This window comes from Streptomyces sp. NPDC012835 (assembly GCF_042900885.1).
Taxonomy (GTDB): Bacteria; Actinomycetota; Actinomycetes; order Streptomycetales; family Streptomycetaceae; genus Streptomyces.
On the sequence record NZ_JBIBBW010000002.1, the window covers coordinates 414327 to 640507 of the forward strand.

The following is a 226181-nucleotide window of genomic DNA, read 5'->3' on the forward strand; positions in this document are numbered from 1 at the left end:
GGCCCGCTTCGCCGACGAGATCCCGGACACCTGTCTGCTGTTGGAACATCCCCCCGTCTACACGGCGGGACGGCGCACGGTGGACAGTGAGCGCCCGCTGGACGGCACCCCGGTCGTGGATGTGGACCGGGGCGGGAAGATCACCTGGCACGGCCCCGGTCAGCTGGTGGGTTACCCGATCCTCAAGCTGCCGCGCCCCGTCGATGTGGTCGCGCATGTCCGCCGCCTCGAAGAGGCCATGATCCGTACGGTCGCGGACTTCGGTCTGGAGACCACCCGGGTCGAGGGCCGCAGCGGGGTGTGGGTGCTCGGTGACCCGGTGGCGGAGCGGCCGGCGGTGGGCGGGCTGACGCTGGACTTCGATCCCCGGGCGGTGGACGAGGAGTTCGACCCGAGGCTGAACGGGCCGGAGTACGCCCCCTCCAACGCCGGGCAGCGCCGCGAGGACCGCAAGCTGGCCCAGATCGGCATCCGGGTGGCCAAGGGGGTGACGATGCACGGCTTCGCCATGAACGTGAACCCGGACAACACCTGGTTCGACCGGATCGTGCCGTGCGGCATCCGGGACGCGGGCGTGACCTCGCTCTCGTACGAGCTGGGCCGTGAGGTGACGGTCGGGGAGGTCGTTCCCGTCCTGGAGAAGCATCTGCGGGAGGTGCTGGAGCAGGCGGACCCGAAGCCGCGCGAGATCGTGCGGGAGCGCCCGGCCGCGGCCCCGCCGGGGACTCCGCCCGGCGCCTCGGACCCGGCCGGGGGCGCGCCCGCGCACGCTCCGGGTGGCGCTCCGGGGTCACGCCGGGAGTACGAGCCGGAGCGCGCGAGAGCGTAGCCGCCGGAGCCCCGCGTCCCTCGGCGCGAACGCCGGGGGAATGCGCCCCATCGGCCACGGGTTGGCCAGACGTAATGCCACGCAAATAACGGGCGTAACCTGGTGTTCGCCGAAGAATCGAATGCCGCGCCAGCAGAGAGAGGTGCCGGACGTGTCCGCTGTCGCACCCGACGGACGCAAGATGCTGCGCCTGGAGGTCCGGAACAGCCAGACCCCCATCGAGCGCAAGCCCGAGTGGATCAAGACCCGGGCGAAGATGGGGCCCGAGTACCAGCAGCTCCAGAAACTCGTGAAGAGCGAGGGACTGCACACGGTCTGCCAGGAGGCCGGCTGTCCCAACATCTTCGAGTGCTGGGAGGACCGCGAGGCGACCTTCCTCATCGGCGGTGAGCAGTGCACCCGGCGCTGTGACTTCTGTCTGATCGACACCGGGAAGCCGGAGGCGCTGGACCTCGACGAGCCGCGCCGGGTGGGTGAGTCCGTCGTCACGATGGACCTGAACTACGCCACGATCACCGGTGTCGCCCGGGACGACCTGGAGGACGGCGGTGCCTGGCTGTACGCGGAGACCGTGCGTCAGATCCACGCCCTGACGGCGGACCGCGAGAGCGGTCACACCAAGGTCGAGCTGCTCATCCCCGACTTCAACGCCGTGCCCGAGCAGCTGGCCGAGGTGTTCTCGTCCCGCCCGGAGGTGCTGGCGCACAACGTCGAGACGGTGCCGCGCATCTTCAAGCGCATCCGCCCCGGTTTCCGGTTCGAGCGCTCCCTCGAAGTGATCACCCGTGCCCGTGAGGCGGGGCTGATCACCAAGTCCAACCTGATCCTGGGCATGGGCGAGGAGCGCGCCGAGGTCAGCGACGCGCTGCGGCAGCTGCACGACGCCGGATGCGAGCTGATCACGATCACGCAGTATCTGCGGCCGTCGCCCCGGCACCACCCGGTCGAGCGCTGGGTGAAGCCGCAGGAGTTCGTGGAGCTGAAGGAGGAGGCCGACCAGATCGGCTACTCGGGCGTCATGTCGGGTCCCCTGGTGCGTTCCTCGTACCGCGCGGGCCGGCTCTACCAGCAGGCGAACGAGCGGCGGGGCGCGGCGGTGGCAGCCCAGGCCGTGTGAATCCGAACACAAGCCATTACCCGCCAGTAACTCATGGCATGACGCGGCCCGTACACTCCCCCGCAGGCAGGGGCGGTGGCACGGGCCGCGTCGGTGTTCGCGGGCCCGGATCCGCACCCGCGTCAGGGTTTCATTCGGGTTTGACCGGTCGGTCACGCCCTGGTAACACCAGTGAGTGACCCTGGATTCACGCACCGCGCACACGCGCTCACGTCTTCATCTCTGCGAGGGGACCGCCACCATGCAGGTCGCGCCGGTACGACCCGTTCACCACACCGCGGACTCCCCCGCGCACCACACCGCGGGCGTCCCGGCCGAGGGCTCCGTGGCCCGGGCCGTGGCAGCCGCCTCCCGCACCGCCACGGTCCTGCCCCCGCTCCCCTCCCTCGCCGGCGCGCTGCGCGCGGTGGAGACCCTGCTCCTCGGCGGCGGCCAGCGCACGGCGCGCCGCAACGCCTGGACGGCCGTCCTGGAGGACCGCAGCCGGGCCAGGGACCGGGTCGAGACGCAGCATCTACTGGAGGCGGTGTCGGACGCCACTTCCCACGCCACGTAAACTTCTGGGTATGGCGAGGAAGGAAAACGCAGACACTGCTGCGAACACGGGGCGACTGAAGCAGATCGCCCTCACCTACAAGATGACCCGGAAAGCCGACTCGAAAGTCGGACTTATCCTCGCGGGTGTGGGAATCGTCACCTTCGGTGTCTTCCTCGCGATCGGTTTCTTGATCAACCACCCCATCTATCTGGGCATCCTCGGGTTCATCCTGGCGTTCCTCGCGATGGCGATCGTCTTCGGCCGCCGGGCCGAGCGCGCGGCCTTCGGTCAGATGGAGGGCCAGCCGGGCGCTGCGGCGGCCGTTCTGGAGAACGTGGGCCGTGGCTGGACCACGACGCCGGCGGTCGCGATGAACCGCAGCCAGGACGTCGTCCACCGGGCGGTCGGCAAGGCGGGCATCGTGCTGGTCGGCGAGGGCAACCCGAACCGGGTGAAGGGCCTGCTCGCCGCCGAGAAGAAGCGGATGGCGCGCATCGTGATCGATGTGCCGGTGCACGACATCATCGTCGGTGACGGCGAGGGCCAGGTGCCGCTGAAGAAGGTCCGTACGACCATGCTGAAGCTGCCGCGCGTCCTGGCCGGACCGCAGGTGACGGCGGCCAACGACCGCCTGCGCGCGATGGGCGACCTGATGAGCAACATGCCGCTGCCGAAGGGCCCGATGCCGAAGGGCATGCGGATGCCGCGCGGCGGAAAGGCGCGCTGACCTTCACACGTACACGTATGTGACAAGAGGGTGGTCCGGAACGCGAGTTCCGGGCCACCCTCTCCTACGTCCACGTCCCGGGTTCCGTGTGCGGCGTCCCACGTCCCGCAACGGGTCGGCCCGGGTCGGATCAGATCCGCACCTGTACGGCGCGGGCGAGCCGGTCGTGCAGCCCGCGCCCGTCGCGGTCCCAGACCAGCGCCGGGATGGCCAGGCAGAGCAGTACGGTACGGACGAGGACGCGGCCGGGTCCGATCCGCCCCCCGTTCTCCGCGATGACCCGGAGGCCGAAGAGGCGCTTTCCGGGCGTGAAGCCGACCGTCCCGACGGTGAGCAGGCTGAGGACGAGCAGGACGCCGAGCGCCCAGTTCCCCGACGCCTGCCAGTCACCGCCGGAGAGCAGCCCGTATGCGATCAGCATGCAGAGCGCCCAGTCCACGAACAGGGCGCCGAAGCGCCGGCCGAGGGGGGCGACGGAGCCGGGCCCGTGCTCCGGCAGACCGAGCCGTTCACCCCGGTAGCCGAAGTCGACGCCCATCTGTTCGGCCGCCGCGCGCGGTCCGGAGAGCCACGATCCGATTGCTTGCCTGTTATCCACCCGACCACGGTACTGCGGGGGTGTCCGGGCACGGGGAACGGGGGCGGAACGGGCGGAACAGGCTCGGCGGCAGGCATGGCCACGGGGTACGGGGGTAGCGGTGCGGAGCCGTCGTACGCCCGGCGCACGCCCTGGCTGGTTAACTTCGGTGAAACAAATGGGTCATGCTGGAGAAATCCCGGAAACCTATGGTCGGGTCCAGCGTGTGCCACCGCACTGGCCGCACGACCGATAACCCCCGCCCCTCCCCGGGACGGGAGGAGGAGGAGCTGGATGTTCCAGAACGCCGACGAGGCCAAGAAGTTCATCGCGGACGAGGACGTGAAATTCGTCGACGTCCGGTTCTGCGACCTGCCTGGCGTGATGCAGCACTTCACGATCCCGGCGAAGGCGTTCGACCCGAGCGAGGAGCTGGCCTTCGACGGCTCGTCGATCCGTGGTTTCCAGGCGATCCACGAGTCGGACATGGCGCTGCGCGCGGACCTGTCGACGGCCCGGGTGGACCCCTTCCGCCGCGACAAGACCGTGAACATCAACTTCTTCATCCACGACCCGATCACGGGCGAGCAGTACAGCCGCGACCCGCGCAACATCGCCAAGAAGGCGGAGGCGTACCTCGCCTCCACCGGCATCGCGGACACCGCGTACTTCGGCCCGGAGGCCGAGTTCTACGTCTTCGACAGCGTGCGTTTCAACACCACCGCCAACGAGGGCTTTTACCACATCGACTCCGAGGCCGGCGCCTGGAACACCGGCGCGGTCGAGGACAACCGCGGCTACAAGGTCCGCTACAAGGGCGGCTACTTCCCCGCCCCGCCGGTCGACCACTTCGCCGACCTGCGCGCCGAGATCTCCCTGGAGCTGGAGGCGTCGGGCCTCCAGGTCGAGCGGCAGCACCACGAGGTGGGCACCGCCGGCCAGGCCGAGATCAACTACAAGTTCAACACGCTGCTCGCCGCGGCCGACGACCTGATGCTCTTCAAGTACATCGTGAAGAACGTCGCCTGGCGCAACGGCAAGACCGCGACCTTCATGCCCAAGCCGATCTTCGGTGACAACGGCTCCGGCATGCACGTCCACCAGTCCCTGTGGCAGGGCGGCACCCCCCTCTTCTACGACGAGCAGGGCTACGCGGGCCTCTCGGACACCGCCCGCTACTACATCGGCGGCATCCTCAAGCACGCCCCGTCGCTGCTGGCCTTCACCAACCCGACGGTCAACTCGTACCACCGCCTGGTCCCCGGCTTCGAGGCCCCGGTCAACATGGTCTACTCGCAGCGCAACCGCTCGGCCGCGATGCGCATCCCGATCACGGGCTCCAACCCGAAGGCCAAGCGCGTCGAGTTCCGCGCGCCGGACCCGTCCTCCAACCCGTACCTGGCCTTCTCCGCGCTCCTGCTCGCGGGCCTCGACGGCATCAAGAACAAGATCGAGCCGGCCGAGCCGATCGACAAGGACCTCTACGAGCTGGCCCCCGAGGAGCACGCGGGCGTCCCCCAGGTCCCGACCTCCCTCCCCGCCGTCCTGGACGCGCTGGAGGCGGACAACGAGTACCTCCAGGCGGGCGGCGTCTTCACGGCGGACCTGATCGAGACCTGGATCGACTACAAGCGCACCAAGGAAATCGCCCCCATCCAGCTGCGCCCGCACCCGCACGAGTTCGAGCTGTACTTCGACATCTAAGCCGGAGGGCCCGAGCCGGAGAGCCGCTGAATCGCTGGAGCGGCTCCCCGGCGCAGCGGGGCACTCTCCCGGTAGTGCGCGACGCAGGGCCGTCGGCCGCCGCCTTCGAGGCGTGGTCGGCGGCCCTGTCGGTCTTCGGGGGGCGGAAGCAGGGGAACGGACCGACGGCGCGCTCCGGTGGCTCCGCGCTCCGGTGGCTCCACGCTCCGGTGGCTCCACGCTCCGGGGCAGTGCCTCTCCGGAATCGCCGACGAGACGTCGCGGCTCTCCTCAAGGGGCCGGCCGGGCCGGACCGTATGCCCCGGGCGACGGGTTTGCGGGGCTCCGTGGTCATATGCCGAGACGGTGTTGCGGAGCGCGCTCGTGAGGCGTTGCATCGCGCCGTGGGATCTGACAACGAATGCGAACGCGAAGACGGACACGAGTCCCCCGCCGGACGTGATGCCGCCGATCGGGCGGCTCGGCTGGCTGTGACGGTGTTTCCCGTGCTGGTGCTGGTGGCAGGGGCGCTCGGGATGGTGATGCCGGGGGCGTTCGCGGAGTGGAAGACGTCCGTGCCGTACCTGCTGGGCGTCGTCATGTTCTGTATGGGGCTGACCATGACGCCGAAGGACTTCCAGGGGGTCGCCAGGCGCCCCTGGGCGGTGGGGCTCGGGCTGGTGGCGCACTATGTGATCATGCCCGGCCTGGGCTGGCTGATCGCCAACGCGCTCGGGCTGCCGCCGCAGTTGGCGGCGGGGGTGATTCTGGTCGGGTGTGCGCCGAGTGGCACCTCGTCCAATGTGGTGACCTATCTGGCGCGGGGCGATGTGGCGCTGTCCGTGTCGGTGGCCACGGTGTCGACGGTGCTCGCGCCCCTCGTCACACCGCCGCTGACACTGCTGCTGGCGGGTGAGTTCCTGCCGGTCGACGCGGGGGCCATGGTCTCCGACATCCTGAAGACGGTGCTGCTCCCGGTCCTGGCGGGGCTGGCGGTTCGGCTGCTGGCGGGGCGGTATGTGGACCGGGTGCTGGGGGCGCTGCCGTGGCTGTCGGCGGTGACGATCGCGGTGATCGTCGCGGTGGTGGTGGCGGGGAGCGCGGCGGCGATCAAGTCGGCGGCGCTGCTGGTGTTCGTCGCGGTGGTGCTGCACAACGGTCTCGGGCTGGCGCTCGGCTACGGCGCGGGGAAGCTGGCGCGGCTCGGGCCGCCCGCGAGCCGCGCCATGGCGTTCGAGGTCGGTATGCAGAACTCGGGGCTCGCCGCGTCGCTGGCCACCGCGCACTTCAGCCCGCTGGCCGCGCTGCCCGCCGCGGTGTTCTCGGTGTGGCACAACGTGTCGGGCGCGCTGGTCGCCGCGTGGATGGCGTACCGGGCCCGGAGGACCGACCCGGCCGGCCGGTCCTCCTCCTCCTCTTCCTCCTCCTTTTCCTCCTCCGACGCCGCCCCCGCTGGGAGTCGGCTGTCACCTCACGGTGCCGACGGTGTCCCGGGCGCCGCGGGTGCTGTCGGTGGGAACGGGACCTCCGCCAGTGCGGGAAGCAGCGACTCCTCCTCGTAGTCCAGGTGCGCCTCCAACTCCCTTGTGATCCGGCCCAGTTCCTCACGGAAACGATCAGGGGCAGCGGTGCCGACGTCGGCCAGCAGGGCGATCAGCTCGTCCTTCATCCGTCCGATCGTGCGGTGTTCCTCCCCGAGCCGGTCGAGTGTGTCGCGCAGCCGGGGGTGGTGGTGCGCGAGCGCCGGGAAGATGTACGCGTCCTCGCCGGTGTGGTGGAACGTCAGGGCGTCGCAGAAGGCCAGGCAGTGCTGCCGGATCCGCATTCCGATCCCCGGCGCGGGCGGTTCGCCGGGCCCCTGGTGGGCCGCCCGCACGGCGAGGTGGGCCTCGGCCTCGGAGCGTACGTACCGCAGCTGCGCGCGCAGCCAGGTGTGCGTCTCCAGCAGCTTGTCCGCGAGGGTGGTGATCTCGCGCGGGGCCGCCGTGCGGTCTCCGGGCTCCCCTGGTGTGCCGGATTCCTCGTGTCGCGGGCGCTCCAGCACCACGACCGGCAGCACCCTGGACGTCGCGGCCTGGTAGTCGCCGTATCCGGGCGCGACGCGGACGACCCGCCGCATCAGGCGGTCGCGCCGCGCGCCCTCGGCGGGGACGGCGACGGCCTCGTACCGTTCGGTGCCGATCTCCACCGTGACCACGGGGTGGGCCAGCAGGTTGTGGTACCAGGCGGGGTGGTGGTGCGCGCCTCCCGCCGACGCGACGAGCAGCAGCCGCTCGCCGTCGCGGACGTAGCCGAGCGGCACGGTGTGCCGGGCGCCCGACCGCGCTCCGGTGGTGGTCAGCAGGAGGAGGTCGCCGCCCTCGAAGGGGCCGCCCACCTTTCCGCCGTGGGCGCGGAACTCTTCGATGACGGCGTGGTTGAAGGACCTGGGCATGTGGTGTGGGCTCTCCGGAAGAAGTGGGTACGGCTGTCCTCGGTGACGGCGCCGGAACACTGCCCGGCGCGTCGTGGCACGACGAGGCGCGGCGCGGCGCGGCGCAGCACGGCACGGCACGGTGCGATGCGATGCGATGCGGTGCGTCGAGGACGGGGATGACCTGCGGGGACGGCGCTCGGGGCGCGGCGCTGGAGGCGCGTGGTGCGCCCGGTGGCGCGGATCAGTCGCGAGGCGCGGAGTGTGAACTCATGGCGTGGTCCCTCGGTGAAGGTGTTCGCCCGATCACCGGCCGGCCCACTGCTCTTTGGCCGGTGTCACGCGACACGCGCACCATTACAGCCGCCCCGCCGCTCGCGTGTCAACGCACGTCAACGCGCATCGTCCGGCGGCGGATACCCGGGCGCGGGCGCGAGGCTCGGGCGCTGGGCGCGGGACCCGGGCGCGGGACCCGGGCGCGGGCGCGGGGCTCGGGCGCGGGGCTCGGGCGCGGGGCTCGGGCGCCGGGCGCGGGCGCCGGGCGCGGGGGCGCGCGCCGGGCCGTGCCTGTGCGCCCGAATGCCCCGTGAGCTGCGGGCCGGCCCGATGCGTGGTCGGATTCCCGGTGGAGGCGATTGTCATGGCATCCGATCCGACCGCGTTCGACGTCACCGTGGAGATCCCGCAGGGGTCGCGCAACAAGTACGAGATGGACCACACCGCCGGGCGCATCCGGCTCGACCGGACACTGTTCACCGCCACCCGCTATCCCGCCGACTACGGCTACATCGAGGGCACCCTGGGTCGGGACGGTGAACCGCTGGACGCGCTGGTGCTGGTGGGCGACCGGACCTTTCCCGGTTGTGTGATCCGCTGCCGCGCCCTCGGCATGTTCATGATGCGTGACGAGCAGGGTCCGGACGAGAAGGTCCTGTGCGTACCCTCCGACGACCCCCGGCAGGCCGCGCTCCAGGAGATCACCGATGTCTCGGACTTCGATCTGCTGGAGATCACCCACTTCTTCCAGGTCTACAAGGAACTGGAGCCCGGCAAATCGGTCGAGGGGTCCCACTGGGAGGGGCGCGAACAGGCGTACGCGGAGATCGCGGCGTCCCGGACGCGCGCCGTGGCGCACCCCGGCGCCGTGCGCTCCGCCGGCGCCCCCGCTCCCGCTCACCCCGCCCCCGTCCGCCCCGGCACCGGCCTCGGTACCAGCCCCCACACCGGCACCGGCGGCTGACGCCCCGTGCTCCGTATCGCGCGCCTCCGCGCCGTCGAGATCCTCGACTCCCGCGCCAGGCCCACTCTCGTCGTCACCCTGGAGACCGACAGCGGGCTGCGGGTGCGGGCCGGGGTCCCCGCCGGGGCGTCCACCGGTTCCCGGGAGGCCGTCGAGCTGCGCGACGGGGACGAGGAACGGTACGGCGGACAGGGTGTGCGGCGGGCGGTCGCCCACGTCAACGGCGAGATCGCCCAGGCGCTCACCGGCCAGCGTTTCGCGTCGCTCGAAGAGGTGGACGCCACACTCATCGACCTCGACGGCACCCCGGACAAGTCCCGGCTGGGCGCCAACGCGATCATCGGCGTCTCGCTCGCCGCCGCCCGTACGGAGGCGGCGCAGTACGACCGCGAGTTGTGGCAGCACATCGCCGCCCTGGCGGGCGCGCCGGCGCTGCTGCCGGTGCCGCACTTCAACGTCGTCAGCGGCGGTGTGCACGCCGCCAACAACCTGGACTTCCAGGAGTTCATGATCGCCCCGCTCGGTGCCGCCGGACTGCCGGAGGCCGTACGCGCCGGGGCCGAGGTGTACGCCCGGCTGAAGGCCCGGCTCGCCGCCGGGGGGCACACCGTCGGGCTGGGCGACGAGGGCGGTTTCGCGCCCGCCCTCGACCGGCCGGAGGATGTACTGCGGGAGCTGGTCGCCGCCATCTCGGACGCCGGATACACCCCCGGCCGCGACGGCGTGGCCATCGCGCTGGACCCGGCGGCGAGCGAACTCCGTACGGAGGACGGCCGTTACCGGGTCGCGGGCGAGGAGCTGACCTCCGACCAGCTCATCGACCGGTACGAGGAGATCGTGGACCGTTTTCCCGTCTGGTCCATCGAGGACGGTCTCGGCGAGGACGACTGGGCCGGCTGGGAGCGGCTGACCGCGCGGCTGGGCGACCGGGTCCAGCTCATGGGCGACGACCTGTTCGTCACCCATCCGGCGGTCATCGCCGAGGCGATCGGCCGGAACGTCGGGAACTCCGCGCTGATCAAGGTGAACCAGATCGGCACCGTCACCGAGACGATGGCCGCCATCGGCGTCTGCCGGGGCGCCGGTTACACCCAGATGGTCTCCCACCGCTCCGGTGAGACCACGGACACCTTCATCGCCGACCTGGCCGTCGGCGCGGGCTGCGGGCAGCTCAAGTCGGGGGCCCCGGCGCGCGGGGAGCGGGTCGCCAAGTACAACCGGCTGCTGGAGATCGCCGACGCCCGGCCCGAGCTGCCCTTCGGCCTCACCGCCCCCGCCGGGGACGCCCCGGGCGCCTGACCGGGCCGGGCCCGGCCGGCCTGCCGGCCTGCCTGCCGGGGTACCGAGCGGGTACGGGGGGGGCGCTGCGAGCCCTACGGCCACACCGCCCCCGCCACCGCCACCCCCGCGTAGACCGCCCCGAGGCCGGCCACCACACTCGCCGCCACATTGGCCAGCGCGTAGAACCCGGCGCCGTCCTCCGCCAGCCGCAGCGTCTCGTAGCTGAACGTCGAGTACGTCGTCAGCGCCCCGCACAGCCCCGTACCGAGCAGCAGTTGCGCACCGGACGACGCGGCCCCCGCCGTGACCGCGCCCGTGACCAGGCCGAGGATCAGACAGCCCGCCACATTGACCACGAGCGTCCCCCACGGGAAGACCGAGTCGTGCCGGCGCTGCACGGACCGGTCGGTGAGGTAGCGCAGCGGGGCGCCGACGGTCGCGCCGAGGACCACCAGCAGCCAGTTCACCGCGCCTCCTGCCGGCCCGCGTAACGGTGTACCTCGCAGTCGTCCAGGATGACCAGCCCCTCGGTGACCAGCTCGTCCAGTTGTGGCAGGAACGCCCGCACCTTCTCCTCGGTGTCCACGATCACCACGGCCACCGGCAGGTCCTCGCTCAGCGACAGCAGCCGCTGGGTGTGGATCAGCGAGGACGCCCCGTACCCCTCGATCCCCCGGAACACACTGGCTCCCGCGAGGCCCGCCGCGTGCGCGCGGTGCACGATCTCGGTGTAGACGGGCCGGTGGTGCCACAGGTCGGCCTCCCCCACGAAGATCGTCGCGCGCAGCGCCCTGCCCGTCAGCCCGGTCATGTCCGCCTCCACGTCAGTACACGGCGTGTCAGCCACACCGCGGTCCACACCGCGCCGAACGCGGCGATCAGGGTCAGTCCCAGGTAGGCCGGCCCCGTGCGGGTCCGGCCGTCGGCCACCAGCCGCTGGATGTCCACGGCGTAGGTGGAGAAGGTGGTGAACCCGCCCAGGACGCCGGTGCCGAAGAACGGCCGTACCAGCGGGTGCGCCTGCCACAGGTCGGTGATCACCACCATGAACACACCGATCACCGCGCATCCGGCCGCGTTCACGATCAGCGTCGTCCAGGGAAAGGCGGCCGGCGCGGTGGGCCATATGAGGGACGATCCGTAACGCGCCGAGGCGCCGATCGCGCCGCCCAGCGCCACGACGGCGACCGGACGCCACTGGTCGCGCACCCGCTCGCGCAGCGGCCGGTGTCGGGGGTGTCGCGGTCGGTGGTGTCGCGGTTGGTGGTGTCGCGGTCGGTGGTGTCCCATGGGCATACGTCTCTCCTACTCGCAGGCGCGCCGGATTCCGGGCACGCTTCCTCGCAAGTAGGGACCGTTGGCGGCGGTGGCACCGCGGTTCGGGTACGGCGGGCCCCACCGCCGTACGGCCGCCCGAGCGGGCTGCCGTGGACACAGGTTAGCCCCGCGCGCCGGGCCGTCGCGAACCGTGGGGCGCCGGTTGTCGGTGGGCGCTGGCACCATGCCCCCATGAGGACCTACCAGGGGCTTCCGCCCCTTGAGCGGTGCAGCGCGGGCGGGACGGGCTCCCCCGCCGCGCGGGGGCGGGAGCACGCCGGCGTGCGGATCGCGGGGGCGCGGGGGCCGGGGAGCGAGCGGCGGGCGCGGGACGGCTCGTCGTGACGGCGATCCTGACGGCGGCCATCGGCACCGAGCGGCTGACGCTGCTGCCCCTGCGGGTCGAGCACGCGGAGGAGATGGCCGCCGTACTGGCGGATCCGGCGCTGCACCGCTACATCGGCGGGGCGCCTTCGACGGTGGAGGAGTTGCGCGGGCGGTACGCGCGGATGGTCGCCGGCTCGCCGCTTCCGGTCATCTCCTGGTGCAACTGGGTGATCGGCGTCGAGGACGGGGCGGGGCGGGGGCGCTCTCTGGTCGGTTACGTCCAGGCGACGGTGACCCCGAGCCGTGACGGCGCCGGTCTTGTCGCGGAGATCGCCTGGGTGGTGGGCACCGCGTGGCAGGGGCGCGGCATCGCGCAGGAGGCGGCGCGGGGGCTGGTGCGGTGGCTGGAGGAGCGGGGCGTGGGGACTCTGATCGCCCATGTCCATCCGGACCACGCGGCCTCGGCCGCCGTCGCCGCTTCGGTCGGTCTCGCGCCCACCGACGAGTGGCAGAACGGTGAAGTGCGCTGGCGGCGGCGTGTCGTGTCCTGAACCGTGCGCCGCGTCCTGGAAACCCGCGCGCCGGTCCGGCGCCGTACACGCGGCCGTCCGGTACGCGCGGCCGTCCGGTACGCGCGGCCGTCCGGTACGCGCGGCAGGGGGGTACGTGGAGGCGTCAACCGCCGTTGCCCCCGGCCCTGTTCGGGGCCGGGGGAACGGCGGTCGGCCGACGCCCCGGAGGGCCGGTCAGCCGATCAGGGTGCGCACCATGCGGCAGGTGGTGTTGGACGGCGGGTGGATTCCGATACGGGCGGCCGTGCTCCGTATCCTCCGATTGCTCGCCTTCTCCGGCGCGTACACGCCCGAATCCAGCAGGGCGATGGCGAGGCGCATCGCCTTCAGACGCCGGTTGTGCGTCTCGTACCACTCGCGGGGCCGGCCCGCGGGCAGCGGCTTGCGCCGGAGAGCCGGAGGTGTCCTGCGGGACGCCGCGGCCGACGTCCTCGGCGATGACTCGGACGCGGTCCTGGACGAGGTTCTGGCGGATTTCGTGGTGATGGTGGCAACAGCCATCGGCGACCTCCCGGCACGGTGGTTGGACCCTCACGAACTACCTCCATTTTACCGCCCCCCACTGACAATCGCCCCTGGCCAGAGGCCATTTGACGAACCGGTTCGGGCCCAGGGACAAGGAGGGGAGCCGCGCCCCGTCCAAGGGCGCGGCGTTCGAGCCGGTCCGCTATCCGGCCGCCCCTCCCGCCGTCGCCCCGGCAGCCGCCCCCGCCGTCAGCTGCGCCTCGGCCGCCGCCAGGATCTCCGTCAGCCGCAGCCCGAAGCGCACGTCGCAGGCGTGCGGCTGTCCCGTGCGCACCGCCTCCAGCAGCGCGTCCACGGCGGCGGCGAACGAGTCGACGTGGTCGCCCCAGTCCTGCGGCAACGCGGCCGTGCCGTGCTCACCGCGCACTTCGAGGCCGGTGCCCGCGCTCGCCTGCGGCGCGCTCAGGCTCAGCGCCACCGAGCTGGCCGCGCCCGACACATGCCGCAGCACGAGGTGGGTGAGGTCGGGTTCGCTGCGTACGGCCGTGACCTCGGCCACCTCGCCGAGCAGCGGGATCAGCGCCGAGAGCGCGTGCGGTCCGACGTCCCACAGGCCGCCTTTCTCCCGGCGCCACGGCGACGCGGCGAACGGGCTGTCGCTCCCCGGTGAGTAGAGGCCGCCGAGCCAGTACGCGTGGGCCGTGAACCAGCCGCCCTTCGCGGCCTGCTCCGCCACCCACCGCGCGGTGGGTGGCGCGAACCGCACGGTGCAGAACACCACGGACGCCACCCCGGCCCGCGCCGCCGCGTCCGCCACCGTCCGGGCGCCGGTCACGGTCGTCGCGACCGGCTTGTCCATGATCAGGTGACATCCGGCGGCGGCGGCGCGGGCGGCCAGCGGCGCCTGGACGTCGGGCGGCAGCGCGAACGCGATGGCGTCGCTCTCGGCGAACAGCACATCGAGCCCGGCCTCGCCCGAGTGGGCGGCGGCGTCGTGCGCGGCGGCGAGCGCGGCGGCGGCCTCGGGCCGCCGCCCCCACACACCGCTGAACTCGATGCCGGAATGGGCGGCGAGAGCGGGCGCGTGCACGCGCTCCGCCCAGGGGCCGGTGCCGAGAAGTCCGATACGGGGCTTGTTCATACGGGTCAGTGTGCCGGGTCCCCGCCCCCGCGTGGGAGAGGGCGTCGGCCCGCCGGCGGCCGTCCGGCTGTGACTGAGCGCTTCGGTCGGCCCCATCGGCCATGTAGAACGCTCAGCTCGCGAGGCTCTGCCCAGGGCAGCGTCCGGCGGCGCATCCGTACCCGAAAGGTGGATCTTCGCGCAGACTGCGGCCCGGGAGGGCGTACCCGGGCTGACCCGCGACGGGTCGGGGCCAGGTGGCCGGGCGTCCTGACGTTGACCGGCCGCTACGAGGTCGTGCTCCGCACCCCCCGGTCCGCCGGCCTGACGGGTGCGGAGCGGCGGACCGGGGCGACGTCACGCAGGGACGACGAGCGGCGGGTGTTCGAGCACGCGGGGCTTGTACTCGACCAGTTGGATGCGGCCGTCGAAGGTGCGGTGCTCGATCATGTCGAGGGCAACGTCCGGATAGCCGTCGTAGATGCGTTCTTCGCCCGTGGCCCCGGTGATCACCGGGAACATCACGACCCGGAAGCGGTCGACGAGTCCGGCTCGTAGCAGGGACCGGCACAGGCTGAGGCTGCCGATTGTGCTGAGGAGCCCCGAGCCACTCGACTTCATGGCGCGGACCGCCTCGGCGGCGTCGTCGCGGACGAGCGTGGAGTTGGCCCACGTCAGTGGCTCCTCGAGTGAGGAGGAGAACACCACCTTGGACGCCTGCGTGAGCTCGTCGACGGACTCCTCTTCCTCGGGCCTGAACTCGTCTTGGCCCTTCGGGACCTCGCCTGCGGCGAAACCCGACATAAGGCGGTAGGTGTTCGCTCCCATCAGATGGGTGGCCTCGGGCTGCTCGCCGAGCCATGCGAGGTACTCCGGGCCCTCCAGGCCCCAGAACCCGGGCCACCCCTCTCCCGACGCGTAGCCGTCGAGGGAGGTGATGAAGTCGACGAGAAGCTCCGACATGGCAGTGTCCTTTCCTGGGATGTCACGAGCTTGGACTGGCCGGGAGCCACAAACTCATCGGCCGCGCCGTGGAGTATCGAGAAACCCATGACGCTGCGGCCGATCAGACCGGCGGAGCGCCACCCGCGAACGGCCCGGGCCAACCGTCGCGCTCAGCCGGGCCGAGTACAACGCTCAGGGGCCAACCGAAACGCTCCGTCACACCGGCCCGGCGGGCTGGGTGGTGGTGCCGCGTACGCCCGTCCCGACCGGGGGTGACGGATCGGCCGCGTCGGGCCGGGTCCCGTATACGACGCGGGAGGGTTCCGATGCACACCGGGCGTGCCGAAGGCGGCCGGGGCGGCGGGGCGGCCCGGACCGCCGCCCGTGACGAGCCGCTGTACGACCCGATGTGCGCGGGCGGCGGTTTCGGGGCCGCCGCGCGTTCCCGGGCCCTTGCCGAACTCCCCCGCCGCGGCCGGGCTTTCCCAACAGGGGCAAAACACCATGAAGCGAAGTAAAACTGGGTAACACTCGGTTCACAGCGGGGCAATCACCGGGAAACGCCGTGTTGCGAGGCTGCCCGTAAGACCTGCTGGACCCGCAAAGGATGAGGCCCCGTGACGTTCAAGGCTGAGTACATCTGGATCGACGGCACCGAGCCGACCGCGAAGCTGCGCTCGAAGACGAAGATCCTGACCGACGGTGCGGAGCCGCCCGTCTGGGGCTTCGACGGGTCGAGCACCAACCAGGCCGAGGGCCACGCCTCCGACCGGGTGCTGAAGCCGGTCTTCTCCTGCCCCGACCCGATCCGCGGCGGTGCCGACGTCCTCGTCCTGTGCGAGGTCCTCAACATCGACATGACGCCGCACGAGTCCAACACCCGTGCCGCGCTGACCGAGGTCGCGGAGAGGTTCGCGGGCCAGGAGCCGATCTTCGGGATCGAGCAGGAGTACACGTTCTTCAAGGGCTCGCGCCCGCTGGGCTTCCCCGAGGGCGGCTTCCCCGCCGCGCAGGGCGGCTACTACTGCGGTGTCGGCGCGGACGAGATCTTCGGCCGTGACGTGGTCGAGGCGCATCTCGACAACTGTCTGAAGGCGGGGCTCGGCATCTCCGGCATCAACGCCGAGGTCATGCCGGGCCAGTGGGAGTTCCAGGTCGGCCCGCTGGCGCCGCTGGTGGTCGCGGACCAGCTGTGGATCGCCCGCTGGCTGCTCTACCGCACCGCCGAGGACTTCGGTGTCTCCGCGACGCTCGACCCGAAGCCGGTGAAGGGCGACTGGAACGGCGCGGGCGCGCACACCAACTTCTCCACGAAGGCGATGCGCGAGGGGTACGAGGCGATCATCACCGCCTGCGAGTCGCTGGGCGAGGGCTCGAAGCCGCTCGACCACGTCAAGCACTACGGCGCGGGCATCGACGACCGGCTGACCGGGCTGCACGAGACGGCCCCGTGGAACGAGTACAGCTACGGCGTCTCGAACCGGGGCGCTTCGGTGCGCATCCCGTGGCAGGTCGAGCAGGACGGCAAGGGGTACATCGAGGACCGCCGTCCGAACGCCAACGTGGACCCGTATCTGGTGACGCGGCTGATCGTGGACACCTGCTGCTCGGCGCTGGAGAAGGCCGGACAGGTCTGACCCGCAGCACCACCGCGCACGCACGACCACCGAGCACCGAGCACCGACCACCGACCACCGACCACCGAGCACACCACCACGCACCACCACCGCAGCACCACGCGCGACCGGTCACGGCAGCGGGGGCGACCGCCACGACGGCGGTCGCCCCCGCTGCCGTTGTGGCGCTCGTACGCGTACGAGCAGGTGGCGGGGCGTGCGTATCGACAGATGAATGGAGCGTGCCGCGTGACGGCGATGTCTGCTTCAATGGGGTCATGGCCAGCTTCCAGCACCCCGTGACAGGTCGCACCGACCTGGAGCCGTTCTGGCCGTCCCGGCAGCACCACGACTTCGACCGGGTGTGTTGCCGCGCGAGGAACGCGCCGGCCCTCTAAAGCCCCTCTTCCGGGCCTTCGGCCGCGCGCGCTGACGTACGTACCTCCCCTGTGCCGTCCGTCCTGTCGTTCCGACGACTCCTCCGCGCGAAAGAGCTGACCCCTCATGGCGAACTCCGTTCTGTCCTCGCTCCCCTCCGCCGCCACCTCCGCCCCGGCCGCCGGCTCCACGACCGCCCCGGGCCGTCACCGCCTCCGGGCCGTCGACCGTGACGAGACGGCCCCGGCCCCGCAGGCCGCTCCCGCCGGCTTCGCCCCGGGCCGGATCGTGGACTTCCTGCCGCCGGACGCGACCTGGCTGCCCGCACCCCAGCACACCCTCCCGTCGCTGCCGGGTCAGCCGCCGATGGTCGGCTATCTCGTGCTCGTACCGGCCGAACGGCACGCGGCGGCGCTGGCCGCGTCGGCCCCCCGGTCGCCGGCGGAGGGCGGCACCGGACCCGTACTGATCGACAGCGTCCAGCGGATCGCCGTGGTGGACGGGGAGCAGCTGGACCTCACGTATCTCGAATTCGAGCTGCTCGCCCATCTGGTGGCGCACCCGAACCGGGTGCACACCCGCGACCAGTTGGTGACCACGGTGTGGGGCTACGGACATGTGGGCGACGGCCGGACCGTCGATGTCCATGTGGCCCGGCTGCGCCGCAAGTTGGGCGCCGAGCACCGCCGCACGATCCAGACCGTACGGCGGGTCGGGTACAAGTACACGCCCTGACCCGGCCGGTGAGTCGCCGGTACGGGGAGCCCTGCCCGGTGACGGAACCGGGCAGGGCTCCCCGCCGCGTGCACAGGACTCGGCGGGGCTCCCCGCTCCGCGCGCCGGACTCGGCGGGGCTCCCCGCTCCGCGTGCCGGACTCGGCGGGGCTCCCCGCCGCGTGCGCGGGGGCCCCGCCGGGTCCGTCAGCGGGTCGCCGTCGCCGTGTGCCGCGTGCGGGCCCACAGGCCGAGGGCCGCGTCCAGGGCCAGGAACACCAGCAGGCTGATCCCGAGCATCGGCAGGAACCAGCCGACCACCGCCGTCACCGCAGCGAGCGGCAGCAGCCAGGTCAGCGGCACCTTGCGCCAGGTGCCGCGCGGAATCGGCCGGCCCACGCCGAACCGTCGTTCCCTGGTGGGACGGCGCAGCCACCACATCCGGTAGCCCCAGACGATGAGCACGATCAGCGCGAGGGCCAGCGCCGCGAGCGCGAGCTGATTGGCGACGCCGAGGAACAGGCCCATGTGGGCGTCGATGCCGATGCGGGTCAGCTTGGCCAGTACCGGGTAGTCGGCGAAGCGCAGTTCGTCGATGACCGCGCCGTTGGCCGGGTCGACGGCGACCGAGTCGAGGCGGACGGGGAACTGTTTGTCCGTCTGCGCGATGACATAGCCCTGCCCCTCGGTCGGCAGGGTCACCTGGACCGGCCCGTCGAGACCGGCCTGCCGGGCGGCGACGACGGCGAGGTCGACGCCGACGTCCATGCTCTCCATCCCCTCCATCCCCGGCATGTCTTCCATACCCTCCATGCCCTCGTGCCCCTCGTGCCCCTCGTGACCGCCGCCGCCCGCGCCGGCCGTGGCGCCGTCGAGGGTCGCCGACACGACGGGCGTCGAGCTGCCGAGCTGGTCCTTGATCTCGGTGATGTTCGCGCCCGCGTACTTCGACCAGGTCAGCCCGGTGGCGGAGAGCAGGACCAGCCCCGTCACGGCCCACAGCCCGAGCGAGCCGTGCAGGGAGAGCGTCCGGCGCCGGCCGGTGGTGCCCCGCTCGGGGACGAGCAGCGCCCGCTTCGAGGCGCGCTTGCGGCCGATCCAGAGCAGCAGCCCGCCGAGGGCCACCACCCAGAGCCAGCTGGCGGCGAGTTCGCTGTAGTAGAGGCCCGGGTCCCCCAGCTGGAGGTGGCGGTGGAACTCGGAGAGCCAGGCTCGCACCGGCAGGGCGCCCGAGCTGCCGTAGCTGTCCAGCGCGCCCCGCACCTCCGAGGTGTACGGGTCGACGAAGACGGCGAGCGAGTGGGACGGCTCGGCGTCGGGGGTGGCCATCAGGACCTGGGTCGTCGCGCCCTCCTCGGACGGGAGGCGTACGGAGGTGACGGTGCCTTCCGGGTGCGCGGCGCGGGCGGCGGCGATCTGGTCGGTGAGCGGCTGGGTGCGGTCGCCGACCGGGGCCCGCAGTTCGTGGCGGTAGAGGATCTTCTCCGCCTGGTAGGAGAGGGAGTAGAGGAATCCGCTGGTGGCGGCGACGAGCAGCAGCGGGGCGATCAGCAGGCCCGCGTAGAAGTGCAGCCGCAGGACGAGGGGGCGCAGGGCGTTCCAGCCGGAAGTCGCCGCCGGGACCGGGGCCGGGGAGGCGGGGGCACCGGCCGGTGCGTCCTTCGTGTCTGCGGGAGCGGTCTCGGGAACGGGCTCGCGAGCGGGGGCGGTCTCGCGAGCGGGGGCGGTCTCGCGAGCGGGCGGGGTCGCCGGTGGACTTCCGTCCGTACGGGGCCCCTGTACGGGGTCGTCAATGGCCATGACTGTCCTAGGTGTTGGCAAGCGGCATGGGGAAGGAGCCCCGGCCGCCCGCCGGTCCTCAGACAGTGACGGTCCTCGGACAGTGACGGTCCTCAGACGGTGACGGTCCTCAGACGGTGACGACGGCGGCGGCTCCCGGGGCTGTGGCGCGAGGGAAGAGCCGGCCGGGCGGGCCGCGCCGCGACAGGGTGTGCGCGAGGACGACTTCGCGGAAGCGGTGGGCCGCCGGGGCGCCGGGCGCGGGCCGTCCCGGCGCGGGCGGGGCAGGCGGGGCGCACGCGGCGAGCAGCAGGCGCAGGGGCGCGAAGGCCAGCGCTCCGACGGCGTGCGCGAGCCGGAAGAGTGCCGCCTCACCCTTCGCCAGCCAGAGGGCGCAGACGGCGGCGGCGAGCAGGTGCGCGAGGAGCATGGGGACGGAACCGCCGAGTACGGCGTCCAGGGCTGATCCGGTACCGGTCCTGGTTCCGGAGGTGGTCCTCGCACCGCCGTCCGGCATCGTCATGCCGCTGTGCGCGGCCGGTGTCCCGGTCAGCCCGTACGGCAGCGCCCCGGCGAGGATCAGGTGCGACAGCCCCTGGACGGTGAGCAGCCCGGCGCCGATCGAGGCGACGCCCCGGCGCCGTCCTCCCGCGAGCCACGCCACCGCGCCGGTCACCGCGAAGGCGGTCCACAGCGCTCCGGCCGGTATCCCGTGCGCGGGGGCGCCGTCCGCCTCCGAGGCGAGCACATGGCCGACCGCGGCGAGGGTCACGCAGACCGCGGCGAAGGCGGCGGCGCGCAGGGCGCGGGCGGGTGACCGGGGGTCTGTCATGGTCCGCACATGTTGCCATCCCGTCGCCGCGCGCGGCAGACCCACGACACACCGGGGTGCTGAGTGCACCGGTGCCGGGGGGAGAACCCGCTCCCGCGCGGGGGCCGTTGGCGTCAGACTGAACCGGTGCCCGGAGGTCGGGCTGTCGGAGTCCGAGGGGCCGTCCGGCCGGGCGGGAAAAGAAGAGAGCGGCATGAGTGGGAACGCCACGACCAGGAACACGACCGGGAACGGGACCGGAAAGGGCACCGGAAACGGCACCCGGAACGGGACCATCAGCCGGGAACGGGTGCGCGCGTCGCTGCTGGCGGGCGTACGGGGGCTGGCCCTGGCCGTCGTCGCTCCGGCGGGCGGGATCGCGTTCCTCGTGACCTCGGTGCTCTCGATCGCCTTCATCGTGCTCGGGGTCGGGCTGTTCACCACCCCGATGGTCCTGGCGGCGCTCAGGAGGTACGCGAATCAGCGCCGGCTGCTCGCCGCCGCCTGGTCCGGCGTACGCGTTCCCGTGCCGTACCGGCCGTTCCCCGAGGGCGCGGGCGGCGGCGCTCCCGGCCCGGTGCGGCGGTGCCTCCTGATGCTGCGGGACCCGGCGACCTGGCGTGATCTCCAGTGGCTGGTGGTGGACACGACAGCGGGGTTCTTTCTCGCGCTGCTGGCCGCCGCGCTGATCCTCTACCCGCTGGAGGGGTTCGCGCTGGCCGCCGGGGTCTGGCGGGCCTTCGCGGACGACACGTACTGGTACGCCTTCGTGCCGGTCACCGGTCCGGGCACCGGCCTCGCCGCCGGGGCTCTCGCGCTGGTGCTGCTCGCGGCCGGGCTGCGCTTCTCCGCCGACGTGCTGCGGCTGCACTTCCTGCTGACGAAGGCGATGCTGGCGCCCACGAGCGAACGGGAGATGGCGCTGCGGATCGAGCGGCTCACCGAGTCGCGGCACGACGCGGTGGACAGCTCGGCCGCCGAGCTGCGCCGTATCGAACGTGATCTGCACGACGGGGCGCAGGCCCGGATCGTGGCGATGGGGATGGACTTGGGGACCATCGAGTCGCTCATCGAGAAGAATCCGGCCAAGGCGAAGGAACTGATCGGCAAGGCCCGGCAGTCCTCCGCCGAGGCGCTGACGGAGCTGCGCGATTTGGTGCGGGGCATCCATCCGCCGGTACTCGCCGAACGGGGGCTCGCGGACGCGGTACGGGAGCTGGCGCTGCGGCTGCCGCTGCCGCTGGAGGCCGAGGTGAGCGCGGAACTGCCGGGGCGCGCCGAGCCCCCGGTGGAGTCCGCCGCGTATTTCGCGGTGAGCGAGACACTGACCAACGCGGTCAAGCACGCGGGCGCCGACCGGATCTGGGTCGACCTCTCGTACTCCGGCGGGATGCTGCGCGTCTCGGTGACCGACAACGGCGCGGGCGGCGCGGTGATCGGGGGTGGCTCGGGGCTGTCGGGGGTGGAGCGCCGACTCGGTACATTCGACGGTGTCCTGGCCGTCAGCAGCCCCGCCGGCGGCCCCACCATGGTCACCATGGAGATTCCTTGCGAGTTGTCCTAGCCGAAGATCTCTTCCTGCTGCGTGACGGTCTGGTCCGGATGCTGGAGGCCCATGACTTCGAGATCCTCGCCGCGGTGGAGAGCGGGCCCGAACTGGCCCGGGCACTGGCCGAGTTGAGACCGGACGTCGCTGTGGTCGACGTCCGGCTCCCGCCGTCGCACACCGACGAGGGGCTCCAGTGCGCGCTGGCGGCGCGCCGGGCCCGTCCGGGGCTGCCGGTCCTGGTCCTCTCGCAGCACGTGGAGCAGTTGTACGCGCGTGAGCTGCTGGCGGACGGCAACGGCGGCGTCGGCTATCTGCTGAAGGACCGGGTCTTCGACGCGGAGCAGTTCGTCGACGCGGTGCGCAGGGTCGCGGCGGGCGGCACGGCGATGGACCCGCAGGTGATCTCGCGGCTGCTCTCCCGGCGCGCCCAGGACAAGCCGCTCGGCGGTCTGACCCCGCGCGAGCGCGAGGTGATGGAGCTGGTGGCGCAGGGCCGTTCGAACGCGGCGATCGCGTCCCAACTCGTCGTCACCGAAAGGGCGGTGGCGAAACACACGTCGAACATCTTCGGGAAGCTCGGCCTTCCGGTGTCGGACGACGACAACCGGCGGGTGCTGGCGGTCCTCGCCTACCTGGAGCACGGCCGGTGACCGGTCCGATGACGGGGACGGCGACGGGCCTGGCGACGGGGGCAGCGCGGTCCCGGCGCGGTCCGGCGCGGTCCCGGCGCGATCCGGCGCGCGGACGCTTGAGGGGCATACGCCCCGTTTGGTGAGGCGCGTTTCTTCGAATTCCCGGGACCTCTGAACGCACCGGGAACGATGCCCGTATGGAACGGAGCGCTTCGCTTCTCCCCCTGCCGCGATTTTCCTGTAACCGGCAACGAAGCTTGAGGAGTTAGTTCCATGGCACGCACATCGAGAAAACGCTCCACAACGGCAAACCGGGCGATCGCCGCCGGGGCTGCCTTGCTCCTTGGCGGGGGCGGGCTGGTGGCGGTCAACGTCTACGCGTCTGCCGGGGAGGGCAAGTCCTCCCCGCGGAGCCACAACGCGGCGCAGTCGTGGTCGACCATCAAATGCCCGGACGTGGCCACCCAGAACCAGCTGGCGAACGTACCGGAATCCGCGCGCGCGGAGGTCGACCGTAATCTGGCGCTGCTGGACACGCAGATCACCGAGGCGTACAAGCGGTTCGCCGACTCGAAGGCGGCGATCGAGCGCGATCCCGGTTTCGCCGACAACGCCATCCTGGGTCCGCTGAAGGACAAGCGGGCCGCCACCCTGGACCGGATCGCCATCGCGATCGGCCGGAGCGCGGAGAAGCCGCAGGGGCTGAACGCGTTCGCGGGGTGCGCCCTCCAGGCCGACGACAGCCCGAAGGAGGGCAATGCCGGCAACGGTCACAACGGCGGCCAGGGCGACGGGCAGAACCAGGGCCAGGACGGCGGCCAGGACGGCGGCGGGCAGGACCAGAACGGCGGTCAGGGTGACGGTCAGGACCAAGGCCAGGGCGACGGTCAGGACCAGGGTCAGGATGGCGGCCAGGATGGTGGTCAGGGCGGCGGCCAGGGCGGTAACGGCCCCGAAGCCTCCGACTTCGTCGACATCACGACCGTCCAGCCCAACGTCAAGCGGGTCCGCAACAGCCGCGGCGCCTCGAAGGGCACGTTCAGCTCCTCCTGCGGTGTCAACGAGAACAAGCTGTACAACACCGACAACGTCATTGTCGCGCCGGGTGTGAGCAACGGCGCGCACCATCTGCACGACTACGTCGGCAACCAGTCCAACAACGCGTTCGCGACGGACGACGACCTCGCCGGATCCCGGACCACCTGCGAGAACCAGGGCGACAAGTCGTCCTACTTCTGGCCCGTGCTGCGTCTCCAGAACGGCGAGCAGGACTTCGACGCCGGCAACGACGGCGGCGGCATCGAGGGCAACGTCGGAAAGATCCTCACGGCGAGCGAGGTGACCAACACCTTCGTCGGCAACCCGAAGTCGAAGGTCACCGCCATGCCGCGGCTGCTGCGCATCATCACCGGTGACGCCAAGGCGTTCGTCAACGGCACCGCCAACGCCAACGCGTCGTGGAGCTGCACCGGGTTCGAGAACCGCCAGCTGAAGGACAAGTACCCGCTGTGCCCCGAGGGCAGCCAGGTCGTCCGTACGTTCAAGTTCCAGAGCTGCTGGGACGGTCAGAACATCGACAGCGCCAACCACCGCACACACGTCGCGTTCGCCGGCGCCAACGGCCGCTGCCAGAACGGCTTCAAGGCGATCCCGCAGCTCGTGCAGCGCCTCGTCTACGACGTACCGCAAGGCGGCGGCTTCGCGGTGGACTCCTTCCCGGAGCAGCTGCACAAGCCGGTCACGGACCACGGCGACTTCATCAACGTCTTCGACGAGGACCTGATGAACGAGCTGGTGGGCTGCGTGAACCAGGGCCGCAAGTGCTGACGGACCAACGGCCGCCCGGATAAGGCGCGTTCGGAGGAGCCGCCGGGTCCTGTCGGACGAAACCGACCGGACGGGACCCGGCTCTCCTCCCCGCTCCCCACCCCCCCGCTCCCCCACTCCCTCCCCGCTCCCCCCACAGCCGCGCTGCGCGGTCAGCTCATGTCGTGACCGGAATGCTCCTCGTCCCCCCCACTGTCACCACTGCCCCCGGAGTGGTGCGACGAGCCGCTCTCCACGGTCCCGCCGAGCCGGCCGCGCAGCGCCTCTATGACCTTCTCGTCGCCCACCGCGGTCCACTTCCTGCCGAGCAGATACGAACCGCCGTAGTCCTTGGCCTCGTTGATCCACTCGCGCTGTCCACGGTCGGTGGCGAAGGTCGCCAGCACCCACGCGCCGTCCTCCGTCGTGCAGTTGCCCACCCGCAGTTCGGCGGCGTCCGTGCTGATGTGCGGTTCGCACTTCGCCTTTCCGGCTATCTCCTCCAGGCTCCCGGTCGCCGTCTTCGGCGCCTCGGGAGCCTTCTCGTCGTCCGCGCCGCAGCCCGTCGCGAGGACCGCGGTCAGGGCTGCCATTACCACCAGGGATCGTTCCTTACGCATGGCGTCATCGTCCCCCGCGAGCACACCTCGGCGCCCGCGAACGGCCGTATCCGTGGGACGGGACGGGACGGCACGGCACGGCACGGCACGGCACGGCACGGCACGGCACGGGACACCGGGGCCCACCGCCGTCGTCGGCGCTGGCCGGAACCGTCCCCCTCCGCGGTGACCATCGGACGCGTGGCTCGTTCAGCTGAACGTGTCCCCCGACAGAGTCTCCCCCGACAGAAACGTCTCTGCACCGCCGCCGCCCCGCGCTCCGGTCGCCTTCCCCGCCGCCACCCTGGTCGAGCACTATCCACGTCTCGTGCGGATCGCCCATCTCGTCCTGCCGCCCTCCCCCGACGGCGACCGGCGGGTGCTGGCCGCGCACGGGCTCGTCCAGCGCGCGCTGCCGACCGGCCGTACGGACCCCGGCTACGCGTCGCTGCGCGAGCGCGTGCTGAGGCTCGCGCTGGACGCCGGACGCCCACGCCGCTGGCCGGGGCGGGCGCTGCGGGCCGCCCGGGCCGCCCTCCCCGTGTCGCGGCCGTACGTCAGGGGTCTGCGGCTGGTCCCGCGCTCCGGCGGCGCGGCCGAACTCGCCCTGGACCAGCGGCTTTCGGCCCTCTCCGGACCCGCCCGGGCCGCGCTGGTGCTGCGGGCGCTGGAAGGGCTGCCCGACGCGGAGGTACGGCGCACGCTCGCGGCGGCGGGAGCCGGGGACCCGGACGCCGCGCTCGCCGAGGCCGCCGGAATCGAGCCGTACACGCCGGGCCCCACCGGCCCGGACGCCCCCGGGAGCCCCGCGGGCGCGGACGCCTCCGGGGGACCCAGCGGCGCGGGCGGCGCCGCCGGGATCGCCGCGCTGCTGCTCTCCCCCGGCTTCGACGCCTGCTCGCTGCGCGCCAGACCCACCGATCTGCTGCGCAGGCGCCGCCGGGGCAGGGCCGCGCTCGCCGCCACCGTCGCCGCCGTCTTCTGCGGGGCACTGCTCGCCCTGCCCGGCGACGGCTGGGGCCCCGGCGGCGCGGGCGGGGCGGCCTACGCCCGGCACCCGGCCGGCGACGCCGCCCTCGACCCGGCGGCCGTGCTGCGGGCCGCGCCGGCCGGCTGGCTGACCTCCACCCGTACCGACTTCTCCGTCTGGCCCGCGCGCGGACCGCTGGCCGGGGACGACGCGCTGCTGGGCCGCGCCCTGACGGTCTGGGCCGCGCCCGGCGGCTCCGTACGGATCTCCACCACCCCCGCCACCCCGTCGGGGCCGCCGATGGGATCGCCCCAGCTGCTGTACGCGGGGGAGGTGGACGGGGCGCGGGTGGTGGTCTTCCACGACGGGCTGCGGATCGTGCGGTACGCCGAGTCCGCCGGGGCGCCCGCGACCACCTCGCCCGCCGGCGCCGCGCCTGTCCCGGTCTCGCTCGACTTCGCGCGGACCGACGGCGCCGACGCCGCCGCCTCGGGCGCGCTGGCCGTCGGCCGCTCGGACGGCGACGTCCGCTATCTCACCGCGCCCTGGGTGAGCGGTACCGCCGTACGGGACCTGCGGGCCCCTGACGCGCCCGCGCGCCCGCTGCGCCGCGACGCGGACGGGGTGACCGATCCGGTGCCGAGTCCGGTGGCGGCCGACGACTGCGCGTCCTGGGAGACGCTGGAGGCGCACGGCGCCGACGACGGTCCCGGCCTGCTGCTCACCGACCTCGGTGAGCCGGTGCCGGCGCGGCTGACCTCCGGGCCGCCCGGCGCACCGCGCGACGTGCGCGAGCCGGCCGACCGCGCGGCCTGGGCGCGTACGGCCTGTCTGCTGTCCGGGATGCGCTCGCGCGGCGTACGGTCCGTGAACTCCTGGGAGTTCGCCCGTCAGCCGCTGCCCGATTCGGGCGGCACCGCCCGGTGGCTGTGCACCAGGGCCGAGACCTGGCGCGGTCCGGGGAGCACGGTGCTGGCGCAGTTCCAGGCGCCGTCCTCGGAGGCGGCGGAGCCGGGGACCGTCGCGGCCGGGGCGGAGGACTCACCCGCGTGCGGGGCGCGCGAGCCGAGAGCGCTGGCGGGTGTGGTGTGGCGGTCGGGCGGCGGGCGGTGGTACGTACTGGCGGCGGGCAGCGAACAGTTCAGGTCCCTGGCGACGACCGGCGACGCGCCGGGGGAGGCGCGGGGCAACCTGCTGGCCGTACCGGCGTCGCGGGGCGCCGGAGCGGAGCTGTCGGGGCGGCTGTCGGACGGTACGGAGGTCGGGGCGCTGCGGTAGACACAGGCGCCCGCGCGCCGGGCGGGCGGAGCCCTACGGCAGCAGCAGCCAGTCCGCGCCCAGCGCCGCCACCAGACAGGCTCCCAGCAGCCAGCTGCCGAGCCGGGTGCGGCCGTGCCGGCTCAGCTCGATCACCACACCGCACAGGATCATCGCGAACCCGTACACCCCGACGACCAGCACCGAGGTCCGTTCCGCGAGCCGGATCACCAGCAGCGTGGCCAGCCCCGCCAGCAGCGCGGACGCGATCGCGATCCGGATGAGCCGCGCCTGACGGGGCGTCAGCCCCACCTGGTCCGGATCCGGTGCGGGGGTGTCCACGGACTCGTGCTGGTCGGATGCGCTCATGGAGCGCGAGCGTATCGGAGTTCCCCGGCGGGCCGCCGGTTAGGCTGTTGGTATGACGACCGGGGTACGCCGCAGGATGGGCGTCGAGGAGCGCAAGCGGCAGCTGATCGGGGTGGCCCTCGAACTGTTCAGCCACCGCTCCCCCGACGAGGTCTCGATCGACGAGATCGCCGCCGCCGCCGGTATCTCCCGCCCGCTCGTCTACCACTACTTCCCCGGCAAGCAGAGCCTGTACGAGGCGGCCGTGCGCCGCGCCGCCGACGAGCTGGCCGCCAGCTTCGTAGAACCGCGCGAAGGGCCCCTGGGGGCGCGGCTGCTGCGGGTGATGGAACGCTTCTTCGACTTCGTGGACGATCACGGCCCGGGTTTCGCCGCGCTGATGCGCGGCGGCCCCGCCGTCGGCTCGTCGACCGCCAACGCGATGATCGACGAGGTGCGGCAGGCCGCGTACGAACAGCTCCTGGCCCATCTGGGCGTCGACCTGGACGCGCCGCCCGCCCGGCTGGAGCTGGTCGTACGGTCCTGGGTGTCGCTGGCCGAGTCGACCGCGCTGATCTGGCTCGACGGGCGCCGGATACCCCGGCGCGAGCTGGAGGCGCAGCTGGTGCGCGACTTCGCCGCGCTGGCCGCCGTGAGCGCCGCGTACGACCCGGAGATGGCCGGCATCCTGCTCCGTATCGTCGCGGACGAGCCGTCCGACGGCCCGTTCGCGGACCTGTTCGACCGGCTCGCCCTGCTGAGCGCGGGGGCAGCTCCGGAGGGTGCGGCCGGGGTGCCGGGTCAGCGGGTTCAGGCGTAGACGATCTTCACCTGGGTGAAGCCCAGGGAGTGCAGCAGTCCCCGGAGCATGCTGGTGGTGTTCTTCTCCGCGCGGCTGGTCAGTTCGCTGTCCTCGGCCGCCGCGCCGATGTGACGGGCGGCGAGCTGGTTCACGGCGCGCTCGTCGGCCGGGTTGTCGGAGAAGAGATCGCCGAGCCGGTCGAGCAGGCCGCGCTGCTTGGACACGGCGTACGAGCGGTCCGGGTCCATCGCGGGCTTGCCGAGCCGCGCGTGCGGCAGCCGGATCGTCGCGGCGGTCCGGTCGTCGTTGACCTGGACGCTCTTTTCCCCGATGCCGCCGAAGTCGACGTACGAGGAGACGGTGCCGGCGCCCACGAAGAGCGTGCGGGTGCCGCGGATCGCGTCGGGGAGGAACTTGGTGTCCTTCTCCAGGTCCACGACGACCTGGAAGTTGCCCGAAGCCGCCTCGTACCGGTCCAGATCCTGCATGGATTCGAGCAGGGTCGGTCCGGTGCGGTCATGCGTCTCCTCGCCGAACAGGTCGCCGAAGCCGGGCAGCAGGTCGAGCCGGCTGCCGAGGAACAGCAGCCCGGCCACGACGGCGAGGGCCAGGGGAACCTTGCCCCACCAGGGCAGCCCGCCGGGGCGCTGGGCGCTCCGGCTCTCTTCCGGTTTCGCGTCGGTGGACGTCATACCTATCGGATGTCCCGCACAGCACGGTTCACACGGTCACAAGGGCAAGCTTTGACCCAACTTCCTTGATCCATTGCGAAGTTGCGAACATTGCGGCGATACGGCGGAAGCCCGGCCCCGTCCCGCGTCCTCGCACCTCCTCACGCGCCGGGGAAATGCCCCCGCAGTGCCCGCTCCAGACCTCTCCGCCCGTCGTCCACCAGCCCCCGGTGAAAGGCGTCCTCGTAGGCGGGGTCCCCGGCCGCCGCGCGCGCCTGGCGTTCGCACGCGGCGCGGACCGGCGCCAGCTCGGGGGTGCCGCGCTGCGGATGGCCGACCGTGCGCCAGAACGCCTGGCCGGTGCCGTACGCGTACGCGGCGCGCTCGCCGTCGCCCTGAGCGGCGACGGCGGCGGCCAGCAGGTCGAGACCGAGCGCGATACCGAAGCTGTCCCCCAGCTCCTCCTTGCCGCTGACCATCGAGCGGGCGTGCGCCTCGGCCTCGTACGGCCGCTCCTGGAGCAGATGCACCAGGGCCAGCTGGTAGTCGGCGTAGGCGCGGGTCCAGCACTCGCCGCGCTCCAGACAGACGCGGCGCAGCTCCTCGGCCTGCTGCCGCGATTCGCCGAGCCGGCCGAGCGCGGTGAGCGCGAAGACCCGCGCCAGCCGGCAGCGCAGCTGCGACGGCGAGTCGAAGGGATCGGCGGGCCGTTCGCGCAGGGCGCGGTCCGAGACCGTGAAGGCGGCCTGGGCGCGGCCCGTCATCAGACAGGTGATGCTCAGCAGATACGCGGCGGAGAGCATCGACTCGGGGTCCCGGTCGCGCCAGGCGGCGGTGGTGCACCGCTCGCCGATCCGGTAGGCGCCCTCGTGGTCGCCCTGGAGCATCACGGTGACGCCGAGGGCCCACAGGGCGCGGGTGTGGTGCGGTCCTGTCTCCCCGGCGCCGTGGAGGGCGTGTTCCAGATAGATCCGGGCCTCGTGGAGGTGGCCGCAGCAGGTCCAGAAGAAGCCCACCCGGCCGGCCATCTCGACGGCCGTGTCGGGCTCGTGGTCGAGGAGGTGGTTGAGCGCGGCACACAGATCGGCGTGGGTGTCGGTGATCCGTCGGTACCAGCCGACCTGGCCGGGGCCGGTCCAGCCGTCGTGGGCCAGCCGGGCGAGATCGGCGAAGTGGGCGGCGTGCCGGTCGGCGAGCCGTCGGTCCTCGCGGAGTTCGGTCAGCCACATCGCGCCGTACTCCCGGATGGTGTCGAGCATCCGGTAGCGGGCGCCGTCGTACCGCAGGACGGACCGGCCGGCGAGCCCTTCCAGCGCCCGGACGACCCCCTCGGCGCTGAGGGGGCCACCCGCGCAGACCGCCACCGCGTCCCGCGGGTCGATGTCGCCGCTGAAGACGGAGAGCCTGGCCCACAGCAGACGTTCGAGGGGGGCGCACAGCTCGTGGCTCCAGCCGATGGCGGTCCGCAGGGCGCGGTGGCGCTGCGGCCAGGCGTTGTCGTCGGTGAGGGCGTCGAGCCGGGGGGTGTCGCGGGCGGTCAGCAGCTCGGCCATGTGCTCGACCGAGCGGCTGCCGAGCTGGGCGCAGGCGAGTTCCACGGCGAGCGGAACGCCTTCGAGTTCACGGCAGATCCGTACGGCCGCCGCCTCGGTCGCCGAGTCGTCGAGGCGCAGTCCGGGCGCGGCGGCGACGGCCCGGTCGCGGAACAGCCGGAGGATGTCGTCGGCGTCCTCCAGCGGCAGCGGCGCCACGTCGAGGACGTGCTCGCCCTCGGCGCCGAGGGGCTGGCGGCTGGTGGTGAGGACGGTGAGTCCCGGTGCGGCGGTGAGCAGTTCACCGACGAGGTCCCGGCAGGCGGCGACCACCCGGTCGCACGAGTCGAGGACGAGCAGCAGCCGCCGGTCGGCGAGCCACTCGCGGAGCGCCTCGACGGGCGTCCGCAGGGAGTGGTCGCAGAGCCCGACCCCGTCCGAGACGGTGCTCAGCAGCGTCCGTTCGTCGTAGAGCGGGGACAGGTCCGCCCACCAGACGCCGTCGGGGTACGGGTCGTCGGGGTACGGGTCGTCGGGATACGGCCTGTCGGGGTACGGGTCCTCGGGATACGGTCTGTCGGGGTACGGCCCGTCGCCGGGAGCACCCGCCGGAGTCCCTGCCGGGGGTCCCGCCGGGGGTCCCGCCGGGGCTCCCGTGGGGGCTCCCGTGGGGACACCCAGCCACTCGGAGGCGTGTCGCTCCACCCGCCCGCGGGCGCGTTCGGCGGCGCGCAGCGCGATCCTGGTCTTGCCCACACCTCCGCTGCCGGTCAGGGTGATCAACCGGTGTTCGGTGAGCGCGACTTCGAGGAGGCGCAGCTCGGTGCCGCGCCCCACGAAACTGGTCTTCTCCTCGGGAATGTTGCCCACCACGGGAACATTCTGGACCAATTTCGGCCCCGGACCGACATCAGTGGGAAAGATCGGTCAGGGCCTCGCGGCGTCGGCCGTCGAGATGGCGACCGAGGTCCCGAAGCGACCGGCCAGTGCCGCGACCGGCAGTGCCTGCCCCGAAAGGAGGGTCGTCCGGCGCGGGCGAGCGCAAGGCGGCTGGCAGTTCGGGGCTGAGATCTCCTCTGCTCGACCGGGGTTGAGAGTTTGGGGCCGGGGAGACCAAGACTGGTTGGGGGGTTCGGTCCGCACACCGCGAAATTGGCAGCGGCGCACGGAAGATGGGGCGGATGACTTCAGGCGGCTCGGACCATCAGCGCGACGGCCAGGGCAGCCACCGCCGCCGCGCACGCGATCAGCGTCAGCCCCATGCTGATCAGCGCCACCATCACGCGTTTCTGGCCATGCTCCTCGTCCGTCACGGTGTACGGACCGCCAGGACCAACCCGAGCGCGATCAGCGCACCACACGCCATCACCCGAGCCGCCAAGCGATCCGGGCGGCGGCGCGCCTTCATCTCGTACTCCCGGTGGGCAGATCCGCCGGCCGTTCAACGCGGATCGGCACGGCGGGCAATGTAGGGACGGACGGGGGTCTCGCCGGACTGGTCGTGCATAGCCGCCAGCCGCTCAGTGCAGACCCCGCACGCATACAGAGGGGTCTCGCCGCCGCGCGGGCCGACCAGTTCACCCACCCGGCCCACCTGAAGCCCGCCACGGTCACAACGGAAACAGTCGCCCATGACCACCCACCCACGCACCTCGGCATCCCACCGAGCAGGCGGAACACGTCTGTAAATGATCCAGCAGGGCGCGTTGGGCGCTCTCCAGGCGTTCCACCGTCTCCAGCCGCTCACGCCCGGCCCGAAGGCACACCGCCGGCCACCCCGGCGTGCACCAGATCGGCCGACGCCTTCACAGCATCGAACTCCCGGCCGACAGGAAGCAGAGCGGGAGCACCCCTGTCCCAGTCGGGTTGTGCCTGACCCGCGTCCCCAGCAACGCACAACAACCATCGGTCGACCGGTCCGGTGATGAAGGTTCTTACTGGATGAAGATCAGGCATGACACCGGCCTACTTCGCCCGCTACCAGTGGATGGTCGACCACGCGGATATGACGATCGGATTCCCCCGCGGGGGAGCACCGCCAACGGGGACCTGGCAGACGCTCAACTACACAGCGGGACAGGGTAAACCTCGGCTGATCGTGCCTGTGTAGCCGGAGGGGCAGAGCAACGGGGGCCACCGCGCTGAAGCGACTACGGCGACGGCGCGGGCTCTCTCTCGCGGACGTGGCACGGCGCTCATCCAGTACGCGGAACACCTGCATCTTCCGCGCCTGCCCGCGATGGCCAGCGTTCAACGGCCGTTTGCGCGCTGGGAGTCACCGACTCCCACGACGCCCGATGAGCGGTATCAGCTGGTCATGGCCCATCTGTACGCGCGCACTCCCTCCGGAGAATTGGCCGTCGGTACGGGAACCGACTTCGCGGAGTACCTTGCCGCGCTCGGGCAGCTCGGCGAGAGCCAGACCCGGATCGCAGAGCTGCGTACTGCCCTCATGCGAACAGCTACCCACACGGGCGGCGACTCGGCTTCCCAGGCCCTGTGCTTCGAGGCGGGGCGCGAGGCCGCGCTTCTGGGAAGGCCGTGGCGAGAGACCGGCGTACATGAGCCATGCGCTCGTCACCTTGTATTCCGCCGAGGAAATCGACGGCGCCCGCGTGCAGGTCGACCAGGCAGTACGGACCGCTCGAACCGGGGACAGCGCCCTCGTACGAGCCCGCGCTCACGGGGACCATTCCTGCTTCAGACCCAGGGAGTCGACACCGCACGGACCACCCCCGCACGCGCGGGGACCATCGGCGCCAGGCCGCGCAGACCGCCCTCGACCGCGGACCACCCCCGCACGCGCAGGGACCATACTTCCTGACCTGGGCATCTCGCGCCGGACAAGCGCCGCCGGCATCAGTCAGCTCAGCTCAGCTCGACCATACCGACAGCGCTCCGTCGCCGTACCGCCAACCGGACCACTCGTGCAGGTGGCCCAGGCCCAGGCCCGCCCCTCACCCCGCCCTGAACACCGCGACGGTCCTGGCCGGCACGGTGAAGGTGCCCGAACTCCGTTCGTACGACGACCGCTTGACCGTACGGTCGGAGCCCGCCGCCTGCGCCGGGTGCAGCGCGTACGTCCGGCCTGCGGCGCCCGGTACGCGCTGTCCCTGTTCGGCCGGTGTCGCGTTGAGGACGACGACCAGGTCGCCCAGGCGCATGGTGAGGACGCCGGGGGTCTCGTCGGGGCCGGAGAGGGGGAAGGACAGCGCCTTCTGCACCTCGCGGGCGGTGGCGAGTCCGAACGCCGGCTCCGTGGTGCGGATGCGCAGCAGGTCCCGGTAGGCAGCCGAGGCGCCCTCGGTGTCCCGGCAGCCCATGGTGAGCGAGGGGTTGGTCAGCAGTGGCCGCGCATAGGGCCACTTGTCCTCGTTGTCGGCGGCGGGCGGCAGTCCCCGGCCGAAGCCGTTGCCGTCCCGGCAGTCCCAGTGGATGGCGTTGAACCAGTCGCTGCTGTCGTAGGAGTTGCGGTCGAGCGACTTGGAGCGCAGCAGATCCGTCCCGGCCTGGGAGAGCGCTGGCCCCTGTGAGAGCGCGGCGGTGGCGAGCGCCAGCACCTGCATACGGGAGCGGTCGGCGGGGTCGGTCGTCGACGGCAGCTTGAAGGCGAGCGTGTCGAAGAGGGTCTCGTTGTCATGGGCGTCCGCGTAGGCCAGCGCGTCGCCGGGGCGGGCCGCGTAGCCGGCCGGGGCGCCGTTGTAGTCGACGTCCGAGCCCCGTACCTCCCGGCCGGAGGTGTCGGTGAAGGTGTATCCGGCGAGGCTGCCGCTCAGCCCCACCTTGATCAGGTCCTGGTAGTGCAGCAGTCGGGCCCGCTGCTCGGCCGGAGTGCCGTTCGCCGGTGAGGAGTTGGGGTCGGTGTAGAGGCCGGAGGCGAAGCCCTGGACGCCGGGGTCCGCGTCGAAGGGGCTGCCGCCGCGCACCGCGTCGCGGGCCCGGTCGTCGAAGGTGGCGATGCCGGTGCCCGCCATGTTGCGCTGGGTGGCCTGGACGAAGCGCGCGTCGTCGGCGATCTCGCCGAAGTTCCAGCCCTCCCCGTACAGGACGATCTTCTTCCCGTCGACGCCGTCCTGACGAAGTGTCAGCGTGTCGAGCGCCTTGCGGACGGCGAGGATGTTGGCCTTCGGGTGGTGTCCCATCAGGTCGAAGCGGAAGCCGTCGACCTTGTACTGGCGGGCCCAGGTGACCACCGAGTCCACCACGAGCTTGCCCATCATGGCGTTCTCGGGGGCGGTGTTGGCGCAGCAGGACGAGGTGGCGACGGAGCCGTCCTCCATCAGCCGCTGGTAGTAGCCGGGCACGATCCGGTCCAGGATCGAGGCGTCGTCCTGGCCCGAAGCGGCGGTGTGGTTGTAGACGACGTCCATGACCGTACGCAGTCCCGCCCCGTTCAGCGACTGCACCATCCGGCGGAACTCGACCGTGCGCCGGGTGCCTTCCGGGTCGGACGCGTACGAGCCCTCGGGGACCGTGTAGTGCAGCGGGTCGTAGCCCCAGTTGTAGGCGTCGCGCGCTGCGGTCCGCGCGACACACGCCTGCTGCTCCGCCGAGTCGGGCGCGAGGACCTTCAAGTCACAGGCCGGGGTGGCTTGTTCGGAACCACGCTCGGGGATGGTGGCGATGTCGAAGGCGGGCAGGAGATGGACGTACGACGTGCCGGCGGCGGCGAGGGCGCGCAGATGGCGCATGCCGTCGGAGCCGGAGTCGGTGAACGCCAGATAACGGCCGGGGTGGGCGGAGGTGCGGTCGGCGATCGAGAAGTCGCGGATGTGCAGTTCCTGGATCTGCGCGTTCCGCAGCGGGACGGCGGGGGGCTTGGTCAGCCCGGCCCATCCCTTGGGTGCCAGTGCCGGATCGGCGAGGTCCATGACGAGGCTGCGTGCGGAGTCGGTGGTCAGGGCGGTGGAGTACGGGTCGGTGACCTTGTTGGTGACGGTCTTCCCGACGCTGGGCGCCCAGACCCGCACGACGTACCGGTACGGCTTCCCCGCCCAGGACGCCGGGCCGCGCACCCGCCAGACTCCCGAGGCGTCGTCGCGCTCCATGGGGACGGTCCGGCCGTCGAGTTCGAGGGCGACGGTCCGGGCGGTGGGCGCCCAGACGGAGAGTGTGGGGCGGCCGTGGGTGAACACCGGGCCGAGCGATGCCTTGGCGGCCCGCGCGCTGTAGAGGTCGTCGAGGACGCCCTGGGTCTGGACGCCGGTGGCGGCGAGCAACGTGCCGTCTGCCGTGCGCTGGGTGGCGGTGAGCCGGCCGCGCAGGGCGGTGCGGGCGTGTGCCCGGTCCCGCGTGTCCACGGCGAACGCGGGAAGGTCCTTGAGGTGCGGGTACGCGGCGCGCTGCGCGGCGGTGAGCCGCGTGGGTGCGAGGCGCAGCCGCCCGTCGTCGTAGTCCAGTTCCTGACGGGCTCCGGGGGTGGCCGTCACCTTCCAGACGACGGTGCCGGCGTCGATCCACTGGGCTTCGGAGGCGGTCGGGACCGGTGGGGGCGGGGGCGCGGCAGTGGCGGGCACGGGCATGAGCACCGCGCACAGGACGGCGGCGATGACGGCGGTCACCGTTCCGCGCGGGGACGGGCGTTTCACGCGAGGTCTCCTCGGGTGCGGGAAAAAGCGGCAGAAGAAGGATGGGGAGAGCAGGCGGGAAGGGGCGCCGGACGGGCCGGGTGCGGCCCGTCCGGCGCGGGAGCGTGCGGGCGTGCGTTCATGCGTTCGTGCGTTCGCGCGGGAACGAGTCCGTACGGGGGTTAAGAAGTCCGTACGGGGGTTACGGGCGCCAGGTGTCGTTCAGCGTGACCTTGCCGGAGGCGGGCACGGTCGCGGTGCGGTTCGCGCCGCTCTCCCAGGTCACCACGCCGGCCGCGTCCTTGCGCAGGTACTTGTACGCGAAGGACGTGCCGGCCGGCAGAGTCACGTCGAGCTTCCACACCGGGTAGGACGCCGGGTCGAGCTTGAGCGCGCTGCCGGTGTTCCAGTTGCCCAGCGCGGACTGGTCACCGGTGACGTAGATGTTCTGGCCGAGGGCCGTGGTCGCGTTGACGCCGAAGCTCGCGCCCGACGACTCCGTACCGCCGCCGCCGTTGCTGCCGCCCGTGCAGGTGCGGGCGCCGGTGTGGAGCGCGAGCGCGGTGTTCGCGCCGAGGGTGGCGGTGAACTGTCCGGAGCCGTTCACCGTGACCGTACCGCCGCTCTGCACGTCGCAGTAGGCGCCGCTCGGCAGTGAGGTCTGGTAGGTGCGGGTGAGCGCGGAGCCCTCGTGGTTGATGGCCACGTATCCGGTCGAGCCGCGCCCGAAGGCGATCTGGTTGGCGCCGTTGTCCCACCAGTTGGTGACGGCCTGGCCGCGCGTGGTGTTGCGGAAGCCGACCATGGACGAGATCTCCCGCCACGCGTGCTGGCACTTCCAGCCGTCGCTGTAGCAGGCGTTGACCGTGCCGCCGTTGGGCGGGCCGGCGTCGTGGTCGGTGAACTCGTACCCGGAGTGCACGTCGGGCGAGCCGTAGGGCCAGGCCAGCATGAAGACGTTGGCGAGGGTGTAGTTGGCGCCGTCCTTGTAGCTGAGGGTGTCACCGCCGCGCTCGGTGTCGTGGTTGTCCACGAAGACGGCGGACTTGCCCGACTCCATGTATCCCCAGCTCTCGCCGTAGTTCTTGAGGTTGGCGAGCTTCTCGTTGTTGAAGGTCCGCTTGAGGTCGCGGGCGTAGCGGAACTCCTGCACGTCTCCGGTGCCGAGGTACTCGCTGGGCGAGACGGCCTCGCCCGCGCCGTAGATGGCCTCCTGCTTCCAGTAGGCGCCCGTGTTGCTGAGCCGGCTCTTGATGTTGGCGAGGTCGGCGGCGGCCATGTGCTTGGCGCCGTCGATCCGGAAGCCGTCGACGCCGAGGGAGAGGAGGTCGTTCAGGTACGTGGCGATCCGGCCGCGCACGTAGTCGGCGCCGGTGTCGAGGTCCGAGAGGCCGACCAGTTCGCAGTTCTGCACGTTGGAACGGTCGTTGTAGTTGCTGATGTTCGTCCGGCAGGTGTGGAAGTCGGCGTCCGAGTAGGTGCCCGGATAGGTGTACTTGGTGTACGAGGAGCCGCCGGTGCCGGTGCCGCTGCCGGCCGTCATGTGGTTGATGACCGTGTCGGCGACGACCTTGACGCCGGCGCCGTGGCAGGTGTTGACCATGTTCGAGAAGGCGGCGCGGTCCCCGAGCCGGCCGGCGATCCGGTAGCTGACGGGCTGGTACGAGGTCCACCACTGGCTGCCCTGGATGTGCTCCTGGGGCGGTGAGACCTGGACGTAGCCGTACCCGGCCGGGCCGAGGGTGTCCGTGCACGCCTTGGCTATGGAGTCGAACTTCCACTCGAAGAGGACGGCGGTGACGTCCTTGGTGCCGGGCGGGGCCGCCTGGGCGGTCCCGCCGGGGACGGCGAGGGCGGCTGCCGCGCCGGCCACGAGGGCGAGCGTGGCGGCCAGGGATCTGCGGGCCATGATTCCTCCAACAACACTGGTGGGGAAGTGCGGGTGCAGGTGCTGGTGGTGCCCGGCCGGTCGTGCTCAGCCGGTGGTGCCCGGCCGGTCGTACTCAGCCGGTCGTGCCCAGCCGGTCGTGCCCAGCCGGTCGTGCCCAGCCGGTCGTGCCCAGCCGGTCGTGCTCAGCCGGTGGTGCGGGTGGTTCTGGTGGTGCGGGTGGTGCGGGTGGTTCTGGTGGTGCGGGTGGTGCGGGTGGTGCGTCTATGGGTGGTGGTGGAGCCGCGGACCACCAGTTCGGGCTGGAAGACGTATTCGGTGCGCTGTACGGGGCTGCCGCCGATCTCCTCCAGCAGCGCGCCGACGGCCGCCGCCGCCATCGCCCGTACCGGCTGGCGCACCGTGGTGAGCGGCGGGTCGGTGAAGGCGATCAGCCGCGAGTCGTCGTATCCGACGACCGAGAGGTCGTACGGGACACGCAGCCCGCGCTCCCTGGCCGCGCGCACGGCGCCCAGGGCCATGAGATCGCTGCCGCAGACAATGGCGGTACAGCCGGAGGAGAGCAGGGCGTCCGCCGCGACCTGGCCGCCCTCCACCCCGTACAGCGTGGAGCGGACCAGCTCCTCGGCCTCTCCCCAGGCCAGCCCCAGCATGCCGACCGCCGCGTCGAGGAAGCCCTCCCGTTTGCGCCGGGACGGGACGTAGCGCTGCGGGCCGGTCGCGAGCCCTATCCGCCGGTGGCCCAGCTCGGCGAGGTGGGCCACCGCCATCCGGACCGCCGCGTGGTCGTCGGCGGAGACGAAGGGCGCGCTGATGCGCTCGTTGTAGCCGTTGATCAGGACGTAGGGCACCCCGCGCGCGGTGAGCGCCGCGTAGCGCGCCGGGTCGGCCGAGGTGTCGGCGTGCAGCCCGGAGAGGAAGACGATGCCGCTGACGTCCCGGTCGACGAGCTGCTCGACCAGCTCGTCCTCCGTCGCGCCGCCGGGCAGCTGGGTGCAGAGGACGGGGGTGTGGCCGTGTCCGGCCAGCTCCTGTTCCACGGCCTGGGCGAAGGCGGGAAAGACCGGGTTGGTGAGTTCGGGTGTCACCAGCCCGATCAGTCCGCCGCCGCTGTGCCGGGCCCCGGCGGGGCGTTCCCCGCCGAGGACGTCGAGCGCAGCGAGCACCCGCCTGCGGGTGGTGTCAGCGACACCGGGCCTGCCGTTCAGGACGCGGCTGACGGTCGCCTCGCTGACCGCCGCCCGGCCCGCGATGTCCACGAGCCGCGGGGCGCCGCCTCCTTGCGGCAGGGGGGCGTTCACACGGTCCACCACACCGTGGTGTCGGCGGGCAGCTCGGTGACGGTGCCCTCGGGCGCCGTCACCGGCCCGCTCGCCAGCAGCATCCGGCCCGGTGTGTCGATCCGGACGGCCGAGTCCGTGGTGTTGACGGTGCAGACGAAGCCGGGGCGGGCGAGGTGCAGCACGCCCTCGGGGGCGTCGCGCCACTCCACGGCGGTCCCGGCGCCCAGGCCCGGGTGCTCCCTGCGCGCGGCCAGCGCCGACCGGTACAGCTCCAGGGTGGAGCCGGGGTCGCCGGTCTGCGCCTCGACGGAGAGCGCGCCCCAGCCCTCCGGCTGCGGGAGCCAGCTGGAGCCCTCGCCGAAGCCGTACGAACTGCCCTCGCGGGTCCAGGGGATGGGCACCCGGCAGCCGTCGCGGAAGCCGTCCTGGCCGTCTGCGCGGAAGTACGACGGGTCCTGCCGGACCTCGTCGGGCAGATCGGTGACGTCGGGCAGGCCGAGTTCCTCGCCCTGGTAGACGTAGGCGGAGCCGGGCAGCGCCAGCATCAGCAGCGTCGCGGCGCGGGCCCTGCGCAGCCCGAGGGCGCGGTCGCCCGGGTCGCGGGTCTGGGTGCCGGCGCCGGGCGGACCGGCGAAGCGGGTGGCGTGGCGGGTGACGTCGTGGTTGGAGAGCACCCAGGTGGCGGGGGCGCCGACGGGACGCATCGCGGCGAGTGAGCTGTCGATGACCTCGCGCAGCGCGGCGGCGTCCCACGAGGTGGACAGGTACTGGAAGTTGAACGCCTGGTGGAGTTCGTCGGGGCGTACGTAGTTGGCGGTGCGCTCGACGGTCGGGGTCCATGCCTCGGCGACGGCGATCCGGTCACCGGGGTACTCGTCGAGGATGGTGCGCCACTGCCGGTAGATCTCGTGCACACCGTCCTGGTCGAAGAAGGGCGTGCCGCCGTCGTTGCTGCCGAGCAGCCGGAGCTGCTCCGTGTCGCCGATGTCGGGCAGTCCGGCCGCCTTGACCAGGCCGTGGGCGACATCGACGCGGAAGCCGTCGACGCCCATGTCCAGCCAGAAGCGCAGGATCGAGCGGAACTCGTCGGCGACGGCCGGGTGTTCCCAGTTCAAGTCGGGCTGCTCGGGGGCGAAGAGGTGCAGATACCAGTCGCCGGGGGTGCCGTCCGGGTCGGTGGTCCGGGTCCAGGCGGGTCCGCCGAAGATGGACTCCCAGTCGTTGGGCGGCAGTTCGCCGTCCGCGCCCTTGCCGGGCCGGAAGTGGTAGCGCTCGCGCAGCGCGGAGCCGGGGCCCTCGCGCAGGGCGCGCTTGAACCATTCGTGCTCCGCCGACGAGTGGTTGGGTACGAGGTCCACGATGATCCGGAGGCCCAGCTCGTGGGCGTCGCGGATGAGCGCGTCGGCGTCCAGCAGGGTGCCGAACATCGGGTCGATGGCGCGGTAGTCGGCCACGTCGTAGCCGGCGTCGGCCTGCGGGGAGGCGTAGAAGGGGCTGAGCCATACGGCGTCGACGCCCAGCCGCGCGAGGTGGGGAAGCCTGCGGCGCACCCCGTCGAGATCGCCCATCCCGTCGCCGTTGCCGTCGGCGAAACTGCGTGGATAGACCTGGTAGATCACCGCGTCCCGCCACCAGCCGCGGCCATGGCCCGGGGCGTCGTCGGACGTGCCGGTGAGAGGGGCAGTGAGGTGCTGGGTCATGTCGTCCCTGGAGTGTCTGGGGGGCGGGGGCGGCGCCGCGCCGGGTGGGCCGCGGCGCCGTCTTCGTCGTACGGAATCGGTGGTGCGGTGGTACGGGGCAGGGCGGGTGCCAGGGCGTCGGCCCTTGACGTCGGTCGGCCCTTGACGTCGGTCAGCCCTTGACGTGGTCGGCCCCTGGCGTCGGTCAGCCCTTGACGGCACCGGCGGACATACCGGTGACCAGGTGCCGCTGCGCGAAGAGGAAGACGAGCGCGGCGGGGATCGCGATCAGTACGGAAGCGGCGGTCATCGGGCCCCACTGGGCGCCGTACTGGTTGACGAACTTCTGGAGGCCGCCCGCCAGGGTGAGGTTCTCGTCGCCGACCATGAAGGCCGAGGCGTAGGCCACTTCGCCCCAGGCGGTGATGAAGGAGTAGAAGGCGGTCACCGCGAGCCCGGGCTTGGCCAGCGGCAGGATCAGCCGGAAGAAGGTCCCGAAGGGGGTCAGTCCGTCGACCATGCCGGACTCGTCGATCTCCCGGGGGATGGTGTCGAAGAAGCCCTTCATCATCCAGGCGCAGAACGGCACGGCGATGGTGAGGTACGTGATGACCAGGCCGGCCGACCGGTTGAGCAGCCCGAGTCCGGCCATGATGTTGTAGATCGGCACGATGAGCACGGCGACCGGGAACATCTGGGTGACCAGCAGCGTCCACATCAGTCCGCGCTTGCCGGGGAAGCGGAAGCGGCTGACCGCGTAGCCGGTGGTGGCGGCCACGAACACCCCGATGAGGGTGGTGAGGGCCGCGATGACCAGCGAGTTGCCGAACCAGGTGAGGAACGGGGTGTCCCGCAGCAGGTTGGTGTAGTTCTCGAACGTCGTCTCTTTGAAGAAGTCCGTGGTCGTGGCGTAGCTCGCGGGCTTGAGCGAGGTCAGCAGGACCCACAGCACCGGGAAGACCGCGATCACGGACGCCACCACGAGGGTGACGTGCAGGGCGACCGAGGCGAGCGGTGAACGCCGGCCGCGCAGGGGCGGGTTGAGGGCCTGGACGGCGGGTGCGGTGGGGGCGGGGGCGGGGGCTGTGGTGGTCACCAGGTATCTCCCTGCCTGCGGAGGACTCGCCGGTAGACCGCGGCGAAGAGCATCAGAAGGACGAGGATCAGCACGCCCCAGGTCGAGGACTGCGCGAAGTCGCGCGGGCTGATCTCGAAGGAGAACTTGTACGCCTGGGTGACCAGGATCTGGGTGGCCTCGCCCGGCCCTCCCCTGGTCAGCAGGAAGATCACCGGGAACATGTTGAACGTCCAGATGGTGGAGAGCAGGATCACGGTCGTGCTGACCGGGCGCAGTCCGGGCATGGTGATGTGCCAGAACCGCTGCCAGGGGCCCGCGCCGTCCATCTCGGCGGCCTCGTACATCTCCCCCGGGATGGACTGGAGCCCGCCGAGCAGCGCGACCATCATGAAGGGCACGCCGAGCCAGATGTTGACGGCGATGACCGAGAACTTGGCCCAGGTCGGGTCGTTGAGCCAGGGCACGGCGTCGAAGCCGCCGCCAGTGAGCAGCTTGTTGAGGAAGCCCCGGTCCTCGTTGTAGAGGAAGCGCCAGGCGAAGACGGAGACGAAGCCAGGGACGGCCCAGGGCAGGATCAGCAGCATCCGGTAGACGGAGCGCCCGGCGATCCGGCGGTTGAGGATATTGGCGAGGGCCAGCCCGAGTGCGAAGGTGACGCTGACGCAGGAGACCGTCCACACCAGTGTCCAGCCGAGGGTGGAGAGGAACTGATTGCCCGTCAGCGCGTCGGCGTAGTTGTCGAGTCCGACGAACTTGTAGGTGGCCGGGAGGTGGTTGACGCCGATGTTGCGTTCGACGTTGCGTTCGTTGGCGTCGGTGAGCGACAGGTAGACACCGCGCACCAGCGGGTATCCGATGATCACGCCGATCACGACGACCACCGGGGCGACCATGGTCCAGGCGTACCAGTGGGCGGAGAGGGCTCGCCGGAGCCCGCCGGGCGCCCGGCCGCCGCCGGTCGGTGTGCCAGCGCCGGAGCCCCGGCCCCGGGCGATTTCCTCGCCCGGGGCGGATGCCACCGACTGGCCGGTGTGGACAGCCATCAGCCGGTCCGCCTTCCTTCCTCTTCCACGTACACGTTCACGTTCTCGGTCCCGCTCCTCGTCCCGGCCCTTGTCCCGGTTCTCGTCCCGGTTCCGTTACTTCCAGCCCTTGAGGAGCTTGCGGTACGAGTCACCGGCGGCCCCGACGCCCTTCTGCGGTGTGGTCTGGCCGGTGAGGACCTTGGTGTACTCGGTGACGAGCGGGGCGAACAGGCTGCCGGTCTCGGGAATCCAGGGCCGCTCGACGGCCTTGTCGACCACGGGCTTGAAGAAGCCGACGATCTCGTTGTCGGCGACGCCCGGCATGTCGTAGACCGAGGTACGGGTGGGCAGCAGGCTGAGCTGCTCGGCGACCTTCGCCTGGCTCGCGGCGGACGTCATGTACTCGGTGAAGGCGTAGGAGGCGTCCAGGTTCTTGGAGCCCGCGTACACCGCGAGGTTGTGGCCGCCCTGCGGGGCGCCCTGCCCGGCGGAGCCGGCCGGTACGGGCGCGATGCCGAGGTTGGCCTTGTCCTTGAACTGCGCGCCGCCGTAGGTGTCGGCGACGGCCCACGGGCCGTTGATGATCATCGCGACCTCGCCGTCCTTGAACGACGCCTGCATGTTCTCCCAGCCGTCGGTGGCGTCGGTCTTGGCGGCGCCGGAGTCGACGAGGTCCTTGACGACGGTCATGGCCTTGACGCCGGCCTCGTCGTCCACGGTGACGGTCTTGGACTTGGCGTCGACCAGGTTGCCGCCCTCGCCGTACAGGAACGACAGGAACCAGTACGCGTCGTCGCCGCGCAGGTACATGCCGGTCTTCCCGGTCTTGTCCTTGATCTTCTTCGAGACGGACTTCAACTCGTCGATGGTCTTGGGCACTTCGACGCCCGCGTCCTTGAAGATCTTCTTGTTGTAGAAGATGCCCATGGAGTCGATGACCTGCGGCACCGCGTAGGTCTTGTCGTCGTACTCCGTGGAGGCGGCGGCCTGCGGAAGGAAGTCCTTCTCGTCCTTGAGGGCGGCCGTGCCGTCGAGCGGCGCGAGGTAGCCGAGGTCGGCGAACTCGGGGGTCCAGGCGACCTCGGAGCGGATCACGTCGGGGGCGCCGGAACCGGACTGGGCGGCGTTCTTGAACTTGTTCTGGGCGTCACCGAAGGGCACGTTGACGTAGTTGACCTTCACCTTCGGGTGCTGAGCGGTGAAGCCCTCGGCCAGCTTCTTGAAGACCTTGTCCTCACTGCCGACGGTGGAGGTGTCCCACCAGGTGACTGTCCCCGACAGCTCACCACCCTTGCCACCGGCGCTGTCCGACTCGCCATCACTGCCGCAGGCGGTCGCCGCGAGGGCCAGGATCGCGGCCAGGGCGGTGGCCGTTATGCCACGTCGCATCCGAACTCCTTCAACTGCCGTACCGCTCCGTCGCGGCGCCGGGTCGACGTGAAAGTAACAGCGATGCAAGAAGGCCGAAAGACCTTGCGGAATATTTCTGCAAGAACCAGCGATCGTTACCGGCGCGTGTCCTGGCGATTACCAGCCGGTGCCTTGACGGGAGCGGCAAAAGCCGTCAAGGGGCAGGGGCGCCGGAGAACCGCACCTCAGCGCCGGGCGCCCGCGCCTCGGCTTCACGGCAGGAAGGTTTCGCAAGTTCTTGCAAGAGCTTGCCGCTGTGACCGGAAACCGTGCGTGGTGGGCAATCCGACACCCGCCCGGTACAGTCCACTCACATGACCGCACGGCTTGCCGATATCGCAACTCAGGCGGGGGTCAGTGAAGCGACGGTCAGCCGCGTTCTGAACGGCAAGCCCGGGGTTGCCGCGACCACCCGCGAGTCCGTACTCGCCGCGCTCGATGTCCTCGGATACGAACGCCCGGTACGGCTGCGCCGCCGCAGCGCGGGGCTGGTCGGCCTGATCACCCCCGAGCTGGAGAACCCGATCTTCCCCGCCCTGGCCCAGGTCATCGGCCAGGCGCTGACGCGGCAGGGCTACACCCCGGTGCTGGCGACCCAGACGCCCGGCGGCTCGACCGAGGACGAGCTGACCGAGATGCTGGTCGAACGGGACGTCTCCGGCATCATCTTCGTCTCGGGGCTGCACGCCGACACCTCGGCCGACATGCGCCGTTACGAGAAGCTGCGCGCCCAGGGGGTGCCGTTCGTCCTCGTGGACGGTTTCTCGCCCAAGGTGCGGGCGCCCTTCATCTCCCCCGACGACCGGGCGGCCGTCCGGCTCGCGGTGACACATCTCGTCTCGCTCGGCCACCAGCGCATCGGCCTGGCGGTCGGCCCCAAGCGGTTCGTGCCGGTCCTGCGCAAGATCGAGGGTTTCCGCGCCACGGTGCAGGAGCTGCTGGACCTCTCCGCGCCGGAGACGGAGGAGCTGATCCAGCAGTCGCTGTTCACCCTGGAGGGCGGCCAGGCGGCCGCGTCGGCGCTGATCGAGCGCGGCTGCACGGCGGTGGTGTGCGCGAGCGACATGATGGCGCTCGGCGCGATCAGGGCCGCGCGCCGGCTCGGACTCGACGTACCGCGCGATCTGTCGGTCGTCGGTTTCGACGACTCGCCGCTCATAGCCTTCACGGACCCGCCGCTGACGACGATCCGCAAACCGGTTCCGTCCATGGGCCAGGCGGCGGTCCGTACGCTCCTGGAGGAGATCGGCGGAACGCCCGCGCCGCACAGCGAATTCGTCTTCATGCCCGAGCTGGTCGTACGCGGTTCAACCGCTTCGGGGCCGGTCCCCGGACCTCCGGGAACACCCGGGTCGCGGCATCGTCCTTGAGGCGTACCGGATGCGCCGGGAACCAGCCCGAGGGATGATCGACCGGTGGCACGAATCTGGCAGACTTTCCCAGCATGGGTGAATCCACCGTGAACACACAGGAAAGCCGAACGGCCACTCCGTCACCCACCCCTGACGAGACGGCCCGCCCGGCGACCGACGAGCGCACCGGGCTCCAGCGCCTGCGGTCGCCCCGGCGCCCGCGCATCTGGTTCGAAATCCTGCTGATCGCGGTGAGTTACTACACGTACTCGCTGATCCGCAACGCCGTGCCCGAGCAGAAGGCGAAGGCCCTCAGCAACGCGGACTGGATCTGGCGGACGGAACAGACCCTCGGCATCGCGGTGGAGCGTTCGGTCAATCACGCCGTGGATTCGGTGACCTGGCTGATCATCGGCATGAACTACTACTACGCGACACTGCACTTCATCGTCACGATCGGGGTGCTGGTCTGGCTGTTCCGCAGCCACCCCGGCCGTTACGCGGCGGCCCGCCTCGCGCTCTTCTCGACCACGCTGGTGGCCCTGCTCGGCTACTACCTGTATCCGCTGGCGCCGCCGAGACTCATGACGGGCCAGGACTTCATCGACACCGTCGTGCACCACGAGACCTGGGGTTCGATGGCCTCGGGCAATCTGAAGAACATGTCCAACCAGTACGCGGCCATGCCGTCGATGCACATCGGCTGGTCACTGTGGTGCGGGCTGATCATCTTCGCGCTCGCCAAGGCACCCTGGGCCCGTGTCCTCGGCCTGCTCTACCCGGTGGCCACCCTGGTGGTGATCGTCGCCACCGCGAACCACTTCTGGCTGGACGCGGTGGGCGGCATGATCTGCCTGGCGTTCGGCTTCACCGCCTCGTACCTCTGGTACGGCTCGCTCCCGCACCGACTGCCGCGCCGGGTCGACCCCCGCCGTGCGGGACGCCTCTCGGCGACGCGAAGGCCCGCGCGCTCCGGCTGACGGCCCTCCGCTCCCTCGTCGCGGAAAGCGTGGCGGGAGGACAGCTGCCGGGGCTGTGAACAGCTGTAGCCGCGGGGAGAGGTGGACGTTTCCGCCGCTCTCGGAGAACCGGCAGGCACAGGAGACGAGTCGGGTGGCGGCAGGCAGGCTCGCGCATCACGCCGTTGATGAGCCGAGCGTGAGTGCCGCATCACCGAAGGTAGAAAACGCGCTGATCTCAAGGCCGGCAAGGCCGACCACCTGCTGCAATCGCCCTCAGTTCGCCGTCCCGTAGAACAGCCTCTCCATCACCGCGCGCGCCCTGCGCGTCGTACGGCGGTAGTCGTCCAGCATGTCCCCGCTGTACGCGGTGTGCGCCGGGTGGGTGGGGTGCGTCCCGTTGACCGTGGCCGCCCCGCCCGGCTGGAGCGGGTGGTCGCGGCCGGCCGGGCCCAGCGGGTAGCCCAGGTAGCGGCCCATCGCGCCCAGTTCGCGGCCGTCCGAGGGGAAGGTGTCGCCCGGCCTGCCCCGTACCAGCATCGCGCCGTTGCGCACCCGCGTCGCGAGCACCCACGCGTCGTCCAGGACGCGGGCGTCCTCCGCCGAGATCAGCCCCGCCGCGAGAGCGGCGGCAAGCGCCTCGCGGGTACGGGTGGTACGGAGGGCGGGTTCGGCGGCGCCGTGGCGCATCTGGAGGAGCTGGACGGTCCACTCGACGTCGGAGAGACCGCCCCGGCCCAGCTTGGTGTGGAGCGTGGGGTCGGCGCCGCGCGGCAGCCGCTCCGTCTCCATCCGCGCCTTCAGCCTGCGGATCTCCCGTACCGCGTCCTCGCTGAGGCCCTCGGCCGGATAGCGCAGCGGATCGATCAGTTCGATGAAGCGGCGGCCCAGGTCCGCGTCGCCCGCCATCGGCTCGGCGCGCAGCAGCGCCTGGCTCTCCCACCCCAGCGACCAGCGGCGGTAGTACGCCGCGTAGGAGGCCAGCGTGCGCACCATCGGGCCGCTCTTGCCCTCCGGCCGCAGATCCGCGTCGATCATCAACGGCGGCTCGGAGGAGGGCACTTGGAGCAGCCGGCGCATCTCGGTGACGACGGCGTTCGCCGCGCGGGCCGCCTCCTGCTCGGACACGCCCTCGCGGGGTTCGTGGACGAAGAGGACATCGGCGTCGGAGCTGTAGCTCAGCTCGTGTCCGCCGAAGCGGCCCATGCCGATGACCGCGAACCGTGTCGGCAGGGTGTCGCCCCACTGGGTGCGTACGACCGCGCGCAGCGCGCCCGCGAGGGTCGCCGCGTTGAGATCGGTGAGCGCGTTGCCCACCCGGTCGACGAGCGCGCCGGGGTCCTTCTCGGCGGGGCTCTCCTCTGTACCGTACGAGCCGATGATGTCCGCCGCCGTCGTACGGAACAGCTCCCGCCTGCGCACCCCGCGCGCCGCCGCGACCGCGCCCTCGGCCGTGTCGGCGCGGCCGACCGCCGCGAGGACCTCCTGCTCCAGATGGTCACGGCCGCGCGGGGTCAGCCCGTTCGGATCGCCCAGCATGGCCACCGCTTCGGGGGCCCGCAGCAGCAGGTCGGGGGCGAACCGTCCGGCCGACAGCACTCGGGCGAGGTTCTCCGCCGCCGCTCCCTCGTCGCGCAGCAGCCGCAGGTACCAGGGCGTCTTGCCGAGCGCGTCCGAGACCTTGCGGAAGCCCAGCAGCCCGGCGTCCGGGTCGGCCGAGTCGGCGAACCAGCCCAGCAGCACCGGCAGCAGCGTGCGCTGGATCGCCGCCTTGCGGGTCACCCCGGAGGAGAGCGCCTCCAGATGGCGCAGCGCGGCCACCGGGTCCGCGTATCCGAGCGCTTCGAGGCGCTGGCCGGCGGCCTTCGTGGAGAGCCGGATCTCGCCGGGAGCGAGCTGCGCGACCGCGTCGAGGAGCGGCCGGTAGAAGATCTTCTCGTGCAGCCGTCGCACCACAGCGGCGTGCCGCTTCCATGCCTGGTTCAGCTCGGCGACGGGATCGCCGCGCAGCCCGAGCGAGCGCCCGAGCCTGCGCAGATCCGCCTCCTCCTCCGGCACCAGATGGGTGCGGCGCAGGCGGTAGAGCTGGATGCGGTGCTCCATGGCGCGCAGGAAGCGGTATGCCTCGTCCAGCTGCGCCGCGTCCGTACGGCCCACGTAGCCGCCCGCGGCGAGCGCGGCCAGCGCTTCGAGCGTGGAGCCGACGCGCAGCGAGGCGTCATTGCGGCCGTGCACCAACTGGAGCAGCTGTACGGCGAATTCGACGTCCCGCAGCCCGCCGGGGCCGAGTTTCAGCTCCCGTTCGACCTGTCCCGGCGGGATGTTGTCGATGACGCGGCGGCGCATCTTCTGCACGTCGGGGACGAAGTGGTCGCGCTCGGCGGCCTGCCACACCAGCGGTGACACCGCCTCGATGTACCGGGCACCCAGCTCCGGGTCCCCGGCCACGGCGCGGGCCTTGAGCAGCGCCTGGAACTCCCAGGTCTTGGCCCAGCGCTGGTAGTAGGCCAGATGGCTGCTCAGCGTCCTGACCAGTGGGCCGTTGCGGCCCTCGGGACGCAGATTGGCGTCCACCGGCCAGATGGTGCCCTCTATGTTCGACTCGGAGCAGATCCGCATCAGGTGCGACGCCAGCCGGGTCGCCGCCCGGATGGCCCCGGCCTCGTCGACGCCTTCGCGCGATGGTTCGGCCGGTTCCCCGACGAAGATGACGTCGACGTCGGATACGTAGTTCAGTTCGTGGCCGCCGCACTTGCCCATCGCGATGACCGCGAGCCGGCACGCGGCAGCGTCCTCCGGAGCGGCGGCCTTGGCGATGGCGAGGGCGGCGCGCAGCGTGGCGGTCGCCAGATCGGCCAGCTCGGCGGCGGTCTCGGCGACATCCGTCGTCCCGCAGACGTCCCTGGCCGCTATGGCCAGCAGGCTGCGGCGGTAGGCGACCCGCAGCGAGACGGGGTCCGTGGCCTCCGCGAGGCCGCGCTCGAAGTCCTCCACGCCGGGGTGCAGGTCCGACAGTTCGTAGGTGATCAGGACCCGCCAGTCCTCGGGGTGCGTGGCCAGATGGTCCCCGAGCGCCTCGGAGGCGCCCAGCACCCCGAGCAGCCGGTCCCGCAGCGGCTTCGCCGTCACCACGGCGTCCATCAGCACCCGCCGTTCCTCGGGCGGCTGCGCCTCGGCCAGCCGGGCGAGTCCGTGCAGCGCGAGATCGGGGTCGGCGGTCCCGCCCAGCGCGTCGAGCAGCATCAGATCGGCCCTCACGGGCGCCATCTGGGGCAGTTCGAGCAGCCGTTCGGCGGTGGACGGGTCGGTGAATCCGTGCCGCAGCAGGCGGGTGAACGTGCTGCTCCTGCGCCCCGGCAGTGCCATCTTCGCCGTCTCCTGTTCCACGCATCCATCCGGTGGAACCATCCGGTGGATCCGTCCGGTGAATCCGTCCGATCACGCTCTGGTATGGAGCCTAGTACGGGGTCAGGTACGGGGTGGTGACGCGGGGACCGATGAATCGCCGGGGCCCGCGCGGTCAATGGATGAACGGTCAGTGGACCGAGCAGGGCCCGGGACCCGTGAACGGGGCGCGGGGCCCGCCCGGCCCCCCGCGCAGATCCAGGAGAGAGGACGGCACACCATGTCCGCGTCCGCGAAGGACCCCGCCGCCACCCCCCATGTCCCCCATGCCGAACTGGACCCCCGCTACGGCGAGCCGGCGGCCGAGGCCCTGCCCTGGCGGGAGGCTCTCGGCCTGCTCGCCGGGGCGGAGGTGTTCTGGCTGACGACCGTGCGGCCGGAGGGGCGGCCCCATGTCACTCCGCTGCTGGCCCTGTGGTGGGACGGGGCACTGTACTTCTGCACCGGCTCCGCCGAGCGCAAGGCCGTGAACCTCGCCCACAACCCGGAGGTCGTCCTCACCACCGGCACGAACGCCCTGCGCTCGGGGTGCGACATCGTGATCGAGGGCACGGCGGTGCGGGTGACGGACGACGGCCGGCTGGCGGCCCTGGCGCGGGCGTGGGAGGCGAAGTACGGCCCGGACTGGCACTTCGACGTACGGGACGGTGCCTTCGCGGGCCGGGAGGGCAACGTCGCGCTGGTCTTCGCGGTCTATCCGCGCACGGTGTTCGGCTTCGGCCGAGCCCCGTACAGCCAGACCCGCTGGCGCTTCTGACCCGATCAGCACCGGAAACACACCGTTCAGGCCCGCGCAAATTGACTGGCGCGGGAAACGCCGATTGTTCAAGGATGAACACGACGGCCCACGACACCGGCGGCCACGGGGGTGCTGCCGGTACGCGGGCCGGTCACGGGTGGGGGTACGCGACGACGGACGCGCGGACCGCGCCACCCGTGGGCGGTCGTGGTCATGGCACGGCGAACGGTGGGCGTGCACCGTCCGCCGTTCGACCGGACGGCCACGATCGCCTCCCGCCGATCCCGCCGATCCCGCCGGCCTTCGCGGTCCCTCTGGTCCCTCCTGTCCCTCCGGTCCTTCCGAGAGGGCCGCGGGCCCGTCTCTCTCACTTCGGCCCGGGCCTGCCGGATCGCCGGTTTCCCTGCCTAGCCTGGGCGGACACGAGGGAATGTCCCTCGCTCAGGAACAGCGCGGACACGACGGACAAGGACGGCCCAGGCCCATGAACGAGATGCGCGCGGCGCTCTACGACCGGTTCGGCCCTCCGGAGGTGCTGTACGAGGGGAGCCTCCCGGCCCCCTCCCCCGCCCCCGGCGAGGTACTGGTCCGGGTCCACGCGGTCAGCGTCAACGGAGGCGAACTGCACGGCCGGGCCGGGCGGATGCGTCTGGTGACCGGCCGCCGCTTCCCCCTGCGAGTGGGCATCGACTTCGTCGGTGAGGTCGCCCGGGCCGCCGAGGCCGCTCCGCTTGCCGCACCGGGCGGCTCGGCACCCGGCCCGCGCGAGGGCGACCGGGTGTGGGGCCTCCTGGGGCGCCGGCTGGGGAGCGCCGCCGAGTACGTGACCGTACGGCCCCGGCAGATCTCGCCGGCCCCCGAGAACCTCACCGCCGCCGAAGCCGTATCCCTGCTGGCCGGCGGCACGACCTCGCTGACCGCCCTGCGCGACAAGGCGCGGCTCCGGCCGGGAGAGAGGCTGCTCGTGCGGGGCGGCAGCGGCGGGGTGGGCAGCCTCGCCGTGCAGATCGGCACATTGCTCGGCGCGCGGGTCACGGCGCTGGCGGGCCCGAGGAATCTCGACTTCGTGCGGGGCCTGGGGGCGGACGAGGTCATCGACTACACGACGACCCGCGCCTCGGACCTGGACTCCTACGATGTCGTCATGGACACCGTGGGCACCGAACTCGGCTCGTTCCGCAAGCTGTTGTCCCCGGGCGGACGCATGGTCGCCATCGCCCCCGACGCCGACCGCCTCGTCTCCAGCGTCGGCTACATCCTCGGGTCCACCGTGCACGGCACCGGCAGGGTGCGTTTCTTCAGCGGCAACCCCCGGCACGCGCTCCTGGCGGAACTGGCCGGATACGCCCGAAGCGGCGCCGTGCGCCCAGTGGTCGACTCGGTCCGCCCGCTGTCCGACATCGCCGGCGCGCACCGGGCCCTGGAGGCGGGCGGGGTACGGGGAAAGCACGTGGTCGAGATCGGCTGACGCGCGGGGACGGCGCCGGGCCCGCGCCGTCACGGCGCGGGCCCGGCGTCTCGCTCATGCGGGGAGACCCCGCCGACCCGCGGCTACAGCACCGGCAGGTTCTTCTTCAGCTCGAAGGCCGTGACCTCGGAGCGGTACTCCTCCCACTCCTGCTTCTTGTTGCGCAGAAAGAAGTCGAAGACGTGCTCGCCGAGCGTCTCCGCCACCAGCTCGCTGCGCTCCATCAGGGAGATCGCCTCGCCCAGGTTCTGCGGGAGGGGCTCGATGCCCATCGCGCGGCGCTCGGAGTCGGAGAGCGCCCAGACGTCGTCGTCGGCGCCCGCCGGGAGTTCGTACCCCTCCTCGATGCCCTTGAGGCCGGCGGCGAGCAGCACCGCGTACGTCAGGTACGGGTTGGCCCCCGAGTCGATGGAGCGGACCTCGACGCGGGCGGAGCCGGTCTTGCCGGGCTTGTACATCGGCACCCGGATCAGCGCGGAGCGGTTGTTGTGGCCCCAGCAGATGTAGGAGGGGGCCTCGCCGCCCGAGCCCGCCGTGCGGGTGGAGCCGCCCCAGATGCGCTTGTAGGAGTTGACCCACTGGTTGGTGACGGCCGAGATCTCCGCCGCGTGCCTGAGCAGTCCGGCGATGAAGGACCGGCCGACCTTGGAGAGCTGGTACTCGGCGCCCGACTCGTAGAACGCGTTGCGGTCGCCCTCGAAGAGGGAGAGGTGGGTGTGCATGCCCGAGCCCGGGTACTCCGAGAACGGCTTCGGCATGAAGGTGGCCTGCACGCCCTGTTCCAGCGCGACCTGCTTCATGATCAGCCGGAACGTCATGATGTTGTCGGCGGTGGACAGCGCGTCCGCGTACCGCAGGTCGATCTCCTGCTGGCCGGGGGCGCCCTCGTGGTGGCTGAACTCGACCGAGATGCCCATGGATTCGAGCATCGTGATCGCCTGGCGCCGGAAGTCCATACCCACGTTCTGCGGGGTGTGGTCGAAGTAGCCGGAGCTGTCGGCGGGGGTGGGACGGCTGCCGTCGACGGGCTTGTCCTTCAGCAGGAAGAACTCGATCTCGGGATGGGTGTAGAAGGTGAAACCCAGGTCCGAGGTCTTGGCGAGCATCCGCTTGAGGACATAGCGCGGGTCCGCGAAGGACGGCGAGCCGTCGGGCATCAGGATGTCGCAGAACATACGGGCGGTGCCGGGGGCCTCCGCGCGCCAGGGCAGGATCTGGAAGGTGCCCGGATCAGGCTTGGCGATCATGTCCGACTCGTACACGCGGGCGAAGCCCTCGATGGCCGAGCCGTCGAAGCCGATGCCCTCGTCGAATGCCTGCTCCAGCTCGGCGGGCGCGACGGCGACCGACTTCAGGAAGCCGAGAACATCGGTGAACCAGAGGCGCACGAAGCGGACGTCGCGCTCCTCCAGCGTGCGGAGCACAAATTCCTGCTGCTTATCCATATTAGCTGTCCTACCCATCCTTGCTGGTCAGGCCACCTGCTCCCATGCCGAAGGGCACGTTGGGGCACATGAGCATCCCACCACACGATTTCCGTCGCGTTGCGAACCCCCGTCCAACGCCCCGCGTCCTGGACGTGTCGGTCTCCCGCCCATAGTGCCTGTACGTGTGGTGCCCGTGAAACAACCGACCGCAATCCTGGCCGCTCAAGATCGATTCTGGCGGCCACCCGCCACCGCGACGGCGACCTCCGGTCAGGGAGCGGCTACTTTCCGTCCTCGCGCCGACGTGCGTGCGTGTCCGTCCAGCCCAGCGGATACGGCTCCGACTCGCCCCCGGGAACCGCCGGCTCGCCGCCCGCCTCGGTGAACGCGGTGAGGGCGTCGACGAGGGCGGCGCGCTGACCGGGGGCCAGCCGCTCGACGATCGCGGCGATCTCCCGGTGGCGGGCGGCGCCGACCCGGTCGACCAGCGCCCGGCCGGCCGGGGTGAGCCGCAGCATCGTCTCGCGGCGGTTGCCGGGCTTGCTCTGCCGGGAGGCGAGCCCGGCGGCGATCAGCCGGTCCAGGGTGCGCATGGCCGTCGAGGGGTTCACCCCGAGCCGCTCGGCGACCTCCACCAGCTTGGCGTCGCCGTGGGTCGCCAGGACCGTCAGCAGCCGCAGCTGGGGCAGGGTGACCGGATCGCCCGCTGCGGCCAGGGAACGTACGGACACGGCGACCAGCAGCCGTGACGCGGTCAGTACGGCGCGGGTCACGTCGTCGACGTCCGGTGGCTCTGCTTGCTCGGGCATGTCTCTTCCGTACCGCGTCGATGACCGTTTCATTCCGTATTGGGGGAGCTGGACAGACCGGATGTGGCCGTGTTGGCGCCTCCGCCCTGCTGCGACCGGTGGGCCACGCACTACCATCTGCGCCCATGGGGGGATCGCGGCGCGGCCACATACGCAACGCGCGTCCCACGGCACTCGTGAGCGCCGTGGCGACGCTGTTCGCCGCACTCTTCGTCTGTCTCTCGCCCGGCCCGGGAGCGTCCGGCCCGGGAGCGTCCGGCCCGGGAGCACACGCCCCGCACCACGCTGAGCGCACCGCGACCGCCGTGGGGCAGGCCCACCAGACCGCCGTGGGGCAGGCCCACTCCGAGTTCGTCTGTCCTTACGGCAAGGGTGACTGCGGGCTCACCCCGCACCTCAACCAGGCCGTCCTCACCGTACCGCCACCGGCCGCCGCCCTTCCCGGCGGCCCGCGCATCTCCTACCTCGAACCGGAGCGCCCCGGCGGCCAGGTGGCGCGCTCCGGCGCGCAGGCCCGCGCGCCGGATCTGCACGTCCTTCAAGTACTGCGGACGTAGCCGGGCCCGTACCCCCGCACCGGGGGCCCGAGCACTCCGACCGACGTTCCGTGATCACCGTGATCACCGCCATCACCGAAGGACGCACCATGGCTTCCAAGTCCCAGTCCGCCGAACGCAAGGCCCGAATAGAGGAGATGCGCCGAGCGGAGCGCATCCGTGAGCGGCGCAGCCGCATCATCACGATCAGCGCGAGCGCGGTGGTCGTCGCGGCGCTCGTCGCCGGCGGCGCCGTCCTCCTGAACAAGGAGTCGGAGAAGAAGGAGGAAGCGAAGGCGGCAGCGGCCTCCCCCGTCAAGGGCGAGAAGTCCTGGGACGCCGAGAAGCTCGGCCGCAACCACGTCACCGAGGCCGTCAAGTACCCGATGAACCCGCCGGTCGGCGGTGACCACAACCAGGTCTGGATGAACTGCGACGGCGACGTCTACAAGGACCCGATCCCGAACGTGAACGCGGTGCACTCGCTGGAGCACGGCGCGGTCTGGGTCACGTACAACGACAAGGCGTCGGACGACGACGTGAAGGCGCTCGGCGAGAAGGTCGGGAAGACCACGTACTCGCTGATGAGCCCGGTCAAGGACCAGGCCGGCGCGATCATGCTGAGCGCGTGGGGCAAGCAGGTCACGGTGGACAGCGCGACGGACTCGCGGGTGAACCAGTTCTTCACGAAGTACGTGCAGGGCGACCAGACCCCCGAGCCCGGCGCCGCCTGCACGGGCGGGATGGACGCGCCGTGACCGGCCGGGAGAACGCCGCCGGGAACGAGGACGCGGAACACACCTCGCGCCGCCGGGTCACCCGGACGCGGTGGGCGGCCGTCGGCGCCGTCGTCCTCGCGCTGGTCTTCGCCGGTACGGCCGCTGTCGCCTCCGCCGGACGCGACAGCGGCTCCGCCGCGTCCGCCGTCCCGTCGCCGGACTCGGCGGACGCGGGCTTCGCGCGGGACATGTCGGTCCACCACCAGCAGGCCGTGGAGATGTCCTTCCTCGTGCGCGACAGCACGGACGACGAGGAGGTGCGCCGGCTGGCGTACGACATCGCCAACACCCAGGCCAACCAGCGCGGGATGATGCTGGGCTGGCTGGACCTGTGGGGGCTGCCGAAGCAGGACGCGGGCCGGGAGCCGATGGCCTGGATGGCCGCGGCCGACGGTATGGACATGGGGTCGGACGACGGCATGTCCATGGACGACGGAAGCACCATGGACCACGGCGGCGGTACGGACCACGGAAGCGGTACGGACCACGGCAGCGGTACGGACCACGGCAGCGCGGACCACGGAAGCGCGGGGCACGGCGCGTACGAGCCCCATGACGGTTCCCTCATGGCCGGCATGGCCACGAAGACCGAGCTGGCCCGGCTGCGCGACGCGCGCGGCGAGCGGGCCGAGATCCTCTATCTCCAGCTGATGACCGACCACCACAAGGGCGGCGTCGAGATGGCCCAGGGCTGCGTCCGGCTCTGCGAGGTCGGTACGGAGAAGGCCCTCGCCCGGGGCATGGTCACGGCGCAGGAGTCGGAGCTGAAGCTCATGGCCGACCTGCTGGCGGCCAGGGGCGCGAAGCCGCGCGCCTGAAGCCGTGCGAAGCGCGCGCCTGAAGCCGCGTACCTGAGCCGCGCGCCCGAGCCACGCGGCGCGCGGCCGGGACCGGGCAGCCGGGACCGGGCAGCCGGGACCGGGCAGCCGGGACCGGGCGCGGGCACGCGGGCACGCGGGTGTGGGGCGCTCCGAGTGGGGCGCCCCACACCTCCGCACCCATACATCGCGTCAGACAGACGATTACACTGGGCGGCGTGCCTCAACTACGCCTCGCCCTGAATCAGATCGACTCGACCGTCGGTGACCTCGCCGCGAACGCCGAGGCGATCGTGCACTGGACCCGGCACGCCGCCGAGCAGGGAGCGCATCTCGTCGCGTTCCCCGAGATGGTGCTGACCGGCTACCCCGTCGAGGACCTCGCGCTGCGCTCGTCCTTCGTCGACGCGTCCCGGGCCGCCGTGCGCGCGCTCGCGGCGCGGCTCGCCGAGGAGGGGTTCGGGGAGCTGCCCGTCGTCGTCGGCTATCTCGACCGCTCCGACGCCGCGCGGCCCCGCTACGGCCAGCCCGCGGGCGCGCCGCGCAACGCCGCCGCCGTTCTGCACCGGGGCGAGGTGGCGCTCAACTTCGCCAAGCACCATCTGCCGAACTACGGCGTCTTCGACGAGTTCCGCTACTTCGTGCCGGGCGACACCATGCCGGTGATCCGGGTCCACGGCGTCGACGTGGCACTGGCCATCTGCGAGGACCTCTGGCAGGACGGCGGCCGGGTGCCCGCCGCCCGCTCGGCCGGGGCCGGGCTGCTGCTCTCCGTCAACGCCTCCCCGTACGAGCGCGAGAAGGACGACACCCGTCTCGACCTGGTGCGCAAGCGTGCCCAGGAGGCCGGGTGCACCACCGCGTATCTCGCGATGATCGGCGGCCAGGACGAGCTGGTCTTCGACGGCGACTCGATCGTCGTCGGCAAGGACGGCGAAGTCATCGCCCGCGCACCGCAGTTCGCGGAGGGCTCGGTCGTCCTGGACCTCGACCTGCCGGCCGCGGCGCCGCAGCCGCCGTCGGGTGTCGTGGACGACGGGCTCCGTATCGACCACGTCGTCCTCTCCGAGGACCCGCTCCCGGCGTACGAGCCGGAGCTGACCGGCGGCTACGCCGACCGTCTCGACGACGACGAGGAGACGTACTCCGCCCTGGTGGTGGGGCTGCGCGCGTACGCCGCGAAGAACGGCTTCCGGTCCGTGCTGATCGGGCTGTCCGGCGGCATCGACTCCGCGCTCGTCGCCGCGATCGCCTGTGACGCGCTCGGCGCGCAGCACGTGTACGGCGTCTCCATGCCGTCCAAGTACTCCTCGGACCATTCCAAGGACGACGCGGCGGAGCTGGCCCGCCGTACCGGGCTCAACTTCCGTACGCATCCGATCGAGCCGATGTTCGACGCGTACATGGAGTCGCTCGGGCTGACCGGGCTCGCGGAGGAGAACCTCCAGGCGCGGCTGCGCGGCACGATGCTGATGGCGCTCTCCAACCAGGAGGGCCACATCGTGCTGGCGCCGGGCAACAAGTCCGAGCTGGCGGTGGGCTATTCGACGCTGTACGGGGACTCCGTCGGGGCGTACGGCCCGATCAAGGACCTCTACAAGACGTATGTGTTCCGCCTGGCCAGGTGGCGCAACCGGGCCGCGCAGGAGCGTGGCCAGACACCGCCGATCCCGGAGAACACCCTCGTCAAGCCGCCGAGCGCCGAGCTGCGCCCCGGCCAGGTCGACGCGGACTCGCTGCCCGACTACGACGTACTGGACCGCATCCTGGAGCTGTACGTCGACCGCGACCAGGGCATGGACGCCATCGTCGCGGCCGGTTTCGACGCCGAGCTGGTCGCGAAGACACTGCGGATGGTGGACACGGCGGAGTACAAGCGGCGCCAGTACCCGCCGGGCACCAAGATCTCGGCGAAGGGCTTCGGCAAGGACCGGCGGCTGCCGATCACCAACCGCTGGCGCGAGCTGACGGGCTGATCCGGGCGGGGCGACGGAGCGGGGAGGGCCGGGCCGGGCCCTCCCCGCTCCGGGCTGTCACCCCGCTGCCCGCTCTCCCCGCTCCGGGCTGTCGCCCCGCTGCCCGCTCTCCCCGCTCCGGGCTGTCGCCCCGCTGCCGGCCCTCCCCGCTGCCGGCCGTCACCGGGCCCGCGAAGGGGTCGGCGCACTGCCCGACCGCGTGGGACTGCCGGGGTGGCGCGTCAGCGGGCCTGGGGGGCCGCCTCCGGGACCTCCGGCGCCTCGGCCGTGTCGCCGCGCGCCACCATCCGTGAGACGGCGCCGGTACCCCGGCCGCCCCGGTCCAGCACTCCGGCCGTGACCGCGATGGCCAGGCCGATGACCGCCAGCACGGCGCCGACCAGTGTCGGGGACATCCAGCCCCAGCCCGCCGCGATGGCCGCGCCGCCGGCCCAGGCGCCGCCCGCGTTGGCCAGGTTGAAGGCGGAGTGGTTGGAGGCGGAGGCGATGGTGGGGGCGTCCTTGGCCTTGCTCATGACGAGCATCTGGAGCGGCGTGGTGGTCATGAAGCCGACCGCGCCGAGGATCACCACGGTCACCAGCGCCGCCCACTGCACGTGCGCCGTGAAGCGGAACGCGACCAGCACCACGGCGAGGGTGGCGAGCGAACCGTAGAGCGTGGGCCGCAGCGCCCGGTCGGTGAGCGGACCCGCCGCCAGCGCGCCGAGCGTCATGCCGATGCCGAAGAGGGCGAGCACGAGGGTGACGGAGGACTCGCCGAAGCCCATGACCTCGGTCGTCATCGAGGCGAGGTACGAGTAGACGGCGAAGACCCCGCCGAAGCCGAAGACCGCCGTCGCGAGCCCGAGCAGCACCTGCCGGTCGCGCAGGGCGCGCAGCTCGCGCCGGACGCTCTGCTGAGCGTCCATGGGTACGTACGGAACGAGCCGGGCCAGTGCCGCGAGCGCGACCAGGCCGATCACCGTGACGACCAGGAAGGTGGCGCGCCAGCCGAGGTGCTGGCCGAGCAGGGTGGCCGCCGGGACGCCGATGATGTTGGCGACGGTCAGGCCGAGGAACATGGTCGCGACCGCCCGCGCCTGGCGGCCCTCGCGCACCAGCCGGGCGGCGACGACCGCTCCGACTCCGAAGAACGCCCCGTGCGGCAGTCCGGCCAGTACCCGGCCCGCCATCAGCCAGCCGAAGCCGGGGGCGAAGGCGGAGGCGAGGTTGCCGACGACGAAGAGGGACATCAGCAGCAGGAGCATCCGCTTGCGCGGTATGCGGGAGCCGAAGGCCGTGAGCAGCGGGGCGCCGATGACGACGCCGATCGCGTAGGCCGACACCAGATAGCCGGCGGTGGGTACGGAGGTTCCCAGATCGTCCGCGACGTTGGGCAGCAGACCCATCATGACGAACTCGGTCGTCCCGATGCCGAAGGCCGAGACGGCCAGGGCGAGCAGGGCGAAGGGCATGGAGGATGGCCTTTCGTGGAGAGCGTTCCCGGAAGGGGCGGTTCCGCTGTAAGTACCCCTACGGAACAAAGTCTCTCAGGCCGTTTGTTCCGGCAGATGAACACCGGATTGCGTGTGCCGCATCACTCCGGGGAGTTCGCCAAGTCCACCCTGGCGGCGATCGGCAGATGGTCGCTCCCGGTCCTGGGCAGGGTCCACGACGAGGTCGGTTCGACGCCCTTGACCATGATCTGGTCGATCCGGGCCAGCGGGAAGGACGCCGGCCAGCTGAAGCCGTAGCCGTCGCCCGCCGCGCCCTGGGTGGAGCGCATCGGGGCGGTGACGGCGTTCAGGGAGCGGTCGTTCATGGTGCCGTTGAGGTCGCCGAGCAGGATCACCCGGCTCAGCGCCTCGTGGGAGATGGCCTCGCCGAGCGCGTCCGCGCTCTTGTCGCGCTGGCTGGCGGTGAAGCCGGCGTGCAGCTTGACCCGTACGGAGGGCATGTGCGCCACGTAGACGGCGACCGGCCCCTCCGGGGTGGCGACCGTGGAGCGCATGGCGCGGACCCAGCCCAGCCGGATGTCGACGGGCTTGGTGGCGGACAGCGGGTACTTGCTCCACAGCCCGACGGTGCCCTGGACGGAGTGGTACTTGTACGTGCCGGCCAGCGCCGCCTCGTACACCGGTACGGCGCTGGCCTTCAGCTCCTCCAGCGCGAGGACGTCCGCCCCCGACTCCGCCAGATCGCTCGCGGTGCCCTTGGGGTCGGGGTTGTCGGCGTTGACGTTGTGGGTGGCGACCGTGAAGTCGCCGCCGGGGCCGGACTTGTCGGTCAGGAGACCGCCGAAGAGGTTGAGCCAGACGACCACGGGCAGCAGGAGGGCGATCAGCGCGGTGGCGGAGCGCCGCACGAGGGCCAGCACGAGGATCAACGGAATGAACAGACCGAGCCAGGGCAGGAAGGTCTCGGTGAGGCTGCCGAGGTTGCCGATCCTGTTCGGGATCTGGGCGTGCAGGATCATCAACAGCGCGCTGCCCACGGCGATCAGCGCCAGGATGATGCCGCGCCGCCAGATGCCGCGGTCCCGCCGCAGGCGGCCGAGCGCGGCTCTGACGCGTGATTCCGAAGGGGGCTCCTCCTCGTCCGTCGAGACCGGCCGCACCGTGTACTCCTGCGTCATGTCCGCTGCCCTCACTGCATTGCTGTGCACGCCCGCCCCTGACCCTAGGGGATACACGGCCGCTTTCTCCGCCGTCCGGGAACGGCCCTGACAGCGAGGAGACGAAAGGGACGTCACGGGGAGTTCCGATCGAGGACGGATGACCGGGAGTTGTGACAGAACGGTCACGGCCGGAGCGGGCGGAACGGCGGGATCGGCGCCGCGGACGGCGTGAGTGTGATCAGCCTCACCGGCCGGGCGATGCGGCGCGGCCCGTGCCGGGCGGGTCGGCCGCCTCGGGCGTGTCGCGCGTGTCGGACACGTCCTGTGTGTCGCGTGTGTCGCGTGCGCCGGAAGGGCCCCGTGTGGCGGACGGGCCGTCCGGGTCGCGTGTGGCGGACGAGCCGTCCGGGTCGCGTGTGGCGGACGAGCCGTCCGGGTCGCGTGTGCCGGACGGGCCGTCCGGGTCGCGTGTGCCGGACGGGCCGCGCGGGTCGCGTGTGGCGGCGGCGTGCGGGGAGAGCCCCTGGAGCGCCGTTCTGATGATCCGGTCGGGGAGATCCTCGTCGAGTGAGGCGCCGGGCCGGTGCAGGGTGCGCATCAGCATGGGGCCGATCATCATGTCGTTGATCATCTCCGCCCCCAGATCGCCCCGGAACTCGCCGTCGGCGATCCCCCGGCGGATCACGGCGAGGGTGGTCGCGCGCCGGGGGTCGATGACCGTCCTGCGGTACTCCCGCCAGAGCTTGGGCCGGCTTTTCATCTCCACGGTGACGTTGTGCAGCAGGGCGGAGTTGCGCTGGGCCAGCCCGCGCCTGCGCAGTGACTCCAGCATGATCCGGAGGTCCTCGACCGCCGAATCGCCCGGCAGTTCGGGGTCGGGCGGTTCGATCTCGCGCAGGACGTCGACGAAGAGTTCCTCCGCGCCCTGCCAGCGCCGGTAGATGGTCGCCTTGCCGACCCCCGCCGTGCGGGCGATGCGCTCGATGGACAGGGCGCTCAGCGGTACGCCGTCCTCCAGCAGGGCCACCACGGCTTCCAGGATCGCCCGCTCGACCGCCTCACTGCGTGGCCTGCCGCGCCGGTGCCCCTTCTCGTCCCCGTGGTCCCGCTCCCGCACGTGTCTCCGCCTCTCGCCGTCCCGGCGCGCTGCCGCTGCCCCGTGGCCGCTGTCACCGCTCGATGCCACGGCACCGATTCTCGTACACGGGGGACGCGCCGGGGCCGGTCCGGTCCCCCGGCCCCGGCGCCGGGGCCGGACGCCTGAGCCGAGGGCCGGGCGCACGCGCGGGGCGCGAGCGGGCGCGAGGGGCACGCCACGGCTCCGGCGCGCCCCCTCCCTCTCCCCTCCTCGCCGGTGGTGGTCAGCTCCGCGCGGCGCCCGCCGGCTCGGGCCGTTCACCGGACGCGTCCCCGGCGGGTGCCGGCACCGGGGGTCGCCCCGGCAGGAAGACCGCGACGACCACGGCGCCGAGCAGCGCGATCGCCGCCGAGCAGTAGGCCGTCAGGTGCATGGCGTCGAGGAACGCGTCGTACGCCGCCCCGGCCAGCGGGTCACCCGCCGGGCCGAGCTTCCGCGCGACCCCGAGGGTGGCCTCGATCGACTCCCCCGCCGCGTCCCTGGCCGCCGCGGGAACGGCGCCGAGGTGGCCGTCGATGCGGCCCCGGTACGTGGCGGACAGCACCGAGCCCAGTACGGCGACCCCCAGCGCACCGCCGACCTGGCGGAAGGTGTTGTTGATCGCCGAGCCGGAACCGGCCTTCTCGCGGGGCAGCGCCTGCATGACGGCGACGGTCACCGGCGGCATGATGTGGGCCATTCCGGTGCCCTGGGCGAAGAAGACCACGCACAGCACCCAGACCGGGGTGGTGGCGTCGAAGAATCCGAACGCCGCGAGTCCCGCCGCCACCAGCACCAGGCCGGCCGTGCAGACGGCGCGGGCGCCGAAGCGGTCCACCACCAGCCTGGCGCGCGGCGCGAAGATCAGCTGCGCGGCGGCGAGCGGCAGGATCAGCAGCCCGGACTGGAGCGCGCTGTAGCCGCGCACGCTCTGGAGGTAGAAGGCGGAGAAGAATGTCACGCCCATCAGCGCGAAGAAGACCAGCGCGATCGCGGCCACGGCCGCCGAGAAGGCCGGCTTCTTGAAATAGGACACGTCCAGGGCGGGGTGGCTGCTGCGCTTCTCGTGCCACACGAACACGACGAGCACCACGACGCCGCCCAGCAGCGGGGCCAGCACGGTGGCGTCCGTGAAGTCGGCCAGTTCGCCGCCGCGGATGATGCCGTACACCAGCAGGACGAGCCCGACGACGGAGAGCGCGACGCCCAGCGGGTCGAGCCGCCCCGGCCGGGGGTCCCGGGAGTCCGGCACCAGCAGCGCCATCGCGATCACCGCGACGACGGCGACCGGGACGTTGATGAGGAAGACGGAGCCCCACCAGAAGTGTTCGAGCAGGACACCGCCGGTGATCGGGCCGATCGCGATGCCGAGGCCCACACTGCCCGCCCATATGCCTATGGCCTTGGGCTGCTCGTCGCGCTCGAAGACGTTCATCAGCACGGCGAGGGTGGCGGGCATCACGAACGCGGCGCCGAAGCCCATCAGGGCGCGGTAGGCGATGAGTTCACCGGGTGACCCGGAGAGCGCGGCGAGACCGGAGCCGATTCCGAAGACGGCGATGCCGAAGAGCAGCACCTTCTTGCGGCCTATCCGGTCACCGAGCAGCCCGGAGGTGAACAGCAGTCCGGCGAAGACGAGCGTGTAGGAGTTGATCGCCCACTCCAGCTCGCTCTGGGTGGCGCCGATGCCGGTGGGCGCGGGGGCGGCGATCGTCTTGACCGCCACATTCAGGATCGAGTTGTCCAGCACGACGATCAGCAGGCTGAACATGAGCACACCGAGAATGGCCCACCGGCGGCGGTGGATCGCCTCGGGGACGCGGGACTCGGCGGGACGGGACGCGGGAACGCGGGGTGCGGCGGCTCGGCCGCCGGACGGGGTGGACATGGCTCACACCCTAGACGCTTTTCGATACGGGACCGTCTCGTATCGAAACAAGCAAGGGAAGCCTGGGGGAATCTTTACGTGCGGGGCGCGGGATGCCACCATGGAAGCGGTCCGGGGACGCCGTCAGGGTGCCTCGAGATGACGAAAGGGCCTTTGGCCATGACTGTTCAGGCCGCGGCTGTCCAACAGCCGCCCGCAGAACGCCTCGCGAGCGTCGGCACGCCCCCCTCCGCCGCCACGACGGCCGCCGCCACCACCGCGGCCACCGGCAACCCGAAGGCGCTGTACGGGGGTACGGGCACCCGCCGTATCACCGTCCACGACGTCTCGGCCGCCAAGGAGCGCGGCGAGAAGTGGCCCATGCTCACCGCCTACGACGCGATGACCGCCTCCGTCTTCGACGAGGCCGGTATCCCGGTGATGCTCGTGGGCGACTCCATGGGCAACTGCCATCTGGGGTACGAGACCACCGTGCCCGTCACGCTCGACGAGATGACCATGCTCGCCGCCGCCGTCGTCCGGGGCACCCGGCGCGCCCTGATCGTCGGCGACCTGCCCTTCGGCTCGTACCAGGAAGGGCCGACCCAGGCGCTGCGCAGCGCGACACGGCTGGTCAAGGACGCGGGCGTCGGCGCCGTGAAGCTGGAGGGCGGCGAGCGCTCGCACTCCCAGATCGAGCTGCTCGTGCGGGCCGGTATCCCGGTGATGGGGCACATCGGTCTCACCCCGCAGTCCGTCAACACCCTCGGCTACCGGGTGCAGGGCCGCGGCGAGGAGGCCGCGCAGCAGCTGCTCCGCGACGCCAAGGCGGTCCAGGACGCGGGCGCCTTCGCCGTCGTGCTGGAACTCGTACCGGCCGAGCTGGCCGCCGAGGTCACCCGCAGCCTGCACATTCCGACCGTCGGCATCGGCGCGGGCGCCGACACCGACGCGCAGGTGCTCGTCTGGACCGACCTGGCCGGTCTGACACAGGGCAGGGTGCCGCGCTTCAGCAAGCAGTACGTGAACCTGCGCCGGGCCCTCGGGGACGCGGTGCGGGAGTTCGCCGACGAGGTCGTGGGAGGAACGTTCCCGCAGGAGGAGCACACCTTCCACTAGGCCCGGGGCGCCGCCCAAGCGCCACCACCGAGAAGCCACTGCCCGCACGAGCGACAGCCCGCCGATCTTCCCCCGTCGGCGGGCTGTCGCACGCGGTGGCCCGGTCCGCCGATCCGGGCCGCCCGCCCGGCCGTTGCCGGGTCGCCCCCGGGTTGTCCACAGGCTGTCGGCGGCCTGTCGGTGGATTGTCGGTGGCGGGTGGTGCACTGAGGTCATGAAGCGAAACGACAAGAACCCCAGCGGCGGCCGGACCGGCAACGCCGTGGAGGTGCGGGGGCTGGTCAAGCACTACGGCGCCACCAAGGCCCTGGACGGCGTGGACCTCGACGTCCGCGAGGGCACCGTCCTCGGCGTGCTCGGGCCCAACGGCGCCGGAAAGACGACGCTGGTCCGCATCCTCTCCACGCTGGTGCGGCCGGACGCGGGAAGCGCGAAGGTCGCGGGGTACGACGTGCTGCGCCAGCCCCGCCAGCTGCGCCGCACCATCGGCCTCACCGGGCAGTACGCCTCGGTGGACGAGAAGCTCTCCGGCCGGGAGAACCTCTACATGATCGGCAGGCTTCTCGACCTGCCCCGCAAGGAGGCGCGGAGCCGCGCCGACGAGCTGCTGGAGCGTTTCTCGCTCACCGAGGCGGCGAAGCGGCCCGCTCTCCAGTACTCGGGCGGCATGCGGCGCCGGCTCGACCTGGCCGCTTCGATGATCGGCAGGCCGGCCGTCCTGTATCTGGACGAGCCGACCACCGGGCTCGACCCCCGTACCCGCAACGAGGTCTGGGACGAGGTGCAGCGGATGGTCGCCGAGGGGGCGACGGTGCTGCTCACCACGCAGTACATGGAGGAGGCCGAGCAGCTCGCGAGCGAGCTGACGGTCATCGACCGCGGCCGGGTCATCGCCAGCGGCGGGGTGAACGAGCTGAAGGCGAAGGTCGGCGGCCGTACGCTCCAGATCCGCCCGGCCGACCCGGCCCAGCTCCCCGCGATGGCGCGGGCGGTCACCGAGAGCGGTCTCGACGGCATCGGCGGCGCCCAGGCGGTCCCCGACGAGGGGACGCTGTACGTCCCGATCCTGAGCGACCTGCAACTGACCGCGGTCGTGGGCCTGCTGGGCGAGCGCGGCTTCGCCATCGCCCACATCGGCACCCATCTGCCCAGCCTGGACGAGGTGTTCCTGGCCATCACCGGCCAGAAGACCGCCTCCGAGCCCGACACCGCCCTTGAGGAAGCCTCGGTATGAACACGACTCCGACCACCACCACGACGGCGGCTGCGACGACACCGTCCGCCACCGCTCCCGGCCGGACGGCCACCCTGTCCCCGGCGGCCGTGCCCGACGAGGGCCGGATCGGCCTGCGCGCCAATCTGCGGCACATCGGCGCGCTGGCGCGTCGCAACGTCCTCCAGATCAAGGCGGATCCGGAGTCGATGTTCGACGTCCTGCTGATGCCGATCATCTTCACTCTGCTGTTCGTGTACGTCTTCGGCGGCTCGGTGGGCGCGAGCCTCGGCGGCTCGCGCGACGACTATGTGAACTATGTGGTGCCGGGGCTGATGGCGATGATGGGGATGAACATCGCCATGGCCGTCGGCAGCGGGGTGAACGACGACTTCCGCAAGGGCGTCATGGACCGGTTCCGTACGATGCCGATCGCCCGGTCGTCGGTCCTGATCGCCAAGATAGTCGTGGAGATCGGCCGGATGCTGGTCGCCATCGCGATCCTGCTCGGCATGGGCTTCCTGCTGGGCATGGAGATCAAGACCTCGGTGCTCCACCTGCTCGCGGCCGTCGGTCTCGCCGCCGTGTTCGGCGCCTCACTGATGTGGATCTTCATTCTGCTGGGCCTCACGATGAAGACGGCGCAGGCCGTGCAGGGGGTGGCCATGCTGGTCCTGATGCCGCTGCAATTCGGTTCTTCGATCTTCGCGCCCACGGCGACCATGCCGGGCTGGCTCCAGGCGTTCACCGACTACAACCCGCTGTCGAATCTGGCGGACGCGGCCCGTGGCCTGATCAACGGCGGTCCCGTGGCGCACTCGGTGTGGATCACGCTGGCGTGGGCGGCGGGGATCACGCTGGTGACGGCGCCGCTGGCGGTCGCCAAGTTCCGCAAGAAGTCCTGAGACCGGGAGCCGATCCGCGCGGCGCGGCGGCCGGGTTCAGACGAGGGCGACGGCCTCCGCGAGTGTGAGGCCGGCGCCCTCGGCCCGCGCCGCCTCGAAGGCGGCCTCACCGAGCACGGCCACCGCCGCCTCGCGGGCCCCCGCCATCATGTCCCGCTCCAGCGGGGTGCGGAAATGGCCTTCGGGCAGCTGCGCCTCGTACGCGCCGATCAGCCGGCCGGCGTCCCGTAGCCGCCCGGGGCCGGTGTCCGGCCCCGCCAGGCCCGCCAGGGCCCAGCCGGCCGTCATCAGATGGAGCGCGGTGATCTCGGGGGCCAAGATCCGCGCCATCGGTGAGTCCGAGATCTCCAGAGCCCTACGGGACTTCCGCAACCCTTGCCCGTACCGGCCGTCCAGACAGTCGAGCCAGGCGAGGAGGCCCACCATGAGACCTTGGTGGAAGAACTCCTGCGCGCCCGCGTCGTGCGCGTTCAGCGTCGCCTCCATCTGCTCACGCGCCTCGTCGAGACGGCCGCTGCGGCCCAGCAGCATGACCAGGAAGAGCCGGGCGGCGGTCAGCGCCTCGAACCCGGTGTCCCGCCCGTCGCGCAGCACCTCACGGAGGATGCGCTCCGCCTCCTCGCAGCGGTCCAGATCCATCAGCGTCGCCGCCAGCCGGGCGCGCAGCAGGATCACCTGACTCTGCACGCCGAGTCCCCGGGCGAGGTCGACGGCCACCCGGAAGTCCTCGCCCGCGCCGGTGAAGTCGCCGACCTTCTCCCGGGCCTCGCCCCGGGCGGAGAGCGCCTCCACCCGGCCCCAGGCGTCCCCGAGCCGTTCGAAGATCTCCAGGCTGCGGTCGGCGTCGCGGACCGCGGCGAGCGCCGAGATCCCGCGGTTGGCCAGGACGTTGGCGCGGGTGTGCAGCACCATGGCCAGCTCCCATTCGTAGCCGGACTCCTCGCAGACGCGCACGGTCTCGTCCAGGCCGAAGCGCAGCTGACGGCCGTCCCCGGTGAACACCGTCGCGAAGAACCAGAGGCTGCCCGGATACCAGCAGGTCTGCGGCAGGCCCGGCCGGTAGGCGGTGGCCACGGCGTCCAGCCAGGCGTTCCGGTCGGGATCGGCCCAGCTGCCCCGGCTCCGGTCGTCGTACAGCATCCCCAGCATCCGCACCTCGCGCCGGGCTTCCTGGAGGACTTCGGCGGACATCGGCGGCGGTGCGTCGGTGACGCGGCGCGCGATCGGCGGGGCCTGCTGGACGGGTCTGGCGAACGGATCAGGGCCGAGGGCGGCGACGCCGCCCGCCCACTGCCGGACGTCGCCGCGCAGGTCGCGCATCTGCCAGAACCAGGCCAGGGAGAGGCCGAGGCACAGCGCCTCGTGCTCCTCCTCGGCGGCGATGGCCCGGCGCAGCGCGGTGCGGAAATTCTCGTACTCGCGCTCGAACAGGGCGATCGCGGCGTTCTGCCCCGGCCCGCGCAGCTGGGGGTCGGTGGTGCGGGCCAGCTCGCGGAAGTACAGGAGGTGTCCGCGCTCGACGGCCGCGCGCTCACCGGCCTCGTCGAGCCGCTCCGCGCTGTACTCGGCGACCGTTTCGAGGAGGCGGTAGCGCATGTCGCCACCGTCCGGCGTCGGGGCGGCGACGACGAGGGACTTGTCGATGAGCGAGCCGAGCAGCGCGGCGACATCGCGCGGCCCGACGGTGGCGGGCCCGGCAGCGGCGCGGGGCACCTCGGCAGGGCCGCCGGGGTGGCCGGGAGCGTCGGCGCAGACCACCTCGGCGGCCGGCAGGTCGCAGCCGCCCGCGAAGACGGACAGCCGCCGCAGGACCGCGCGTTCGGGTCCGTCCAGCAGCTCCCAGGACCAGTCGACCACGGCGCGCAGCGTCTGCTGGCGCGGCAGTACGGTCCTGCTGCCGCCGGTCAGCAGGCGGAACCGGTCGTCGAGACGGTCGGCGATCAGTCGCGGGGTGAGCAACCGCAGCCGGGCGGCGGCCAGTTCGATGGCGAGCGGCAGCCCGTCCAGCCGCCGGCAGATCTCCGCGACGGCTTCGGTGTCCTCGGCCGGGTCGAAGTCGGGGCGTACGGCACGGGCCCGCTCCGCGAAGAGCCGGTGCGCCGGATCGGGCGCCAACGGCCCCACGGGGCGTACGACTTCACCGGGCACGCCGAGCGGTTCGCGGCTGGTCGCCAGGATGGTCAGCCCGGGGCAGTGCGCGAGCAGTTCGTGGGCGAGGGCTGCGGCGGCCTCGATCACATGCTCGCAGTTGTCGAGGAGAAGCAGCATCCGGCGCCGGGCGCAGTGCTCGGTCAGCCGGACGAGCGGCTCGCCCGCGTGCCGGTCGACGGCCCGCAGCTCCTCGGCCCCGGCACCGCGCAGCACGGTCTCGCGCGCCCCGAGCGCGCTCTGTACGGCCTCGACGACGTTGTCCGGGTCGTTGACCGGCGCCAGCTCGGCCAGCCACACCCCGTCCGGCCACGCGTCGGCCGCACGCTCGGCGGCCTCCTGCGAGAGCCGGGTCTTCCCGGCCCCGCCGGGCCCGAGCAGGGTGACGAGCCGGCCGACCCCGAGGTCGCCCCGGATCGCGTCGATGTCGTCCTCGCGGCCGACGAAACTGGTGAGACGGGCACGGAGGTTGCCCTGGCGGGGGGCGGGAGCGGGCGGCGCGGGCGGCTCGGACCGGCGCCGGTCGTCCGGCTCCCGGCGTGCACCGCTTCCACGGACGCGCCCATCACCGCCATCATCACCGCGCAGCAACTCCTTGTGCAGCGCGCGCAGTTCGGGGCCCGGGTCGGTGCCGAGCCGGTCAGCGAGGGCGCGGCGGACCTGTTCGTACGCGACGAGCGCCTCGGCGGGGCGGGAGGCGTCACGCAGGGCGCGCACCCGCAGCGCCTGGAGGCGCTCGTCCAGCGGGAACCGGCCGCACAGCTCGACCAGCTCGGGGAGTGCCCCCTCGGCCCGGCCGAGCGCGAGCGCGGCGGCCAGCCGGGTGCGCCGGGCGTCGAGCAGGCGGGTCTCCCAGCGGCCGGCTTCGGCCGTACGGTCGGGAAGGTCGTCCAGCGCGGGACCGCGCCAGAGCGCCAGCGCGTCGTCCAGCAGGCTCGCCGCCTTGACCGCGTCGCCCTGCGCCAGGGCCCCGGCGCCCTCGTCGGCGAGGACGCCGAAGCGGTGCAGGTCGATGTCCTGGGCCTCGACGCGGAGCCGGTATCCCCCGTCGTCCGAGGCCACGGCGGCCGGCCCGAGCGCCCGCCGCAGCCGTCCGACGAGCGCCTGGAGCGCCCCCACGGCGTCCGCGGGCGGGTCGGCGGCCCAGATCTCCTCGACCAGCACCCCGACCGGGACCGTACGGCCGGGCCGCAGCGCCAGCACCGTCAGCAGCGCGCGCAGCCGCGCACCGCCGAGGGCGACGGGCGTGCCGTCGGTGTGAAAGGCCCGGGTGGTCCCGAGGACGGAAATCCGCATCCGTCCATTGTCCGTGAAGGCCGTCAGCACGCTCGCCCCGCGTCCCCGCGCGGGTCCCGCACGTCCGGGGTCCGTGCCCCGTCCGGTGCCTGGAGCGCGCGATACGGGACGATTCCCGCCGGAGCGGGGCAGGGGGCGCCGGGGCGCTCCGTCCGCCAGTGGTCGCGTATGCCGCTCGGAACCCCCATGGGGACAGCATTCCGGGCACCCGTACCCGGAGTCGAGGCATTTTCGCCCGCGTGTCGCCGCGCCAACCGAGCCCCGCGTGTCGCCGCGCCACCGAGCCCGGCGTGGTGCCGTGACCCGCGCGTCGCCGAGCCCCTCGTGTCGCCGCGCCACCGAGCCCCGCGTGTCGCCGAGTCCCGCGTGTGGCGGGAGGGCCGGGGCGGAGCGGGTAGGGGGGACACTTGGCGGGGCGGGCACGGCGGACCGCTGCCCGTGCCGCCGTACCGCCGTACCCGCATGCCTCACCGCACCACCGCGCCGATCCACCGGGAGTTCCGTCCATGACCACCGCCATCCGAAAAAGCGACCGGCGCGTCTCCCCCGTCTTCCTCGGCATCGCCGCCGTCACGGCGGTCGCGGGGTGGGCGGTGTGGACGGACTTCGCGGCGAGCGTCGGGTTCGCCGTCTTCCTCTTCGTCACGGGCGGCTGGATCACCTCGCTCTGTCTGCACGAGTACGCCCACGCGCGCACCGCGCTGCACAGCGGTGACATCACGATCGGCGCGAAGGGCTATCTGACGCTCAACCCGCTCAAGTACACGCACGCGCTGCTGAGCGTCGTACTCCCGGTGATTTTCGTGATCCTGGGCGGTATCGGCCTGCCCGGTGGCGCGGTCTTCATCGAACGGCACCGCATCCGAGGCCGCTGGAAGCACAGTCTGATCTCGGCCGCGGGCCCGCTCACCAATGTGCTCTTCGCCCTCGCCTGCACGGCCCCCTTCTGGCTGCACGCCCTGTCCGGCGTCCCGACGGCCTTCCGCTACGCCCTGGGCTTCCTCGCTCTGCTCCAGGTCACCGCGGCCATCCTCAACTCCCTGCCGATCCCGGGCCTCGACGGGTACGGGGTGATCGAGCCCTGGCTCTCGTACAAGGTCCGCCGCCAGGTGGAGCCCTTCGCCCGGTACGGACTGCTGGCGGTCTTCGTCCTGCTCTTCTTCATCCCCCAGGTCAACAGGGCCTTCTTCGACGCCATCGACGCCATCCTGGGGGCTCTGGGCGTCTCGGACGTCGACAGCTACTGCGGCCGGAACCTCTTCAGCTTCTGGACAAGCAGGAACGAGTACTACTGCGGTACCTGAGCCGGGGGCAGTCGCCCCCCCGGTGGCGTCAGCCCGCGGCTGCGGCCCGGTCGGACTTGGCCTTGCGGAGGTAGTACCAGGCCATGTTGGACGCGAGCCCGGCGACCAGCACCCACACGACGCCGAGCCACATGCCCTGGACGAAGGAGACGACGGCCGCGGCGACGGCGAGGACACAGACGGCGAGGGCGTACAGGGCGAGGCGGGGCATGGCGGGCGGCTCCTGTCGGGGACGTTCGGGAGGGCGGTCGTACGCGCTCCAGTGTCTCCCATGGTCCCCGATGCCCAGGAGTGTCCCCCCGCCCCGCGCCGTCCTCCTGCGTCCGGAGGCGCGCGGGGCCGGGCGCCCGGGCCACCGGGCCCGTGGAACCCGCCGCTACACGTCCGTCACGCGCAGCCCGGCGTGCGCCTTGTAGCGGCGGTTCACCGAGATCAGGTTGGCGACGAGCGACTCCACCTGGTGGGCGTTGCGCAGCCGGCCGGCGAAGACACCGCGCATGCCGGGGATGCGGGACGCCAGCACCTGGACGAGGTCCGTGTCGGCCCGCGCCTCGCCCAGGACCAGTACGTCGGTGTCGATCCGCTCCACCGACGCGTCCTGGAGGAGCACCGCCGACAGGTGGTGGAACGCGGCCGTCACCCGGGAGTCCGGCAGCAGGGCCGCGGCCTGCTCCGCCGCGCTGCCCTCCTCGGGCTTCAGCGCGTACGCGCCCTTCTTGTCGAAACCGAGCGGGTTGACGCAGTCGATGACCAGCTTGCCCGTCAGCTCCTCGCGCAGGGACTCCAGGGTCTTGGCATGGCCCTCCCACGGCACCGCGACGATGATCACGTCACTGCGGCGCGCGCAGGCGGAGTTGTCGGCGCCCTCGACGCCGTTGCCCAGCTCCGCCGCCGCCGACTCGGCGCGCTCGGCGGCACGGGAGCCGATGATCACTTTCTGGCCGGCGACGGCGAGCCGGTAGGCGAGGCCGCGCCCCTGGTCGCCCGTCCCGCCGAGCACCCCGACGACCAGATCCGAGACGTCGGGAAGGTCCCACGGGTCCTTGGCCGGTGCCTTGGCCGGTGCCTTGGCCGGTGCTTTCGCGGGCGCCTCGGCTGAGGAAGCGGCGGAGGAAGCGGCGGAGGTGGAGGGCGTGTTGTCACTGTCCGTTGAAGTCATGTGCCCGAGCCTACTTCTCGGTAGCCCGCGGGAAACCTCGCGGCCCGAGGCCCTGTTGGACCCTGTTGGACCCGATTGGCCCCGTTCGGGTGAGCCTCTCGCGACCCGCCGCGCCACGCGCCGTACTGCGGCAGGATGCGGGGACATGGATGCCGTACGTGTCGCGCTGCTGCGCGAGGTCCTCGCCGGGACCGAATGGCCGTCCGCGACCCGCCGGTTCGCGGGGGCGCTGCGCTCCTCCGTCGTACCGCAGGGCGGCGGGCTGCTGCTGGTCGGGACCGAGGAGTACGAGCCGTGGCACCTGGCCGCGCACCTCGTGGACGAGGCGGCGTGGTCGGGGCAGCCGGAGCTGAATCCGACGCTGGTGCGGCACCGGGTACGGCCCGACGACCCCGCGCATCTCGCCGTCGGTCTCGGCCGGCTCGAAGCGGCGGGCCGGGGCGAGACGCTGCTCGTCGTGGCGCCCGAACGCCCGGACGGGGGCCTGCTGGAGCGGGTCCACGACGCCCGGCGCGCCGGGGCGACGGTGCTGGCGCTGGACGGCGAGGACGCGGAGGTGCGCGGCCTCGCGCACGACGCGCTGACCGTGGCCGCGTCGGACGCGGCGCACGGCGTGAGCCTGGACACCGTGCAGCACCTCGTATCGGCGGCCACCGGCGAGAACAGCCTCCCGGCGCCGCGCGGCCGGCGCCGCTTCCAGGACCGGCTGTCCCGGCTGGCGGACCAGCTGACGGCGCCACCGCCGTCCCGCTGGTGACCCCCGGGCGGCACGGACCGGACCCGCGGCGCCCCCGGTCCGTGCCGTCCCGGTCCGTGCCGTCCCGGTCCGTGCCGTCTTGGTCCGTGCCGTCTTGGTCCGTGCCGTCCTGGTCCGTGCCGTCCCCGGTCCGCGCCGCCCCCGGTTCGCGCCGCCCCCGGTCCGTGCCACCTCCGGAACATTCCGCCTGCCCCGGAACAATCCGCTTGCCCTCCCCCGCCCCGGCCCCGATGATGGCCCCTCGTGACCAGAACGCCCCGCGCGATACTGCCCGACCTCACCCCCTTCCGCTCGTCCCAGCAGTTCCGGCTGCTCTGGGTGCAGGGGCTGGTGACGTACTTCGGCAGCTCGATGGCCATGATCGCGCTGCCGCTCCAGATCAAGGACCTCACCGATTCCCCCCTGGCGGTCGGTGCGATGGGCGCCGTCGAACTGGTGCCGCTGATCGTCTTCGGGCTGTACGGCGGCGCGCTGGCCGACGCCGTGGACCGGCGCAAGGTCATCCTTCTGTCGGAGGCGGGACTCGGGCTGCTGGCCGTCGTCCTCCTGGTCAACGGGCTGCTGCCCACACCCGCGCTGTGGCCGCTGTACGTCGTGGCGGCCGGGGTGTCGGCGCTGGCCGGGCTCCAGCGCCCGGCGCTGGACTCGCTCATGGCCCGGATCGTGCCGCACGACCAGCTCACCGCCGCCGCCGCGCTCAACTCCCTGCGCTGGCAGATCGGCGCCGTGGCGGGCCCGGCGCTCGCCGGGGTGGTGGTGGCGTACGCGGGCGCCCCCACCGCGTACGCTGTCACCGTCATCGGCTTCGCCGTCTCGGTGCTGATGTGCCTGCGGCTGTCCCCCGCGCCGCCTGCCGGGGCGGCGGACCGGCCGTCGCTCCGTACGATCGCGGAGGGCGCGCGGTACGCGTGGAGCAAGCCGGTGCTGCTCGGTACGTACGCGATCGACCTCGCCGCGATGTTCTTCGCCTTCCCGCTGGCGATCTTCCCGTTCCTCGCGCAGGACCTGGGCGCCGAATGGGCGCTGGGTCTGATGTACGGGGCGATCCCGCTGGGCGCCATCGTCGTCAGCCTCACCAGCGGCTGGGCCTCACGGGTGCGGCGGCACGGACGGATGGTGGTGCTCGGCGCGGGGGGTTGGGGGCTGGCGATGGCCGCGGCCGGGTGGATGTCGAACATCTGGCTCGTGCTGCTCTGTCTCGTCGCGGCCGGCGCGGGCGACAGCATCAGCGGTCTGGGCCGCTCCACGATCTGGAATCAGACCATCCCGGAGGAGTTCCGGGGCCGCCTCGCGGGCATCGAGGTGCTCTCGTACAGCTGCGGCCCGCAGCTCGGCCAGGTCCGGGCGGGCGCCATGGCCGGCTGGACCGGGACCCGTACCGCCGTCTGGGGCGGCGGACTGGCGTGCGTCGCGGCGGTCGGGCTGCTGGCGGGCGTACTGCCGAAGCTGCTCACGTACCACGCGGACACGGACGAGGACGCCCAGCGCCGCCGCGCCCAGAAGGACGAGGCGCGGCGGGCCGAGGCGGGAAGCGGTCGCGGCGGGCACGGTGAGGCCGGGAGGGACGAGCCCTGGAGGGACGAGGCGACGGCGGGCACCCCGTAGCGGCCGAAGCCCCACGCCCGCCCGCGCTCCAGCTCCTGCTCCCGTCCGCTCCTGCTCCCGCCTGCCCCTGGCCGCTCCGCTAGGTGTTGTCGGTGTCCGTCTCCGTGCCCTTGGAGTCGTCGTGCCACTTGGGGTCGGTCTCCCACTCCAGGTTCCGGTCCCGCGCCGTCTGCATCGCGTGCTCGGCCTCCTGCCGTGACGTGTACGGGCCGAAGCGGTCCTTGGCCGGGCAGTCGGGGCCCTCCTCGACCGTCTGATGCTTCAGGCAGTAGTACCACTCGCCGGGCTTACCGACCGTGCGCTTCTTGAACAGGGCCATCGTCGGCTCCTTCCTCTGACGCCATGCTGCCCCACACCGGCCGGCCGGACCGCCCGGCGCGGGGAAGCGGCGTCGCGTGGCTGGTCACGCAACTCTCCCGGTCCCCTGTGCCGGGCGGTCTAAACTCGCTGGCATGTCTGGCCAGTCACTGCTCGTACCGGGGCAGCTCTCTCCCGCCCGTTCCGTTCCCGTAAAAATCCGGCGCCCCGAATATGTCGGGAAGCCCGCCCCCACCCCGTATACCGGACCGGAAGTGCAGACCGCCGAGACGATTGAGCGGATGCGGATCGCCGGGCGGATCGCCGCGCGGGCGATGGAGGAGGCCGCCAAGCACATCGCGCCGGGGGTCACCACGGACGAGCTGGACCGAGTCGCGCACGAGTTCATGTGCGACCACGGCGCCTACCCCTCGACCCTCGGCTACCGGGGATTCCCCAAGTCCCTGTGCACCTCGGTCAATGAGGTCATCTGCCACGGAATCCCCGACTCCACGGTCCTGCGCGACGGTGACATCGTGAACCTCGACGTCACCGCGTACATCGGCGGTGTGCACGGCGACAACAACGCCACCTACCTCTGCGGCGAGGTGGACGAGGAGTCCAGGCTCCTGGTCGAGCGGACCCGCGAGTCGCTGAACCGTGCCGTCAAGGCCGTACGGCCCGGCCGCCAGATCAACATCATCGGGCGGGTCATCGAGTCGTACGCCAAGCGGTTCGGCTACGGCGTCGTCCGGGACTTCACCGGACACGGGATCAACTCGTCCTTCCACTCCGGGCTGATCGTCCCGCACTACGACAGCCCGCACGCCACCACCGTCATCCAGCCGGGCATGACGTTCACCATCGAGCCGATGCTCACCCTCGGCACATACGAGCACGACATGTGGGACGACGGCTGGACCGTGGTGACCAAGGACCGCAAGCGGACCGCGCAGTTCGAGCACACGCTGGTGGTGACGGACACGGGGGCCGAGATCCTGACCCTCCCCTGAGCCCTCCCCCCGGCCTTCTCCGGCCGTTCAACCCGTTCAACCGCTCGACCCGTTCAACCGTTCGATCCGTTCGACCTGTTCGACCGTTCGATCCGTTCGATCCGTTCGACCCGTTCGACCGTTCAGGGCCTGACGCGTTTCGTATGTGACGCGTTCAGGCCCGACGTTTTTGTGACCCTTTGTGCCGCGACCTGGTTCGAATCGGATCGTTTTTACCGACACGTCGTCGGGAAGCTGTTGACTTAGGTATGCCTAAGTAAGAGTATCGGGGTGGGTCGGCGGCCCGGAAACGTGCCGCCGATCCACCGGCCGGCATTCGCCTGCTCCCGTTCCCCTCGGTCTCCGGAGGCCCGCCTTGGACGCAACCGCCACCCCCTTCTCCACGCTCATCCGCACCGCCTCGCACGAGCAGCACACCGTGGCGAACAACTCGACCTTCATGAGCGATCTGCTGGGCGGCCGACTGGGTGTCGACGCGTACACGCGCTACACGGAGCAGCTGTGGTTCGTGTACCGCGCGCTGGAGGAGGGCACGGAGACGCTGCGGCTGGACCCGGTCGCCGGTCCCTTCATCCAGCCCGAGCTGGCCCGCACGCCGCAGCTGGAGCGCGACCTCGCCCATCTGCGCGGCGCGGACTGGCGGGCGGGGATCGAGCCGCTGGCGTCGACCGCCGCGTACGCCGCGCGGGTCCAGGAGTGTGTGCGGACATGGCCCGGCGGGTTCGTCGCGCACCACTACACGCGTTACCTGGGGGACCTCTCCGGCGGTCAGGTCCTGCGGGACAGGGCCGAGAAGACCTGGGGCTTCGAACGCAAGGGCGACGGCGTGCGGTTCTACGTCTTCGAGGAGATCGGCAACCCGGCCGCGTACAAGCGCCGTTACCGCGAGCTGCTGGACACGGTGGCGGCGGACGATCTGGAGAAGCAGCGGATCATCGACGAGTGCAAGCGCGCCTTCGACTTCAACGTGGCGGTCCTCTGCGAGCTGAGCGACCAGTTCCCGCTGAGCGCGTAGCGGGGCCCGGTCCGGCGGCCGGGCCTCCACCACGGGGGCTGCGCCCGGCTGCCGGGCCGTCGGACGGTGACCCTCAGCAGGGCTTCTCCGCTCGGCGGGCGGTCGCGGACGACGACCGCCGGCCGCTCGGGACGGATTCCGGCGCCCGGTCAGCCGCCCTCACCGGTCCTCGCCCGCCTCGAAGCCGACCGGCACCGGTCGCGGCCGGCCGGGCGATGCCTCAGCCCGTGGTGAGCAGCCGCACCCGGCCGCCGATCTCGATCGTGCCGTCCGGGCCAGGGGCCGCGATCAACTGCGATCCGCGGCCCTGCGTGATGTTGAGGGCGCGCCCCAGGCTCGCCGAGAGCAGCAGGGCCGCCGCGCCGGTGGCCTCGTCCTCCACGATGCCGTCGTCCCGGCGCGGGAAGGCCCGCGCCCTGACCCGGCCGGCCGCCTCGTCCTCCCAGGCCCACGCGTAGAGCCACCCCTCGCCGGGCGGCGGTGCGGGCAGCGCCTCGACCTCGGCGGCGGACGCGTACCGCTGAAGCGTGCGCGGCGGCGCCCACTCCGGTCGGGCGGTGATCCAGGTGAACTCGCCGTCCTGGCGGGCCCACACCTCCCCCGCCGGAGGGTTCACCACCTCCAGATCGAGCAGCCAGGCCGTACCGACCAGCGGGTGCCCGGCGAAGGGGAGCCGCAGCCCCGGGGTGTAGATGTCGACCACACCGCGGTCGGGGTCGTCGATGAACACCGTTTCGCTGTAGCCGAGTTGGGCGGCGATGACCTGCCGGTCCGCCCGGTCGGGGTGGTGCCGCCCCTCGCGCACGACCCCGAGCGTGTTGCCGTGCTGCCCGTCGGGGCCGCAGAAGACGCTGAGTACGTCGATGCCAGAAGTGTCAGCCACCCGGGCATTCAAACATGGGCGCGGCGGGGCGGCCGTCCACCACCGCCCGTCCCCCGGCCGCCCGCCCACCGCCGCCCGCCCACCACCGGCCGTCCACCGCCGACCGTCCAGCACCGCCCGTCCACCGCCGCCCGGTCACCGCAGACGGAAGCCCCCGGGCTCCGCGGTGTGACGTGCGGGGCCCGGGGGTGCGACGCCGGCTGTGACCAGGCGTGCGGCCGTGCGGTCTCAGTTCAGGTAGGTGTTGTACTGCTCGACATCACCGGGCTTGAGCTGCGTCTTCGGGTCGGTCTTGATGCTGGAGAGCTCCGTGCCCAGGATGCGTCCGGTGTGCTCGTCGAGGATGATCGTCCAGCGCACCGTCCCCTTGAAGTCCACGGCGTACGCCTGGCCCTGGCGCCCCGCGCGGTCCTTGACCGGACCGACCGCGCTCAGGCCGGACTGCTCGGCGAGCAGGCCGTCGATCGCGGCCGTCTGGGCGGGGCCGGGCGTCCAGTCACGCAGCAGGGCCTCCACGGAGTCCATCGTCCAGTACGCGCTGTTGCGGGTGTCGGGGTTCTTCTCCGCCAGGTAGTCGGCGAGGCCGTTGACGGTGGTCGGCGGCGTGCTCCGGTAGTCGGCGAGCTTCTCCCATGACCCTGCGGGCAGGTGCGTACGGTTGACGACCCGGCCGTCCTCGATGTCCTGCGCCTCACCGCTGCCGTCCGCGTTCCAGACGTCGCGGGACTCGATCACCGGCACCTGCTCCGGCTTGTGCTTGCCGTCGTCCCACAGCCCCAGTGCCCACTCCCGGCGGTGGGTCCCGCGCTCCGCGGCGCCGGGGGAGTCGGCGAGGGCGGCGGCCCGCTCAGCGACGGTGGCGAGCGGCACGGCGGCCCGGGAGTTCTCCACCTTGAGCGGGGCGGGCGCGGCGACGGCCGTCTGACCGCTGCTGCCGGTGACGGCGAGCCCGGCCACGGTCGCCGCGACGACGGCGGCAGCCATCCCGAGGGACATCGACCGGCCGGGCGTCAGCCAGCCGATGGCCGGGGAGCGGCCGGCGGCGGAACGGGACTTGGCGGCGTCGGACGTGGCGGACTGGGCGGCCGTGTCGTTGATCTCGTTCATCAGGTGCGCTTCCAGTTCAGAGTGGCGGGTGGGCGACAGCCGGGGGGCGGCGGGCGGCGGGACCATCCCGCGCAGCGCGGCGAGCTCGGTGCGGTCGCGGGCCTCCTGCCACTCCCGGCTCCCCTCCCCGTGGACTGGGTCCGAGGTACGGGCGGACGGGGCGGCGGCGCCGGACCGGTTCCGGAACAGGGCGTTCATGCGAGTTTCTCCTGAGTGGTTCGAGCCAGAATGCTGTCTACGCGCTGTATCTGTCCGCTGCCTCCGGGGAGTTCCCGGCCGGAAGTGCTCTGTGCGTCGTCGCGCCGGGTGGCCGGGTGCCCCACGGAGTCGCGCAGCTTGGCGCGAGCACGGGACAGCCGGGAGCGCACGGTGCCGATGGGTATGTCCAGGGCCTCGGCGGCGGACGCGTAGTCCAGCCCGCCCCAGACGCACAGGGTGAACACCTCGCGCTCGGTGCGCCGCAGCCCCTCCAGCGCCGCCTTCGCCGCCGCCAGCCGTTCGGCGTCCGTCAGCCGCCCGGCCACCTCTTCGGCGAAGTCCGGGACGGTGTCCGAGCGCGGCATCCGGGCCAGGGCCTTTCGGTGCCGCCGGGCCGAGCGGGCCGTGTTGCGCAGGACATTGGTGGCGATGCCCAGCAGCCACGGGCGCAGACTGCCGGTCTCCTCCGGGCGCAGCCGCTCGCGCGAGCGCCACGCCTCCAGGTAGGTGAGGGAGACGACGTCCTCGGCCGTGGCCCAGTTGCCCGTGGACCACAGGGCATGGCGGTACACGGCGTTCGCGTGCTCCTGGAACGCCTCGGCGAGCGCGGCCGGGTCACCTTCGCGGAGACGGGCGTGGGTTGAATCAGTCACGTGGAGTACTGTCCGAGCGGTCTGGCGGGTTCCAGTGACGTGCGCCACGGTCCTCGGGTGGGTGGAGACGGCTGAATCCGACGCGAATCGTATTCGGCCGGCCGGCCTCGGTTCGGATCGCGGTCCGGAGTGTTCGGGGACAAGCGCCGCTTCCGCCCCGACGCCGTCAGGCTCTACTGGCCGGACACCCGCGTCACCTGGGGCTGGCCCCCGGAGCGGCGGCTTCGAGGTCGGCGACGGTGCCCGACATGATCGTCCGTACGTGTGCGGTGATGTGCTCGGCGGGCCAGTCCCACCAGGCCACCGCCAGCAGCCGGGCGATGTCCTCGTCGCTGTGGCGGGTACGGATGAGGCGGGCCGGGTTGCCGCCGACGATCCCGTAGTCCGGCACGTCGGAGGTGACCACGGCGCCGGAGCCGATGATGGCGCCGTGTCCGATCCGTACGCCGGGCAGCACCGTCGAGCCGTAGCCGAACCAGACGTCGTTGCCGACGACGGTGTCCCCCCGGTTCGGCAGACCGGTGAGCAGATCGGCGTGGTCGGCCCACGAGCCGCCCATGGTGGGGAAGGGGAAGGTCGAGGGGCCGTCCATACGGTGGTTGGCGCCGTTCATGATGAACCGCACCCCCGTGCCCAGCGCGCAGAACCTGCCGATGACCAGCTTCTCCGGCCCGTAGTGGTAGAGCACGTTGCGTGTCTCGAACGCGGTCGGGTCGTCCGGGTCGTCGTAGTACGAGTACTCCCCCACCTCGATCAACGGGGAGCGCACGAGCGGCCTGAGCAGCACCACTCTCGGCTGCTCGGGCATCGGATGGAGCACCGTCGGGTCGGCGGGCACAGGCATGGTGGGCGGTTCCTCACGGGTCTGGGGGCACGGGGTCGGGGCGCCGGGGGCGGGGCCGAGGGCGGGGGGTACGGAATTCCGGAGACGGGGCACGCGTCACGGGGCACGCGTCTCTGCTCCGCCCCCATGATCGCCGTACCGCGCCGACCGCGAAACCGATTTGCCGCGCGGGGGAACGAGAGCCGAGCACGCTCCCTATCGCGGACCGATCGGTGCCCAGGGGCCGAGGGTGAACCCGCCGCTCCCCCGCCGGACCTGCACCGCGCCCGCTCCGCCGAAGTGCGCGGGGACGACCAGCTCCCGTTCGTCGGCCGCCCGCCCGAGAATCCGCCGGCGGCTGGCGACCGCCTGGTCCGGGGCCTGGCAGGAGTCGCTGTTGCAGCAGGGCTGGAGGATCTGCACCGGGCTGTGCAGCAGGTCTCCGACGAAGACCGCCCGGTCGCTCCCGGACGCGAGGCGCAGCACGGACGAGCCGGGAGTGTGTCCGGGCGCGGACTCCAGGGTGAGGTGTTCGTCGATGCGGTGGAGGCCGTCCCACAACACGGCCTGTCCGGCCTGGTGGATGGGCGCGACGCTGTCTTCGTAGATCAGGCGGTCGACCACCTGCCCCCTGTTCCCGTACGCGTTGTCCGGACCGTAATGGAAGTCGTCGGCTGCCGGAATGAGGTACTGGGCGCGGGGAAACATCGGCACCCACTGTCCGTCCGCGTCGACGGTGTTCCAGCCGACGTGATCGACGTGGAGGTGGGTGTTGACGACGACATCGACATCCCGCGGGTGGACACCGGCCCGCTCCAGGAGGCCCGGGAAGTCGCTCCGGGCCTGGTGGAAGGGGCCCATGCCCGGTCGCTCGCGTCCATTGCCCGCTCCGGTGTCCACCAGGACCGTTCGGCCGGCGCTGCGCAGCACCCAGCTCTGCAACGCGACCACCGCCGAGTCGCTCTCCGGTTCCCAGTGGTCCGGCACCAGCCAGCTCTCGTTGTCCCTCCATACGTCGGCGGTGACGTCCGGGAACATGCCGGAGGCGGGCAGGAACGGTTCGTGCCACTCCACGATCCGGATGACCTCGACCTCGCCCAGCATCATGCTCTGCACACGCTCGTTCTGATTCGTCATGGGCTCGACCCTAGAAGCCCTGACGATCGTCTCAACGCGCGTTCGGCAAAAGGGAATACGTGTCCGTCCCAGGCGGTAGGGCGGCCGTGGGCACGGTTCAGCGGTAACCGGTCACGTCGGCGGGCCTGCCCGGCTCCTGGACCTCGGCCAGATAGCGGAACGCGTCCGGGCGGCTGCCGTCGAGGTCGGTGAAGCCGTAGACCCGGGCCAGCCGGCCGCTGGACAGCGACTGTCCGTTCCAGCGGCTCACCCCGGGGTCGGCGGCGAGGGCGGCGACGGCCCGTCCGACGTAGGACGGTGTCTCGGCGATCCGGAAGTGCGGCTCGTCCTCCACCGCGTCGTACCAGGATTCCTCGGTCACGCCGAAGTGGTCGAGCATGATTTCCGAGCGCATCCACCCCGGCGTCAGCGCCACCGCCGTGGCGCCCCTCGGGCCCAGTTCGTGCCCCAGGGCGAAGGCCATGCGGAGCACGGACGCCTTGGCCAGGTCGTAGAAGAAGGAGACCCGATAGGTGTCCTGGTTGTACTCGGCGGTGCCGTCGGTCATCTCCACCACCAGCCCGCCGTCGTTGCGCAGCAGGAGCGGCAGGGCGTGATGGCTGGTGATCGCGTGGGTCTCCACCGCGAGCCGGAGCAGCCGCAGCCCCTTGTCCAGGTCGTGCTCCCATACGGGGACGTCCGCCTCGAAGAGGAGTTCGCCGCCCCAGATGTCGTTCACCAGGACATCCAGCCTGCCCTGTTCGGCCTCGATACGCCGCACCAGGTCACGGACCTGCGAGGGGACGAGGTGGTCCGTCGGGACGGCGATCCCGTGGCCGCCCGCGCCGGTGACCAGCTCGGCGGTGTCCTCGATGGTCTCGGGCCTGTCGTACTCCGAGCGCCGCCCGCGCGTGCTGCGACCGGTCACGTAGACCGTCGCCCCGGCGGCCCCCAACTCGACCGCGATCCCCCGCCCGGCCCCCCGCGTCGCCCCGGCGACGAGAGCGACTCTGCCTTCCAGTGTTACCGACATTCGCGCATCCTTCCCTGCCCGCACACACCACACGGTGCCGACGCCCGTGGGACGGGCGCTGACACGATGGTCGCGCAGATACCGGACACCTTCTGTCGGGTTTTACGAAGGGGTCGACCGCCCGCTCCTTCGGCTTTTCGCCCTGCCCGAGCGGCCGGAAGCGGGACAGTGGGGACGCATCGGTCCCGTGCTTCAGGAGGCACCGTGCTTCAGGAGGCACCGTGAAGTTCATGATCCGCCCGGCCCGCTCGGAGGACGCCGGGGCGGTCAGTGACATCGTGCTCGCCCGGTCGGCCTGGCTGGAGGATCGAGGACTGCCCAGCTGGCGTGACGACGTAGAACTCGTCCGCTCACAAGCCCGGAACCCAGACGGGGTCATGCGCGTACTGGAAGCGGACGGCCGGCCGATCGGCTGTACGACCGTTACGCAGTCGACTCCGCCGATGGCCTGGACCGAAGAGGAGTTGGCCGAACCGGCGCTCTACCTGTACACCAATGTCTCCCCCACCCCGAGTTCCGCTCGTGGAAACCGGGAACCCTCATCGCTCTGTGGGCTGTCGACCGTGCCGCGCGTGAGGGCAAGCTGTGGATACGCCGTGGGTGCCGCTTCTCCGGCCTGGTGAGGTATTACGAGCGGCAGAGCTTCACCGTCATCCACGAGATGCGGAAGACACATGGGCCCATGTATCTGATGGGCCGTCGCGCGGAGCGCGTCTCGGACCTTGAGGAACGGTTCAACGGTCTCGTCGCGCCGAGCGCGTATGCCGGTCGTACGCTCCCGGCTCGTCAGGGCTTCAGAGGTACGCGGTGGTGGCCAGATGGAGACGGAAGATGTGCTCGGCACTCTGCGGGCGCTCCGCCGAGTCCCCGGGGAGATCGCCGGGATGGCCCGTATGCGGGCGAACGAGGAGTACGAGGCATCCAGCGGCATCGCCGATGACGAGGCGAGCCAGGAGGCCGACGCCGCCGACGACCGGCGCCTGATCCGGGTGGCCCTGCCGGGCTACGACGGCAGCCCCCTGGAGCGGCTGTTGCGGATGGCGACGCCAATCGTCCGCAGCGCGAACCGGCGGCTGGTCGCCCGGCAGGAGTCGCCCGAGGAACTGACGGCGTGCGCCCTTCGGTCCCGGCTTCGGCCCGGAGCGGAGGGGCGCTTTCGTCATGCCTGCCGTGCGGCCTGGACCGCGTCTGTGTACTTCTCCCGGGTCAGTTCTCCTTCGCCGAAACCGAGATCGGCCAAGACTGCCTGCACATCCTTCAGGGCCGCCTCGACTTCGCTCTCCTCTACGAGCGTCTCCAGCTCGATGAACGTGCTGTCGTCGACTTCCGGTACTCGCACGAGCGTCGCGAGCATTCGGCGCCCGCGGGCCTCAAAGCTGTAGTTGCGGCACCGCTTCTCGAACTGGATCACGGGAACGAAGCCGAGGGCGCCCACGATGGCGTGCACCGCCGCAGCGTCATCTACTCGGGTTTCGTGTTCCGGCTTCGACCCTGACCTTTCGTCTACCTGTGCGTCCTTGAACGTGAGTACCGTCCGGGTGTCGTCCTGCCCGTGCACGGTCCGTACCCTCAGCTCCTGGTCGTGGGACTCCAGGGACCAGTCAGGGCGGTCGTAGTAGGTGTCCTGGTAGACCTCAACCCGCGCGCTGGCCAGGGATTCCAGGCTGCGCATGACAGCCTCCGGGTCGTGGACGTGCGCTTTCAGCTCGGCCTCGATCATGCTGGTCTCCCTCTTCCTCAGACGGTGCGGTCCGCCGTCTCGACGATCGCCTCGAACATTCGACAGAAGCCCCGGAACAGTGGGCCGCCCGCCATTTCCATCACCTTGTACGTCGCCGACTCATGCCCCTCCCACCCTGCATCGAACGCGCCCACGAACATCACCGAGTCGGTACGGATGACCCTCCACGTCGGCAGCATGCCGTACCTGTAGACCTGGATGTCGGCCGTATCCGCAAGCTCACGCAGCCGGGCTTCTGCGAGTCGTACGCCGCTGGCCAGCGATTCGGTGGACTCGCCGATCTCGGCAGCGCGTCGGGCGAGCGCAGCCGAGTCAGGGTCCAGCAGCAGGACTCTGATCCGCAGCCCTTTTCCGCCCTGCTCGCGCGGCAGACAGGCGCGGAGCAGCGAGTCGTTGAGGCCGATGAGCCCGAGGCCGCGTACGGCGAGCACGTCCAGCTCTACTGCGGCGCGGGCCTGTTGCTGGATCTCGTCCCGGGCGGCAGCCTGTGCGGAGTACACCCGCACTACCTCCGGGAAGGCGGCGAGATCGAACGCGGCACCGCCGGAGCGCTTCTCCCTGCTGACCGCGAGCCCGAGCAGGTGCCGCGCGTCGTCGGGCATGCCGAGGCCGTCGGCGATCCGCTCGTACACGTCCAGTCTGCTGACCTCGCGGCGGCGGTTGATGATCTCGTTGACACGGGACTGCGTCATATCGACAGCCGCAGCGATCCGCCCTTGGCTGACGCCACCGTACTGCTGGACGTGCCGGAAGACGGCCCCGATGTCGCGGGCCCGGAGCGCCTGGCGGACCTCGGCGCGCTCCCACGACCAGTCGGGGAGTTCGATCCGTGACGTTGTCATGGTGGGCTCCCGGTATTCACGGCGGGGTGGACTTCCATCTCACCGTGAGATTACCGCTTGGATATCGAATCGCAACGCTGCGTAACGTGAGCCTTGCTGAATGACGACTACGCCCGCAGCTGCGCAGGCCCCTACGCCCACGTCTGACACCACCCGCTGGTGCCACTGGCACAAGGGTTCGGCGGAGACTGCTGTTCTGATCCGGACTATCGCCCGAGCTTCGGCGCCCGAGGGCCCGGCGGCCGGCCTCTACGCCTGCCGGGCGTGCCAGGAGCAACACTGGCTCACGCCCCTCGCCGACGCGGCGACGGCGCCCTGATGCCGGGCACCGACGCGCCTCGCGCGCGTATCCCCGGCATGTGCTGGATCCCGCACCCGGACGACGCTCTCCGCTGCACGGAGAGCGAGGGGCACTCGGATACGGCCGATGACCACTACCACTGGCCGACGAAGACGTTCTGGCCGCGGTACGAGGGCGAACACCAGTGACTGCGGCGACGCTCCAGGCATGCCGGAAGCGGCAGGTGCCGCCCGCGCGGGAGCTGACCTGGGATCAGGCCCTGGGCCGCGCGTGCTGTGCGTGCGGACGGCCGCTGTCCGGCGGGGCGATACCGCGCGGACGCGCGGAGGGCCGGCAGGGCGTGCATGACACCGGGGCTGAGGTCTGGTCCTGTCCCTGAACCCCCGCGCGCCGCTGCCGTCGTCGTCCGCGGCGCGCGGGACGGGCGCCCGGCCGTGCGTGGCCGGGTGCCAACCTACCGCCCCGGCCGGCCGTCTTCCCCCGTGGACACCGGCCGGGGTTCCCCACAGAACAGGAGCAGCACGTGAAGAAAACGTCCCGGCAACCGCTCGCCGACATCGGCTGGGGGCTCGGGGTGATGGTGCGCTGCGGCCTCATCTCGCTCGGGCTGATCCTGACGGTCCGCACCGGATGAAGGGCGAGGACCGCCGCCAGCGACGCGTGATGGTGGCTCTGATCAGCATGGGGCTGACGCTGATCGCGTGTGCGGCAGCCGTCACTGCGCTCGTCATCGCCCTTGTCGCCGATGCGATCTGACCCCCGGCACGGCGGCACGGACCCGCCCCGACTGTCGTCACGACTGCCAGTACGCGCGAGTCACGGCCGCGCCGCTGCGCCACAGCACGGCCGGTACGTCGGGCGGAGCTGACCGATGCTGACAGCGCCGATCCGGCGCTAGAAGCCCAGGTCAGGAAGCGTAGTCCCCGCGCGAGCGGGGGTGGTCCCCAGCTCCAGGACCTGAACGGCGGCGCAGCGTCGTAGTCCCCGCGCGAGCGGGGGTGGCCCTGGTGAAGTGGGGCCGGCGGATCGCCCCTGATGGCGATCCGGTTCCCGAGCCTCCGCCCGAGCTGGGCCTCAGCCCTTGGGCATGACCGCGCCCCGCTCTCCTGCGGGAGGGCGGGGCGCTTTCGTGCGGGAGGGCGGGGCGCTTTCGTGCGTCCGGAATCGGGCTCCAGCAGTACGGTGGTTGCACAACCTTCTGGCGGGGGTCCGTATGAACACCACCATCGGTGACCGTATTCGCAGCCTGCGCGAGTTCCGCGACCTCACTCAAGAGGAACTAGCAGAGCGCGCCGACATCCACGTCGACACGATCCGCAAGCTGGAGCAGAACGTCAGGCAGTCGGCGCGCATCAACACGTTGCGCGCGCTCGCCCGCGCGCTCGATGTCCAGCTTGAACGACTGGTAGGACAGCCCACCGTGACCCGAGAACTCTCCGACGAGGGCGGTCTCATCGCCCTTCGCGACGCGATCCAGGACTTCACCGCGCTACCCGGCGTCCTCGCGGACACTGACCTTGAAGATCCACCGGACACAGAAGAGTGGGCCGCGTCGGTGAAGGCCGCCACCAGCCACTACTGGGCAGGCGACTACTCGACGCTCTACGGCATGCTGCCACTCCTCCTGCGTGACGGCCGGGCCGTAGCCAGGCAGGCAGACAGCGAGTGCGTGTGGCAGCAACTCGCCCTCGCCTACCAGCTGGCCGCGTCCTTGTCCGCTCAGGCCGGTCACCCCGACTGGGCGTTCGCCGCAGTCGAAAAGCAGCTCGCCGCCGCTCAGCGCGCCTCCGACCCCCTCATGGAGGGCATGGGCATCTCCACCCTCTCCTGGGTACTGCTGCGCCAAGGCCGCTGGGAGGACGCACAGGACGTAGCCGAGCGGAAGGCGGACGCCCTGGAGCCCAGTTTCCGGCGCGCGACACCAGTCCAGCTCGCCGTCTACGGGAACCTGCTCGTAGCGGCGGCGACCCCTGCGGCCCGCCAGGACCGGCGGGACGACGCTCTCACCCTGCTCACCCTCGCCGAGTCCGCAGCCACCCGGTCGGGCCCCGTCCGCGCCTACGGCAGCGCGTTCTCCGTCGTGGACGTCCGCACCCAGCAGGTCAACGTTGCCCTGGCCGGACGGGAACCGGATCCATCGGAGGCCCTGCGGCTGTCGGACCGGGTCACGGTCGAGGACATCACCAGGCCCGTGCACTCGGCCCACTATCGCGTCGATGTCGCCCAGGCCAAGTACCAGACTGGCGACGGCGACGGCGCTCTGGAAACGCTGCTGGAGGTCGAGGAGGACCAGCCGGAGTGGATCAAGTTCCAGACGCTCGCGACAACGACCGTGCGCGAGATGCTGGAGGCGGAGCGGCGCCGCAACAGCCCCCTGCGCGGTCTGGCCGCGCGCCTCGGCGTCGACCCGGCTCTCTGAACAGGTAGGGCAAAACGTCCTAGCTGAGCGATAATTGACTTTCCAACTGGGACATCCCGTCACTGGGGTGCAACCGGGCAGCTCCATAGCGTGGCTGCATGAAGCGGCGTCGGCCAATCCCCGCCAGGCACGGTCGGCGCCGCACTCCCATGCACCCGATCTGGAGTCGGCCATGACGACCTACACCCCGCCCCCGACCGCGCCCATCGCTCGCTGGCTGCTCTCGGCTGCTGACGACGCGCGTCAGGCACAACGCGACTGGGACAGCGGCGGTCCCGCGCTGCTTCCTCTCGGCCGGGAGTTCGACGCTGTGAAGGCGTCGGCCGACCTGGTGCACGCGGCGGTGGCCAGCACAGCGCCGACGGATGTCTGTGCCGCGCTGTCCGCTCTGGGCGGGCCGGTGATCTGTGATCCGGGCGTGTGGTTCTACGCGCTGGTCCCGGTCGGTACCGCCGGGGCGTGGACCGGCCGGACGGGCGCCGCTCGCGGGACGGGTGCCTGGTGCGCCGTCCCGCGCCTCGGCAGCACCGCTCCCGAGGGGCGGCGGCCTTACTGGTCCGTGCCACCGGACGGTCCCGGGCAGCTGTGCGATCCCGAGCAGGTGGCCGCGCTCCTTCAGGCCGGGCAGGAGCGGCTGGAGACGGTGGAGCGTCTGGAGACCGCTCACCGGGCCCTGCTTGACCACTTGCGGACGTGTGCCGCCTGCTCGATGGAGAAGGACGTCCGGATCATCGCGGACGACTGCGAAACCGCGCTCGCCTCGCATCAAGCACAGGCAACGCACACGGCCTTGACCGACCGGGCCGAGCTGATGCGGCGCCATCTGGCGGTGCTGATGCCGATGGCCGAGGCGCAGCGCGGGGAGTACGGAAGTCGGGACCGGGCGGTAGTTGACGGGGCCCTGCGGGACGCCGAGCAGCTCCTCGCCGACGCGCCGCAGGAGGATCGTGTCGGGACGTGGGTCCAGTTGCGGGCCCTTGCTCGGGTGGCGCGCGTCCTGGCCGACGCTCACTGGCCACGCCGCACCTCGTCGGACGGTCAGATGTGCGAGGCCGGCGTGGCTCTGCGGCTCACCGTACGGCGGGCGCGAGGGGCCGCTGCGGGTTTGTCTCCCCGCACCGCTGCTCGTGACGGCGTGGGATGCCGAGGTGCCCGTGGCGGTCGTCATGGGGGACTGCTTCCGCTGCGACCGTGGCGGCCTCCAGGTGGTCCGAGTCGGTGAACTGGTCGGCCCCCAAGTGCGGGAACCAGGGCCTGTCCGGCGGATCTATCCGGGGCCGGCGCTCCTGGCGCGGCTGCGTTACTGGGCCGCGCCAATGGTTGGCCGGAGAGTCACGCGAGCGATGGCCACCGATCGGCGGCCCACTCCGGCCATCCTGACCACCCAGGAGGAGGATCTCCAACCTCATCTCCATCGAACTCCGTGACGTCGGGTTCCTCGAACAGTGTCCTCCAGTGCACAAGGTCCGTCTCGCTCATCGCGAAGGTCTGATCAGGGGTGGTCGACTGGCGATGGGCGATCCGAGCACGTTGGGTCTCATGGTCCACCGGCACATACACGAGGACGCAGGACGCGCCTACAGACTCCACCAGCCAGCGGATCGCGGACCTCTCGTCACGCGACCAGCATCCGAAATCCAGCACGACGTTGGTTCCAAGCCTGAGCACCTCCAGGGCAAGCGTAAGCAGCCGTCCTTCCAGGACATCGCGCTTCCCGTCCGCCTCCGGCTCACCGAAGAGAGGAATCATCCACTCATCAGGTGTCAGCCGAAGCGCGTTGTGCCCCTTGGCCAGCTGCCGAGCCCTTGTGGTCTTTCCGGCCCCTGGTAGGCCGACGGTCAGGAATAACGTGGTCACATCCAGATCGTGTCACGAAGGGCCAAGTGATCACGGCTTGAGCCGAAGGCGGATCGAAGCGACAGTGACGATGCCGTGGAAGACGGAGGCGCGCTTGTCGTATCCCGTGGCCACGGCCCGGGAATTCTTCAGCGCGTTGATCGTTCGCTCAACTTCGTTCCTGCGCTTGTAGCTCGTCTTGTGGAAGCCCGCGGGCTCGACCATGGCGTCGACCAGTTCGTCAACGGGTCCGAAAGTCACCGCCGCGCGCATCTCCGCACGCCGTCGGATCTGCTGCTCGCGGGCCGGTCCGCCGATCAGCAGCGCGGCGGTGTTCAGCCGTTCCGGTGAGCGTTCAGCGGCTCGCGTCGCGTCCGTGCCCGAGTCGAAGCCGCCTGTGAGGTGGAAGATCGTACGGTCCGGATCCAGGGGCGCACATCCAGGGCGTCGTCGAGTGCCTCGATGAGGGCCCCCAACACGTGCGCTTCCGGGATGAGTTCCCGAGGCCCGGTGTGCAGGGCCGGGGCGGGATAACGCACAGAGAGGCGGCCACCGAAGTAGGCGGTGGCCCGTTCGGTGAGCCGCCGGATTCCGGTGAACAGAGTGTCGTGCTGTAACAACGATCTGGCTCCGCGCGCGGCCGGTCCGGTAGCGATCGCCGATCCACTGCCAGGTTTGGTCCGTGGAGGGGGTGAGGCGCCGTTTCAGCAGGGCTTCTCCGAGACCGGCCCGGGAACGTCCAGCGTTCCCGGCGACGGGAACACCCGGTCAGAACTTGGTCGTGTCGTACGTGTGCCCGCCGTCTGAGGAGCCCTGCTCCTTCTTGTACTCACGCGTCTCGGACGGGGCCTGGACACGGCGGACCGCTTTCGTGGCGAACAGGTCCTCGAAGGTACGGCGCCGTGGCGAGGGGATGCGTGAAATCACCGGTCATGTCCGGTCATGTGCGGCACCCTTCATGCAGAGGGAACGGAACACAACCGAGCGGTGCCGCGAACCTACTGCCCTTCGGCTGATGTGACCAGAACGCCCTGCGGACAGTGCGGCGGTGGGGAGTTACGGTCAGGAGCCCACGGCAGTCGAAGGGGCGCGGCGGCGCCGGAGAGCACGGCCGACCGCCACGGCCGCGGGCGGTCGGCCCCTCGTGTCAGCGGTTTCCGCGTGGCCCCGGGACGAATGCGTGTCGCCGGGCGGTCGCCACGATGACCAGGGAGACGGCGACGAGAGCCAGCAGCACCCAGGGGAAGGTGCCGGCTCCGCCGGATTCCAGGAGCAGCCCGCCGAACGCGCCGCCGCCGAAGATGGCGAGGTTGAACGAGGTGGTGAGCATCGCGTTGGCGACATCCGCGTCGTTCCCGGCGGCGTCGGCGGAGGCCGTCTGCAACTGGGTGGCGGAGCCTCCGAAGGTGAACCCCCACACCAGGACGGCCGCGCAGAAGGCCACGGGGTTCTGCGCGACGAGGGCGAAGGCGAGGGCGGCGAGGCCGAAGGCGGCCAGGCTGGTCAGGGCCAGAGCGCGCAGGGCGCGGTCCACGAAGGTGCCGGTGACCCAGATCCCGGCCAGCGCGGCGAGCCCGAACAGGAGCAGCGCGAGGTCGACGCGGATGCCGACGCCGGCGTAGGAGGTGAAGGGGGCGATGTACGTGTAGAGGATGTTGTGCGCGAGCATCCAGCTGAACACCACCGTCAGGATCGGCAGGACGCCCGGGGTCAGCAGCACGCGCGGCAGCGGGGTGCGGGCCTCGGCGCTCTGGCCGGGGGCGTCGGGGACCTTCACCCACGCGAAGACCGCGAGGACGAGGGAGAGGGCGGTCATGGCTCCGAAGACCCAGCGCCAGCTGACGAGGGCTCCGGCGAACGTGCCGAGCGGGGTGCCGATGGACAGGGCGACCGGCGTGCCGACCATGGCCACGGCGAGTGCCCGCCCCTGCTGGCCGGGCGGCGCGATCCTGCGCGCGTAACCGGCGAGCATGCCCCACAGCAGCCCGGAGAAGGCGCCCGCGACAAAGCGCGCGGCGAGGGCGATCGTGTAGTCGCCGGCCAGCGCCGTCACGGTGTTGGCGACGGCGAAACCGAGGATGCCCGTGAGCAGCAGCGGTTTGCGGCGCATTCCCCGGGTGAGGGCGGTGGCCGGGAGCGCGGCGAGCACCGTCCCCGCCGCGTAGGCGCTCACCAGCTGACCGGCCCCCGATTCGGTCACGTCGAGTCCCGAGGCGATCTCCGGGAGCAGCCCCGCGGGGAGCGTCTCGGTCATGATGACGACGAATCCGGTCCAGGCCATCGCCAGCAGGCCCGCCCACGGCAGCCGCCGGTCCGCCCGCTCCGCGCCCGGGGCACCCGGAGATCCGGGCGGCGCCGCCGCGCCACTGCCACCGGGGCCCTCGCCCACGCCCTCGCGCTCCTTCGCGTACCCGTCCGCGTAACCGTCGCGGGCGGGCGGCGCGCCGTGTGTCCTGCTCACCGCGGTCCCCTCACTTGTGGATCGAATGTTCCACAAGTAGAGCAGTCCACCGCACCCTCGTCAAGAATTTATGGATCGACTATTCTTTATCTGGTCGGGCGGTTTGCCCGACGGGATCCGACCGACCGGATCCGTCCGGCGGAGCAGGAGGGACGGGCCGGTGGCACGTACGGGAAGACCCAGGCAGTTCGACACCGTCGAGGCCACGGACGCGGCTCTGCGCCTGTTCTGGCAGTACGGGTACGAGTCGACGTCGGTGGCGCAGCTGCGCGAGGCGATGGGCATCTCCGCCGCCAGCTTCTACGCCGCGTTCTCGTCGAAGGAGCAGCTGTTCGACGCGGTCGTGCGGCGCTACCTGGCGACCTTCGGGCAGGTGACCGCGGTCGCCGCCGACCAGGACCTGCCACCCCGTGAGGCGATCGAGCGGACGCTCCGCCAGTCGGTCCGTATGCAGACCGACCCCTCGCATCCGAGCGGCTGCCTGGTGGCGCTGGCCGAGACGACCGGCGCGTCGGAGAACCAGCGCGTACGCGATCTGCTCGCCGACCGCCGCGCGTGGGACCGCCGGAACATCGAGGCGGCCGTCGAACGGGGCGTCGCCCTCGGCGACCTGTCGGCCGGCACGGACGCACGCGCTCTGGCCGCCGTCTTCCACAGCTTCCTGCTGGGCGTCTCCACCCAGGCCAGGGACGGGCTCCCGGAGGAGGTCCTCGATACGGCGGTCACCCATGTGATGCGCGTCTGGGACGACGTCGCCGGCGCCCCGGCCCCGGTACCGGCCTGACCTGACCGCGTCCGGGCGCGGCGACAGGCCCCCGGCCCGTACCCGCGAGCGCGGGACGGGCCGGGGGCCTGCTCTCTTCGGTTCAGGAAGACCGGTCGGTTCAGGAAGACCGGTCGGTTCGGGAGCACCGGTCGGTGCGGGAGCACCGGTCGGTTCAGGAGCACCGGTCGGTTCAGGAGCACCGGTCGGTTCGGGAGGACCGCCTTACGCCGTCTCGTCCAGCGCCGGGCGCCGGCGCCTGGCGGCGTAGACGGCAGCCGCGCCCGCCGCCGCGATGGCGCCCGCCGCGCCGAGGAACGCGCCGACCGGGAGGTCGGAGCCGGTGGAGGCGAGGGAGCCGCCGGTGGTGGAGCCCGTCGTACCGCCCACGGTGCCGCCGCCCGCCGTGCCGGAGCCGCCGGTGGTGCCCGTACCGCCGGCTGAGCCGCCGGTCGAGCCGCCCGAAGTGCCGCCGGTCGACGGGAGGGTGGCGTCGTCGTCCAGGGAGACCGCGAGGGTCAGCGGGTCGAGCGCGGTGCCCTCCGTGTACATGCCGCTGAACGCCTTGGCGCCGTCGCCGGTCAGGGTGGCCGGGATCGCGGCGAGCGTGAGGACGCCGTCCTCGGCCTTGAGGTCGCCGCTCGGGACGTCGAGGGTGGCGAAGGGCACACCGGCGGACCTGGTGACCTTGCCGGTCGCCTTGTCCTTGGTGCTGATGTCCGCGTACAGCACGCCCTTGCCGTCCTTGACCTTGACCTCCAGGCCGCTGAGGTTGAGGTCGAGCAGGTACGCGCCGTCCGTCTCGTGGCCGACGAAACGCACCTTGCCGCCGAAGGCCGCGTCCAGCGTCTGCGCGTCCGCGTCGAAGTCGCCCGTGCCCTTGGGGAAGCGGTACACGCCTCCCGACTGGGTGGCCCCGTCGCCGAGGACGACCTTGCCGTGGGCGATCGGGCCGACGACGTACGAGCGGAACGACTCCTTCAGGCCCCAGTCCAGGTTGCCGTCGACGATCGCGCCTTTTTCGGCAGACGGGGAGGCCGAACCGGTCGGGCCCGTGGGGGTGGGCGTGGGACTGCCGGATGTCGAGGACGGGTCGGACGTCGTGGGCGGGGTGGACGTGCCATCGGTCGGCGAGCCGGTCGGGGAATCCGTCGGCGAGCCGGTGGGCGGCTGGGTGGGGGTGTCGCTGCTGGGCGCACCCGTGGGTGCCTCACTGCTGGGCGGGTCCGTGGGCGCCTCGCTGCTGGGCGGGTCCGTCGGGGTGGTGTCCTTCGCGTACGTGACCGCCAGCGTGGCCTTGTCCAGTTCGGTACCCGCCGCGTACATCCCGTTGAACGCCTTCGCGCCGTCGGCGGTCAGCTTGGTCGGGATGTCCTTGTAGACCATGGAACCTTCGCCGGTCTCCGGGCGGAGGCCGGTCAGGTCGATGGCGGCGAGGTCGATGTCGTTCTGCGTGGCGCCGTTGAGGGTGACATCGGCCTGGATGGCACCGGTCGTCCCGCTGGTGACCACCTTGACGTCGGTGACCTTGATGTCGAAGAAGTGCGCGGTGGAGCTGAACCGGACGGTGCCGTCGAAGGCCGTGTCCAGCGCGTGCGTACCGGTGTTGTAGCTGCCCGTGCCGTTCGGGAAGGTGAAGGTGCCGTTGTCCGACGCCTGGGTGGCGCCCCCGGACGGCGTGATGGCGCCGGCGGCGACACCCGTCACGTACTTCCGGAAGGACTCCTTCAGCCCCCACTCCAGGGTCGAGTCCTTCAGTTCGAGGGCCGGAGCGGCTGCGGGCGCGAAGGTGGGCGCGGCGGCCCGGGTGGTGCCCGCGGCCAGCGCGGGAAGCGTGAACGCGGTGGCGCCGAGGGCGGCGGCCGTGGCGATGGCCGCGGTCAGGGCTGTGGGGCGGCGAGTTGCTGCCATGGTGGATGTTCTCCTCGAACGACGGATATGAGATGGCTGACGCACACGTCATGGGCCACGGGACGGGCCGGTGACGCGCGAAGCGCGTGGGGGGAGGGGAGGGGAAGAGAGGAAGGAGGCGGGGAGCGGGAGGATGAACGGCCGTACGGCTCAGGTGGCGTCGGTGCCCGTATGGCCCGGCCCTGCGGCGCCCGGCCCTGCGGGGCCCGGCTCCGTGGGGTGGCCCGACCCCGAAGTGGCCTGTCCCGTGGGGTCTGTGGCCCCGCGCCGCCTGCCGCGCACCACCAGGAACGCGGCCCCGGCGGCGACGAGCACCCCCGCGCCGACCGCCGCGTACGTTCCGGCTCCGGCGGCCGAGGACGACGCGGAGGCGGTCGCGGAGGGATCGGCCGGGCCGGTCGCGGTGGCGGCCGGGGCGGCGGAGGGCGACGCGGAGGCGGTGGCCGTCGGGGCGCTGCCGAGGTCGGGGAGGGCGGGCAGTTGGGCCTTCTTGCCGGTGGTGACGGCGAGCGAGACGGGGTCCATCCGCGTACCGGCCGGGTACAGGGAGCCGAAGGCCGTGGCGCCCCGGGCCGTGAGCTTCGCGGGCGCCTCGGTGAGGGAGGCCAGACCGTCCTGCGGCGTGAAGTCCTCGGCGGTGAAGGTGACCAGCGGTACGGCCTTCCCGCCGCCCGACTTCCCGCCGCTGCCCGACTTGCCGCTGCCCGCCTTCGCGCCGGCGGCCTCCGCGTCTGCGCCCTCCGCGTCTGCGACCGCCGCGTCGGTGACCTTCGCGTACAACGTGCCCTTTCCGTCCTTCACCTTGACGGCGACCTCGCTCAGCGTCAGGTCGAGCCCGGTCCCGGTGAAGCGGACCCGGCCCGCGAACACGGCGTCGAGCGTGCCCTTCTCGGCGTCGTACGTGCCCTCGCCCTTCGGGAAGCGGAACAGCGCGCCGCCGTCCTGGGCGCCACCCGACAGCGTCCACTCGCCCTGCGCGATGGAGCCGGTGACGTACTCGCGGTAGGTACGGCGGACCCCCCAGTCGACGGCGGCGTCCCTGAAGGAGGCGACCGGCTTCGTCGCGGTCGCCGGAGAGGACGGCTCGGTCGACGCCGTGGCGGTGGCGGTCGGCTCGGTGGACCGTGCCGGCCGCTTCTCCGCCTCGACATCGACCGAAAGGCTCACCGGGTCCAGCTCCGTACCCGCCGTGTAGTAGCCGGCGAAGGCGGTGGCGCCCTGTGAAGTGAGCGTCGCCGGGACGTTGTTGAGGGCGACGGGGCTGCCGCCGCCCCTCATGTCGATCCCGGACAGCCCGAGCGAGGCGAACGCGACCTGGGTGGAGGTGGTGACCTTGCCCGACCCACGCGCCTTGCTGACCATGTCCGCGTACAGCGTGCCGCTGCCGCCCGAGATCCGCACGGTGGGGTTGGAGATGGTCAGGTCGAGTTCATTCGTTCCGTCCGACGTGCGGTGTCCGGTGAAATGGACCCCGCCGGAGAAGGCGGACCGGAAAGCGCCGCTCGTGGGGTCGTAGGTCCCGCTCGCCGAGTGGAACCGGAATTGGCTGCCACCGACCGTGGCCGCGCCGCCCGCGAGTGTCCAACTCCCTTGCGCGACAGGCCCGGTGATATAGCTCTGGAACGAGGACTTGATTCCCCAGTCCAGTCTGCCGCCCCGCACCACGCGCTCCGCCGCCTGTGCGCCCGTGGCCGGGAGCAGCGCCACCGGCAACGCCAGGAGCAGCGCGACGACGAAAGCGCGCACGGGTCTGAACGGCAGCATGAAAGTCACTCCCACGGTGTGTGCGCCTGAACGCGTCCGGCCGAAGCGGGAAACAGGAGGCACGGGGCAAGGGGCACGGGGTAAGGGGCAAGGAACAACGGGAAACGAGGAACGGGGAATCCGAAAAGACCCCGGCCCTAGAAAGCAAGGTAAGGCTAACCTAAGCTATACCCATCCCCTGCTGGAACCCCTCCGGCGCTGGAAACAGAACAGGATGGTGCGCTCCGTGCGCGGATCACGTCTGACGGGTGCGCTCCTCTCCGTACTCGCCCTCGCCCTGACCGTCTCCGGCTGCGGAAGCGGAAACGCCGGCGGGCAGGCCGAGGCCGCCACCACCACCGCCACTACCGCCGCCGCCGACCGGGTGGAGCCCCTGGGGGCCGTCCCGAAGCCCCGGCTGCCCGCCACCGTCACCTCGGCGGACGGCCGGAAGGTCACCGTCACCTCGGCCGACCGCGTCGTACCGCTCACCGGATCGCTGAGCGAGATCGTCTTCACCCTCGGTCTCGGCGAACACGTCGTGGCGCGCGACATCACCGCCACGTTCGAGCAGGCCCGGAAACTGCCGGTCGTCACCCGCGCTCACGACGTGTCGGCCGAGGGCGTGCTCTCGCTGAAGCCGACCCTGGTCATCGCGGACACCACCACGGGACCGGCCGAGGCCATCGGCCAGATCCGCGACGCGGGCATTCCCCTGGTCGTCGTCGAACCGGCCAAGAGCCTCTCCGACGTCGGGAAGCGGATCGACGCGGTCGCCGCCATGCTGGGCGTGAAGGCGGCGGGCGACGAGCTGAAGAAGCGTACGGAGGACCGGATCGACGCCGCGCGCGAGGACGTTCCCACGTCCGGGACCGGCAAGAGCCCCCGCGTGGCCTTCCTCTATCTGCGCGGTTCGGCGGCCGTCTATCTGCTCGGCGGCGCGCGGTCCGGGGCGAGTTCGCTGCTGGAGGCGGCGGGCGCGGTCGACGCGGGCAAGGAGTCGGGGCTCTCGAAGGACTTCACGCCCATCACCAGCGAGGCGCTGGCGAAGGCGGCGCCCGACGCGATTCTGGTGATGTCCAAGGGGCTGGAGTCGGTGGGCGGGATCGACGGTCTGGTGAAGATCCCCGGAGTCGCCGAGACGCCCGCCGGAATGGACCGGAAGGTCGTCTCGTACGCGGACGGAGTGCTGCTGAACTACGGCCCGCGCACGGACGAGGTGCTCCGGTCGATCGTCGGGCAGCTGTACGGAAACGGGAAGTGACATGACGACGACTCCCGTGCCCAAGGCGGAGAAGGCGGGCCCGGCGCGGCCCGCGACAGCACCCGCCCCCGCCTCGGAGCCCACCCCGGCGCCCCCGCCCCCGGCCCGGCGCCGGCCCGGCAGGACCGTGCTGCTGACCGCCGGTCTGGTCGTCGCGCTGGCCGTGCTGTGCCTGCTCTCCGCCGGTATCGGCGCGTACCACCTCCCCCTCGGGGACGTGCTGTCCTCCGTGCGGCACCGCGCCGGGCTCGGCGGCGCGCCCCTCGACCGGGTCGGCGAGAGCGTCCTGTGGAACGTACGGCTGCCCCGCGTCGTCCTCGCCCTGCTCGTCGGCGCGTCGCTGGGCTGCGCGGGCGCGCTCATGCAGGGCGTGTTCGGCAACCCGCTCGCTGAGCCGGGCGTCATCGGGATCTCGGCGGGCGCGGCGGCGGGCGCGGTGGCCGCGATCGGGCTGGGGCTGAGCCTGTTCGGCAACTGGACGGTGACGGTCTTCGCGTTCGCCGCCGGGCTGGGGACCGTACTGCTGGTGTACGCGCTGTCCCGCTCGGCCGGCCGTACGGAAGTGGTGACGCTGATCCTGACCGGCATCGCGGTCAACGCGTTCGCCGGGGCGCTGATCGGCCTCTTCATCTTCTTCGCGGACAGCGCGCAGATCACCCAGATCACGTTCTGGCAGCTCGGTTCGCTCGCCCAGGCGACCTGGCCGAAGGTGCTGGCGGTGCTGCCGTGCGCGGTGGCGGGGCTGGCCGCCGCCCCCTTCTACGCGCGGAAGCTGGACCTGCTGGCGCTCGGTGAGCGGTCCGCCAGACACCTCGGCGTGGATGTGGAGCGGCTGCGGATCGTCCTCGTCCTGGTGGTGGCGCTGCTCACGGCGGCGGCGGTCGCGGTGGCGGGGATCATCTCCTTCGTGGGGCTGCTGGTGCCGCATCTGCTGCGGATGGCGAACGGTCCTGGCCACCGCTTCCTGGTCCCGGGCAGCGCGCTGGGCGGCGCGGTGGTCCTGCTCGCGGGGGACCTGGCGGCCCGTACGGTGGCGGCCCCGGCGGAGCTGCCCCTCGGGGTGCTGACGGCCCTGTTCGGGAGTCCGTTCTTCTTCTGGTTGCTGCGCAGGACCCGTCGTAAGCAAGGTGGTTGGGCATGAAGCGCGCCGGAGGCACGGGCCTCAGAAACCTGTTCGCCGCGCGCTCGCGCGCCCTCCCCTCCCCCGTCTCCCCCGGCGCCGCCGTCGCCGAGGCCCGCGGTCTGCGGGTCGGGCTCGGCGGGCGCGAGGTGCTCGACGGCATCGAACTGACCGCGCGCGCCGGTGAGGTGCTCGCGCTCGTCGGGCCGAACGGGGCCGGGAAGTCGACACTGCTCGCCGCGCTCGCCGCCGATCTGCGGCCCGACCGGGGCGAGGTACGGATCGACGGGCGGCCCGTCGAGGCGTGGTCCGCGCCCGAACTCGCCCTGCGCCGCTCCGTACTGCCCCAGGCGGCGACGCTGTCCTTCCCGTTCCCGGTGGAGGACGTCGTACGGATGGGCCGGGCGCCGTGGGCCGGGACGGCGCGGGAGGACGAGGACGAGGCGGCCGTCGCTGAGGCGATGGCGGCGACCGAGGTGACCGCGTTCGCGCCGCGCCCCTTCTCCGCGCTCTCCGGTGGCGAGCGCGCCCGGGTGGCGCTGGCCAGGGTGCTGGCGCAGCGCGCCCCGCTGCTGCTGCTCGACGAGCCGACCGCCGCGCTCGACCTGCGCCATCAGGAGCTGGTGCTGCGGATCTGCCGGGAGCGGGCGCGGGCCGGTGACGCCGTCGTCGTCGTCCTGCACGACCTGGGACTGGCGGCGGCCCACGCCGACCGCACCGCCGTGCTGCACGACGGCAGGATCGCGGCCGAGGGGCCGCCCGCCGAGGTCTTCCGCGACGCGTTGCTGAGCCAGGTCTACCGGCAGCCGGTCGAGGTCTTCCCGCACCCCCGCACGGGCGCGCCGCTGGTGGTCCCGAAGCGGCTCTCCTGACCGGCGCCCCACCTCGCCGGGGCACGGTCCGGGGACTGTTGTGACCCGGCCGTGTCCGGGGGCGGTCCGGGGACGATCCGGGGGCCGGCCCCGGCCGTGTCCGGGGGCCGGCGTCGTCGGCGGGCCGCCGGACCGGGCCTTCGACATCAGCTCGGCGGTCCCGCCGGACAGCTGCTGCGGCACGCCGCTCAGGGGTGTGTTCGGCTTCCGGCCGGACCCGACGGTGGTTCAGGTCGTCGTCCGGTTCCCCTATCCGGTCCCGGCGCTCGCCCTGTTCCTCACCCCGGTAGGGTTCGGACGTCCAATGGGGGTCCCCGTGGGGGTCAGGAGCAGAAGGCGACCGATGAGCAGGCTGAGAAGTCCGATTCGGGCAGCGGCGGGGCTCGCGACGGTGACGGTGCTGTCGCTGACGGCGAGCGGATGCGTCACCGTGCACGGGGAGTTGGCGGTCCTTCCGGCAGCGGACCGGAGTGAGGCGCGGCAGGCGCTGAAGGATTTCACCGACGCCTACAACGCGGCCGACAGAGCCTACGACCCGGCGCTCGACGCGGACCGGGTCGCCGGCGCGCTGGGCGCGATCAACCAGGCGGGCCTGAAGTCCCGGTCGATCACAAGCCCGGGCGGCAACCCGGCGCACCAGCCGCTGGAGCTGTCCGACGCCACGTTCACGATCCCCAAGAAGGCGGGCTGGCCGCGCTGGTTCGTCGCGGACACCGACAGCAACCGCGACAAGGACGACGGCGGCGCGGGCGACACCCGCTGGGTGCTGGTCTTCGTACGGAACGGGCCGGACGCCCCGTGGAAGGTTCCGTATCTGACCATCCTGCCGGAGAAGGGCGTCCCGGAGTTCAAGAAGGACAAGGACGGCTGGGCCGAGGCGGTGGAGCCGGACAGCGCGGCGCTGGCGGTGGCCCCCGGGGATCTGAGCGAGGAGTACGCCGCGTACCTGAGCGAAGGGAAGCCGGCCCACTTCGCCGACGGACCGCACACCAGCGAGTGGCGGGAGACGCGCAGGACGAAGGGCCGGCTCCCCGGGACAGCCACCCAGTACATCGACCGCGCGGCCACGGACGGCGACTTCGCGCCGCTGGGGCTGACGACGCGGGACGGCGGTGCGCTGGTCTTCTTCGCGACGCGCTACTTCGAGCGCCAGACCGGCGCGAAGGGGGTACGTCCGAAGGTGAGCGACGACGTCAGGGCGCTGATGACGGGCGAGGTGACCAGCACCCTGACGAAGGAGTGGGTCTCCAGCCAGGCGGTGCTGGTGCCGCGCGCGGACGCCGGCACCCCGGCGGTGGAGGTGGTGGGGCGGCTCCAGGGCGTCACGAGCGCGAAGGGGTCGTAGGGCGCGCGGGCGCGGGGCGGTACGGGTACCGGGGTACGGCGCTGCGGTTACGGGGGCGCCCCCGTAACCCTCCCGTATCGCCCCGTATCCGCCGCGCCGTACGGTGGTTCAGCGGCCGAGAGGCCAGGCCACCGCGTGCGGATCCAGCTCGCCGTTCTCGCCCGCGTACCGGGCGCAGGCGTCGGTCAGGGTCTCCAGCAGCGTCAGCGGATCGGGCAGCGGGTGCTCCGGGCCGCGCAGCCACCCCACCGACAGCTCACCGGGCAGCCGGGCCGGCGGTACGAGCACATAGCTGCCCCGGCAGTGCCAGCGCAGGCCCGGGTGCTCGTCCATCGTCTCCGGGTGGCAGTCCAGCTCGCAGGGCCACCACTCGTCCTCGTCCTCGGGGGTGCCGCGGGTCGCGGTGAAGAAGAGCATCCGGTCACCGCCGGAGTCGGCCACCGGGCCGACGTCGATGCCACGCTCCAGCAGGCGTTCCAGCGCGCCCCGGCCCGCTTCGAGGGGGACGTCGAGTACGTCGTGGACCATGCCGGTCGCGGTGATGAAGTTGGCCTCGGGCTGGTTGCGCGCCCAGCGCTCGATCTGCGGCCGGTCGGTGGTCGACTGGGTCTGCCACGCGAAGGAAAGGGGGTGCCTGGCCGGGGTGGGACAGCCGATCCGTTCGCAGGAACATCGGTAGCCGACCGGGTGGGCCGCGGGTGAGATGGGCATACCGGCGTCGGCGACAGCGAGGAGCGATGCCTCCCGGCTCGCCGCGTCTCCCTCGTCGAACGCGGAGTTACCGGCGTTCTTCTTGGGGCGCCTGCGCAGCCACTGGGGAATCCTGCTCTCCGTGCCGCGGTAGCGGCCGAAATCGTCGCCCATCTATCCCCTCACATCTCCTGCCGGTGGCGCTGCCGCACTCTGCCATGGTCGCACCATCCTGCTCCTCACGTGGCCGCGTGCCCCAACCGGGGTAGGAGGCCCCATCCCTCGCACCGGAACCTATCGCGGCTTATGTGGCGATATACGGCGTCGTTCGGGGGCCCATCGGAGCCGGTGGTGTTCACCACACCCGCCCCATGTGCCTCCACGCGCCCCCGCGCGCCCCCTCCGGGCGACCCCGTCCCGCTCAGGGTCGCGGGGCCAGGCCGTATAGGGCGTATTCCACGACGGTGTCGGCGTATGCGTGGGTCAGTGGCGCCGTACGCAGCATCCAGCGGTGGGCGATCGGCCCCACCAGCAGCTCCAGGGCGATCCGCAGGTCGATACCCCGGCGTACGCCCCCCACGCCCTCGGCCTGGGCGGCCGTCAGCCGGTGCACGTACAGCTGGAGCTGCGGTTCGAGCATCCGCCGCGCGAACTCGGTCCCCAACTCCGCGTTGACGATCCCCTCGGCGGCGAGCGCGCGCGACGGTACCTCGAACCGGGGGTCGTTCATCTGGTCGACCGTGGCGCGCAGGACCCGCTTGAGGTCGGTCTCCAGGTCGCCGGTGTCCGGAATCGCGTACGCCCCGTCCGCCGCCTCCGGCTCCCCCGCCGCCTCCGGCTCCCCCGCCGCCCCCGGCTCCTCCGCTCCCCCCGTCTTCCCTGCCTTCCCCGCTTCCCCCGCCTGCCCTTCCTCGCGCATCGCCCGTTCGCTCAGGTCGAGGAAGGCTTCCAGCAGCACGGCCGCCTTGGAGGGCCACCAGCGGTAGATGGTCTGCTTGCCGACCCCGGCGCGGGCCGCGATGCCCTCGATCGTCGTCTTCGCGTACCCGACCTCCCCGATCAGGGAGAGGGCCGCGTCGTGGATCGCGCGGCGCGAGCGCTCGCTGCGCCGGGAGGAATCGGGGGTCTTTCGCTGCGCACGTTCGGCCATGGCGCCCAATCTACCGACGGCGATGGGGCGGTACGAGCCGATACGTATCGTCTCGAAACGCATCCACGCGACGCGACGCGAATCGACTCGAAGAGAACCCCCAAATCCGGCACCTCCGGACGAACCACCCGAACGGTTGACAGCGCGCGGGCGCCGGGAGGCGGACCATGATTTCCACGGGCACTCCACCCACTTCACGCATTCCACAGCATTTCCACCCCGGCGCCACCCTCCCGCGCACCACCGGGCCCCCGCGCACCTCCCTCCCCTCGCACCACCGCCCCCGCGCACCGCCGACCTCCCACGTACCACCGTCGCTCGTGAGGAGCCCACGTTGCCTCGTGATGCCTCGCCCCGCCGCTACCTCATGTGTCCACCGCTGCACTTCACGGTGGCGTACTCGATCAACCCGTGGATGAACCCGGCGAAGCCGGTGGACCAGGCGCTCGCCCTCGCCCAGTGGGAGGACCTGCGCGACCGCTACCGGGCCCTCGGCCACACCGTCGAACTGCTGGAACCGCTCCCCGACCTGCCCGACATGGTCTTCACCGCGAACGGCGCCACGGTCATCGACGGCCGGGTGCTGGGAGCCCGCTTCGCCCATCCGGAACGGCACGGCGAGGCGGAGGCGCATCTGGAGTGGTTCCGCTCCCACGGGTACGCCGACATCCGCGAGCCCGTGCACATCAACGAGGGTGAGGGCGACTTCACGCACACCGCCTCGTATCTGCTGGCCGGACGCGGCTTCCGGACCAGCCCGCACGCGCACGCCGAAGCCCAGGAGTTCTTCGGCCGTACGGTGATCGGCCTGGACCTCGTCGATCCGCGCTACTACCACCTGGACACGGCCCTGTGCGTGCTGGACGACGGGTCCGACGAGATCATGTACTACCCCGACGCCTTCTCCCCCGGCAGCCGCGCCGTCCTCGCGCGCCTCTTCCCCGACGCGCTGATCGCCGAGGAGCGGGACGCGTCCGTGTTCGGCCTCAACGCGGTCGGCGACGGCCGTCACGTACTGCTGCCGCAGGCCGCCACCGGCCTCTTCGGACCCCTGCGCGAGCGGGGGTACGAGCCGATCGGGATGGACCTCGGGGAGTTGGTCAAGGGCGGCGGCAGCGTGAAGTGCTGCACCCAGGAACTACGCGAGGCGCAGCCCAGGTGACGGATTCGGAGTCCTCATCACTCCTCATCCTTCCCCATCCTCCCCCCTAGGGGCTGTTTAGGGTAAGGTTCAGCGCCATGGAGAGCGCTGAACGTGACCTGTACTCGGTCGGTGAGGTGGCCGAGCTGCTCGGGCTGCACGTACGGACCGTCCGGAACTACGTCCGCGACGGCCGGCTCAAGGCGGTCCGGATCGGCAAGCAGTACCGCATCAGCCGGGCGGACTTCGAGGCACTGACCAGCCTCCCGAGCGCGGACACGGCGCCGGGAACCCCAGGGGCTCCGGCCGCCGCCCGGCGCGGGCACGTCGAGGTGTCGAGCATCGTGCAGATCGACGCGATCGGCCCGGACGCCGCGTCCAGGCTGAGCACCTTCGTCACGGCCGGCGCGCAGGCCGAGCGGGACACGCCGGACCCACTCCGCGTCCAGACCGTCTACGACAAGGAACGAGCCCGGATGAAAATCGTGATCCTCGGCGACGCCGCCACCACGGCGACGGTGCTGCACCTGATCGACGACATACTCGAACCGGGCAACGGCATCATCACGACCGGAGCCGCCACCGGGACCGCCACCGCCGGCGGAGAGGCGGCCGACCGTGTCTGACCTCATCGCGGAGTACCACGGTGTTCCCGTGCTCGTCTGCGCCGCCGACGGCCCACCGATCGCCTCCGCGCAGGACGCGCTCGACCATCTGGTCGGCGCGGCCTTCGATCACGCGGAGGTGATCGCGGTCCCGGCGGAGCGGCTCGACGACACCTTCTTCGACCTCAGCACCGGTGTCGCGGGCGAGATACTCCAGAAGCTGGTGAACTACCGGTTCCGCCTGGTGGTCGTCGGGGACATCTCCCTTCATCTGGCGGCCAGTTCATCCCTGCCCGACCTCGTCCGCGAGGCGAACCGGGGCCGGCAGATCTGGTTCGTGCCCGACCTGAACGCCCTGGCGGACCGCCTCAAGCGGCCGGAGTAACAGGGGCGGAGTAACGGGGGGGTGGAGTAACAGGGGGCGGAGCAACAGGGGGCGGAGCAACAGGGGCGGGCCCTCATGCCGGCCCCGCCGCCTTCCAGTCGCCCGAGCGTCGGTGCGGGTGGTTACGGAGTTCGTCGTTCCAGTCCCGTACCACCCGTACGTTCCCGGCCGCCCGCGCTTCCTCACGCTGGCGGCAGAGCGCGACGCAGACGCCGCAGTCCACCGCCGGTGCGGCGTCCGGGCCCGGCGCCCGACCGGTCATGGCGCGCCCTCGTCCGTGTCCGCCCCGGCGTCCGCGGGCTCGGCCTCGGTGGGTTCGAAGTCCGGGCAGATCCTGTTGCCGCAGCGGCACGGCGGCCACTTCAGCGCGTCCCCGGGCGCGGGCTCGCCACCCTCGGGCCAGGGCCCGTACTTCGGCACGACGAGCGTCCCGTCCACCCCGAACGCGTCGATCACCGTCGCGAGCCGCCTCCGCATCTCACTGCCCTCCATCGACCAGCCCCCGCAATCCACACGCGACGCGCGCCGTCAGCTCGGGCGTCGGCTCCACGAAGTGCCGAGGCACGCTCACGGGAACCAGCCGGTGGAACAGCTCGGAGGCCGAAGGATCGGCCAAGTCGCTTTCTTCGGCGGCGATGGCCGCCGCTTTCCCGGTCGTCACAGATGCACCCCTCCGTCGTTGATTCATTACGGTCTGTGTTCAAGCATCGGCATGAGCGCCTAGGCTGAAAAGGGCTGAACACACGTCAACGGGCTTGGGGTGCAAGGAGAGGGACGTATGACGCACGACTCGAACAAGCTGGTGGGACCGGTCAGCGGAGCCGCGTACTTCGGTAACGAGGTACGGGAATGGCGGCTGGAGAGGGGCCTGAGCCAGAAGCAGGTGGGAGCGCCCGCGCAGTACGGGCAGCAGTACGTGGCGAAGGTCGAGGCCGGGGAACGGATGGCGAGCCCGGAGTTCGCGGCGGGCTGCGACCAAGTCTTCGGTACGCCAAAGATGTTCGCGCGGCTGCGGGACAGGTGCGCGCGGAAGGGCGGGTATCCGGACTGGTTCGAGCCGTACGTGCTGCTCGAACAGCAGGCGTCGGCAATCCTGGACTACAGCTCGACCTTGATCATGGGCCTGTTGCAGACCGAGGCATATGCGCACGCGATCTTCCGGAAGGCACGTCCGACCGATGAGCTGCGCGAAACAGCGGAGAAGATCGTGCGCCGGTTGAAGCGGCGCCAAATCCTGGAGCGCAGCGATCCGCCGCTGATCTGGGTCGTCCTGGACGAGTCCTGTCTACGGCGCGTGATCGGGAGCCCGGCAGTCATGGCTGAACAGTTGGCCCACCTGGTCCAGGAGGCAAAGTCCCCTCGTTTCACCCTCCAGGTGCTCCCCTACAGCTCGGGCGCTCCCGCTTGGCCTCTTTCGTTCACGCTGCTGGAATTCGACACCGATGAGCCTGATGTGCTCTACCAAGAGACGCTGGGAGCAGGCCATGTGTCCGACTCTCAGAAGCTCGTGACGAATGCGAGTCTGAAATACGATCGGCTACGCGCCGACGCGCTGTCTCCGGAAGCGTCGCTCGACCTGATGCGCGAAGTGATGGAGGACTGGAAGACATGAACACGTTTGATCTCGCCAGCGCACAGTGGGAGAAGTCCAGTCACAGCAGTGGCGAGGAAGGCCAGTGCGTCGAGTTCGCCCGTAACCTCGCCGCCACCTCCGGCATCGTCCCCGTCCGCGACAGCAAGGCCCCGACCGGCCCGGCGCTCACCCTCACCCCCACCGCCTGGACCGACTTCGTCGCCTTCGCCGCCAGGTAAACACGCTTGGCACACTCTCGCCATGTTTGGGCGAATCTGGACAGATCGAGCGGCCAGATGGGTAGCTTCAGATCGTGCAGATTGCTGTCGACGTGTCGAAGGCGAGGGACAATGACCTCCATCCTGTGCACCAGCGGTGACGACGAGGATGACAAGAAGCTTCCTGGCCGGCCCTGGCAGCCGGAAGAACCGTCGCCGGACGGCGAGGTGCCCCCCGGCGACGGAAAACACCGCAAGTGACCGGCGACGACCAAGCAGCGCCACTCAGCCCGCCCCCGGACTGGGCGTCCGCCTTCACCGCTCTGCCTCGTTCCGCGTTCCTGCCCGACCTGATGTGGCCGCACGACATGGAGACCAAGCGCAACGTCGCCGTGTCCAAGTCGGAGGATCCGGGGGCGTGGTACGCGTACGCCGGGTCGAACTCGCCCATCGTCACCCAGTGGGACGACGGCGCGCACGAAGGGGTCGCGCCGGGCAAGGTGTTCACCTCGTCGTCGTCCATGCCGAGCCTTGTCGCCTCCATGCTCGCGGACCTCGATGTACGTTCCGGTCACCGGGTGCTGGAGGTCGGCAGCGGGACGGGGTGGAACGCCGCGCTGCTCGCGCACCGGGTCGGCGCGGAGAACGTCGTCACGGTCGAACTGGACGCGGCCGTGGCGGAATCCGCGCGGGCGGCCTTGGCGCGAGTCGGGCTGCCCGTGCGAGTGGTACACGGCGACGGCCTCCTCGGGTATCCACGAGGCGCGCCCTACGACCGGACGGTCGCGACGTGCGGCCTGCGTGCCGTGCCGTTCGCCTGGGTGGAGCAGGCGGCGCCGGGCGGGGTGATCCTGGTGCCATGGGGCACGTACTTCAGCTTCACCGAAGCCACCGCCCGCCTCGTGGTCGCCGAGGACGGCCGGAGCGCCTCCGGGCCGTTCACGCAGCCGGTGAACTTCATGCGGGTACGGTCGCAGCGTCTGCTCTGGCCGGAGCACTCCGCGTATGTCCCGGCCGAAGGAACAGATGTCGCGGAGAAATCCTCGACCTCGATCACCGAGGCCGATTTCCTGGCCTCGGACACCGCCGACATCGTGAGCTTCGCCATCGGCCTGCGGTTGCGCGACTGCACGCATGTCGCCGACCGGAAGCGTGACGGGGTGCGACCGGTGTGGTTCTACGGGCTGACCGACCGGTCCTGGGCGGTCGTGGTCTTCCGGGACGGCCGGTCGGAAGCACGCGTGCACCAGTCCGGCCCCCGCCGCCTGTGGGCCGAGGTGGAAACGGCCTACCGCTGGTGGGAGAAGCACGGGAAGCCGGAGTTCACCCGCTTCGGCCTGACCGTCGCCGCCACCGGACAACGCGCGTGGCTGGACGACCCGGCCGACTCCTGGCCGGTCGGGTGAGTGCCTCCCGTCCCTTTCGGGCGTCGCCCGCGACGAACCTGGGCCCCGTGTGCACCAGGTCGTTACTCCTCGCGCGGCCAGCCCTCGCCCCACGCCACGTCCCTGGCCTCCCGGTACTGCGCGCCGTGCCGCTTGGTGACCGTCTCGCGGCGCAGCCCGTCGTCCACCGTGCACAGCTCCAGCAGGACCTGCCCCTTGCGGATCTGCGGCTTGCGGGTCACGCGCGCGGGCACCGGCCGCGCGTCGAACCGTACGGCCGCGACATAGCTGAACTTCTCGTCCTCGTACGGCAGCGAGCCCCCCTTGATCTGCCGGTGCAGGGACGAGCGGCTGACCCGGGCGGCGAAGTGGCACCAGTCGGCGCCCGGTTCGATCGGGCAGGCGGCGTCGTGCGGGCAGGGGGCGGCGACGCGCAGGCCCGCCGCGATCAGGCGGTCCCTGGCCTCGATGATCCGCAGATAGCCGTCCGGGGTGCCGGGCTCCACGATCACCACGGCCCGCGCGGCTCGCGCGGCTTCGGTGACGAGCGCGGCGCGGTCGGGGGCGGTGAGTTCCTTCAGGACGTACGAGACGGTGACGAGATCGCTCTCCGGCAGCTTCAGCTGCGCGCCGATCCTGGCCCGCTGCCAGTCGGCGGCCCGCAGCGCGGGCGCCCCGGAGGCGGCGGCGAGCTGGCGGCCGAGGGCGAGCGCGGGCTCGGCCCAGTCCAGGACGGTGGTGGTGCGGGGAACGCCCGGCCGGTCCCACACCGCGTCCGCCGCCCACACCGCCGCCCCGGTACCGCCGCCCACATCGAGGTGGCTCGCGGGCTGCCAGTCGGGCGCGGCGTCCGCGAGGGCGGCCAGAGCGGCCCGTACGGCTTCGAAGGTGGCCGGCATCCGGTAGGCGGCGTAGGCGGCCACGTCGGATGTGTCGCGCAGGACGGGCGCGTCGGTGGGGGTGGTGCCCCGGTAGTTGGCGATCAGCCGCTCGACGGCCTGGGCGGCCTGTTTGGGCGGCAGTCCTTCGAGCAGTCCCGCGAGCGCGGACCGCAGGGCTTCCGAGGTGGGGAGGGTGGCGTTCACCGACAAATCGTAGACGCGGAATCCCCGGCTCCGAACCGGTGCGGGCGCCGCCGCGGCACCCGGCCCCGCGCCGCCCCGTACCGTCGCTCGCCAGGCTTCGGGCGCCGCCGGCGGAGGAACCGGGCGCCGTGCGACGGCAAACGGACAGGGGGCTTCCGCCAGGTCCGCCGGAACCGCGGTGGCCCTGAACGCAGTTGCTACGCTACGGCCCTCAGCTGTCCGGCCAGCGCTCTTTCGGGGGGACCATGAGACAGAGGGTCGTACGGATCACCCTGGTGGCCGGGGTGATCGTGCTGGCGCTGCTGCTCCTGCTCGCGACCTGTGGCGGCAAGCAGGCGACCAAGGCCAAGGGCGCGGCGGTACCGAAGACGACGCTGTCGACCGATGTCGCCGACCGGGCGCCCCGGCTCACCGTGCCCTCCGCTTTCGACACCAAGCGCGGCTGGGACATCCCGGACGGCTCCACCGAGTACGCGATCGCCGAGGCCACCAACCGCATCGCCTATCTGGAGCGGGTCGGCGGCGAGCTGTTCCGGCTGCGGACGCTGAACCCGGCGACCGGGAAGTACGGCTGGGAGGGCGAGGCGTGGCGACCGCTGTTCGCCAACGACCGCTTCCCCCGGCTGCTCTCCGTCTCCAAGGACGGCCAGGACTACTTCGTCACGTGGTCGTACGGAAAGCTCAGCCCGCAGGCGCTGAAGGCCGCCGAGTCGATCGTCTCCCTCGACGTGTACGACGCGGCCTCCGGCTCGGTCACCCGGGTCGAGGTCCCCTGGGCGGACGCGCCGGTCGTCAGCGCGGACGGCCCCGGCATCGTGATCAGCGACGGCAAGGCGACCAGCGCGGTCGTCGACCCGGGGACCGGCGAGGTGGTCAAGGTCCCGCCGGGCTCGCTCGGTTACCCCAAGAAGTGCGGGGACTGCCGCAAGCTGACCCAGGTGCGCGCCATGACCGACAAGGGGCTGCTGGTCGGTGGCGCGCGGGGGTTCTGGGTGCGCGGCGGCTGGTACAGCGGGAAGGTCGCGCCGAAGGAGGCCGATCCGGCGTCCGGGGTCCCCGCCTCGATGGCGGGCGGCTATCTCCTCGCCAAGTGGCAGCCGAAGAAGGGCTCCAAGGACACCCGTACCCACGATCTGTGGGTGGTGCACGATGTGGCCGAGGGCAAGGCCGTCGTCCAGGTCCGCTGCCGCAAACCGGCGATCAAGCCGGTCGACGACCCGCCTCTGATCACCTCCCCCGGCGGCCATTTCCTGATCTCCGGGCGGCTCGCCTTCGATCTGGACGAGAAGAAGGGGTACTGCTTCGAGGAGTCGGACGGCACCGAGCCGCTGACCCTGACGAGTGTGTCGGACGACGGCACGGCGTACGGCGCGATCAGCGCCCGCAGCACGGCGGACGCGATGGCGGGCGGCGGCAGGCCGGTCCGGGTGGACCTGAAGAACGCGGCGCCCGCGCCGCTGGCGGCCAATGTCCGGCTGCCCAGCTCCGAGACCATGGGGGTCGGTCTCTTCCGCTGGACGGACGGCAGGTTCAGGACGCACCTGATCGGATATCCGCGCCGCGAGAACTGAGCGCGCGGGAACCGAGCGCGCGGGAACCGAGCAGCCGCCGCCCGGGCCGGAGGCCCCGGCCGGGGCGGCGTGGGTACGGGCGCGGGCGGCGTGGGTTCCGGCGCGGGCGGCGTGGGTTCCGGCGCGCCCGCGCGGACCGTCGGGCCCTGCTGAGACCGTCGGGCCCCGCTCGGACCGTCAGGCCCCGCTCGGACCGTCGGCCTCCGCTCCTCAGGCCGTCGGGCTCTGCTCCATCGGACGCTGCGGCTGCCACGGCCGTACGAGGCCCAGGAAGCAGCCGAGCGCCCCGAGCGCGCACACCAGCTGCACGACCGCCATCGGCACCGCCGTGTCCTCGCCCGCGATCCCGACGAGCGGCGAGGCGACGGCACCGACGAGGAACGACGCCGTACCGAGGAGGGCCGAGGCCGAGCCCGCCGCGTGCGGGGTCCGCATCAGCGCCGAGGCGTTGGTGTTGGGCATCGCGAGCCCCATCGCGGACATCAGCACGAACAGCCCGGCGGCCACCGGGAAGAGGCCCACAGAGCCGAAGACGCCGCTCGTCATGAGCAGCAGCGCCGCCGCCGCGAGCGTGATGACCACCAGCCCGAAGCCCAGCACCCGGTCCATGGCGACCCGGCCGACGAGGATCTTGCCGTTGATCTGGCCCACGACTATCAGCCCGATGGAGTTGACGCCGAAGAGCAGGCTGAAGGTCTGCGGCGACGCGCCGTAGATCTCCTGCACGACGAACGGCGAGGCCGAGATGTACGCGAACAGCGCGGCGAAGGCGAGCCCGCCCGCCAGCATGTACCCGGCGAAGACCCGGTCCGCGACCAGCCCCCGCATCGTGCGCAGCGCCTGGCCGACGCCGCCGCTGTGGCGCTTCTCCGGCGGCAGGGTCTCGTGCAGCCACTTCCAGACGACGAAGGTGAGCGCGATACCGATGACGGTGAGGACGAGGAAGATGCCGCGCCAGTCCGTGACGCGCAGGACCTGTCCGCCGATCACGGGCGCGATGACGGGCGCGACGCCGGAGATCAGCATGAGGGTCGAGAAGAAGCGGGCCATCTCCACGCCGTCGTAGAGATCGCGCACCACCGCCCGGGCGATGACGATGCCGGCCGCGCCCGCGAGCCCCTGGAGGAGCCGGAAGGCGATGAGGAGTTCGGCGTTGGGGGCCAGCGCGCAGATGGCGGTGGCGAAGACGTAGACGAACATGCCGAGCAGCAGCGGCCGGCGCCGTCCCCATCGGTCGCTCATCGGCCCGACGACTATCTGGCCGAGCGCCATGCCCGCCAGGCAGGCGGTGAGGGTGATCTGGACGGTCGCGGCCGGTGAGCTGAGCGAGCGGGTGACCTCGGGCAGAGCCGGGAGGTACATGTCCATGGAGAGCGGCGGCAGCGCGGTGAGCCCGCCCAGTACGAGGGTGACGAGCAACCCGGCGCGGCGCGCGACGGTGGGGTCGGCCGCGGCCGGTGCCGCCGGCTGTGGCGGGCCGGAGGGTTGCCGGGGCTGCCGCTGGTCCGCGAGCGGTGGGGTGGCCGGACGACGCTGTCCCGGCTCCTGTCCCGTCTCCCGCCTCGTCTCCGTGTCCGCTTCGTGGGCTGTGTGTCCTTCGGTGGTTCGGCCGCCGTCCGGCATCCATATCTCCATGAGTCGTTGAATCCGCACCTATGCTCTCAGCTCAGCCGGAGTCGTCCAGACCTTTTCCGATGGAGGAGCCATGACCAGGGAACCGATCGCCGGGGACCGCCCCGTGCGCTGGGGCGTGCTGGCGACGGGCGGGATCGCTCAGCGGTTCGCGGCCGACGTGCGGGAGTTGCCGGACGCGGAGATCGTCGCGGTGGCCTCGCGGGGTGAGGCGTCAGCGCAGGAGTTCGCGGGACGGTTCGGGATTCCGCGCGCCTACGGGGAGTGGGCCGCGCTCATGGCCGACGAGGAGGTGGACGTCGTGTACGTGGCGACTCCGCACTCCGCGCACCGGGCCGCCACCGGGCTGGCGCTCGCGGCCGGGAAGCCGGTGCTCTGCGAGAAGGCGTTCACGCTCAACGCGCGGGAGGCCGGGGAGCTGGTGACGCTGGCGTGGGAGCGGGACCTGTTCCTGATGGAGGCCATGTGGATGTACTGCAACCCGGTCGTCCTGCGGCTGGCCGAGCTGGTGCGGGACGGGGCGATCGGTGAGATCCGTACCGTGCAGGCCGACTTCGGCATCCAGGGCCCCTTCGCCGCCGGCCACCGGCTGCGTGACCCGGCCCTCGGTGGCGGCGCCGTGCTGGACCTCGGGGTCTATCCGGTCTCCTTCGCCCATCTGCTGCTGGGCGAGCCCGACCGCGTACAGGCCGACGCGCTGCTGTCGCCGGAGGGCGTCGACCTGAACACCGGGATGCTGCTGGGCTGGGAGACCGGCGCGACCGCGCTGCTGTCCTGCTCGGTGACGGCGGGCACCCCGGTGACGGCGACCGTGACGGGCACGAAGGGCCGCGTCGAGGTCCCATCCGGCTTCTTCGGCGCGGACCGCTTCGTACTGCACCGGGACGGCGCCGAGCCCGAGGAGGTCACGGCGGACGGTGGTCTGCGGGGGCTCCAGTACGAGGCGGCCGAGGTGATGCGCTGCCTGCGGGCCGGGGAGACGGAGTCCGCGCTCGTACCGCTGGAGGGGACGCTCGCGGTGATGCGGACGCTGGACGCGGTACGGGAGCGTATCGGCGTGCGCTACCCGGCGGACGGCTGAGGGCGCACCCGGCCGGTACGGACGGCTGAGGGCGCGGCGGGCGCGGGGGCACGGGCGGGCGCGGCGGGTGCGGGCACGGCGGGTGCGGCGGCGCGGGCACGGCGGGTGCGGCGGCGCGGGCATGGCGGGTGCGGCGGGTGCGGGCACGGCGGGTGCGGCGGATACGGGCGCGCGGGGCGCCCGGGCCGCGCGCGTCTCACCGGTGACCGTGTGTCACGGCCCAGGTGTCGCACCGTCACGTGTCTCGTGTCACGTCACGCGGTCACCTTGGCGACGAACGCGGCGACGTTCGCCGCGGTCCGCTGGATCTTCTCGTCCAGGGTGAGCGACTCGGGGAGCCGCGCGCCCGCGCCCGCGTGCTTCTTGCCCCGCACATACAGCGAGCAGGCCAGGTCGTCGCATATGTAGGCACCGACCGAGTTGCCCTGCTGCCCGGCCTTCCCCGCCTTCGGCGCGACCATCAGGGACACGCCGCCGGTGTGGGTGGTCAGACACATCGAGCACATGGCGCGCCGCGTCCCCGCGGCGGCGCCGGCGGGGCGGCGCAGCGCGAGGCCGCGCGGCCGGCCGTCCAGCACGGTGACGAGGTAGGCGCGGCCCGGGGACTGCGGGTCGCGCCAGCCCAGGTAGTCCAGGTCGTCCCAGGGCCGGTCGGTCAGGTCGCGCGGGACGGCCAGCCGTTTGGCCTCGCCCTTCGTGCAGTTCACGAAGGCGGCACGGATCTCTCGCTCAGTCAGCGGGTTCATACACCGCACGCTAATTTGCCTAAAGGTCTTAGGCAAATTAATAATCGGTTCTGTCGAGAGAGGTGATGGGTATGGCCTACGCGGGTCTGAGTACGGAACGTCTGACCCTGGCCGGGGCGGAGCTGGCCGACGAGGTCGGCTTCGACCGGGTGACGGTCTCCGAGCTGGCCAGACGCTTCGACGTGAAGGTCGCGAGCCTCTACTCGCACGTGAAGAACTCCCAGGACCTCAAGACCAGGATCGCCCTGCTCGCCCTGGCGGAAATGGCCGATCTGCTGGCCGCCGCCCTCGCCGGGCGGGCCGCCAAGGACGCCCTGACCGCTTTCGCGAACGTGTACCGCGACTACGCCCGTGAGCACCCCGGCCGCTACGCCGCCGCACAGCTCCGGCTCGACCCGGAGACGGCTGCGGCCAGCGCGGGCGCCAGGCACTCCGGGATGACACGGGCGATCCTGCGCGGCTACGACCTGACGGAGCCCGACCAGACGCACGCGGTCCGGCTGCTGGGCAGCGTGGTCAGCGGTTACGTCGGCCTGGAGTCGCAAGGGGGGTTCAGCCACAGCGCCCCCGACCCGGAGGTGTCGTGGTCCAGGATCCTGGACGCTCTCGACGCGCTGCTGCGGAACTGGCCCGCGCCCGAAGCCGAGCCCGCGCCCGCGCCCGCGCCCGAAGCCGAGCCCGAGCCCGCGCCCGGAGAGGAGTCGGCGCCCTGAGCTGAGCGCATTGAGCCGATCCCGCACCCTGAGCCGAAGCGCCCTGAGCCGATCCCGCCCCTGAGCCGAAGCGCCCTGAGCCGAGCGCACACAGCCGATCCCGCCCCTGAGCCGAGCGCACGGAGCCGATCCCGCCCCTGAGCCGATCCCGCGCCTGAGCCGAAGCGCGCCGGTCACGCCGCCGCCCACACGGCGAATCCGCGCCTCCCGCGCGCCTGAACGTCCCACCCCGTCCGGTACATCCCAGAACAGGCCCCGCCCATGCACACCACCCCGCACGACTGGATCAGCACGCCCATCACCGAGGCCATCCTGCGCGGCGCCCTCGATCTGGAGCGCACCGCGCACGGCATCCTGCCGCACCGGCTGCCCGCCGCAGCCCGCGCCCAGTGCGCCGACCCACAGCTCGCCATGGCGGAGGCCCAGCCCGCCGGCGTACGCCTCGCCTTCCGCACCCGGGCCACCGCCGTCGAGCTGGACACCCTGCCCACCAAGCGCGTCTACTCGGGCGCCCCGCCCCTCCCGGACGGGGTGTACGACCTGCTCGTCGACGGCCGGTCGGCCGGACGGTCGAGTGTGAGCGGCGGCAACGTCCTGACCATCGACATGGCCGCCGCCACCGCCGAGAGCACACCGGGAGCGCCTGGCACGCTGCGCTTCAGCGGGCTGCCCGAAGGCGTCAAGGACGTCGAGATCTGGCTGCCGCACAACGAGACCACCGAACTCCTCGCCCTGCGCACCGACGCCCCCGTCGAGCCCGTACCGGACCGGGGCCGCAGGGTGTGGCTGCACCACGGCAGTTCGATCAGCCACGGCTCCTACGCGGCCTCCCCCACCACCACCTGGCCGGCGCTCGCCGCCTCGCTCGGCGGGGTGGAGCTGATCAACCTGGGCCTGGCGGGCAGCGCCCTGCTCGACCCGTTCACCGCCCGCACCCTGCGGGACACCCCCGCCGACCTGATCAGCGTCAAGATCGGCATCAACCTGGTCAACACCGACCTGATGCGGCTGCGCGCCTTCGGCCCCGCCGTCCACGGCTTCCTCGACACCGTCCGCGAGGGCCACCCCACCACGCCGCTGCTGGTCGTCTCGCCCATCCTGTGCCCCATCCACGAGGACACGCCCGGCCCCAGCGCCCCGGACCTCAGCGCCCTCGGCGCCGGGCGGCTGAGCTTCCGCGCCATGGGCGACCCGGCGGAGCGCGCGAGCGGCAAGCTGACCCTGGGCGTCATCCGGGACGAGCTGGCCCGCCTGGTGCGCGAGCGCGCGGCCGAGGACCCGAACCTGCACCACCTCGACGGCCGCGAACTCTACGGTCCGGCCGACTCCGCCGAACTCCCCCTCCCCGACCGGCTCCACCCGGACGCCGCCACCCACCGCCTCATGGGCGAACGCTTCGCCGAGCGGGCCTTCACCGCCGGGGGCCCCTTCGCGAAGTGAGCGCGTGCGGAAGCCGGTTGGGCGCGCACCGGGGGCGTCACACCACATCCCTCGGGGACTTGTCGCTACCGAAGCCGGCCGGCCCGCAATCAACGGAGGCATACGCCACTCCAGCAACTTGGGTTAATATCCTGAGCGAACAGTTGATCGACGCATCCACTCAGGGCAACTCAGATGGATGGAGGGGGGATGTGTCACCGTGACCCATGCCGACGGGACGCGGACTCCGCCGGGGGAGCCCGACGAGGGCAGCTTCGCGGAGCGTCTTGATTTCCTGTGTTCCAACGATCCACGGGGGCCGTTCAGCAACCCGACGGTCGTGAAGATGCTGGAGGAGAAGGGCCTGCCCAGCTTCTCCAGCACCTACATGTGGCAGTTGCGCACCGGCCGGGCCGACAACCCGACCAAGAAGCACATGGACGCACTCGCCGCGTTGTTCGGTGTGCCGGAGGACTACTGGTCGAGCCGGGCCACGGCTCAGGTCATCAACCGCCTGATCACTCGGCTCAACGGGTTCAAGGAGAACGGCGCCACGTCCGAGCAGCTTCACCGGCAACTCGTCAGCTTCACCCAGCGGATGAGCGAAGGCGCCGCCCCCGAAGCTCTCGTCGCACAGCTGGACGAGCTGGCCCGGATGAACCGGCAGGGAGTGACCGCGAGCACGCTGAAGCGCTTGCAGGACGCTCGCGTGACCAGCATCGCCATGCGTGCGGTCGGCCTGTCCGACCAAGGGCTCTCGGCCGCCGCCGCGATGATCGAGCAGGTCCGTCGGCTCGAAGGGCTTCCGGCCGAGCCTTCGGACGAGACCGTCACCGGCCAGCGGAACACCTGACCGCCAGCAGGAGGAGGGATCCATGAGACGCCGCCGCTCACGCCGTACCGGCGAGGCCGGGCCTTCGGTACCGGTGGACCCTGTTCTCGACGCGAGCCGCAGTTTCGTCCGGTCCCTGGACCTTCCCCGGGTGGCGAGCGTGCGCGAACTGCGCGGCTACATCGAGACCTTGATCGGTGAGCCCATCCAGATCGCGCCCGGCAGCCCTGCTGACGGGGACACCCCCTGCGGCATGGTGGTGAGGAGCGGCGGGGTGCACTACGTCAGGTACGACCCGGACACCAGCCCCGCCCACCAGGATCACATCATCGCCCACGAGTTCGGCCACCTGCTCATGGGCCACAGCGGCAGCCGGGTGGAACCGGCCTCCCGGGACGGCGTCATCCTCGGCGACATCGAGACGGACCTGTGGGCCACCGTGCTCGGCCGGACGAACTACGCCGAGACCATCGAGCGCGAGGCGGAAGCGGTCGGCTCCTTCCTCCGGACGCACGTCATCACCAGCCGCCCGGCCCCACAGAGCGAATCGGCCGACCGCATCACGCGCACGCTCACGCGGCGCGAGGACTGAGCAGACGGAAACAGTGAAAGACATACTCCATCCACTGTGCCTGGTCATCGCCGGTGCCGGCTTCCTGCTGCTCCTGCGTGACCTGCGTACGGCCTGGCGCAGGCCCGAGGACCGCGACCCCGCCCTGGTCGCGCTCGCCTTCACGTACCTGTTCTCCGCGCTGAGCTATGCCGTCTCCCTGACCTGGGTGTGGGTACGCGTCGACGGGGTGTTCGGCGTACCCAACATCGCGGTGCCCCTGGCGCAGGGCTGCGTCATGCTCGTGTTCGGTCTCCAGGCCACCGTCCTCGCGTTCTGGACGAAGCGGCCCGAGCGGGCAGCGCGGCGCGCGCGGTGGCTGATGGCCGGCGCGATCTCGGTCATCGTGATGATGGCTGTGCTGTTCGCGCTGCTGACGCCGGTCTCGCAGCGCCCCACGGACTTCACCCTGTACTACGCGCACGACCGGGCGTTCCAGGCGTATCTGCTGCTTTACATGGGCATGTACACGGTCGCCGAGGTCTACCTCGCCCGCGTGTGCTGGAAGTACGCAGGGGAGATCAAGGACCCGTGGATCGGCGCAGGTCTGCGCCTGATCGCCGTCGGCGCTGTCATCACCCTCGGCTACAGCGGGATACGCCTGTGCGCCATCCTCGGGGCCGAGTTCGGTTTCAGCGTGCGGCCCGCCGAGCCCTACGCCTGGATCTGCGGGGACATCGGCGCCACCCTGACCCAGATCGGCTACCTGATGCCGATCATGGCCGCGCGGCTGACGGGCGCCCGTCGCGGACGCCGCGAGCGCCGGCAGTACCAGCGGCTCGAACAGCTCTGGCGGGCCGTCTCCGCCGCGGAGCCGAGCATCGTCTTCGTCGAGCCCGCCAAGGACTCCCGTGACGTGTCGTTCGACCTGTACCGCCATGTCGTCGAGATCCGAGACGCGCAGATCGAACTCCGCCCGTACCTCTCGCCCGCCGCGCGTGCCCTCGCCGAGAGCCGGCGCACCGCCTGGTGGCGGTCGAGCAAGCACCGCGTGGCCGCCGTCACCGCCGACCAGATCCGCGCCGCGCTCCTTCAGCGTCAGCGGGGGCCGGTGAGCGATCCGGCCTCCTACGCCGACGCGGCCCTGGACACCCCGACCCCGCAGAAGGAGCTCCACCACCTCGTCCGCGTCGCCCGCCACTTCACGCCGCCGTCGATGAAGCCCGAGACCGAATGCGCACCTGGAGTCCGCGCGTGAACCGCAGGACCCTCCTCCGCGCGGCCACCACCGCGGCTGCCGCCGCTCTGCCGAAGACGGCCTTCGCGGCATCCGCAGTCGCAGCAACCAAGGACGCCATGAACAGCTCCGCACCGTACCGCTCAACCGCGCGCGCCCAACTCTCCGACCTGCGGCGCGGCACCATCAGCGCCCGCGAACTCCTGGAACGGGTCCTCGCTCACCACAGCGAGGTCAACCCCGGTCTGAACGCCGTGGTGACCCTCGACGCGGACGCCGCCCGCGCCGCCGCCGACCGGGCCGACGCCCACCTGGCCGGCACCGGCCGCACCCTGGGCCCGCTGCACGGCCTGCCCGTCACCCTCAAGGACGCTCTGGAGACCCGGGGCCTGCGCACCACCTGCGGCAGCACCGAACTGAGCGGCCATGTCCCCACCACCGACGCCGACGTGGTGACGCTGCTGCGCCGGGCCGGAGCCGTCATCGTGGGCAAGACGAACGTGCCGCCGATGTGCCAGGACCTCCAGACGTCGAACCCGATCTTCGGGACGACGAACAACCCCTACGCTCCCGACCACACCGCCGGCGGTTCCTCCGGCGGCCCCGCCGTCGCCGTCGCCACCGGGCTCAGCGCCCTGGAAGTCGGCTCCGACCTGGCGGGATCGCTTCGCCTGCCGGCCGCCTACTGCGGTGTGTACGCGCTGCGCACCTCGCGCGGCGCCTCCCCGATCGTCCCGACCCGCGGGCACCTCCCCCGCCCGCCCGGCTGGCTCACCGGTTCGGACATGCTCACCCTCGGCCCGATCGCACGGGACGCCGACGACCTCGATCTGCTCCTGGACGTCATCGCCGCACCGTCCCCGGCCGACGGCGCCGCCTGGAGCATCGCACTGCCCGCCCCGTCGAAGACCCGCCTCGGGCAGTACCGCGTGGGCCTGTGGGCGAACGATCCGTTCTGCCACGTCGACGCCGCCACCCGCAACCTCATGGAGCAGGTCGCCGCGGCCGTACGCGACGCCGGCGCCGACGTCGACGACTCAACGCGGCCCGTGGACTTCGCCGGGAGCAACCTGCTTTTCACGCGACTGATGTTCGCGACCTCCGCCGCCACGGCCACCGACGAGGTCTTCGCCGGCGAGGTCAGGGCAGCCGACGCCGTCGCGGACGACGCCCCCGCCGCCCGCTTCCTGAAGTCGCGCACCATGCGCCACCGCGACTGGGCCCGCGCCGACGAGGACCGGCAGCAACTCCGCTCCACGTGGGCCGCGTACTTCGCCACGCACGATGTGCTGATCACCCCGGCGGCGCCGACCGCCGCCGTCCTCGACCAGACCTCGGTTCCTCCCCAGGACCGGTACATCACCGTCGACGGGGAGAAGCGCGACTTCTTCGACCAGACGAGCTGGGTCAACCTCGCGTCCCCGGTCGGCCTGCCCTCCGTGGTCATGCCCACCGGCCGGACCGACGACGGCCTGCCGCTCGCCATCCAGATCATCGGCCCCTATCTGTCCGACCGCACGGTCATCGCCGTGGCGAAGCTCCTGTCCCAGGTGCTCCCCTCCGCGCCGACAGCCCCCGCGCTGACGGCCTGACAGGCTGGACGCATCCTGCCTCCACGGGGGTGGGGCGGGATGCGTCCGTACACCACGAGGCCCCGGCACACGTTCCCGTGCCGGGGCCTCGCTCTTTGACCGGGACACGGCCGGGACCGCGCCCTTTACCGAGTCGCGGCGCCGCATCCCGGATCCGGCTGCGGAATGCGACCGCCAGGTGTACGCGGCCCCTCGATCACCGAGTCCGGGGCGGCGGACGGTAGTTGACGCGCACCACTGCATCCGCCCCGGTACCGGTGTGTCTCGCGCCGTGGTGCGCGTCGGCCTCGGGCGCGGGCAGCCCTGTGCCAGCGAGGAGAGTGTCTGCGTTGGCAAGTTCGCGGCGGCAGGTGGCGTAGGCCGTGCCCGTGCGGCCCAGCGGGAAGGGTGCGCTGCACACCTCACAGCGGTGGCGGGTGTCCGGCTGGGGCTTCGGCTGCGGCTTCGCGGGCCGCTGGTTCTTCAGCCGGTAGTTGACCAGGGCGTATGCGGAGTCGACCCGTTCGGGCAGGCGGGCCGTCGGGACGCTGACCATCTTCCTGCGATCACTCTGCGGGTGGCACCATCGGGCGAAGTCCTCCCGCGAGGGGGTCGCAGCTCAGGCCACGATTCGTCGGCGCCATAACAGTCGGTTCCGCAGGACTGAGGAACATCCCGGCCTGCGAAAGGAACGCGGCTCCGGGCTCTGCTGCCCGTTGAGCGCGCGCCCCCGCGAACGCAAGGGCAGCGATGTCCAGCCTGTCACCAAGGGCGTTCTTCGCGAAGTCAAGATCCCGAACGCTGACCGAAACGTTCCGGGCAGATGCTCCAAACGATCTACGCGGCGTTCGAGACGCTTCTCGTCGCGGAGGGCGACCGGCGCCACATACGCATCGAGCTTCATGAGCCTGACCCCAGGGAAACGGTCCCCGGCTGTCCTGGCTATCGCGGACAACCGGAGGGAGCTGGGGCTCGAAGCCGCGCCGAGGCCAGCTTGCCAGGGCGGGACGGGACGACCGCCGCGTCCCGTCCCGCCGTTTCAGGTGGTGACCGACGCTTCGAGGAGATGCTCAACCGACCGGTGAGCTTCGATGTCTTCGTCCCAGCCTCGCACCCAGTCCAGCGCGGAAGACCCGCTGCTCTCCCTCTGGAGGGGATCAGCGCCGTGACTGAGGAGCAACTTGCTCATGGCCACGTCCGCATGTGTCGCCGCAGCAGCCAGGGGCAGGCCACTACGTCGGCCGTGCGACTCTTCATTGGGCCGTGCTCCCGCCTGAAGCAACAGCTCTGCGCAACGGCGTTCCCCTTGCACCGCCGCCAGGTAAAGGGGAGTCGCCCCTTCGAACCTGGCGTTTGGGTCGGCGCCCCGAGCCAGGGCCTTCGTGAGCTCGCCAACCCCGCCGTCAGCGGCTGCGCTACACAGCCGCCCCGGCAGCTTCTTCCTCTTTCTGCTGTTCATGTCTTCCTTCGAGCACTCGCCACATTCAGCGGCGTTCGGAGCGGAACGTGCGTGATGTGCCCGATACCCCTTTGCGATCCGGATCTGAACCTCGCTTAGAACGTCGGCGACTCACAGGCCGAATCCGCACTGGTGAACGCGACGCTCGGCAACCGCTACGGCTTCCGGTTCATCGTGAACCAGACGATCCCGGCCGGCGCCGCGTACGCCTTCGCGCGGTCGGGCTTCATCTTCGCCTCGGCGGCCCCGCCCGTTCCACAGTCGGTGCCCTACGGCGCGACCACAAGTTTCGAGGGCCTGGCCCGTCGCTGGCTGCGTGACTACGACTCCGAGGCCTTCCAGGCGCAGCATCGTGAATTGCTACCAGGGCTTCCGCTCGGTGGAGGACATTTTCGTCGGCAGGGACCCGGAGGCCGAGAAGAAAATCATCTCGCCGGACGAGCACTCATGTGCGGGATCAAGCTCCAGCCCGACGGCAAGAGCGACTCCCAGAGGCAGCGCCAGAGTTGACAGCCATCACTGGCATATCGGATGCGAAGGCACGGACTCCGGTCCGCCAAACGCCAGACGGGGACCCGGCCAACGCATAACAGCGCAGGGGGCGATCCAGCTCTGGGTCAGGAATGAACGGCCCTTGTCAGCGATTCACCTCTTCCAGGTCATTCTTATCCGTACTGAAGTGATATTTCGGATAATTTACTGGAAATGAAATAAAGGGCTTCCCGTTATCGGTTATATCCATGTATCCGCTCTTGCCATCGGAAACCCACCAAAGCCGTGCAGTCCATTCAACAACGTCAGTCGACAGGCCACGCAATGCGAACACCTCCGGCTCCGAAGAATAGACCTTATAAGGAAAACCTATCGGATTGGACGCAGGTGCTCCAGACTCATCAAATTCAGAAAGCACGAACTGAGGAATAGGGGCATCCAGGTCCGCTTCATAAACCCGCTTGGCGATCCCAGCACCACAGCCCGAGCCAACCCCCATCAGATCGTCTTTCAATTTCTCTTTAGTCATGATCGATATTTCCAACTTCTTTAATATTATCGCCCTCCCCTCCTTGCCTTCGACTGTCACTGTGACGACATTTCCCGTCGCAAGGTCAGAGCCGGACGATTTCCGTACCTTGCCAACAGCCTCCGGCTGGTTCATCATCCCGACGCCACTCAGCTCCGTTTTAAGTTCTTGAACCACAGAATCCTTTCCCTTGCGCAGCAGCCAGGTGGAACAGAAGGCCTCGTCACTCGAAGTGACGTTAATTATGGGCTGATTCACTTCATCATCAGCAAACATGGCCGAAATCAAGGATGTGCCACCTTGTTGAATCCAACCGCCAATTACTCCCACAGCTACGGCGGATGCTGCTGCCAGAACGGCCGGCCTTCTCCACCAGGGAGTCGAGGTTCCGCCCGCGCCCGATCCGGAACCAGCACCTCCGGTACTACTCATTTCCCCTCCTAGCATCTACTCCAGCGGGATCGTACAGCGCATCACCTGACTGGTCCGCAAAATCTCCCGATTGGTGGAATGTTGAGCTACACCACGCTCAATGAGCTAAAAGGCCGAATCGATTGAGAGCTGGACGACGAGCTCAGGATCGCGACTGGCGCCCTGGAAGACGCCTCCGATCTTGCGGCCGTCTATGACCGCGACCGGCCCGAGGAGAACGCTCCCCGGCTGGTGAAGCCCCTGGTCCTGAAGTCCGCCGCCCGCTACATGCGCAACCCCAATGGCTACGCCCAGAGCCGGGCGCCCACTGAAAAGCAGGTCAGAGGGGATCTCACCCCCTCAATAGAGGGGGCCGGCAGACGAGTCGGGCTGTACGCCGGGTTCTGGATCTCCCCAGATTCTCCCCAGCGGCCCGGATGATCTAGGGATTTGAGGCTTAGCCCCAGCTCAGGGGCGAGAGCGGCAGACGAGTCGGGCTGTACGCCGGGTTCTGTCGCCCGGCTGCCTCGCGGCGGCCGGGGAGACGGCCATCCATCTAGGACCGGCGTTGCCACCGGCCTCGTGCGGTCTACCCGCGGACTCGGGCGGGCAGCCCTCGAACGTCCGCGCAGGGTCGCCTCGCGACGGCCCCTCTTGACCTTGCTCCGGGTGGGGTTTACCTAGCCGTCCGAGTCACCTCGGACGCTGGTGGTCTCTTACACCACCGTTTCACCCTTACCGGGGACCGAGGTCCCCGGCGGTCTGTTTTCTGTGGCACTGTCCCGCGGGTCACCCCGGGTGGCCGTTAGCCACCACCCTGCCGTGTGGAGCCCGGACGTTCCTCGGCAAGATCGAGGATCTTGACGCGGCCGTCCGCCCGGCTCGTCTGCCGTGGTCGACATGGTACCCGGCGCGGGCGGGCCCGGGTGCCTCGGGCGGTGGCGGCACGAGGCGGCCGGGGTCGCCTAACCTGGCGCGGGGCGGTGGTACGTGTGGCCCCCGCGGCCGGGTGCCGCCGCCGGACCCGCCCCCCATCGCGTCGTACGAGGAGAATCACCGTGCTCGTCCTGCTGCCGCCGTCCGAAGGCAAGGCCCCTTCCGGGCGGGGTGCGCCGTTGAAGCCCGAGTCGCTGTCGCTGCCGGGGCTGGCCGACGCGAGGGCCGCCGTCCTGGACGAGCTCGTGGAGCTGTGCGCGGGCGACGAGGAGAAGGCGCGGCAGGTTCTCGGGCTGAGCGAAGGGCTGCGGGGCGAGATCGCGAAGAACGCGGAGCTGCGCACGGCGGGGACCCGCACGGCCGGGGAGATCTACACCGGCGTGCTGTACGACGCGCTGGACCTCGCGGGCCTCGACCCCGCCGCGCGCCGCCGGGCGGGCACATCGCTGCTGATCTTCTCCGGGCTGTGGGGCGCCGTGCGCGTGGGCGACCGGATTCCCTCGTACCGCTGCTCGATGGGTGTCAGGCTGCCGGGGCTCGGGGCGCTCGGCCCCTACTGGCGCGCGTCGATGGAGGCGGTGCTGCCGGCGGCGGCGGGCGACGGGATGGTGCTGGACCTGCGCTCGGCCGCCTACGCGGCGGCGTGGAAGCCGAAGGGCGAGCTGGCCGGGCGGACCGCGACGGTACGGGTGCTGCACGCGCGGATCGATCCGGCGACCGGCGCGGAGAAGCGGTCGGTGGTCAGCCACTTCAACAAGGCGACGAAGGGGCGGCTGGTACGGGAACTCCTGACGGCCGGCGTCCGGCCCCGTCGACCGGTGGAGCTGGTCGAGGCGGTACGGGACCTGGGGTACACCGTGGAGACACCGGATCCGGGCCGCACCGACCGGCCCTGGGCGCTGGACGTGGTGGTCTCGGAGCTGCACTGACCAGCGCGTTGCAGCGTGCGCAACGCTCATTGCGCACCCTGCCTTCGCCGGGCAGGATGTGCGCCATGACCTCCGTGCTCGACCTCGCCCCCGTCATCCCCGTCGTCGTCCTCGACGACGCGGCGGACGCCGCTCCCCTCGCCCGCGCGCTGGTCGCCGGCGGGCTGCCCGCGATCGAGGTGACGCTGCGGACCCCGGCCGCGCTGGACGCGATCCGCGCGATCGCCGCCGAGGTGCCGGAGGCGGTGGTCGGCGCGGGGACGGTGCTCACGCCCGACGCGGTCACGGACGCGGTGACGGCGGGCGCGCGCTTCCTGGTCAGCCCCGGGTGGACGGACACACTGCTGACGGCGATGCGCGTCAGCGGCGTACCGTTCCTGCCGGGGGTCTCGACGACCTCGGAGGTCGTGGCGCTGCTGGAGCGCGGGGTGACGGAGCTGAAGTTCTTCCCGGCCGAGGCGGCGGGCGGCCCCGCGTACCTCAAGTCCCTGGCCGGCCCGCTCCCCGCGGCCCGGTTCTGCCCCACGGGCGGCATTTCGGCGGCGAAGGCCCCGTCCTACCTGTCGCTGCCGAACGTCGGCTGCGTCGGCGGTACGTGGATGCTGCCGCCGGAGACGCTGGCGGCGAAGGACTGGGCGCGCGTCGAGTCACTGGCGCGCGAGGCGTCGGCGCTGCGCCGGTAGCCGGTAGCCGGTAGCCGGTAGCCGGTAGCGAGAGACGACGCCTGGTCCGGGCCGGGCGGCAACCGCGCGGAGACCGGACGGGGAGAGCGCACGCCCCGCCCGGCCCCTACCCCCGCCGGTCGGCCACCCCCGCCGGTCAGCCCACCCCCGCCGGTCAGCGCAGTGCGGACGTCTCGTTCAGCAGCCGCAGCGACGCGTTGCCGTCCGCGTAGTACGCCACCACCGACACCGAGGCCGCCGACAGCTCCATCCGGAACAGCGACTCGGGCGGCGCGCCCAGGGCCAGCCGTACCAGCTCCTTCACCGGCGTGACATGGGTGACCAGCAGGACCGTCCGGCCCCGGTAGCGGTCGAGCAGCCGGTCACGGGCCTCCGCGACCCGGCGGCCGACGGTCGCGAAGCTCTCACCGCCGCCGGTCGGCGCGACGGAGGGAGAGGCGAGCCAGGCGTTCAGGTCGTCCGGGTAGCGCTCGCGCACCTCGGCGAAGGACATCCCCTCCCAGGCGCCGAAGTCCGTCTCGCGCAGCCCCTCTTCGACCACCACGTCCAGGCCGAGCCGCGCCGCCACGGCCCCGGCCGTCTCGCGGCAGCGCCTCAGCGGGGAGGAGACGATCTCCTGGACGGTGCCGCGCGCGGCCATCGCGGCGGCGACCGCCTCGGCCTGCCCGCGCCCGATCGCCGACAGTTCGGGGTCGGTGCCGCCGCTGCCGGAGAAGCGCTTCGAGGGGGTGAGCGCGGTCTCGCCGTGCCGCAGCAGGACGAAGGTGGTGGGGGCGCCGAGGTCGGCGGAGGCGCCCCAGCCGGCCGCCTCGGTCTCGGTCCCGCCCACGCCGGACGCGGAGGGCGGCCCGGCGGCCGGCGGCCGGGCCGCCGGAGGCGCCTCGGCCGGGACTCCGTCGGGCAGGGGCTCCGGGGGCGGCGGCTCGGCGGCCGACCGTGCCGCGCCCGCGTCCAGGGCGGCCGTGGACGCCGACGGCTCCCACCGTTCGCCCCTCGTGCCCGCGTCCATCGCCTCGTTGGCCAGCCGGTCCGCGTGCTTGTTCCGCTCGCGGGGGATCCACTCGTACGTGACCTGCCCCGTCGGCAGGACGCGCGCGGCCTCCGCCGCCAGCGGCTTCATGTCCGGGTGCTTGATCTTCCAGCGGCCCGACATCTGCTCGACGACGAGCTTGGAGTCCATCCGCACCCGGACCCGCGCGGCCGGGTCCAGCGCCCTCGCGGCCTTCAGGCCGGCGATCAGGCCCTTGTACTCCGCGACGTTGTTCGTGGCGACACCGATGAACTCGGCGGCCTCCGCGAGCGGTTCACCGGTCACCGGGTCCAGTACGACCGCGCCGTATCCGGCCGGGCCCGGGTTTCCCCGGGACCCTCCGTCGGCCTCCACCACGAACGTGGGATCGGACATCGCCCGTCCGCTCACAGACCCGAATCGGCGGTACGGACCAGGATGCGGTGGCAGTTCTCGCACCGCAGCACGGTGTCGCGGGCGGCCGACCTGACGTCGTTCAGTTCGGTGACGTTCAGTTCGAGCCGGCAGCCCTCGCAACGGCGCTGGTAGAGGCGGGCCGCGCCCACCCCGCCCTCCTTGACGCGGAGCTTCTCGTACAGCTTGAGCAGATCGGCCGGTACGGAGGCGGCCACCAGCTCGCGCTCCTTGGCCACGGTCGCGGCCTCGTCGTCGAATCCCTTGACGGCGGCGTCCCGGCGGGCCACGGCGTCGTCGGCCTTGGCCTGGACCGCGGCGACGCGCTCCGTCAGCTCGGCGACCCGCTCCTGCGCGGACTCACGGCGCTCCATGACTTCGAGGACGACGTCCTCCAGGTCGCCCTGGCGCTTGGCGAGGGAGACGATCTCGCGCTGGAGGTTCTCCAGGTCCTTGGGCGAGGTGACCGCGCCGGAGTCCAGCCGCTGCTGGTCGCGGGCGGCGCGCTGGCGCACCTGGTCGACGTCCTGCTCCGCCTTGGTCTGCTCGCGGGCGGTGTCGCTCTCCTCGGTCTGCGAGGCGACCAGCAGGTCGCGCAGTTGGGCGAGGTCCTTGGTGAGGGACTCGATCTCGGCGTGCTCGGGCAGCGAGGTGCGCTTGTGGTCGAGCTGCGACAGTCGTACGTCGAGGGCCTGGACGTCGAGGAGTCGGATCTGGTCGGCGGGCGCGGCGTTCAGTTGGGGGCTCCTGAAGAGGAAGGGGAAGAAGGGACGGGGGATGCGTGGTGGGCCGACCAGGGGTCGGTGACGGTCCTGGAGACATGGACGCGCAGGTCCCAGCCGTGGCGGTCGGAGATCTCGTCGAGCTGGGCGGCGGCCTGCTCGCACCACGGCCACTCGGTGGCCCAGTGCGCGGCGTCGACCAGGCCGAGCGGGCTGTGCTGGGTCGCCTCGGAGACCGGGTGGTGGCGCAGGTCGGCGGTGAGGAACGCGTCCACGCCCGCCGCGCGTACCTGTGCGAAGAGGCTGTCGCCGGAGCCGCCGCTGACCGCGACCTTGCGGACGAGGGCGTCCGGGTCGCCCGCGATCCGTACGCCCTGCGCGGTGGCGGGGAGGCGGTGGGCGACGCGGGCGGCGAAGTCGCGGAGGGTGACAGGCGCGGGCGGCTCGCAGATCCGGCCGAGGCCGCGCCGTCCCGCCGGGTCCGTGGGGTCCGGTACGAGGGGGCCCAGGACCCGCAGGTCGAGCGCGCCCGCGAGGGCGTCGGAGACGCCGGGGTCGGCGGAGTCGGCGTTGGTGTGCGCGACGTGCAGCGCGACGCCGTTCCGGATGAGGCCGTGCACGACCCGGCCCTTGAAGGTGGCGGCCGCGACCGTCGTCGTACCGCGCAGATAGAGCGGGTGGTGGGTGACGAGCAGCTGGGCGCCGAGCCGCACGGCCTCGTCGGCGACGTCCTGGACGGGGTCGACGGCGAACAGCACCCGGGTGACGGGGGCGTCGGGGTCGCCGCAGACCGTACCGACGGCATCCCACTGTTCGGCCCGCTCGGGCGGCCAGAGGGCGTCGAGCGCGTCGGTGACTTCGGACAGCCGCGGCGCGGAGGCAGCGGCCGGCGTGGCGGGGACGGCGGGGACAGGGGGCACGCACAAAGGCTACCTGCCGCCCGTGCCCGGCCCGCCCTGGGCGGGCTTCCCGCCGCACGACGGGGCGGGCTTCCCGCCGCACGACGGGGCGGGCTTCCCGCCGCACGACGGCCGGAAGCGGCGGCCGTCCGGCCGCGGCCCACGGGTGGGTGCGGGGCACGGAACGGCGCGGACGGTGCCGTCACCGTTCCCGTGGACAGCACACTCCCCCTCGCGTTTTCCGGCAGATCATGCGGTAGCCACCCTTATGTGTGAAGTGGGGTGTCACATGTTGTTCGGCAGGGAGTACGAAAACTAGCTTCGTCGCCGGAGGTGACGGACCGATGACGGCCTGTGCTATCGAGACGGCTGCGGCGGACGGCGACGGAGCGGGTGCCGGCGGACCGGTGCGGCGCGAAGGGGGTGCGCGGCGTACGGGGTTCACCATCACCGCGGACGGCTCCTACGCGGCCCGGCTCACGCTCGGCGCCCCGGGTGGAGACGGTGCCCGGTACGGGAACCCGGGGTACGGCAACCCCGGCTCCGGGGAGACCGGTTACGGGAACACGGGGTACGCGGAGTCCGGACACGGCGGCTCCGGGCGCGCGGAGTCCGGGTACGGCGACGCCTGGTACCCCGAGCGGTGGACCCTCGGCGGGCCCGAGCCCTACGCCGTGCCGCTCCCTCTCGACCAGCCGGAGGAGCCCGGCACCGATCTGCTGCCGCTGGCCGACGGACGGGTGCTCATCGGCCGCCGGGTGGTGGACCGGCACGACTTCTCCCTCCTCTACCCGACCGGTCCGGGAACGGGCCAGCTGCCCATGGGCGCGATCGGGTGCGCGCCCCGCGCCCTGACGATGCTGCCGCCCTCGCCGGACGGCCGGTGCGCGTACGCCCTGGTCGTCGGCGAACGGTCCACCGGGCTCTGGCTGGTGGCGGGCGGCGCCTTCGGCCCCGAGCGGGTCGCCGAGGTGCCGGGCCGCTGCTCGGGCGGCGTGTGGCTGGACCGTACGGGACGGATGCTGGCGCTGGACCGGGAGCGGGACGGGGTGGTCAAGACGGTCGCCGTGGATCTGGGGCGGGGCGGCGAGGTGACCCCGCTGCTCCAGATCACGGACGAGAGCAACGACCGGCTGCTGCTGGCCGACGCCGACAGCGGACTGCTGCTGATCCGCTCGGACGCGCCGGGCCACGACCGGCTGGGCTGGGGCGTGCTGGGCAGCCTCCGGCCGGTGCGGTTCCCCGAGTGTCTGCGACCGCCGGACTGCGTGGTGACGCCCTTCGCCGTACAGCCGGGGCAGGTGCTGATGCCGGAGAGCTGCGCGGTGGCGCTGCGGATCGACGGGGCGGCGGGCAGTTGGGTGGGGACGTGGCGGCCGGCCGACCGCCGTCTGGTGCAGCGGCCCGCGCCGCCGGGGTGGCTGGCGGGGGCGGGGCTGTGGACCCCGGAAGGAGTGCTGCGGCTGCCGTACGCGACGGGGGCGGTGCCGTGCGGAGTGGCGCGGCTGGTGCCCGGGCCGGACCGGGGGCGGGAGCCGGAGACCGCCGGCCGGCTGCCCGCCGACGGCCCGTGCCCGGACGCGATCACAGAATCAGCACAACCGGAATGCGCGGACGGGGAACCGGACGACGCTTCGCGTACTCCTGTGATGTGCAGGCCGGTGCCGTTGCAACAGGCGCCTCTCACTGATCGCGGGACACTAGACTTCGGCCCGGGGGCCGCGCGGCAGCACCGGCAGGAGTCGCACCGGTGACGGTGGCTGTGGACGGGTGATCGTGACGCCGTGAAGGCGGTGCGCGGAGACCGGCCCCCGTGCCACGAACAAGAAGCGATACGACGGGGTGACTTCCCACATGTCCGACATCCGAACCGACACGGACCAGACGCGCCCACGGGGAGCGGCGGCGGACCGGGGCGGCCTCGACAGCCACGGCAAGCACCGTGGGGGCGCGGCGCCTTCGGAGGAATCCGCGGCGCCCGCTTTCGGCCGTCACCGCCGCCCGGGAGACGGTGGCGACAGCGCGTCCTGACGGGCCGACAGCGAGAAGGAGGCCGCCGCGGCGATCCCGCGGCGGCCTCCGCGCGTCCGGCGCGGCTCTGCCGGGGCTACTGCTCCGTCGTCGAGCGCGGGAGCCACAGCAGCATCACCGGTACCGCCGCCAGCAGCACCCCTGCGCCCGTGCCGAAGGCCAGCGCGTAGCCACGGGTCAGGGCTTCCGGGGTGGTGCCGCCCGCGGTGCGGGAGGCCGCGACCGTGGAGAGGACCGCCAGGCCGAGGGCGCCGCCCATGGTGCGTGAGGTGTTGACGAGGCCGGAGACCAGGCCCGCGTCGCCGGGCGCCGCGCCCGTGGTGGCGAGGGCCGCCAGTGGGGTGGTGGCCATGCCGAGGCCCGCCATCATCAGGACACCGGGGCCGAGTACGGCCGAGAGGTACGTCCCGTCGGCGGTCATCATGGACTGCCAGCCGAACCCGCACGCCGCCACCAGCGCCCCGACCACGGCGAGGCCGCGGGCGCCGGTCCGCGCCATCATCCGGGGCGCCAGCTTCGCGCCGAGCACGATGCTCAGGGAGCTGGGCACCAGCGCGAGACCGGCCTCCAGCGGGGTGTAGCCCAGCACGTTCTGGGCGTACACCGTCATGAAGAACCAGGTCGAGAAGGACGCCGAACCACAGATGAACATCGCCGCGTTGGCCGAGGCGACCGCCCGCACCCGGAACAGTCCCAGCGGCATCAGCGGCACCGCCGACCGCGCCTCCACCAGCGTGAAGAGCGCGAGGAGCGCCACTCCCCCGGCCAGCGGCAGCAGCGTCGCGGGCGCGTCCCAGCCCCGTACCTCGGTCTGGACGATGCCGTAGGCGGCCAGGGCGAGGCCGGCCGTGACCAGCACCGCGCCCGGCAGGTCGAGGCGGCGGACCCGGTCCGTGCGGCTCTCGGTCAGCAGGATCGCGGCGCCGGCCAGCACCAGCGCGCCGACGGGCACGTTGATCAGCAGTACCCAGCGCCAGGAGAGCAGATCGGTGAGCACCCCGCCGACCAGCCCGCCCGCCGCGCCGCCGCCCGCGCCGACCGCCGCCCAGGTGCCGATGGCGCGGTTCCTGGCGGGCCCGGCCGGTACGGCGGCCGTCAGGAGGGTGAGCGTCGCGGGGGCGAGTACGGCGGCGCCCAGGCCCTGGACGGCGCGGGCGGCGAGCAACTGCCCGCCCTCCTGGGCGAGTCCGCCGGCGAGCGACGCCAGCGTGAACACCGCGAGTCCCGTCAGGAACATCCGTTTCCGGCCGAAGAGGTCCGCCGCCCGGCCGCCCAGCAGCATGAAGCCGGCGAAGGCGATCGAGTAGGCGTTGAGCACCCATTGCAGGCCGGTGGCGGAGAGCCCCAGGTCCGCGCGCATCGAGGGCAGCGCGACATTGACCACGGAGACGTCGAGGACGACGAGGAACTGCCCCGCGCAGGCGATGAGGACCACCGCCCAGGTGCGGGGGGCCCTGGTGGGCGCGGCTATGTGGACGGGGGACGATTCCGCCGGGGCTCGGACCATGGCCGTCATGGTCGCAGCCGCCGCCCGGTCCGTACATCCGGTTTCGGACAGGGTTTCGCGCCGGCAACGCGTGAGCGCTCGGGGACGCCGCCTGAACACATACCGCCGAGGACAGACGGGATTCGGTCGAAGATGACGGAATCTGTTCGTAACGCGTTCGTCGGAATAGGGCGGCACCATGGCGGGTTGAGCTAGAAGGTTTCATAGGGCAACGACTTGACGGTCGGGTGTCCCGCGCCTGGTCACGGGCGCGGGCGCCGGGCCGTCCGTCGTGTGCCCGGCCCGTTCCCCGTCCCCCACTCCCTTCCCGGAGGCCGCACGAATGCCGCAGACGACGACCGATCAGCAAGCCGGGACGCTTCCCCCGGATCCGCAGGCCCGTAGGACCGGGGGCATCGTCCCCGTACTGGCCTTCGCGGGCATCGCCGTCGCGGTGATGCAGACCCTGCTCGTTCCCGTCATCAAGGACCTGCCGACCCTGCTCGGCACGGCGCCCGCCAACGCCACCTGGGTCATGACCGCGACGCTGCTGGCCGGCGCGGTGGCCACCCCGATCATGGGGCGGCTCGGCGACCTCTTCGGCAAGCGGCGGATGCTGCTCGCCAGCCTCGCCGTCATGGTGGTCGGCTCGCTCGTCTGCGCGTTCACGGACGATCTGGTCGTCATGATCGCCGGCCGGGCCCTCCAGGGCTTCGCCATGGGCGCGATACCCCTCGGCATCGGCATCATGCGCGACGAACTGCCGCGCGAGAAGCTCGGTTCGGCGATGGCGCTGATGAGTTCGTCCATCGGCGTGGGCGGCGGACTCGCCCTGCCCGCCGCCGGGCTGATCGCCCAGAACGCCGACTGGCACGCGCTCTTCTTCGGCGCCGCCGGACTCGGTGTGGTGTCGATGCTGCTCGCCGTCTTCTTCGTACCGGAATCCTCGGTACGGGCCGGCGGCACCTTCGACTGGCTCGGCGCGATCGGGCTCTCCGCGGGACTGGTCGCCCTGCTGCTGCCGATCACCAAGGGCAGCGACTGGGGCTGGGCGTCACCCACCACGATCGGGCTGTTCGTCCTGGCGGTGGTCATCCTGCTGCTGTGGGGGCTGATGGAGCTGCGCAGCTCCGCCCCGCTGGTCAATCTGCGCACCACGGCACGGCGTGAGGTGCTGCTCACCAACCTCGCCTCGATCATGGTCGGTGTCGCCTTCTACGCGATCTCGCTGGTGCTGCCGCAGCTGCTTCAGTTGCCCGAGGCGACCGGTTACGGCCTCGGGCAGTCCATGGTGCTGGCCGGGCTGTGCGTGGCACCGCTCGGTCTCACGATGATGTTCACCGCGCCGGTCTACGCCCGGATCGCCGCCCGGCGCGGCCCCAAGGTCTCCCTGATACTCGGCCTGCTGATCATCGGCATCGGGTACGGGGCGGGACTCGGGCTGATGAACCAGGTGTGGCAGACGATCATCATCGCGGTGGTCGTGGGCGCCGGTATCGGGCTCGCCTACTCCTCGCTTCCCGCCCTGATCATCGGCGCGGTCGACCCGTCGGAGACCGGCGCGGCCAACGGGCTCAACACCCTGATGCGCTCCATCGGCACGTCGGTGTCGAGCGCCGTCATCGGCATGGTGCTGGCGCACACCTCGACGCAGGCGGGCGGGGTGGCGGTGCCCACCATGAACGGCTTCCGCATCTCGTTCGGTATCGCCACGGGCGCGGTACTCGTCGGTCTGGTGCTGGCGGCGTTCCTGCCGTCGCGGAACACGGCGGGCGCGGGCCGGGCCCAGCCGCTCGCCGGGAGCGAGGAGCCCGCGCCGCGGGCGACGCTGGTCGCCGGGTCGGGCGGATTCCGCGGCCGGGTGCTGGACGCGGACGGTACGCCGGTGGCGCGGGCGAACGTCACGCTGATCGACCGCCGGGGCCGGCAGGCCGGTCTCACCATCGCGGACGAGGACGGCCGGTACACGCTGCTGCCGCCGGGCCCGGGACCGTACGTGCTGGCCGGGACGGCGAGCGGCTTCGGGCCCCAGGCGTGCCCGGCGGAGTATCCGGGGAACGGGCTGCCGGTCGACGTGGATCTGGTGCTGATGCGCGGAGCGTGGGAGCGGGACACGGCGGTCACGGGCTGACCGAGGCGCCCGTGGGGACCCGTACGAGGGCGTGCGCCCCCGGCACACACACGGCCGGGGGCGTACGGCAGCATGGGCACGCCCCACCCGCCACTTCCGCACCAGCAGACCGACCCGCGAGGAGCGCGCCCATGCCCGCCGAGCCCGACAACGGCAGCGAGCCGCGCACCAGCGGTGCGACCCGGACCGGAGAAGCGCCCCGGACCGGCGGCACGCCCGCCCCCGCGCCCGATGTCCTCGCCGCCTTCGAGGCCGCCAAGGGGTTCATGCCCGTCCACGAAGGGCTCGCCCTGTACGGCGCGGCGGCCGAGGCGGGCGCGCTGGGGCTGCCGCTGCTGGAGATCGGCACGTACTGCGGGCGCTCCGCGCTGCTGCTCGCGGCCGCCGCGCGGGACGCGGGGACGGTGGCGGTCACGGTGGACCACCATCGCGGGAGCGAGGAGCAGCAGGCCGGGTGGGAGTACCACGATCCGGCCCTGGTCGACCCGGAGAGCGGGTTGATGGACACCCTCCCCACCTTCCGGCGCACCCTGCGCCGGGCCGGTCTGGAGGATCACGTGATCGCGGTCGTCGGCCGGTCGCCGCAGGTCGCGCGGGTGTGGGGCGGCCGGTTCGGGCTCGTCTTCATCGACGGCGGCCATACCGAGGAGCACGCCAACGCGGATTACGAGGGATGGGTACCGCTGCTCGCCGAGGGCGGGCTGCTGGTGATCCACGACGTCTTCCCCGATCCGGCGGACGGCGGTCGCGCTCCTTACGGCGTCTATCTGCGCGCGCTCGCCTCCGGCGCCTTCGCCGAGCTGCCGGTGACCGACTCGCTGCGCGTCCTGCGCCGTGTCTCGCCGGGAATCTGACCGCGGCCACTACCATCTCGACGGTGTCGTACGACGAGAGCCCGCAGCCCGTCCGCCGCTTTCCCGGCCGGAACCGTCTCACCCTCGCGACCGCCGCGCTGGTGCCCACCGCCCTGGCCGGATGGCTCATCTGGCAGGGCGTGAGCGGCCCGGACGGCGATGGTCCCCGGACGGCGGCGGCCGGGTCGGCCGCGTCGGCCTCCGCTTCCGCCGCCGCGTCGGCCGCCGCCTCCGCCCGTGCCGACGACGCTCCCGGCGGCGGCGACCCGACCGGGTCGGCTCCCGGCTCCGGGGACCCGGCCGGTGCCCCGGAGCCCACCGGTCCTGCGGGGCCGCTCGCCGGCAAGGTCGTCGTCATCGACCCCGGCCACAACCCCCGCAACCGGGACCACCCGGCCGAGATCAACGAGAAGGTCGACATCGGCACGGTCAGCAAGGAGTGCGACACCACCGGCACCTCCACCGACGCCGGTTATCCGGAGGCCGAGTTCACCCTCGATGTCGCCCACCGGCTGCGCGCTCTGCTGAGCGAGCGGGGCGCGACCGTCACCTTCACCCATGACGACGACCGCCCGTACGGCCCCTGCGTCGACGAGCGCGCCCGGATCGGCAACAAGGCGAAGGCCGACGCCGTCGTCTCCGTCCACGCGGACGGCTCCGCGCCCGGCAACCGCGGCTTCCACGTGATTCTTCCCGCCCTGGTCAAAGGCGGCGACGCGGACACCTCCCGCATCGTGGGGCCCTCGCGTGAACTTGGTGAACGTATCGTGGGGAATTTCGCGCGCGAGACCGGCAGCGCTCCCGCCAACTACCTCGGTGAAGGTACCGGCCTGGATGTCCGCGACGATCTCGGCGGACTGAATCTGTCGACCGTTCCCAAGGTCTTCATCGAATGCGGCAACATGCGTGATTCGGTGGACGAGGGCCTGCTTACCGACGCGAAATGGCGGCAGAAAGCGGCGCGGGGACTGGCGGACGGCATCAGCGGATTCCTGGAGAAGTGAATCCGCGTACCGGACTCACCGAGCGCCCGCCGGACGCCTGCCGGACGGGCGCTCGGGGCCGGTCGGCGCCCCGCGTAACGGCCTGATAACCGGGTGTGATACTCGGCGGACGCCCGCATCGAACAGACGATAGATTCATCCGTACGATAAGGAGCCGCCCCCGAGCTTCGCACCGTGCACCGCCTCAGCAGTGGCAGCGACGACCGCCCGAAAGACGACCGACGAAGGATTTCTCACGTGAACATCCGCTCCCTCACGAGAGGTGACGGCGTGGTGATCGGAGCAGCGGTGCTGCTGTTCATCGCCTCGTTCCTCAATTTCTACGACACGGGCTACAGCAATGGCGTGAAGGCTTGGGACCTGCTGGGTGTCGTGATGAGCGTCCACCTGGCCGGGGTCATAGCCGCGGCGCTGATCATCACCGCCCGCGCGCTGCCGCAGCCGCGGAAACTCGCGGGGCTGGACCTCGGACAGTTCGGCACCGCTCTGGCGATCTTCGCCGCGTGGACGTCCCTCTGGTACCTGCTCGGTGACGGCAAGGCGGGCAGCGGTCAGATTCTCGGCTTCCTCGGCGCTGCCGTGCTCGCGGGCGGCGCCGTGGCCACGCCGCTGCTGCCGCCGCTGAAGGTCGCCCTCATCGGCGCGCCCAAGCCGGCGGCGCCGCAGCCGTACGGGGCACAGCCCGGCGGACAGCCGGGTTACGGCTACCCGGGCGGCCCGCAGCCCTACGGCGCGCAGGGCCAGGCCCAGCCGTACGGTACGCAGCAGCCCGTCCCCGGCCAGCAGCAGTCGTTCGGCGGCGGCCAGCCCGCCCAGGCGCAGCCGAACGCGGACGCCGCCCCGGCGGCGGCCCCGGCGGGCGACTTCTCGCCGTTCTGGTTCGCGGTCCCGGTGGCCCGCCCGCTGTTCGGCGAGGACGGTTCGCCGGCCCCGATCGCCGAACTGACGCCCGGTACCTGGTATCTGGCGGTCGAGCAGCGCGGCCCCGGTCTGGTGGCCCAGACGCAGGACGGCCGGCGCGGCGTCCTCCAGGACACCTCGGGGATACAGCGCGGCTGAACCGCCGACCCCCCGGCGCCTGGCGCGTCGTACCCGAACGGCCCCCGTACGCGGGGGCCGTTCGCCGTTTCCGCGCCGGGACCGTGCCTTACCCGGCGCCGCTCCGGAGGTCGGAGAGCGAGGGCACCTTGTCCTTCACGTCCGCGCCCGCGCTGCTTCCGGCGCCCTTGATGCCGGTGATGTTCTTCTGGAACTTGTTGATGTCCGCGTCGCTCACATCGCCCTTGCGGAGCTTCGTGGCGAGCCCCTTCAGCGAGGCGATCCCGGCCGTCAGCGGGGCCACGGCCTTGGAGAGCAGCGGGTCGCCCTTGGCGTTGTGGCTCGCCGCCTTGAGCCGGTTGTAGGTGAAGGCGCCGGCCAGACCCGCCTTGACCAGGGTCAGCTTCCGCCCCTTCGCGCCTTTCTTGAACTTGCCCGCCCGGTACGGCTTGACGATCCACTGGTACGTGGCCCCGGCCGCGAGCCCCGCGTTGGTGACGAAGCGGGTCTTGGCGAACTTCTGCTTCTCGGCGGAGCCGGTGGGCGAGGCGGCCACCACGTCGGCGACCTGCGCAGCGCCGCGTGGCGGGGCGGCCTTGCCGGAGCTTCCGCACGCGGCCGTCGACACCAGCAGGGCGCAGGACAGCACCAGGGCCACGAGGCCGCGGCGCAGCGGGCCGTGGCCTCGGGCGGAACCGCCGGCGGGACTTCGTCCGGGGGCGTGAGCGGCGTGAGCGGAACGGTGACCTGGATGACCGACGGATATGCCGGTGTTGGCTTGGGTGGGCACAACCGACCTCCTTGGCAGACTGCCAGCAGCGTCACCCGCTGCCCGCGCCGCCGCCACACGGGCGGGGCCGTCCGGGTTTCACTTGCTCACAACCGGCAACACGTTCGCCATGTCCTCACGCCATCGCAGTGGAAGCAGCTCCGCAGCGGCGACCCTCATCGTCGTGATAGCGGACGTCATGGCCTTCATCCTGGTCCTCTGGATCCTCATGTACCTGCTGGACGCCAACCGCGCCAACGAGCTCGTGGAGTTCGTCCGGGGCGCCGCCCGCTGGCTCGCCGGCTGGTCCTACGACCTGTTCACCTTCGACACGGCATGGGCCCGTGTGGTCTGCGGGTACGGTCTCGCCGCCGTGGTGTATCTCCTCGTCGGCCACGGTCTGGCCGACCGGCTGCGCCGCATCTGACCGGTGACGGCCGCCCGGTCGCGGCGTCGGGCGCGGGCCGGTCGCGGCGCCGACGCGCGGGCCGGTCCCGGCGGGGCCGGGCGGGCCGTCACGGTCAGCCGCAGCAGTCCGGTTCCAGGCCCAGGGGCAGGCGTTCACCGCTGAACACCGCGGTGGTCGCCTCGTCCCCGCCCAGCGCGGCCACCGCCAGCAGGAGCGAGCCCGCCGTCCAGCTGGTGCGCTCCTCCGGCCAGAAGGCGGCGTGCCCCTCGAAGACGTACCCCGTCCAGTAGAGGCCGTCGTCGGCGCGCAGGTGCTGGATGGACTGGAGGATCTCCAGCGCCCGGTCCGACTGGCCCATCACCCAGAGGGCGAGGGCGAGTTCGCAGCTCTCGCCGCCCGTCACCCAGGGGTTGGGCAGCACACAGCGCACACCGAGCCCGGGGACGACGAAGCGGTCCCAGCCCTCGGCGATCCGGGCCGTGGCCGGCTCCCCGGTGAGGGCGCCGCCGAGCACGGGGTAGTACCAGTCCATCGAGTAGTGGCTCTTGTCGAGGAAGCGCTCCGGGTGCGAGCGGATCGCGTGCGCGAGGGCGCCGGCCGCCAACTCCCAGTCGGGCTGCGGTTCCTCGCGCTCCTCGGCGATGGCGAGCGCGCAGCGCAGCGCCTGGTACACGGAGGAGCACCCGGTCAGCAGCGCGTCGTCGACCGCGGTGCCGTCCGCCTCGCGCTTCCAGCCGATCTGGCCGCCGGGCTGCTGGAGTTCGAGGACGAACTCCATCGCGGCGTGCACGACGGGCCACATCCGGTCGAGGAAGCCGTCGTCGCCGGTGGCGAGATAGTGGTGCCAGACGCCCACGGCCACGTACGCGCAGAAGTTGGTCTCACGGGACCGGTCGGCCGGTACGGCCGCGCCCGCTTCGGCGGTGCGTCCGTCCTGCGGGGCCGGGCCGCTGTCGGCGTACGCCGCGTACCAGGAGCCGTCCTCGTTCTGGGTCCTGGCCAGCCACGCGTACGCCCGCGCCGCCGCCTCGTCCTCGCCCGCCGCGTCCAGCGCCATGGCCGCCTCGGTGTGGTCCCAGGGGTCCAGATGGTGGCCGTGGAACCAGGGGATCGAGCCGTCGGGCCGCTGCACGGCCAGCAGGGCCGCCACCGTCCCGGCGGCCTGCTCGGCGGTCAGCACACCGGGCAGGACGAGGTGTTCGGTGGCTTCGGGGCCACGCCGGGGCAGGGTCACTCGGCGTCAGTCCCGGAGGCGGTGTCCGTACCGGAGGCGGTGCCGGTAGCGGAGAAGGCGGCCGTCGCTGGCAGGTGCGGCTTGGTCGCGTACGCCACGAAGCTCTTGCCGACGACCGGGTTGAGCAGCTGCTCGGTGATCCGGGTCGCGAGGGGCTTCTTCATGATGTCCCACACCAGGAGCTTGTGGTACGCCCGGACGGGCAGCGCCTTGTCGTTGTCCACGCCGAAGGCGCACTTCAGCCACCAGTACGGCGCGTGCAGGGCGTGCGCGTGGTGGGTGCCGTACGGCTTGAGCCCGGCCTGCCGCATCCGGCCGAGGAGTTCGTCGGCCTTGTAGATCCGGATGTGACCGCCCTCGACCTCGTGGTACGCGTCGGAGAGCGCCCAGCACACCTTCTCGGGTCCGTACCTCGGCACGGTGACAGCGATCCGGCCGCCGGGCCGCAGCACCCGGACCATCTCGGCGAGCACGCCCTTGTCGTCCGGGATGTGCTCCATCACCTCGGAGATGATCACCACGTCGAACGACTCGTCGGGGAACGGCAGCTGGAGCGCGTCCCCCTCCATCGCGGTGGCGGTGGCCCCGGGCGGCGCCTCGCCCTCCGCCTTCATCGCCGCGAACCACTTGGCGACCTCGCGGATCTCCTCGGCGTTCCGGTCGAGGGCCACGACCTGGGCACCGCGCCGGTAGCACTCGAAGGCGTGCCGGCCCGCGCCGCACCCCAGATCGAGCACGCGGTCGCCCGCGGCGAGCGGGAAGCGGGTGAAGTCCACGGTCAGCACAGGGTCGTCCTGCTTTCGCGGTCGGGGGTACGGGTGGTGCGGGTGAGACAGGCGGTAAGGGCGGTGCGGGTGGAACAGGCGGTACGGGAGCGGAGGACATACGGGTACGGGTACGGCGGGCGCCGCATCAGCGAGCGCCCCCACGGACCGCCGCCACGTTACGGCCCCGGCCGCGCTGCCGGGCGATCGCCTCCCGGTACAGCTCCGCGGTCCCCCGCGCGGCCCTGGCCCAGGTGAAGCGGGACAGCACCCGCTCGCGCCCCGCAGCGCCCAGCCGGGCGCGCAGTTCCCGGTCGCCGAGCAGCCGGCCGAGGGCCACCGCCAGCGCGCCCGAGTCGCCCGGCGGGACGGCCAGGCAGGTCTCGCCGTCGGCGCCCGCGACCTCCGGGATGGCGCCGCCGGTGGTGGCGACGAGCGGGGTCCCGGTGGCCATCGCCTCGGCGGCGGGCAGCGAGAACCCCTCGTACAGGGACGGCACGCACGCGATCTGCGCGCTCCGGACCAGGTCGACGAGTTCGGCGTCGGAGATGCCCTTGACGAACCGGACGGCGCCGTCCAGCCCAAACCGTTCGATAGCCTGTGCGACCGGGCCGTCCTCGGCCCGCTTGCCGACGACGACCACATGCGCGGCGGGGTGTTCCGTACGGAGCTTGGCGAGGGCCTCCACCAGATGGACGAGCCCCTTGAGCGGGACATCGGCGCTGGAGGTCGTGACGATCCGGCCGGGGACCTCGGGCACGGCCGGGTCCGGCGAGAACAGCGCGGTGTCGGCGCCGATGTGCACGACGTCGATACGGTCGGCCCGTACCCCGAGATGGTCGGTGATCTCCTGCTTGGAGGAGCCGGAGACGGTGAGCACGGACGGCAGCCGCCGCGCCACGCGCTTCTGCATCCGGGTGAAGCCGTACCAGCGGCGCACGGAGGTGCGTCCGCGCCAGTCGGTGGCGGCGGCGAGATCGAGGCCCCGGTCGACGGTTATGGGGTGGTGGATGGTGGTGACCAGGGGCGCGCCGAGGTCGCCGAGCAGTCCGTAGCCCAGGGTCTGGTTGTCGTGGACGACATCGAACTCCCCGGCGCGGGCGGCGAGATGGCGCCGGGCCCGGAGCGAGAAGGTGAGCGGCTCGGGGAAGCCGCCGGTCCACATGGTGGAGACCTCGACGGCGTCGATCCAGTCGCGGAACTCGGCGCGCTTCGGGGTCCTGAAGGGGTCCGGCTGCCGGTAGAGGTCGAGGCTGGGCAGCTCGGTGAGGGGGACGCCCTCGTCCAGCACCGGGTAGGGCTGGGCGCCGATGACCTCGACGCTGTGGCCGAGCCGGGCGAGTTCGCGGGAGAGGTGGCGGACATAGACGCCCTGGCCGCCGCAGAACGGGTTCCCCTTGTAGCTGAGCAGGGCGATACGCAGAGGGCGGTCATCGCCGTCGTCCCGGGGCTCTGGCTCGGTGCCCGCCTCAATGGCCTCAGCGGTCACTCTCGGCCCCCTTCTCACTGCGCTCTCGGGTTTTCGACGGAGCGTAACCGCTGGCGCCAAGCTAGAACAAGTTCTCGTACGCCGAGGCCCTCGGCCCGTAGCCGGGTACGAGATCCGGCCAGTACGGACGCCCACCGCCTCGAATCTACCGGCAGGTAGCCAGGCCGTACCGGTCCGATCAGGTGATTCGCGCCACCACCCGCGCTTACCATGCTGTCGAGACACGAGGGGGCTCGGAGGGATGACAGCGGAAGCCGATCCGGCGTCATCTCCGGTGTCCGGTCCCGCACCGCCCGGCACGCTGACGGAGCGCCAGGAGGCGCGGCGCCTCGACATCCTGCGCGCCACCGTTCGGCTGGCCCGCCGGGGCGGCTTCGACGCGGTGCAGATGCGCGAGGTCGCCGAGGAGGCGGGGGTCGCGCTCGGCACGCTCTACCGGTACTTCCCCTCCAAGATCCATCTGCTGGTCGCCACCCTGCTCGACCGGCTCGAACAGCTCCACGCCACCCTGCGCGAACGGCCCCCGAGCGGCGGCAGCGCCGCCGAACGCGTCGGGGAGACCTTGCTGCGCGCCTGCCGCGCGCTCCAGCGCGACCCGTGTCTGGCGGACGCGATGCTCCGCGCGCTGACCTTCGCGGACCGGGGCGTGAGCGCCGAGGTGGCGTCGGTGTCGCGGCGCACGACGGCGATCATCCTGGACGCCATGGGCCCCGCCGTCGGCCCGTACGGCCCCACCCCCCAGCAGCTCTCCGCCGTCCGCGTCGTCGAGCACACCTGGCGCGCGGTCCTGGTCGGCCGGCTCGCCGGGCGGGCGTCGGCCGAGGAGGTGCGGACGGACCTCGCGACGGCCTGCCGGCTGATCGAGCTGACCGTCCCGCGCTGAGCCGGACGCACCGGCCGGCACCGCGCCGAACCGTGTGGGTGAAACGACACGCCCGGAAGGCATACGAGGGCGATCGGCGGGCAGTGGCCGAAATGACCGGGCTGCTCGACGGCGCGCAGTTCCTGACACCTCGTCACGGGATCGCACGGGGTAACGTGCCCCGGTCGTCGCACTGGCTCGTGAAACAGCCACCCCGCCACTGAATACCGGATGAGTGAGGTTCCATCTCCGTGCCGCCGTCGTACGAGCCCCTCCATGTGGAGATCGTCTCCCTCCGTGACCGCGTGCTGGTCAGGGTCCGAGGCGAACTCGACTGCGACACGGGGCCCGACCTCTTCGCCACGCTCGCGCCGCTGGCGCACCACCGGGTCGAGCTGGACTTCAGCCAGGTGCACTTCATGGATTCCACGGGGCTCAACATCCTGCGCAGCCAGCGCCGGGCCAGCAGGAAGGCGGGCGGCGATCTGTGCCTGCGGCTCTACACACCGCCGGTACGGCGCGTCCTGGACGTCACGCGCACCTTCGACTATCTGACGGCGCCCTGCGAGGCGTGACCGGCGGGCGCCGTCACGCCCGCGAGGCGGGTGCGTACGCGCGACACGTACGCACCCGCCACGGGCCCGCCCCGGCGGGTTACTTGACGCGCACGACCTGCGGGTCGTGGTCGCTCGCCTGGTCGGCGAACTCGGCGTTGATGTGGACGACGTCGTAGCCGGGCTTCTTGATCGCCGGGCTGACCAGGATGTGGTCGAGCGTCTGCGAGTTGCCGTCGTAGACGTAGCTGTAGCGCTCGTTCTTCGGCAGGGTGCTGATCAGGTCGGTGAGGACCTTGCCCTTGGTGAGGGTGGTGAGGGGCGTGGAGAACTGGTAGTCGTTCAGGTCACCGAGAACGACGATCTTGGCCTTCTTGTCCTTGGCGAGCAGGTCGGAGACGAAGCCGCGGACCTCCTTGGCCTGGGCCAGGCGCTGCGTCTCGGAGCCGAGGACCGGCGGCTGGTTGACGCCGTGCGTCGGCTGGTCGCCGCCCTTGGAGTTGAAGTGGTTGCCCACGACGAAGATCCGCTGGCCCCGGAAGTCGAATTCGCCGACGAGCGGCTTGCGGCTGTTCTTCCAGGCGTCCGAGGCCGGGTTGATCCGGCCCGGTGAGACGGACAGGGAGACCGTCCTGCCCTTCTTCCCGGAGGTGACGACCTCGACCGCCGTGGTGGCGTCGCCGCCCGGACGGTCCACGAAGCTGACGCGCTTGGGGTTGAAGAGGAAGACGTTGCGGATGTTGCCGCCCGGCTCACCGCCGTCGGCCTTGTCCTGCGGATCGATCGAGCGCCACTCGTAGGAGGGGCCGCCCTTGGCCTTGATGGCGGCGGTGAACTTGGCGAGGGTCTGGTCGGCCGCGACCGTACCGTCGTCCTTGCTGCCGTTGTTGTCCTGGATCTCCTCCAGGCTGACCACGTCGGGGGCGGCGAGGTTGGTGACGATGCCGTCCGCGAGCCGGTCGAACTTGGCCTGCGCGTTGCCCGGGGCGAGGTTCTCGACGTTGTACGTGGCGACGGACAGCTCGTCGTCCTTGCCCTTCTTCGCCACCTCCGGCTTGAGACCGCCGGACTTGACCTTGCCCAGGGTGGTCGTCTGGAGGGTGTAGCCGCCGTAGTTAGAGTAGTCCAGCACGCCGGTGCTCGGGCCGGTGAGCGTGTCGCCCACATCGGCGGTGACCGTGTCGCCGGTCAGCGAGATGAGCTTGAGACGGCCCGAGTTGACGTCGGAGTACCCGGTGTAGACGGTGCCGCCGCGCGGGGTCGCGTTCTGCTTGGGCTTGGTGGTGACCCAGGTCTCGCCGTACGAGTTGGAGGCGCCCACGACCCTGCTGTCGCCGATCTGGAGCAGCATGCCCTCGCGCGACTCGAACCAGTCGAGGGCGAACTTGTCGGGCTTGAGGGCGAGCGGCTCGATAGTGAGCCCCTTCGCCTTCGGGGCGTAGGTCTCGGGCAGCGTCTTGGCGTTGACGACCTCGGGCGCGGGCAGCTCGTTGCCGGAGGACAGCACCGTGGTCGTGGGACCGCTCAGCTCGGTGACCGACTGCGATCCCGAACTCTGGCCGCCGGGGTAGTACTCGACGACCTTGGCGGAGACGAGGACCGAGTCGCCGACCTTGACCTGCGGGGTGGTGGAGCCGGTGAAGACGAAGACGGCCTCGCTGGTGGCGGGGTTCTTGTCCGGCTTCGTGTCCTGGATCCAGAAGCCGCGCGACGTGCCGGTGGAGCGGACGGCGGTGACCACGCCGGGGACGTTGGTGACGCTCTCGCCCACGTACGGGGAGATCCGGGTGGCGCCCTGGATGTCGTGGACGCGCAGCTCGCCGGGGGTGGTGTCGGTGGGCGAAGGCGTCGGGGACGGCTCGCCGCCGCCGGGGCCCTCGCCCGTACCGGCGCTGTTGCGCGGGGTGGGCGCGGCGCCGCTCAGGTCGGCGGAGTTGTTGTCCGTGTCGGTGAGCGCGGCGTTCCTGGTCACCGCGTGGGTGTTGTCGGCGCCGGTGGCGGGCGAGGTCTCCTTGACGGCGGCGGTGCCGAAGCCGACCAGGTCCTTGATGCCCGGGTCCGCCGCGCAGTCCTCGGCGGTCAGGCAGGTCAGCGCGGTGGTGGAGTGGACCAGCGCGACGGTGCCGCTGCTCGCCGACATGGCGATGGTGCCGGTGGCGTCCGGGGTGGGCAGCGGGGTGTCGCCGCCGGCGCCCTTGGCCTCCTGGACGAGGTAGCTGCCGCCGGCGGGGATCGCGCCGTCCAGCGGCGTCACCGACCACTTGGTGGTGGCGGTGGGCGAGCCGCTCAGGTACTGGACGGACCAGCCGGTGAGGTCGAAGGAGCCGCCGCCCGCGTTGCCCAGCTCGATGAAGTCGTGGGTGAAGGTGGCGCCGGAGTTGCCGCCGCCGCCGTAGACCTCGGCGACGACCGCGTCCGGGGACGGGGTCGCCTGCGCGGTGAACGGAAGCGCGACAAGGGATCCGACGATGCCTACGGGGAGGGTGATGGCGATGATCCGGGCGCGTCTGCCGCGCAGGGCCGGGGGTATGGATGGGGACACGGGTGCTCTCTCCGTCGGGTGTGGTACTGCGTTCCGTGTGACGTGTGACGTGTGACGTGTGACGTATGACGTGTGACGTATGACGCGGTGCTGCTGGCTCTGCTGCGCGTTCCGGCGCTCGTGAGGTGGGGGCAGACGGTGCGGGAAGGCTCAAAGTCGGCTCAAGATACGCGCGTAGATACGGCGTCAACAAGAGGGCGGGCACGCCAAGGGCCCAATGTTTCCCGACTGTTCGCCGGATTTAACCTGGTTGCCGGTGGCCGAGGGGCGCGTGCGGACGCCGGAAGCCGTGGGAGCGGCGGGAGCGGTGAGAGCCGTGGGTGCGGCGGGAGCGGCGGGACGTGAGCGGCATCCGGCGCGGCCCGGCGCGAAGCTGCCGTACGCCGTGATCACCGACCGGCCCTGCCTCAGCGGCGGCCCCGCCACCGGCCCGCCCTCCTCCCCCGCCACCGGCCCGAGTGGTGGCCGGGTGGGGGCCGGTAGAGTGGGCGAGGCCGCCTTCATGCCCGTATCGCCCGTATCGCGGCAAGCCGGTACCGAACGGCACTGAACCGCAGCTCCCGCAGGAGAGGCTCCGCCCGCCATGACCACCGTTCGCCGCTGCACCGCGGCGCTCGCCGCATCCGCCGTGCTCTGCGTGGCGTTCGCTCCAGCCGCCACGGCGGGGGGTGACAGGTCTCCGGCTCCGGAACCGACCACACTGCGCACCCAGCTCGCCGGGGCGTCCGCCGTGCGGACGGGCCCCTCCGCTCCCCCTTCTTCCGGCGCCCCCGCGAAGGAATCCGCCGCCTCCGACGCCGCGACCATAGTGATTCCCCCCGGCCTGTACGGCGACAAGGACCCGACCAAGGACGGCGTGTGGCGCCAGTCGCTGTCCATGCTCGGCCAGGCCGCCGCCCAGGTGCGTCCGGCCGACCAGGCGGTCATCTGGCTCAGGTCCCAGCAGTGCGCCAGCGGCGCCTTCCCCACCTTCCGGGCCGACCCGGCCGTACCGTGCGACGAGAAGACGCCCGTCGACATCCGGTCCACCGCCGCCGCCATACAGGCGCTCTCCTCGCTCGGCCAGCAGCAGCTCCCGATGGATCACGCGATGAGCTGGCTCCGCTCCGTGCAGAACGAGGACGGCGGCTGGGGCCGACGCCCCGGCACGCCCAGTGACGCGACCTCCACCTCACTGGTGATCGGCGGGCTGACGGCGGCGGGGGTACGGCCCAGCTCCGTCCGTACCCGGCACAACGCCCCGTCCCCCGAGGGCAAGCACGCCTTCGACGCGCTGGTGCGCCTCTCCATCCCGTGCGGCACGGCGTCCGGCGCGGACGCCGGTGCCTTCGCCTACCGGGCGGACGGGTCCGGCCGGCTGACCGCCGACGACAGCGCGACGGCCGCCGCCGTGCTCGCCGGGGTGGGCAAGCGGATGGTGACCTCACCGGTGGCGCCGGGCACCGCGCCGGTCTGCGAGAACATGAAGGGGACGGAGACGGACCCGGCCGCCGACCTGCCGCCGGAGCGGGCCGCCCGCAACGGGGCCTCGTATCTGGTCGCCGCGCTCGCCGGGACCGGCCATCTCGACCGCCCGGCGGCGTCCGGCACGGAGGGCGGGGACGGGGACGCCGGCGGGGACAGCGCTCCGGTGCCCGACTTCGCGACCACGGCCGCCGCGGTGGTGGCGCTCACCACCTCCGGGCACGGGGACCGGGCGAGCGTCGCGCTGGAGTGGCTGAAGCAGAACTGCGGCGCCTGGGCCCAGGCCAACGGGCCGACCGCGTACGCCCAGTTGATCTTCGCCGCCCATGCGACGGGCACCGATCCGCGCAACTTCGGCGGGATCGATCTCGTCCAGCGGCTGAACGAGACGGGCCCCACCCCGAAGTACATCGCCCCCGCTCCCGCACCCGGCACCGCCACCGGTACGGGCCCGGCCACCGGAGCGGCGGCCACGACGGCGGCCGCGGAGAGCCCGCTCGGCGGCGCCGACGGGCGCGGCGTCCTGTGGCTCGTCGGGATCGCGCTGACCGGCGGAATCGGCCTCGGCTACCTGCTGGGCCACCGGAGGAAGGCCAGGCGGTAGCGGAAGGCCGCCCGGTCGTGAGGGGGCGGGGCGGCGACGCCCTGCTGGCGGGCGGAGCCGGGCGCTCAGGGCTTCAGGCTCATCTCCTGACCCTTTTCGGGCTGGTCCAGGCCGGGGCCCTCCGCCGCCACGAGCGGGCCGCGCCGCTTCGCCGGGGCCGGGAGCACGACGGACCGGGGCAGCAACTCCCGCCGCCCCGCCAGCAGATACGTCAGTCCGAAGCCGGCGGCGACGACCGTGGCACCGCCCACCGCGTCCAGCACCCAGTGGTTGGCCGTGGCGACGATGGCGCAGACCGTGAAAAGGGGGTGCAGCAGCCCGAGCAGCTTCATCCACAGCTTGGGGGCGAGCACCACGACGACCACGCCGCACCACAGTGACCAGCCGAAGTGCAGCGAGGGCATCGCCGCGTACTGGTTGGTGAGCGCGGTGAGCGCGCCGTAGTCCGGGTTGGTCAGGTCCTGCGGGCCGTGCACGGTGTCGATGAAGCCCAGGCCCGGCATCAGCCTCGGCGGGGCCAGCGGGTAGAACCAGAAGCCGACGAGTGCCAGCACCGTGGCGAAGCCGAGCGACGAGCGCGCCCAGCGGTAGTCGGCGGGGCGGCGTACGTACAGGACACCGAGGACGGTGAGCGGGATCACGAAGTGGAACGACGTGTAGTAGAAGTTGAAGAAGCTCTCGGCCCAGTTGATGTCGGCCACCGCGTGGTTGACCCAGTGCTCGATGTCGATCCCGAGCGCCTGCTCGATCGAGTGGATCTGACGGCCGTGCCTCTCGGCCGTCTCGCGGCCCCCGGTGGCCACCAGCCGGATGTGGGAGTACACGGAGTACCCGACCCGGATGGCGAGCAGTTCGAGCAACAGATTGGGCCTGCTCAGCAGCCGCTTCCAGAACGGGAGCAGCGGCACCCGCCCCCAGCGCGACGGCACGGGCCGCGCGTACTCGGTCGGGACCGGCTTGTCGAAGTACGGGGAGGCGCGCGTCAGGAACGGCACCGCGCAGGCCGCCGCCAGCGCCGCGATCAGCGGCAGGTTCTCCCGCAGCGGGGCCAGCGCCTTCATGTTGGGCAGCAGCATCTTGCCGGGCAGTGTCATCACGAGGATCACCACCGCCGGCCACACCAGCCGGTCCCTGGCCCGGGTGCCGACCCGGCCCACCAGGGCCAGCAGCACCCACAGCAGCTGGTGCTGCCAGGCGGTGGGCGCGACGGCGACCGTCACACAGCCCGTCAGCGCGACCGCCAGCAGGAGTTGTCCGTCCTCGGCGTAGCGCGCGGCCCGGCGCAGGCCGAGGACGACGACGGTCGCGGCCAGGACGAGGACGAGCCCGACCTCCAGCGGCCCCTGCAACCCGAACCGGAGCAGCGCGCCGTGCAGGGACTGGTTGGCGAGCGAATCCGCGCGTTCACCGAGTCCGGCGCCCGCCACATGGTGCACCCAGTACGCCCACGAGTCGCCCGGCATCACGGCCCAGGTCAGCGCCGTGCCGGCGGCGAAGGTCGCCGTCGAGGTGACGGCCGCCTTCCTGCGGCCGGTCAGCCAGAGCAGCGGCGCGAAGATCAGTATGGCGGGCTGGAGCGCGGCGCCGATCCCGACGAGGACCCCGGAGCCGCGTTCGCTCCGTACGGCGAGACACCCCAGCAGCACCAGCAGTACCGGGATGATGCTGGTCTGCCCCAGGGTGAAGCTGTTGCGCACCGGCAGGGACAGCATGAGCAGGCTGATCGCGACCGGCGCGGCCAGCAGCCGGGTACGGCGCGACACCTGTCCGGGCAGCGCCCGCGCGGCGACCAGGCCGAGGGCCACGACCAGCAGCAGTGTCCCGAAGGTCCACGCGATGCCGAGGCTCTGCTCGGCGGAGCGTGCCAGCGGTTTGAGTACGAGGCCGGCGAACGGGGTTCCGGTGAACTGTCCGGTGTCGTAGAGCGATCCCGTCACATGCAGGACGCCGTCGTCACCGATCCAGGTCTCCAGATCGGTGAGCCGTTCACCGGGCGGCAGCCGGAGCACCGCCGCCGCCTGTCTGACCGCCAGCACCGCGGCGACCAGCCAGAGAACCGCGCGGGCTCGCCCGAGCCCGTCCCCCGCGGTCCCCGCCGCCGCACCGCCGTGCACGCTGTGCTCTGCATTCGCCACGCCGCGCCGACCCTCCGTCCCGAAAACGCCGTCCCTGGGGCATAGAGCCTCGCACTGCCCCTCCGCCGACACTCAGGCAACCCCCTCTTCGCCTGACTGTCACCCCTGTTTTGGCTTAATGGCCATGACTTCCGGACTTCCGGTGAGAAACGGAAGATGGTCCACCGATGGTACGGACCAGGACGCGGCCGGGTGAGACCCTGGTACCGCCCGGCCATCCGGCGTCCCCGTCGCGGGAGGCGGGTCGGCCGAATACGGTATGTTCCGCTCGGGAACTAATTACGGCGTCTGGAGAGGCCCCTCATGTCCCAGGAGCAATGGACCGCGGTCGACCGCTATTTCACCGATCAGCTCGCCCCCTCCGACGAGGCGCTCGCGGCGGCCCTCGCCGCCAGTGACGCGGCCGGTCTGCCCGCCATCAACGTCACGCCGAACCAGGGCAAGCTGCTGCATCTGCTGGCCCAGACGCAGGGCGCCCGTACCGTCCTGGAGATCGGCACGCTCGGCGGCTACAGCACCATCTGGCTGGCCCGCGCCCTGCCCGAGGACGGCAGGCTGATCTCCCTGGAGTACGACCCCGCCCACGCCGAGGTGGCACGCGCCAACCTGGCGCACGCGGGGCTGGACAAGATCGCCGAGGTCAGGACCGGTCCGGCGCTGGAGACGCTGCCGGTGCTGGCGCGGGAGGAGGCCGGCCCGTTCGACCTCGTGTTCATCGACGCCGACAAGCCGAACAACCCGCAGTACCTGGAATGGGCGCTCAAGCTGACCCGGCCGGGCAGCGTCATCGTCGTCGACAACGTCGTCCGGGGCGGCAGGATCGCCGACCGCGACAGCGCCGACCCCGCCGTGCGGGGCACCCGCCAGATGATTGAGCGGATCGCGGCGAATCCGCTGCTGTCCGCGACGGCGGTGCAGACGGTGGGCGACAAGGGACACGACGGCTTCGCCTTCGTGCGCGTACTGGGCTGACCGGCCCGCCTTTCGCCGCTTGCGGCGCGCACACGCGTACGGAGCCACGCGTGGTGCGTGGCTCCGTACGTCGTCGTCGCGGGCCGCCGGGTCAGACGCGCAGCAGCCGTTCCGTCATCGCCCGGTAGCTCTGGAGGGCGAGCCGCAGCTCCTCCGTGCGGGAGCCGTCCGTCGCGCCGTTCCCGGCGGCGTCGTCCGGTCCTTCCCAGCCCGCGCGCAGCGAACGGGGCCGGTCGGCGAGCGCCTTGGTCAGCTCCCCGGCGGCCTCCTCCAGCACGTCGGCGGCCTCTTCGACCGAGTGCCGAGGACCGTCGACAAAGCCGCTCAGCGCGGTCTGGAGCCGCTCCGCGAGCCGGTCGCCCCGGTCCCGGGGGATGAGCCGGTCGGAGGGGGCGGAGTTGCCGGAGTCGGCTGTGTCGCCCGTGCCGCCGGTGACGCCCGCCGCACGGTCGGGCCGGGCCGCCTCGGCGGTACGCGGCGACTTCACGGGCCGCGCCGGTTCGGGCCACCCGGTCACCCGCCCGGCCTCCCCCGGCTGCCGGGGCGTCAGCGGGGCGCGGGCTCCCTCGGGTACGCCGGGCTCCCCCGCGTACCCGCTCTCCCCGCGCGCGGCCGGCCCGGTGGTCCCGGTCCTCCGCTCCCCGGTCGCGGCCCCGGCCGCGACATCGGCCTCGGGCGCCGTCCGGGGACCGGGCACCGGCCCCGTCCCGGCTCCCGGCCCGGCCTGGGCCTCGGTCCCGGTGAACTCGGTCCCTGCCTCGGTCCCGGTGAACTCGGTCCCTGCCTCGGTCCCGGTGAACTCGCCGGTCCTGCGGGGGTCACGCTTCGCTTCGTACGTCATCACACACCACTCCCTTTGGGCCGCAGTGAAAAGGTCTTGTCCCGGCCGGCGCCCCGGAGACGGTCGCCGTCGTTGTCGCCGCCGCCGCTCCGCTCCGGGCGGGCCAGGATCAGTCGCTCGAACAGCTCGCGCGCGCCGACCATCGCCTCGCGCAGTTCCTCCGTGCTCGTCGTCGCTCCGCCGGTACCCGTGGGCACGCCCGCCTCGGCGTTCGCAGCCGTCCCCGTACCGGGGGCCGTCCCGGTACCGGGGGCCGTCCCCGTACCGGCCGTTCCCGTACCGCCGGGGGCGAGATCACCAGTGGCCGGGCCCGCGTTGTCCACCGAGAGCGCCTCGTGCGCCCTGCGGTAGCCGTCCACCTGGTGGGCGTGGTGCACGGACAGGGCCTCGACCTGTTCCTCGTACCGCGCGCCGGCCGGGTAGCCGCACTCCTCGGCGAGTGTCGCCACCAGCCGGTCGGCCTCCGCCACCGCCTCGCGGGGCGCGTCGACGAAGCGCTCCTGGAGACCGGCCCACTGAGCCACGTACTGCTCGCGCCGTTCCTCGGAGAGGGACCGGGGGCGCAGCTCGCCGTGGCGCTTGACCCGTTCGGCCAGCTCACGCTCGGCGGCCTTGGCGTCCCCGTCGTGCCGGGCGACGGCGCGGTCGTACTCGGGGCCGAAGCGGCGCTTCAGCCCGCCGCTGCCGCCCCGTCCGGCGAATCCGCTTCCTTTGCCGGGTCCCAGATAGAGGACCGCGGCCACAATGATCACGAACGCCACGATGAGAGCGACGACGATCAGAAATGTGGACATGTCTGCCTTCCTGGCTCGTACTCGGGTCCGGGCTCCCCGCTCGGATTCCCTCCGGGGCTCCCGCCCGGATGCGCGCTCGGGTCGTAACGGGTCGTTCACCGAATCGGGTTGCCTCGATTCCGGTCGCCAAACAGGCTGGGGAACACGGCCGTTGAACACGCGCGCCGCCGGAACCCGCGCCGCCGGAATCGGACCGCCGGAACCCGCGTCACCAAGGCACGCGCCGGAGCACCGGTTCACTCCTCGACGTGCGCGACGTGGTCGCGCGGCGCCTCCACCCCGTCGGGGCGTTCGCTCTCCGAGCCGCACAGCTCCCTGTTCAGCTCGCGCACCAGCCGCACCAGATCCGCCGGCCGGTCCGGGCCCCACCAGTCCCCCAGCAGCTCCGAGAGGGACTCCTCCCGCGCCTGCGCCAGCACCTGCGCCACCCGGGCGCCCCGCTCGCTGAGCGTCAGCTCCATCCCCACGCGCTCGACGAGCCCGCGTTCCTCCAGCTGCCGGGCCGCCGAGGTGACGGACGCCAGCGGTTCGGGACCCGTCTCGGCCAGCTCGGCGGGTTGCACGGCGCCGTAGCGCCGCACCCGCAGCAGCAGCCAACTGGCCACCGGGAGCAGGTCGTACCCCGCCTTCGCGGTGATCGTCTCGTAGATCCTCCGGTGGCCCTCGCGCGTGCCGAGGACGGACAGCGCCCGCGCCACCTCGTCGCGCGAGGAGCGCTCCACCGGGTTGGAGGCCAGCGTCTCGGTGATCTCCGGCGCGGTCACCGAGCCCCGCAGCTTGTCCTCCTTGAGGAACCACGCCACCACGAACGCCAGCAGCGCCACCGGCACGCCGTACAGGAAGACATCGGTGAGGGAGGTCGCGTACGCGTGCAGGACGGGCGCCCGCAGCGAGGCGGGCAGAGCGCCCAGGGACTTCGGGTCGGCGGAGAGCCGGCTCACGTCCACGCCCGGTGGCAGAGCCCTGCCCGCCAGCGCGTCCGTCAGTTTGTCCCGGAGCAGACCGGAGAAGATCGTGCCGAAGACGGCGACGCCGAAGGACGCCCCGATCGAGCGGAAGAACGTCGCTCCGGAGGTCGCGACGCCGAGGTCCCGGTAGCCGACCGCGTTCTGCACGACCAGCACCAGGACCTGCATGACCAGGCCGAGTCCGGCGCCGAAGACGAAGAAGTAGGCGCTCATCAGCCACGTACCGCTGAACTCGGTGAGGTGGTGGAGGAGCAGCAGCCCGAGTGCGGTGATGCCGGTGCCCAGGATCGGGAACGCCTTCCAGTGCCCGGTGCGGCTGACGATCTGCCCGGACAGTGTCGAGGTGATCAGCAGCCCGAGCACCATGGGCAGCAGATGCACGCCGGACATGGTCGGGGTGACGCCCTGGACGACCTGGAGGAAGGTCGGCAGATAGGTCATCGCGCCGAACATCGCGAAGCCGACGATGAAGCTGATGACGGCGACGAGGGTGAAGGTCCTGATCCGGAAGAGGCGCAGCGGCAGTACGGGCTCGACGGCGCGCCGTTCGACCTGGACGAAGACCGCGAGCAGGACGAGGCCGAGCAGCGCGAGGCCGATGATACGGGCGGAGCCCCAGGCCCAGGTGGTGCCGCCGAGCGAGGCGACCAGCACCAGGCAGACGGCGACGGACGCGATCAGGAACGTACCGAGGTAGTCGATGGTGTGCTTGGCCCTGTGCACCGGGATGTGCAGGACGGCGGCGATGACGAGGAGGGCGACGACGCCGACGGGCAGGTTGATGTAGAAGACCCAGCGCCAGCTGAGGTGCTGGGTGAAGAACCCGCCGAGCAGCGGCCCGAGGACGCTCGTCGCGCCGAAGACGGCGCCGAACAGGCCCTGGTACTTGCCGCGTTCGCGGGGCGGTACGAGGTCGCCGACGATCGCCATCGACAGCACGATCAGCCCGCCGCCGCCGAGACCCTGGAGCGCGCGGAAGCCGATGAGCTGGGCCATGTCCTGGGCGATGCCGCAGAGGGCCGAGCCGATGAGGAAGATGACGATCGCGGCCTGGAAGAGTTTTTTGCGGCCGTACTGGTCGCCGAGTTTGCCCCAGAGGGGGGTGGCGGCGGTGGAGGCCAGCAGGTAGGCGGTGACGACCCAGGAGAGATGGTCGAGTCCGCCGAGGTCGCTGACGATGGTCGGCAGGGCGGTGGAGACGATCGTCTGGTCCAGTGCGGCGAGGAGCATGCCCAGCAGGAGCGCGCCGATGGCGACGAGTACGGAACGCGGCCGGTGGCCCTCCCCGGGGGCCGGGCTCGTTTCCGCGGTGCTCACGTCCTGAGCCATCGGGCATCGCTCGCTTCCTGCCACGGGACGTCGACGTCGCTCGCCTGCCGAGCCGCGGGACGTCTCCTCGGGTCCGCCGGATTCCATCCTGTCCGCTGCGCCGGGTTATGGCCTGTCGAGGGGGACGGGGGCACGGAGCCGTCGCCGGTCGTCTTCCGGCGCCCGGACGGATGGCCGTACGCGCGCACGTGGTCCGAACGGGCACTGCATAATCATCGGCAGCCCAGGGGGATCATCGGCAGCCCGAGGGCGATGGGAGGGGACCCACGGTGACCGGACAGCTCTGTTCCGCATGCGGTGCGCCACCGGCCGCTGAGGGCGGCCCCGGCTGCGACTGCGCGGCGCGGTCGCAGCGGGCCGAGCGCTCGGCGCGGATCGCGGCGGCGGAGGATTTCGATCCGCTGCGCGTACGGCCCTACGTGCGGCTGCCCGTGGACGAGGGCCCCGACAGCGGCGGACCGCTGACCGGGGCGCCGCGCGTGGCGAGTCCGCCGCCGTGTCCCGCCCCGGAGCGGCGTGGTGTCTCCGCCCCGCCCCCGGTCCCCGATCTGCCCGTCCCGCCGCCGGGCCGGGGACCGCTCAGGGCGGTGGCGACCGGTGCGGCGGTCGTGGTGATCGGGGTGGCGGCGGTGGCCGTGGGGCTGTTCTCCGGGAACGACCGGGAGGAGTGGGTGGCCCCGCCGGAGGAGACGAGCACCTGGCTGCCGTCGGGCGACGGCGGGGAACCGGGCGGTTCGTCGCCCCCGGCCGTACCGACGCCGGGCGCGTCCGGCGTGGCGGCCCCGGACACGGCGCCGGGCCCGTCCGCCCCGGCGCGGGCGTCGGGCGAGGACCGGACGGACGGCCCGGACGCCTCGCCGTCGCCCCGCCCCTCCCTCACGTCCTCGGCGCCGGGGAAGCCGCCGTCGTCCGCCGCCGCCGCCACGGCCGCGGACTCCGCCGCGCCGGGGTCCGCCCCGGAGGAGACGGCCACCCTGCGGGTCGGGGACTCGGGGCCCGAGGTCGAAGGGCTCCAGCAGCGGCTGACGCGGCTGTGGCTGTTCGCCGGGGAGGCCGACGGGCGGTACGACGAGAACCTGGAGAGCGCCGTACGGGTCTACCAGTGGTCCCGGCGGCTCAGCGGTGACCCGCTGGGCGAGTACGGCCCGGCCACGCGGCGCGCGCTGGAGGCGGAGACGGAACGGGAGCGGGGCCGGGACACGGGCGGACAACGGGGCCCCGGGTCGGGCCACTCCTGAGCCGCTTTGTATACTGTGGAAACAAAGTGGTCCCGCCCGTTCACCCCTGACCGGGCGGGCGGGGCCACTTGTTTCCGTCTCGCGCCGTTCGCGGTCCGCCGCTCCCGCTCCCTGGAGTCCAGCCATGCCTCTGACCGCCCGCGCCCTGCTGCTCGACATGGACGGCACGCTCGTCAATTCCGACGCGTCGGTGGAGCGCTGCTGGCGGCGCTGGGCGGGCGCGCACGGACTGGATCCGGCGGAGGTGCTCAAGGTCGTGCACGGCCGGCAGGGGTACGCGACGATGGCGGTGCTGCTCCCGGAGCGGCCCATGGAGCTGAACTTCGCGGACAACCGCGCCATGCTCGCCGAGGAGACCGCCGACACCGACGGCGTCGTCCCGATCCCCGGCGCCCCCGGCTTCATGGCCGCCATCGCGGACCTCCCGCACGCGCTGGTCACCTCGGCCGATGTCGAGCTGGCCGAGGCCCGGATGGGCGCGGCGCGCCTCCCGATGCCGAAGATCCGGATCACGGCGGAGGACGTCACCGCGAGCAAGCCCGACCCGGAGGGCTTCCTGCTCGGCGCGGCCACGCTGGGCGTCGATCCCCGGGATTGCGTGGTGTTCGAGGATTCCGAGGCCGGCATCCTGGCGGCGCGCGCGGCGGGGACGCGGGTCGTCGGCGTGGGGCCGCGCGCCGCGGCGATGTCGCCGGACGTCCACGTACCGGATCTCACCCGGCTGCGGGTGGAGGCCCTGCCGACGGGCGAGATGGCGCTGCACGTCTCCGTCTGACCCGGCCGGTCCCCCGCTCGCCCGGCCTCACTTCTCCCGGTGCTTCTCCCGGTGCCCCTCCGGGCGCTCCGCCCGGTGCAGCACCCCCCGCGTCACCAGCTCCAGCACCACGCTCACCGCCACCGCCTGCACCGCCATCAGGGCCACCAGCACGAACAGCTGCACCGCGCCCGCCAGAACGGGTGAAGCGCCGCCCAGCAGCATCCCCACGAACGCCCCCGGCAGCGTCACGAGCCCGACCGTCCTGGTCTGGTCGAGCCCCGGCAGCAGCGCGTCCGACGCGGCGGGCCTGGCCACCTCCATCCGGGCGTCGCGCTCCAGCAGCCCCAGCGCCATCCCCGCCTCCACCTCGCCCCGGCGCGCGTGCAGTTCGTCGAGGGCGCGGCGACCGCTCAGTACGGTCGCGGTGAGCGCGCCGCCGATGAGGATGCCGGTGGTGGGGATCACCGCGATGCCCTTGGCCGGCACGACTCCGGTGAGCAGCAGGGCGGCCATGACCGGCGCCACCCCCGCCGCGATGGGCACGGCTGCCCACCACCAGGTGCGGTTCGGGGTGACGCGGCGTCCGGCGGTCCGTACGGCGACGGCGTACATCAGGGCGACGAATCCGAGCAGCGGCGGTACGGAGCCGATCACCCACCCGATCACCAGCGAGACCGCGCCGAGTTGCAGCGCGGCCCGCACCCCGGCGACGGCCATCTCCCTGCCCCGCCCGAGACGCGCGAGCGCGGCGACGGCCACGGCGGCGACCAGCAGCAGGCCGAGCACGACCCCGAACGTGATATCGACCCGCAGCAGCACGGGCCCACTGTAGGCGGTGGGCCCGCGCAGCCGCGGGCCACGGCCGCCCGGCGGACCGGCCACGCCCGGCTCCGGTACGTACGCCGGGACGACGGAACTCCGGGACCACGGGCTCCGGGCTCCGGGCCTCCGGGACCACGGGCTCCGGGACTCCGGGACTCCGGGACTCCGGGACCACGGGACTCCGGGACCACGGGACTCCGGCGGCGAACCGTCCGGACCCACCGGCACGTCCCCGGCGCGTCCCCGGCGCGTCCCCGGCGCGTCCCGGCACGCTCTGGCGTGCCACCGCGCGCCCGGGCGCCAACCTTGCCCGGAAAAGCGCCAATTGCCCAGCCGTCAACAAGTCCCGGGCACCCTCGACCCCTTGATGTGACGTGAACATGTCGCCACGCTGTTACCTGGCGCCCACGCCCCGGAAACCCACCGCCCCCACGCTGGCGGCCGGGCCCAAAGCGCCGCACGGCCCTGTCGCGTACGCCCCGTTCCGCCGATCGGGACCGCTCCGGTTCAGCGCCGCCACGTCAGGTTCCCCCCACTCCGAGGGAGTTCGTATGTCAAGGTTCTACGCGCGTCGAATGCCCCGCGCCGCCGTCCTCCTCGTCTCCGCCCTGCTCGCCGTCGTCGCCGCCCTGGTCACCGCCCCCGCCGCCCAGGCCGCCATGCCGACGCCGGTCGCCGCCTCCACGGCCCGCACCTACCTCGCCACGCTCACCGTGCAGGCGGAAGGTTCCTCCAGCGGTTACAGCCGCGACCTGTTCCCGCACTGGATCACCCAGTCGGGCACCTGCAACACCCGTGAGGTCGTCCTGAAGCGCGACGGTACGAACGTCACGCAGGACGCCGCCTGCGCGGCCGTCAGCGGCAACTGGTACTCGGAGTACGACGGCGCCACCACCACCAGCTCGTCCGGCTTCGACATCGACCACATGGTGCCGCTCGCCGAAGCCTGGCGATCCGGCGCCAGCGGCTGGACCACCGCGCAGCGCCAGGCGTTCGCCAACGACCTGACCCGCCCGCAGCTCATCGCCGTCTCGGCGAGCAGCAACCGGTCGAAGGGCGACAGCGACCCGGCCAAGTGGCTGCCCTCGCGCACCGCCTACACGTGCACCTACGTACGGGCATGGGTGCAGGTCAAGTACTACTACAAGCTCACCGTCGACTCGGCCGAGAAGACCGCGCTCACCAGCGCCCTCAGCGGCTGCTGATCCACCACTCCTCCACACGCCCCCCACACACAGCCCTCCGTAGGCGTCCCGTCACGCCCGCGGAGGGCACCAAGCGCCACGAAGCGGGGCACGCTACAGCAGAGGCCCCCGCCGCGTGACGGCTCCGCCGCCAAGTGATCATCCCCACAGCGCGTGATCCTTCTCCCAAGGGTTCGAACTCCTGGTGCACCAACGGCATGATGTTGCGGACCATCCGCTTCCCGTACCCCCATGCCCCGGGAGTCACAGCTTTGTTCGCTGCACGGCAGTCTCAGCCCCACTCGATCGCCGTCGTCGGCGCCGGCCCCCGCGGCACCTCGGTCCTCGAAAGACTCTGCGCTTCCGTGCCCGAACTGGCGCCGGACACACCGCTGACCGTGCACCTGATAGATCCGGCTCCGCCCGGGGCGGGCCGCGTCTGGCGCACCGACCAGTCGCCCGAGCTGCTGATGAACACGGTGGCCTCGCAGGTGACGCTCTTCACCGACGAGAGCGTGACGTGCGAGGGTCCGATACGCCCGGGGCCGAGCCTGTACGAGTGGGCGGCGACCCGGCCCGCCGAGCGCCTCGGCCCGGACGACTACCCGACCCGGGCCGCGTACGGCCGCTATCTGGAGTGGGCCTTCCGCAGAACGGTGGAGGGGGCGCCGGAGAATGTGACGGTCGAGGTGCACCGGGCGCTGGCGGTCCGTCTGGATGACGACGCCGAGCGGCCCGTGTCCGGCACCCCGACGGAGCCGGACACGCGCGTTCCGGGCGATTCGCGCGAAGCGTCCCGTCCGTCCGCCGCCCACCGCCCCACCCAGACACTCACCCTCGACGATGGCACGACGATTTCCGGCCTCCGCGCGGTCGTGCTCGCGCAGGGCCATCTACCGGTGGTTTCCGGCCAGACCCAGGCGACCCTGGCGGAGTACGCGGCGCGCCACCGGCTGCGCTATCTGCCACCTGCCAATCCGGCCGATGTCGATCTCTCGGCCGTCGCCGCCGGCGAGCCGGTGCTGCTGCGCGGGCTCGGGCTGAATTTCTTCGATCACATGGCGCTCCTGACGGCGGGGCGCGGTGGCCTGTTCACGCGGGACGCCGAGGGCGTGCTCGTATACCACCCGTCGGGGCGGGAGCCGCAGTTGTACGCGGGGTCGCGGCGCGGGGTGCCGTACCAGGCGCGCGGGGACAACGCGAAGGGGGCGTCGGGGCGGCACGAGCCGCTGGTGCTGACGCCGGACGTGATCGCGGCGTTCCGCAAGCGGGCGGACGACGGCGACGCGCCGGACTTCCTGCGGGAGATATGGCCGCTGGTCGCCAAGGAGGTGGAGGCGGTGTTCTACACCGCGCACCTGCGCACGCGGTCCGAGGCGGCCGCGCGTCCCTCCGTACCCGCGACCGGGCCCACGCGTGCGCGCGTCCCCTTCCTGGAGCGCTTCCTCGCGGCCCCGCACGGCAGCCCGCAGGAGGCCGCCGTGCTCGACGAAGCGGGCATCGCGGCGGCGGACCGCTGGTCGTGGGAGCGGATCTCGCGGCCGTACGGCACGGAGCCCTTCCACGACCCGGCCGACCATCGCGCCCGGCTGCTGGCCCATCTGCGCGAGGACGCCGCCCACGCCGTGCTCGGCAATCTGGCGGGCCCGGTCAAGGCGGCCCTCGACGTGCTGCGCGATCTGCGCAACGAGCTGCGGCAGATCGTGGACCACGCCGGGCTCTCCGGCACCTCCCGGCGCGACCATCTCGACCGCTGGTACACCCCGTTGAACGCCTTCCTCTCCATCGGGCCGCCGCGTCGCCGTATCGAGGAGATGGCCGCCCTGATCGAGGCCGGAGTGCTGGAGGTGATCGGCCCAAGAACGACCGTGAGAACCCAGGACGGTGTGTTCACCGCCGAGTCCCCCGATGTGCCGGGATCGCTGGTACGCGCGACGACGCTGGTGGAGGCCAGGCTGCCGGAACCGGATCTGCGGCGCAGCTGCGACCCGTTGCTGTCGCGACTGCTCAAGACCGGCCAGTGCCGGCCGCATGTACTTGATGGTTACGAAACCGGAGGGCTGGATGTAACGCACCGCCCCTATTACCTGATAGACCGTCAAGGACGCCCGCACGAAAGGCGGTTCGCCATCGGGGTGCCGACGGAGGGGGTTCACTGGGTGACCGCGGCCGGCGCCCGGCCCGGAGTCGACTCGGTGATGCTGTCGGACACGGACGCGGTGGCGCGTGCCGGACTGCGAACGTGCGCGGCGGGGGAAGCGGAATGTACGACGCGAATTGATCCCCGACAAAATGTTGAACTTGCAAGCATAGATTAGGGGTCCCTAACGTTGGGGGCGGAGCTTCTCGTCGGTCCGCCCCTGATCGAAGGAGTACAACCCCCCATGTACACACGTCTCCAGCACGCCCAGCCCTACGCGCTCGGCCTGTTCCGCATCGTCACCGGACTGCTCTTCGTCTGCCACGGAGCATCCTCTCTCTTCGGCTACTTCGGCAAGGACGCCGTCGCCGGCGGTACATGGCCGGGCTGGTACGCGGCCGCGATCGAACTGGTCGGCGGCGCACTGGTGCTGCTCGGCCTCGGCACCCGCGTGGCCGCGCTGGTGTGCTCGGGCGCCATGGCGTACGCCTACTTCACCGTGCACCAGGAGAACGGCCTCTTCCCCATAGAGAACGGCGGTGAGGCGTCCGCCATGTTCTGCTGGGCGTTCCTGCTCTTCGTCTTCACCGGCCCGGGGGCGCTCGCTCTCGACCAGCTGTTCCCCTCCCGCGCCTCCGCCCAACGGGCACCGGAGATACGGGAGGACCGCGAGACGGTATCCGCGTAGCCGCCCCGACCGCGCGGCCCCACGGGCCCACAGGCCCGTACGATCGCCCGGCCCTTCCGCACCGGGGGCCGGGCGTTCGACGTGTCGCGCCCCGGTCAAATCCGCTGTACCGCACACGCGTACGCTGTATGGTTGCAGCCGCCACTGCCGCTCCCCCGCGATGGCCAGGCGCTGTCAACGGGACGACGGGCGGGAAGTGCAGAGGTGTTGGAGAGTCTGGGGTCGCTGACCGGCAGCCCGTGGATCTACGCCGTCGTCGCCCTCTCCGTCCTGCTCGACGTGTTCCTCCCCCTGCTGCCCAGCGGCGTTCTGGTCATCACCGCGGCCACGGCCGCCGCCGCCGGATCGACCACGGTCGCGGGCGCGGCCGGCAAGGTCGCCCAAGTGCCGCAGGAAGTGCCCTCGCTGCTCCTGGTGATGCTGTGCGCTTTCACCGCCTCCGTCCTCGGTGACCTGGTCGCCTTCCGGCTGGCCCGGCGCAGGGACGGCCGCGTCGCGCGGACCATCGCGCGTTCGCGCCGGCTGACCACCGCGCAGGAGCGCCTCGGCAGCGCTCTGAGCGGCGGAGGCGGCGCCCTGGTCGTCCTCGCCCGCTTCGCCCCGGCGGGCCGCTCGGTGGTCTCCCTGAGCGCGGGCGTGGCGCACCGCAAGGTGAAGGAGTTCCTGCCCTGGTCGGCGCTGGCCGCCGTGGCCTGGACGGGGTACAGCGCGGGGCTCGGCTACCTGGGCGGCCAGTGGCTGGGCGCGACATGGTTCGGCACGGCGATATCCGTACTGGCCCTCTTCGCCGCCGGCTCCCTGGCGGCCTACTTCATCCGCCGCCCGAACGGCCCGGCGACCGCACCGGCCTGAGCGGGCGGCGCTCCGGGACGGCCGCGCCGCCGCGGGCGCGGATCGGGACACCGGGTCAGCCTGCTCTGTGCGGGTCAGCGGACCGTGTGCGGGTCAGCGGGCTCTGTGCGAGGGACGGGACCGACCGGGGCCGGCCGGTTCGATACGGCGGGACTGGACGTGCTCGTAGACCATGGTGGTCTGCACATCGGCGACTTCGCGGCGTTCGGTGAGGCGGTCGATGACGAAGGCGTACACGCTGTCGACGTCCGGGACGGCGATGTGGATGAGGAAGTCGTGCGGGCCGGAGGTGACGAACAGGCCGATCACCTCGGGCAGTCGCGCCGCCCACTCCCGGAACCCCTCGATGACGGCGCGGGCCGGGGGCCGGATGCGCACCGAGATGAGCGCCTGGACGGGCCGGCCGGCCGCGTCGAGGTCCAGGACGGCGTGGTAGCCGGTGATCACGCCGCGCTCGCGCAGCAGCCGTACCCGCTCCAGCGAGGTGGAGGGGGAGACCCCGGTCTTGGCCGCGAGATCGCGGTTGGTCTGCCGTGCATCGTTCTGCAGCTCCCGCAGCAGGGCCCGGTCCAGCGCATCAAGTTCCATGAAGTCGACTCTATGGCGTACGAAGTGCGGCCACGGGCCGCGGTGCTTGGGCGTTTGCTTAGTGTCGTTCGCCATGGATACACGACAGAACGCCCCCTTGCTCGGTGCGGGCCTGGTCCTGGGCGCGGCCGTGCTGTGGGGCACGGTCGGACCCGCCCAGGTGCTGGCGTCCAGCCCCATGACGCCGGCGGCCCTAGGGGGCTGGCGGCTGCTCGTGGGCGGGCTGGTCCTGGGGATGTTCACCGTCCGCCGGAACACCCTGCGGGCCCTGACCACGGGCGCGGTGGTGCGCCCCCTGCTGGTCTGCGCGGTGGCCACGGGCGTCTTCCAGGCGGCCCTCATGTCCTCGGTGGCACGGACCGGGGCGGCCCTGGCCACGGTGGTCGCCCTGGGCGTCGCCCCCGCGGCGATCGGCCTGTGTGCCCGGTGGGTCACCGGCGAGCGGATGACCTCCGTGTGGATGGCCGGCACCGCCGCCGCCGTCGCCGGCTGCGCCCTGCTGCTGACCCCGACAGGCGCGGGCGTGGACGCGCCGGGCCTGCTTCTGGCCGTGATCTCCGGGGTCTGTTACGGGCTGTACACCGTTTTCGCGAAGAAGCTGGCCGGCGTCGCCTCCGCCGCCCAGCTGCCCGGGCTCTCCGCGCTCTCCCTGCTCGCGGGCGCGGTCCCGCTGGCGCCCTGGATGATCAACAGCACCACTCCCGTGTGGCAGGGCAGCACCCTCACCCTGACCGTCTGGCTGGGCGTGGCGACCACCGCCCTCGCCTACTGGCTGTTCACCACCGGCCTCACCCGGGTGCGCGCCACCACCGCCGGGACCCTCAGCCTCGCCGAGCCCCTGGCCGCCGCGCTGATCGGCGTCCTGCTGCTCCACGAGCACCTCTCGCCGGTGGCATGGACCGGCGGCGCGCTGATCCTCGCCGGAATGATCATCATGTGCCTGCCGCCGCGGTTCCTCCCCCGCTCCGCACGGATGCCGGGGATTCCCCGCGAGGGGCGCATCATGTCCGCCGAAACCCTCGAACCTCTGGCGTCCGGCGAACGAAGTTCAGAACCGGCGTCGCGATTCCGCACGTCTGCCTAGCCTTTTGCTATCTGCTCGCACAAGCCAAGAGGATTACATGTCTGTGGTGAACGCTCCCGAGGCGACGGCGGTCGGCTTCGCGCCCGAGGAAATGGACTACTCCCTGTCCACCCACCAGGCCCGGCTGAAGTGGGTCGTGGTCGTCAGCTCCGACCTTCCCCCCGGACGGGCCGCCAACGCCGCCATCTGCGCCGCCGCCCCCACCGTGACCTCGGTCCCCGGCCTGCTGGGCGCCGAGGCCGCCGACGCGCAGGGCGCGGTGCACCCGGGGCTGCCCTGGGCAGGCTGCTCGGTACTCGTCGCCGACCCCGCCACGCTGCGCGCCATCCGCGCCAAAGCGGTGTCCCGCGCCGACACCTTCGTCGCCGATGTCCCCGTCGCCGCGCAGAGCACCCGCGTCTACAGCGAGTTCATCGCCGCCGTCGGCGAGGCCAGGACCGAGGACATCGACTACTGCGCGCTCAGCATCGTCGGCCCGCGCAACCGGGTCGACAAGATCGTCGGCAAGCTTCCCCTGATGTCCTGAGCGACGCGCTGTCCGCCACGGCGCCGGGGAGAGTCGCGATCAGCTCATCGCGCCTGTGGCCCGGCTCCCGGCCCCGCCGGCGGAGCTTCCACCCGCGCCCCGGACCTCGATGCCGTCCAGCAGCCGCGCGGTGGCGCCCGCGATCTCGTCCACGGCCCGCTCGAACACCTCCCGGTTGTGCGCGGCGGGCGCCCGGAAGCCGGAGACCTTGCGTACGTACTGGAGCGCGGCGGCCCGGATGTCCTCCTCGGTGGCCTCTTCGGGGAGGACGGGCGGCCGGAGGGTCTTGATGCTGCGGCACATGCTTCCAGTGTGCCCGAGGGGCCCGCTACGCGTCGAAGTCGTACTCCAGGACGTACGAAGCGGAGTCGAGCGTCATCGCGTTGACCTCCACCGCGCGCCCTTCCGCGGTGAACGCGGTCCGGCAGATGAGCATCACGGGCGTGCCGGGCGCCAGGCTCAGCCGGCGCGCCTCGTCCCGGGACGGCATGCGCGAGCGGACCTCTTCCCTGAAGTGCGCCGGCGCGAGCCCCAGCTCGCCGAGGCGCGCGTACGTCCCGCCGGGACCGGTGTCCCGCCCGGTGATCGCCGACCCGGCGACCAGCGCGGCGGGCAGCGAGCTGACCGCGAGCAGAACGGGCTTGCCGTCCAGTACGAACCGGCGACTTCGCACACACACCGCGTCACCGGGGCCGATACCGAGCACCCGCGCGACCCCCTCAGCGGCGGGCTCCTCCGCGACGCTCAGCTGATCCACGACAAGCGTCCGGTCCCCGGTGTCCGCGGACCAGACCGACAGCCCGGCCCCCCACCGCTCCCGCGACAGCCGCTCGACACCACGCCGCCGCAGCGGCCGGAACGAGCGGGCGAACACCCCGGCGCCCTTGCGCGACTCCGCGAGTCCCTCGCTCTGCAGGAGTCCCAGCGCCTGACGCGCGGTCATGCGGGCCACACCGTGGGCCGCCATGAGGTCGTTCTCCCCCGGCAGCCGGTCGCCGGGGCGGTAGTCCCCCGCCTGAATCGCATCCCGGACCGTGTCCGCGATGCGCTGATACTCCGCCCGCCGGTCAACGCCCTCGGTCGCCATACGTGAACCTCTTCCCTCTCGGTCCGGCACCCGCGCGGCGGGTGCGCGACGCCCACTATTCCTGGGGCCGCGCCGTGCTGTCCCGTACCACCAGCCTCGTGCCGAACTCGATCCGGGTGTCCGCCTGTTCCGCCCGGTCGGAGTGGTCCGAGCGGTCCGCGTGGCGCAGGCGCAGCAGCATGCGGGCCGCTTCCTCGGCCATCTCGACGAGCGGCTGGTGGACGGTGGTGAGGGCGGGGCTCGACCACTGGGCGAGGGGGATGTCGTCGTAGCCGACGACCGAGAGGTCCTCCGGGATGCGCAGGCCCAGCACCCGCGCGGCCTCCAGGACGCCCAGCGCCTGGAGGTCGCTGCCCGCGAAGACGGCGGTCGGGCGGTCGTCCGCCCGCAGGAGGTCCATGGCGTGGGTGTGGCCGGACCGTACGTGGAAGTCGCCGAAGCGCACCAGCGCCGGGTCGGCCGGCAGGCCCGCCATGCCCATGGCCGAGCGGAAGCCGTCCAGCCGGGCCAGTGAGCAGAGCATGTCCTCCGGGCCGGTGATGACCGCGACTCTGCGGTGGCCGAGTTCGATGAGGTGGCGGGTGGCGGCGAGGCCGCCGGCCCAGTTGGCGGAGCCGACGGACGGCACGTCGGGTTCCGGGTCGCCCGCCGGGTCGATGATGACGAACGGGATGGCGCGCGACCAGAGCTTCTTCTTGAGGTCGTCGGGGAGCGTGGAGAAGACGAGCACCACACCGAGCGGGCGGCGGCGCAGCACGCCCTCGACCCAGTCGGCGCCCGGGGAGTGCCGGGTGCCGGTCTCGGTGAGGACGACGCTGAGGCCGGTCTCCTTGGCGACGTTCTGCACGCCCCGGATCAGCTCCATCGCCCAGGTGCTGTCCAGCTCGTGGAAGACGATCTCGATGAGCGGCGCCTCGGGGGCGGCGGGCGTCGAGCGGCGGTAGCCGTGGGTGTCGAGCAGCTCCTCGACCTTGACCCGGGTCGGCGCGGAGACATCGGGACGTCCGTTGAGGACTTTCGAAACTGTCGAAAGAGATACCCCTGCTTGCGAAGCCACCTGGGCCAGGGTGACCCGGCCCGCACTCGTCTCATCACGCATGGACTGAAGGATAGGCGCCCCGGATGTCCGTCGGAAGTCGGTAACGGTTTGGCAGCACGGCGACCGCGCTGTTGACCGCTCCGGGAGAGAGCCCTACGGTCACTCGCCAGATACTTTCGGCAAAGATGCCGATACTTTCGAGAGGTCGATCGAAGATGATTCGTGCACGCTTTTCTCGAACGGCCGCCGTCGGAGTCACGCTCGCCCTGGGGCTGAGCCTGGCGGCCTGCGGCGGTGGCGGCAGCTCCTCGGGCGGCGACGGGGAGTTCCACGTACTGGTCTACGGCGATGCCACGAACAAGGTGGAGAAGCGGATCGTCGCGACCTTCAACAAGACCTCGAAGGTCAAGGCGGTCCTGGACACCGTCCCCGGGGCCGACTACCAGAAGAAGCTCCAGACGACCATCTCCACCCCCCAGGCACCGGATGTCTTCTTCAACTGGGGCGGCGGCTCCATCCAGCCGTTCGTCAAGGCGAACCTGCTGCTGCCGCTCGACGGCCTGATCGCCGAGAACCCGGAGCTGAAGTCGAACTTCCTGCCGTCCGTCTTCAACACGGCGGAGGTGGACGGCAAGGCGTACGGCATCCCGATGCGCGGCACCCAGCCCGTCCTGCTGTTCCACAACAAGAGGGTGCTCGCGGACGCCGGGGCGCCGACGCCGAAGACCTGGGACGAGCTGCTGGACGCGGTGAAGAAGCTCAAGGCCGCGGGCGTCACCCCGATCGCGCTGGGCGGCGCCGACAAGTGGCCGACCCTGATGTGGTTCGAGTACCTCTACGACCGGGTGGCGGGACCCGGCCTGTTCAAGGACGCGCTCGCCGGCGACAAGACCGCCTGGGAGAGCGCGGAGAGCAGGAAGGCGCTGGCCATGATCAGGGAGCTGGTCGACGCGGGCGCCTTCGGCACCAACTACGACTCGGTGAAGTACACCGACAACGGCTCCCCCGCGCTGCTGGGCTCCGGCAAGGCCGGCTTCGAGCTGATGGGGTCGTGGGCGTACTCCGCGCAGCGGGAGCTGAACCCCGAGTTCGCCGAGAAGGACCTGGGCTACACCGGCTTCCCCACCGTCGCGGGCGGCAAGGGCGATCCGGCCGACATCGTCGGCAACACCAACAACTTCTACTCGGTGCTGAAGAAGACCAAGCACGCGGACGCGATAGCCGAGTTCCTCAAGCTGATGTACTCCGACGAGTTCGTCAAGGCGCAGCTGGCCATCGGCAACCTGCCCACGACCACGAACACGTCGAAATTCCTGGACTCGGCCGACAACCCGGACTACCTGAAGTACCAGTTCGGCCTGGTCGACAAGGCCGAGTCGTTCCAGCTGTCGTGGAACCAGGCGTACCCGCCGGCCGCCGACGCCCCGATGACGCAGGCGATCCAGCAGTACTTCAACGGCTCGATCGACGCCGACGCCTTCATCAAGGCCATGCAGGCCCTGTCCACCGAGTGAGAGTGACGTCCACCATGGTTGCTCTCACCTCTCCGGTGAAAAGCGAAGGGCGGCGGCAACGCCCCCGGCCCGACCGGGGCCCCTCCGGCCATACGGTCGCCCGCCCCGGGATCGGCTGGGCCCTGCCCGCCGCGCTGTTCTTCGCCCTGTTCGCGATCGTCCCGCTGGTGCTCGTCGCCGTGTTGTCCTTCGCCAGCTGGAACGGTCTGGAGGCGCCCCGGTTCACGGGCTTCGACAACTGGACCGGGCTGCTCGACGACCCGGTCATGATCAAGAGCCTCTGGCTCAGTGTGCTGCTCACCGGTCTGGGAGTGGTCACCCAGACGCCCCTGTCCGTCCTGCTCGGTGTGTGGGCGGCCGGCCGCCAGCGCAACCGGGCCGTACTGTCGGCGGTGTTCTTCGTCCCCCTGCTGCTGTCCGCCACGGCGATCTCCGTGCTGTGGCGGGCGCTGCTCGATCCCAACTTCGGGGTGCCGGCGCAGGCGCGCTGGCTCTTCGGGGACGGCAATCTGCTCGGCTCGCGCACCGGGGCGATCTCGGTGCTCGTCCTGGTGGCGACCTGGCAGTTCACCCCGTTCCACGCGCTGATCCACCAGGGCGCGGCGCGCGCGATCCCCGAGGTGCTCTATCAGGCGGCGGCGATCGACGGGGCGGGCCGGGTGCGGCGGTTCTTCCACATCACCCTGCCGCAACTGCGCAACTCGATCATCACGTCGGTGATCCTCATGGTGGTGGGCGGGCTCACCACCTTCGACACCGTACTGATCCTGACCCAGGGCGGGCCCGGTACGGACACCAGCATCAGCGCCTACTACATGTACCAGAAGGCGTTCAGGGAGTTCGACTTCGGCCAGGGCGCGGCCATCGCGCTGCTGCTGGTCGTGGTGGCCACACTCATCTCACTGATCGTGGTGCGGGTCTCCGGCTACGACAAGATGGCCGGCACGAAGGAGGGCATGTGACCCGCCGTCCCCGCTTTTCCAGGACCGGGTCCGTCACGAGGGGGCGGCCCAACTACCTCGCCGGCCTCGGCGCCCTGCTCTGGCTCGGCCTGGTCGCTTTCCCGCTGTACGTGATGCTCGGCGCGACCGTCCAGAGCCGCGGCGAGTACAGCGCGAACGGGCCCCTCTCGTTCCCCCGGTCGTTCTCGCTCTCCAACTACACGCAGGACTTCTCCAACGGCTTCGGTCTCTACTTCCTCAACACACTGATCGTCACGGCCAGTGTGGTCGCCATCGTGCTGCTGCTGGTGCCTCCGCTGGCCTTCTCGATCGTCCGCAGCCGGGGCCGGGGCAGTGTCAGGATCTTCCGGCTCTTTCTCCTCGGGCTGGCGATCCCGGCGCAGGCCGTGATCGTCCCGATGTTCTACGTGATCAGCAAGGCCGGGCTCTACGACAACCTCATCGGGGTCATCCTGCCGACGGCCGCGTTCTGTCTGCCCGTCTGCGCGCTCATCCTCACCGGGACCATGCGCGACATCACCGGCGAACTCTTCGAGGCCATGGCCATCGACGGCGCCACCACCCGCCGCGTCTTCTTCCAGCTCGTCGTCCCGCTGTCCCGGGGCGGGCTGGCGACCGTCGTGGTGTTCTCCGCGCTCCAGGCGTGGAACGGCTTCCTGTTCCCGCTCGTGCTCACCCAGTCCGAGGAGACCAAGGTCCTCACCCTGGGGCTCTACAACTTCCAGACCGAGCACGGGATCGACATCCCCGGTCTGCTGGCCGCCGTGGTGCTGTCCACGGTGCCCGTCCTGCTCGTCTACCTGTTCGCCCGCCGTGCCCTGGTCCAGGGGCTCATGGGGGTCGGAGGAAAGTGATCGCCCGCATGAGCACCCGAACGAGCACCACCACGGCCCCGGCCGGCGCCACCGCCGCCACGCGGGCCCGGCGCGTCGAGGAACTGATCTCCGCCATGACGACGGAGGAGAAGATCGCCCAGCTGTACGGGCTGTGGGCCGGCGCGTCCGCCGACGGCGCCGAAGTCGCCCCGCACCAGCACGAGATGGAGGTACCGCCCACGCTGGACGAGCTGCTGCCGCACGGGCTGGGCCAGTTGACCCGGCCGTTCGGCACGGTCCCGGTCGATCCGGCGCTGGGCGCGCTGTCCCTGATGCGCACCCAGGAACGTATCGTCGCCGCCAACCGCTTCGGCATCCCCGCCATGGCCCACGACGAATGCCTCGCGGGGTTCGCGGCATGGGGAGCGACCACCTACCCCGTCCCGCTGTCCTGGGGCGCGTCCTTCGACCCCGAGCTGGTACGGGAGATGGCGGGCGCCATCGGCCGCGACATGCGGTCGGTGGGACTGCACCAGGGGCTGGCCCCCGTACTCGACGTGGTGCGCGACGCGCGCTGGGGGCGGGTCGAGGAGACCATCGGCGAGGACCCCTACCTGGTGGGGACGATCGCCACGGCCTATGTGCGGGGCCTGGAGTCGGCCGGTCTGGTGGCGACGCTCAAACACTTCGCCGGGTACTCGGCCTCGCGCGGCGCGCGCAATCTCGCGCCGGTCAGCATGGGCGCGAGGGAGCTGGCCGATGTCATCCTGCCGCCGTTCGAGATGGCGGTGCGGGAGAGCGGCGTACGGTCGGTGATGCACGCGTACAACGACATCGACGGCGTCCCGTGCGCGGCCAGCGACGAGCTGCTGACCGGCCTGCTGCGGGATGTCTGGGGCTTCGAGGGCACCGTGGTGGCCGACTACTTCGGGATCGGCTTCCTGAAGACCCTGCACGCGGTGGCGGCCGACTGGGGCGAGGCGGCCTCGGCGGCGCTCGGCGCCGGCGTGGACGTGGAGCTGCCGACCGTCAAGACCTTCGGGGAACCGCTGCGGGAGGCGGTGGCCGCCGGGCGGCTGCCGGTCGGGACGATCGACCGGGCGCTGCGCCGTGTCCTGACCCAGAAGGCCGGCCTCGGGCTGCTCGACCCGGAGTGGACGCCGCGTCCGCCCGCCCTCACCGGAAAGGACCTCACCGACCCGGCCGCGCTGCGCGGCACCGTCACGCTGGACTCCCGCGCGCACCGGGACATCTCCCGCCGCCTGGCCGAGCGGGCGGTGATCCTGCTCCGCAACGACGGGATTCTGCCGCTGGCGGGCGGCCCGGCCAGGATCGCGGTGATCGGCCCGCAGGCGGCCACGCCCCTGGCGGTGCTGGGCTGCTACTCCTTCCCCGTCCATGTCGGCCGCCAGCACCCGGACACCCCCGTCGGCATCGAACTTCCCACGCTGCACGAGGCGTTGGCGGCGGAGTTCCCCGGCGCCGAGGTGGTCGCGGTGGCCGGTACGGGCATCGACAGCGGCGACACCGACGGCTTCGCCGAGGCGGTACGGGCGGCCCGGGAAGCGGATGTCGTCATCGCCGCCCTCGGCGACCGGGCGGGCCTCTTCGGGCGGGGCACCAGCGGGGAGGGGTGCGACGCGCAGAGCCTGGAACTTCCGGGCAGCCAGGGCCAGTTGCTGAACGCCCTGCTCGACGCGACGCGCGCGGCCGGCACGCCCCTGGTGGTGACCCTGCTGGCCGGGCGGCCGTACGCGCTGGGGCCGGCCGCCACCGGGGCGGCGGCCGTGGTGCAGTCCTTCTTCCCCGGCCAGGAGGGCGCCCCGGCCCTGGCGCGGGTGCTCAGCGGCCGGGTGGAGCCCTCGGGCCGCCTCCCGGTGAGCGTCCCCCGGCTGGCGGGCGCCCAGCCGTCCACGTATCTGGCCGCGCCGCTGGCCCGGGCCGGCGAGGTGTCCAACATCGACCCCACCCCCGACTTCGCCTTCGGCCACGGGCTGTCGTACACCACGTTCGACTGGTCGGAGCTGACGGCGGACGGGAACGCCGGCACGGACGGCACACTGGAGCTGTCCTTCACCGTCCGCAACACGGGCGACCGGGCGGGCACCGAGGTCGTCCAGCTGTATCTGCACGACCCCGTCGCCTCGGTGGTGCAGCCGGTCCAGCGGCTGATCGGCTACCTGCGGCTGCCGCTGGCCCCGGACGAGCGGGCCCGGATCGCGGTGAGCGTCCCGGCCGACCTCGCCTCGTTCACCGGCCGCACCGGGCGCCGCGTCGTCGAACCGGGCGCGCTGGAGCTGAGGTTGGCGGCCTCCAGCGCGGACGTACGCCTCACCGCCGCGGTGACGCTGACGGGTCCGGTACGGGAGGTCGACCACACGAGGAGGCTGCACGCGGCGTTCAGCGTCGAACGGGGCGGCCACGGCCGCTGAAGCCGCCGGACACGTCCCGTACATCCCACAGAGGGCCCCCGACCGTGACCGGTCGGGGGCCCTCGAAGAACTGGTGGGCGCGGACGGTTTCGAACCGCCGACATCTGCTTTGTAAGAGCAGCGCTCTACCCCTGAGCTACGCACCCGTGGATGAGGCAACAGCGTACATGGCCCATGGGGCCCCGCCGCAAACCCGCGTCGGAACCGGGCCGGGCCGGGAGGGGGGATATCCCCACCCCGGACCGGGTGGGGAGCCGGATCGGGAAGCGGGGCATTCGTTCGTAGGCTGAGGGGACGCAAACGCACGGACCATACGTACGGAAAAATCGGGGGACCCAAGGTGGCCGCAAGCCGGAACCGCACGCGCGCGCTCGTCGCGGCGAGCGGGGCAGTGATCGTCGCGATGACCATGAGCGGGTGCGGGAGCGATCCGTCGGGGGCGCCCGTGGAGCGGAAGTCCTTCGACTTCTCCGGACGGTCGCTGACGATCGTGGGGGGCAACGCGGAGATCGACCTCGTACCCGCCGAGGTGAAGTCGGTCGAGGTGGCGCGGCAGCTGGACGGGTGGGTGTTCGCCGGGACCGGGCCCAAGGGCGTGTGGAAGATGGACGGTGACACCCTCACGCTGAAGGTGAAGTGCTCCGGGGTCGTGAGCGACTGCTCCTCCCGCCATGAGGTGAAGGTGCCGCGCGGGGTGGCGGTGACGGTGCGCGGGGACAACGGGAAGGTGACCGCGACCGGGTTCGACACCGCCCTCAAGGTGACGTCGGACAACGGCGCGGTGAACATCAAGGACTCCAGCGGACCGCTCGACCTCAAGAGCGACAACGGCGCCATCACCGCGCGCGGCATCTCCGCCCGGACCGTGACCGTCAGGTCGGGGAACGGGGCGGTACGGCTCGGGCTGACCGCGGTGCCCGACCGTGTGGACACCAGCAACGACAACGGGCGGATCGCGATCGAGCTGCCCAGGACCGGCGCGGACGGTTCGGCCGTCTCGTACGCCGTGACGACATCCAGCGACAACGGCTCCATCGACGTGGGCGTGCCGAACGACAGGAACAGCGCCCATGCGGTGAAGGCCCGCACCGACAACGGGAAGATCACGGTGCGAAGCGCGGACTGACCGGCCCGTGTGTTCGTCACCGCCTGGTGGGAGAATGGACCAGGCCATGGCGGATCTCGGCACGGGAGAGGGATGTGACGGCGACACACGCGCACGCGCAGCCGCACGCAGGAGTGGGAGCGAGAGCGAAGACGCGTGCCGCGGGTGGTGTCCTCACGGATGTCCTCACGCTGATGCTGCTCCCCGTGCCCCTGCTGGTGGCGGCCGTGCCGGCCGCCTTCGCCGGCGGGGGGACGCGGCGCTGGTTCGGCGGCCGGGCCGAGAGCCTGCGGGCCGAGGCCCAGGCCGCGAAGGACGCGGCGGCCGCCGCGTTCTACGAGTTGGACACGGCGCAGCGCGATCTGCGGATCTCGATAGAGACGATCACGGCCGTGGACGGCTCCCCAGCGGCCCGCAGGGCGGCCGATGACTTCACCGCGCTGGGACAGCGGATCGACGAGGTCAGCCACGGCTACATCGATGCGGTGGACGGGCACGACCTGGACCGCGACGATCTGGAGGCGTCGGCCGCGTCGAGGGCGCGGGACGAGCTGACGGCGGCCAAGGACGCGCTGAACCGGGTCAAGGGCGACCTGGACCGGTTCGGCCAGGGCCTCGGGCCGCTCCTCGACAAGGCCGAGACGCAGCTCGCGCGGCTCGCGCCCGCCGTCGAGCGGGCGCGGGCCGCGCTCCTCTCCGCGAGCAACGCCCTGGACGAGGTGCGCGGCGCCGGACTGCGCGCCGACGATCTCGCCGCCCGGCTCGCGGCGCTCGGCCCGGAACTCACCAAGCTCAACCAGGGTGCGGGCCGGCACGGCGTGCCGGAGACGATCCAGCGCGCCGAGCAGGTCCTGCGCGCCGCCGAGGCCGTACGGGCGGAGGCAGCGCGGCTGCCCGAGCGGGCCGAGGAGATCGACCGGCGCCTGGTCTCCCTCCGTACCCGCGCCCAGGCTCTGACGACCCGGGCCGGCTCCGTCGACCCGGTCCTCAGCGAGCTGCGCCGCCGCTTCAGCGCCGCCTGCTGGCAGGACCTCCAGCAGGTCCCGGAGCAGGCGGCGAGCAGCGTCCGGCAGGCCGAGGAGAAGCTGCGGGAGGCGGGCAAGGCGCGCGAGGAGCAGCGCTGGGCCGACGCGACCTCGCGGCTCAGCACGGCGCGTGCCCTGCTGAACGGTACGGACGAGGCGGTGTCCGCCGCAGGCGACCGGCTGCGGCGGCTGAACGCCGTGGCGAAGGACCCGCAGCAGGAGGTCGACCGTACGCGCTTCGCGATCAGGGACGCCCAGCGCCTGGCCATGACCGGCCGGCACACCCCCGAGCCCCGGCACGCCCGGCCGCTGGACGACTCCGTGGCCCGGCTGGACCGGGCGGTCGCCGCCCTGGAGGGCCGCCACCCCGACTACTGGCAGTTCCTGACCGAGACGGAGGCGGTGCGGAACACCGCCGCCCGGGTGGTCTCGGACATCCGGGAGGAGCGGGGCGGGGGCGGCTGAGCGCTCGCGCGGGACGGAAGGCACGGCCCCCGGCCCGGCGCCCCCGGGCCGGAGGTCACCGCATGGTCGACTTGTCCCCCCGGCCTGCCCGGCGGATCCTTGATGAAGCGCACGCGATACCTCCCCTATCGCCCGCCCAAGGAGGCCCGCCCCCATGGCCACCCGAGCGACACCTCCCGCAGTGGTACGGCACGATCCGCCGCCCTATCCCCACCATGACCCCAAGAGTCCCCGGAGCCCCCGGCGCCGGGTCAGGATCGACTCCCAGCTCCCCCTCGACCACCACCTCAACCAGGTCTACCGCATCGGCGCGGGCCTGATGGGGCTCGCCCTGATCGCCTTCGGCATCCTGGGGCTGGTCGACAAGATCGGCTTCTTCGGTACCGGCGGTCAGCGGGTCATCGGCCTCAACGCGAACGGCACCCTGAGCGTGCTGTCCATCTGCGTCGGGCTGCTGCTCCTCGTCGGCATGGTGATCGGCGGCAATACGGCCTCGACCCTGAACCTGGTCTTCGGCGTCCTCTTCATCGCCAGCGGATTCGTCAATCTGGCGCTGCTGGACACCCGTTACAACTTCCTCGCCTTCCACATCCAGAATGTGCTCTTCAGCTTCGTGGCCGGCCTCCTGCTCATGTTCTTCGGCATGTACGGGCGGGTCAGCGGCGGGCTCCCGCATGAGAATCCGTACTGGCGCGCCCGCCACCCGGAGCAGGCCGACCGCGAACAGCGCGCCAGGGCGCGGGGCGGGCACGGCCGGGTGGGTGTCGGCTAAACGGTTGTCCCGTAGCCTGAGCGCATGCCTCGCTACGAGTACCGCTGCCGCTCCTGTGGTGACACCTTCGAGCTGAGCCGCCCGATGGCGGAGTCCTCGGCGCCCGCCGCGTGCCCCGAGGGACATGACGACACCGTGAAGCTGCTCTCCACCGTCGCGGTCGGCGGAGCGGCGAAGGGCGGCGCCCCCGCACCGGCCGCCGGTGGCGGGGGCGGCTGCTGCGGAGGCGGCTGCTGCGGCTGACGGTCCGGGCGGCGCCGCACGCCGGTCGGCCCCCCGCAACGGTGGGACGACGCGCCGGCGGCCCGGACGGGCCGGAGACGTCCCGCCCTCGGCCCGGTGGCTCGGCCCCCGTACCTCGGGTCCCTGGACCTCGGGTCCCCGGGCCTCAGCCCGTACCGCGCCCGGCCGCCGCCACCGGCGCCTCGTCGCTCCCGCCCGCCGCCGCTGCCCCCAGCCGCCGCAGGATCTCCTCGCCCGCCGCGACGCCCGTCTCCCGCAGCGCCTCCACGTGCGGCGCGCTCCAGCCGGCGTCGGCCAGCTCCCCGTGGCCCGGTCGCCAGCCCCGGTCCGCGGCCAGCAGCAGATCCGCGTCGAGGAGCGAGTCCCCGGCGGCGAGCGTGCGTACGGCGCCCGTCCTGCGCGCCACCTCGCGCATCGCGGCGCTCTTGGTGAGCGGTCGCGGTACGGCGTAGATCTTCCGGCCCTGGAGCGAGACCGTCCAGCCACGGCCCCCCGCCCACTCGGCCAGCTCGGCCACCCAGCCCGCCGGCAGCAGCGCGCGGTCGACCACCAGGTACGCGAAGAGGTCCTCCGCGATCCGCTCCTTGAGCAGCCACGCGGGGTCGGCGGCGGACAGCAGGTGGTCCCGGACCTCGGTGAGGGGCGCGCACTCGTCGGCCAGCCGGGCGGTCACCTGACGCCGCCAGTCCGGGTCGGACACCCCGTCGACCAGCAGATGCCCGCCGTTGGCGCAGATCGCGTACGCCGACGGCGGGCCCGGCAGACGGATACGGCCGTACTGCTCGCGTGTACGGGTCGTCGTCGGTACGAAGACGGTCGTACGGGCCAGCCGGTCGAGCAGCCCGGCCGCCGTCTCCGTCAGGTACGACAGCGGCCGGCTCTCGTACACCTCGACGCAGAGCAGCCTCGGCGCCTCGGCGTCGGGCACGGCGAGCCCGAGCGCGCCGGCCGAGTAGATGAGCGTGCGGTCGAGGTCGCTGGCGACCAGCGTGGGGGCGGTGCTCACGGCGGTGCTCATGTCGGTGCTCACGGCGGTGCTCATGTCGGTGCTCGCGGCGGTGCTCATGTCGGTGCTCACAGCGCGGCCACCGCCTTGCCGTCGGCGCCTGTCGCACCGCGCGTGTACCGGGGGTGGATCAGCCCGACACAGGTGTACGGCAGGCCGTCGACTTCCTCCACCGGTACGCCGCGCTGCTCGGCCAGCAGCCGGACGTGGTCGAGGTCGGCGCCGGCGTCGCGCTGGGCGAGGATCTTCCAGGGGACGCGCCGCAGCAGTACGCGGGTGGTCTCGCCGACGCCCGGCTTGACGAGGTTCACATCGTGGATGCCGTACTCCTCGCTGATCCGCTCGACGGCCGCCCAGCCCTCCCAGGTGGGCGCGCGGTCCGCCGCGAGCAGCTCCTTGGCCTCGGCGTCCACCGCGTCCGCCACCTCGTCGAAGCGGGCGGCCACGGTCTCCAGGAAGTGTCCGGAGACATCGGCGCCGGCCAGTTCGCGGTAGTGCTTCGCGCCGTGGAAGTCATCGGGACCGACCAGGTCGGCGCGGAGCACCGTACGGGAAATCAGCCCGGACACGGTGGAGTTGAGGCAGGCGGAGGGGATCAGGAAGTCCTCCCGGGTGCCGTATGTCCGCACGCAGCCGCCGGGGTCCGCGAGGACGGCGATCTCGGGGTCGAAGCCGCCGGGAAGCGCGGCGGAGTCGTCGCCGGGGCCGGCGAGGCCGCTGCGCCCGTTGAACTCGGCCAGTGCCTCGGCCAGTTCGCGGGTGATGGCGCCCTTGCCCGTCCAGCCGTCCACGAAGACGACGTCTGCGGGGTCGTGATGGGCGGCGAGCCAGCGCAGGGCGTTGGTGTCGATGCCCCGGCCGCGCACGATGGAGATGGCGTAGTGCGGCAGGTCGAGGCCGTGGCGGTGCTGCGCCCAGCGGCGCATCAGCACCCCGACGGGCGTGCCGGCGCGGGCCAGCGACACCAGTACGGGCCGGGGCGAGCGCTCGGCGAGCACGGTCTCGGTGACGGTGCCGACGGCGCGGGCGATCCGGGCGGCCGAGGTCTCCAGCGCGGACCGGAAGAGGCGCTGGTACCGGTCGTCGGGCTGGTATTCGACGGGGAGGGATTCGGCGTAGTGCGCGCCGCCGTTCTGGATCGCCTCCTCGCGCTCCTCGGTCGGTGCCTCCAGCTCCACGTCGGACAGGTCCTGGAGCAGCCAGCCGACGTCGTCGGGCGCGTAGGAGGAGAAGGCGGGACCACGGAGGGGGTCGGGCAGCATGGCGGGTTCCTGGGAGCTGATGGCGGGTTGCCGGGCGCTGACGGGTTGTTCCCGGAGCCCCTGGGGATTCCGCGCTTTCCGGGGCCCGGGAAGCGCGTGCGCCGGGACGTACGAGGGCACGACGGCCAGCACGACGCGCGGTATGTGAGCGCCGAGGAGGGCCAGCAGCCCGTCGGGAGCGTGCAGTTCGGGCGAGTCCGCCGGGGAGTCGACGACGGCCACGACGGCGTCGAAGCCGCCGCCCGCCACGTTGTACGCGTACCGGTCGCCGGTCCGCTCCTCCGCGGAGAGGGCCGCCGTGTCGTGCGCGGGGAAGACGAGCCGGCTGCGTATCGCGTAGCCGGGGTCGTCGACGGCGAGTACGGGCGAACGCGTCGTGGTCGAGTACCGCACCTCGACGCGTTCACCCGATCCGCGTTCCAGTGCCTCGGCCAGCCGGAGCGGGGCGTACATCAGCTCCTCGAAGCCCAGCACCAGTACGCGCCGGGCGTCGTGCCCCAGCTCGGCTGCGATGTCCGCCGCCATGGCGGGCAGCGCGGACTCCAGCCGGGCCCGGTGCTCCGGGGTGAAGCCGTGCCGCCCGCCGTCGGGGACCCCGGCGGGCCAGCCGAGCGCGATCCGGGTCACGGAGGAAGCCGCGGCGGACCCGGCAGGGGCCTGCGCGCGAGCGCTCCCCGTCTCCCCGCCCTCGTACTCCGCCACCAGCGCGCGGCCCCTCTCCAGCACCCCGTCCGGCAGCCGGACCGTTCCGGAGGCGAGCGTGACCAGGTCGACCCGGGCGCCGATCTCCCCGGCGAACTCCGCGAGCCGCCCCTGGTCGGCCGCCGAGCGCATGTCGACCAGCGCGACGATCACGTACCAGGCGCGCGGATAGCGTCCGTGCAGCGCGCGGATCGTGTTGAGCACGGTGTTGCCCGTGGAGAACTCGTCGTCGACCAGCACCAGCGGCCCGTCCGTGGCGAGCAGCCCGGGGTCCTCGGGCAGCAGCAGGTGCGAGGTCGCGTGGGAGTGCGACTCCTCGAAGCCGCCCGCCCGCTCCACACCCGGCACCGGGCGGCGGGTGGAGTGGAGGTACGGGGCGAGGCGCATCCCGTCGGCCACGGCGTGCCCGAGCCCGGTGGCGGTCTCCGCGTACCCGAGCACCACCGCGCGCTCCGTCCGGTCGCCCAGCAGCTCCGCCACACGCTCCCCGAGTGCCACGCCGGTGCCGTATACGACCTCGGGGCGCTGGGGCACATGCTTGCCCAGCACATTCGAGACAAGGAGGTGCGCCCGCCTGGGGTTGCGGCGCAGCGCCAGCCCCAGCAGGTCCCGCAGCCCCTCGCCCCCGGCCAGTTCGATTCCGAGCCGCTCGGCGACCCATGTGCCCGACCACACCATGTTGACGATCTCTTCCTTCGGCGCGCCCTTCGACGCGTGTGACAGTGCCGCCCCGGTCCCGCCGGCGCGGCCGGCCCGCTCCCCGGCGCTCACTCCACCAGGCCCGCCGCGAGCAGCTCCACGAAGCCGACGTCCTCCCGCGCCACGCCGAAGACCTCGGCGCGGCGCAGTGTGCGCTCGGCCCAGGCGCGGTGCGGCTTCACCTCGTTCATTTTGTTCGTGTACGCGGAACGCAGCACTCCGCCGCCGTCGCGCTCGGGCCGCAGGATGTCCCGGGCGTCGCTGAACTCCTCGTGGCTGACGACCGAGAGCGCGTGCACGGGCGGCACATGGGAGGGGTGGATGCAGGTCTTGCCCTGAAGGCCGTTGGCGCGGTCGAGCGCGATCTCGCGCAGCAGTCCGTCGAGGTCGTGCTCGATGAGGTTCGTCCGCAGCTCCTCCGCGCGGCCCTCCAGGAAGGGACTGCGGCGCAGCTGCGGTTTGAACATGCGTTCCTGGAGCCGGAAGTACTCCCAGACCGGGCCGGTGATCGTGAAGCCGGAGCCGTCGGCGCGCCCCAGCACATTGACGACGTCCGCGATGACGGCGGCCACGATCCGGACGTCGTACGCCGTCATGTCGGGCGACCGGCGCAGGCCGTAGGCGGAGCAGAAGTCGGTGACGCCGAGGCGCAGCGCGAGCACTCGGTCGCGGTACTTGTCGACGACTCCCGCTATGCCGGTGAGGGTGCGGGTCCTGGTCTCCAGGTGGAGCAGCTCGGGGGATTCGAGCACCGGCATCGCGTACAGCGTGCGTCCGCAGGCGCTCTCCGCCTCCGTGAGGGCCTCCAGGAAGGGGACGCCGCGCTCCTCGGTGAACTTGGGGAGCACGAATCCGGACAGCAGCCGCACGGTCTGTCCGAGCCTGCGCACCAGGTCGGGGATCTGCTCGGGCTCACGGACCCGGATGAACAGCAGCGGGGTCCCGACGCCGCGCCCGTCGAGGTCGGCGAACTGCCGCACGAGATTGGCCTCGGCGTCCGCCACCTCGGAGTCGTGGATGGAGTCCTCCAGGCAGAGCACCATGGAGACCACACCGCGCCCGGCCTGTTTCAGCACGTCGTCCGCGAGCCTGGGCCGGGTCGCGGGGCTGTAGAGCGTCGCGCCGAGGGCGGCGGAGAGCAGGGGTGCGGGGGAGTCGGCGGTGAAGTCGCACGGCTCCTGATGGAACAGGCCCTCTCGGGCAGTGGGCGGGATATGCCCGAAATGACGCATTTCAATCCCCCGTGCTGCCTTAATGGCCTGTCGGTCAGGTGGCCGGTAATAGTACGTACGAGCGGGTGTCAAGAGTTCCCCGGGTTGATGAATTCCCGGTAACTCGTCCACATCACGCCACGGCCGCGCCGAGGGCGCCGGCTCTCCCCCGCGATCCCACGGCGTGCCGGACGGGGCCCCGCGTTGTCCGCGCGGGGTCGGGGAAGGCAGGATGATTCGCATGACGCACGCGATGCTCAAGGGCTCGAACGTCCCGCTCGACACCATGGCCGTACGGGCCGTGCTGCACTGGTCCCCCGGCCCCGGGGTCCCCGACGTGGACGCGTCCGCCCTGCTGCTCGGAGCCGGGGGCCGGGTGCGTTCCGACGAGGACTTCGTCTTCTACAACCAGCCGCGCCATCCGTCGGGACTGGTGCGGCGGCTGCCGAAGAAGCAGGTCGGCGAGATGCTGACGGATACCGTCGAGGCCGATCTCGGTGCGCTGGACGCGTCGGTCGACCAAGTGGTGCTCGCCGCCTCGTCGGACGGGGCGAGCTTCCAGCACGTGGACGACCTGCGGATACTGCTGTACGACGCGGGCTCGGCCGACGGCGAGCCGCTGGCGGTCTTCGATGTGCAGCCGGAGACCGGCGAGGAGACCGCGATCATCTGCGGCGAGCTGTACCGGCGCGGGGACGGCTGGAAGTTCCGGGCGGTGGGGCAGGGCTACCCGACCGGTCTGGTCGGTCTGGCCACGGCGTTCGGCATCTCGGTGGACGAGTCGGAGGAGTCCGGGGAGGCGGGAGGGGCCGACGCGGACGCCGTCGCCTCGGCCGACGCGCCCACCCGCCTCATCCCGATCCCCGACCCCGCCACGGGCGCTCCGCCGTCGCCGGACCTGCCACCCGAGCTGCCGGCGGACGGAGCCGGGTACGGCTACCCGCAGCCCGCCCTGCCCGCTTCCCCGCCACCGTACGGCTACCCGCAGCCGGTGTCGGCGCCGCCGCAGCCCGCGTACGGCTACCCGCAGCCGGCGGCGGCCGCCGCGCCCGCCCCCGACCCCAACTTCCGGCTGCCCCCGATGGGGCCGCAGTTCCTGCGGCAGTGACGGGGCGGCCCGGACCGCGCGGACGGCCGGGCGAAGCCACCGCTCGGCTCCCGTTCTCCCCGGGCCCGGACCTGCGACGTGTTCGTTCGGACCTTCGGCCTGGTCAGCCCCTCGTCCCGCTCAGGTCTTCGTCTTGAAGCCGCGCCCCCACTGAAGGCCCCATCCGTACAGCCGGTCCAGTTCCGCCTGGAATCCGTACACGTACTTCACCTCGCGGCGCACGACCAGCTCGCCCTTCACCTTGTCCAGCGAGAACACCGCGCAGGAACGGGCCTGCGGCTCGTGCTCGTCGAGGTCTATCTCGATGCGCGGGCCATTGCTCGGATAGAGCGTGACATGCGCACGGGTACGGTCGAAGGCTGGCGTCTGGTCGTAGATGTAGACGAAGAACAGCAGCCGCTGGATGTTCTCCCGCTGGTCGAGGTTGACGTAGACCGTCTCCCCCGAGCCAGCGCCGAACCGGTCGTCCCCGCTGAGCTTGACGTACGGCGGCCCGTTGAGGTCGCCGAGGAAGTTGCCCAGCGGCTGCACCACGCCCTTGCTGCCGTCGGTCAGTTCGTACATGCAGCCCAGGTCGAGGTCCACATTGACGACGCCCTGGGTGTGTGCCTGGACGACCTCCGGTTTGAAGAGTTTGAGCGGGTTGCTCAGCAGCCGGCCGCTCTGCCGGGACCGCTCCCCGATGTCCGATGTACGCATCTGCCAGGAGAGGTTGACCCGCAGGTTCCCGGTCGCCGCGCCCTGTTTGGAGAGCGAGACCGTCGGATGCCGCTTGGTCAGCTCAATGGAGTTGGACGCGGCGTTGCCCGAATCGAATTGCGACGCCCGTTGCCCCGGCCACAGGTTGTCCCAGAAGGCCATGCCCCCACCCCATCTCTGTCGTCAACTCGCCATACCCGGCGCACAGTCACGGGGCGGCCGCAGGCTCGCGCCTCGCGACCGCCCCGTGGACAGCGTTCCCTCAATCCCCGGTGAATCACACCCCGGAGGACCGGCTCATATGAGGGCTCACCGGCGCATGATCTCAGACGTGGAGCGCCGTCTTGTCCCCGTTCTTGTCCCCGCCCTCGGCCTCCAGCGCCTTGTTGCGGCGCACGGAGGACCAGAAGGCGGCGGCGATGAGCACGACGCCGACCAGACCGGTGACGATCTCGTTGATGGAGTGCTCGATGGTGACGAGCAGGATCACGGCCAGCGCGCCGATCGCGTAGTGGGCGCCGTGCTCCAGATAGACGTAGTCGTCCAGGGTGCCCTCGCGGACCAGGTAGACCGTGAGCGAACGGACGTACATCGCGCCGATGCCGAGACCGAGCGCCATCCAGAAGATGTGGTTGGTGATGGCGAAGGCGCCGATCACCCCGTCGAAGGAGAAGGAGGCGTCGAGGACTTCGAGGTACAGGAAGAGGAAGAACGCGGCCTTGCCCGCCATGCCGGCCACCGAGACCTGCTTGCCCTCGGCCTTGGCCCTCTCCTCCTCCTCGTGCTCACGCTCCTCGTCCTCCTCCAGCTTGTCCTCGAAGTAGCCGGAGAGCCCGCCCACCACGAGATACGTGATCAGGCCGGCGATGCCCGCGAGCAGCACGGTGGCGGACTTGTCCTGGTACCCGGTGCTGGTGTGGGCGTCGGTCGCGAAGGTCATCGCCGCGACGAGGAGGACGATCAGCGCGACGCAGACCGACAGCATGTCGACCTTGCCGAGCTTGGCCAGCGGACGCTCCAGCCAGCTCAGCCACTTGATGTCCCGGTCCTCGAAGATGAAGTCCAGGAAGATCATCAGCAGGAACATACCGCCGAAGGCGGCGATGGCCGGATGCGCGTCGGTGACGAGGTCCTCGTACCGCTCCGGGTTCTGCACCGCCAGTTCGACGGCTTCGATGGGGCCGACCTTGGCGCTGATGGCCACGATGACCACGGGGAACACCAGTCGCATGCCGAAGACGGCGATGAGAACACCGACCGTGAGGAAGATCTTCTGCCAGAAGGCATTCATCTTCTTCAGGATTCCGGCGTTGACGACCGCGTTGTCGAACGACAGGGAGATCTCCAGGACCGACAGGATCAGCACGATCCCGAACGCCTGCCACCCCCACTGCCAGGCGGCGAAGGCGAGGCCGAGCGCCGTGATGGCGAACGACCAGCCGAAGGTTTTCAGGATCACTGGCTACCCCATTTTGTGTTAACGGGATTTCCCCCGTGCAGAGCACTGCTTTACGAAACGTTGACCCCGAAGTCTAGGGCGATGCCCCGCAGCCCGGACGCGTACCCCTGGCCAACGGCCCGGAACTTCCATTCGCCGCCGTAGCGGTACAGCTCGCCGAAGATCATCGCCGTTTCGGTCGAGGCGTCCTCGCTCAGGTCGTACCGCGCGAGTTCCTGTCCGTCGGCCTGGTTGACCACACGGATGAAGGCATTGGCGACCTGGCCGAATGTCTGGCCCCGATTGTCGGCGTCATGGATCGAGACCGGGAAAACGATCTTGTCGCAGTGGGCCGGGACCTTGGAGAGGTCGACGAGGATCGACTCGTCGTCGCCCTCCCCCTCACCGGTCAGATTGTCACCGGTGTGCTCGACAGAACCGTCCGGACTGGTCAGATTGTTGTAGAAGACAAACCATTCGTCGCCCATCACACGGCCGTTCTGGCAGAGCAGCGCGCTGGCGTCGAGGTCGAAGTCGGCTCCGGTGGTGGAGCGCGCGTCCCAGCCGAGCCCGACCAGCACCTGGGTGAGGTTCGGCGCGGCCTTGGAGAGGGAGACATTGCCTCCCTTGGCGAGTGTGACGCCCATGATGTGAAGTCCTCCCCGAGGTGGTGGGTGGTGCGTAGGTCAGGACGCGCCTGACGTCCTGCCCGTTCCCCGACCGATCATGCGAAACCGGTGATCGTGCGGTCCGTCACGGACCGGGGCCCGCGTGACGCGGATTCGGTACGAAACGTGTGCGGCGCCGCACTCGCGGTGCGACGCCGGACACGCAGGAGTCGAGTGGCCCGGACCGCCCGGGCCCTCTTGTTCGGTGGCTCAGACGTTGACGCCGAAGTCCTGCGCGATGCCGCGCAGGCCCGAGGCGTACCCCTGGCCGATCGCGCGGAACTTCCACTCCGCGCCGTTGCGGTACAGCTCACCGAAGACCATCGCCGTCTCCGTCGAGGCGTCCTCGGTGAGGTCGTAGCGCGCCAGCTCGTTGTTGTCGGCCTGGTTGACCACGCGGATGTAGGCGTTGCGTACCTGGCCGAAGGACTGCTGCCGGCTCTCCGCCTCGTAGATGGAGACGGGGAAGACGATCTTGTCGACATCGGCGGGGACCCCGGCCAGATTGACCTTGATCGCCTCGTCGTCGCCCTCGCCCTCACCCGTGAGGTTGTCACCGGTGTGCTCGACGGAGCCGTCAGGACTCTTGAGGTTGTTGAAGAAGACGAAGTTCCCGTCGGCGGTGACCTTGCCCTCGGTGTTCGTCAGCAGGGCGCTGGCGTCGAGGTCGAAGTCGCTGCCGGTGGTGGTGCGGGCGTCCCAGCCCAGACCCACGGTGACCGCGGTCAGGTTGGGCGCGGCCTTGGTCAGCGAGACGTTGCCGCCCTTGCTGAGACTGACTCCCACGAGTCCTCCCTATGGTTTGGGGCCGGCGAGCGAGCCGGGCGCCCCTTGGTGCGTTGCCACTCGATCAACGTCTGGATCCTAGTGACGGGTTCCCCGATACGACACGATTTCGACAGTCGCGTGCGCGTTTTCGACGGTCGCGTCGGAAGGGAGCCGGCGACGGCGGCCGGCCGGGCTCAGAGCGCGGCCAGGGCCGCGAGGTACGCGTCCGGGTCCCGGGCGTCCGGGAGGTCGTTGACGACGGTCCAGCGCACCGTGCCCGTCTTGTCGATGAGGAAGGTCCCGCGCACCGCGCACCCCTTCTCCTCGTCGAAGACGCCGTAGGCGCGCGAGACCTCGCCGTGCGGCCAGAAGTCCGACAGCAGCGGGTACTCCAGGCCCTCCTGCTCGCCGAAGACGCGCAGGGTGTGGATGGAGTCGTTGGAGACGGCGAGCAGCTGCGTGTCGTCGTTGACGAACGAGGACAGCCGGTCGCGCAGGGCGCTCAGCTCACCGGTGCAGACGCCGGTGAAGGCGAAGGGGTAGAAGACCAGCACGACGTTCCTGGCCTCGCCGGGCGCGCGCAGGTCGGACAGGCGGACGGTCCGTCCGTGGTTGTCCTTGAGGGTGAAGTCGGGGGCGGGGGCGCCGGCCTCGATCGCCATGCGTGCACGTCCTTCTCGGTGCGGGCTCGACAGTCGCCGTCCACCCTAACGATCCGCTCCACGCCCGGCCCCGCGCCGGGTCCGTGAGCACGGAGCCCCCACCGACTGGGGTCGGCGGGGGCCCTCAAGGCTGCGTGCTGGGCCAGGGGCCCCGGGCTGCTGCGTCTTGCGCGCTCGTAGCGGCGCTCGGAGTCAGCGCTTGGACTTCGCCGCCTTGGGCGTGACGAGCCGGCTTCCGGCCCAGTCCTTGGCGACGCTGACGCTCTTGGTCTGGGACAGACCCGCCGTCTGGGACGCCTCGTTGATGTCGCTCGGTTCGACGTAGCCGTCACGGCCCGTCTTGGGCGTCAGCAGCCAGATCACGCCGCCGTCCTCGATCAAACCGATGGCGTCCACCAGCGCGTCCGTAAGGTCGCCGTCCTCGTCACGGAACCAGAGCAGGACGGCGTCGGCCACGTCCTCGTAGTCCTCGTCGACGAGCTCCTGGCCGATGATGGCCTCGATGGACTCGCGGAGCTCCTGCTCGACGTCGTCGTCGTAGCCGATCTCCTGGACCACCTGTCCGGGTTCGAACCCAAGCCTCGCGGCAAGGTTGGTCCGTTCCTCCGCGTGGTCCGCGGTCGCGCTCACGGATTGCCTCCTGATCATGTTTCGGATAAATGCTTCGGCCGCGCGCGTACGCGGGGCATTGGCCGTAGTCCACACGGGCGGAGCGGATCGCGCAAGTACCCGGCTGCCGAGACCGCCGAAACGGTGACGATCCGGGCCCCTTCGTGGCATCTCCTGCCACTTCGCCCCCACCCGCTGTGACGCAGGCCATACACTTCCTCCTTCTTTGCCATGTTATGCCGTTTCGGTACATCAATCAGACCCGAACGACCGAACAGAACGCATGGACGGGTTGGGCGTAAGGTTGCGATTTGAACCGGCACGACCTGCGGGCCGGGGCGGGATTTTCCGGGGATTGCCCGGCGAGCATGGGTTACCCCTCGGTAGAGATGACGTTTCTCGGCGCCGCGGTACACGATGGATGCGGCGTACGTGCCCCAGCTCCGCCCCCCGCCCCCGACCGAACAGTGAAGGAAAAGCGTGGCTTCCGGATCCGATCGCAACCCGATCATCATTGGCGGCCTTCCCAGCCAGGTCCCGGACTTCGATCCCGAAGAGACCCAGGAATGGCTCGACTCGCTCGACGCAGCGGTCGACGAGCGCGGCCGCGAGCGCGCCCGTTATCTGATGCTCCGGCTGATCGAGCGCGCACGCGAGAAGCGTGTCGCCGTCCCCGAGATGCGCAGTACGGACTACGTCAACACCATCGCCACCAAGGACGAGCCGTTCTTCCCCGGCAACGAGGAGATCGAGCGCAAGGTCCTCAACGCCACCCGCTGGAACGCCGCCGTGATGGTCTCGCGCGCGCAGCGTCCCGGGATCGGGGTCGGCGGCCACATCGCCACCTTCGCCTCCTCCGCCTCCCTGTACGACGTGGGCTTCAACCACTTCTTCCGGGGCAAGGACGGTGGCGACGGCGGCGACCAGATCTTCTTCCAGGGCCATGCCTCCCCCGGCATCTACGCCCGCGCCTTCCTGCTCGACCGGCTGAGCGAGGCGCAGCTCGACGCGTTCCGCCAGGAGAAGTCGAAGGCCCCGTACGGACTGTCCAGCTATCCGCATCCACGGCTGATGCCGGACTTCTGGGAGTTCCCGACGGTCTCGATGGGCCTCGGCCCGCTCGGCGCCATCTACCAGGCGCGCATGAACCGCTACCTGGAGGCGCGCGGTATCGCGGACACCTCCGCGTCGCACGTATGGGCCTATCTCGGCGACGGCGAGATGGACGAACCCGAGTCGCTGGGCCAGCTGTCCATCGCCGCCCGTGAGGGCCTGGACAACCTGACGTTCGTGGTGAACTGCAACCTCCAGCGCCTCGACGGCCCGGTACGCGGCAACGGCAAGATCATCCAGGAGCTGGAGTCGCAGTTCCGCGGCGCCGGCTGGAACGTCATCAAGCTGGTCTGGGACCGTTCCTGGGACCCGCTGCTCGCGCAGGACCGCGACGGCGTGCTGGTCAACCGGCTGAACACCACACCGGACGGTCAGTTCCAGACGTACGCCACCGAGACCGGCGCCTATATCCGCCAGCACTTCTTCGGCGACGACCAGCGGCTGCGCGCCATGGTCGAGAACATGTCCGACGACCAGATCCTGCATCTGGGCCGCGGCGGTCACGACCACAAGAAGGTCTATGCGGCGTACGCGGCCGCCAAGGCGCACAAGGGCCAGCCGACGGTGATCCTGGCGCAGACCGTCAAGGGCTGGACGCTGGGACCGAACTTCGAGGGCCGCAACGCGACCCACCAGATGAAGAAGCTGACGGTCGCCGACCTCAAGGGCTTCCGGGACCGGCTGCATCTGCCGATCTCCGACCGGGAGCTGGAGGACGGCGCGCCGCCGTACTACCACCCCGGCAAGGACTCGGAAGAGATCCAGTACATGCACGACCGGCGCAAGTCGCTGGGCGGGTACGTGCCGACCCGGGTGGTGCGGGCGAAGCCCCTGACGCTCCCCGAGGACAAGACGTACGCGGCGGTGAAGAAGGGATCGGGGCAGCAGTCGATCGCCACCACGATGGCCTTCGTCCGGCTGCTCAAGGACCTGATGCGGGACAAGGAGATCGGCAGGCGTTTCGTGCTGATCGCCCCCGACGAGTACCGCACCTTCGGGATGGACTCGTTCTTCCCGAGCGCCAAGATCTACAACCCGCTGGGCCAGCAGTACGAGTCGGTCGACCGCGAGCTGCTGCTCGCGTACAAGGAGTCCCCGACCGGGCAGATGCTGCACGACGGCATCTCGGAGGCGGGGTGCACGGCGTCGCTGATCGCGGCCGGCTCCTCGTACGCCACGCACGGCGAGCCGCTGATCCCGGTGTACGTCTTCTACTCGATGTTCGGCTTCCAGCGGACCGGCGACCAGTTCTGGCAGATGGCCGACCAGCTCGCGCGCGGCTTCGTACTGGGTGCGACCGCCGGGCGTACGACGCTGACCGGCGAGGGGCTCCAGCACGCGGACGGACACTCCCAGCTGCTGGCCTCGACCAACCCGGCGTGTGTGGCGTACGACCCCGCCTACGGCTTCGAGATCGCGCACATCGTCAAGGACGGTCTGCGCCGGATGTACGGGCCCGACAGCGAGGACGTCTTCTACTACCTGACGGTCTACAACGAGCCGATCCAGCATCCGGCGGAGCCCGCCGACGTCGACGTGGACGGCATCGTCAAGGGCATCCACCTCTTCCGGCGGGGCGAGGAAGGCTCGATCCCCGCGCAGATCATGGCGTCCGGCGTGGCCGTGCCGTGGGCGGTCGAGGCGCAGCGGATCCTCGCCGAGGAGTGGAACGTCAGGGCCGACGTCTGGTCGGCGACGTCCTGGAACGAGCTGCGCCGCGAGGCCGTGGACGTGGAACGGCACAATCTGCTGCACCCGGAGGAGGAACAGCGTGTGCCGTACGTGACGCGCAAGCTCTCCGGTGGGGAGGGGCCGTTCGTGGCGGTCTCCGACTGGATGCGTTCGGTTCCCGACCAGATCGCGCGCTGGGTCCCGGGCCGGTACCAGTCGCTGGGCGCGGACGGTTTCGGTTTCGCGGACACCCGGGGCGCGGCCCGCAGGTACTTCCACATCGACGCGCAGTCGATCGTGCTCGGGGTGCTGACGGAGCTGGCCGGGGAGGGCAAGGTCGACCGCTCGGCGCTGAAGCAGGCGATCGACCGCTACCGGCTGCTGGACGCGTCGGCGGCCGACCCGGGCGCGGCCGGCGGGGACGCCTGAGCGCGCGGTCCGCCACCACGCGCGGCAGCGCCGCACGAGTGAGGTGGTGCGGGGGCGGCGGGCTCGCGGAGCCGGCCGCCCCCGCTTCCCGTTCCTCACCTTTCCCAGATCTTGAAGGCACGGACGCGGTAGGGCGAGCGCGGTGTCCAGGTGCCCCCGCCCGGATAGGTCTCGAACTGCCCGGTCGTCCCGCACTCGGCGGACTGGTACGTGGTCACGGGCCGCCCGGTGCGGTTGGCCAGCGAGTGCACGGTGACGCCGACCGGAAGCGGTACGCAGCTGTCGATGTCGGTGTCGGACAGGTCGTGGACGCGCCGTACGCCCTTGAATTCCTCCTGCTCCCACAGGCACAGCTCCCCGGCGGCGCAGTCCCCCCGTCTGGCCGCCGCGGTGGGGGCCGCGGCGGCGGAGTGGCCGGCGGGCGCGGCGGAGACGGTCTGCGGCAACAGCGCGGTGAGGGCGAGCGCCCCGACGGTGGCGGCCTTCGCCGTACCCGGTGAGGTGAGTGCGGACATGAGCCGGTGCGTGAGCCCGGACATGAACGTGGTGCGGCGCATTTCGGATGAACCCCCGTGTCGTACGAATTCGATCACCACCACCCTGACCTGCGAGGCCGTGCCCACGGAAGGCCCGGCGGCGCCCTCCACCCTGATAGGCGACCGGCCCGCCGGAACCTTTCGGCGGCCCCCAAAGCGGTCGGAGGTTGACGTCGGGTCATCTCATCGCTGACGTGGAAGGGGCACCCTTCGGTCGCTCGCGTCCGTACGGGCGCCGAGATCCGTCAGCGGAGCGACAAGAACCGCCACGACCGCCGCCTCGGGGCACGGAGCGCGCTGATCCACCAGGTGCGCGTGGGTCCGCCACGACCACGACCAAGCGCGCCGCCCTCAGTGAAATATCACCGAAAGTCACTGCGGCGGCGGGGGGGACGGTCCGTCCGCACGCACAGCACCGGGCCGGTCGGCCAGAGCCCGTTCGGATGAATTTTTCTCCCACCGCGCGAACGCCCGCGCAGAAAATCCCCCCGCCGCGCCCTTCGCCCGTTCGGGCCCGGCACCATGGGCGCCACGGCCTGTCGGCCACCCCTCCGCGACACGCCGGAGCGTGCATCGGAACTCCACGGCGGGTTAGGTTACCGACGGTTCAATCCCCCCTGACGGGTGATCTCTCCCACCCTCGTCGCGAAGCCCCTGATCAGCCCTCTACGCTGGTAGGCAGTGAATTCCTTCGAGTCATCCCCCACCCTCAACGCATGGCGCGCCGTCCTCGCCCTCGCCGTGGTGTTCGTGATGCTGACGACGACCGGCTGGACCGCCGTGGCGAATCATCGCGGCCCCGGCGAGCCGCTGAAGGTCGCGCTCAACGCATGGGAGAAGGGCCGGATAGGCGCCCGTCACCTGCCGTCCCCGACCGCGCCGCCGAAGCTGCTGGCCGCGTTCTTCGCATCGCTCAGCGCCGCGGAGCAGGCCAGGCTGGCGGCGAAGTATCCGCTCGTGGTCGGCAATCTCAACGGCGCCCCGGTCACCCTGCGCTACCAGGCGAACCGGCTGGCACTGATGCGGGCGCGGGAGGCCGACGAGGAGCGCGTGCGCGACGGCAGACTGTCGAGCGAGGGCCGGCTGGTGGCGAGCCGGCGCGTGGAACGCTACGAGTCGATGCTCGGCGGCGACCGGCAGATCCTCGCGTTCGACCCGTCGGGCAACGGCCGGGTCGCCGAGGTGCTCGGCGACCTCGACCAGGCGAAGCGGGTCTCGGTCGTCGTGCCCGGCGTGGACACGAACATCCTGACCTTCGAGAAGTCCGACAACTGGTACACCGCCCCGGCGGGCATGGCCGAGTCGCTGTACGCGGCCGAGCGCGCCGTCGCACCCAGCACGCCCACGGCGGTCATCGCCTGGGCCGACTACACCTCGCCCGCCGGGCTCGGCATGGACGCGGCGATCGGCAAGCTCGCCGAGGACGGCGCCGTGCGGCTCGCCGCGCTCACCGCCGCGCTGCCGGGCACATCGGAGGTCTCCCTCTTCTGCCACAGCTACGGCTCCGTCGTGTGCGGCGTCGCCGCGCACGCCCTGCCCGCCCGCGTCACCGACGTGGCCGTCGCGGGCAGCCCCGGCATGCGGGTCGGCAACGCGGCGCAGCTGCGCACGAACGCACACGTCTGGGCGACGCGGGACGGCGACGACTGGATCCAGGACGTGCCGTATCTCGCGGTGGGCGGCCTCGGGCACGGCGCGGACCCGGTGGCCAGGGGATTCGGGGCCAGGGTCGTCTCGGCGTATGGCGCGGTCGGGCACACCGGCTACTTCAAGCCCGGCACGGAGAGCCTCGACAACTTCGCGGACATCGGCGTCGCCTCGTACCGCGCCGTGAGCTGTGCCGATGGTGGCGCGTCCTGCCGGAGCGGAGCCGGCGCCACGGGCTGACCCGGTGCCAGGGGCCGAACCGGCGTCCCGCTGACTGCCCCACCGCGCCGACGCGCGTAGAAATCGCGCGCCCGGGCAGGGGACGCCACAGCGCGCGCCGCCTACGATGAAGCGTATGGGTGATGTGCTGACGGGGCTCCATGCCACCTGGGAGTTCGAGAGCGACTCCGTGCTCATCCGCTTCGAACGGGGGATCAGGACACCGAAGTTGTTCCAGGCGCTGGGGGCGCTGGGCGAACGCCGTGTCCCCCACGAGGCGCTGGAGTCGGTGACGCTGGCCCCGGGGAAGCGCGGGACGGTGGTGCTGCACGCCGTGCCGAGAGCGGGCGCGGATCCGCTGGCGCAGGCCGCGGCGGGCCAGCTCAGAGAGAGCGTCGATCCGTACCGGCTGGTGCTGCCCGCGGAGCGCGAGCCCCTGGCCGCTTACTGCGCCGACGAGTTGCGCTCGGCGCTGTCCCGGGACCGCCTGCTGCGTCGCGAGGAGCCCGCCGAGCGCTACCTCGTGGCCGCGCCCGAGCCTCCGCTGCACTTCAAGGCGTACGACGGCAAGGCGTCCTTCGACGGGGAGCGGGTGCTGTTCCGCTGGTTCAGGACCGGTGCCTCCTCCGCGAAGTGGAAGGCCGGCGACCAGAACGTCCCGGTCGCGGACCTGCAAGGGGTCGAGTGGCGCTCCCCCGACCTCTTCGACGGCTATCTGCGGCTGCTGCGACGCGACGGTGCGCCGGGGGCCCCCGGCCCCGACGGCGCGGGGGGTGCGGACGCCGCCGCCCGCGCCGACCACGACCCCGCTGCCGTCGTCTTCGGGCTCGGCTACGGCCCGGTGCACGAGTCGCTGCCCTTCGCGGCGGCCGTGCTCGAAGCGGTCCAGGGGACGACCGGCAGCCGCGCGGCGGTCCCCGTACCGGCGCTCGCCGTCCCGCGCCGGGACCCGGCGGATGTCGCGGACTCGATCCGCCACCTCGGGGAGCTGCACAAGGCGGGGCTGGTGACGGACGAGGAGTTCACGGCGAAGAAGGCGGAGCTGCTGGAGGAGCTGTGACGGGCCTGCGACCGCCCGCCGCCGACCGCGCACCCCGCCGCCCGGCAGCGCTGCCGGCCCCTGCCCGACCCGGCCACCGCGCACGCGCCAGGTCCGGCCGGGGCACGGCCCGGCCCCCTTTGAGCCCCTGACGTGGTGCTACGCGCGCCCGGCCGAGGTGGAGGTCATGTCGGCGTAGCGGCTGCCCGCGACCTGGGCGGCGATCGACTCCAGGAGCCGCATCTCGCTCTCGGTCAGGATGAGACGGGTCGCGCCCGCGTTCTCCTCGATCCGGCTGCGCCTGCGGGTGCCCGGGATCGGGACGACGGCCAGGCCGTGCAGCGGCGCCTGCTGCTGCACCCAGGCCAGCGCGACCTGGCCCGGGGTGGCGCCGCGCCCCTCGGCGATCTTCCGTACGGGTTCGAGCAGCGCCGCGTTCGCCGCCGCGTTGGCGCCGTTGAAACGAGGCTGCCGACGGCGGAAGTCGTCGGCGGTCAGCTCCTGTTCGGCGTTGACGAACGCGCCGGTCAGGAAACCCCGGCCGAGCGGGGAGTACGGCACGAGCGCCACGCCCAGTTCGGCGGCGGCAGGCACGGCGTTCTCCTCGACGTCGCGGCTGAACAGCGACCACTCCGACTGGAGCGCGGTGATCGGGTGCACGGCGTGCGCCGCCCGCAGCTCGTCGCCGGTGACCTCGCTCAGGCCCAGGTACTTGACCTTGCCTTCCGACACCAGCTCGGCCATGGCGCCCACCGACTCCTCGATGGGGACGTTCACATCGCGCCGGTGCATGTAGTAGAGGTCGATCTCGTCCACGCCGAGGCGCTGGAGGCTCCCCTCCACACAGGCGCGGATGTAGGCCGGGTCGTTGCGGATGGTCCGCTTCGCGGGGTCCTCGGGGTCGGTGCCCAGCGCGAACTTCGTCGCGAGGACGATCTCGTCGCGGTGCGCCTTGACGAAGGGGGCGAGGAACTTCTCGTTCTCCCCGTCGCCGTACACGTCCGCCGTGTCGTACAGGGTGACGCCCAGCTCCAGCGCGCGTTCCAGGGTGGCCCGTGCCTCGTCGGCGTCCGTCGGCCCGTACGCCCAGCTCATCCCCATGCAGCCGAGCCCCTGGGAACCGACCTCGGGACCAGCGGTGCCGAGACGTACTTTCTCGATCCTGTTGTCACTCATGTTGTCGGTCATCAGGGTTCAGACCCTCTCCGACGCCCTGCCGGCGTCCGCGTAATAACTGATCTTGTAGTCGAGTACCGCGACCGTCTCCCGGAGTTCCGCGATCCGGTTCAGCACATCACGCCGCGTTCGCGCCAGCAGCTCCCGGCGCTCCTCGAACGTCTCCTCCCCTACCCGGATCAGCTCCGCGTAACGGACCATGTCCGCGACGGGCATCCCGGTCAGCCGCAGCTTGGTGACGAAGGAGAGCCAGTCCAGGTCCGCGTTGCGGAAGCGGCGCTGGCCGGTGTGGGACCGGTCGACGTGCGGCATCAGGCCGATGCGCTCGTACCAGCGCAGGGTGTGCGCGGTGAGTCCGGTCAGAGCGGCCACCTCGCTGATCGTGTACTGATCGTCACCGTCGGCGCGTGGATGCCTGGGCTGCGACGAGGCGCAGGACTGCTCGCCGTCCATCCGTGCGGGGCTGCTCTCGATCAGCGTCATGTATTCCACGCTAAATCCTTGGAGTGCACTCGAAGCAAGCCGAAAAGGGCCAAGATTCTCACGGCGCGGCCCGGTGCGGGAGAACGGGCCATGCCGGACCGGGGCACGGAGAACCGGGGCACGACGGATAACCGGGGCACGGAGGACGAAACGGGGCATGCCCGCACGAGATCACGCTCATCCAGGGATCTTTGTAAGGGGCATGTAACAGAGATCGAATCATTATTGATCGCAAACGATCAACGTGATGGGCTGCGTGAAGCCGAGGGAAGCACCGGGCCGGACACGGACGCGTGGCCGGTGAGCGTACGCCTCGGCCGGTTCCGGTACGGGAACAGCGCTGGGCGACGGACGACTGGGTCCGTCTCCGGCCCCCGCTGCCGAAGCCGTGGAAAGGCGCGGCCCGCTCGCCTCGCGATCGGGCCGCTGACTGCACAGAAGGAGAAACACATGCGTAGGAAGCTCGCAAAGGCCGCCGTCGTCGTGGCCGGAATCGCGGCCATCGCCGGCGGAACCACCATGACCGCCCAGGCGGCCGAGGGCGCGCCGATCAAGATGGCCGACTTCGAGCTGTGCAAGGCATGGGGCGACTCCTTGAAGAGTCAGGGCGTCATCACGGGCTACCACTGCGACAACATGAACGCCGAAGAGCAGTGGTACCTCACGCCCGTCTACTAGATTCACCGGTCCCCATCGGCGGACCTGCCGGCAGAAGCACGGCCATGAAGGACCGGGCCCTCGCGGGTCCGGTCCTTCGGCGTCCTGGTTAGGCTCGTCGCCATGCAGAGCCTGACGATGATCGAGAACTGGCCCGTACCCACCGCCGCCGCCGCCGTCGTACGGGCGGACGGCGCCGTCGTCGGATCGTACGGCCCGACGTCGCACCGGTTCCCGCTCGCCTCCGTGACCAAACCGCTGGCCGCCTACGCGGTGCTGGTGGCGTACGAGGAAGGCGCCGTGGAGCTGGACGAGCCGGCCGGGCCCGAGGGGTCCACCGTCCGGCATCTGCTCGCGCACACCAGCGGACTGGCCTTCGACGAGCACCGCGCCACCGCCGCTCCCGGCACCCGCAGGCTCTACTCGAACGCCGGGTTCGAGGTGCTCGGCGCACATGTCGCCGAGGTGACCGGTATCCCGTTCGCCGACTATCTGCGCGAGGCGGTGCTCGAACCGCTGGGCATGGCCGCGACCTCCCTGGCCGCGGACGGCTCGCCCGCCAAGGACGGTGTCTCGACCGTGGACGACCTGGTCCGGTTCGCCGCCGAACTCCAGGCGCCCCGGCTGCTGGACGCGCGGACGGTGCTGGAGGCCATGACCGTCGTGCACCCCGGGCTCTCCGGGGTGCTGCCGGGCTACGGGCACCAGAAGAACAACGACTGGGGTCTGGGCTTCGAGATCCGGGACGCCAAGTCCCCGCACTGGACGGGCGCTTCGTCCTCGCCGCACACCTTCGGGCACTTCGGCCAGACCGGTACGTTCCTGTGGGTCGACCCGGACGCGGGCGCGGCGTGCGTGGCGCTGGCGGACCGGGCCTTCGGACCGTGGGCGGTCGAGGCGTGGCCGCCGTTCACGGACGCGGTGCTGGCGGAGCTGCGCGCCGGCTGATCCGTACGCGGACTGAGCCGTGCGGGCTGATCCGTACGGGCCCCGGGAGGCGCGGACCACGCGCCCGCCCGTCAGCCCGGCATCTCCCAGAGCAGCACCTCCGCGCCCGCCGGGCCCGCGACCAGTTCCCGTCCCGTCCCACCGGTGATCCGGGCCGAGTCCCCGGGGCCCAGGGGTTCTTCCGCGAGCCGGCCGCCGCCGCGCACCACGTGCAGGTACACATACGGCGCCTCGGGCACGGCGACGCGTTCGCCCGCGCCCGGACGCCGTACGCGCAGGACCGCTCCGGCCCGCTCCACCGCGTACGGAACCGAGTCCCGGACGCCCCGCACGACCTCGTACGCGGGCTCGCCGCCCGGCTCCAGGGGGGCGAGCCACATCTGCACGAAGACCAGCGGCTCCGGGCCGTCGTTGCGCTCCACGTGCCGTACCCCGGACGCCGATCCGAGTCGCTGGAGGTCGCCCGCGCGCACCACGGTGGCGTGTCCCGCGGAGTCGCGGTGGGTCAACTCGCCCGTCACGACCCAGGTGACGATCTCGGTGTGGCTGTGCGGGTGTTCGTCGAATCCGGCGCCGGGCGCGAGCCGTTCCTCGTTGCAGGCGAGGAGTGCGCCGAAGCGCAGGTTGTCCGGGTCGTAGAAGCGCCCGAAGGAGAAGGCGTGCAGGGATTCGATGCCTGCCGCCGGGTCGCCTCCGGCGTACCGCTGGGCCGCGTGCCGTACGAGAATCACGCGCCCACCGTAGCCCCGGGCCCGCACCCTCCTGTCACGATGAGGCAGTCTTGTCCCGTGCCAGAAGCCTCGAACGAACCCCGTCCGCATCCGCATCCCGCGACGCTGCGGCGGCTGGAGCGGTCCTCCGGCCGGCTCGCCGCGGACGCCATCGCCCGCATGGACGAGACACTGCCGTGGTACCGCGCGATGCCGCCGGAGAACCGTTCGTGGATCGGGCTGGTCGCCCAGGCGGGGATCGCCGCGTTCACCGAGTGGTTCCGGCATCCGGAGACCCCGCAGGCCATCTCGACGGATGTCTTCGGCACGGCGCCCCGCGAGTTGACGCGGGCGATCACTTTGCGTCAGACCGTGGAGATGGTGCGTACCTCGATCGAGGTCATGGAGAGCGCGGTCGGCGATGTCGCCGCGCCGGGGGACGAGAGCGTGCTGCGCGAGGCGCTGCTGGTCTACGCGCGGGAGATCGCCTTCGCGACCGCCCAGGTGTACGCGCAGGCCGCCGAGGCGCGTGGCGCGTGGGACGCGCGGCTGGAGTCGCTGGTGGTGAACGCCGTGCTCTCCGGGGAGGCCGACGAGGGCACGATCTCGCGGGCGGCGGCCCTCGGCTGGAACTCCCCGGAACACGTCTGCGTGCTGCTCGGCACCGCGCCCGACGGGGACAGCGAACTGACGGTGGAGGCGATCCGCCGGGCCTCCCGGCACGCCAAGCTCCAGGTGCTCACCGGGGTGCTGGGCAACCGGCTCGTGGTGATCGCCGGTGGCAGCGACAACCCGCTCCAGGTCGCCAAGGCGCTGATCGGCCCGTACGCGGCGGGGGCCGTCGTGGCCGGTCCCGTGGTGCCCGATCTGCTGGCCGCCACGAAGTCGGCACGGGCCGCCGCCGCCGGGCTGAAAGCGTGTTTCGCCTGGCAGGACGCCCCGCGGCCGGTCCTCGCCGACGACCTTCTGCCGGAGCGCGCCATCGCCTCCGACCCCGCCGCCCGCGATCAGTTGGTGGAGGAGATCTACAGACCACTGGAAGAGGCCGGGTCGGCGCTGCTGGAGACGCTGAGCGTCTATCTGGAGCAGGCGAGCAGTCTGGAGGGAGCCGCGCGGATGCTCTTCGTCCATCCCAACACCGTGCGCTACCGGCTGCGACGTGTGACTGACGTCACCGGCTGGTCACCGTCCGACGTCAGGTCGGCGTTCACACTGAGGATCGCACTGATCCTGGGGCGCTTGGCCGACGGGGATCCACGGTCCTAGACTTTTGTCGTACCCCAACAATTCCCCCAGCGGTTCTTCGTTCCCCTCCCCACGGGCGGCGAGGACCGTCCACAAGAGAGAGTGTGAGAGTGCTCGTACTCGTCGCTCCCGGCCAAGGCGCTCAGACGCCCGGCTTCCTGACTCCCTGGCTCGATCTGCCCGGCGCCGAAGCCCGGCTGCGGGCGTGGTCGGCCGCGCTCGATCTCGATCTGGTCCACTACGGCACGGCAGCCGACGCGGACGAGATCCGCGACACCGCGGTCGCGCAGCCGCTGCTGGTGGCCGCCGCGCTGCTGTCGGCGCGTCAGCTCTTCCCCGCGGCCGAGGACGTCGTGCGTGACGTCGGTGCCACGGCGGGCCACAGCGTCGGTGAGCTGGCCGCGACCGCGCTGGCCGGTGTGCTGGACGACGACGACGCCATGCGGCTCGTACGGGCCCGCGGACTGGCGATGGCCGAGGCCGCCGCCGTCACGGAGACCGGTATGTCGGCGCTGCTCGGCGGCGACCCCGACACCACGCTCGCGCATCTCGACAAGCTCGGCCTGACGCCGGCGAACGTGAACGGCGCGGGCCAGATAGTGGCCGCCGGCACGCTCGAACAGCTCGCTGCGCTCGCAGAGGACAAGCCGGAGGGCGTACGGCGCGTGGTCGCGCTCAAGGTCGCCGGCGCGTTCCACACCCACCACATGGGTTCCGCCGTCGCGCGACTCGAAGCGGCCGCTTCCGCCGTCCCCGCCGCCGATCCGCTCGTACCGTACGTCTCCAACAGCGACGGGCGGGCCGTCGCCACCGGGGCCGAGATCATGACCCGGCTGGTCGGTCAGGTGGCCAACCCGGTGCGCTGGGACCTGTGCATGGAGACCTTCCGGGCGCAGGGCGTGACCGCGCTGCTCGAACTGTGCCCCGGCGGCACCCTCACCGGCATCGCCAAGCGCGCGCTGCCGGGAGTGAAGACCCTCGCGCTGAAGACCCCCGACGACCTCGACGCCGCCCGCGCGCTGATCGCCGAACACTCCTCCACGGCTGAATAAGGAGCCAGAGAGCAATGGCGAAGATCAAGCCCGGCAAGGGCGCTCCGTACGCACGCATCATGGGTGTGGGCGGCTACCGCCCGACCCGGGTCGTGCCCAACGAGGTGATCCTCGAAACGATCGACTCGTCCGACGAGTGGATCCGCTCCCGCTCCGGAATCGCGAGCCGCCACTGGGCCTCCCCCGAGGAGACCGTCGCCGCGATGTCCGTCGAGGCGTCCGGCAAGGCGATCGCGGACGCGGGGATCACCCCCGAGCAGATCGGTGGCGTGATCGTTTCCACCGTCTCGCACTTCAAGCAGACCCCGGCCGTCGCGACGGAGATCGCGGACCGGGTCGGCGCCGGCAGGCCCGCCGCGTTCGACATCTCCGCGGGCTGCGCCGGCTTCGGCTACGGGCTGACCCTGGCCAAGGGCATGGTCGTGGACGGCTCGGCCGAGTACGTCCTGGTCATCGGCGTGGAGCGGCTCTCGGACCTGACCGATCTGGAGGACCGCGCGACGGCCTTCCTGTTCGGTGACGGCGCGGGCGCCGTGGTCGTCGGACCGGCGTTGGAGCCGATGATCGGCCCGACGGTCTGGGGCTCCGAGGGCGACAAGTCGGACACCATCAAGCAGACCGTGCCGTGGGACGACTACCGTGAGGGCAGGCCGGAGAAGTTTCCGGCCATCACCCAGGAAGGCCAGGCGGTCTTCCGCTGGGCAGTTTTCGAGATGGCGAAGGTCGCCCAGCAGGCGCTGGACGCCGCCGGAATCACCTCGGAGGAACTGGACGTCTTCATTCCGCACCAGGCCAACATGCGGATCATCGACTCGATGGTGAAGACTCTGAAGCTGCCGGAGAGCGTCACGGTCGCGCGTGACGTGGAAACCACCGGCAACACCTCGGCCGCCTCGATCCCGCTCGCGATGGAGCGGCTTCTGGCGACCGGACAGGCGAAGAGCGGCGACACCGCGCTCGTCATCGGCTTCGGGGCGGGTCTCGTCTACGCGGCGACGGTCGTTACCCTCCCCTAGGCACCGGATCCGTCCGGAGCCCGTAACCGCTTTTCCTATCACCCTCATATCCCTCCGCTTACTACAAAGGAGCGCCTCATGGCCTTCACCCAGGAACAGATCGTCGAGGGTCTCGGCGAGATCGTGAACGAGATCGCCGGCATCCCGACGGAGGACGTCCAGCTGGACAAGTCCTTCACCGACGACCTGGACGTCGACTCGCTGTCCATGGTCGAGGTCGTCGTCGCCGCCGAAGAGCGCTTCGACGTCAAGATCCCGGACGACGACGTCAAGAACCTGAAGACGGTCGGCGACGCCGCCGACTACATCGCGAAGCACCAGTCCTGACCCGACAGTGCGGCTGACGCCACCCGGTGGTGGCGCCGTAAATTCAGCACCCTCTACACGTGGAGAAAGAATTCCAGTGAGCCCGACCAATCGCACCGTGGTCGTCACCGGTATCGGCGCAACCACACCGCTGGGTGGCGACAGTGCCTCGACCTGGGAAGGTCTGGTCGCGGGGCGCTCCGGGGTACGCACCCTGGAGGGCGAGCGCTACGCGAACCTCCCGGTCCGTATCGCCGCCACCGCTGCCGTCGACCCGGGCGACGTCCTGCCCCGTCCGCTCGCCCGCAAGCTGGACCGCTCGGCGCAGTTCGCGCTGATCGCGGCCCGCGAGGCGTGGGCCGACGCGGGCTTCACCGCGCGCGCCGGGGAGGACACCTCGGTCGACGCCGACCGGCTCGGGACCGTGATCGCCTCCGGCATCGGCGGCGTGACGACCCTCCTCGACCAGTACGACGTGCTCAAGGAGCGCGGCGAACGCCGGGTCTCCCCGCACACTGTGCCGATGCTGATGCCCAACAGCCCCTCCGCCAACGTCAGCCTGGAGGTGGGCGCCCGGGCGGGCGTGCACACCCCGGTCTCCGCCTGCGCTTCGGGCGCCGAGGCCGTCGGCTACGCCGTGGAGATGATCCGTACCGGCCGTGCCGACGTCGTCGTCGCCGGGGGTACGGAGGCGGCCATCCACCCGCTGCCCATCGCCGCGTTCGCCAACATGATGGCGATGTCCAAGAACAACGACGACCCCACCGGGGCCTCCCGCCCGTACGACACGGGACGCGACGGCTTCGTCATGGGCGAGGGCGCCGGCATCCTCGTCCTGGAGTCCGCGGAGCACGCGGCCAAGCGGGGCGCGCGCGCCTACTGCGAGATCCTGGGCCAGGGCCTCTCCTCCGACGCCCACCACATCGCCCAGCCCGAGCCCACCGGGCGCGGGATCGCGAAGGCGATGCAGAACCTGCTGGACTCGTCGGACCTGAAGCCCTCCGAGATCACGCACCTCAACGCCCACGCGACCTCCACGCCCCAGGGCGACGTCGCCGAGATCAAGGCGCTGCGCCGGGTCCTGGGCGACGACCTCGACCATGTCGCGATCTCGGCCACGAAGTCGATGACCGGCCACCTTCTGGGCGGCGCGGGCGGCATCGAGACGGTCGCCACGGCGCTCGCCCTGTACCACCGCACGGCCCCGCCGACGATCAACATCGAGCACCTCGACGAGGAGGTCGACGCGGACGTCGTACGCGGCGAGGCCCGCTCGCTCCCGGGCGGCACGATCGCGGCGATCAACAACTCGTTCGGCTTCGGCGGCCACAACGTGGTGCTGGCGCTGCGTACGGTGTGATCGGACTGTACGAACGGAAGTGCCCGGCAGGGGATCGCCCTGCCGGGCACTTCCGTCTGAGTACGCGGGCTCATTTCGGTCGGCCGTGACAGACACACACTCACCGTCGTTGCCACTGTGGGTGTCCGACAGACCGGGGGGAATGGAGCAGCATGACATCTTTCGAGACGGAGTGGGCACAGCTCAAGCAGGACGCCGCGACCCGTACCGCTCTCAGGCTCGCGAGCGCCGAGGGAGCGACCGGGGGCGGCTCGGGCGACGTGCGGTCGAATAGGTCAGCGTGGACGGCCGCGGCGAACGGGGTCGGCGAGCTGAGGACCGGGACAGCCGAGGCGCGGACCGCGCTGGGCAAGGGCCAGGAGGGCCTGGGTACGGAGGCCGGGGTGGAGAGCGCGGCGGCCCAGGCAGTCGTCTTCCGCTCCTGGGACGCCTATCTGACGAAGGTCTCCGGCCGGTGCACCGCCATCACGGAACAGCTGCGGAAGGCGGGCGGCGACCTGCACGGGAACGACGAGGCCGTCAAGCAGGAATTCGACCGGCTGAAAGCCGCCTACGAGGACACCCCCGCCGTCGGTGGCGGCAGCAGAGACCGGTGACCTGACTGATGGACTTCACGACTCTCAAATCGCTCAAGCCCTCGGCGTACGAGGACGCGGCGGGCGGATATCAGGCGGCCGTCACCATGGCCACCCGAACGAAGGACGAGATCGAGAACGGCATCGCGGCCGCGATGCGTGGATCGCTCAGGGGCGAGGCGGCAGAGGCGGCGCTGCGCGAACTGGGCGAACTGCGCAAGAACTTCCACTACATCCAGATCGAATGCGGCCTGGTCGGCACGGCACTGCGGGCCTTCGCCGCGGATATCCTCCCGGCGAAGAGCAAGCTGGACGCGGCCGTCGCGGACGCCGTGGCCCGTAAGTTCACGGTCGGCCCAGGCGGTTCGGTCGGCTATCCGGCGGCGGGGGACGAGGTCGACGGCCGGCTCCCCAGGGGTGGCACCGCGAACGGCACCACCGACGAGACGGCCCGTGCCATCAACCGCCAGGCGGCCGGCTTCGACCCCAACCCCGACTACGCGTACGCGCAGGACTGCGCGGACCGCATCGCCTCGGCTGTCGCGGAAGCCACCACGGTCGACCAGAAATGGGCCCCGCACCTGCGCCGCCTCGAAGCCGACGACGACCTGACCGTCTCGGCGGCGGACCTGGCGGACGCGGCGGACGACATGGACGACCTCCGCAGTACCGGCTCGTCCTATCTGAACGATCTCAAAGGCCCCCCGAAGGACGCCACCCCCGAGGCCAACGCCGCCTGGTGGCAGTCCCTCACTCCCGAGGAACAGGCCGACTGCCTCGCCCTCTTCCCCGACCGCGTCGGCGCCCTGGACGGCCTCCCTTCCGACATCCGCGACGAGGCGAACCGTACGGTGCTGGACGAGAAGCGCGGCCGGTACCAACTGGAGCTGGACGCGATTCCGCCGGAGCCCACAAAGTTCCGTTCCCTGGGAGCGGACGGGGTGGTGTACACCGACGAATGGCTCGACTGGCACCATCAGCACGAGGGTCGGAAGGCGCACCTGGAAGCCTCCCTCAAGGGGATGGACTCCATCCAGAAGCGCTTCGACCAGACCGGGATCAAGGGCATGCCCGAGGCGTACCTCCTGGGTTTCAGCCCGGAAGGCACCGGCCGGGCGATCATCGCGAACGGAAACCCCGACACCGCGGATCACACAGCCGTGTACGTCCCGGGCACGACGGCGAATCTCGGCGGTATCGAGGGAGACATCAACCGGATGACCCGGGTGTGGCGGGAGGCGAACTCCATGACGTCCGGGGATGTCTCGACTGTCACATGGCTCGGCTACGACGCACCGCAGAACATCGTCCTGAATTCGCCGGACAGCCATTTCGCCGACGACGGCGCGCCGGCCTTCAACACGTTCATGGACGGGCTCCACACCACGAACACCACGGACTCCGGCGGCCATCACACCGTCATCGGCCACTCCTACGGCACCACACTCGTCGGCTCGGCCGCACGCCAGGGCGACCTCAGCACCGACGACGTGGTGCTCGCCGGCAGTCCCGGAGTTCAGGTGGGAAGGGCGACGGACCTGGACGTCCCCGCAGGGCACGTCTGGAATGAGGACGCCGAAGGCGATCCGGTGCCCGAGATCGGTCGGTGGGGCCACGGCGGCACCCAAGAGGTCGACGGAATCCGGCCGGCGGGCCCGGACGGGTACGCGTCGGGCAAGCAGACGATCAGGGGAATCATCCCCAGTGACGAACTCTTCGGCGCGAATCGGATGAGGACGAACACGTCCGGGCACAGTGACTACTGGAACGAGGGCTCGGAAAGCCTGAAGAACCAGGCGGCTGTTGTCGTCGGCGCCTACGGCAAGGTGAAACTCGAATGAACAGGCCCGGTATCGGCGCACTGCTCGGTGCGGTGCTGGCTCTCACACTCACTGGATGCGGCATGAACAGCCCCAAGCCCGAGGGAACGCGGGCCGTGGACGACGTGATGTCGGCTACCGAGAAGACCTCCAGCCGGATCCTCGACCTCATCGCGGTAAAGGGAAAGGTCTCCGAGCCCGGCCCCGGCGTGACCACGTGCGAAGACGCCGAGCCGGGACAACTCTTCTCCGTGTACCACCCATGGAGTGTCACGGGATCGTCCGACGACGAGCTGGCGAAAGCCATGCGCCGCCTCAAGAGCGAACTCCCCGGCGAGGGATGGGAAATCGTCGAGTACGGCCCCAATTCGAGCCGCGACAGAACCCTTGAGCTGACGGCAGACCACGCGGAGAAGAAGCTCGGCCTCAACGTCGAGTTCTGGAAACAGAACGAGGGAGAGGACGGAAAGCCGAAACTCATCGTGAACGTCGTCTCGGCCTGCTATCGGGCTCCGGACGGGGAGGAAGTCGACTATTCCTGACCACCCGGAACCGGCCTCGGCCGTCGCACCTCACTCCTCAAAACTCGCGAAATACGTCGCCGCCATGTCCTCATCCCCGTGCCCCTGCTCCGCCGCCCGCCGGAAGCGTTCCGCCGCTGCCGATGCCAGGTCCAGGCGGACCCCCTCCGCCGCGCCCGCCGCGACGATGAGGCGGGCGTCCTTGCCGGCGGTGGTGACCGTGAAGCTCGGGGTGTAGTCAGCGTTCAGGATGGCCTCGGACTTGGTGTGGAGGTATCCGCAGTCCAGCGCGCCGCCCGCCATCGCCTCCAGGAAGTGGCGCGGGTCCACGTCCAGGCCCTTGGCGAGGGCCATCGCCTCGGCCGCGCCGTTCGTGAGGGTGAGGACCCAGCTGTTGCAGACGAGCTTCAGCCGGCTGGCGGCGCCGGTGGAGCCGTCGTCGGAGAGCCAGACCGTACGGCTGCCCACGGCGTCCAGGACGGAGGCCAGCGGGGCGCGCGCGGACTCGGGGCCCGCCGCGAGGACGACCAGGTCGCCGCTCTCGGCCGGCGCCTTGGTGCCCAGGACAGGCGCGTCGACGAAGGCCAGGTCGTGGTGGCGGGCCAGATCGGCCAGTGGGGCGACGGCCTCGGTGCCCGTCGTCGTCGACTGGAGCCAGACGGCGCCGGGGCGCAGGCCCGGCGAGGCGGCCGTCATGGCTTCCAGGGCGGCCGGGCCGTCGTACAGCATGGTGAGGATCACATCGGCGCCGGTCACCGCCTCCGCGGGCGTCCCGGCGGGGGTCGCGCCGTCGGCGGCGAGGGCTTCGGCCTTGGCGGGGGTACGGTTCCAGACGCGGACGTCGTGTCCGGTGCGGCAGAGGTTACGGGCCATCGCGGCGCCCATGATGCCGGCGCCGAGGACGGCCACGGTCGGTCGATCAGTCATGACCACCACCGTAGGACCCACCCGGGCCGACCGCCCGGTGAACCACGCCCCGAGCGCCACGCCCGGGGCCGGCCGGCCCCGGGCCGCCGGACGCGCCACCGCACAGCCCGGAAGCGCCGGGTCGCGCGCCGCTCCCTACACCACCTGGTGCAGCCAGCGCACCGGCGCGCCCTCGCCCGCGTAGCGGAACGGTTCGAGTTCGTCGTCCCACGGCTTGCCGAGCAGCTTCGCGATCTCCGTCTCCAGCTGGGTCTCACCCCGCTGGGAGCGTGCCAGCGCGGCGCGCAGCCGGTCCTCGGGGATCAGGATGTCGCCGTGCATTCCGGTGACGGCCTGGAAGATGCCCAGGTCAGGGGTGGCGCTGTAGCGCTCGCCCTCGGCCGTGGGGCAGGGTTCCGCGGTCACTTCGAAGCGGAGCATCTGCCAGCCGCGCAACGCGGAGGCGAGCTTCGAGGCGGTGCCCGCCCGGCCCTTCCAGGAGACCTCGGCTCGCCAGGTGCCCGGCGAGGCGGGCTGCCGGATCCAGTCGAGCTGGACCCGCAGGCCGAGGACGCCCGCCACCGCCCACTCGACGTGCGGGCACATCGCGCGCGGTGCGGAGTGTACGTACAGGACTCCACGTGTCGTCACCGGGACCTCCAGTGTGGGCCGAGGTTCGCCTTTCCCAGCGCCTCAGTAAACAGCATCGGGAGTGAAACTCCGCAAAAGGGACAGTAAGTGACGTGATGTAATTTACCGGAGCCGTGGATCAGGTGTCTCTGGTTCGACGTGGGAAAAGCTACCGTGCGGCAGGGCGGCCGGGGTGACGTACGGTCGGTCCCGGGGCGGATATCCGCGAAGCTTTCACTCGGCAGGACGCCGCCGGATGCCGGAGCCTCCCCGGAAGGCCCGGGGCCCCGGAACGCCAGGAGGAGGGACCACCATGCCGGAGAGGCCGCCTCGCAGCCGTGACCCCCGCCGCGCCCGGCCCCACGTGCGCCGTCGCGCCGGGCTCGCCGCTCTGACCGCCGTGCTCGTCGCCGGGACCGGCGTACTGGCCGGGTGCGACTCCTCCGGCTCCGACGCCCCCGACGCGGAGAAGAAGCGCACCGCCGCCCCCGCCTGGAATCGCAGCCCGGAGTCGGTGGCCGCGGTCGGTGACTCCATCACGCGCGGCTTCGACGCCTGCGCGGTCCTCGTCGACTGCCCCGAGGTGTCCTGGGCGACCGGCACCGACCCAGGTGTACGCAGCCTCGCCGTGCGCCTCCTCGGCGCTCCCGCGGCGAAGAAGAACAGCTGGAACCACGCCACGACCGGCGCCAGGATGGCCGATCTGCCCGACCAGATGGCGCTGGCCGCCCAGGAGAAGCCCGAGCTGGTCACGGTGATGGTCGGCGCCAACGACGCCTGCCGGGAAACCACCGGCCAGATGACGCCGGTCGCCGACTTCCGGGTCTCCTTCGAGACCGCGCTGCGCCGGCTGCGCGCGGAGGCGCCCAGGACGCAGGTGTACGTGTCGAGCGTGCCGGACCTGAAGCGACTCTGGTCCACCGGGCGCGGCAATCCGCTGGGCCGGCAGATCTGGAAGCTGGGGCTGTGCGCCTCGATGCTCAGGGACGCGCAGGACATGAGCGAGCGGGCGCGGGAGCGGCGCGACACGGTGTACGAGCGGGTCGTGGCGTACAACGAGGTGCTGAGGGACGTGTGCGCGAAGGACGCGCGCTGCCGGTACGACGGCGGGGCGGTGTTCGACTACCGGTTCACGGGTCGGCAGCTGAGTCAGTGGGACTGGTTCCACCCCAGCAAGGACGGACAGGGCCGGCTGGCGGAGATCGCGTACCGCAATGTCACGGCGACGAAGTTCCCGGGCTGATCACCGTACGGAACCGGGTGTGCGGGTCATGCCGAAGTCGTGGAGGCCCGGTCCCGGGCTGATCACCGTACGGAACCGGGACCGGCCCCGGAAGCCTGGACCGGTCACCGTGGTGACCACCGCCCGGCCCTTCCGGCGTAGAGTTCTTGATCATGACTGTCATGAACACGGAGCGCGTCGGCGCGACAGCCGAGGGTGCGCCCATCCACCGCTGGACCCTGGAGCGGGCCGGCATCCGGATACGTCTGCTGACGTACGGCGGTGCCGTGCAGTCCGCCGAGGTGCCGGGCCGGGACGGGACCACCGCCAATGTGGTGCTCGGCTTCGCCGACGCCGAGGACTACGTCACCGGCCGGGGGCCCTATCTCGGGGCGCTGATCGGCCGGTACGCGAACCGCGTCGCGGGCGGCGCCTTCACCCTGGACGGGGTGGAGCACCGGCTGTCGGCCAACGAGGGCCCGAACACCCTGCACGGCGGTGAGCGCGGCTACGACCGGCGGGTGTGGGACGCGGAGCGGGCGGGCGACCACGGGGTGCGGCTGTCGCTGGTCAGCCCGGACGGCGAGCAGGGTTTCCCCGGCCGGCTGGAGGTCTCGGCCACCTACACACTGACCGCGTCGGGAGCGCTGCGGATCGACTACCGGGCCGTGACGGACGCGCCGACGCACTTCAATCCCACGAACCACACCTACTGGAACCTGGCCGGCGAGAGCAGCGGCGCCGCGACCGACGGGCACGAACTGCGGATCGCGGCCGGGCGGATCACCCCGGTGGACGACGCGACCCTGCCGACCGGGGAGCTGGCGCCGGTCGGCGGCACGCGCTTCGACTTCCGTGAGCGGCGCCCGCTGGGTCCGGGGTACGACCACAACTATGTCCTCGACGCGCCGGGCGGGGACGAGCCCGTCGCCGAGCTGTACGACCCGGTGTCGGGGCGGGTGCTCACCGTCGCCACCAGCGAGCCGGGGCTCCAGCTCTACACCGGCGACCACTTCGACGGGAAGCCGTACGTGCGCGGCGCCGGGATCGCCCTGGAGACCCAGCACTTCCCGGACTCCCCCAACCAGCCGGGGTTCCCGAGCACCGTGCTGCGGCCGGGCGAGGAGTTCCGGTCCACGACCACGTACGGATTCGGCGTGCGCTGACCCGGCACGCGGCGCGCGAGGACGCGCGGTGCGCGCAACACGGCACCGGGGCGTCGAGGCGTGAGGCCCCGGAGCGGCGTCAGGTCAGCTCCGGGGCCGTCCGTACCTGCTCAGACCGCCTCGACCACGCAGCTCAGCCGGCGGTCGGCGACCGAGCGGCCGGCCTGGACCTCGTAGTCGCCGGGGATCAGCGCCCAGAGGCCGGGGCCCTCGTCCCAGATCTCGAAGGCGCGGCGCCGCAGCGTGACGCGCGCCTCGACGCTCTCCCCGGGGCCCGCCTCCACCGAGGCGAAGCCGGCCAGCCAGCGCGCCGGGCGTTCGACGGCGTCCGCGACGGGGGCGAGATAGATCTGCACGACCTCGCGGCCCGGACGGGTACCGGTGTTGCGCAGCCGTACGGTGACCTCCTCCGGGGTGGCCGTGATCGTCTCGTACTCCCAGTCGGTGTAGCCGAGTCCGTGGCCGAAGGGGTACGCGGGGGTGGCGTCCGCTCGCTCCCAGGCCCGGTAGCCGATGAACACGCCCTCGTCGTAGGGGAGTTCGCCGTCGCCGGGGGTGGTGCGCGAGACCGGTACGTCGGCCAGGGCGACCGGCCAGGTGGTGGGCAGCCGGCCGCCGGGCTCCGCGGCGCCGAGCAGGACATCGGCCAGCGCCGCGCCGCCCTCCTGGCCGGGGAACCAGGTGAGCAGCACCGCGGCCACGTCCTCGCGCCACGGCAGCTCCACCGGGGAGCCGGTGTTGACGACCACGACCGTACGGGGGTTGACGGCGGCGACGGCGTGCACGAGGTCGTCCTGGCGGCCGGGGAGCTTCAGGTTCGTGCGGTCGAAGCCCTCGGACTCGACGCTCTCCGTCGTGGCGACGACCACCACGGCGGTGGAGGCGGTGCGCGCCGCTTCGACGGCCTCGGCGATCAGTTCGTCGGGGTCGTGGCGGGGGCCGAGGTGGAGCAGGGAGAACGCGACGGCGCTGATGGGCGCGTCCTCGATCTTGTGGACGGTGTGCAGCAGCGAGATCTCGACCCGCCGGCCCTCGGTGAACACGGCGCGGGCGCGCTCCACCGGGGTGCCGAAGAACGCCTCGAACGGGTCGGAGGCGTCGCCGGGCCCCTGCGTACCGTCGAAGAGGACCTCGCCGTCGACGGTGAGGACGAAGCCGCCCAGGCCCTGGGTGCCGAGGGTGTGCTCGCCGCTCTCGCGCGGGATGAAGTGGCCGGTCATCTCGACGCTGTGGAGTTCGTCGTGGCTGACGCCGTCGGGCAGGTCGGCGCCGGCCCACTGGATGCGGCCGCCGGGCACCGAGGCGGTGCCCAGGACCCGGCCGTCGGCGGCGCGGCAGGTCGCCCGGAGGGTGAATCCCTTGTCCGCCGGGGCGAGTTCGTCGCTGGGGTCGGCGCCGACGGAGTAGGTCAGCGCGCCCTCGGGGAGGGCAGCGGTGAGGCCGTCGAGCGGGGAGACGATGTGGTCGGGGAAGACGGTGGCCGAGCCGCCGCCGAGCACCCGGGCGTCACGGGCGGCGGCGCCGATCAGGGCGACGGTGCCGTCCGCCGGGGGCGCGAGCGGGAGGGTGCCGTTCTCGTTGCGTACGAGCACGAAGGAGCGCCGGGCGATCTCGCGGGCCAGCGCGTCCCCGTCGACCGGCGCGGGGAGTTCGGTGACGGCGGCGGGCGCGCCGTCGAGGATGCCGACGCGGGCGGCGAGCCGCAGGACGCGCCGTACGGCCTCGTCCACGGCGGACTCCTCGACCTGCCCCGCCCGGACGGCGGCGGTGAGGGCGTCGCCGTACACCGTGCGCGGTCCGGGCATCGCGACGTCGAGGCCGCCGAGGAGGGCGCCCACGGTGGAGCGGGCGGCGAGCCAGTCGGAGACGATGTAGCCGTCGAAGCCCCATTCGCCGCGCAGGACGTCGTTCTGGAGGTACCGGTGTTCGGTCATCGTCGCGCCGTTGACCTGGTTGTACGCGGCCATGATGCCCCACGGGTGGGCGTTCGCCACGATCGCCTCGAACGGCGCGAGGTACAGCTCGCGCAGCGGGCGCGGGGCCACGATGTTGTCGACGGTGAAGCGGTCGGTCTCGGCGTCGTTGGCGACGAAGTGCTTGACCGTCGTGCCGACTCCGCCGTCCTGCACGCCGAGCACATAGCCGGTGCCGATCTCGCCGGTGAGGTGGGGGTCCTCGCTGTACGCCTCGAAGTGCCGTCCGCCCAGGGGCGACCGGTGCAGATTGACGGTCGGCGCGAGGAGTACGTGGACGCCCTTGCGGCGGGCCTCCTGTGCGAGCAGCCTGCCCGCGCGGCGGGCCAGCTCCGGGTCCCAGGACGCGGCGAGGGCGGTCGGGGACGGGAGCGCGACCGACGGGTCGTCGGCGGTCCAGCGGATGCCCCTGACGCCGATGGGCCCGTCGGACATGACCAGGGAAGCGAGTCCGATGCCGGGGAGCGCGGGCAGGGACCACATGTCCTGTCCGGCCAGCAGCCGGGTCTTGGCCTCCAGGTCGAGCCTGCCGAGCGCCGTCTCGACGGCCTCTTCGCGCGCCCGGTCCCGCTGGGTCGCCCGGTCGGCCCGGGTGATGGGTGCGGCCATGTCCGTACCTCCTCGTCGGTGTGGTGGATGGTTACATGGTGGGCCCTCGAATCTGTACACCGGTAGGGTTCGTTATTTTTTTGTTACTGAATGGTGCGGGGAAGGGAGCGGCTCCGATGGGGCGAGCCAGGAGTGCGGAGCGGCGCGCGGAGATACTCCGTGCCGCCCTCGAAGTCATCGCGGAGCGCGGCTACCGGGGCGCGACCCTGGGCGCGGTGGCCGAGCGGGTCGGTCTGACCCAGCAGGGGCTGCTGCACTACTTCCCGTCGAAGGAGGCGCTGCTCGTCGCCGTCCTGGAGGAGCGCGACCAGTGGGACACCGGCGGCAGCGGCGACGGGCGCAAGGGGTGGCGGCTGGAGCTGCTGGCCTCGCTGGTGGAGTACAACGCGATGCGCCCGGGGATCGTGCAGACGTTCTCGGCGCTGCTGGGCGAGAGCGTGACGGAGTCGCATCCGGCCAGGGAGTTCTTCACCCAGCGCTACGCGCAGGTCCGTGAGGACATGGCGGAGGTCCTGCGCGACGAGCTGGGCGACCGTCTCCCGGACGGCATCACCCCGGAGCGGGCGGCCGTGCTGCTGACGGCGGTGATGGACGGGCTCCAGTACCAGTGGCTGCTCGACCCGGAGTCGGTGGACATGCCGAAGGCGTTCCGTGACTTCCTGACCCTGCTGCGGTCGGGGGGGCCGGAAGGCTCGGGGGGATCGGCGGACTCGGGGGGATCGGCGGACTCGGGGGGCCCGGAGGACTCAGGGGGCCCGGAGGACGCGAGGGGCCCGGACGGTTCAGGGGGCCCGGAGCGGTCGGGGCCCTCGGCCTGACGGTGTGCCGGAGACACACCCGGCCGCCGTGCGCCATGGTCATCCGACCGTCGCGGAGGCGATACTTCCGCCACCCGACGGAAGGATCCACGTGGAACTCGCCAGGCTCACCCACCGGAGCACGATACGGCCGCGCCCGCAGCGGCTCACCCGCGTACTCCTCACCGCCACCGCCCTCGCCCTCGCCCTCCCGCTCACGGCGCCGGCGCCGGCCGGCGCCGCCGAGGCGCGCACCGGCTCGGGCGGCGGCTCGCGCACCGGCACGGCCACCACCGACGCCGCCACCCGGCCGGCGGCCCCGGTGGCCGAGTTCACCGTCGAGGAGCAGCGGCTCGACCGGGCCGTGCCGCGCGAGATCCTGCGGCGCTCCGGCTTCGACGCGGTGGCGCCGGAGTTCGTACGGTCACTGCGCGGCGCGCGCACGCCGGCCGCCGCCGAGCGGGCCGTCGTCCGGCACGGAGCCGCGCTGTGGAAGCGCGCGGTGGACCGGGTGCGGGGACGCGGCCCGGCCGGCGGTGACCTGAGCCGGGACGACGACCGTCCGCTGTACTGGGCGCGTCTCGCGATGAGCCGTGAACTACGCCAGTGGCAGCCGGAGTTCGGGCTGTCGGAGGCGGCCCGGACGCGGCTGCTCGGGAAGCTGGAGCGGTCGTCGCGCGGCCAGGACTCCATGACGTTCCCCGGCAAGGACGCCAAGGGCACCAGGGGCGCAGGCGACGCCAAGGGCAGCAAGGGCGGCCGCGTCAAGCGGATCGTCGTGACCGGCTTCGACCCCTTCACCCTCGACCGCGACATCCGTATCAGCAATCCCTCGGGGGCGACCGCGCTGGCCCTGGACGGGACCGTGATCAGGACCGCCGACGGACCGGCCCGGATCGAGACGGCCGTCTTCCCCGTGCGCTGGGGGGACTTCGCCGACGGCACGGTGGAGGAGGCCCTGCGCCGCCCGCTGGCCGGGGCCGATCTCTTCACGACGGTCAGCCAGGGCCGGGTGGGCAGGATCGACGTGGAGCGGTTCAACGGCGCCTGGCGCGGCGGGTTCGGGGACAACGACAACGTGTCGCGGACCGGTCTCGTACCGGTGGCCGACCCCGCGTCCCAGCCCCAGTGGACGACGACCAGCCTGCCGTACCGCGCGATCGTGGCGGCGGACACCGGCCGCTTCCCCGTGTACGACAACACGTCGGTGACCGAGGTCCCGGCGGGCGGGAGCACCCCGGTGGTACGGCCGGAGGGGCCGACGCCCGGATCGGCGGCCCGCGCCGGAGGCGGCGGGGACTATCTGTCCAACGAGATCGCCTACCGGGCCACGCTGCTGCGCGACCGGCTGGGCCTGGACATCCCGGGCGGCCATGTGCACACCCCGGTGCTCCAGTTCGGGGCGGGGAACACCGATCCGGCGACGGGCACGGTGACCGACCCGGAGTTCGTGCGGAACCGGCTCGACATCGTCGCGCAGGTGCGCGCCATCATCCGGGTGGCGGCCGAGGCGTCCTGACGCCCCGGCCGGACCCGACTAGGTGTCCAGCGTGAGCGGTACGTCGTCGCGCCGACGCGCCGCCGGCTCCTCGTCCCCCGCCGGCGGCGCCGTCAGCTCGCGCACCATCAGCGTCGCTCCCGCGACCGCGCCGGGCATCAGGAGGACCGCCACGAAGGGGACGAGGAAGGCGAGCGCGAGCGGAACACCGAAGCCGAGGGCGAGCATCCGCCGGCCGCGGAGCAGGGTGAGGCGGTCCTTGAGCTGCATGTCACGGCGGCCCAGCGCCACCGCCGTCAACTCCTCGGCCAGGAAGAACCCGGAGACGCAGAAGCCGAGCACGGGGATCACGGTCTGACCGACGACCGGGATGAACCCGAGCGCGAAGAGCAGCACGCCGTACAGCGCGACCCGCAGCAGAATCCGCACGCTGTCCCGGGCCGATATCCAGAGCCCGCGCCAGAACGACAGGGCGGACTCCGGGACCTCGCCGCCCTCCTCGCGGTCGACGTCCTCCGAGAGCGACTCGTAGAACGGCTGGCCCACGAGCAGGGTCACGGCCGTGAAGGTGATCACCGCGAGGAAGAGCCCGAGCACGAAGACGAGCGCGGTCAGGAAGCCGCGGAACAGCCCGAGCCAGGGCGCGGACCAGCCGTCGGCGAACGGGGTGGCCCAGGCCGTCAGATCGTCGGCGCCGTAGCCCAGGCCGACGAGCGCCCCCGCGTACAGCACCAGGGTGATCAGGCCGGGCAGCAGCCCGAAGCCGAACCGGCGGCCGTGCCGGCCGACCCACCGCTGGCCCTTGATCAGATAGCCGAAACCCGCACCGAGGTCATGCATGGAGAGCAGCCTACCGGCGGGGTCGGACAACGCCTCCCGGCGTCCAACACCTCTTGTCCTCCGGGAGATCAGCGGGTAGACACCCCGTAGCGATCAACACCGATCAGCGTCGATCACCTTGCCTCACTTCCGCCTCTCTCCGGAGGAACCAGACGCATGGGTATACCCAGACCCGTTCTGCTGACCACCGCCGTCACCGCCGGCGCCCTGCTGCTCGCGCCGCTCGCCACCGCCGCGCCCGGCCCCGGCACCGCGCCGGGCCCGTACCCCGTACGGGAGCGCGGCGGCCCGGACGCCGGGACGGCCGCCGCCCTCGCCGGACTCGCCGCCGCGCCCGCCCTCCCCGGCGACGCCCGGCCCGACAGCACGCTCCGCAAGGACACCGGCTATCCCCGCCGTACGGTGCTCAAGGCGCCGCCGGTCGACCCCGCCGACAAGTCGATCAAGCTCGGTCTCACCCCGTACCACTCGCTCGCTCCCCGGCTCAACGCCCTCCAGAAGCTGGGCGACCGCGTCAGCGTCGAGGTCGCCGGGCAGTCGGCGGGCGGGCACGATCTGTATCTCGTCACCGTCACCGCGCCGGAGAGCACCGGGCAGGCGCGCGAGCAGGAGCGGATGCGGGAGCTGATCGGCGACTCCCCCGCGACCGCGGCCAAGGACCTTCGGATCAAGTCCTCCTACAAGACGCCCGTCTTCATCAACAACAACATCCACGGCAACGAGTGGGAGGGCACCGACGCCGCCCTCGAACTCATCGAGGAGCTGGCGAAGGCCAAGGACGCGAAGACCGCGGGACTGCTCGCCAGGAACCGGATCTACATCAACGTCACCGCCAACCCGGACGGCCGCATCGCCGGGACCCGGGCCAACTCCAACGGCTTCGACCTGAACCGGGACTTCATCACCGCCTCCCAGCCCGAGGCCCGCGCGGTACGGCGGATCGGCGTCGAGAAGCAGCCCGCCGTCATGCTCGATCTGCACGGTTACGTCAACGGCACCCTGATCGAGCCCACCACCCCGCCGCACGGCGAGAACTACGAGTACGACCTCTTCCTGAAGAACAGCTACGCCAACGCCCTCGGTATGGAGAAGGCGGTGAAGGACCTCGGCCACACGCCCGCGAAGGACGGCGTCGAGCCGCCCGTCATCCCCTTCCGTGACCAGCAGGAGGGCTGGGACGACTGGCCGCCGATCTTCACCCCGCAGTACATGGCCTTCCAGGGCGCGGTCGCCTCGCACACCGTGGAGTTCCCGATGCGGGTCAACAACGCCTCGTACGACTCCCTTCCGGTCGAGGAGCTGCGCCGGCGCTCCGCGATCAACACGGACATCGCGGGCGCGGTGATGCGCGCGACGCTCGACTACACGCTCAGCCACCGCACGTCGGTGATCGCCGACCAGATCGAGTCGTTCCGGCGGGGCGCGGCGGGCGAGGCGCAGCGGCCGGTGTCGGAGAAGACGGTGCCGGGTGTGCCGGGTATCGGGCCCGAGGACGTGTACACCACCGACTTCCCCCGGGCGTACGTGATCCCGGCGGGCGCGGGACAGCGCTCGACGGTCGCGGCGGCCCGGCTGGTGGATCATCTGGTCGCCAATGACGTACGGGTGAAACGGGCCGCGCTCGGCTTCCGGCTGGGCGGGCGCTCGTACCCGGCGGGCTCGTACGTCGTCGACATGCGCCAGCCCAAGCGGGGCATCGCCAATGTGATCCTGGCCGAGGGCCGGGACATCAGCGCGGACGTCTCCACCATGTACGACATCTCGGGGTGGAGCCTCGGGCTGCTGTGGGGCGCGCGGGTGGACCGGGTGCAGCGGGCGGACGGCGCGCTGCGTGTCACCGGCCGCGACGTGTCGGCGGCCTCGCCCACCGGTTCGGTGGCCGGCGGCGCTTCCGGCCGGGGCGATCTGCGGCTGGCGCTGGACGACCCGAAGGAGCTGGCGGCCCTGAACTCGCTTCTGGAGGGCGGGGTTTCGGTGCGGCGCGCGGCGGACGGCGCGGCGATCGTACCGGCCTCGGCGCGGCGGCGGGCGGCCGTGCTCGCGGATCGCCACGGGGTCGTCTTCGGCGCCGCGAAGGAGAAGGGCACGGGTGCGGTGCACCGTACCCGGGTGGCAGCGGCCGTGACGCCGGGCGAGCGGTTCGCGCTGCGGGAGATGGGCTTCGCGGTGACGCCGGTGTCGACCGGGGTCCTCAACGCGGGCTTCGACTGGTCGGCGACGGACGTGCTGTACGTCTCGTCCGGCCTGGCGTACGGCGGTCTGGACCCGGCGGCGCGCGCGGCGCTCGACGGCTTCCTCGCCGGGGGCGGGCGCGTGGTCGCGCTCGGCTCGGCGGGCGCCGCCTTCAACACCGCCGCCGGGCTGCTCGACGTGCGGCCGGTGGCGGGCAACGCGGACGCCAACGGTGTGGTGCGGGTGACCAACGCCGGGGGCGCGATCACGGGCGGCGCCCCGGCGCACGCCTTCGTCTACTCGCCGCTGTGGTTCACCGAACTCGGCGCGGGCGTACGGGCCGACCAGTCGTACGCCTCCGGCCGCCCCCTGGTCTCGGGCCACTGGCGGGCGAAGGAGGACGGCACGGGCGGGCCCGTGGACGCGGCGGGCCGGGCGTCGGTCGTCAGCGGTCTGTCGGCGCGGGGTGTGCCGGTGGTGCTGTTCGGCACGGAACCGCTGTTCCGCGACCACCCGAAGGGGCTGTTCCCGCAGGTGGGGCGGGCGCTGCTGGGCGCCGCGGGCTGACGGGAGCGCCGTATGCGGCGGGCCGCCGCTCCCGTTCGAGCGGCGGCCCGCCGTCTGCGTTCGTCAGGCGGGCTTCAACTGCCATTGCTGGCAGGCGTTGCCGAGCCAGGACCACTGGCGTACGTCCGCTCCTTCGCCGGTCGAGCAGTCCGCGACGTCCGCGACCTTCCCGCTGCGGGCGTTGACGATCCGCACCCAGCCGCCCCCGTCGGTGACGACGAACCGGAAGGACTGGCAGAGGTTGTCCAGCCAGGACCACTGGCGCAGGTCGGCGCCGTCCGCGACGGAGCAGTCCGCCGTGTCGAGGACCTTGCCGCTCGCGGCGTTGACGAGCCGGCTGGTGTCGTTGCCGAGGTCCTCCACCCGCCAGCGCTGACGCGCGCCGCCGTCGCAGCTCCACTGGATGACGTTCGCGCCGTCCGCCGTCGAACCGCCTTCCACCTCAAGGCATTTGCCGCTGTTGCGGTTGACCAGGGTGTAGCCGGTGGGGGTGGCGGCGCTCTCGCCGGCCGGTCCGGGGCGGGTGGTGCCGAGGGCGAGCGGGGTGCCGAGGTTCGGGGAGCCGTCCGCGTTCCAGGTGAACTTCTGGGCGCGGGTGGTGCGGGCGTTGTCACAGCCGCCGCTCGCGGAGCTGTTGGCGTGGTAGACGATCCAGTTCTCCGTTCCGTCGGGTGAGGTGAAGAAGCCGTTGTGGCCGGGGCCGTAGACCCCGGCCGCGTCGGCGCGGCTGAGGACCGGGGTGGGCTTCTTGGTCCAGGACGAGGCGCTCAGCGGATCGCTCCCGGTGTAGGTGAGCTGGCCGAGCTTGTAGTCGGGGGTCCAGCAGCCGCTCGCCGAGTAGACGATGAAGGTCTTCCCGGCGTGCTGGAGCACTTCGGGGCCCTCGTTGACGGTGCCGCCCGTCCGTTCCCAGTCGTAGGTCGGTGTGGAGATGGTCGAGAAGCCGCCGCTCAGGGTGTACGGGTTGGACATGGGCGCGATGACGAGGTTCTGCGTACCGCCGCCGCTCGCGCTGCCCAGCAGGTACAGCGAGCCGTTCAGGGTGAGCAGGCTGGCGTCGAGCATCCAGGAGCCGCCGAGCTGACCGCGGTAGGTGTAGGGGCCCATGGGGTCGGAGCCCGCGCTCTCCAGGACGTGGACGCGCTGGGTGGGGTTGTAGTCCACGATGCCCTGCCCGGCCACGTAGTACAGGTACCAGCGGCCGTTGCGGAAGTGGATCTCGGGAGCCCACATGTTGCAGCAGCGCGAGGAGGTGGAGTCGGTCCACACCTGGACGCTGGGCGCGGTGGCGAGCCCGGCCAGGGTGGGCGACTTGCGCATGGTGAGTTCGGACGTCCAGGAGGTGGTGATCAGGTAGTAGTCACCGTCGTAGAACTCGATCCACGGGTCGGCGCCCTTCCGGGACTTGACGGGGTTGGTGTACGGACGGCCCTCGGCGGCCCCGGCGGGCGGCGCGACGACCGCGACGAGACCGGCCAGCACGACGAGGAGGAGGGCGATCAGGAGGGCCGGCGGACGCTCGGTGCGTGACATGTCCCGGCCCCCGTCAGTACGCCGTGGGCCAGCCGCCGGACCAGCTCAGCAGATTGACGCCGAGCTTGGGCGTGCCGTTGTCCTGGCCGTCGTAGTAGTGGTAAACGAGCAGGTCGCCGTCGCTGTCCGGCATGACCGACTGGCCGCCGGGGCCGATGTAGCGGTCGTGGCCCTCCAGCACGGGCGAGCCGCCGTTGTTCATCATGTTCACGCCGTTCTTGTCGACGTAGGGCCCGGTGGGGCTGGTGGCCCGGCCGACTTTGATCCTGTACGTGGAGCTGGTTCCGGCGCAGCACGTGTCGTACGAGGCGAACAGGTAGTAGTAGCCGTTCCGTTTGACGACCGTGGGCCCCTCGACGGCCTTGGTCCCCGTCGGGCGGGAGGCGAGGCTGTAGCGGGTGGTGTCGCCGGCGTACTGCTTGCCGGTCGACGGGTCGATCCGGATCATCTTGATCCCGGTCCACCAGGAACCGAAGGCCAGCCACCACTTGCCGTCGTCGTCGACGAGGAGGTTGGGGTCGATGGCGTTGTAGTCGCTGCCCTGGTTGGAGGTGTAGACGATCCCGTAGTCGGACCAGCTGCCGGGCTGCCCGGTGGCCGAGCCCGCGAGTCCGATGGCCGAGGTGGAGGAGCCGAAGGTGGAGACGGCGTAGTACATCAGGTACTTGCCGCCGCGGTATGAGATGTCCGGCGCCCAGGGGTCCTTGGCCGGCGAGTAGGTGGACCACCAGCTCGGGAGGGTGGTGAAGGCGGAGGAGCTGCGGCTGAAGGCGATCCGGTCGGTGGAGGTACGGGCCTGGAGCCCGTCGCCGGTGGAGTAGAGCAGGTACTGCCCGGCGGAGGTGCGGATCATCGTCGGGTCGTGGACCACGATGTCGCCGCTGACCCGGCCGGGGTTGGGGTAGGCCGAGGCGCTGCTCGGTACGAGGGCGAGGAGCAGGGCGGCGGGGAGGGCGAGGAGCGCGGTTCTGCGGGAGGTGCGGCTCACGCGGATCTCCTTGCGATGTGGGGGGGGAGGCGGTGCGATGGCGGAGACCTTTCGCGTTCGGCATGGCGAACCACGCTCGTCACCGCGAACGGGAAACTAGAGTCGAAGCGCTTGCGCGTCAACGGTTCGCACAGACTTGCTTCGCGCCCACCGGCACCCCACCGCTTGTCCCGCGCCCCCGCCCCCGGCCCGGCCCGCGAGGTCGGGCGATCTGCCTGTTCGGGCCGGGTGGATCAGGTCGGTCGGATCAGGCCAGTCGGATCAGGTTCCAGGACAGCGGCTCCAGCGTCGCCCTGAGCGTGCCGTCGGCGAGGGTCGCGCCCTCCCCGGCGTGCGGGGCGACCCGTTCGCGGTCGGTCAGGGTGTTCCTGGCCTCGGGGTCGGCGTCGGCGAGGACGCTGTGCTCGACCAGCTCCGTCAGGCCGAGTCCGGGGAGCAGCACCTCCAGCGGCAGCGGCCGCGTCTGGCTGCGGTTGACGGCGAAGACGGCGACCGCGCCGTCGTCGGCCCGGACGGCGGTGGCGTGCAGCAGGTCGACCTCGCCGTACTTCCCGGTCGGGTGCGACGGGGAGTCGACCCGTACGTCCAGCACCGTTCCGCGCCCGTACGTGGACGCCTGGGCGAAGGGGAAGAAGGTGGTCTGCCGCCAGGCGGGGCCGCCGGGCTCGGTCATGATCGGCGCGATGACGTTGACGAGCTGGGCGAGACAGGCCACCTTCACCCGGTCGGCGTGCCGCAGCAGCGCGATCAGCAGGGAGCCGAGAACGACGGCGTCGGTCACCGAGTAGACGTCCTCCAGCAGACGGGGCGCCTCCTGCCACTCCTCGACCCGGTGGGGGTTGGGCCGGTCCATGTACCAGACGTTCCACTCGTCGAAGGAGAGGTTGATCCTCTTCTCCGACTTCAGCTTGGCCCCCACATGGTCACAGGTCGCGACGACCTTCTCGATGAACGCCTCCATGTCCACGGCCGAGGCGAGGAAGGAGTCGCGGTCGCCGTCCTTCTCCCAGTAGTAGCTGTGCAGGGAGACATGGTCGACGAGGTCGTAGGTCTCGGTGAGGACCGTGGCCTCCCACGCGCCGAAGGTGTCCATGCCGGAGTTGGACGAGCCGCAGGCGACCAGCTCGATGTCCGGGTCGATCTGCCGCATCGCCCGCGCGGTCTCGGCGGCGATCCGCCCGTACTCCTCGGCCGTCTTGTGGCCGGTCTGCCAGGGCCCGTCCATCTCGTTGCCCAGGCACCAGAGCCTGATGCCGTACGGGTCCTTGTCGCCGTGCGCGGCGCGGCGGTCGGAGAGTTCGGTGCCGGCGGGGTGGTTGGCGTACTCCTGCAACTCGATGGCCTCGGTGACGCCGCGCGTGCCGAGGTTCACGGCCATCATCGGCTCGGCCTCCGGGCCGGCCTTGCGCACGAAGTCGATGAACTCGGCGAGTCCGAACCGGTTGGTCTCGGTGGTCTTCCAGGCCAGGTCGAGCTTGCGGGGCCGCTCGTCCACCGGGCCGACGCCGTCCTCCCAGCGGTAGCCGGAGACGAAGTTGCCGCCGGGGTAGCGCAGCGCGGTGGGGCCGAGTTCGCGGACGAGTTCGAGTACGTCCGCGCGGAGCCCCGCCTCGTCGGCGGTGGGGTGGCCGGGCTCGTGGATGCCGGTGTAGACGCAGCGGCCGAGGTGTTCGACGAAGGAGCCGAAGAGACGGGGGTTCACCTCACCGACGGTGAAGTCGGGGTGCAGGGTGAAACGGGCGGGTCGGTTCATGACTCCCTCATCTGCGGTCAAAGGCCGGGGCGGGCAGGGATGGTGGGACGCGCGGAGAGATACGGCGAGGTAACTCCGGCCGTGCGCAAGCGCTTCGATGGTTCCGTCGAGGGCGGGGAAGGGGTGGCGGTGAGACGGCGCTCCACCTCCCTGACGTTCGACATCCCGAACCATGACCGGCACTTCGAACCGGAACGTAAGGTGGATCGGAAAGGCGCGTCAATGCTTCGCGCAGAAAATCCGCGCCGGGCACGGGTGACGGACCGGGACGGGGGCGAGGTCGCCGCCCCGCCGGGCCGGGAGACCGGGGGGAAACACGGAGGGCCGCATCCCGGCTCAGGCGGGATGCGGCCCTGCGGGATACGGCCCTGGGGACGCACGGGCGGCGGTGTGGTCGCCTCGGCCGCCCGGTCTGATCAGCTGCGGGCGAGAGCGTCCGCCGCCGGTCGGTCGGAAGTCGCCGCCGGTCAGCCGCCGATGGAGACGACCATCTTGCCGGTGTTCTCGCCGCGCAGCACGCCGAGGAACGCGTCGAAGCCGTTCTCCATGCCGTCCACGATGGTCTCGTCGTACTTCAGCTCGCCCGAGGCGAGCCAGCCGCCGACTTCCTCGACGAACTGCTGCTTCAGTCCGAAGTGGTCGCCGACGAGCATCCCCTGGAGGCGCAGCCGCTTGCCGATGACCAGGGCGAGATTGCGCGGGCCGGCGGTCGGGGCGGTGTTGTTGTACTGGGCGATCGCGCCGCACATGGTGACCCTGCCGTGGGTGTTCAGCGTGGCGATCGCGGCTTCGAGGTGATCACCGCCGACGTTGTCGAAGTAGACGTCGATCCCGTCGGGAGCCGCCTCCTTGAGCTGCTCACCGACCGGGCCGCTCTTGTAGTTGAACGCCGCGTCGAAGCCGTACTCCTCCACGAGAAGCTTGACCTTCTCGTCCGAGCCCGCCGATCCGATCACCCGGGAAGCGCCCTTCAGCCGGGCGAACTGCCCCACCTGGCTGCCGACAGCGCCGGCCGCTCCGGACACGAAGACCGCGTCGCCCTCCTTGAAGGACGCCGTCTCGAAGAGACCGGCGTACGCGGTGAGGCCGGTCATGCCGAGGACACCGAGGTACGCGGAGAGCGGCGCGAGCGAGGCGTCGACCTTGGTCCCCTGCTCGGCCGGGAACTCGGCGTACTCCCGCCAGCCCAGGCCGTGCAGGACATGGTCCCCGACCGCGAACCCCTCGGCGCGCGAGGCGATGACCTCACCGACCGCCCCGCCGGCCATCGGCTGGTCCAGCTCGAAGGGAGGGACGTACGACTTCACGTCGTTCATCCGGCCCCTCATGTACGGGTCGACCGAGAAGTACAGGTTCCGGACCAGGATCCGGCCCTCACCGGGCTCGGCCACCGGGACCTCGCGCAGGGCGACGTCGGACGGCTTGGGCCAGCCGTGCGGGCGGGCGACGAGATGCCAGGCGCGGCCGGAGGTGGGGAGTGCGGTCATGGTGCGGGTCCTCCTCGGACGGTTCTTCGGCGATGAGCCGGACAGAAGCTTCACTACATGAAACAACAATGCTCCTGAATATTTCATGTTGTCAAGCAAGCGGGTATCCTCGTGTCCATGGCCACTGAGCGCAGAGACCCACTGACCCTCGAAGTCGTCGAGCTGATCGGGACAGTCGTGGCCCGCTATTACGAGGAGTATGAGCAGGCGGCGGCCCAGCACGCGCTGACCGGCGCGCAGGCGCGCGTGTTGCGGCTGCTGTCCCTGGAGCCGATGCCCATGCGCCGGATCGCGCGGAATCTGAAGTGCGAGCCGTCCAACATCACCGGCATCGTGGACCGGCTGGAAGCA

The 226181-nt window shown here is 71.7% G+C and carries 199 protein-coding genes, 1 tRNA gene, 1 other RNA gene and 4 pseudogenes (2 of these 205 cut by a window edge); 106 read left to right on the forward strand and 99 right to left on the reverse strand.

What is annotated here, in order from left to right; translation table 11 throughout:
• The 4 genes from lipB to ACFY6S_RS09335 form a co-directional block, all read left to right on the forward strand.
• A protein-coding gene (gene lipB / locus ACFY6S_RS09320) for a lipoyl(octanoyl) transferase LipB (protein ID WP_388820860.1) crosses the window boundary here: on the forward strand, positions 1-829 show its 3' portion. The gene continues 89 nt to the left of window position 1, outside the view; 829 of the gene's 918 nt are visible here — the last part of the coding sequence; the start codon falls outside the window, past its left edge; its stop codon occupies positions 827-829.
• A 151-nt stretch (positions 830-980) separates the two neighbouring features.
• Positions 981-1946, forward strand: coding sequence for a lipoyl synthase (locus ACFY6S_RS09325; protein ID WP_388820863.1), 966 nt, complete (start codon positions 981-983; stop codon positions 1944-1946).
• Between the two features lie 337 nt (positions 1947-2283).
• Positions 2284-2502 carry a hypothetical protein gene (locus tag ACFY6S_RS09330; protein ID WP_388821579.1) on the forward strand — a complete coding sequence of 73 codons (219 nt, stop codon included), beginning with the start codon at positions 2284-2286 and terminating at the stop codon, positions 2500-2502.
• A gap of 10 nt (positions 2503-2512) precedes the next feature.
• On the forward strand, positions 2513-3211 hold the full coding sequence (locus ACFY6S_RS09335; protein ID WP_388820866.1) for a DUF4191 domain-containing protein: 699 nt from the start codon (positions 2513-2515) through the stop codon (positions 3209-3211).
• A gap of 130 nt (positions 3212-3341) precedes the next feature.
• On the opposite strand, the gene ACFY6S_RS09340 is transcribed toward ACFY6S_RS09335, so the two are convergent.
• Positions 3342-3809 (reverse strand): RDD family protein, encoded by a 468-nt coding sequence (locus ACFY6S_RS09340; protein ID WP_388820869.1) that lies wholly within the window; start codon positions 3807-3809, stop codon positions 3342-3344.
• Positions 3810-4082: 273 nt separating this feature from the next.
• Here ACFY6S_RS09340 and glnA point away from each other — a divergent pair, with 273 nt between their 5' ends.
• Together glnA and ACFY6S_RS09350 are read left to right on the forward strand one after the other, a co-directional pair.
• A complete protein-coding gene (glnA, locus tag ACFY6S_RS09345; RefSeq protein WP_388820872.1) occupies positions 4083-5492 on the forward strand; it encodes a type I glutamate--ammonia ligase in 1410 nt (469 codons plus the stop codon).
• 383 nt (positions 5493-5875) lie between these two features.
• Complete coding sequence (locus tag ACFY6S_RS09350) at positions 5876-7033, forward strand: bile acid:sodium symporter family protein (RefSeq protein ID WP_388820875.1); 1158 nt, start codon at positions 5876-5878, stop codon at positions 7031-7033.
• On the opposite strand, the gene ACFY6S_RS09355 is transcribed toward ACFY6S_RS09350, so the two are convergent.
• Positions 6943-7905: a nitroreductase/quinone reductase family protein gene (locus ACFY6S_RS09355; protein ID WP_388820878.1), complete on the reverse strand. Its 963-nt coding sequence runs from the start codon at positions 7903-7905 to the stop codon at positions 6943-6945. The genes ACFY6S_RS09350 and ACFY6S_RS09355 overlap by 91 nt on opposite strands.
• A 619-nt stretch (positions 7906-8524) precedes the next feature.
• Between ACFY6S_RS09355 and ACFY6S_RS09360 the strand changes: the two are divergent.
• Positions 8525-9010 (forward strand): annotated as a pseudogene (locus ACFY6S_RS09360) (inorganic diphosphatase); the annotation flags it as partial.
• Between the two features lie 120 nt (positions 9011-9130).
• Complete coding sequence (eno, locus tag ACFY6S_RS09365) at positions 9131-10423, forward strand: phosphopyruvate hydratase (protein ID WP_388820881.1); 1293 nt, start codon at positions 9131-9133, stop codon at positions 10421-10423.
• 74 nt (positions 10424-10497) lie between these two features.
• On the opposite strand, the gene crcB is transcribed toward eno, so the two are convergent.
• The 3 genes from crcB to ACFY6S_RS09380 are packed head-to-tail and all read right to left on the reverse strand — an operon-like array spanning position 10498 to position 11695.
• Positions 10498-10872: a fluoride efflux transporter CrcB gene (crcB, locus tag ACFY6S_RS09370; RefSeq protein WP_388820884.1), complete on the reverse strand. Its 375-nt coding sequence runs from the start codon at positions 10870-10872 to the stop codon at positions 10498-10500.
• A complete protein-coding gene (locus tag ACFY6S_RS09375; protein WP_388820887.1) occupies positions 10869-11216 on the reverse strand; it encodes a DUF190 domain-containing protein in 348 nt (115 codons plus the stop codon). Before ACFY6S_RS09375 ends, crcB begins: the two co-directional genes overlap by 4 nt.
• Complete coding sequence (locus ACFY6S_RS09380; protein WP_388821582.1) at positions 11213-11695, reverse strand: fluoride efflux transporter FluC; 483 nt, start codon at positions 11693-11695, stop codon at positions 11213-11215. Before ACFY6S_RS09380 ends, ACFY6S_RS09375 begins: the two co-directional genes overlap by 4 nt.
• Positions 11696-11914: 219 nt before the next feature.
• On the opposite strand from ACFY6S_RS09380, the gene ACFY6S_RS09385 reads away from it, so the two are divergent.
• Positions 11915-12067 carry a hypothetical protein gene (locus ACFY6S_RS09385; RefSeq protein ID WP_388820890.1) on the forward strand — a complete coding sequence of 51 codons (153 nt, stop codon included), beginning with the start codon at positions 11915-11917 and terminating at the stop codon, positions 12065-12067.
• Positions 12064-12600 (forward strand): GNAT family N-acetyltransferase, encoded by a 537-nt coding sequence (locus ACFY6S_RS09390; RefSeq protein WP_388820893.1) that lies wholly within the window; start codon positions 12064-12066, stop codon positions 12598-12600. The genes ACFY6S_RS09385 and ACFY6S_RS09390 overlap by 4 nt, the downstream gene beginning before the upstream one ends.
• Before the next feature lie 195 nt (positions 12601-12795).
• Here the strand turns inward: ACFY6S_RS09390 and ACFY6S_RS09395 are convergent, their stop codons facing one another.
• From ACFY6S_RS09395 to ACFY6S_RS09405, 3 genes are all read right to left on the reverse strand, one after another.
• Positions 12796-13122, reverse strand: a complete 327-nt coding sequence (locus ACFY6S_RS09395) for a hypothetical protein (RefSeq protein WP_388820896.1) — start codon at positions 13120-13122, stop codon at positions 12796-12798.
• Between the two features lie 166 nt (positions 13123-13288).
• Positions 13289-14227 carry a Gfo/Idh/MocA family protein gene (locus ACFY6S_RS09400; RefSeq protein ID WP_388820899.1) on the reverse strand — a complete coding sequence of 313 codons (939 nt, stop codon included), beginning with the start codon at positions 14225-14227 and terminating at the stop codon, positions 13289-13291.
• A 336-nt stretch (positions 14228-14563) separates the two neighbouring features.
• Positions 14564-15169, reverse strand: coding sequence for a dihydrofolate reductase family protein (locus ACFY6S_RS09405; protein ID WP_388820902.1), 606 nt, complete (start codon positions 15167-15169; stop codon positions 14564-14566).
• Positions 15170-15768: 599 nt separating this feature from the next.
• Here ACFY6S_RS09405 and glnII point away from each other — a divergent pair.
• Positions 15769-16788: a glutamine synthetase gene (gene glnII / locus ACFY6S_RS09410; protein WP_388820905.1), complete on the forward strand. Its 1020-nt coding sequence runs from the start codon at positions 15769-15771 to the stop codon at positions 16786-16788.
• A 483-nt stretch (positions 16789-17271) separates the two neighbouring features.
• The gene (locus ACFY6S_RS09415; RefSeq protein WP_388820908.1) at positions 17272-17880 is read left to right on the forward strand and encodes a winged helix-turn-helix domain-containing protein; all 609 of its coding nucleotides are present in this window, start codon (positions 17272-17274) and stop codon (positions 17878-17880) included.
• 186 nt (positions 17881-18066) lie between these two features.
• On the opposite strand, the gene ACFY6S_RS09420 is transcribed toward ACFY6S_RS09415, so the two are convergent.
• Together ACFY6S_RS09420 and ACFY6S_RS09425 are read right to left on the reverse strand one after the other, a co-directional pair.
• Positions 18067-19659, reverse strand: a complete 1593-nt coding sequence (locus tag ACFY6S_RS09420) for a PepSY-associated TM helix domain-containing protein (RefSeq protein WP_388820911.1) — start codon at positions 19657-19659, stop codon at positions 18067-18069.
• Positions 19660-19768: 109 nt separating this feature from the next.
• On the reverse strand, positions 19769-20470 hold the full coding sequence (locus ACFY6S_RS09425; protein ID WP_388820914.1) for a hypothetical protein: 702 nt from the start codon (positions 20468-20470) through the stop codon (positions 19769-19771).
• 193 nt (positions 20471-20663) lie between these two features.
• On the opposite strand from ACFY6S_RS09425, the gene ACFY6S_RS09430 reads away from it, so the two are divergent.
• The 3 genes from ACFY6S_RS09430 to ACFY6S_RS09440 all read left to right on the forward strand — a co-directional run bounded on the left by ACFY6S_RS09430 (position 20664) and on the right by ACFY6S_RS09440 (position 24457).
• On the forward strand, positions 20664-22013 hold the full coding sequence (locus ACFY6S_RS09430; protein ID WP_388820917.1) for a sensor domain-containing protein: 1350 nt from the start codon (positions 20664-20666) through the stop codon (positions 22011-22013).
• Positions 21998-22648, forward strand: a complete 651-nt coding sequence (locus ACFY6S_RS09435) for a LuxR C-terminal-related transcriptional regulator (protein WP_388820920.1) — start codon at positions 21998-22000, stop codon at positions 22646-22648. Before ACFY6S_RS09430 ends, ACFY6S_RS09435 begins: the two co-directional genes overlap by 16 nt.
• Positions 22649-22903: 255 nt before the next feature.
• The gene (locus ACFY6S_RS09440) at positions 22904-24457 is read left to right on the forward strand and encodes a DUF1996 domain-containing protein (RefSeq protein ID WP_388820923.1); all 1554 of its coding nucleotides are present in this window, start codon (positions 22904-22906) and stop codon (positions 24455-24457) included.
• 152 nt (positions 24458-24609) lie between these two features.
• Here the strand turns inward: ACFY6S_RS09440 and ACFY6S_RS09445 are convergent, their stop codons facing one another.
• Entirely contained in the window at positions 24610-25056 is a 447-nt protein-coding gene (locus ACFY6S_RS09445; protein ID WP_388820926.1) for a hypothetical protein, read from the reverse strand.
• A 199-nt stretch (positions 25057-25255) separates the two neighbouring features.
• On the opposite strand from ACFY6S_RS09445, the gene ACFY6S_RS09450 reads away from it, so the two are divergent.
• The gene (locus ACFY6S_RS09450; RefSeq protein WP_388820929.1) at positions 25256-27283 is read left to right on the forward strand and encodes a hypothetical protein; all 2028 of its coding nucleotides are present in this window, start codon (positions 25256-25258) and stop codon (positions 27281-27283) included.
• 33 nt (positions 27284-27316) lie between these two features.
• On the opposite strand, the gene ACFY6S_RS09455 is transcribed toward ACFY6S_RS09450, so the two are convergent.
• On the reverse strand, positions 27317-27631 hold the full coding sequence (locus tag ACFY6S_RS09455) for a hypothetical protein (protein WP_388820932.1): 315 nt from the start codon (positions 27629-27631) through the stop codon (positions 27317-27319).
• A gap of 52 nt (positions 27632-27683) precedes the next feature.
• Here ACFY6S_RS09455 and ACFY6S_RS09460 point away from each other — a divergent pair, with 52 nt between their 5' ends.
• On the forward strand, positions 27684-28430 hold the full coding sequence (locus ACFY6S_RS09460; RefSeq protein ID WP_388820935.1) for a TetR/AcrR family transcriptional regulator: 747 nt from the start codon (positions 27684-27686) through the stop codon (positions 28428-28430).
• Here ACFY6S_RS09460 and ACFY6S_RS09465 read toward each other — a convergent pair.
• The 10 genes and pseudogenes from ACFY6S_RS09465 to ACFY6S_RS09510 all read right to left on the reverse strand — a co-directional run bounded on the left by ACFY6S_RS09465 (position 28421) and on the right by ACFY6S_RS09510 (position 44524).
• Positions 28421-29104, reverse strand: a complete 684-nt coding sequence (locus ACFY6S_RS09465) for a DUF4230 domain-containing protein (RefSeq protein WP_388820938.1) — start codon at positions 29102-29104, stop codon at positions 28421-28423. The two genes, ACFY6S_RS09460 and ACFY6S_RS09465, sit on opposite strands and share 10 nt — an antisense overlap.
• Positions 29105-29244: 140 nt before the next feature.
• Positions 29245-31488, reverse strand: a complete 2244-nt coding sequence (locus ACFY6S_RS09470) for an ATP-binding protein (RefSeq protein WP_388820941.1) — start codon at positions 31486-31488, stop codon at positions 29245-29247.
• Positions 31489-31802: 314 nt separating this feature from the next.
• Complete coding sequence (locus ACFY6S_RS09475; protein ID WP_388820943.1) at positions 31803-31928, reverse strand: hypothetical protein; 126 nt, start codon at positions 31926-31928, stop codon at positions 31803-31805.
• Positions 31929-33572: 1644 nt separating this feature from the next.
• Entirely contained in the window at positions 33573-36203 is a 2631-nt protein-coding gene (gene pulA, locus ACFY6S_RS09480) for a pullulanase-type alpha-1,6-glucosidase (RefSeq protein WP_388820946.1), read from the reverse strand.
• A 181-nt stretch (positions 36204-36384) separates the two neighbouring features.
• The gene (locus ACFY6S_RS09485) at positions 36385-38091 is read right to left on the reverse strand and encodes a carbohydrate-binding module family 20 domain-containing protein (protein WP_388820949.1); all 1707 of its coding nucleotides are present in this window, start codon (positions 38089-38091) and stop codon (positions 36385-36387) included.
• Positions 38092-38333: 242 nt separating this feature from the next.
• Positions 38334-39383 (reverse strand): annotated as a pseudogene (locus ACFY6S_RS09490) (LacI family DNA-binding transcriptional regulator); the annotation flags it as partial.
• Positions 39368-41053, reverse strand: a complete 1686-nt coding sequence (locus tag ACFY6S_RS09495) for a glycoside hydrolase family 13 protein (RefSeq protein ID WP_388820952.1) — start codon at positions 41051-41053, stop codon at positions 39368-39370. The gene ACFY6S_RS09495 and the pseudogene ACFY6S_RS09490, both read right to left, overlap by 16 nt.
• A gap of 184 nt (positions 41054-41237) precedes the next feature.
• On the reverse strand, positions 41238-42128 hold the full coding sequence (locus ACFY6S_RS09500) for a sugar ABC transporter permease (protein ID WP_389461960.1): 891 nt from the start codon (positions 42126-42128) through the stop codon (positions 41238-41240).
• Positions 42125-43153 carry a carbohydrate ABC transporter permease gene (locus ACFY6S_RS09505; RefSeq protein WP_388820955.1) on the reverse strand — a complete coding sequence of 343 codons (1029 nt, stop codon included), beginning with the start codon at positions 43151-43153 and terminating at the stop codon, positions 42125-42127. The genes ACFY6S_RS09500 and ACFY6S_RS09505 overlap by 4 nt, the downstream gene beginning before the upstream one ends.
• A 96-nt stretch (positions 43154-43249) precedes the next feature.
• A complete protein-coding gene (locus ACFY6S_RS09510; RefSeq protein ID WP_388820959.1) occupies positions 43250-44524 on the reverse strand; it encodes an extracellular solute-binding protein in 1275 nt (424 codons plus the stop codon).
• Between the two features lie 335 nt (positions 44525-44859).
• Here ACFY6S_RS09510 and ACFY6S_RS09515 point away from each other — a divergent pair, with 335 nt between their 5' ends.
• The gene (locus tag ACFY6S_RS09515) at positions 44860-45915 is read left to right on the forward strand and encodes a LacI family DNA-binding transcriptional regulator (protein ID WP_388820963.1); all 1056 of its coding nucleotides are present in this window, start codon (positions 44860-44862) and stop codon (positions 45913-45915) included.
• Between the two features lie 74 nt (positions 45916-45989).
• On the forward strand, positions 45990-46877 hold the full coding sequence (locus tag ACFY6S_RS09520) for a phosphatase PAP2 family protein (RefSeq protein ID WP_388820966.1): 888 nt from the start codon (positions 45990-45992) through the stop codon (positions 46875-46877).
• A 255-nt stretch (positions 46878-47132) separates the two neighbouring features.
• Here the strand turns inward: ACFY6S_RS09520 and ACFY6S_RS09525 are convergent, their stop codons facing one another.
• A complete protein-coding gene (locus tag ACFY6S_RS09525) occupies positions 47133-50222 on the reverse strand; it encodes a bifunctional [glutamine synthetase] adenylyltransferase/[glutamine synthetase]-adenylyl-L-tyrosine phosphorylase (RefSeq protein ID WP_388821589.1) in 3090 nt (1029 codons plus the stop codon).
• Positions 50223-50481: 259 nt separating this feature from the next.
• On the opposite strand from ACFY6S_RS09525, the gene ACFY6S_RS09530 reads away from it, so the two are divergent.
• Positions 50482-51018 carry a pyridoxamine 5'-phosphate oxidase family protein gene (locus ACFY6S_RS09530; RefSeq protein ID WP_388820969.1) on the forward strand — a complete coding sequence of 179 codons (537 nt, stop codon included), beginning with the start codon at positions 50482-50484 and terminating at the stop codon, positions 51016-51018.
• Between the two features lie 466 nt (positions 51019-51484).
• Positions 51485-52468, forward strand: a complete 984-nt coding sequence (locus ACFY6S_RS09535; protein ID WP_388820972.1) for an NAD(P)-dependent alcohol dehydrogenase — start codon at positions 51485-51487, stop codon at positions 52466-52468.
• Between the two features lie 83 nt (positions 52469-52551).
• Here the strand turns inward: ACFY6S_RS09535 and ACFY6S_RS09540 are convergent, their stop codons facing one another.
• Together ACFY6S_RS09540 and ACFY6S_RS09545 are read right to left on the reverse strand one after the other, a co-directional pair.
• Complete coding sequence (locus tag ACFY6S_RS09540) at positions 52552-53913, reverse strand: glutamine synthetase family protein (protein ID WP_388820975.1); 1362 nt, start codon at positions 53911-53913, stop codon at positions 52552-52554.
• Positions 53914-54176: 263 nt separating this feature from the next.
• Positions 54177-54704, reverse strand: coding sequence for a MarR family winged helix-turn-helix transcriptional regulator (locus ACFY6S_RS09545; RefSeq protein ID WP_388820978.1), 528 nt, complete (start codon positions 54702-54704; stop codon positions 54177-54179).
• Between the two features lie 125 nt (positions 54705-54829).
• Between ACFY6S_RS09545 and ACFY6S_RS09550 the strand changes: the two genes are divergently transcribed.
• The 4 genes from ACFY6S_RS09550 to ACFY6S_RS09565 all read left to right on the forward strand — a co-directional run bounded on the left by ACFY6S_RS09550 (position 54830) and on the right by ACFY6S_RS09565 (position 58813).
• On the forward strand, positions 54830-55261 hold the full coding sequence (locus ACFY6S_RS09550; RefSeq protein WP_388820981.1) for a hypothetical protein: 432 nt from the start codon (positions 54830-54832) through the stop codon (positions 55259-55261).
• Between the two features lie 89 nt (positions 55262-55350).
• The gene (locus ACFY6S_RS09555) at positions 55351-55998 is read left to right on the forward strand and encodes a DUF3105 domain-containing protein (RefSeq protein WP_388820984.1); all 648 of its coding nucleotides are present in this window, start codon (positions 55351-55353) and stop codon (positions 55996-55998) included.
• Complete coding sequence (locus ACFY6S_RS09560; protein ID WP_388820987.1) at positions 55995-56837, forward strand: DUF305 domain-containing protein; 843 nt, start codon at positions 55995-55997, stop codon at positions 56835-56837. Before ACFY6S_RS09555 ends, ACFY6S_RS09560 begins: the two co-directional genes overlap by 4 nt.
• Before the next feature lie 218 nt (positions 56838-57055).
• Entirely contained in the window at positions 57056-58813 is a 1758-nt protein-coding gene (locus ACFY6S_RS09565; RefSeq protein WP_388820990.1) for an NAD+ synthase, read from the forward strand.
• Positions 58814-59034: 221 nt separating this feature from the next.
• On the opposite strand, the gene ACFY6S_RS09570 is transcribed toward ACFY6S_RS09565, so the two are convergent.
• The 4 genes from ACFY6S_RS09570 to ACFY6S_RS09585 all read right to left on the reverse strand — a co-directional run bounded on the left by ACFY6S_RS09570 (position 59035) and on the right by ACFY6S_RS09585 (position 64414).
• Complete coding sequence (locus ACFY6S_RS09570) at positions 59035-60267, reverse strand: MFS transporter (RefSeq protein ID WP_388820993.1); 1233 nt, start codon at positions 60265-60267, stop codon at positions 59035-59037.
• Between the two features lie 122 nt (positions 60268-60389).
• Positions 60390-61427 (reverse strand): endonuclease/exonuclease/phosphatase family protein, encoded by a 1038-nt coding sequence (locus ACFY6S_RS09575; protein WP_388820996.1) that lies wholly within the window; start codon positions 61425-61427, stop codon positions 60390-60392.
• Between the two features lie 226 nt (positions 61428-61653).
• The gene (locus ACFY6S_RS09580; RefSeq protein ID WP_388820999.1) at positions 61654-62526 is read right to left on the reverse strand and encodes a TetR/AcrR family transcriptional regulator C-terminal ligand-binding domain-containing protein; all 873 of its coding nucleotides are present in this window, start codon (positions 62524-62526) and stop codon (positions 61654-61656) included.
• 244 nt (positions 62527-62770) lie between these two features.
• Positions 62771-64414: an MFS transporter gene (locus tag ACFY6S_RS09585; protein WP_388821002.1), complete on the reverse strand. Its 1644-nt coding sequence runs from the start codon at positions 64412-64414 to the stop codon at positions 62771-62773.
• A gap of 159 nt (positions 64415-64573) precedes the next feature.
• Here ACFY6S_RS09585 and panB point away from each other — a divergent pair, with 159 nt between their 5' ends.
• The 3 genes from panB (at position 64574) to ACFY6S_RS09600 (ending at position 67630) form a co-directional block, all read left to right on the forward strand.
• Positions 64574-65512 carry a 3-methyl-2-oxobutanoate hydroxymethyltransferase gene (gene panB / locus ACFY6S_RS09590; RefSeq protein WP_388821005.1) on the forward strand — a complete coding sequence of 313 codons (939 nt, stop codon included), beginning with the start codon at positions 64574-64576 and terminating at the stop codon, positions 65510-65512.
• A 214-nt stretch (positions 65513-65726) separates the two neighbouring features.
• The gene (locus tag ACFY6S_RS09595) at positions 65727-66746 is read left to right on the forward strand and encodes an ATP-binding cassette domain-containing protein (protein ID WP_388821008.1); all 1020 of its coding nucleotides are present in this window, start codon (positions 65727-65729) and stop codon (positions 66744-66746) included.
• Positions 66743-67630, forward strand: a complete 888-nt coding sequence (locus ACFY6S_RS09600) for an ABC transporter permease (protein WP_388821011.1) — start codon at positions 66743-66745, stop codon at positions 67628-67630. The genes ACFY6S_RS09595 and ACFY6S_RS09600 overlap by 4 nt, the downstream gene beginning before the upstream one ends.
• A 36-nt stretch (positions 67631-67666) precedes the next feature.
• Here ACFY6S_RS09600 and ACFY6S_RS09605 read toward each other — a convergent pair whose 3' ends face one another.
• On the reverse strand, positions 67667-71074 hold the full coding sequence (locus ACFY6S_RS09605; protein ID WP_388821014.1) for a BTAD domain-containing putative transcriptional regulator: 3408 nt from the start codon (positions 71072-71074) through the stop codon (positions 67667-67669).
• A gap of 506 nt (positions 71075-71580) precedes the next feature.
• Here ACFY6S_RS09605 and ACFY6S_RS09610 point away from each other — a divergent pair.
• Positions 71581-72378: a site-2 protease family protein gene (locus tag ACFY6S_RS09610; protein ID WP_388821017.1), complete on the forward strand. Its 798-nt coding sequence runs from the start codon at positions 71581-71583 to the stop codon at positions 72376-72378.
• A 28-nt stretch (positions 72379-72406) separates the two neighbouring features.
• On the opposite strand, the gene ACFY6S_RS09615 is transcribed toward ACFY6S_RS09610, so the two are convergent.
• Both ACFY6S_RS09615 and npdG read right to left on the reverse strand, forming a co-directional pair.
• The gene (locus ACFY6S_RS09615) at positions 72407-72589 is read right to left on the reverse strand and encodes a hypothetical protein (RefSeq protein ID WP_388821020.1); all 183 of its coding nucleotides are present in this window, start codon (positions 72587-72589) and stop codon (positions 72407-72409) included.
• 165 nt (positions 72590-72754) lie between these two features.
• On the reverse strand, positions 72755-73537 hold the full coding sequence (gene npdG, locus ACFY6S_RS09620; RefSeq protein WP_388821023.1) for an NADPH-dependent F420 reductase: 783 nt from the start codon (positions 73535-73537) through the stop codon (positions 72755-72757).
• A 145-nt stretch (positions 73538-73682) separates the two neighbouring features.
• Here npdG and ACFY6S_RS09625 point away from each other — a divergent pair, with 145 nt between their 5' ends.
• Both ACFY6S_RS09625 and ACFY6S_RS09630 read left to right on the forward strand, forming a co-directional pair.
• Positions 73683-74294, forward strand: a complete 612-nt coding sequence (locus tag ACFY6S_RS09625; protein WP_388821026.1) for a hypothetical protein — start codon at positions 73683-73685, stop codon at positions 74292-74294.
• A 243-nt stretch (positions 74295-74537) separates the two neighbouring features.
• Positions 74538-75899 carry an MFS transporter gene (locus ACFY6S_RS09630; protein ID WP_388821029.1) on the forward strand — a complete coding sequence of 454 codons (1362 nt, stop codon included), beginning with the start codon at positions 74538-74540 and terminating at the stop codon, positions 75897-75899.
• 79 nt (positions 75900-75978) lie between these two features.
• On the opposite strand, the gene ACFY6S_RS09635 is transcribed toward ACFY6S_RS09630, so the two are convergent.
• Positions 75979-76218, reverse strand: a complete 240-nt coding sequence (locus ACFY6S_RS09635; protein WP_388821032.1) for a hypothetical protein — start codon at positions 76216-76218, stop codon at positions 75979-75981.
• Between the two features lie 133 nt (positions 76219-76351).
• Here ACFY6S_RS09635 and map point away from each other — a divergent pair, with 133 nt between their 5' ends.
• Positions 76352-77209 carry a type I methionyl aminopeptidase gene (gene map / locus ACFY6S_RS09640; protein WP_388821035.1) on the forward strand — a complete coding sequence of 286 codons (858 nt, stop codon included), beginning with the start codon at positions 76352-76354 and terminating at the stop codon, positions 77207-77209.
• 355 nt (positions 77210-77564) lie between these two features.
• On the forward strand, positions 77565-78224 hold the full coding sequence (locus ACFY6S_RS09645) for a heme oxygenase (biliverdin-producing) (protein ID WP_388821037.1): 660 nt from the start codon (positions 77565-77567) through the stop codon (positions 78222-78224).
• Between the two features lie 220 nt (positions 78225-78444).
• Here ACFY6S_RS09645 and ACFY6S_RS09650 read toward each other — a convergent pair whose 3' ends face one another.
• From ACFY6S_RS09650 to ACFY6S_RS09685, 8 genes are all read right to left on the reverse strand, one after another.
• Positions 78445-79107, reverse strand: a complete 663-nt coding sequence (locus tag ACFY6S_RS09650; RefSeq protein WP_388821040.1) for a PhzF family phenazine biosynthesis protein — start codon at positions 79105-79107, stop codon at positions 78445-78447.
• A 228-nt stretch (positions 79108-79335) separates the two neighbouring features.
• Positions 79336-80412, reverse strand: coding sequence for a CU044_5270 family protein (locus ACFY6S_RS09655; protein ID WP_388821043.1), 1077 nt, complete (start codon positions 80410-80412; stop codon positions 79336-79338).
• Complete coding sequence (locus ACFY6S_RS09660; RefSeq protein ID WP_388821046.1) at positions 80409-81065, reverse strand: RNA polymerase sigma factor; 657 nt, start codon at positions 81063-81065, stop codon at positions 80409-80411. Before ACFY6S_RS09660 ends, ACFY6S_RS09655 begins: the two co-directional genes overlap by 4 nt.
• A 193-nt stretch (positions 81066-81258) precedes the next feature.
• The gene (locus tag ACFY6S_RS09665; RefSeq protein ID WP_388821049.1) at positions 81259-81909 is read right to left on the reverse strand and encodes a CatB-related O-acetyltransferase; all 651 of its coding nucleotides are present in this window, start codon (positions 81907-81909) and stop codon (positions 81259-81261) included.
• Between the two features lie 195 nt (positions 81910-82104).
• Positions 82105-83025: an MBL fold metallo-hydrolase gene (locus ACFY6S_RS09670; protein WP_388821052.1), complete on the reverse strand. Its 921-nt coding sequence runs from the start codon at positions 83023-83025 to the stop codon at positions 82105-82107.
• 97 nt (positions 83026-83122) lie between these two features.
• The gene (locus ACFY6S_RS09675; protein ID WP_388821055.1) at positions 83123-84037 is read right to left on the reverse strand and encodes an SDR family oxidoreductase; all 915 of its coding nucleotides are present in this window, start codon (positions 84035-84037) and stop codon (positions 83123-83125) included.
• Between the two features lie 1159 nt (positions 84038-85196).
• Positions 85197-85757 (reverse strand): class IV adenylate cyclase, encoded by a 561-nt coding sequence (cyaB, locus tag ACFY6S_RS09680; protein ID WP_388821058.1) that lies wholly within the window; start codon positions 85755-85757, stop codon positions 85197-85199.
• A gap of 17 nt (positions 85758-85774) precedes the next feature.
• Positions 85775-86620, reverse strand: a complete 846-nt coding sequence (locus tag ACFY6S_RS09685) for a helix-turn-helix domain-containing protein (protein ID WP_388821060.1) — start codon at positions 86618-86620, stop codon at positions 85775-85777.
• Between the two features lie 318 nt (positions 86621-86938).
• Here ACFY6S_RS09685 and ACFY6S_RS09690 point away from each other — a divergent pair, with 318 nt between their 5' ends.
• The 4 genes from ACFY6S_RS09690 (at position 86939) to ACFY6S_RS09705 (ending at position 90562) form a co-directional block, all read left to right on the forward strand.
• Positions 86939-87109 (forward strand): hypothetical protein, encoded by a 171-nt coding sequence (locus ACFY6S_RS09690; protein WP_388821063.1) that lies wholly within the window; start codon positions 86939-86941, stop codon positions 87107-87109.
• Positions 87110-87551: 442 nt separating this feature from the next.
• Positions 87552-87677, forward strand: coding sequence for a hypothetical protein (locus tag ACFY6S_RS09695; RefSeq protein ID WP_388821065.1), 126 nt, complete (start codon positions 87552-87554; stop codon positions 87675-87677).
• 457 nt (positions 87678-88134) lie between these two features.
• Positions 88135-89340 carry a helix-turn-helix domain-containing protein gene (locus ACFY6S_RS09700; protein WP_388821068.1) on the forward strand — a complete coding sequence of 402 codons (1206 nt, stop codon included), beginning with the start codon at positions 88135-88137 and terminating at the stop codon, positions 89338-89340.
• Positions 89341-89512: 172 nt separating this feature from the next.
• Entirely contained in the window at positions 89513-90562 is a 1050-nt protein-coding gene (locus tag ACFY6S_RS09705) for a DUF6415 family natural product biosynthesis protein (RefSeq protein WP_388821071.1), read from the forward strand.
• Between the two features lie 110 nt (positions 90563-90672).
• Here ACFY6S_RS09705 and ACFY6S_RS09710 read toward each other — a convergent pair whose 3' ends face one another.
• The 4 genes and pseudogenes from ACFY6S_RS09710 to ACFY6S_RS09725 all read right to left on the reverse strand — a co-directional run bounded on the left by ACFY6S_RS09710 (position 90673) and on the right by ACFY6S_RS09725 (position 93637).
• Complete coding sequence (locus ACFY6S_RS09710; protein ID WP_388821074.1) at positions 90673-91197, reverse strand: AAA family ATPase; 525 nt, start codon at positions 91195-91197, stop codon at positions 90673-90675.
• Positions 91198-91227: 30 nt separating this feature from the next.
• A pseudogene (locus ACFY6S_RS09715) lies at positions 91228-91392 on the reverse strand (IS5/IS1182 family transposase); the annotation flags it as partial.
• Positions 91393-91944: 552 nt separating this feature from the next.
• The gene (locus tag ACFY6S_RS09720) at positions 91945-92103 is read right to left on the reverse strand and encodes a hypothetical protein (protein ID WP_388821077.1); all 159 of its coding nucleotides are present in this window, start codon (positions 92101-92103) and stop codon (positions 91945-91947) included.
• 220 nt (positions 92104-92323) lie between these two features.
• Entirely contained in the window at positions 92324-93637 is a 1314-nt protein-coding gene (locus ACFY6S_RS09725; protein WP_388821080.1) for an MFS transporter, read from the reverse strand.
• 160 nt (positions 93638-93797) lie between these two features.
• Between ACFY6S_RS09725 and ACFY6S_RS09730 the strand changes: the two genes are divergently transcribed.
• On the forward strand, positions 93798-94421 hold the full coding sequence (locus ACFY6S_RS09730) for a TetR/AcrR family transcriptional regulator (protein WP_388821083.1): 624 nt from the start codon (positions 93798-93800) through the stop codon (positions 94419-94421).
• A 204-nt stretch (positions 94422-94625) separates the two neighbouring features.
• Here ACFY6S_RS09730 and ACFY6S_RS09735 read toward each other — a convergent pair whose 3' ends face one another.
• Both ACFY6S_RS09735 and ACFY6S_RS09740 read right to left on the reverse strand, forming a co-directional pair.
• On the reverse strand, positions 94626-96311 hold the full coding sequence (locus ACFY6S_RS09735; protein WP_388821086.1) for an HtaA domain-containing protein: 1686 nt from the start codon (positions 96309-96311) through the stop codon (positions 94626-94628).
• 150 nt (positions 96312-96461) lie between these two features.
• Complete coding sequence (locus tag ACFY6S_RS09740) at positions 96462-98075, reverse strand: HtaA domain-containing protein (RefSeq protein WP_388821089.1); 1614 nt, start codon at positions 98073-98075, stop codon at positions 96462-96464.
• A 214-nt stretch (positions 98076-98289) separates the two neighbouring features.
• Between ACFY6S_RS09740 and ACFY6S_RS09745 the strand changes: the two genes are divergently transcribed.
• The 4 genes from ACFY6S_RS09745 to ACFY6S_RS09760 all read left to right on the forward strand — a co-directional run bounded on the left by ACFY6S_RS09745 (position 98290) and on the right by ACFY6S_RS09760 (position 102655).
• On the forward strand, positions 98290-99318 hold the full coding sequence (locus ACFY6S_RS09745) for a hemin ABC transporter substrate-binding protein (RefSeq protein WP_388821091.1): 1029 nt from the start codon (positions 98290-98292) through the stop codon (positions 99316-99318).
• Position 99319: 1 nt separating this feature from the next.
• On the forward strand, positions 99320-100459 hold the full coding sequence (locus ACFY6S_RS09750; RefSeq protein ID WP_388821094.1) for a FecCD family ABC transporter permease: 1140 nt from the start codon (positions 99320-99322) through the stop codon (positions 100457-100459).
• The gene (locus ACFY6S_RS09755; RefSeq protein ID WP_388821097.1) at positions 100456-101310 is read left to right on the forward strand and encodes a heme ABC transporter ATP-binding protein; all 855 of its coding nucleotides are present in this window, start codon (positions 100456-100458) and stop codon (positions 101308-101310) included. Before ACFY6S_RS09750 ends, ACFY6S_RS09755 begins: the two co-directional genes overlap by 4 nt.
• A gap of 343 nt (positions 101311-101653) precedes the next feature.
• Positions 101654-102655, forward strand: coding sequence for a hypothetical protein (locus tag ACFY6S_RS09760; protein WP_388821100.1), 1002 nt, complete (start codon positions 101654-101656; stop codon positions 102653-102655).
• Positions 102656-102763: 108 nt separating this feature from the next.
• Here ACFY6S_RS09760 and ACFY6S_RS09765 read toward each other — a convergent pair whose 3' ends face one another.
• Together ACFY6S_RS09765 and ACFY6S_RS09770 are read right to left on the reverse strand one after the other, a co-directional pair.
• Positions 102764-103519, reverse strand: coding sequence for a bifunctional DNA primase/polymerase (locus ACFY6S_RS09765; RefSeq protein WP_388821103.1), 756 nt, complete (start codon positions 103517-103519; stop codon positions 102764-102766).
• A 247-nt stretch (positions 103520-103766) separates the two neighbouring features.
• Positions 103767-104495, reverse strand: coding sequence for a TetR/AcrR family transcriptional regulator (locus ACFY6S_RS09770; protein ID WP_388821592.1), 729 nt, complete (start codon positions 104493-104495; stop codon positions 103767-103769).
• Between the two features lie 331 nt (positions 104496-104826).
• Between ACFY6S_RS09770 and ddaH the strand changes: the two are divergent.
• The 3 genes and pseudogenes from ddaH to ACFY6S_RS09785 all read left to right on the forward strand — a co-directional run.
• Positions 104827-105657 (forward strand): annotated as a pseudogene (gene ddaH / locus ACFY6S_RS09775) (dimethylargininase); the annotation flags it as partial.
• A gap of 77 nt (positions 105658-105734) precedes the next feature.
• Positions 105735-106262 (forward strand): helix-turn-helix domain-containing protein, encoded by a 528-nt coding sequence (locus tag ACFY6S_RS09780; RefSeq protein ID WP_388821106.1) that lies wholly within the window; start codon positions 105735-105737, stop codon positions 106260-106262.
• Positions 106255-106626 (forward strand): DUF4180 domain-containing protein, encoded by a 372-nt coding sequence (locus ACFY6S_RS09785; protein WP_388821109.1) that lies wholly within the window; start codon positions 106255-106257, stop codon positions 106624-106626. The genes ACFY6S_RS09780 and ACFY6S_RS09785 overlap by 8 nt, the downstream gene beginning before the upstream one ends.
• A gap of 73 nt (positions 106627-106699) precedes the next feature.
• On the opposite strand, the gene ACFY6S_RS09790 is transcribed toward ACFY6S_RS09785, so the two are convergent.
• From ACFY6S_RS09790 to ACFY6S_RS09800, 3 genes are read right to left on the reverse strand one after another with little or no spacing between them, the layout of a single operon-like run.
• Positions 106700-106888, reverse strand: a complete 189-nt coding sequence (locus ACFY6S_RS09790; RefSeq protein WP_388821112.1) for a hypothetical protein — start codon at positions 106886-106888, stop codon at positions 106700-106702.
• Entirely contained in the window at positions 106885-107103 is a 219-nt protein-coding gene (locus tag ACFY6S_RS09795) for a hypothetical protein (protein ID WP_388821114.1), read from the reverse strand. The genes ACFY6S_RS09790 and ACFY6S_RS09795 overlap by 4 nt, the downstream gene beginning before the upstream one ends.
• A 1-nt stretch (position 107104) precedes the next feature.
• Positions 107105-107287, reverse strand: a complete 183-nt coding sequence (locus tag ACFY6S_RS09800) for a hypothetical protein (protein ID WP_388821116.1) — start codon at positions 107285-107287, stop codon at positions 107105-107107.
• Positions 107288-107404: 117 nt separating this feature from the next.
• On the opposite strand from ACFY6S_RS09800, the gene ACFY6S_RS09805 reads away from it, so the two are divergent.
• The 4 genes from ACFY6S_RS09805 (at position 107405) to ACFY6S_RS09820 (ending at position 109823) form a co-directional block, all read left to right on the forward strand.
• Positions 107405-108238, forward strand: a complete 834-nt coding sequence (locus tag ACFY6S_RS09805) for a helix-turn-helix transcriptional regulator (protein WP_388821119.1) — start codon at positions 107405-107407, stop codon at positions 108236-108238.
• Positions 108235-108438 (forward strand): DUF397 domain-containing protein, encoded by a 204-nt coding sequence (locus ACFY6S_RS09810; RefSeq protein WP_388821122.1) that lies wholly within the window; start codon positions 108235-108237, stop codon positions 108436-108438. The genes ACFY6S_RS09805 and ACFY6S_RS09810 overlap by 4 nt, the downstream gene beginning before the upstream one ends.
• 111 nt (positions 108439-108549) lie before the next feature.
• Complete coding sequence (locus ACFY6S_RS09815) at positions 108550-108678, forward strand: hypothetical protein (RefSeq protein WP_388821125.1); 129 nt, start codon at positions 108550-108552, stop codon at positions 108676-108678.
• Positions 108675-109823, forward strand: coding sequence for a methyltransferase domain-containing protein (locus ACFY6S_RS09820; protein WP_388821127.1), 1149 nt, complete (start codon positions 108675-108677; stop codon positions 109821-109823). The genes ACFY6S_RS09815 and ACFY6S_RS09820 overlap by 4 nt, the downstream gene beginning before the upstream one ends.
• Positions 109824-109885: 62 nt before the next feature.
• Here the strand turns inward: ACFY6S_RS09820 and ACFY6S_RS09825 are convergent, their stop codons facing one another.
• A complete protein-coding gene (locus ACFY6S_RS09825; RefSeq protein ID WP_388821130.1) occupies positions 109886-110887 on the reverse strand; it encodes a small ribosomal subunit Rsm22 family protein in 1002 nt (333 codons plus the stop codon).
• A 245-nt stretch (positions 110888-111132) separates the two neighbouring features.
• Here ACFY6S_RS09825 and ACFY6S_RS09830 point away from each other — a divergent pair, with 245 nt between their 5' ends.
• A complete protein-coding gene (locus ACFY6S_RS09830) occupies positions 111133-112458 on the forward strand; it encodes a hypothetical protein (RefSeq protein ID WP_388821133.1) in 1326 nt (441 codons plus the stop codon).
• Between the two features lie 210 nt (positions 112459-112668).
• Here ACFY6S_RS09830 and ACFY6S_RS09835 read toward each other — a convergent pair whose 3' ends face one another.
• The gene (locus ACFY6S_RS09835) at positions 112669-114081 is read right to left on the reverse strand and encodes a Bcr/CflA family multidrug efflux MFS transporter (RefSeq protein ID WP_388821595.1); all 1413 of its coding nucleotides are present in this window, start codon (positions 114079-114081) and stop codon (positions 112669-112671) included.
• 82 nt (positions 114082-114163) lie between these two features.
• Here ACFY6S_RS09835 and ACFY6S_RS09840 point away from each other — a divergent pair, with 82 nt between their 5' ends.
• A complete protein-coding gene (locus tag ACFY6S_RS09840; protein ID WP_388821136.1) occupies positions 114164-115171 on the forward strand; it encodes a Gfo/Idh/MocA family protein in 1008 nt (335 codons plus the stop codon).
• A 254-nt stretch (positions 115172-115425) separates the two neighbouring features.
• Here the strand turns inward: ACFY6S_RS09840 and ACFY6S_RS09845 are convergent, their stop codons facing one another.
• On the reverse strand, positions 115426-115917 hold the full coding sequence (locus tag ACFY6S_RS09845) for an FBP domain-containing protein (protein WP_388821139.1): 492 nt from the start codon (positions 115915-115917) through the stop codon (positions 115426-115428).
• A gap of 71 nt (positions 115918-115988) precedes the next feature.
• Here ACFY6S_RS09845 and ACFY6S_RS09850 point away from each other — a divergent pair, with 71 nt between their 5' ends.
• The 6 genes from ACFY6S_RS09850 to ACFY6S_RS09875 all read left to right on the forward strand — a co-directional run bounded on the left by ACFY6S_RS09850 (position 115989) and on the right by ACFY6S_RS09875 (position 122260).
• Positions 115989-116630 carry a TetR/AcrR family transcriptional regulator gene (locus ACFY6S_RS09850; RefSeq protein WP_388821142.1) on the forward strand — a complete coding sequence of 214 codons (642 nt, stop codon included), beginning with the start codon at positions 115989-115991 and terminating at the stop codon, positions 116628-116630.
• Positions 116631-116891: 261 nt separating this feature from the next.
• Positions 116892-118070 carry a GDSL-type esterase/lipase family protein gene (locus ACFY6S_RS09855; protein WP_388821145.1) on the forward strand — a complete coding sequence of 393 codons (1179 nt, stop codon included), beginning with the start codon at positions 116892-116894 and terminating at the stop codon, positions 118068-118070.
• 199 nt (positions 118071-118269) lie between these two features.
• Complete coding sequence (locus ACFY6S_RS09860) at positions 118270-118902, forward strand: hypothetical protein (protein ID WP_388821148.1); 633 nt, start codon at positions 118270-118272, stop codon at positions 118900-118902.
• 22 nt (positions 118903-118924) lie between these two features.
• Positions 118925-119473, forward strand: coding sequence for a hypothetical protein (locus ACFY6S_RS09865; RefSeq protein ID WP_388821151.1), 549 nt, complete (start codon positions 118925-118927; stop codon positions 119471-119473).
• A 13-nt stretch (positions 119474-119486) separates the two neighbouring features.
• Positions 119487-120689 carry an MAB_1171c family putative transporter gene (locus tag ACFY6S_RS09870; RefSeq protein WP_388821154.1) on the forward strand — a complete coding sequence of 401 codons (1203 nt, stop codon included), beginning with the start codon at positions 119487-119489 and terminating at the stop codon, positions 120687-120689.
• Positions 120686-122260: an amidase family protein gene (locus tag ACFY6S_RS09875; protein ID WP_388821157.1), complete on the forward strand. Its 1575-nt coding sequence runs from the start codon at positions 120686-120688 to the stop codon at positions 122258-122260. The genes ACFY6S_RS09870 and ACFY6S_RS09875 overlap by 4 nt, the downstream gene beginning before the upstream one ends.
• A gap of 196 nt (positions 122261-122456) precedes the next feature.
• Here the strand turns inward: ACFY6S_RS09875 and ACFY6S_RS09880 are convergent, their stop codons facing one another.
• Both ACFY6S_RS09880 and ACFY6S_RS09885 read right to left on the reverse strand, forming a co-directional pair.
• Positions 122457-122795 carry a hypothetical protein gene (locus ACFY6S_RS09880; RefSeq protein WP_388821160.1) on the reverse strand — a complete coding sequence of 113 codons (339 nt, stop codon included), beginning with the start codon at positions 122793-122795 and terminating at the stop codon, positions 122457-122459.
• 483 nt (positions 122796-123278) lie between these two features.
• A complete protein-coding gene (locus tag ACFY6S_RS09885; protein WP_388821163.1) occupies positions 123279-123698 on the reverse strand; it encodes an ankyrin repeat domain-containing protein in 420 nt (139 codons plus the stop codon).
• Between the two features lie 132 nt (positions 123699-123830).
• Here ACFY6S_RS09885 and ACFY6S_RS09890 point away from each other — a divergent pair, with 132 nt between their 5' ends.
• The gene (locus ACFY6S_RS09890) at positions 123831-124208 is read left to right on the forward strand and encodes a hypothetical protein (RefSeq protein ID WP_388821166.1); all 378 of its coding nucleotides are present in this window, start codon (positions 123831-123833) and stop codon (positions 124206-124208) included.
• A gap of 127 nt (positions 124209-124335) precedes the next feature.
• Here the strand turns inward: ACFY6S_RS09890 and ACFY6S_RS09895 are convergent, their stop codons facing one another.
• Positions 124336-125151 (reverse strand): hypothetical protein, encoded by an 816-nt coding sequence (locus ACFY6S_RS09895; protein WP_388821169.1) that lies wholly within the window; start codon positions 125149-125151, stop codon positions 124336-124338.
• 463 nt (positions 125152-125614) lie between these two features.
• Positions 125615-126015: RNase P RNA component class A (gene rnpB, locus ACFY6S_RS09900), an RNA gene on the reverse strand.
• Positions 126016-126188: 173 nt separating this feature from the next.
• Here rnpB and yaaA point away from each other — a divergent pair.
• On the forward strand, positions 126189-126995 hold the full coding sequence (gene yaaA, locus ACFY6S_RS09905; RefSeq protein ID WP_388821172.1) for a peroxide stress protein YaaA: 807 nt from the start codon (positions 126189-126191) through the stop codon (positions 126993-126995).
• Positions 126996-127060: 65 nt separating this feature from the next.
• Positions 127061-127678 carry a bifunctional 4-hydroxy-2-oxoglutarate aldolase/2-dehydro-3-deoxy-phosphogluconate aldolase gene (gene eda / locus ACFY6S_RS09910; RefSeq protein WP_388821175.1) on the forward strand — a complete coding sequence of 206 codons (618 nt, stop codon included), beginning with the start codon at positions 127061-127063 and terminating at the stop codon, positions 127676-127678.
• Positions 127679-127832: 154 nt separating this feature from the next.
• On the opposite strand, the gene ACFY6S_RS09915 is transcribed toward eda, so the two are convergent.
• From ACFY6S_RS09915 to ACFY6S_RS09925, 3 genes are read right to left on the reverse strand one after another with little or no spacing between them, the layout of a single operon-like run.
• Complete coding sequence (locus ACFY6S_RS09915; protein WP_388821178.1) at positions 127833-129083, reverse strand: bifunctional RNase H/acid phosphatase; 1251 nt, start codon at positions 129081-129083, stop codon at positions 127833-127835.
• Between the two features lie 11 nt (positions 129084-129094).
• Complete coding sequence (locus tag ACFY6S_RS09920) at positions 129095-129838, reverse strand: zinc ribbon domain-containing protein (RefSeq protein ID WP_388821598.1); 744 nt, start codon at positions 129836-129838, stop codon at positions 129095-129097.
• Positions 129835-130743: a Nif3-like dinuclear metal center hexameric protein gene (locus ACFY6S_RS09925; protein ID WP_388821181.1), complete on the reverse strand. Its 909-nt coding sequence runs from the start codon at positions 130741-130743 to the stop codon at positions 129835-129837. Before ACFY6S_RS09925 ends, ACFY6S_RS09920 begins: the two co-directional genes overlap by 4 nt.
• A gap of 323 nt (positions 130744-131066) precedes the next feature.
• On the opposite strand from ACFY6S_RS09925, the gene ACFY6S_RS09930 reads away from it, so the two are divergent.
• Positions 131067-132476 carry a hypothetical protein gene (locus ACFY6S_RS09930; protein WP_388821184.1) on the forward strand — a complete coding sequence of 470 codons (1410 nt, stop codon included), beginning with the start codon at positions 131067-131069 and terminating at the stop codon, positions 132474-132476.
• A gap of 353 nt (positions 132477-132829) precedes the next feature.
• Here ACFY6S_RS09930 and ACFY6S_RS09935 read toward each other — a convergent pair whose 3' ends face one another.
• A complete protein-coding gene (locus ACFY6S_RS09935) occupies positions 132830-134269 on the reverse strand; it encodes an MFS transporter (RefSeq protein WP_388821187.1) in 1440 nt (479 codons plus the stop codon).
• A 313-nt stretch (positions 134270-134582) separates the two neighbouring features.
• Here ACFY6S_RS09935 and ACFY6S_RS09940 point away from each other — a divergent pair, with 313 nt between their 5' ends.
• The 4 genes from ACFY6S_RS09940 (at position 134583) to ACFY6S_RS09955 (ending at position 139287) form a co-directional block, all read left to right on the forward strand.
• Positions 134583-136370, forward strand: coding sequence for an MFS transporter (locus tag ACFY6S_RS09940; RefSeq protein WP_388821190.1), 1788 nt, complete (start codon positions 134583-134585; stop codon positions 136368-136370).
• Between the two features lie 266 nt (positions 136371-136636).
• Positions 136637-137224, forward strand: a complete 588-nt coding sequence (locus tag ACFY6S_RS09945; protein ID WP_388821600.1) for a class I SAM-dependent methyltransferase — start codon at positions 136637-136639, stop codon at positions 137222-137224.
• Between the two features lie 14 nt (positions 137225-137238).
• Positions 137239-138228, forward strand: a complete 990-nt coding sequence (locus tag ACFY6S_RS09950) for an N-acetylmuramoyl-L-alanine amidase (RefSeq protein ID WP_388821603.1) — start codon at positions 137239-137241, stop codon at positions 138226-138228.
• A gap of 237 nt (positions 138229-138465) precedes the next feature.
• The gene (locus ACFY6S_RS09955) at positions 138466-139287 is read left to right on the forward strand and encodes a hypothetical protein (protein ID WP_388821193.1); all 822 of its coding nucleotides are present in this window, start codon (positions 138466-138468) and stop codon (positions 139285-139287) included.
• A gap of 88 nt (positions 139288-139375) precedes the next feature.
• Here the strand turns inward: ACFY6S_RS09955 and ACFY6S_RS09960 are convergent, their stop codons facing one another.
• Positions 139376-139939 (reverse strand): hypothetical protein, encoded by a 564-nt coding sequence (locus tag ACFY6S_RS09960; protein WP_388821606.1) that lies wholly within the window; start codon positions 139937-139939, stop codon positions 139376-139378.
• Between the two features lie 226 nt (positions 139940-140165).
• Here ACFY6S_RS09960 and ACFY6S_RS09965 point away from each other — a divergent pair, with 226 nt between their 5' ends.
• Positions 140166-140462, forward strand: a complete 297-nt coding sequence (locus ACFY6S_RS09965) for a hypothetical protein (RefSeq protein WP_388821196.1) — start codon at positions 140166-140168, stop codon at positions 140460-140462.
• Between the two features lie 94 nt (positions 140463-140556).
• On the opposite strand, the gene ACFY6S_RS09970 is transcribed toward ACFY6S_RS09965, so the two are convergent.
• The 3 genes from ACFY6S_RS09970 to ACFY6S_RS09980 form a co-directional block, all read right to left on the reverse strand.
• A complete protein-coding gene (locus tag ACFY6S_RS09970; protein ID WP_388821609.1) occupies positions 140557-141672 on the reverse strand; it encodes a prenyltransferase in 1116 nt (371 codons plus the stop codon).
• A 2-nt stretch (positions 141673-141674) separates the two neighbouring features.
• Positions 141675-142463, reverse strand: a complete 789-nt coding sequence (locus tag ACFY6S_RS09975) for a methyltransferase domain-containing protein (protein ID WP_388821199.1) — start codon at positions 142461-142463, stop codon at positions 141675-141677.
• Between the two features lie 127 nt (positions 142464-142590).
• Complete coding sequence (locus tag ACFY6S_RS09980; RefSeq protein WP_388821202.1) at positions 142591-143931, reverse strand: glycosyltransferase family 4 protein; 1341 nt, start codon at positions 143929-143931, stop codon at positions 142591-142593.
• A gap of 241 nt (positions 143932-144172) precedes the next feature.
• On the opposite strand from ACFY6S_RS09980, the gene ACFY6S_RS09985 reads away from it, so the two are divergent.
• The gene (locus tag ACFY6S_RS09985) at positions 144173-144814 is read left to right on the forward strand and encodes a TetR family transcriptional regulator (protein WP_388821205.1); all 642 of its coding nucleotides are present in this window, start codon (positions 144173-144175) and stop codon (positions 144812-144814) included.
• Between the two features lie 230 nt (positions 144815-145044).
• Positions 145045-145368, forward strand: coding sequence for an STAS domain-containing protein (locus ACFY6S_RS09990; protein ID WP_388821207.1), 324 nt, complete (start codon positions 145045-145047; stop codon positions 145366-145368).
• A gap of 79 nt (positions 145369-145447) precedes the next feature.
• On the opposite strand, the gene ACFY6S_RS09995 is transcribed toward ACFY6S_RS09990, so the two are convergent.
• On the reverse strand, positions 145448-147865 hold the full coding sequence (locus ACFY6S_RS09995; protein ID WP_388821612.1) for an endonuclease/exonuclease/phosphatase family protein: 2418 nt from the start codon (positions 147863-147865) through the stop codon (positions 145448-145450).
• A gap of 607 nt (positions 147866-148472) precedes the next feature.
• Here ACFY6S_RS09995 and ACFY6S_RS10000 point away from each other — a divergent pair.
• Positions 148473-149957: a prenyltransferase/squalene oxidase repeat-containing protein gene (locus ACFY6S_RS10000; RefSeq protein WP_388821209.1), complete on the forward strand. Its 1485-nt coding sequence runs from the start codon at positions 148473-148475 to the stop codon at positions 149955-149957.
• Between the two features lie 65 nt (positions 149958-150022).
• Here ACFY6S_RS10000 and ACFY6S_RS10005 read toward each other — a convergent pair whose 3' ends face one another.
• Positions 150023-152092 (reverse strand): bifunctional glycosyltransferase 87/phosphatase PAP2 family protein, encoded by a 2070-nt coding sequence (locus tag ACFY6S_RS10005; protein ID WP_388821211.1) that lies wholly within the window; start codon positions 152090-152092, stop codon positions 150023-150025.
• A 303-nt stretch (positions 152093-152395) separates the two neighbouring features.
• On the opposite strand from ACFY6S_RS10005, the gene ACFY6S_RS10010 reads away from it, so the two are divergent.
• Positions 152396-153064: an O-methyltransferase gene (locus ACFY6S_RS10010; protein ID WP_388821213.1), complete on the forward strand. Its 669-nt coding sequence runs from the start codon at positions 152396-152398 to the stop codon at positions 153062-153064.
• A 91-nt stretch (positions 153065-153155) separates the two neighbouring features.
• Here ACFY6S_RS10010 and ACFY6S_RS10015 read toward each other — a convergent pair whose 3' ends face one another.
• The 3 genes from ACFY6S_RS10015 to ACFY6S_RS10025 form a co-directional block, all read right to left on the reverse strand.
• The gene (locus ACFY6S_RS10015; RefSeq protein WP_388821214.1) at positions 153156-153905 is read right to left on the reverse strand and encodes a hypothetical protein; all 750 of its coding nucleotides are present in this window, start codon (positions 153903-153905) and stop codon (positions 153156-153158) included.
• Positions 153905-154699 (reverse strand): hypothetical protein, encoded by a 795-nt coding sequence (locus ACFY6S_RS10020; RefSeq protein ID WP_388821216.1) that lies wholly within the window; start codon positions 154697-154699, stop codon positions 153905-153907. The genes ACFY6S_RS10015 and ACFY6S_RS10020 overlap by 1 nt, the downstream gene beginning before the upstream one ends.
• A 236-nt stretch (positions 154700-154935) precedes the next feature.
• Entirely contained in the window at positions 154936-156996 is a 2061-nt protein-coding gene (locus ACFY6S_RS10025; protein ID WP_388821219.1) for an MFS transporter, read from the reverse strand.
• A gap of 269 nt (positions 156997-157265) precedes the next feature.
• Between ACFY6S_RS10025 and ACFY6S_RS10030 the strand changes: the two genes are divergently transcribed.
• Positions 157266-158234, forward strand: coding sequence for a peptidoglycan-binding protein (locus tag ACFY6S_RS10030; RefSeq protein WP_388821222.1), 969 nt, complete (start codon positions 157266-157268; stop codon positions 158232-158234).
• 124 nt (positions 158235-158358) lie between these two features.
• Entirely contained in the window at positions 158359-159009 is a 651-nt protein-coding gene (locus ACFY6S_RS10035; RefSeq protein ID WP_388821225.1) for an HAD-IA family hydrolase, read from the forward strand.
• Positions 159010-159036: 27 nt separating this feature from the next.
• On the opposite strand, the gene ACFY6S_RS10040 is transcribed toward ACFY6S_RS10035, so the two are convergent.
• Positions 159037-159810 (reverse strand): ABC transporter permease, encoded by a 774-nt coding sequence (locus ACFY6S_RS10040; protein ID WP_388821228.1) that lies wholly within the window; start codon positions 159808-159810, stop codon positions 159037-159039.
• A 554-nt stretch (positions 159811-160364) separates the two neighbouring features.
• On the opposite strand from ACFY6S_RS10040, the gene ACFY6S_RS10045 reads away from it, so the two are divergent.
• The 4 genes from ACFY6S_RS10045 (at position 160365) to ACFY6S_RS10060 (ending at position 164677) form a co-directional block, all read left to right on the forward strand.
• Positions 160365-161018, forward strand: coding sequence for an HNH endonuclease family protein (locus ACFY6S_RS10045; protein WP_388821231.1), 654 nt, complete (start codon positions 160365-160367; stop codon positions 161016-161018).
• A gap of 200 nt (positions 161019-161218) precedes the next feature.
• Entirely contained in the window at positions 161219-163315 is a 2097-nt protein-coding gene (locus ACFY6S_RS10050; RefSeq protein WP_388821615.1) for an FAD/NAD(P)-binding protein, read from the forward strand.
• A gap of 66 nt (positions 163316-163381) precedes the next feature.
• The gene (locus ACFY6S_RS10055; RefSeq protein WP_388821235.1) at positions 163382-163825 is read left to right on the forward strand and encodes a DoxX family protein; all 444 of its coding nucleotides are present in this window, start codon (positions 163382-163384) and stop codon (positions 163823-163825) included.
• Positions 163826-164029: 204 nt separating this feature from the next.
• Positions 164030-164677 (forward strand): DedA family protein, encoded by a 648-nt coding sequence (locus ACFY6S_RS10060; RefSeq protein ID WP_388821238.1) that lies wholly within the window; start codon positions 164030-164032, stop codon positions 164675-164677.
• A gap of 93 nt (positions 164678-164770) precedes the next feature.
• Here the strand turns inward: ACFY6S_RS10060 and ACFY6S_RS10065 are convergent, their stop codons facing one another.
• Positions 164771-165265, reverse strand: a complete 495-nt coding sequence (locus ACFY6S_RS10065; RefSeq protein ID WP_388821241.1) for an Lrp/AsnC family transcriptional regulator — start codon at positions 165263-165265, stop codon at positions 164771-164773.
• A gap of 73 nt (positions 165266-165338) precedes the next feature.
• Here ACFY6S_RS10065 and ACFY6S_RS10070 point away from each other — a divergent pair, with 73 nt between their 5' ends.
• Together ACFY6S_RS10070 and ACFY6S_RS10075 are read left to right on the forward strand one after the other, a co-directional pair.
• Positions 165339-166349 (forward strand): DMT family transporter, encoded by a 1011-nt coding sequence (locus ACFY6S_RS10070; RefSeq protein ID WP_388821243.1) that lies wholly within the window; start codon positions 165339-165341, stop codon positions 166347-166349.
• A gap of 37 nt (positions 166350-166386) precedes the next feature.
• Positions 166387-166875: a DUF2000 domain-containing protein gene (locus ACFY6S_RS10075; RefSeq protein ID WP_388821246.1), complete on the forward strand. Its 489-nt coding sequence runs from the start codon at positions 166387-166389 to the stop codon at positions 166873-166875.
• A 39-nt stretch (positions 166876-166914) separates the two neighbouring features.
• Here the strand turns inward: ACFY6S_RS10075 and ACFY6S_RS10080 are convergent, their stop codons facing one another.
• From ACFY6S_RS10080 to ACFY6S_RS10090, 3 genes are read right to left on the reverse strand one after another with little or no spacing between them, the layout of a single operon-like run.
• Positions 166915-167178, reverse strand: coding sequence for a DUF2277 domain-containing protein (locus ACFY6S_RS10080; protein ID WP_388821249.1), 264 nt, complete (start codon positions 167176-167178; stop codon positions 166915-166917).
• 25 nt (positions 167179-167203) lie between these two features.
• A complete protein-coding gene (locus ACFY6S_RS10085) occupies positions 167204-167962 on the reverse strand; it encodes a GntR family transcriptional regulator (RefSeq protein WP_388821252.1) in 759 nt (252 codons plus the stop codon).
• A 55-nt stretch (positions 167963-168017) separates the two neighbouring features.
• Positions 168018-169073 (reverse strand): LacI family DNA-binding transcriptional regulator, encoded by a 1056-nt coding sequence (locus tag ACFY6S_RS10090; RefSeq protein ID WP_388821618.1) that lies wholly within the window; start codon positions 169071-169073, stop codon positions 168018-168020.
• A 143-nt stretch (positions 169074-169216) separates the two neighbouring features.
• On the opposite strand from ACFY6S_RS10090, the gene ACFY6S_RS10095 reads away from it, so the two are divergent.
• From ACFY6S_RS10095 to ACFY6S_RS10110, 4 genes are read left to right on the forward strand one after another with little or no spacing between them, the layout of a single operon-like run.
• Positions 169217-170515, forward strand: a complete 1299-nt coding sequence (locus ACFY6S_RS10095; protein WP_388821255.1) for an ABC transporter substrate-binding protein — start codon at positions 169217-169219, stop codon at positions 170513-170515.
• Between the two features lie 14 nt (positions 170516-170529).
• On the forward strand, positions 170530-171477 hold the full coding sequence (locus tag ACFY6S_RS10100; RefSeq protein WP_388821258.1) for a carbohydrate ABC transporter permease: 948 nt from the start codon (positions 170530-170532) through the stop codon (positions 171475-171477).
• Positions 171474-172331 carry a carbohydrate ABC transporter permease gene (locus ACFY6S_RS10105; RefSeq protein ID WP_388821261.1) on the forward strand — a complete coding sequence of 286 codons (858 nt, stop codon included), beginning with the start codon at positions 171474-171476 and terminating at the stop codon, positions 172329-172331. The genes ACFY6S_RS10100 and ACFY6S_RS10105 overlap by 4 nt, the downstream gene beginning before the upstream one ends.
• A gap of 8 nt (positions 172332-172339) precedes the next feature.
• Positions 172340-174724 carry a beta-glucosidase gene (locus ACFY6S_RS10110; RefSeq protein WP_388821264.1) on the forward strand — a complete coding sequence of 795 codons (2385 nt, stop codon included), beginning with the start codon at positions 172340-172342 and terminating at the stop codon, positions 174722-174724.
• Positions 174725-174795: 71 nt separating this feature from the next.
• Here ACFY6S_RS10110 and ACFY6S_RS10115 read toward each other — a convergent pair.
• Positions 174796-174870, reverse strand: a tRNA-Val gene (locus ACFY6S_RS10115).
• 194 nt (positions 174871-175064) lie between these two features.
• On the opposite strand from ACFY6S_RS10115, the gene ACFY6S_RS10120 reads away from it, so the two are divergent.
• From ACFY6S_RS10120 to ACFY6S_RS10135, 4 genes are all read left to right on the forward strand, one after another.
• On the forward strand, positions 175065-175850 hold the full coding sequence (locus tag ACFY6S_RS10120) for a DUF4097 family beta strand repeat-containing protein (RefSeq protein ID WP_388821267.1): 786 nt from the start codon (positions 175065-175067) through the stop codon (positions 175848-175850).
• Positions 175851-175924: 74 nt separating this feature from the next.
• A complete protein-coding gene (locus tag ACFY6S_RS10125) occupies positions 175925-177319 on the forward strand; it encodes a hypothetical protein (RefSeq protein WP_388821270.1) in 1395 nt (464 codons plus the stop codon).
• 154 nt (positions 177320-177473) lie between these two features.
• On the forward strand, positions 177474-178091 hold the full coding sequence (locus ACFY6S_RS10130) for a DUF4383 domain-containing protein (RefSeq protein ID WP_388821273.1): 618 nt from the start codon (positions 177474-177476) through the stop codon (positions 178089-178091).
• Positions 178092-178115: 24 nt separating this feature from the next.
• Positions 178116-178334: a zinc ribbon domain-containing protein gene (locus tag ACFY6S_RS10135; RefSeq protein WP_388821276.1), complete on the forward strand. Its 219-nt coding sequence runs from the start codon at positions 178116-178118 to the stop codon at positions 178332-178334.
• A gap of 145 nt (positions 178335-178479) precedes the next feature.
• Here the strand turns inward: ACFY6S_RS10135 and ACFY6S_RS10140 are convergent, their stop codons facing one another.
• The 3 genes from ACFY6S_RS10140 to ACFY6S_RS10150 all read right to left on the reverse strand — a co-directional run bounded on the left by ACFY6S_RS10140 (position 178480) and on the right by ACFY6S_RS10150 (position 183235).
• Positions 178480-179352: an HAD family hydrolase gene (locus ACFY6S_RS10140; protein WP_388821621.1), complete on the reverse strand. Its 873-nt coding sequence runs from the start codon at positions 179350-179352 to the stop codon at positions 178480-178482.
• 56 nt (positions 179353-179408) lie between these two features.
• On the reverse strand, positions 179409-181982 hold the full coding sequence (locus ACFY6S_RS10145; RefSeq protein ID WP_388821624.1) for a phosphoribosyltransferase: 2574 nt from the start codon (positions 181980-181982) through the stop codon (positions 179409-179411).
• 89 nt (positions 181983-182071) lie between these two features.
• On the reverse strand, positions 182072-183235 hold the full coding sequence (locus tag ACFY6S_RS10150; RefSeq protein WP_388821279.1) for an HpcH/HpaI aldolase/citrate lyase family protein: 1164 nt from the start codon (positions 183233-183235) through the stop codon (positions 182072-182074).
• A 220-nt stretch (positions 183236-183455) separates the two neighbouring features.
• Between ACFY6S_RS10150 and ACFY6S_RS10155 the strand changes: the two genes are divergently transcribed.
• Positions 183456-184322 carry a TerD family protein gene (locus tag ACFY6S_RS10155; RefSeq protein WP_388821282.1) on the forward strand — a complete coding sequence of 289 codons (867 nt, stop codon included), beginning with the start codon at positions 183456-183458 and terminating at the stop codon, positions 184320-184322.
• A 120-nt stretch (positions 184323-184442) separates the two neighbouring features.
• On the opposite strand, the gene ACFY6S_RS10160 is transcribed toward ACFY6S_RS10155, so the two are convergent.
• The 6 genes from ACFY6S_RS10160 to ACFY6S_RS10185 all read right to left on the reverse strand — a co-directional run bounded on the left by ACFY6S_RS10160 (position 184443) and on the right by ACFY6S_RS10185 (position 189187).
• On the reverse strand, positions 184443-185183 hold the full coding sequence (locus tag ACFY6S_RS10160; RefSeq protein WP_388821285.1) for a Tellurium resistance: 741 nt from the start codon (positions 185181-185183) through the stop codon (positions 184443-184445).
• Positions 185184-185346: 163 nt separating this feature from the next.
• On the reverse strand, positions 185347-186480 hold the full coding sequence (locus ACFY6S_RS10165; RefSeq protein ID WP_388821287.1) for a DUF475 domain-containing protein: 1134 nt from the start codon (positions 186478-186480) through the stop codon (positions 185347-185349).
• A gap of 50 nt (positions 186481-186530) precedes the next feature.
• Positions 186531-187106 carry a TerD family protein gene (locus ACFY6S_RS10170; protein ID WP_388821290.1) on the reverse strand — a complete coding sequence of 192 codons (576 nt, stop codon included), beginning with the start codon at positions 187104-187106 and terminating at the stop codon, positions 186531-186533.
• A gap of 231 nt (positions 187107-187337) precedes the next feature.
• Positions 187338-187913 (reverse strand): TerD family protein, encoded by a 576-nt coding sequence (locus ACFY6S_RS10175; RefSeq protein WP_388821293.1) that lies wholly within the window; start codon positions 187911-187913, stop codon positions 187338-187340.
• Between the two features lie 176 nt (positions 187914-188089).
• A complete protein-coding gene (locus ACFY6S_RS10180; RefSeq protein ID WP_388821296.1) occupies positions 188090-188557 on the reverse strand; it encodes a peroxiredoxin in 468 nt (155 codons plus the stop codon).
• Between the two features lie 192 nt (positions 188558-188749).
• Positions 188750-189187, reverse strand: coding sequence for a DUF3052 domain-containing protein (locus ACFY6S_RS10185; protein ID WP_329068604.1), 438 nt, complete (start codon positions 189185-189187; stop codon positions 188750-188752).
• A gap of 459 nt (positions 189188-189646) precedes the next feature.
• On the opposite strand from ACFY6S_RS10185, the gene aceE reads away from it, so the two are divergent.
• Positions 189647-192379 carry a pyruvate dehydrogenase (acetyl-transferring), homodimeric type gene (gene aceE, locus ACFY6S_RS10190; protein ID WP_388821299.1) on the forward strand — a complete coding sequence of 911 codons (2733 nt, stop codon included), beginning with the start codon at positions 189647-189649 and terminating at the stop codon, positions 192377-192379.
• Positions 192380-192474: 95 nt separating this feature from the next.
• Here the strand turns inward: aceE and ACFY6S_RS10195 are convergent, their stop codons facing one another.
• Positions 192475-192894 carry a peptidase inhibitor family I36 protein gene (locus tag ACFY6S_RS10195; protein ID WP_388821627.1) on the reverse strand — a complete coding sequence of 140 codons (420 nt, stop codon included), beginning with the start codon at positions 192892-192894 and terminating at the stop codon, positions 192475-192477.
• Between the two features lie 702 nt (positions 192895-193596).
• On the opposite strand from ACFY6S_RS10195, the gene ACFY6S_RS10200 reads away from it, so the two are divergent.
• Together ACFY6S_RS10200 and ACFY6S_RS10205 are read left to right on the forward strand one after the other, a co-directional pair.
• Positions 193597-194802: an alpha/beta hydrolase gene (locus ACFY6S_RS10200; protein ID WP_388821302.1), complete on the forward strand. Its 1206-nt coding sequence runs from the start codon at positions 193597-193599 to the stop codon at positions 194800-194802.
• 115 nt (positions 194803-194917) lie between these two features.
• Positions 194918-195841 carry a DUF4429 domain-containing protein gene (locus ACFY6S_RS10205; protein WP_388821305.1) on the forward strand — a complete coding sequence of 308 codons (924 nt, stop codon included), beginning with the start codon at positions 194918-194920 and terminating at the stop codon, positions 195839-195841.
• A gap of 138 nt (positions 195842-195979) precedes the next feature.
• Here the strand turns inward: ACFY6S_RS10205 and ACFY6S_RS10210 are convergent, their stop codons facing one another.
• Together ACFY6S_RS10210 and ACFY6S_RS10215 are read right to left on the reverse strand one after the other, a co-directional pair.
• Positions 195980-196996 (reverse strand): aldo/keto reductase, encoded by a 1017-nt coding sequence (locus ACFY6S_RS10210; RefSeq protein WP_388821308.1) that lies wholly within the window; start codon positions 196994-196996, stop codon positions 195980-195982.
• A gap of 18 nt (positions 196997-197014) precedes the next feature.
• Positions 197015-197479: a MerR family transcriptional regulator gene (locus ACFY6S_RS10215; protein WP_388821630.1), complete on the reverse strand. Its 465-nt coding sequence runs from the start codon at positions 197477-197479 to the stop codon at positions 197015-197017.
• A 450-nt stretch (positions 197480-197929) separates the two neighbouring features.
• Here ACFY6S_RS10215 and ACFY6S_RS10220 point away from each other — a divergent pair, with 450 nt between their 5' ends.
• Together ACFY6S_RS10220 and ACFY6S_RS10225 are read left to right on the forward strand one after the other, a co-directional pair.
• Positions 197930-198157 carry a hypothetical protein gene (locus ACFY6S_RS10220; RefSeq protein ID WP_388821310.1) on the forward strand — a complete coding sequence of 76 codons (228 nt, stop codon included), beginning with the start codon at positions 197930-197932 and terminating at the stop codon, positions 198155-198157.
• Between the two features lie 102 nt (positions 198158-198259).
• The gene (locus ACFY6S_RS10225) at positions 198260-199084 is read left to right on the forward strand and encodes a serine hydrolase domain-containing protein (RefSeq protein WP_388821313.1); all 825 of its coding nucleotides are present in this window, start codon (positions 198260-198262) and stop codon (positions 199082-199084) included.
• 71 nt (positions 199085-199155) lie between these two features.
• Here the strand turns inward: ACFY6S_RS10225 and ACFY6S_RS10230 are convergent, their stop codons facing one another.
• On the reverse strand, positions 199156-199815 hold the full coding sequence (locus ACFY6S_RS10230) for a pirin family protein (protein ID WP_388821315.1): 660 nt from the start codon (positions 199813-199815) through the stop codon (positions 199156-199158).
• A 39-nt stretch (positions 199816-199854) separates the two neighbouring features.
• Here ACFY6S_RS10230 and ACFY6S_RS10235 point away from each other — a divergent pair, with 39 nt between their 5' ends.
• The 8 genes from ACFY6S_RS10235 to ACFY6S_RS10270 all read left to right on the forward strand — a co-directional run bounded on the left by ACFY6S_RS10235 (position 199855) and on the right by ACFY6S_RS10270 (position 207710).
• Positions 199855-201060: a PucR family transcriptional regulator gene (locus ACFY6S_RS10235; RefSeq protein WP_388821317.1), complete on the forward strand. Its 1206-nt coding sequence runs from the start codon at positions 199855-199857 to the stop codon at positions 201058-201060.
• Positions 201061-201149: 89 nt separating this feature from the next.
• Positions 201150-202091 carry an ACP S-malonyltransferase gene (locus tag ACFY6S_RS10240; protein ID WP_388821319.1) on the forward strand — a complete coding sequence of 314 codons (942 nt, stop codon included), beginning with the start codon at positions 201150-201152 and terminating at the stop codon, positions 202089-202091.
• 14 nt (positions 202092-202105) lie between these two features.
• Positions 202106-203107, forward strand: a complete 1002-nt coding sequence (locus ACFY6S_RS10245; RefSeq protein WP_388821322.1) for a ketoacyl-ACP synthase III — start codon at positions 202106-202108, stop codon at positions 203105-203107.
• A 78-nt stretch (positions 203108-203185) separates the two neighbouring features.
• The gene (locus tag ACFY6S_RS10250; protein WP_388821325.1) at positions 203186-203434 is read left to right on the forward strand and encodes an acyl carrier protein; all 249 of its coding nucleotides are present in this window, start codon (positions 203186-203188) and stop codon (positions 203432-203434) included.
• Between the two features lie 76 nt (positions 203435-203510).
• Positions 203511-204773, forward strand: coding sequence for a beta-ketoacyl-ACP synthase II (fabF, locus tag ACFY6S_RS10255; RefSeq protein ID WP_388821328.1), 1263 nt, complete (start codon positions 203511-203513; stop codon positions 204771-204773).
• 152 nt (positions 204774-204925) lie between these two features.
• The gene (locus tag ACFY6S_RS10260) at positions 204926-205369 is read left to right on the forward strand and encodes a hypothetical protein (protein ID WP_388821330.1); all 444 of its coding nucleotides are present in this window, start codon (positions 204926-204928) and stop codon (positions 205367-205369) included.
• Positions 205370-205377: 8 nt separating this feature from the next.
• Complete coding sequence (locus ACFY6S_RS10265) at positions 205378-207189, forward strand: alpha/beta hydrolase (RefSeq protein WP_388821333.1); 1812 nt, start codon at positions 205378-205380, stop codon at positions 207187-207189.
• On the forward strand, positions 207186-207710 hold the full coding sequence (locus ACFY6S_RS10270; protein ID WP_388821336.1) for a hypothetical protein: 525 nt from the start codon (positions 207186-207188) through the stop codon (positions 207708-207710). Before ACFY6S_RS10265 ends, ACFY6S_RS10270 begins: the two co-directional genes overlap by 4 nt.
• A 30-nt stretch (positions 207711-207740) precedes the next feature.
• Here ACFY6S_RS10270 and ACFY6S_RS10275 read toward each other — a convergent pair whose 3' ends face one another.
• Positions 207741-208616, reverse strand: a complete 876-nt coding sequence (locus ACFY6S_RS10275; RefSeq protein WP_388821338.1) for an NAD(P)-dependent oxidoreductase — start codon at positions 208614-208616, stop codon at positions 207741-207743.
• Positions 208617-208751: 135 nt separating this feature from the next.
• Positions 208752-209246 carry a DUF3145 domain-containing protein gene (locus tag ACFY6S_RS10280; RefSeq protein WP_388821341.1) on the reverse strand — a complete coding sequence of 165 codons (495 nt, stop codon included), beginning with the start codon at positions 209244-209246 and terminating at the stop codon, positions 208752-208754.
• 292 nt (positions 209247-209538) lie between these two features.
• Between ACFY6S_RS10280 and ACFY6S_RS10285 the strand changes: the two genes are divergently transcribed.
• Together ACFY6S_RS10285 and ACFY6S_RS10290 are read left to right on the forward strand one after the other, a co-directional pair.
• Positions 209539-210468, forward strand: coding sequence for an SGNH/GDSL hydrolase family protein (locus ACFY6S_RS10285; RefSeq protein WP_388821343.1), 930 nt, complete (start codon positions 209539-209541; stop codon positions 210466-210468).
• 152 nt (positions 210469-210620) lie between these two features.
• Entirely contained in the window at positions 210621-211613 is a 993-nt protein-coding gene (locus ACFY6S_RS10290) for an aldose epimerase family protein (RefSeq protein WP_388821347.1), read from the forward strand.
• Between the two features lie 110 nt (positions 211614-211723).
• Here ACFY6S_RS10290 and ACFY6S_RS10295 read toward each other — a convergent pair whose 3' ends face one another.
• Positions 211724-214195 carry a glycoside hydrolase family 3 C-terminal domain-containing protein gene (locus tag ACFY6S_RS10295; protein ID WP_388821350.1) on the reverse strand — a complete coding sequence of 824 codons (2472 nt, stop codon included), beginning with the start codon at positions 214193-214195 and terminating at the stop codon, positions 211724-211726.
• Positions 214196-214311: 116 nt separating this feature from the next.
• On the opposite strand from ACFY6S_RS10295, the gene ACFY6S_RS10300 reads away from it, so the two are divergent.
• Both ACFY6S_RS10300 and ACFY6S_RS10305 read left to right on the forward strand, forming a co-directional pair.
• Positions 214312-215013, forward strand: a complete 702-nt coding sequence (locus tag ACFY6S_RS10300; RefSeq protein ID WP_388821354.1) for a TetR/AcrR family transcriptional regulator — start codon at positions 214312-214314, stop codon at positions 215011-215013.
• A gap of 124 nt (positions 215014-215137) precedes the next feature.
• The gene (locus tag ACFY6S_RS10305; RefSeq protein WP_388821633.1) at positions 215138-216511 is read left to right on the forward strand and encodes a pyroglutamyl peptidase; all 1374 of its coding nucleotides are present in this window, start codon (positions 215138-215140) and stop codon (positions 216509-216511) included.
• Positions 216512-216529: 18 nt separating this feature from the next.
• Here the strand turns inward: ACFY6S_RS10305 and ACFY6S_RS10310 are convergent, their stop codons facing one another.
• Complete coding sequence (locus ACFY6S_RS10310) at positions 216530-217330, reverse strand: EI24 domain-containing protein (protein ID WP_388821357.1); 801 nt, start codon at positions 217328-217330, stop codon at positions 216530-216532.
• Positions 217331-217486: 156 nt separating this feature from the next.
• On the opposite strand from ACFY6S_RS10310, the gene ACFY6S_RS10315 reads away from it, so the two are divergent.
• On the forward strand, positions 217487-220069 hold the full coding sequence (locus ACFY6S_RS10315; protein WP_388821360.1) for a M14 family zinc carboxypeptidase: 2583 nt from the start codon (positions 217487-217489) through the stop codon (positions 220067-220069).
• Positions 220070-220132: 63 nt separating this feature from the next.
• On the opposite strand, the gene ACFY6S_RS10320 is transcribed toward ACFY6S_RS10315, so the two are convergent.
• From ACFY6S_RS10320 to ACFY6S_RS10335, 4 genes are all read right to left on the reverse strand, one after another.
• Positions 220133-221602: a family 43 glycosylhydrolase gene (locus ACFY6S_RS10320; RefSeq protein WP_388821363.1), complete on the reverse strand. Its 1470-nt coding sequence runs from the start codon at positions 221600-221602 to the stop codon at positions 220133-220135.
• A 13-nt stretch (positions 221603-221615) separates the two neighbouring features.
• On the reverse strand, positions 221616-222590 hold the full coding sequence (locus ACFY6S_RS10325; RefSeq protein WP_388821366.1) for an arabinan endo-1,5-alpha-L-arabinosidase: 975 nt from the start codon (positions 222588-222590) through the stop codon (positions 221616-221618).
• 247 nt (positions 222591-222837) lie between these two features.
• Positions 222838-224343 carry an alpha-N-arabinofuranosidase gene (locus ACFY6S_RS10330; protein ID WP_388821369.1) on the reverse strand — a complete coding sequence of 502 codons (1506 nt, stop codon included), beginning with the start codon at positions 224341-224343 and terminating at the stop codon, positions 222838-222840.
• 467 nt (positions 224344-224810) lie between these two features.
• Complete coding sequence (locus ACFY6S_RS10335) at positions 224811-225830, reverse strand: NADP-dependent oxidoreductase (protein WP_388821372.1); 1020 nt, start codon at positions 225828-225830, stop codon at positions 224811-224813.
• A gap of 117 nt (positions 225831-225947) precedes the next feature.
• On the opposite strand from ACFY6S_RS10335, the gene ACFY6S_RS10340 reads away from it, so the two are divergent.
• Positions 225948-226181 carry the 5' portion of a MarR family winged helix-turn-helix transcriptional regulator gene (locus ACFY6S_RS10340; RefSeq protein ID WP_388821375.1) on the forward strand. The gene runs 201 nt beyond the window's last position, so only the first 234 of its 435 coding nucleotides appear in the window; it begins with the start codon at positions 225948-225950; the stop codon falls past the right edge of the window.

Bases quoted from the DNA above. Each gene is read 5' to 3' on its own strand.
- ACFY6S_RS10275 (WP_388821338.1), bottom strand. From the start codon at position 208,616: ATGACTGATCGACCGACCGTGGCCGTCCTCGGCGCCGGCATCATGGGC.
- ACFY6S_RS10050 (WP_388821615.1), top strand. From the start codon at position 161,219: ATGTTGCGGACCATCCGCTTCCCGTACCCCCATGCCCCGGGAGTCACA.
- ACFY6S_RS09795 (WP_388821114.1), bottom strand. From the start codon at position 107,103: ATGCGGAGGCGGCTCGCGACGGTGATCGACGCGTTCGGGGTGGACGGG.
- ACFY6S_RS10315 (WP_388821360.1), top strand. From the start codon at position 217,487: ATGGGTATACCCAGACCCGTTCTGCTGACCACCGCCGTCACCGCCGGC.
- ACFY6S_RS09965 (WP_388821196.1), top strand. From the start codon at position 140,166: ATGTCCTCACGCCATCGCAGTGGAAGCAGCTCCGCAGCGGCGACCCTC.
- ACFY6S_RS09805 (WP_388821119.1), top strand. From the start codon at position 107,405: ATGACGCACGACTCGAACAAGCTGGTGGGACCGGTCAGCGGAGCCGCG.
- ACFY6S_RS10300 (WP_388821354.1), top strand. From the start codon at position 214,312: ATGGGGCGAGCCAGGAGTGCGGAGCGGCGCGCGGAGATACTCCGTGCC.
- ACFY6S_RS09770 (WP_388821592.1), bottom strand. From the start codon at position 104,495: ATGGCCGAACGTGCGCAGCGAAAGACCCCCGATTCCTCCCGGCGCAGC.
- ACFY6S_RS10140 (WP_388821621.1), bottom strand. From the start codon at position 179,352: ATGAGCACCGCCGTGAGCACCGCCCCCACGCTGGTCGCCAGCGACCTC.
- ACFY6S_RS10065 (WP_388821241.1), bottom strand. From the start codon at position 165,265: ATGGAACTTGATGCGCTGGACCGGGCCCTGCTGCGGGAGCTGCAGAAC.
- ACFY6S_RS09755 (WP_388821097.1), top strand. From the start codon at position 100,456: ATGAAGCGCGCCGGAGGCACGGGCCTCAGAAACCTGTTCGCCGCGCGC.
- ACFY6S_RS09535 (WP_388820972.1), top strand. From the start codon at position 51,485: ATGAACGAGATGCGCGCGGCGCTCTACGACCGGTTCGGCCCTCCGGAG.
- ACFY6S_RS09880 (WP_388821160.1), bottom strand. From the start codon at position 122,795: ATGGTCAGCGTCCCGACGGCCCGCCTGCCCGAACGGGTCGACTCCGCA.
- ACFY6S_RS10110 (WP_388821264.1), top strand. From the start codon at position 172,340: ATGAGCACCCGAACGAGCACCACCACGGCCCCGGCCGGCGCCACCGCC.
- ACFY6S_RS10250 (WP_388821325.1), top strand. From the start codon at position 203,186: ATGGCCTTCACCCAGGAACAGATCGTCGAGGGTCTCGGCGAGATCGTG.
- ACFY6S_RS09385 (WP_388820890.1), top strand. From the start codon at position 11,915: ATGAGGACCTACCAGGGGCTTCCGCCCCTTGAGCGGTGCAGCGCGGGC.
- ACFY6S_RS09745 (WP_388821091.1), top strand. From the start codon at position 98,290: ATGGTGCGCTCCGTGCGCGGATCACGTCTGACGGGTGCGCTCCTCTCC.
- ACFY6S_RS10130 (WP_388821273.1), top strand. From the start codon at position 177,474: ATGGCCACCCGAGCGACACCTCCCGCAGTGGTACGGCACGATCCGCCG.
- ACFY6S_RS09465 (WP_388820938.1), bottom strand. From the start codon at position 29,104: ATGACGTCCACCGACGCGAAACCGGAAGAGAGCCGGAGCGCCCAGCGC.
- cyaB (WP_388821058.1), bottom strand. From the start codon at position 85,757: ATGATCGAGGCCGAGCTGAAAGCGCACGTCCACGACCCGGAGGCTGTC.
- ACFY6S_RS10085 (WP_388821252.1), bottom strand. From the start codon at position 167,962: ATGGCGACCGAGGGCGTTGACCGGCGGGCGGAGTATCAGCGCATCGCG.
- ACFY6S_RS10100 (WP_388821258.1), top strand. From the start codon at position 170,530: ATGGTTGCTCTCACCTCTCCGGTGAAAAGCGAAGGGCGGCGGCAACGC.
- ACFY6S_RS10180 (WP_388821296.1), bottom strand. From the start codon at position 188,557: ATGGCGATCGAGGCCGGCGCCCCCGCCCCCGACTTCACCCTCAAGGAC.
- ACFY6S_RS09700 (WP_388821068.1), top strand. From the start codon at position 88,135: ATGAACACCACCATCGGTGACCGTATTCGCAGCCTGCGCGAGTTCCGC.
- ACFY6S_RS09380 (WP_388821582.1), bottom strand. From the start codon at position 11,695: ATGGGACACCACCGACCGCGACACCACCAACCGCGACACCACCGACCG.
- ACFY6S_RS10205 (WP_388821305.1), top strand. From the start codon at position 194,918: ATGGGTGATGTGCTGACGGGGCTCCATGCCACCTGGGAGTTCGAGAGC.
- ACFY6S_RS09415 (WP_388820908.1), top strand. From the start codon at position 17,272: ATGGCGAACTCCGTTCTGTCCTCGCTCCCCTCCGCCGCCACCTCCGCC.
- ACFY6S_RS10075 (WP_388821246.1), top strand. From the start codon at position 166,387: ATGTCTGTGGTGAACGCTCCCGAGGCGACGGCGGTCGGCTTCGCGCCC.
- ACFY6S_RS09940 (WP_388821190.1), top strand. From the start codon at position 134,583: ATGCCGCAGACGACGACCGATCAGCAAGCCGGGACGCTTCCCCCGGAT.
- ACFY6S_RS09750 (WP_388821094.1), top strand. From the start codon at position 99,320: ATGACGACGACTCCCGTGCCCAAGGCGGAGAAGGCGGGCCCGGCGCGG.
- ACFY6S_RS10095 (WP_388821255.1), top strand. From the start codon at position 169,217: ATGATTCGTGCACGCTTTTCTCGAACGGCCGCCGTCGGAGTCACGCTC.
- ACFY6S_RS09760 (WP_388821100.1), top strand. From the start codon at position 101,654: ATGAGCAGGCTGAGAAGTCCGATTCGGGCAGCGGCGGGGCTCGCGACG.
- ACFY6S_RS09865 (WP_388821151.1), top strand. From the start codon at position 118,925: ATGAGACGCCGCCGCTCACGCCGTACCGGCGAGGCCGGGCCTTCGGTA.
- ACFY6S_RS09520 (WP_388820966.1), top strand. From the start codon at position 45,990: ATGGGTGAATCCACCGTGAACACACAGGAAAGCCGAACGGCCACTCCG.
- ACFY6S_RS10320 (WP_388821363.1), bottom strand. From the start codon at position 221,602: ATGTCACGCACCGAGCGTCCGCCGGCCCTCCTGATCGCCCTCCTCCTC.
- ACFY6S_RS09570 (WP_388820993.1), bottom strand. From the start codon at position 60,267: ATGCCCTTCGCCCTGCTCGCCCTGGCCGTCTCGGCCTTCGGCATCGGG.
- ACFY6S_RS10045 (WP_388821231.1), top strand. From the start codon at position 160,365: ATGTCAAGGTTCTACGCGCGTCGAATGCCCCGCGCCGCCGTCCTCCTC.
- ACFY6S_RS09600 (WP_388821011.1), top strand. From the start codon at position 66,743: ATGAACACGACTCCGACCACCACCACGACGGCGGCTGCGACGACACCG.
- glnA (WP_388820872.1), top strand. From the start codon at position 4,083: ATGTTCCAGAACGCCGACGAGGCCAAGAAGTTCATCGCGGACGAGGAC.
- ACFY6S_RS09670 (WP_388821052.1), bottom strand. From the start codon at position 83,025: ATGACGAATCAGAACGAGCGTGTGCAGAGCATGATGCTGGGCGAGGTC.
- ACFY6S_RS09550 (WP_388820981.1), top strand. From the start codon at position 54,830: ATGGGGGGATCGCGGCGCGGCCACATACGCAACGCGCGTCCCACGGCA.
- ACFY6S_RS09930 (WP_388821184.1), top strand. From the start codon at position 131,067: ATGACGGCCTGTGCTATCGAGACGGCTGCGGCGGACGGCGACGGAGCG.
- ACFY6S_RS09815 (WP_388821125.1), top strand. From the start codon at position 108,550: ATGACCTCCATCCTGTGCACCAGCGGTGACGACGAGGATGACAAGAAG.
- ACFY6S_RS09845 (WP_388821139.1), bottom strand. From the start codon at position 115,917: ATGAACCCGCTGACTGAGCGAGAGATCCGTGCCGCCTTCGTGAACTGC.
- ACFY6S_RS09405 (WP_388820902.1), bottom strand. From the start codon at position 15,169: ATGTCGGAGCTTCTCGTCGACTTCATCACCTCCCTCGACGGCTACGCG.
- ACFY6S_RS09735 (WP_388821086.1), bottom strand. From the start codon at position 96,311: ATGGCAGCAACTCGCCGCCCCACAGCCCTGACCGCGGCCATCGCCACG.
- ACFY6S_RS09810 (WP_388821122.1), top strand. From the start codon at position 108,235: ATGAACACGTTTGATCTCGCCAGCGCACAGTGGGAGAAGTCCAGTCAC.
- ACFY6S_RS10025 (WP_388821219.1), bottom strand. From the start codon at position 156,996: ATGGCTCAGGACGTGAGCACCGCGGAAACGAGCCCGGCCCCCGGGGAG.
- ACFY6S_RS10070 (WP_388821243.1), top strand. From the start codon at position 165,339: ATGGATACACGACAGAACGCCCCCTTGCTCGGTGCGGGCCTGGTCCTG.
- ACFY6S_RS10285 (WP_388821343.1), top strand. From the start codon at position 209,539: ATGCCGGAGAGGCCGCCTCGCAGCCGTGACCCCCGCCGCGCCCGGCCC.
- map (WP_388821035.1), top strand. From the start codon at position 76,352: ATGTCTGGCCAGTCACTGCTCGTACCGGGGCAGCTCTCTCCCGCCCGT.
- ACFY6S_RS10260 (WP_388821330.1), top strand. From the start codon at position 204,926: ATGACATCTTTCGAGACGGAGTGGGCACAGCTCAAGCAGGACGCCGCG.
- ACFY6S_RS09495 (WP_388820952.1), bottom strand. From the start codon at position 41,053: ATGACCCAGCACCTCACTGCCCCTCTCACCGGCACGTCCGACGACGCC.
- ACFY6S_RS09605 (WP_388821014.1), bottom strand. From the start codon at position 71,074: ATGCGGATTTCCGTCCTCGGGACCACCCGGGCCTTTCACACCGACGGC.
- ACFY6S_RS09575 (WP_388820996.1), bottom strand. From the start codon at position 61,427: ATGACGCAGGAGTACACGGTGCGGCCGGTCTCGACGGACGAGGAGGAG.
- ACFY6S_RS09400 (WP_388820899.1), bottom strand. From the start codon at position 14,227: ATGAACAAGCCCCGTATCGGACTTCTCGGCACCGGCCCCTGGGCGGAG.
- ACFY6S_RS09935 (WP_388821187.1), bottom strand. From the start codon at position 134,269: ATGACGGCCATGGTCCGAGCCCCGGCGGAATCGTCCCCCGTCCACATA.
- ACFY6S_RS09395 (WP_388820896.1), bottom strand. From the start codon at position 13,122: ATGGCTGTTGCCACCATCACCACGAAATCCGCCAGAACCTCGTCCAGG.
- ACFY6S_RS09510 (WP_388820959.1), bottom strand. From the start codon at position 44,524: ATGCGACGTGGCATAACGGCCACCGCCCTGGCCGCGATCCTGGCCCTC.
- ACFY6S_RS10170 (WP_388821290.1), bottom strand. From the start codon at position 187,106: ATGGGCGTCACACTCGCCAAGGGAGGCAATGTCTCCCTCTCCAAGGCC.
- ACFY6S_RS09485 (WP_388820949.1), bottom strand. From the start codon at position 38,091: ATGGCCCGCAGATCCCTGGCCGCCACGCTCGCCCTCGTGGCCGGCGCG.
- ACFY6S_RS09375 (WP_388820887.1), bottom strand. From the start codon at position 11,216: ATGACCGGGCTGACGGGCAGGGCGCTGCGCGCGACGATCTTCGTGGGG.
- ACFY6S_RS09425 (WP_388820914.1), bottom strand. From the start codon at position 20,470: ATGACAGACCCCCGGTCACCCGCCCGCGCCCTGCGCGCCGCCGCCTTC.
- ACFY6S_RS09455 (WP_388820932.1), bottom strand. From the start codon at position 27,631: ATGAGCGCATCCGACCAGCACGAGTCCGTGGACACCCCCGCACCGGAT.
- ACFY6S_RS10160 (WP_388821285.1), bottom strand. From the start codon at position 185,183: ATGGCCTTCTGGGACAACCTGTGGCCGGGGCAACGGGCGTCGCAATTC.
- ACFY6S_RS10245 (WP_388821322.1), top strand. From the start codon at position 202,106: ATGGCGAAGATCAAGCCCGGCAAGGGCGCTCCGTACGCACGCATCATG.
- ACFY6S_RS09765 (WP_388821103.1), bottom strand. From the start codon at position 103,519: ATGGGCGACGATTTCGGCCGCTACCGCGGCACGGAGAGCAGGATTCCC.
- ACFY6S_RS09625 (WP_388821026.1), top strand. From the start codon at position 73,683: ATGGATGCCGTACGTGTCGCGCTGCTGCGCGAGGTCCTCGCCGGGACC.
- ACFY6S_RS09530 (WP_388820969.1), top strand. From the start codon at position 50,482: ATGTCCGCGTCCGCGAAGGACCCCGCCGCCACCCCCCATGTCCCCCAT.
- npdG (WP_388821023.1), bottom strand. From the start codon at position 73,537: ATGACTTCAACGGACAGTGACAACACGCCCTCCACCTCCGCCGCTTCC.
- ACFY6S_RS09885 (WP_388821163.1), bottom strand. From the start codon at position 123,698: ATGAACAGCAGAAAGAGGAAGAAGCTGCCGGGGCGGCTGTGTAGCGCA.
- ACFY6S_RS09685 (WP_388821060.1), bottom strand. From the start codon at position 86,620: ATGACAACGTCACGGATCGAACTCCCCGACTGGTCGTGGGAGCGCGCC.
- ACFY6S_RS09665 (WP_388821049.1), bottom strand. From the start codon at position 81,909: ATGCCTGTGCCCGCCGACCCGACGGTGCTCCATCCGATGCCCGAGCAG.
- ACFY6S_RS10235 (WP_388821317.1), top strand. From the start codon at position 199,855: ATGAGGCAGTCTTGTCCCGTGCCAGAAGCCTCGAACGAACCCCGTCCG.
- ACFY6S_RS09835 (WP_388821595.1), bottom strand. From the start codon at position 114,081: ATGCCGGACGGCGGCCGAACCACCGAAGGACACACAGCCCACGAAGCG.
- ACFY6S_RS10290 (WP_388821347.1), top strand. From the start codon at position 210,621: ATGACTGTCATGAACACGGAGCGCGTCGGCGCGACAGCCGAGGGTGCG.
- ACFY6S_RS10265 (WP_388821333.1), top strand. From the start codon at position 205,378: ATGGACTTCACGACTCTCAAATCGCTCAAGCCCTCGGCGTACGAGGAC.
- ACFY6S_RS09595 (WP_388821008.1), top strand. From the start codon at position 65,727: ATGAAGCGAAACGACAAGAACCCCAGCGGCGGCCGGACCGGCAACGCC.
- ACFY6S_RS09615 (WP_388821020.1), bottom strand. From the start codon at position 72,589: ATGCCCCGCCTCGCCCTGTACGCCCTCGCCGTCTGTGTCCTCGCCGTC.
- ACFY6S_RS09915 (WP_388821178.1), bottom strand. From the start codon at position 129,083: ATGTCCGATCCCACGTTCGTGGTGGAGGCCGACGGAGGGTCCCGGGGA.
- ACFY6S_RS09540 (WP_388820975.1), bottom strand. From the start codon at position 53,913: ATGGATAAGCAGCAGGAATTTGTGCTCCGCACGCTGGAGGAGCGCGAC.
- ACFY6S_RS10215 (WP_388821630.1), bottom strand. From the start codon at position 197,479: ATGACGCTGATCGAGAGCAGCCCCGCACGGATGGACGGCGAGCAGTCC.
- ACFY6S_RS10150 (WP_388821279.1), bottom strand. From the start codon at position 183,235: ATGCGTCATTTCGGGCATATCCCGCCCACTGCCCGAGAGGGCCTGTTC.
- ACFY6S_RS10210 (WP_388821308.1), bottom strand. From the start codon at position 196,996: ATGAGTGACAACAGGATCGAGAAAGTACGTCTCGGCACCGCTGGTCCC.
- ACFY6S_RS09440 (WP_388820923.1), top strand. From the start codon at position 22,904: ATGGCACGCACATCGAGAAAACGCTCCACAACGGCAAACCGGGCGATC.
- ACFY6S_RS09515 (WP_388820963.1), top strand. From the start codon at position 44,860: ATGACCGCACGGCTTGCCGATATCGCAACTCAGGCGGGGGTCAGTGAA.
- ACFY6S_RS09945 (WP_388821600.1), top strand. From the start codon at position 136,637: ATGCCCGTCCACGAAGGGCTCGCCCTGTACGGCGCGGCGGCCGAGGCG.
- ACFY6S_RS09585 (WP_388821002.1), bottom strand. From the start codon at position 64,414: ATGTCCACCCCGTCCGGCGGCCGAGCCGCCGCACCCCGCGTTCCCGCG.
- ACFY6S_RS09610 (WP_388821017.1), top strand. From the start codon at position 71,581: ATGACCACCGCCATCCGAAAAAGCGACCGGCGCGTCTCCCCCGTCTTC.
- ACFY6S_RS09420 (WP_388820911.1), bottom strand. From the start codon at position 19,659: ATGGCCATTGACGACCCCGTACAGGGGCCCCGTACGGACGGAAGTCCA.
- ACFY6S_RS09840 (WP_388821136.1), top strand. From the start codon at position 114,164: ATGACCAGGGAACCGATCGCCGGGGACCGCCCCGTGCGCTGGGGCGTG.
- ACFY6S_RS09355 (WP_388820878.1), bottom strand. From the start codon at position 7,905: ATGCCCAGGTCCTTCAACCACGCCGTCATCGAAGAGTTCCGCGCCCAC.
- ACFY6S_RS09855 (WP_388821145.1), top strand. From the start codon at position 116,892: ATGCACACCACCCCGCACGACTGGATCAGCACGCCCATCACCGAGGCC.
- ACFY6S_RS10135 (WP_388821276.1), top strand. From the start codon at position 178,116: ATGCCTCGCTACGAGTACCGCTGCCGCTCCTGTGGTGACACCTTCGAG.
- ACFY6S_RS10195 (WP_388821627.1), bottom strand. From the start codon at position 192,894: ATGTCCGCACTCACCTCACCGGGTACGGCGAAGGCCGCCACCGTCGGG.
- ACFY6S_RS09635 (WP_388821032.1), bottom strand. From the start codon at position 76,218: ATGGCCCTGTTCAAGAAGCGCACGGTCGGTAAGCCCGGCGAGTGGTAC.
- ACFY6S_RS10000 (WP_388821209.1), top strand. From the start codon at position 148,473: ATGACCACCGTTCGCCGCTGCACCGCGGCGCTCGCCGCATCCGCCGTG.
- ACFY6S_RS10145 (WP_388821624.1), bottom strand. From the start codon at position 181,982: ATGGTGTGGTCGGGCACATGGGTCGCCGAGCGGCTCGGAATCGAACTG.
- ACFY6S_RS10295 (WP_388821350.1), bottom strand. From the start codon at position 214,195: ATGGCCGCACCCATCACCCGGGCCGACCGGGCGACCCAGCGGGACCGG.
- ACFY6S_RS09790 (WP_388821112.1), bottom strand. From the start codon at position 106,888: ATGACCGGTCGGGCGCCGGGCCCGGACGCCGCACCGGCGGTGGACTGC.
- ACFY6S_RS09555 (WP_388820984.1), top strand. From the start codon at position 55,351: ATGGCTTCCAAGTCCCAGTCCGCCGAACGCAAGGCCCGAATAGAGGAG.
- ACFY6S_RS10220 (WP_388821310.1), top strand. From the start codon at position 197,930: ATGCGTAGGAAGCTCGCAAAGGCCGCCGTCGTCGTGGCCGGAATCGCG.
- ACFY6S_RS09505 (WP_388820955.1), bottom strand. From the start codon at position 43,153: ATGGCTGTCCACACCGGCCAGTCGGTGGCATCCGCCCCGGGCGAGGAA.
- ACFY6S_RS09690 (WP_388821063.1), top strand. From the start codon at position 86,939: ATGCCGGGCACCGACGCGCCTCGCGCGCGTATCCCCGGCATGTGCTGG.
- ACFY6S_RS09460 (WP_388820935.1), top strand. From the start codon at position 27,684: ATGACGACCGGGGTACGCCGCAGGATGGGCGTCGAGGAGCGCAAGCGG.
- ACFY6S_RS10015 (WP_388821214.1), bottom strand. From the start codon at position 153,905: ATGACGTACGAAGCGAAGCGTGACCCCCGCAGGACCGGCGAGTTCACC.
- ACFY6S_RS09740 (WP_388821089.1), bottom strand. From the start codon at position 98,075: ATGCTGCCGTTCAGACCCGTGCGCGCTTTCGTCGTCGCGCTGCTCCTG.
- ACFY6S_RS10330 (WP_388821369.1), bottom strand. From the start codon at position 224,343: ATGAACCGACCCGCCCGTTTCACCCTGCACCCCGACTTCACCGTCGGT.
- ACFY6S_RS09895 (WP_388821169.1), bottom strand. From the start codon at position 125,151: ATGAGTAGTACCGGAGGTGCTGGTTCCGGATCGGGCGCGGGCGGAACC.
- panB (WP_388821005.1), top strand. From the start codon at position 64,574: ATGACTGTTCAGGCCGCGGCTGTCCAACAGCCGCCCGCAGAACGCCTC.
- ACFY6S_RS09430 (WP_388820917.1), top strand. From the start codon at position 20,664: ATGAGTGGGAACGCCACGACCAGGAACACGACCGGGAACGGGACCGGA.
- ACFY6S_RS09850 (WP_388821142.1), top strand. From the start codon at position 115,989: ATGGCCTACGCGGGTCTGAGTACGGAACGTCTGACCCTGGCCGGGGCG.
- ACFY6S_RS09525 (WP_388821589.1), bottom strand. From the start codon at position 50,222: ATGGCACTGCCGGGGCGCAGGAGCAGCACGTTCACCCGCCTGCTGCGG.
- ACFY6S_RS10310 (WP_388821357.1), bottom strand. From the start codon at position 217,330: ATGCATGACCTCGGTGCGGGTTTCGGCTATCTGATCAAGGGCCAGCGG.
- ACFY6S_RS09335 (WP_388820866.1), top strand. From the start codon at position 2,513: ATGGCGAGGAAGGAAAACGCAGACACTGCTGCGAACACGGGGCGACTG.
- ACFY6S_RS09985 (WP_388821205.1), top strand. From the start codon at position 144,173: ATGACAGCGGAAGCCGATCCGGCGTCATCTCCGGTGTCCGGTCCCGCA.
- ACFY6S_RS09705 (WP_388821071.1), top strand. From the start codon at position 89,513: ATGACGACCTACACCCCGCCCCCGACCGCGCCCATCGCTCGCTGGCTG.
- ACFY6S_RS10035 (WP_388821225.1), top strand. From the start codon at position 158,359: ATGCCTCTGACCGCCCGCGCCCTGCTGCTCGACATGGACGGCACGCTC.
- ACFY6S_RS09830 (WP_388821133.1), top strand. From the start codon at position 111,133: ATGAGACAGAGGGTCGTACGGATCACCCTGGTGGCCGGGGTGATCGTG.
- ACFY6S_RS10020 (WP_388821216.1), bottom strand. From the start codon at position 154,699: ATGTCCACATTTCTGATCGTCGTCGCTCTCATCGTGGCGTTCGTGATC.
- ACFY6S_RS10155 (WP_388821282.1), top strand. From the start codon at position 183,456: ATGACGCACGCGATGCTCAAGGGCTCGAACGTCCCGCTCGACACCATG.
- ACFY6S_RS10055 (WP_388821235.1), top strand. From the start codon at position 163,382: ATGTACACACGTCTCCAGCACGCCCAGCCCTACGCGCTCGGCCTGTTC.
- ACFY6S_RS10270 (WP_388821336.1), top strand. From the start codon at position 207,186: ATGAACAGGCCCGGTATCGGCGCACTGCTCGGTGCGGTGCTGGCTCTC.
- ACFY6S_RS09545 (WP_388820978.1), bottom strand. From the start codon at position 54,704: ATGCCCGAGCAAGCAGAGCCACCGGACGTCGACGACGTGACCCGCGCC.
- ACFY6S_RS09655 (WP_388821043.1), bottom strand. From the start codon at position 80,412: ATGAACGCCCTGTTCCGGAACCGGTCCGGCGCCGCCGCCCCGTCCGCC.
- ACFY6S_RS09695 (WP_388821065.1), top strand. From the start codon at position 87,552: ATGAAGGGCGAGGACCGCCGCCAGCGACGCGTGATGGTGGCTCTGATC.
- eda (WP_388821175.1), top strand. From the start codon at position 127,061: ATGACCTCCGTGCTCGACCTCGCCCCCGTCATCCCCGTCGTCGTCCTC.
- ACFY6S_RS10225 (WP_388821313.1), top strand. From the start codon at position 198,260: ATGCAGAGCCTGACGATGATCGAGAACTGGCCCGTACCCACCGCCGCC.
- ACFY6S_RS09445 (WP_388820926.1), bottom strand. From the start codon at position 25,056: ATGCGTAAGGAACGATCCCTGGTGGTAATGGCAGCCCTGACCGCGGTC.
- ACFY6S_RS10335 (WP_388821372.1), bottom strand. From the start codon at position 225,830: ATGACCGCACTCCCCACCTCCGGCCGCGCCTGGCATCTCGTCGCCCGC.
- ACFY6S_RS10010 (WP_388821213.1), top strand. From the start codon at position 152,396: ATGTCCCAGGAGCAATGGACCGCGGTCGACCGCTATTTCACCGATCAG.
- ACFY6S_RS10080 (WP_388821249.1), bottom strand. From the start codon at position 167,178: ATGTGCCGCAGCATCAAGACCCTCCGGCCGCCCGTCCTCCCCGAAGAG.
- ACFY6S_RS09780 (WP_388821106.1), top strand. From the start codon at position 105,735: ATGGAGAGCGCTGAACGTGACCTGTACTCGGTCGGTGAGGTGGCCGAG.
- ACFY6S_RS09675 (WP_388821055.1), bottom strand. From the start codon at position 84,037: ATGTCGGTAACACTGGAAGGCAGAGTCGCTCTCGTCGCCGGGGCGACG.